Consider the following 228,198-nt stretch of genomic DNA (forward strand, 5'->3'; position numbering starts at 1 on the left):
GTCAGGCTGCGCGTGAAGTTGGCCTGAATACTGGCCTGCAGGTGACTGGCCTGCTCGTTGCGGTACGCCAGCACCGCATCCACCGCCTTTTCAAACTCGGCATCCAGCGCGGGGGTCTTGTTGCGCAGTGTGTTGATGTAGTTTTGCGGGTTGCCTTTCTGCAGGGCCACCACCAGCGGCTCCAGCCCCTCGGCCAGAAAGACGGTGTACCGGGCCTCGGCTACCTTGGCCATCGGCGCTTCGGCAGCGCTTTTGGGGGCCTTCTGGTAGCGCTCAAACGCCTTGCGTGAGTCGGCCAACTTGGCCTGTGCCGTGTGCAAGGCCTGCTCGGCTTCCTTGAACATGCCGTACGAGCTGTACACCGAGGCCTGCACCATCCACACCCGCGAATTGCGTGTGTTGTCGACCGATTCAGAGAGGTCTTGCAGCACCGAAATTTCACGGGCAACCAGGTCAAACGAGGCGTTGCTCTTGACCAGCGCGGTCAAGGAGCTGGCCGCCGAGGCCGCAAACACCAGCGCCAGGGCCATGAGCGCTGCCGTGAGCATGGCGCCAATCGAGCGCCGGGAGGCCTGGGTATGCGGGTCTGCTGATGTGTAGGGAAGGGTGGACATGGGGCAGGTCGGGGCAAGGGACGCGCCGACGGTGTTGGGTGCAGCAAGCAAGGTTTTTGCATGCCGAGTAATTACATTAATTAATGTAATTTGGCCCGTCCCTGCAGCCGTATGGGATTTACCCTGAGCCGCGTGGGCGGCCATGGGGCATGGGTCTGCTGGTCAAGGCGTGGCAAGGTCACCGTCCGTACGGGGCCGATGGGTCCGATGCCTTGACTGCCATCTCGTGCGCTTTGCTGCGCTAGAAGTTGCCGGGCGAGCACTCGAACAACAAGGCTAGCAGCACGTGTTTCTATAAAAATTAATAGCATTCAGCGCTTATGGGATAAGCGCTAGAGCCCAATTTAACCTAAAGTTTCACCCAAAAAACCAATAACAAACCCCAATCGCCGCCAACACCCCCGCCAGCTCCGCCAGCAGCGCGCAAGGCACCGCATGCCGCACCCGCTGAATGCCCACCGCGCCAAAGTACACCGCCAGCACATAAAACGTGGTTTCCGTGCTGCCCTGCGCCGTGGCCGCCACCAGCGCAGGGAAGCTGTCCACGCCCTTGGTCTGCATGGTCTCGATCAGCATGGCGCGCGCGGCGCTGCCCGAGAACGGTTTGACCAGCGCGGTCGGCAAGGCATCGACAAAGCGGGTGTCCCAGCCCGCGCCTTCGACCAGCCAGCGGATGCCGTCGAGCGCGTAGCCCAGCGCGCCGGACGCGCGCAGCACGCCCACGGCGCAGAGCATGGCCACCAAATAGGGCAGCAGGTTGCGCGCCACGTCGAATCCCTCGCGCGCGCCCTCGACAAACGCCTCGTACACCGGCACGCGCCGCCAGGCGCCGAGGAGCACGAAGAGCAGGACCAGGCCGAACAGCGTGAGGTTGCCCGCGAGCGACGAGAGGTGTGCCAGCGCGGTGGCGCCCAGCGTGGAAAGGAAGGCCACCAGCGCGGCGATAGCCAGCGCCAGCGGCAGCAGGTAGGCGAGCACCACGGGGCTCCAGATGGGCAGGCGCTGCACCACGGCCACGCTCAGCAGCCCGACCAGGGTAGAGGCCGAGGTGGCGAGCAGGATGGGCACGAACACCAGCGTCGGGTCGGGTGCGCCTTGCTGCAGGCGGTACATGAAGATGGTGACGGGCAGCAGCGTGAGCGACGAGGCGTTGAGCACCAGGAACAGGATTTGTGCGTTGGTGGCGGTCTCGGGCTCGGGGTTCAGGCTTTGCAGCGAATGCATGGCCTTGAGGCCAATGGGTGTGGCGGCGTTGTCCAGCCCGAGCGCGTTGGCGGCGAAGTTGAGCGTCATCAGGCCCAGCGCCGGATGGCCGCGTGGCACGCCGGGCATGAGGTGGGCGAACAGTGGCGAGAGCCAGCGCGCCAGGGTTTCGACCAGGCCGGCGCGCTCGGCAATGCGCAAAAAGCCCAGCCAGAGCGTGAGGGTGCCAAACAGCAGCAGCATGACCTCGACCGAGAGCTTGGCCATGGCAAACAGGGCCTCGACCATGGCAGCAAACACCTGGGCGTTGCCGCCGGCCAGCCACTGCACCAGCGCGGCGAGGGCAGAGGTGACGAAAAAACCCAGCCAGAGGGTGTTGAGCATGTTCGGAGCCTGTCGCACTTGGAATCACCGGCTACAAAACGGCCGCAGCGGTCCATTTTCCACCGGTTTCTTGCCCCATAGGCCTGCTATGGGGCTGCAAACCCGGCGCAAACTGTCCTCGCTGGGGCCGTTTTTCGCTTTCGGTGCTCCAAGTCCGACAGGCTCCCACCGCCGGGCAGGGAGAGGAAAGAAGCCGCCATTGTGCGTGCGGCGGCGGTGGTAACCTTGCCCTCTTTCGCCCGGACTTTCCCTCAGCCGTTGGGGGGGGGGGTGCAGTGTTTCACGCTATATGGCACATAAAAAGGCGTCTTTTCGGCCCTGGCCGCGTTGCAAATCCTCGCGATACCTACGGGTATCGCTGCGGTTTGCGCCTCGCCAGGACCAAAAATCCATCCTTTTTATTTGTGCCATCCAGCATGAAGCACTGCACCAGCGGGCACCATCAAGGAACTCGCATGGGTGCGCAATGGAAAGCAAAGGGCAAGGCGCAGGCCGCTGACGCCCGCGGAAAACTGTTTGGCAAGCTCGCCAAGGAAATCATGGTCGCCGCGCGCGGCGGCGCCGACCCGGCTGGCAACTCCAAGCTGCGGCTGGTGCTGGAGCAGGCCCGCAAGGTCTCCATGCCCAAGGACACGCTGGAGCGCGCCATCAAGAAGGGCGCTGGCATCGGCAGCGACGCCGCCAGCTTCGAGCATGTGGTGTACGAAGGCTTCGCGCCGCATCAGGTGGCGGTGATGGTTGAATGCCTGACCGACAACGTCAAACGCACCGCGCCCGAAATGCGCGTGCTGTTTCGCAAGGGGCAGTTGGGCACGTCGGGCTCGGTCGCCTGGGATTTCGACCATGTCGGCATGATCGAGGCCGAGCCCGCAAGCGCGGGCGCCGATGCCGAAATGGCCGCCATCGAAGCCGGCGCGCAGGACCTGGAGCCCGGCGAGGAAGAGGGCCAAACCCTGTTCTGGACCGAGCCCACCGACCTCGATGCCGTGAGCCGCGCGCTGCCTGAGCATGGGTTTACGGTGCTCTCCGCCAAGCTGGGCTACCGCCCCAAGAACCCGGTGGACCCGGCCAGCCTGAGCGCCGAGGCGCTGGAGGAAGTCGAAGCCTTCCTGGCCGCCATCGACGCCAACGACGACGTGCAGAACGTGTACGCCGCGCTGGGCTGAGCTAGCTGCCACATGGAATGAGCGAAGACCACTACAGCACCCTGGGCCTGCCGGCCACGGCCACTCTGGCCGACATCAAGCGGGCGTTTCGGCAGAAGGCGTCTTACTATCACCCTGACCGCAATGCGGCGAGCGACGCCGCTGCGCGTTTTCGTGCAGTGCAACAAGCCTACGATGTTCTGTCCGACGCCGAGCGGCGCCAGCAGTACGACGACAACCGCCGCCGCAACCTGCTCGACGATCCGCTGGCAACTGCCAGCGAAATCTGGCAGGCCTACGTGAAACGAATGGAGTTGCCATGAAGCTATCGCGCTACTTTTCCGACCTGCGCTCGGCCTACGAGGCCGAGCTGGACGATCTGACCTCGGATTCCGAGGGCAAGGATGTGCTCAAGAAACGCCTGGCCGCCAAACGCAGCGAAATCGGCTTTCTGGTGCAAATGCTGAGCTACAGCCCCGAGATGGTGGCCGTGGTCTTCCACCGCGGCTTTCGCTTTGCCAAGCCGGCCGCCATGCAGCGCCTGCTGACGCTGCAGCCCGAGGCGCTGCCGGCGTGGCCGGAACTGGCCGGCTCCGTCGCGCTCGAACCCTGGGCCGAACCGGTGGCGCTCAAGGTGCTGGCCGAACCCGGTGGCCCGGCCTTCATGACCGTGGCTGCGTGCCTGGAATTTCTGCATGCGCACGGTTTTGCCTCGGCCGATGCACCACCGAAGGATGCCGATGAGGACGAAGACCGCCGCGACCACGACGATGACGATGACGCCGCTGGCCTGAGCACCGACGACGCGCACGGTCCTCGGGACGAGCGCTCGCTCGACGAGGCCGGCGCCGACTGGCTGGCCGAGCAGGGCTTCGAGCGCAAGGAATAGCCACACCCATGAACCATCTTGCACTGATAGAAAAAACCACCAGCCTGATCGCTGCAGGCGACATCGTTGGCGCGGAAGGCGCGCTGGCCGAGCTGGCCGACGAAGAAGGCGACCGTGCCTTGATGGTCGTGCTCGACCAACTGGCGCCCAAGGATGTGCTGGCCGTCATGCGCGAGTACGACAGCTCCAAGGCCTCGGTGGTGAACCTGCTGGTCACGCCCGAGCAGTTCGCCCGTGCCATGGTGCTGGAGAAGCAGTACAAAGACCTCACGCACCAGCATCTGCGCAACATGGTCAACGCCGTGGTGTTCCGCGACGGCGCCGACCCGCTGGAGTTTTTGAACGCCATTGGCGACTTGGAGGGCGGCGCCGAGGCACTCGCCAACTACTTCACCGAGAAGTGGAGCCGCGTCGAATCCTTTGCCCGCACCGGCAGCTTTGACGCCACAGAAGACTACGGCCTGATGCTGAGCGACGATGAGCTGCTGGCTTCGGGCTATGTGCGCCCACGCGTCGAGCTTGACGAAGTGGCCGACCAGGACTGGATGCAAATGGCCTGGCTGCTGCGCTACGAATGCCGCGACCTGTTCATTGAAATGCTCCTGGTGCTGCGCGCCAAGGCCCGCGCCCACGACCTGGGTGAGGGCGACGAGGCAGAGGATGTTGAGGACGACGGCAAGTTCGAGACCAGCGCCACCGACCGCGGCAAGGCGACACCGGCAGCGCGCGCCTCCGACGAAGAATCGGCCATCTGATGTCCGGCAGCAGCAAGGCCGGTGCGCCGGCGCAGGTACAGGCGCAGGCCATGGCGCTGCACGATGCGCGGCCGCTCTTCGAAAAAGCGCTGGTCTATGGCGTGCAGCACGGCATCGTGGGCGCCGAGCGCCTGGCTGCCATGCACACCGAGGCGCCCAGGGGTATGGTGCAGATCGCGCGCTACTTCGGCAGCGAGTTCCTGCGCCCCGAACTGGAGCGCGCACGCGAGCGCATGGTCAACTTCATCAGCCTGCACCTGCAGGACGCCACTGGCGGCGACTTGGCCCAGGCCGCGCGCCTGCTGGCGGACCATTCGCTGCTGTCGCGCTCCAAGGCCGGCACGGATTTGCTGCGCCAGTTGATCGCCCTGCCCGAAAGCAGCCACTTTGGCATGCAGGGCCAGGACGAAGCGCAGGTCTCTCTGCTGGCGCTGTGGTCGCTGCGCAGCTATGCGCAGTACCGCGAAGAGCTGGAGCGGCGCAGCCGCATTGGCGAGGCCGTGCAGGCAGCGCTGTGGCTGGCCGAGCGCTATGCGCTGGACGACGACGTTCTGGAAGAGGGCGACGCCGAAGGCGTGATTCGCACGGCGTTGGTCCTGCAGGCCCTGGGCTACCGCGGCGCCGAATGGCCCAGCGTCGCAGGGTTCCGAAAATTGCTGACCACCCGCCGTGCCGCCGGGAAGGCGCTTGGCGGTGCGGCGGCCCTGCCATCGCCCAAAGGTTTGCCATCGGCCTTGCATGCGGTGGTGGACGCACAAAAACCTGTGGTGCTGGCCGATCTGGGCAAGCTGCTCGACCCGGCCCGCCCCTTGGGCACGCTGCTGCGCCCCATGAGCGCGCTGCGGAGCCGCTACTTTCTGCTCGAAGACCCGCTGGGCGAGGTGGACGAGTACCTGCGCGCGGCCGAACCACTGGGCGAGGACGAGGCGCCGCCCGCTGCTGCCAGCAAGACCTGGCAACGCGCCACGCAGGGCGAGAACGATGAGGCTGCGCTGCTCACGCTGTTCCTGTGTCTGGCCGTTGGCGTGCCGAAGAAGACCCTGCTGCCCGAAAAAGCCGCCAAGGCCTTAGTGCGAAAGCTCCGCACCAAGGGCTGGGAGCCAGCGCTGGCCGAAACCTTCATCGCCGAGCATGCTCCAGAAGTGCACCGCGCCGACTATCTGGCGCTGTGGCGCAGCTTTGTCGGTGAGTCGCGCGGCACGCTGCAGGATGACCACGATTACGGCCTCGGAGACGCGCTGGCGCTGCTGCGGCGCGAGTGCCACGTGGGGGGGTGATTCGATCTGGCTCAGAGGCGACTCAAGACCCACTGGCACCAGGCTTGTGCAGCGTGGTCCTCGGGTGGACTGGCGGCATGGGCGGCTGGCCAACGCCGCTGGCAGGCATTGACAATGCTTTGCAGTTGCCAAAGGGCTTCCTTTCCCACAAACGCGACTTCCGCCATCCCAGCGGCATCGCCGTCGAGTTGTGCGATCAACGCGATTTGTTGTGTGGGGTGGGTCCCCGACTCCAGCAGCACTTTGTGCAGGGCCCCAAGCCGCATTTCAATAAAGGCCAACGGCTGAGTCAGCGCCTGCTTTGCGCTGGTCAGTTGCTCGCTGCGCACCAAGGACGCTTTCAGGCGGTCCCATTCTGAAAATGCGTCTGCCAGAATTTCAAGTTGGCGAGCCGCATTCGCACCAAGCGGCATGAGGGCTGAGTCGCGTGCGCGTTCTTCATCGAGCAAGGGAAGCAAATACGCGCTGAGCCCGGCAGGAAACTTCCGGTGGTTCAAGCGCAGCACCAGCGCCAGTTGCAGCGCCGGCATTTCTTCGTATTTTTCATAAATGGCGGCAGCCACCTCAGCCAGCAGCAATATGCGCCCCAAGGCCGAGATCTGCGCACCGGGAATGCCGCGCGGGTAGCCCGAACCGTCCATTCTTTCGTGGTGTTCGAGGATGGCCACCTCGACCGAACGGGGGTACACCTGGGCCTGGCGCACCATCAGCATGGACGTGATGGGGTGCACGACCAAGTGTTTGCGGTCGGCACCGACCGGCTTGTGTTGCGGATCTTCCCACGCAGGATCCAGATGCAGCATGCCGGCGTCGTGCATCAGTGCTGCCGCGCAGAGTGCGACGCAATCGCGCGCGCTTGTGTCCGAGCGAAGCGCCAGATACATGGCGATCAGCATCATTTCCACGCTGTGCTTCCACAAGGCAGGGCGCTGCTCCCGCATCAAAGTCAGCTTGAAAGCAACAGAGGAAGGCAGTGGCATGGATGCCAGAGGGGCAAGAAGGCTTTCCGGCGAGCGCAGGGTTTGTGCCAGCTTGTAGGGCAGGACGGAGCTTGCAAGCATCTCGCGTGCCGCAGCGCTCAGCGATGCGGTGGTCAGTGCCCCCTCCACCCACAGATGGGTGTCCACGGGCTCGCGCAAAGTGTGCTGTACCAATCGCTCGTACAGCCGACGGTCGATGCGCATGCCCTCGGCCACCAGTTTGACGCCGCTTTCGCTGTAGATGGCTGCCTGCGCCACTACGGGCCGGGTTTCGGCCAGTTCCGTGACCGCATGCAAATAGTGCGCGCTGTCGTGCAGCGGGGCGCTGGCATCGAGTGTCTCGTCGGTCATGGATGGGGTTCGCGATGGGTCAATGAACAGTGCTGTGGAACCGAATGTACGTAGCGGTCTGCGTGTCCTGAATGCTTTGTGTCAAATTTTGCTGCATGCGACAACCGCAGGGAGGCAAAGTGTATTTCGAAGACCTATAAAAACTTAATTTTTGATAGCTGCCAGTGCATATCCAATAAGCGCTAGAAGCTATTTTTATTAGATATTTTCGGCTTAAAAATCAACCACCAGCGACACAAACCCGCTGCGGCCCGGTTGGGTGTAGGCGTCGTTGGTGGTCGCGTTGGCCGCCAGCCCTTGCACATCGGACCACAGCCAGTATTTGCGGTCCGTCAGGTTGCGCACGGCAAGGTTCAGGCGCATGTCCTTGCGCAAACGCCACTGCAGGGCGACGTCGAGCGTGGTGGCGGCGGGAATGGTGAACTGCGTCGCTGGCGCCTTGACGGCGGCGGAACTGTCGATGTCCGAAGCGTTCTTGGCGGCGTGGTGGCGCAGATCGAAGCGCAGGGTCCAGGGCACGGTGTCAAGCTGCAGGCCCAGAGCGAGTTGTGCCGGCTCGACCGAGTTGAGCGGCGCGCCAGTGTCGGTATTGCGGCCGCGTGCCTGGCCGTAGCTGAACGGAGTAGAGAGGCGCGTGCCGCCCAGCAGGCCGACCCGGCCCCAATCCATCGCGCCCTTGAGCTCGAAGCCATGGATGCGCGCCTGATCAATGTTGATGGTCTGGAAAATGCGCGGGTCGGTCGCGGTGCCGCTGCCGCCCATTTGCACGCGGTCCACGATGAGGTTGCGGTAATTGCTGGAGAACGCAGCAAAGTCGACGTGCAGGGCGTCAAAGCGCGCCCGCGCGCCCAGTTCCACGCCACGGCTGTGCTCGGGCTTGAGGTCGGCGTTGGGAATGAGCACCACCTGCTCTGCCATGTTCTCGAAATAACCGTTGACCTGGCCGGCGTCGGGAGCGCGAAAGCCTGCGGCGTACTGGCCGTACACCGTCCAGACGGGCGTGGCGCGGTACAGCAGGCCGAACTTGGGGGAGAGTGCCGTGCCGCTGAGCGATTTACCGGGCTCGGACGCTGGTGGGTAAAACCCCGTTTGGCTGGTCACGTCGAGCGTAAAGTGGTCCAGGCGCAGGCCGGGCGTCAGGCTCCAGTCGCCCCGTACCGATTCGTCCTGCAGGTACAGCGCATGCGTGGTTTCGCGCGTGTCGGGGAAGCGTTTGAGGGGAAACTTCTCGGGCGGCGCCGGGTTCAGGCCGGTGTACAGGTTGTTGATGTCGCTTTGCACATAGTCGTAGCCGTAGGTGAGGCGGTGCCCCCAGTTGCCGCTTTTCAGCAGCTTGTCGGCTTGCAGGCCCGCTTGCCAGGTGCGCTCGCCGTAGCGGGTGTCGCGGATGCGCAGCGGCAGCGCATTGCGCACGCTGGTGCCCACCTGGCGCGAGTCTGCGCGCTGTGCGGCCATCACGGTCTGGACATGGTCGGCCCAGGGCGCGTTCAGATCAAAGCGTGCGTCCCAAGTGAAGCGGTCGCGCTGCATGTCGCGGTTTGCGGATTCATCCACGATCGCGCCGGCAATCTGGCTTGGCGTGCCCGTGAGTGGCAGTGGCGTGCGGCTGGAGAGCAAGGTGATGTCCGCGCTTTTTTCCACATGCTCCAGCGTGAAGGTGTGCTTTTGGCCCACCGTCGGGCGCAGCACGATTTTGCCGAGCAGCGAGTTGCCACTGTCCTGCTGCGGGTTGGCAGCGGTGCGGTTCACGTTGGGTTCAAAATTGGTGCCGTGGGTGTCGAGCGCATGCGCCCCGTGTGTGCTGGCGGTGAGCAGCCAGTCCAGGCTGTCGCTGGCGCGACCCGCGACGGTGCCGGCCACGGTGTGGCCGTTGTCGTCGCCGCTCCAGCCGGCGGAGACGCGCCCGCCAATCTGCTTGGCCGTGCCATCGGCGTTCTTCAGAAAATCCTCAGGTCCGTAGGTGATGAAGTTGGCCATGCCGGCCATGCCGTCCGAGCCGTACAGGGCAGACGCCGGGCCGCGCACGACTTCCACGCGCTTGAGCAGTTCCAGCGACAGGTATTCGCGGTCGAAGGTGGTGGTGCGAAAGGCGTAGCTGCGTGGAATGCGAATGCCATCGACCAGCATCAGCACCCGGTTGCCGCCCAGACCGCGGATGTTGAGCCCCGTGTTGCCATCGCGCAGTGCGCTGGCGGTGGAGCCGGTCACCGAGAGGCGGGTGGGCGCGGTCTGTACCGACACGTTGGGCAGATCGCGCACGGCATCGCGCAAATCGGTGCTTTGGCGGTTGCTGATCTCCTGCGCGCCGATCACGTCGATGGATACCGGCAGGTCGTCGCTGGCCTGCTCCTGGCGCGAGCCGCTGACCACCACTTCCGGCAGGGCGCGCGCGCTGGTGTCGGCGGCTGCGCTTTGTGCCCAGGCGCTGCCAAGGGATGCACAGGTCACGCAGGTCAGTACCACCGGCAGGCGAAGCGAAAATTTTGAATCGGTGCGAACCGAAGGAGAAAGAGCAGGGCGGGCTGAAACGAGAGTTTTCACTGTGGGGTCTTGCCGTTGGGTGGTTGCAATGAGTATGAGAGGGCAGCTTTACCGAACCCTTGACTTGAGTCATGTTCGTCCTTTTGCCAGCCGGCGAGCGACGGCCTTGCGTGGGCGAAACCATCGCCGTGGCACCGGGCCCACAATACGTGGCATGCCCCGATTCGCCGCCAACCTCAGCCTGCTTTTTACGGAGCTGCCGTTCCTCGACCGTTTTGAGGCGGCTGCCAGGGCCGGCTTTCGTGGGGTCGAATTTTTGTTTCCCTACGATTGGCCGGCGGCTGAAATCAGGGCACGCCTGGATGCGCATGGGCTGGAACTGGTGCTGCACAACCTGCCGCCCGGCGACTGGGGGGCGGGAGAGCGGGGCATTGCCTGCCACCCGGACCGCGTGGCGGAGTTTCGCGCTGGGGTTGGCCTTGCCATCGACTATGCGTTAGCGCTTGGCGCACGCCAACTGCACTGCATGGCGGGCATTGCGCCCGAAGCGGTGGCAGCGCCATTGGTGCATCGCACCTTGGTGGAAAACCTTGGCTGGGCGGCGCGGGAATTGCACAGGGCGGGCCTTCGCCTGCTGGTGGAGCCCATCAACACCTTCGATTTCCCCGGCTACTGGCTGTGCCGGACCGCGCAAGCGCTGGCGCTGATGGACGAAGTGGGCGCCGACAACCTGATGCTGCAGTACGACATCTACCACGCGCAGCGCATGGAGGGCGAGCTCACGGCGACGCTCACCGAGCACCTGGGGCGCATCGGCCACATCCAGATTGCCGACACCCCAGGGCGCCACGAGCCGGGTACGGGCGAGATCAACTACGCCTTCGTGCTGGCGCAAATTGACCGCCTGGGCTACCAGGGCTGGGTGGGGTGTGAATACCGGCCGCAGCGCAGCACGACCCAAGGTTTGGAGTGGCGCGAACGGCTCGCGTCCGATTGCCTGGCGTAGAGAGAGACAGACGATGAAAACCCAAGCTGCTTCGCCTGCGGGCCTTTCCCCGATGGCACCGCGCGAACTGCTGCGGCGCATGTTCGATGCTGCGGTGGCGTCCGCCCAGCCCTCGCTGTGTGTGCCGCCCCATCTGCCTGCGGCCTCTGAAGTGGCGGGTCGCCTGGTGGTGATCGGCGCGGGAAAAGCGTCTGCCGCCATGGCGCAGGCGGTCGAGCAGCACTGGGCGGGGCCGCTCTCGGGCCTGGTGGTTACGCGCTATGGCTACGCCGTGCCTTGCGAGCGCATTGAAATTGTCGAGGCGGCGCACCCGGTGCCCGATGCCGCGGGTGAGCAGGCCGCGCGGCGCATGCTGGCGCTGTGCGAGGGCCTGCGCGAGGACGATTTCGTGCTGTGCCTGATTTCGGGCGGTGGCTCGTCGCTGCTGCCACTGCCGCTGCCCGGTGTGACGCTGGCCGACAAGCAGGCGCTGTCGCGCGCGCTGCTGCAATCGGGCGCCACCATCCGCGAGATGAACTGTGTGCGCCGCCACCTCTCGGCCATCAAAGGGGGGCGCCTGGCGGCTGCCTGCCACCCCGCGCGGGTGCGTACGCTGCTCATCTCCGACGTGCCAGGCGACGACCCCATGGACATTGCTTCCGGCCCCACCGTGGCCGACCCGACGCGCTGCGCCGACGCGCTGGACATTCTTCAGCGCTACGGCATTGGTCTGCCCGCTGGTGCGCGTGCGCTGCTGGAAACCGGTGCCGGTGAATCGGTCAAACCGGGTGACCCACGGCTTGCACGCGCTACGTGCCGCCTCGTCGCCGCGCCGCAGCAGGCCCTGGAAGCGGCGGCCCAGGTGGCGCGGGACGCCGGTTACCCCGCCTACATCCTCGGCGATGCCCTGGAAGGCGAGGCGCGCGACATGGGCACGCTGCTCGCCGGCATTGCGCGCCAGGTGGCCGATCGCGGTCAGCCGGTGGCCGGGCCCTGCGTGCTGCTGTCGGGCGGCGAGAGCACGGTGACCGTACGCGGCAATGGGCGTGGTGGCCGCAATGTGGAATGCCTGCTGGCATGCGCCCTGGCGCTGGCAGGCCACCCGCGCATTCATGGGCTGGCGGCTGACACCGACGGGGTTGATGGGCAGGAGGAAATCGCCGGCGCCTGGCTCGCACCCGATACGCTTGCACGCGCCTGGGCGCTTGGAATCAACCCGCGCGCGAGCCTGGCCAACAACGATGGCCATGGCTTTTTTGGCGCGCTGGGCGATGCCCTCGTGACCGGGCCAACGCGCACCAACGTCAACGACTTTCGGGCGCTGATCATCGAGGGCTGATCGCCGCCCCTGCAACCGCAGGTCTGCCCGCTGCGCGGATGGGTCGCACCTACCCGACCTCAGTGAAAGTTCCTAGGTATTTACCCGTTGTTAAATAGTCATTTCATTTCGCTATTTGAGATGAATCAATCATTGCCCCTACTGTCTGTAGGAATATGAATTCATCCCGCTGCAATCCATCTGTCGCAGCCTTCAGCGGGTGTCCCATAGAGAGGGAGTCGGCATGGGCTGTGGCAAACAAGGAGCCTCTACATGACAACCCGCAAGCTGGCGCGCCTCGTGGCCCTGGCACTTTCGACGCTGGCAGTGGCCGCCACGGCCCAAGATCACAAGCAGGGCGTTACTGCGCCTGAGGTGAATTACCAAGCCGGTTCATCGCCATTGGTCGACGAGCCGATGTACCAAAGCACGAACCCCAAAGCGCCCAAGATGACGCAGGCCGAGTTCGACCGCGCCCGTCAGATCTACTTTGAGCGTTGCGCTGGCTGCCACGGCGTGCTGCGCAAGGGTGCGACCGGCAAGCCGCTGACACCCGACATCACCATCGGCAAGGGGACGGACTACCTCAAGGTGTTCATCACCTATGGCTCACCTGCCGGCATGCCCAACTGGGGCACCTCTGGCGACCTGACCCCGGCGGAAGTGGACATGATGGCCCGCTACGTTCAGCAGGACCCTCCGATTCCTCCGGAATTCGGTATGGCGGCCATGAAGGCAACCTGGAAGGTCATCGTTCCTCCGGACCAGCGTCCGAAGAAGAAGATGAACAACTACAACATCACCAACATCTTCTCGACCACGCTGCGCGATGCGGGTCAGATTGCGTTGATCGATGGCGACTCCAAGCAAATCATCAGCGTCATCAAGACCGGCTATGCGGTGCATATCTCGCGCATGTCGGCTTCGGGCCGCTACCTGTTCGTGACCGGGCGTGATGCCAAGGTCAACATGATCGACTTGTGGATGGAGCACCCCGACACGGTGGCAGAGGTTCGCACCGGCCTCGAAGCGCGTTCGGTCGAGAGCAGCAAGTTCAAGGGCTATGAGGACAAGTACGTCATTTCGGGCACCTACTGGCCACCGCAATTCGTCATCATGAACGGCGATACGCTTGAGCCCCTCAAGATCGTCTCCACCCGGGGCATGGTCGTCGGCACGCAGGAATACCACCCCGAGCCGCGCGTGGCCTCCATCGTGGCCAGCCACTTCAAGCCCGAGTTCATCGTGAACGTCAAGGAAACCGGCAAGACGCTGATGGTGGATTACTCCGACCTGAACGCGCTCAAGACGATTGAAATCGGTTCCGCACCGTTCCTGCACGACGGCGGCCTCGACTCGACCAAGCGCTACTTCATGGTGGCGGCCAACAACAGCAACAAGATTTCGGTGATTGACCTGAAAGATGACAAGCTGGCAGCCATCGTTGATGTGGGCAAGACGCCTCACCCTGGTCGTGGTGCCAACTTCATCCACCCGAAGTTTGGTCCTGTGTGGTCTACCGGCGACCTGGGCGATGAATTCATCTCCCTCATTGGTACCGACCCGATCAAGCACAAGCAATACGCCTTCAAGGTCGTGGAGACCCTCAAGGGCCAGGGCGGCGGTGCGCTCTTCATCAAGAGCCATCCCAAGTCCAAGCACCTGTACTCCGACACGCCTCTGAACCCCGATCCCAAGCTGTCGCAGTCGGTCGCGGTGTACGACATTGACAACCTTGAGAAGGGCTACACCGTGCTGCCGATCGCCGAGTGGGCCGACATCAAGGACGATGGTGCCAAGCGCGTCGTGCAGCCTGAGTTCAACAAGGCAGGCGACGAGGTCTGGTTCTCGGTTTGGAGCGCCAAGAACAAGGAAAGCGCCATCGTGGTCGTTGACGACAAGACGCTCAAGCTCAAGGCCGTCATCAAGGACCCACGCCTGATCACGCCGACCGGCCACTTCAACGTGAACAACACGCAGCACGACGTGTACTGATCGCCCTGTTGGTCATGCGGGCCTGAAGCCCGCACATAAAAAGAGAAAGGCCGCCGATCCTGCAAGGGATCGGCGGCCTTTTGCCTGTGTGCTGCTGGTTCGGTTCTATGGTGCTGCCAGACGGGTCAGAACGGCCAGCATCTCGCGCGTCCATGCAATGGACCCTTGCTCGTACAGGATGCCTTTCTTCAAAATCATGTGCTGAATCGTGGCATGGCGCGACAAGGTGCGGCCTGGTGCAAAGTCTCGCGCTTCGATCGCCTGGTAGTGCGCCAGCTTCTCGCGGTGCAGTGCCAGGTGTCGGGCTAGCTCGGGGCGCAAGTCCACTTCAGACAGCACCGCATCGGCCCGCAGCTTGACCATGAATTCCTCGCGCAGATCCATGGGCGCAGAAGGCTGTTCTGCCCAGCGCGCCAGCTCGCCGCGGCCTGCGGGAAGCACCCGGTATTCCTTTTTGCGCGTTTTGCCGGCGTCTGCCGGAATGCTGCTGGCGATCCAGCCTGCCGCTTCCATGCGCGCCAGTTCGCGGTAGATCTGCTGGTGCGTGGCGTGCCAGAAGTAGCCGATGGACTTGTCGAAGCGCCGCGCGAGGTCGTAGCCGGAGGAATTTTTCTCCAGCAGCGAGGTGAGAACAGCATGGGCCAGCGACATGGGGCGAGTGTAGCCACCGCATCAAAACTATGCACCTGGTTGCATAAATAATCGAACGACCGTACACTTTTGTGCAACTGGTTGCATAGTCGGCCGGTTTTCGGAACAACCCCACGGAAAGACCCCGCGATGACTGCCTACCCCCACATGCTCGCCCCGCTTGACCTGGGCTTTACCACTCTCAAAAACCGTGTGCTCATGGGCTCCATGCACGTAGGCCTGGAAGAAGCCAAGGACGGTTTTGCCCGCATGGCCGCCTTTTATGCCGAGCGTGCGCGCGGCGGTGTCGGCCTGATCGTGACCGGCGGCATTGCCCCCAACGACCGCGCCCGCCCCATGCCGGGTGGCGCCGCCATGACCACGCAGGCCGAGGCGGACAAGCACAAGGTGGTGACGCAGGCGGTGCACGAGGCTGGGGGCAAGATCTGCATGCAGATCCTGCACTTCGGCCGCTATGCCTACCACCCCGAACTCGTGGCGCCCAGCGCGCTCAAGGCACCGATCAGCCCCTTTCGCCCGCACGCGCTGACCAGCGAAGAAGTGGAGCAGACCATCGAAGACTACGTCCAATGTGCGGCGCTGGCGCAAAGCGCTGGCTACGACGGCGTCGAAATCATGGGCTCTGAGGGCTACCTCATCAACGAATTCATCGCCGCACAGACCAACCAGCGGGACGACGCCTGGGGCGGCTCCTACGCCAACCGCATCCGCTTTCCGCTGGAGATCGTGCGGCGCACGCGCGCTCGGGTGGGGGCGAATTTCATCCTCATCTTCCGCCTGTCCATGCTCGATCTGGTGGAAGGCGGCTCGACCAAGGAAGAAGTCATTGAACTGGCGCAGGCGCTGGAGGCGGCAGGCGTCACCATCCTCAACACCGGCATTGGCTGGCACGAGGCGCGCATTCCCACCATTGCCACCAAGGTGCCGCGCGGCGCCTTTGCCTGGGTCACGCAGCAGCTCAAGGGCAAGGTGGGCATTCCGCTGGTCGCCACCAACCGCATCAACACGCCCGAGGTGGCCGAGCAGATTCTGGCCGACGGCATGGCCGACATGGTGAGCATGGCGCGGCCGTTCCTGGCCGACCCGGAGTTCGTCAACAAGGCCGCTGCGGGCCTGTCGGACCAGATCAATACCTGCATTGGCTGCAACCAGGCCTGTTTGGACCACACCTTTGCCGGAAAGATCACCTCGTGCCTTGTGAACCCGCGCGCCTGCCACGAAACCATTCTGGTGATGGAGCCGCTAGTCCGCAATGAGCGCGTTGCGGTCGTCGGTGCCGGCCCGGCCGGACTGGCGTTTGCCACCGAAGCCGCGCGCCGGGGGCTGGATGTGACGCTGTTCGATGCGGCAGCAGAAATCGGCGGCCAGTTCAACATCGCCAAGCAGGTGCCGGGCAAGGAAGAGTTCTACGAGACCCTGCGCTACTTCGGCAAGCAGATCGAATTGACGGGCGTCAAGCTGCAATTGGGCCGTAAGGTGGCGGCGCAGGATTTGGTGGCGGGCGGGTTCAAGCAGGTCGTGCTGGCCACCGGTATCGTGCCACGCATGCCCGAGATCGAAGGCATTAAGCACCCCAAGGTGCTCGGCTACCTCGACGTGCTGCGGGACAAGAAACCTGTGGGCAAGACGGTGGCGGTGATCGGCGCCGGTGGCATTGGCTTTGACGTGTCCGAATACCTGCTGCACGAGGGCGTCAGCCCCAGCCTGAGCAAGCCGAAGTTCTTCGCCGAATGGGGCGTGGACACCACGGGAGCCAACCGGGGCGGCTTGCAGGAAGCCCACCTGGGCGAGATCCCCCGCAAGATTTACCTGCTGCAGCGCAAGACCAGCAAAGTGGGCGAAGGCTTGGGTAAGACCACCGGCTGGATTCACCGCACCTCGCTCAAGAACCGCCATGTGGAAATGATTCCCGGCGTGCAGTACCGCAAGGTGGACGATGCCGGCCTGCACATCACCGTGGACGGCAAAGACAGCGTGCTGGCGGTGGACAACGTCATCCTCTGCGCCGGCCAAGACCCGCAGCGCGAACTGCAGGCCGCACTCGAAGCTGCAGGCTGTACCGTGCACCTGATCGGCGGCGCCGACAAGGCCGTCGAACTCGACGCCAAGCGCGCCATTAAACAGGGCACCGAACTGGCGCTGCGCCTGGACACCTCTGCAACCCAAGCGGACGCCCCGCAGGCCAAGGGTTTTGCGCAGATGCTGCAGCCCAGCGTCGCCGAGAGCCTGGCGAAATGGCATGCCATGGTGACCGAGGCCAACCTGGCCGAACTGCCCTCCATCCTGCACCCCAAGGCGGTTTTTCGCTCGCCCATGGCCCACACGCCGTACCCGAGCGCGCAGGCGGTGCAGCTCATCCTGGGCACCGTGGTCAAGGTGTTTGAAGACTTCAGCTACCACCGCGAGCTGGCCAGTGCCGACGGCAAGAGCGTGGTGCTGGAGTTCAGCGCCAAGGTCAATGGCAAGGAGCTCAAGGGCATCGACATGATCGCGTTCGACGACGACGGCAAGATCGTTGACTTTGAAGTCATGGTGCGCCCCATGAGCGGCCTGCAAGCCCTGGGCGACGAGATGGCCAAGCGCCTGGCCCCCTACCTGGCGGCCATGAAGGGTGCCAAGGCTTGAAGGCTTTGGGAGCAGGCGGCACCAACAAGCTGGATGGAGTCTTGCAGCCGGCTGGTGCATGCTTGCGCCACGGGTGCTTGTGGTACTGGATGCGCCTGTGCAAGCCTTGTTTTTACTATGCCCATCGTTTTGATAGCTGTCAGCGCTTGTCTGGAAAGTGTTTGGAGCCGATTTGACTATTGAAAACCAGACCGATGCCGCTTTGCTGAAAAATCTGGTGCCGATGCTGCAGCAGCGCGATGGCGCGCCCGTGGAGCATGTGCAAACCCATATCTCGCACATCCTGCTCACGCCTGGGCATGCCTACAAGCTCAAGCGGCCGGTGCGGCTGCCCTTTGTCGATTTCAGCAGCGTGGCCGCGCGCCGCCATTTTTGTGAAGAAGAGCTGCGCCTGAACCGGCGGCTGGCGCCATCGCTGTACCTGGAGGTGCTGCCCGTGCTGGGCAGCGTGCAGGCGCCGCGCCTGGGCGCGCCGAACGAAGCGGCAGACAGCGCTATCGACTGGGTGGTGCACATGCACCGCTTCGCCAGCGGCAGCGAGGCCGACGCCCTGGTGCGCAGTGGCGCGTTGCACGCGGCCGAGGTGGAGCGTTTTGCAAAGCAGCTTGCGCACTTTCATGCGGCCTGCCCGGTGGCGGCTGCCGGCAGCGCGTGGGGCAGCGCCGCCCAGGTGCAGCAGGCCATTGGCGATGTGTTCAACACCCTGGCAACGCTGCTGGACGGTGCCGATGCGCCCCGGCTGCAGGCGCTGCACCCGGTGTTTGCCGGGCTGGAAGGGTGGTGGGCACAGCGCCAGGCGGGCGGCCATGTGCGCGAGGGCCATGGCGACCTGCATCTGGGCAACCTGGTGCGGCTGGAGGGTGTGCTCACCGCCTTCGACTGCATCGAGTTCAGTCCGGCCCTGCGCTGGATCGACACCCTGGCGGATGCCGCGTTCCTCACCATGGACCTGCATGCCCATGGCCGCTCCGATCTGGCCTGGCGCTTTCTCGATGCCTACCTGAGCGAAACTGGCGACTACGCTGCACTGGCCGTGCTGCGTCCCTACGAAATCTACCGTGCCCTGGTGCGCGCCCTGGCGGCGCGGCTGCGCACCGAGCAGGGTGGGGCACAGGCGTGCGGGCCTGACTACCTGGCCTGCGCCGAGGCGCTGGCCCAGCCCATGCAGCCGCGCTTGCTCATCACCCATGGTCTGTCGGGTTCGGGCAAATCCACCGTCGCCGCTGCCCTGTTGGCCCAGGCCGGCGCCGTGCGCCTGCGCTCGGACGTGGAGCGCAAGCGCCTGCATGGCCTGGCGCCACTGGCCGACTCGGCTGCGCACGGCGCCGACATCTACACGCCCGAGGCCTCGCAGCGCACCTTCGAGCATTTGGCCGAGCAGGCCAGCGCGTTGTTGCAGGCCGGCTACCCGGTGATCGTCGATGCCGCCTTCCTGCGCCAGAGCGATCGCGCCCACATGCACGCCGTGGCGCAGGCACTGGGCGTGCCCTTCACCGTGTTGCACTGCCGTGCCGGCGAGCAACAACTGCAAGCGCGTGTGCAAAGTCGCCTTGCGGCAGGAGGCGACCCGTCCGAGGCCGGCCTGGCCGTACTGGCAGCGCAGCAGCGCACAGCCGAACCGCTGACGGAGCAAGAGCAGGCGCTGACACTGACCGTGAACACCGATGCCCCGTGGAGCGCAGCAGACCTCGAACGCCAATGGCGAGCCGCCGTGACGGACATGAAAGCCTGATCGAATTACTACTTAATTAATAGCTACTAACGCTTGCCAGATAAGCGCTAGAGGCCAAAAACACCTAAAAAATGGAGCCACCTATGCAATTTGAAACCCTCGCCGTCTCGCTCGAAAACCATATCGCCACCGTGCGCCTGAACCGCCCCGACAAGGCCAACGCCATGAATGCCACCATGTGGCAGGAGATTCGCCGGGCCTTCGAGTGGGTGGACGCCACCCCCGAGGCCCGCGTGGCCGTGCTGCAAGGTGAAGGCAAGCTCTTCACCGCCGGCATCGACCTGCAGATGATGATGGGCCTCGCCCCGCAGATCCAGAACGACTGCGACGGCCGCACGCGGGAAGCCCTGCGCCGCGTCATCCTCGACCTGCAGGACACGCTCACCAGCCTGGAGCGCTGCCGCAAGCCCGTGCTCGCGGCCATCCACGGCGGCTGCATCGGCGGTGGCATCGACCTCGTCACCTGCGCCGACATGCGCTATGCCAGCAGCGACGCCTACTTCACCATCAAGGAAATCGACATCGGCATGACCGCCGACGTCGGCACGCTGCAGCGCCTGCCCAAGCTGGTGGGCGAGGGCATCACCCGCGAACTGGCCTACACCGGGCGCAAGTTCGACGCGGCCGAGGCCAAGGACATCGGCCTGGTGAACCGGGTGTTCGAGAGCCGCGAGGCGCTGTACGCCGGCGTGCACGAGCTTGCCGCCACCATTGCCGCCAAGTCGCCCCTGTCGATTCGCGGCACCAAGGAAATGATCACCTACGCCCGCGACCACTCGGTGGCCGACAGCCTGAACTACATCGCCACCTGGAACGCCGCCATGCTGATGAGCAGCGATTTGAGCGAGGCCATGCAGGCCAACATGGCGAAGAAGGCGCCGAGTTTCAAGAATTGAAGGCTTTGGCGACGGCATGGGCGGTCCGATAGCTCCACGGTCCAAGAAAAATGACCCAGCCCGTGCGTATGGTGCTGGACACCAACGTGGTCTTGTCCGCGCTGGTATTCGGCGGCGGTTTGGCAGGGCAGGCCCGGCGGGCGTGGCAAGATGGCCTGCTGGTGCCATTGGCCAGTAGGGCCACGGTGCAAAAGTTGGTACGCGTGGTGGCCTACCCGAGGTTTCGCCTCTCCGGGGCGGAGCAGGGCGAATTGCTGGTCGACTTTCTGTCGTGCGCCGCGACGGTGCGCATTCCCCAGCCGCCCCCCCAGGTGCCCCGGTGCCGCGATGCGTTCGACGAACCCTTCATGCACCTGGCCGTGGCAGGCTTTTTTCAGGCTTGCGCGCGTCACTGCGCTGCTTCAAGACCGATAGCTGCCTGCGCCTTAGTTGAGCGGGGCACCGGCCGATGCCGCTGGTGGGGATGACAGAATCGGACCTGGCCCGGTGCCGGGCTTTCTTTTTCTGGACGGATACCTCTGCTGTGACTTCCCTGGCCCTCCTGCTGATCGGCTATTCGGTGTTCAGCGCACTGCTGCTCGCATTCACGCACTTCCGCGCGGGCCGCTACCCGGAGCAGCCCGTGTCTCGCGCCATGGGCCTGGTGTTGCTCGCGGCCTTGGCAGGCCTTCAGCTGCTGCACTTCGCCTGGTTGCAATGGCATGCCGACGTGGTGCACAGCCCGCTCTACAGTGTGCTGCTGTTCCTGGTGGCGCCTGCCTTCTTTCTGTTCAGTCAGCCCTTGCTGACGCAGAAAGAGGGCGCCGGCCGGCCAAGGGCGCTGTGGTGGCATGCGGTGCCGGTGGCGGCAGCCGCCGCGCTGCCGTGGGGCGTGGCGTTGCCGCTGGCCTTCGTGCTCGGCACGGGCTACCTTGTGTGGCTCGCACGCAGCTTGTACCGGCTGCGCGCCGAGCGCGCCGGCTACCGGCGGGAGTTGGTGCTGCTCAGCGTGGTGTTCGCCATCGCCGTCGCGGTGGCCCTGATGGGGCAGTTCCACGCGCTGCTGCCTGGCAAGCTGTTCTTCGCCGTCTACGCCGTGTGCATCGGCCTGGCGTTTCTGCTGGTCCAGCTCACGCTGGCGCTGCGGCCGGCACTGCCCGAGGAAGTGCGGCAGACGGTACAGACGGCCTACGCCAACACGACACTGAACAACGTGGACTGCGAAGCCACCCTGACCCGGTTGCAGGCGCTGATGCAGAACGGGCACGCTTACACCGATCCCGACCTCAGCCTGCCGCGCCTGTCGGAAAAACTGGGGCTGACCACACACCAACTGTCTGAACTCATCAACACCCGGCTGGGCAAGGGTTTCTCACGCTACCTGCGCGAGCAGCGCGTCGACGCGGCCAAGGCCATGCTGTGCGCCGAGCCTTCGGCCTCGGTGCTGTCGGTAGGGCTGGCCGTCGGGTTCACCTCGCAGTCCAACTTTTATGAGGCCTTTCGCGAAATCGAGGGCATGACGCCGGGGCAGCACCGAAAATTGCACGTTGGCCAGGGCACATAAAGTTGGTTGCTCATCCAGAATGATCATTCTGGATAGGGAATTTGTTCCTGACTGATCAGATTGCAAACATTTTTAGCTGCAATCCAGAACACTGAAGGCTCCTTCACCTCACAAGGGGCTTTTCATGAACATTCTGCTCGCAGGGGCCGATGGCTTTCTCGGTCGCCACGTGGCCCGGGCACTCGCCGGGGCCGGGCACCATATGGTGCCGGTATCGCGCCGCCACGGGGTGGACTTTGCCCGCATGCAAACACCGGGCGACTGGCGCGGTTGGCTCGCCGAGATAGACGCCGTCGTCAACTGCGTTGGCATCATCGGCGAGACCCGTGGTCAGAAGTTTGCCGCCTTGCACACGCGGGCTCCCTGCGCTTTGTTCCGGGCCTGCGCAGAGGCCAAAGTGCGACGGGTGGTGCAGGTGTCTGCTCTGGGTGCCGATGCCCATGCGTTCTCGGCCTACCACCTGAGCAAGCGCGCGGCCGACGACTGCCTGCGCGCGCTCGATCTGGACTGGTTCGTGCTGCGGCCCTCGCTGGTCTACGGCCTGGGCGGGCAAAGCGCGGCGCTGTTCATGCGGCTGGCGGCGGCGCCGATGATCCCGGTCATCGGCGACGGACAGCAGGTGGTGCAGCCTGTGCATGTGAGCGACGTGGTGGCCACCGTGGTGCGCTGCCTCGGGAGCAGCGCGCCGCGCCAGACGCTGGACGTGGTGGGTCCGCAGACATTCACCTTCGTGGAATGGCTGCAGACCATGCGCAAGGCCCAGGGCAAGCCGCGCGGCGCAGTGTTGCACGTACCGCTGGGCCTGGTGCGCAGCGCTGCCCAGTGGCTGCAGCATGTGTGGCCCATAGCCCAGCCAGACAACCTGCGCATGCTGGCCCAGGGCTACCGGGCCGACCCGGCACAGCTGGCGCGCTTTCTGGGGCGGCCGCCGCACGCGGTGCAGCCGGCGCTGTTCTTTTCGGCCACCGCGTTGCTTTCCGTGCCGGAGGGCCAGCCGTCATGACCTATACCGCGCTCAAGACCTTGCACATCCTCAGCATGGTGCTGTTGTTCGGCACTGGCCTGGGCAGCGCCTTCTACAAATGGATGGCCGACCGCAGCGGCCACGTCGCGCACATCGCGGTGACGAACCGCCATGTGGTGCTGGCCGACTGGTTGTTCACCACGCCCACGGTCCTTTTTCAGCTGCTGAGCGGTGTATGGATGCTGCACCTGGCCGGGGTGCCACTCGATACCCTCTGGGTGATATTGAGCCTCGGCCTGTACGCCGTGGCGGGCGGCTGTTGGTTGCCGGTGGTGTGGCTGCAGATCCGCATGCAGCGCATCGCCGAAGAGGCAGCGGCGCGCCATGCGCCGCTGCCGGGACTCTACTGGCGCATGGCGCGCGCCTGGTTCTGGCTGGGCGTACCGGCTTTCGTGGCCATGGTGCTGGTCGTTGTGCTGATGGTGTTCAAACACATTCCGGGGGTGGCAACATGAAAAGCCTGATGCAGCAGGTATTGGGTGAGAGCTGGAAGCAGCTTCCGCCTGGGTTGAAGGCGCATTACTGCTCCGGCGCGAGCACCGACGTTGGCCAGATGGACGTGGAGTTCCCCGCCTTCATGCAGCCGGGACTTTGGGTGCTGGGCTGGCTGGGGGCGCTGGTTCGACGTCGCGGGCGCGCCATCGCCACCACGGTCGAGAAAACCGAGGTGGGCCCGCACCAGTACTGGCGCCGCACCCTGTGCTACCCGGACGGAACCGTGGCACGCTTCAACAGCCATTGGGAGCTGGCGGGCGGCAACCAGCTCATCGAGTACGTCAACCCCTGGCTGGGCCTGCAGATGGCGGTGCAGGTGCAGGGCGGCCAGTTGCATTACCACGGCGTACGCTATGTGGTGCGCTTGGGTCGGCTGCGTCTGCCCATACCGGAGTGGCTGGCGCTGGGCCATACCACCATTGTCGAAACGGCCACAGGGCCGCGGAGCTTTGCGATGGACTTCCGGCTTGCGCACCCGCTGCTGGGGCAGGTGTTCCGATACAGCGGCACGTTCGTGGCGAAGGAGGGCGGCCGATAGTCAGTGACTCGTTCTTGCCGAGTGCGTGATTGGGCCGCCGGAAGGATGCAGGTCGGAAACCCGCAGGCGTTGGCGATGGTGCGCCCGCAGCCTACTTCGTCCCAAAAATCCGGTCCCCCGCATCGCCCAGCCCCGGCAGGATGTAGCCGTGGTCGTTCAGCTCGCGGTCGATGGCTGCGGTGTAGATGGGCACGTCGGGGTGGGCCTTCTGCAGCGTGGCGATGCCCTCGGGCGCGGCCAGCAGGCAGACGAACTTGATGGAGCGGGGGTTGAGCTTCTTCAGCCGGTCAATGGCGGCCGAAGCCGAGTTGCCGGTGGCCAGCATGGGGTCCACCACGATGATGTCGCGCTCGTCCATCTCGGACGGCATCTTGAAGTAGTACTCCACCGGCTGCAGCGTGGCCGGGTCGCGGTACAGGCCGATGTGGCCCACGCGCGCACCGGGCACCACGTTGAGCATGCCGTCGAGAAAGCCGTTGCCGGCGCGCAGGATGGACACCAGCACCAGCTTCTTGCCGTCGATGACCTTGCCGGTCATGGTCTCCAGCGGGGTTTCGATTTCAATGTCCTGCAGCGGCATGTCGCGCGTGACTTCGTAGGCCATCAGCGTGCTGAGTTCGCCCAAGAGGCGGCGAAAGCTGTTGGTACTGGCGTCTTTGCGGCGCATCAGGGTCAGCTTGTGTTGCACCAGGGGGTGGTCGATGAGGTGGACGTTGCTCATGAAGGGGAATTGGTAAATGGATGAATTCAGTCGGCAAGAAAGCGGGCGTAGCGCGGCAGGTCGACATTGCCGCCGCTGATGATGATGCCCACGCGTGCCCCGTGCAGGTCGCAGCCGCCGTGCAGCGCGCCGGCCAGCGCCAGTGCGCCAGTGGGCTCGACGACGAGCTTCATGCGCTCGGCAAAAAAACGCAGGGACTGCATCAGTTGCAGGTCGCTGGCGGTGACGATGCCCTCGGCGCCCTGCTGGATGATGTCAAAGGCCAGCGGGGCGAGCGACGTGGCGCGCGCGCCGTCGGCAATGGTGCTGCGCGGGAGCGCGATTTCCACGATCTGGCCGGCGGCGAGCGATTGTTGGCCGTCGTTGGCCACCTCGGGCTCCACACCGTACACACGGCACAGGGGCAGGGCTGCCTTGGTGGCGAGCAGGCTGCCGGCCAGCAGGCCGCCACCGCCCACGCCGACAAACAGGGCGTCGAGCCGCGGCACCTCTTCGACCAGTTCCAGCGCAGCCGTGCCCTGGCCGGCAACCACGTCGAAGTGGTCTGATGGCGGCACCAGCGTCATGCCGCGCTCTTGCGAGAGCTTGTGGCTGATCGCCTCGCGGTCTTCGGTCAGCGGGTCGTAGGTGACGACCTGGGCGCCGTAGGCGCGGGTGGCCGCTATCTTGGAGCTCAGGGCGTCGTTGGGCATGACCACGAGCGCGGGCATGTCCAGCATGCGGGCCGCCAGCGCAATGGCCTGCGCGTGGTTGCCCGCCGAGAACGTGAGCACGCCGCGCTCGCGCTGCTCCGGTGTGAACTGTGCCAGGGCGTTGTAGGCGCCGCGAAACTTGAAAGCGCCGGTGCGCTGCAGGTTTTCGCATTTGAAGAACACTTGGGCGCCGAGCATCTTGTCGGCCGCACTTGAGCGCAGTACCGGCGTGTGGTGGGCGACGCCGCGCAGGCGCCCGGCGGCGGCGTGCACGTCTTGCGCCGTGGGCAATGTCAGCTTGGGCCAGCTCATGCTGCGCTCCGGGTCGTGGTATGGCGGGGCGATGAAATATGCATAAAAAATGCCTCCAGCGCTTGTTCAGTATACGGTTGAAGCTACACTAATCATAGTGATTTGCGATGCGCGCACTCAACCTTTTCGCCCGCCAAACACGCTGCCCAGCACACCGCGCAGAATCTCGCGCCCCAGGCTGGTGCCCATGGTGCGCACGGCCGATTTGGCCATGGTTTGCGCCAGGCCGTCGTGCTTGCCGCCGCGTGGGCCGGTAGTGCCAAACAGCACGTCGTTGAGTCCACCGAGCAAGCCGCCGCCACCCTGGGCAGGCGCAGCGCCGGGGCTCGCGCCGGGCGCCTGCTGCGCCACATCGGCTGTGCGTGCCTTGAGTTTTTCGTAGGCCGATTCGCGGTCCACCATTTTTTCGTACACGCCTGCCACCAGCGACTGGCCAATGAGTGCCTGGCGCTGCTGCGCCGTGATGGGCCCCAATTGGCTGCCGGGCAGCAGCACAAAGACGCGTTCGGTCACGCTCGGGCGGCCCTTGGCGTCGAGCAGGCTCACCAGCGCCTCGCCCACGGCCAGCTCGGTGATGGCCGCTTCAATGTCCAGTCCGGGTTTCTGGCGCATGGTGGTGGCCGTGGCCTTCACGGCCTTCTGGTCGCGCGGCGTGAAAGCGCGCAGCGCATGCTGCACGCGGTTGCCGAGCTGCGCCAGCACGCTGTCGGGAATGTCGAGCGGGTTCTGCGTGGCGAAATACACGCCCACGCCCTTGCTGCGCACCAGACGCACGACGAGTTCGATGCGCTCGATCAGCACCTTGGGCGCTTCGTCGAACAGCAAATGCGCTTCGTCGAAGAAGAACACCAGCTTGGGCTTCTCGGGGTCGCCTATTTCGGGCAGTTGCTCGAACAGTTCGGACAGCATCCACAGCAGAAAGGTCGCGTACAGGCGCGGGGCATTCATCAGCTTGTCGGCGGCCAGAATGTTGATGACGCCCCGGCTTCCCACGGTCTGCAGCAGGTCGTTGATGTTCAGCATGGGCTCGCCAAAGAACTTGTCGCCGCCCTGGCTTTCGATCTGCAGCAGCCCGCGCTGGATGGCGCCAATGCTGGCCGCGCTCACGTTGCCGTACTCGGTGGTGAACTGCTTGGCGTTGTCGCCCACGTAGCTGAGCATGGCGCGCAGGTCTTTCAGGTCCAGCAGCAGCAGGCCGTTGTCGTCGGCCACCTTGAACACCAGGTTCAACACGCCGAGCTGGGTCTCGTTCAAATCGAGCATGCGCCCGAGCAGCAGCGGCCCCATGTCGGTGATGGTGGCGCGCACTGGGTGGCCTTGTTCGCCAAACACGTCCCACAGCGTGGTGGGGCAGGCGACGGGTTCGGGCAGCGCCAAACCGCGGTCCTTGAGCACCGCGGCGATCTTGTCGGGTACGCTGCCTTGCTGGCTGATGCCGGTCAGGTCGCCTTTGACGTCGGCCATGAACACCGGCACGCCAATGGCCGAGAACTGTTCGGCCAGTTTTTGCAGCGTCACGGTCTTGCCGGTGCCGGTGGCGCCGGTGATCAAGCCGTGCCGGTTGGCCAGGCCTGGCAAGAGAAAGCACTCGGTAGCGCCGTTTTTCGCAATCAGCAGGGGGTCAGCCATGGCTTGGGGTGAAAAGTAGAATCAGGGGATAGCTTAATTCAGTATCGACATCAAGGAACATCCGTGGCCGGACACAGCAAGTGGGCGAACATTCAGCACCGCAAGGGGCGCCAGGACGAAAAACGCGGCAAGATCTGGACGCGCATCATCCGTGAAATCACGGTGGCGGCGCGCGCCGGTGGCGGTGATCTGTCGAGCAACCCGCGCCTGCGCCTGGCGGTGGACAAGGCCAAGGCGGCCAACATGCCGGCCGACCGTATCAAGTACAACATCGAGAAGGCCTCGGGCACGCTCGAAGGCATGAACTACGAGGAAATCCGCTACGAAGGCTACGGCATTGGCGGTGCGGCCATCATCGTGGACACCATGACCGACAACCATGTGCGCACCGTGGCCGAGGTGCGCCACGCCTTCAGCAAGTACGGCGGCAACATGGGGACGGCAGGTTCGGTGGCTTTTCAGTTCAAGAACGTCGGGCAACTGGTGTTCGCGCCGGGCACCGACGAAGACAAGGTGATGGAGGTGGCGCTGGAAGCCGGTGCCGACGACGTGATCACCGACGAAGACGGCGCCATTGAGGTGCTGACCGCACCGACCGAGTTCGAGGCCGTGAAGAACGCCTTGCAGGCCGCCGGGCTCGAGCCTGCCGAAGCGGGCGTCACCATGCGCCCGGACGTGACCATCGAGCTGGCCGGCGACGACGCCGAACGCATGCAAAAACTCCTGGACGTGCTCGAAGACCTCGACGACGTGCAGGAGGTCTTTCACAACGCGGCCCTGTGAACCCGAGCCTTTCGACATGAACGTACTTGTGATTGGCGGCGGTGGCCGCGAACACGCCATCGCCTGGAAGCTGGCCCGGTCGCCCAAGGCCACGCGCGTCTATGTGGCGCCGGGCAACGGCGGCACGGCGCTCTCGCCCGATCTGCACAACCTTGCCATTACCGACGTGCGTGCGCTGCGCGAGTGGGCGCAGGCCAACAAGATCGGCCTGACCGTGGTGGGCCCGGAGGCGCCGCTGGCGGCCGGTGTGGTGGATGAATTCCGCGCCCACGGCCTGCGCATCTTCGGGCCAACGAAGGCCGCTGCGCAACTCGAGAGTTCCAAGGCCTTCTCCAAGGCCTTCATGCGCCGCCACGGCATTCCCACCGCCGACTACGACACCTTCACCGAGCCGGCCAAGGCCCACGCCTTTGTCGAGCGTCTGGGCGCGCCCATCGTCATCAAGGCCGATGGCCTGGCGGCGGGCAAGGGCGTGGTGGTGGCCATGACGCTCCAGGAAGCGCACGACGCCGTGGATTTCATGCTGGTGGACAACAAATACGGCGCGGTGCACAACGAAGGTGGCGCACGCGTCGTCATCGAGGAATTCCTCGCTGGCGAGGAAGCCAGCTTCATCGTGCTGTGCGACGGCAAGAACGTCGCGGCACTGGCCACCAGCCAGGACCACAAGCGCCTGCAGGATGGGGACGCCGGCCCCAACACCGGCGGCATGGGGGCCTATTCGCCTGCTCCGATAGTCACGGCCGATGTGCACGCCCGCGCCATGCGCGAAATCATCCTGCCCACCATTCGGGGCATGGAAAAGGACGGCATTCCCTACACTGGCTTCCTGTATGCCGGCCTGATGATCGATGCCCAGGGCCATCCCAAAACGCTGGAATTCAACTGCCGCATGGGCGACCCCGAGACACAGCCGATTCTGATGCGGCTCAAGAGCGACTTGCTCGACGTACTCGCCGCCGCCATCGACGGCAAGCTCGACCAGATCGAACTGCAATGGGACCGCCGCACCGCGCTCGGCGTGGTGATGGCCGCCCACGGCTATCCCGAGGCGCCGCGCAAGGGCGACGCCATCAACGGCCTGCCGCAGGAGCAGGACGATGCCATGGTGTTCCATGCCGGCACCGTGCTGGAGGACGGCGTGGTGCACACCAGCGGCGGGCGCGTGCTGTGTGTGACGGCCCTGGGCGACAACGTGCGCCAGGCCCAGCAGCGGGCCTACGACGTGGCGCGCGGCATCCACTTTGACGGCGCCCAGTACCGGCGCGACATCGGCCACCGCGCCATCAAGAATCCATGAGCAATATCTTTGAGCGCAGCGCTGGCGCGACCGGCATGCGCGACTACCTTCTGGGTCTGCAGACCCGCATCATGGGCGCGCTGCAAGCCATGGAGGATGAAGGCGAGGGCGGCGCCAAAGCCGTGGTGGACCCCTGGAAAAAAGGCGAGGGCGAGCTGCTGCAGGGCGAAGGCATCACCAAGATCATCGAAGGCGGGCGCATCTTCGAGCGCGCCGGCTGTGGCTTCTCGCATGTGCGCGGGCCGCGCCTGCCGCCGTCCGCCACCCAGCACCGGCCCGAACTGGCGGGTGCGCCATTCGAAGCCATGGGTGTGTCGCTGGTGTTCCACCCGCGCAACCCCTACGTACCGACGGTGCACATGAACGTGCGCATGATCGCGGCGGGCCACCCCGGAACGAAGCCGGTGTGCTGGTTTGGCGGCGGCATGGATCTGACGCCTTACTACGGGTTTGACGAAGACGCGGTGCATTTCCACCGCACCTGCCAACAGGCGCTGGCCCCGTTTGGGGGCGACAAATACCCGCGCTTCAAGCGCTGGTGCGACGACTACTTCTGCCTCAAGCACCGCGGCGAGCAGCGCGGCGTCGGCGGCGTGTTCTTTGACGATTTTTCCGAACTCGGCCAGGAGCAGAGCATGGCCATGACGCAGGCCGTGGGCGATGCCTTTTTGCCGGCCTACCTGCCCATCGTGCAGCGCCGCTTTGCCACGCCCTACGGCGAGCGCGAGCGCGATTTCCAGCTCTATCGGCGTGGCCGCTATGTCGAGTTCAACCTGGTGTGGGACCGTGGCACGCACTTTGGTTTGCAGTCGGGCGGGCGCACCGAATCCATCCTGCTGTCCATGCCGCCGCTGGCCAGTTGGGCCTACCAGCGCACGCCCGAAGCGGGCTCACCCGAGGCGAATTTGACCGGGTATTTCCTCGTGCCGCGCGATTGGGTCTGAGTGGACGGGCTTCACTGCAACACAGCATAGCTATAATTTGAATAGCTTATAACGCTTGCCATACAAGCGGTAGAGCCAATTTTTATTTGATTTTTTGTGCGGTGGCGCGCGGACGATGCCGGAGATGCTGGCCGCCCGCGAATGCCCGCGCTATATTGCCTTCACCCTGCTCACCTTTCACACCACCTGATGACCACTTCCAAAACCTCCGAATCCGCCGCCAAGAAAGACGTTGCGAAACTCCAGCGCGCCATTGTGGATGGCCTCGAAGACGTGAAGGCTCAGGACATTCAGGTGTTCAACACCGAGCACCTCTCGCCGCTGTTCGAGCGCGTCATCGTGGCGTCCGGCACGTCGAATCGCCAAACCAAGGCACTGGCCGCCAGCGTGCGCGATGCGGTGAAGGAAGCCGGTTTTCCCAAGCCGCGCACCGAAGGTGAAGAAAACGGCGAATGGATCATCGTGGACTGCGGCGCCGCCGTGGCGCACATCATGCAGCCCGGCATTCGCCAGTACTACCGGTTGGAAGAGCTGTGGGGCGAGATGCCCGTGCGCCTCAAGCTGGGCGCCGCCAAGCCCGTGGCGCCAGAAGCCAAGGTGCCCGTGAAGACGGCCGCGCGCCGCGCCGCCAAGGCAGCGGCGGCGACAGAAGCTGCCGCACCCGCCAAGAAGGCGGCGCCGCGCAAGGGCGCCAGCGCTCCCACCGCAGCGCCCGCCGCCAAGGCACCGGCCCGCAAAGCCGCTTCGCGGTCCGCTGCGCCGGCCAGGGCGGCTGCCAAGGCGCCGGCGAAGGCGGCTCCGCAAGTGGCTCTGAAGGCCGCCCCAAAAGCAGCGCCCAAGGCCGCCGCCAAAACAGCCGGCAAGGCGCCAGCCGCCAAGACAGCGAGCATTCAGAAACTGGTGGTCAAGCCCCGCAGCGCCGGCGCTCCCGCCAAAAAGGCAGCGCCTGCCAAGAGCGCCGCACCGGTGAAAAAGGCAGCCCCCGCCAAGCGCGCCAGCCCTGCCGCCAAGGCCGCACCGGCCCCAGCGCCAGCCGCCCGGAAGTCGCCCGCTGCCAAAGCCCCCGCACGCAAGAGCCCCAGCCGCAAGGCGTAACGCGCAAGGCCTGAAGCATGCGCCTGCTGATCGTGGCCGTCGGCCAGCGCGTGCCCGATTGGGCCAGCAGCGCCTACGACGACTACGCCAAGCGCTTTCCACCCGAGCTCAAGGTCGAGCTCAAGGCGGTCAAGACCGAGCCGCGCGGCTCCAAGACGCTGGAGACGCTCGTTGCCGCCGAGCGCGAGCGCATCGCAGCGGCCATCCCCAAAGGCACGCGCGTGGTGGTGCTCGATGAACGCGGTACCAGCCTCACCACCAAGGCCCTGGCCGAGCGGCTGACTGGCTGGCAACTGAGCGGCGACGACGTGGCGCTGGTCATCGGCGGGCCCGACGGACTGGAGCCGGCGTTTCGCCAGGCGGCGCACGAGCGCATTCGTCTGTCGGACCTGACGCTGCCGCACGCCATGGTGCGGGTGCTGCTGATTGAGCAGCTGTACCGCGCCTGGTCGGTCAACGCCGGCCACCCCTACCACCGGGAATAGGGCAAGTGGCGCTGCCCAGCAGTGCGGGGCGGTGCAAAATACTATTTAATCAATAGCTGCTAGCGCAAGTGGGGTAAGCGCTGGAGGCCAATTTGACCAAAAATCTTTATGCCAGACTTCCTCTACCTCGCCTCGCAGAGCCCGCGCCGCAGCCAGTTGCTGGAACAGTTGGGCGTGCACCACACCCTTTTGCTGCCCAATGCCGAGGGCGATGCCTTTGAGGACGCCGAAGCCATCGAGCTGCAGCTGCCTGGTGAGGCGCCCAAGGCCTATGTCGAGCGCGTCACCGGCCTCAAGCTCGACGCGGCCGTGCAGCGCCACGCCCGCCGGGGCCTGCCCGCGGCGCCTATTCTGTGCTCGGACACCACGGTGGCGCTCGGCCGGCGCATGTATGGCAAGCCCGAAGACGCGGCTGACGCGGCGCGCATGCTGGGCGAACTGGCTGGCCACAGCCACCGCGTGCTGACGGCGGTGGCCTTGCAGGTGGGCGCCAAGCGGCTGGCGGCGTTGTCGGTGTCTACCGTGCAGTTTGCAGCGCTGACGCCTGAGCAGATCGCTGCCTACGTCGCCACTGGTGAACCGCTGGGCAAGGCCGGCGCCTATGCGGTGCAAGGGCGGGCCGGCGCGTTCATTCCCGTGCTGCGCGGCAGCTATTCGGGCATCATGGGGCTGCCTTTGTTTGAAACTGCGCAACTGCTGCGCGCCGCCGGTTTTGCCGTCTGAATGGGCCCCGCTACCATGCAACAAGACATCCTGATCAACTGGTCGCCCCAGGAGACCCGCGTGGCCGTGGTCGAGCACGGCGCGGTGCAAGAGCTGCACGTCGAGCGCACGCTCGAGCGCGGCCTGGTCGGCAACGTCTACCTGGGCAAGGTCTCGCGCGTGCTGCCGGGCATGCAGTCGGCGTTCATCGACATTGGCCTGGAGCGCGCGGCGTTTCTGCACGTGGCCGACGTTTGGCAGCGCCACCCGGATGGCGACGCCGGTGCGCTGGCGCGCAAGAGCGAGCCGCAGGTGCCGATTGAAAAGCAGGTGTTCGAGGGCCAGGCGCTGATGGTGCAGGTCATCAAGGACCCGATCGGCAGCAAGGGCGCGCGCCTCTCCACCCAGATCAGCGTGGCCGGGCGGCTGCTGGTGTTTCTGCCACAGGACGAGCATGTCGGCGTGTCGCAGAAAATACCCGTGGGCGAACGCGAATCGCTGCGCGCGCGCCTGCAGGCCCTGGTGGGCGACAAAGCCTCGGGCGGCGGGGGCGGCTTCATTCTGCGCACCAATGGCGAGGACGCCACCGACGCCGAGCTGGCCGAAGACATCGCCTACCTGCGCAAGACCTGGGCGCGCATCAAGGACGCTGCGCTGCGCCAGCCGCCGCTCTCGCTTTTGCACCAGGACCTCGATTTGCTGCAGCGTGTGCTGCGCGACCTGGTCGGCGAGCACACGCAAAGCATTCGCATCGATTCGCTGGAGCAGTTCCAGCGCCTGCGCGCCTTTGGCCTGGAGTTCATGCCGGCCGCAGCCGCCAAGCTGCAGCACTACAAAGGTGAGCGCCCGGTTTTCGACCTGTATTCGATTGACGAGGAAATCGCCCGTGCGCTGGGGCGGCGTGTGGACCTCAAATCGGGCGGCTACCTCATCATCGACCAGACCGAGGCGCTGACCACGGTGGACGTGAACACCGGCGGCTACGTGGGCGCGCGCAATTTCGACGACACCATTTTCAAGACCAACCTGGAAGCCGCGGGGGCCATCGCCCGGCAACTGCGCCTGCGCAACCTGGGCGGCATCGTCGTTGCCGACTTCATCGACATGCTGCGCGAAGAGCACCAGAGCGCGGTGCTGGCCGAGTTTCGCAAGCACCTGGCGCGCGACCGCGTGAAAACCATGGCCGGGGGCTTTTCGCAGCTTGGCCTGGTCGAGATGACGCGCAAGCGCACGCGCGAATCACTCGCCCACATGCTGTGCGAGCCTTGTGCCGCCTGCCAGGGCAAAGGCAGCGTCAAAACCGCGCGCAGCGTGTGCTACGACATCCTGCGCGAAATCCTGCGCGAAGCCCGCCAGTTCAACCCGCGCGAGTTCCGCGTGATTGCGTCGGCTGCGGTGGTCGAGCTGTTCCTTGACGAGGAAAGCGCCCACCTGGCTGGCCTGTCGGACTTCATCGGCAAACCCATTTCGCTGCAAACCGAGGCCGCCATGGGCCAGGAGCAGTACGACATCGTGCTGCTCTGAGCGCGGGCGCCAGGCGGCCGTATCCGCTGCGATCGACCCATGGCGGGTGTCACCAGCGTTTGTCTCGATTCATCGGGTTCGTGTTTCAATAGGCGCAATGGCACCCGCTTCATCGTCGCCGACGGCGGGGCATGGGTGCCAAATGCAGGAGTCCGACCCCATGAACCCAATCAAAGCGGTAGGCATTGCCCTGGTCATTGCCGGAATTCTCGGCTTGGCCTATGGGGGCTTCAGCTATACCAAGGACACCACGGTGGTCAAGATTGGCACGCTTGAGATCTCCGCCAAGGAGAAGCAGACGGTCAATGTGCCCATGTGGGCTGGCATAGGGGCCATCGTGGTCGGTGGGCTCTTGCTGGTCATGGGCGGCAAGAAAGGCTGAGCGCCAAGACCCCATGGCCGCGTCCTCAAAAGCCAAGGTTTCCCCCCCAGCGAAGAGCGTCGTCCGACCGTCGACACGCCGCGCAGCGCCAGCCAAGCCGTTTCTGCGCTTCTTCCATTCCGTGGAGCTGCGCCATAAAACGCTTGCGGTCTTGGCGTTGATCGAGAGTGCGCCCGACCCCACCGCCCACCGTGGTGCTCTTGCGGATATCGTGCTTGACTTGATGAAGAGTGGCTTCGACGGCTATTTTCTGGTGCCGCTGAAAAAGGCCAAGGCGGGATTCCTGATTGAGCAGTCGGCCAGCGTCGGGCTCATGGGTGCGCAGCAGGTCATCGGGTCTGTCGCGCGCAACATCATCGGCCGAATGGATGCGCCGCAGTTGCTCTCGGTATGCGGCTCGCTTCGCGGATTGATGGTGTGACGGAAGCGGTTTCGCGTTGTGGCGCCCGCCATGGCCGTGTTTGTCGAAAGGTTATAGCTATTAAATAAATAGCTATTAACGCTTATGGGATAAGCGCCAGAGGCCTATTTAGTGCATATCTCTCGCGCTGCTCGCAGCCATCTATCTGTCACGAGTAGCACCAGGTTTGTGAAGCTGAACAGCAGGCCGCTCCTTGGAAATTGGACATTCATCACGCGCTCGCCACCCAACCGCGGAACCCAAAGGCGGCATAGAACAGCTCGACATCCGTGAATCCGGAGTCCCGTAGCAGTGATTCATCTTCTTCTGGAGAAAGAATGGGGAGCTGTGAACCAATGCCGGCACGGGCGCGCTCGGCATTGTCGGGCGCGATGCCCGACGCGATGGCGAATGCCTTGTTGCGCGAGAGCCATCGCTCGCGTTTCGAGGCCTCTTGCGGGAAGCTGAAGTGTGCTGCTACGAAGGGTGCGCCCGCGCGCATGCGGTGCCGGACCTCCATAAGCGTACGCAGACGTTCCTCGCGGGCAATGAAATGCAGCGTCAACAAACTGCAGGCTGTATCAAAAGGGCCGGAGGGCGCATCGTAGATATAGCCATGGTGCAGGCGTACGCGGGAGATGTGCGCTTGCACCCGGTTTCGGGCCAGGCGCAGCATTTCTGCAGAGGGGTCGACACCGTCGAACTGCCAACGCGCGTGCGTGCGCGCAAACAGATCGAGCTCCAGACCGCCCCCAGCGCCCAGCACCAGGACGCGAGCGTCCTGCGGCGCCCTTTCGGCCATGAGCAGCATGCACATGCGCTGCAGGTCCGCGAATCCGGGGACCAGTTTGGGTGGCTGCTCTGCATAAGTGGCAACGGCCTGCGGGTCGTCAAAAGGGTTCATGGCCATGGTGCTTACCTCATGCAGTGCCGTTGCCTGCCAGTTGGTTGAGAAAGTCGATCAGCAAGGCGTTCACCTCCTGTGGGCGCTCTTGTGCAAGCCAGTGACCGGCGCGTTCGATGATCGCGCTGCGCGTGAGGTGCGGCACCAGGGCTGGCATGGCAGCGATGATGTCCCGCATGCCCGGCATGGACAGCCCGGCATCGCGTTCGCCCACCATGAAAAGGGCAGGCACCTGCACCTTCAGGCCGCTGAACATTGCCATCAGCTCCCGGTTGCGGTCCAGATTGCGGTAGTAATTCAGCCCACCCTGGAACCCGCTTGTGGAGAAAGCGCGCACGAAGGCTGCAAGGTCTTCTTCTTCAAGCCATGCCGGCAGTCGTGCCGGAGTGTTCAACGGCGCGAGCAGGCCTTGCGCACGTGAGACCATGCCAAACGGGTTGGGCGTGTGGTCGCCCGGCAGACGCGGGCCGGCGTCACCGGACGCGGCGAACAGCAGCTTGCGCAGGGTGGTCGCCACGTCGCGTTCCAACTCTTGTTCCGCCACGCCGGGCTGCTGGAAGTAGAGGGTATAGAACAGCGCCTCGGCATTCTGTGGAAACAGCTGGCTGGGCGGGCGTGGTGGGCGCCCCATCATGGGCACACCCAGCGCCGCCACGGCGCAAAACCGGTCTGGGCGCAACAAGGCTGCGTGCCATGCGATGGTGGCGCCCCAGTCGCTTCCGACGATGACTGCACGGTCGAGCGCCAACGCGTCCAGCAGGGCGACAAGGTCGCCGACCAGGTGCAGGATCGAATACTGCCCCTGGTCTGTGGGTGCGCTGCTGCTGCCGTAACCCCGCAGGTCTGGCGCAATGGCCCGGTAGCCCGCCACTGCCAGAGCCGGCAGTTGGTGGCGCCAGGCATGGCTGGTTTCAGGGAAACCGTGGCACAGCAATACGGCAGGGCCCTGGCCCTGTTCGGTCACGTGCAGCGTGAGCCCGTCGCCAATCGCGACGGTTTGGTGTCGGGTGGGTGTCATGAGGGCGCTTTCGTGTGTGCGTGTTTGCGCGCCACGTCGGCGGCGATGGTTTGTAGGTCGATGCCCTCCAGCCGCGCATCCAGAAAAGCGGCCGCTTGGGCCAAGGCGCCGTCCAGTGCTGCTTCCACTGCTTGCTCGACGAGGCAACCGGGGCTCTCGGTGCGTGTGGGCGCCGGGAATATCCGCGCACCGATAGCGTCCTGGACCTGCTTGAGATTCAGGTCCGCCAAGGGTCTGGCCAGTTGCCAGCCGCCGCCGTGGCCCTTGCGCGTTTGCAGAATGCCAGCCTCACGCAAGCCGGCCAGCGTGCGGCGAATGACGGCGGGGTCGGAGCCGATGCAGGCCGACATTTCGGCAGAGGTCATCGAGGCCTCCGGCTTGAGTGCCAAGTGCAGCAAGGCGTGCAGAGCGACAGAAAGTCGGTCGTTTCTTTTCATGTGATTTCAATTATCACATGACTTTGAGGGCGGCACCAACCCCACGCTGGGCGGATCGTCGTTTGGCGCTGCGGTGGTACAGGTCTGCTGGTGCAGTTGGGTTGCGCGTGCCGGGTTGCAGTGGATGCAAATCTGCAAAGTCAGCTTATCAATACTATCAAATAGATAGCTTCTAGCGCTTATGGGATAAGCGTTGTAGGCCTATTTAACCAAATATTGACGCACCTACGCCGACCGCTGTGATGGCCGGCCGTTCCCCACGATGCAGGCAGCGCACCAAGCCTGCGCCGCTCGCGGCTACAGCAGCGCTATCCCCGGAAAGTTCTTGAAGCAGGTCTCGCGCGTGGTCTGCACGAAGTCGGCCATCCACGGGCGGGCGCTGGTGGTGGCGGTGCTGGCCATGTAGAGGCGCCCGGTCAAGCCTGCCGGGCCCACGGGGCGCGCGGCAATGTAGTGGCGGTCGAGGTAGCCCTGCACGGCCCAGCGGGGCAGGGTGGCGATGCCGCGGCCGCTGGCCACCAGTTGCAGCATGGCGACCGTGAGCTCCGTGGTGCGGCGGTGCACGGGTGCCACGCCGGCGGGGGTGAGCACCTGGCGCAGGATGTCGAGCATGTCGTCGGGCACCGGGTAGGTGATGAGTGTCTGGTCGGCAAAGTCTTCGGCGGCCAGGCGCGCCTTGTCGGCCAGTGGGTGGTGGTTGGCCAGCAGCGCCAGAATTTCAAAGCTGAACAGCGGGTGGAAATCCACCGCCTCGTCTGGGTCGGGCTCCGAGACGATGGCGACCTCGGCACGGTCTTGCAGCAGCAAGGCAATCGGGTCGGGGTGAAAGCCCGAGACGATGTCCAGCTCGATCTCGGGCCAGCCGGTGCGAAACGCGTCCATCGCCGGCATCAGCCAGTCAAAGCAGGTGTGGCACTCGACCACGATGCGCAGTTGCCCGGCCCCTGCCTGGCCCAGGCGGGCGACATCGCGCTCGGCCTCTTGCACTTGCGGCAGCAGGGTGTCGGCAAGTGTGAGCAGGCGCAGGCCAATGGCACTGAACTGCGGCGGCACCGATTTGCGCTCGAACAGCGCGCCGCCGAAATGCGCCTCCAGCTGCTTGATCTGGTGCGACAGGGCCGATTGCGTCAGGTGCAGCAATTGCGCAGCGCGCACCAGGCTGCCGGTATCGCGCAGGGCGGCGAGGGTGCGCAGGTGGCGGATTTCAAGAATCGATTGCGTCATGAAATTGATTCAAGTTGATCTTGGATATTTTTCGTTTGAATAATAAACGCAGAAGTTCGACCATCGTGGTTATGAAAACACTTCGCACACATACCCTTGGATTCCCCCGCATGGGCGCCCACCGCGAACTCAAATTCGCCCTTGAAAAACACTGGCGTGGCGAGATCGGCGAAGCCGCGCTGGAGCAGGTCGGCGCCGACTTGCGCCAGGCGCACTGGCAGGCCCAGGCTGACGCTGGCCTTGGCTTCGTGACCGTGGGCGATTTCGCCTACTACGACCACGTGGCCAACCATATTCAACTGCTGGGCTGCGAGCCCACGCGTTTTGGCTTTGCCGGGACCGAGTCGGAGCTGTCGCGCTATTTTTCAATGGCGCGCGGCGTGACGGGTAAGGCGCAGCACAGTGGCTGCTGCGCGAGCCACGCGCACGGTTTTGCGCTGGAAATGACCAAGTGGTTCGACACCAACTACCACTACCTGGTGCCCGAATTTTCAAGTACCACGGAATTCAAGCTGGCGTCTACCCGCTTGTTTGACGAAGTGGCCGAGGCCCAGGCGCTGGGCCACCCTGTCAAGGCGGTGCTGCTCGGGCCGCTGAGTTTCTTGTACCTCGGCAAAGAGAAGGAGGCCGGGCTGGACCGCCTCTCACTGCTCGACGCCTTGCTGCCCGTGTACGAATACATCCTCACCCGGCTCAAGCAGCAGGGCGTCACCTGGGTGCAGGTGGACGAGCCCATCCTGGGCCTCGACTTGCCCGCCGATTGGCGCAACGCCTTTGAGCGCAGCTATTGGCAACTGGCCCGCTCGGCGCCGCAGATTTTGCTGGCCACCTACTTCTCGCCGCTGGAAGACAACCTGCGTCTGGCCTGCCAACTGCCCGTGGCCGGCCTGCATGTGGATGCCGTGCGCGCCCCGCACGAACTGGTCGGCGTGGCCGACTGGCTGCCTGCGCACAAGGTGCTGTCGGTGGGCATCGTCGATGGCCGCAACATCTGGCGCACCGATGTCGATGCCGCGCTCAAGCGCCTGCGCCCCGTGGCCGACAAGCACCGGGGCGAGCTCTGGCTGGCGCCATCGTGCAGCCTGCTGCATGTGCCGTTCAGCCTGCAGGCAGAAACCTTGCTGGACGCAGAAATCCAATCGTGGATGGCCTTTGCCATTGAAAAGCTGGACGAACTGCTCGTGCTGAGCGCCGCCCTGGGCGGCGACACCGCATCGGTCACCGCCGAACTGCAAGCTGCTCGCCACGCCATTGCCGCCCGCCGCGCCAGCCCGCGGGTGCACCGCGCGGACGTGGCCCTGCGCATCGCCCGGGCGGTGGATAGCGACGACAAGCGCCAGTCGGCGTTCCCCCAGCGCCAGCGCCTGCAGCGCGCACGCTTCGCCTTGCCGCCGCTGCCGACCACCACCATTGGTTCGTTCCCGCAGACGCCGGCCATTCGCGCCGCCCGCGCCGCCTTCAAGCGCGGCGCGCTGGGCGAGGCGGACTACCGCCAGAAGATGGAAGCGGAAATCACCCTGGCGGTGCGCGAGCAGGAAGCCCTCGGCATTGATGTGCTGGTGCACGGTGAAGCCGAGCGCAACGACATGGTCGAGTACTTTGGCGAGCAGCTCGATGGCTTTGCGTTCACCGAAAACGGCTGGGTGCAGTCCTACGGCTCGCGCTGCGTCAAGCCCCCGGTGATCTACGGCGATGTGGCCCGCCCCCGCGCCATGACGGTGGCCTGGACGGCCTTTGCCCAAAGCCTCACCACCAAGCCCGTCAAAGGCATGCTGACCGGCCCCATCACCCTCCTGCAATGGTCTTTTGTGCGCGACGACCAGCCGCGCAGCGCCACCACCGAGCAAATCGCCTGGGCGATTCGCGACGAAGTGGTCGACCTGGAGAGCGCCGGCATCGGCATCGTGCAAATCGACGAGCCCGCCATTCGCGAAGGCCTGCCCCTGCGCCGCGCCGGCTGGAAGCCCTACCTGGCGCAGGCCACGCGGGCGTTTCGCATCAGCGCCTCGGGCGTGGCGGACGACACGCAGATCCACACCCACATGTGCTACTCGGAGTTCAACGACATCCTGTCCGAGATCGCCGCCATGGATGCCGACGTGATCACCATCGAAACCAGCCGCTCCGACATGGAACTGCTGCGCGGTTTTGGCGATTTCCAGTACCCGAACGAGATTGGCCCAGGCGTGTACGACATCCATTCACCTCGCGTGCCCACGCAGGACGAAATCCTTCGCCTGATGCGCAAAGCCGTGGCGGTGGTGCCGCGCGAGAACCTGTGGATCAACCCCGACTGCGGCCTCAAAACGCGCGGCTGGCCCGAGACGCGCGCGGCGCTGGCGAGCATGGTGGGTGCGGCCAAGGTGCTGCGGGAAGAACTCGCGGCAGGGTAAGAGCTAAGAGCTAAGAGCTTGTTCAAAGGGCCAAGCGGCCGGGTCAGCGCCGTATGCGGTGCACGCCTGTGGGCGCAGGGGGCGGGGCCATGGGGGCAGGCGGCGGTGCCTGCTCTACCGAATACGGGGAAAACCAGCTCTCGTTCTCGTTCACCCGCAGGGGCTGGCCGACGAACGGAAAGGCCCGCTGCGGGCAGGCGGTGCGCTCGCAGACCTTGCAGCCCATGCCGATAGGCGTGGCCGCGTTGGGGTCCTTCAGGTCCAGGCCTTTGGAGTACACGAGGCGCGGCGCGTACTGGATGTCGCAGCCCAGGGCAAGCGAAAACGTCTTGCGCGGCGAGCCATAGCCGCGCGCGCCATGCGAGACGCTGCGGGCGATCCAGAGGTAGGCCCGGCCGTCGGGCATGCTGGCCAGTTGCGGCAGCACGCGCCCCGGTTGCGAGAACGCCTCGTACACGTTCCACAGCGGGCAGGTGCCGCCGGTCTTGGAAAAGTGAAAGTGTGTCGCCGACTGGCGCTTGGAGATATTGCCCGACCGGTCCAATCGCATGAAGAAAAACGGCACCCCTGGTGCGCCCGGCCGCTGCAGCGTGCTCAGGCGGTGGCACACCGTCTCGAACCCTACGCCGAACTGCTGTGCCAGTTGGTCGATGTCGTAGCGCAAACTTTCTGCGGCCTGGAGAAACTTCGTATAGGGCAGCAGCAGGGCGCCCGCCACGTAGTTCGCCAGGCCGATGCGCGCCAGCATCTGGGCGGCAGGGTTGTCGAAGGCCGCTTCGTCGACCAGCGCCTGTATGGCGGCGTCCATGTCGAGCAGGGCGAGCTGTGTTGCCAGCTGAAACGCTTGCTGTCCGGCTTTGAGCGTGGGCGAGAGGTACAGCACGCCGCTGTGCGGGTCAAAGCGGCGCTGCTGCCCTGTCTGCTCACCATCCGACGGCACCACGCGCACGCCGTGCCGGGTCAGCAGGCGCTGCGTGAGCCAGTTGCCAAGCGTCTGGCCAGAGGCCTGTGCTTCCTGCGCCAGCGCTTCGGCTGCGGTATCGAGCCCGTGGAAGTAATTGCGGTAGACAAAGAAAAAGTCCTGCACCGCCTCGAACGAGGTGGACCGCACGCTGGTCATGGCATCGCGGCCATCGCCTAGTTCCAGCGACAGGGTTTCCATGCGTTGAATGGCTTCCATCTGTCGCCGGTGCAGCGCCAGGATGGCGCGGCCTACCTTGGGCAGTTTGCTGGCCAGCTCCTGGAGGTCGGGCAGGTCGATGGTCTCTTGCGCCGGGTTGTCGGCCAGCGCATCGCGCAGCTGCGCGACCAGCCGCGCCACCTCGTCTTCCGAGAACTGCTGGATGTCCACGCCCAGGGTGCGGTGGATCTTGAGCAGCACCGCCACGGTGAGCGGCCGCTGGTCCTGCTCGATCTGGTTGAGGTAGCTGGGCGACAGGCCCAGTGCATGTGCGAACGCCACCTGCGACATGCCGCGCTCGGCGCGCAGGCTGCGCAATCGCACCCCCATGAACGTCTTTGCCATTGCCGCCTTTCGGTATTCGCAAAATTTGCAAAATTTCAGAATTCATTCGCAAAACATCGCCAATTCAGTGATTTCATGGGCGATTAGTCTTGCGTACATTGCGAATTATGACCAATCCTGCAAACGCTTTGCAAGCGACAAAAGTTGTCTCCCGCGGACATGCCCACGCCAGGGGCACCCCGTTGGTTGGGCCGGTCATTTCGATTCCCGCCGCTTATCTTTCCAAGGAAACCGCATGACCGATCTCAGCCAACCCGCGGGCTTCAAGCCCAAGAAGTCCGTCGCCCTCTCGGGCGTAACGGCCGGCAACACCGCCTTGTGCACCGTGGGCCGCACCGGCAACGACCTGCACTACCGGGGCTACGACATCCTCGACATGGCCGAGGCCTGCGATTTTGAAGAAATCGCCCACTTGCTGGTGCACGGCAAGCTGCCCACCGCTGCGGAGCTTCGGGCGTACAAGGCCAAGCTCGCATCCATGCGCGGCTTGCCCGCCAGCGTGAAACACGCGCTGGAGCACCTGCCTGCAAGCGCGCACCCGATGGACGTGATGCGCACGGGCGTGTCCACGCTGGGCTGCGTGCTGCCCGAGAAGGACGACCACAACCTGCCCGGCGCGCGCGACATTGCCGACCGGCTGATGGCCTCGCTTGGCTCCATGCTGCTCTACTGGTACCACTGGAGCACGCAGGGCAAGCGCATTGCCGTGGAGACGGACGACGACTCGATTGGTGGGCACTTCTTGCACCTGCTGCACGGCCGCACGCCGCCCGATGCCTGGGTGCGTGCCATGCACACCTCGCTGAACCTGTACGCCGAGCACGAATTCAACGCCAGCACCTTCACCGCCCGGGTCATTGCCGGCACCGGCAGCGACATGTACTCGTCCATCGCCGGCGCCATTGGCGCCCTGCGCGGCCCCAAGCATGGCGGCGCCAACGAGGTGGCGTTCGAAACCCAGAAGCGGTACGACCATGCCGACGAAGCCGAGGCCGACATCCGCCGCCGTGTCGAGGCCAAGGAAGTGGTCATCGGCTTTGGCCACCCGGTCTATACCGTCAGCGACCCGCGCAACGTCGTCATCAAGGGCGTCGCCAAATCGCTCTCGGAAGCAGCGGGCTCGACCAAGATGTTTGATATTGCCGAGCGGCTGGAGAGCGTGATGTGGGAGGTGAAAGCCATGTTCCCCAACCTCGACTGGTTCAGCGCCGTGAGCTACCACATGATGGGCGTGCCCACCGCCATGTTCACGCCGCTGTTCGTCATTGCGCGCACCAGCGGCTGGGCGGCGCACGTGATCGAGCAGCGCGTGGACAACAAGATCATCCGCCCCAGTGCCCACTACACCGGCCCCGAAGACCAGTGCTTCGTGCCGATTGCCGAACGCGTGTGAGCCACCCACAGAACGAGCCTGCCCCATGACAAGACCCCATCAACAACCGCTGCCCGGCACGGCCTTGCAGTACTTCGACGCACGCGCGGCCGTGGACGCCCTCCAGAGCGGCGCCTGGGCGCAGTTGCCCTACACCTCGCGCGTGCACGCCGAAAACATCGTGCGCAAGGCCGACCCTGCCACCGTCACCGACAGCCTCAAGCAACTGATAGAGCGCAAGCGTGAGCGCGACTTCCCCTGGTACCCCACGCGCGTGGTCTGCCACGACATCCTGGGCCAAACGGCGCTGGTGGATTTGGCGGGCCTGCGCGACGCCATTGCGAAGGAGGGCGGCGACCCGGCGCAGGTGAACCCGGTGGTGCCGGTGCAGCTCATCGTGGACCACTCGCTGGCCGTGGAGTGCGGCGGGTTCGACCCCGATGCGTTTGAGAAGAACCGCAACATCGAAGACCGCCGGAACGTGGACCGCTTTCACTTCATCGAGTGGACGAGAAAAGCCTTTGCCAACATGCAGGTCATCCCCGCGGGGAACGGGATCATGCACCAGATCAACCTGGAAAAAATGTCGCCCGTGGTGCATGCCGTCGATGGCCTGGCTTACCCAGATACCTGCGTAGGCACCGACTCGCATACCCCGCACGTCGATGCGCTGGGCGTGATTGCCGTAGGTGTGGGGGGCTTGGAAGCCGAGAACGTGATGCTCGGCCGCCCTTCCATGATGCGGCTGCCCGAGATCATCGGCGTCGAGCTGACCGGCACGCGGCAACCTGGCATCACGGCCACCGATGTGGTGCTGGCGCTGACCGAGTTTTTGCGCCAATCCAAAGTGGTGGGCGCCTACCTGGAGTTCTACGGCGAAGGCGTGCCGGGCCTGACCATTGGCGACCGCGCCACCATCTCCAACATGGCGCCCGAATACGGCGCCACGGCCGCGCTGTTTGCCATCGACGCGCAAACGCTGGCCTACCTCACGCTCACCGGCCGCAGCGCCGAGCAGGTGCAGTTGGTGGAGACCTACGCCAAGGCCGCCGGTCTGTGGGCCGACAGCTTGGATGGCGCCGTGTACGAGCGCGTGCTGCGCTTTGATGTGTCGGCCGTGGTGCGCAACCTGGCCGGCCCGTCCAACCCGCATGCCCGCGTGGCCACGGCCGACCTGGCGGCCAAGGGCATTGCCGGCGCGTGGGCCATGCCCGAAGCAGGCGAGGGCACCCTGCCCGATGGCGCGGTGATCATCGCGGCCATTACCTCGTGCACCAACACCTCGAACCCGCGCAATGTGATCGCCGCCGGCCTGCTGGCACGCAACGCCAACCGCCTGGGCCTGGTGCGCCAGCCCTGGGTGAAATCATCGCTGGCGCCGGGCTCCAAGACCGTGGAACTGTATTTGCAGGAAGCGGGCTTGCTCACCGAGCTGGAGCAGCTCGGCTTTGGCATCGTCGGCTTTGCCTGCACCACCTGCAACGGCATGAGCGGCGCGCTGGACCCCCAGATTCAGCAGGAGATCGTGGACCGCAAGCTGTTTACCGCCGCCGTGCTCTCAGGCAACCGCAATTTCGACGGCCGCATTCACCCGTATGCCAAGCAAGCCTTCCTGGCGTCGCCGCCCTTGGTGGTGGCGTATGCGCTGGCGGGCACGGTGCGCTTTGACATCGAGAAAGACGTGCTCGGCGTGGTGAATGGGCAAGAGATTCGTCTGTGCGACATCTGGCCCAGCGATGAAGAGATCGACGCTATCGTGCGCAGTGCGGTCAAGCCCGACATGTTCCGTGCCGTGTACGGGCCCATGTTTGCCATCCGCAAGGACAACGGCGAAACCGTAAGCCCGCAATACGCCTGGCGCCCGCAGTCCACCTATATTCGCTGTCCGCCGTACTGGGACACCGAGGGCATTGGCGCACTGGCCGCGAACCCGCGCACGCTGGCCAACATGCGGCCGCTGGCCCTCCTGCCCGACAACATCACCACCGACCACCTGTCGCCCTCGAACGCCATTTTGCGCAGCAGCGCTGCGGGCGAATACCTGCACGCCATGGGCTTGCCCGAGGAAGACTTCAATTCCTACGCCACGCACCGCGGCGACCACCTCACCGCCATGCGCGCCACCTTCGCCAACCCCACGCTGAAAAACGAAATGGTGCGCGACGAGGAGGGCCACGTGCAGGCCGGTTCGCTGGCCCGCGTCGAGCCCGAAGGCCAGGTCATGCGCATGTGGGAGGCCATCGAAACCTACCTGGCGCGCCGCCAGCCGCTCATCATCGTGGCCGGCGCCGACTACGGCCAAGGCTCGTCCCGCGACTGGGCCGCCAAGGGCGTTCGGCTGGCGGGCGTCGAAGCCATTGCGGCCGAGAGCTTCGAGCGCATCCACCGCACCAACCTGATCGGCATGGGCGTGCTGCCGCTCGAATTTCTGCCCGGCACCACGCGCCTCACGCTGGCGCTCGACGGCACCGAAACCTACGCCGTGCAGGGCGAGTTGCAGCCCGGCGCGCAGGTCACGCTGGTCGTCACGCGCAAGAATGGCGACATGCTGCACGTGCCCATGACCTGCCGCCTGGACACGGCCGATGAAGTGGCGGTGTACGAAGCGGGCGGCGTGCTGCAGCGCTTTGCACAAGACTTTCTGGCGCGGAAACCATGAGCCAAACGGTGCTGCCTGGCCCGCTGCTGCCCTGTGCCCAGGGATTGGCAGCACATGCGGCGCAGGCATTGGGGTCAGACCACGATTTCGCGCAGCGAAACTCGTGTTCTGACCCCGATCCCGGACCATGGCACGCAGCCTCATTGACCGCGACATCCCGGCCCAGCCTCTGCCCGCAAAGTGCCCAGACATGAAATTGAGTCAAATCGGCCTCTAGCGCTTATCCCATAAGCGCAAGCAGCTATCAAATCAATACAACACCTCTTCGCCTGCCCAAAGCTCTCGCCCATGACCACCTTCGCCCCCCAAATCAAAATCCCAGCCACCTATCTGCGCGGCGGCACCAGCAAGGGCGTGTTCTTTCGCCTGCAAGACCTGCCGGAGCCCGCCCAGCAACCCGGCCCGGCGCGCGATGCCCTGCTGCTGCGCGTGCTCGGCAGCCCCGACCCGTATGGCAAGCAGATCGACGGCCTCGGCAACGCCTCGTCCAGCACCAGCAAGGCCGTCATCCTCAGCAAGAGCACCCGTGCCGACTACGATGTGGATTACCTGTTTGGCCAGGTCGCCATTGACAAGCCCTTTGTGGACTGGAGCGGCAACTGCGGCAACCTCTCCGCCGCCGTCGGCCCCTGCGCCATCCACATGGGGCTGATTGATGCCGCGCGCATTGCGAAAAACGGCGTGACCACCGTTCGCATCTGGCAAGCCAACATCGGCAAAACCATCGTCGCCCACGTGCCGATGACCGAGGGCCAGGTGCAGGAGACGGGCGACTTCGCGCTCGATGGCGTCACTTTCCCGGCCGCCGAAGTGGCGCTGGAATTCATGGACCCAGCGGACGAGGGCGGCGGCGAGGGCTGCGGCGCGATGTTCCCGACGGGCGCATTGGTGGACGTGCTCGATGTGCCCGGCGTGGGCCGCTTCCCCGCCACGCTCATCAACGCCGGCATCCCCACCATTTTCCTGAACGCCCACGACCTGGGCTACACCGGCACCGAGCTGCAAGCCGCCATCAACGGCGACCCGCAGGCGCTCGCCCGGTTCGAGGCCATTCGCGCGCAGGGCGCCTTGCGCATGGGGCTGATCGAAAACCTGGGCGAAGCCGCCACGCGCCAGCACACGCCCAAGGTTGCTTTTGTCGCCCCGCCGGCCGACTACACGGCGTCCAGCGGCAACCCCGTCAAGGCCGGCGACATCGATCTGCTGGTGCGTGCCCTCTCCATGGGCCAACTGCACCACGCCATGATGGGCACCGCCGCCGTTGCCATTGGTGTCGCTGCCGCCATCCCCGGCACGCTGGTCAACCTGGCGGCTGGCGGTGAGGGCGGTAAGGATGGCGTACCACGCCAGTCCGTGCGTTTCGGCCACCCCTCGGGCACGCTGCGCGTGGGCGCCGAAGCCGCACAGGCGGGCGGCCAGTGGCAAGTCACCAAGGCGCTGATGAGCCGCAGCGCGCGGATTTTGATGGAGGGTTGGGTGCGGGTACCAGGGAATGTGGTGGAGGTTTAACGAAAAACCCAACAGCCCCCACAGGGCAAGTGGCGTTTCGCTCGCCTGCACAGCACGGGCAAATCGCTCGAATCAGCGGGCGGTATGCGGCGCAGATCCCGCCGCGCGCCTGTGGCGACCAGCAGTCCACCCACTTGCTCAAACATTCATATTTGATAGCTATCAGCGCATATCCAGTAAGCGCTAGGGAGCCTCTGCACGAATCGTCGCGCCGTGTGCATCTGCGGCCTCGGGCGATCTGCAGCGTTGCAAATCCTCGCGATAGCTACGGCTATCGCTGCGGTTTGCGCCTTGCAGCTCATCCCGGGCCGCAGCGCCCGCTTGCCACGCGATTCGTGCAGAGGCTCCCTAGAGCCCATTTTTCTTAAGGTAATGACATGAACACCAAACAACAACTCAAGGCCCTTGTCAACGCACGCCGGGGCATGCTGGTGCCCGGCGCATTCAACGCGCTCTCGGCCAAGGTCATTGAAGACCTTGGGTTCGAGGCGATCTATGTGACCGGCGCCGGCGTCACCAACATGTGGTTCGGCCTGCCGGACCAGGGCTTCATGGGCCTGCATGAAATTGCCGAGCACACGGCGCGCATTCGCGATGCCGTCAGTCTGCCGCTGATCGTCGACGCCGATACCGGCTTTGGCAACGCGCTGAACGTGCGCCACACCGTGCGCGTGCTCGAGCGCGCCGGGGCCGACTGCATCCAGTTCGAAGACCAGGTGGCGCCCAAGCGCTGCGGGCACTTTGCCGGCAAGGAGGTGATTTCGACCGAAGAGGCCGTGGCCAAAATCAAGGCGGCGGTGGATGCGCGCCAAGACAGCAACCTGCTGATTCTGGCGCGCACCGATGCCTGCGCGGTGCAGGGGTTCGAAGCCGCCGTCGAGCGCGCGCAGAAATTCAGCGAGGCGGGGGCGGACATTCTGTTTGTCGAGGCCGTTACCACGGCCGAGCACATTCGCACGCTGCCGCAGCGCCTTGAAAAGCCGCAACTCATGAACATGGTGATTGGCGGCAAGACACCCATCGTCGGTGCCGAGGAACTTGCGCAGATGGGCTACGGCATCGTGCTCTACGCCAACGCCGCGCTGCAGGGCGCCGTGATGGGCATGCAAAAGGCACTCACCGTGCTGCGCGATGAGCGCTCGGTGCGCGAAGACTCGGGCTTGGTGGCGCCGTTTGCCGAGCGCCAGCGGCTGGTGGGAAAGCCGGCGCTGGATGCGCTGGAGAAGCGCTACGCGGTTTGAGGCTAGGGCGCTTTAGCGCCTCGCCCGCTCATACCGCACAAAGCTCAGCGGCGTGCCGTCTTGCGCCTGTAGGCGCTCGCGGTGCTGCTCGACCCATTCCGGGCCGAGTTCGGGCGCGTAGGCGTCGCCGGCGTATTCGCGCTCGATCTCGGTGACTTCAACGGCATGGGCCAGCGGCAGGGCCAGCGCGTAGATCTGCGCGCCGCCAATCACCCACACGGTGTCAGAGGACTCGCATAGTTGCAGCGCCTCACCCAAGCTGGATGTGCGCTGGGCGCCATTTTCATGCCAATTTTCCTGGCGCGTGACGACGATGTTGCGCCGGCCCGGCAGCGGGCGAAAGCGCGTGGGCAGCGAATCCCAGGTCTTGCGGCCCATGACCACCGGGCAGCCGCTGGTCAGGCGCTTGAAGTGCGCCAGGTCTTCCGGCAGGTGCCAGGGCATTTGCCCGTCTTTGCCGATCACGCCGTTGGCGGCGCGGGCGTAAATGAGGTTGACTTGCATGCTATGCGGCCATCTAGACCGCCACCGGCGCCTTGATGGCGGGGTGGTGTTCGTAGTTCAGCATTTCGAAATCTTCGAACGCGTAATCAAACAGTGTGGCGGGCCGGCGTTTGATATGCAGTTGCGGCAGCGCATACGGCGTGCGCGCGAGCTGGGTGCGCACTTGCTCTTCGTGGTTGCTGTAGATGTGGCAGTCGCCGCCGGTCCAGATGAAGTCGCCCACATCCAGGTCGCATTGCTGGGCCACCATGTGCGTGAGCAGGGCGTAGCTGGCGATGTTGAAGGGCACGCCCAAAAAGATGTCGGCGCTGCGCTGGTAGAGCTGGCACGAGAGCTGGCCGCGGCCGCCCGGTTCGGTCGCGGGCGCCACGTAGAACTGGAAGAAGGCGTGGCAGGGCATGAGAGCCATCTTGTGCAGCTCCGCCACGTTCCAGCTGCTGACGATGATGCGGCGCGAATCGGGGTTGGTCTTGAGCGTCTGGATGACCTCGCTGATCTGGTCGATATGGCCGCCGTCCGGCGTGGGCCAACTGCGCCATTGCACGCCATAGACCGGGCCCAGCTCACCGTCTTCGCCCGCCCATTCGTTCCAGATGGTCACGCCGCGCTCGGTCAGCCAGTGGTTGTTGCTGGAGCCGGTGAGGAACCACAGCAGTTCCAGGATCACGGATTTGAGGTGCACCTTTTTGGTGGTCACCAGCGGGAAGCCTTCGCGCAGATCGAAGCGCATCTGGTAGCCGAACACGCTTTTCGTGCCGGTGCCGGTCCGGTCGGATTTGTGCACGCCGTGCGTGAACACATGGCGCATGAGGTCTTCGTACTGGGATGGCATGGCTGACTTTAGGGCTGGCGCAAAGGGCGGGTGAAGAGGAAAGCGCCTTCGTTTGGGCGCGGCCGCAATTGTGGCAGCGGGTTGACAGGGCAAATTCTAGGGGCGATGGGCGATGGGCGATGGGTGCTTCGCTCACAGCGCCAGGGCATTCCTCCTGGAGGACCGCAATCAGACAGGCCGTCCATGAAAGATTTGCGGGGGCTGGCCGAGCAATGTCTGTTCCTGCGATAGGGTGTCTGGGCCCACAATCCTTCCCGCCGTCGGTCGTAGCCAGCCAACGTTTTGACTCTTTCGCCGCTCGTTCACCATGCCCGTTCCACTCTCTATTCAGATCGCCGTTGCTGGTGAAGCCCTGATCGATCTCATCCAGACCCCTGGCGGCAGCTACCTGCCGTGTCCCGGTGGCGCGCCGTACAACCTGTGCCGCGCGTTGGCGCGCCAAGGCGTGGGCACGCTGTACCTCAACCCGCTCTCGCGCGACCACTGGGGGCGCGAGCTTGCCGCCACGATGGAGGGCGATGGCGTGCAGTTGGCGCGTCCGGATCCCGTGCAGGAAGTGACTTCGCTGGCGGTGGTCAACCTCACGCCGCAGGGGCAACCGGATTACGCGTTTTACCGGGAAGGCGTGGCCGACCGGATGGTGGATGCTGCCGGCCTCACGCAGGCCTGTGCGCAGCACGCTGGCTTGCGCTTGGTGTGTACCGGTGCGCTGGCGCTGGACGCACGCGACGCCGGCGTCTACCTGCCCTGGCTGCGCGGCCAGCGCGCCGCGGGGCGCTGCGTGGTGGTGGATGCCAATCTGCGCCCGTCCGTGATGCCGGATCTGCCCGCCTACCAGGCGCATGTGCGCGCCGTGCTGGCGCAGGCCGATGTCATCAAGGTCAGCGATGAAGACCTGGAGCATCTGGCCATGCCCGGCGCGAGTCCCCTGGAGCGGGCGCGCCACCTGATGGACAGGGCGCTGCACACCCATTGGCTGGTATTGACACTGGGCGGCGCCGGCGCCTGGCTGCTGCACCGTGAGGGTGGGGCGTACTTTGCCAGGGAAGCCCAGCCGCTGGCGGTGGTCGACACCGTGGGCGCGGGCGATAGTTTTCTGGCGGGGTTGCTGGCGCATCTGCTGCACCAGGCGCAGGCGGCGTCTGGTGCCAGCTTGGGCGCGTTCCTTGCCGGCTTGGCGGGCGAGCCTTGCCGGCAGGCCTTGCGCCACGCCCTGGCCAGTGCCAGCCTGTGTGTGCAGCAGCAGGGCTGTGTGCCGCCCGGCTGGCAGGCAGCGCAGGACTGGGCGAATGCGCACCCAGCCCAGATGTCCACAAGCGCCGGCTGACGCATTAGAGTTTCAAGACACGCCCCGGATTCATCAGGTTCTGCGGGTCCAGCGCCTGCTTGACCTGCCGCATCATGGCCAGCGCCACGGGCGACTGGTATTGGCTGAGGGTATCGACCTTGAGCGCGCCCACGCCGTGCTCGGCGGAGAACGAGCCACCAAACTGCGCCACGGCGGCATAGACCAGGTCGTTGACGTCGCCCTCGCGCTCGCGCAGAAAGGCGGCGGCGTCGCACCCCTCGGGCGCCTGCACGTTGTAGTGCAGGTTGCCATCGCCCAGGTGGCCGAAGTTGACCAGGCGCACGCCGGGAATCTCGCGCGCCAGGCGTGCGTCGGTGTCGTTGACAAAAGCGGGGATACGCGAGATCGGCACCGAGATGTCGTGCTTGATGTTCAGGCCTTCTTGCGCCTGCGCCAGGGGAATGCTCTCGCGGATGTGCCACAGCTGTTGCGCTTGGGCGATGCTTTCTGCCACCACGGCGTCGAGCACGCAGTCGGCTTCGAACGCGGATTCCAGCAAGGCCTCGAAGCGTGCGCGGGCGTGTTCCTCGGATTCGCTGTCGGAATTTTCCAGCAGCACGCCGTACTGCGCCGCTTCCTGCTCCAGAAATGGCACGCGCAACTGCGGCATGTGCTTGTCCACCAGCGAGAGGGCAAAGCGGCCCATCACCTCAAAGCCCGTCAGGTCGGCGCCCAGGCTGCGCTGCGCCAGCGAGAGCAGGGCCACGGCCTGCTCCATCGAGGGCACCGCCGCCCAGGCCGTCAGGCGTGCGGCGGGGCGGGGGAAGAGCTTGAGCGTGGCGGCGGTGATGACGCCCAGCGTGCCTTCGCTGCCGATCATCAGGTTGCGCAGGTCGTAGCCGGTGTTGTCCTTGCGCAGACCCTTGAGGCCGTTCCAGACCTCGCCCTGCGGCGTGACCACTTCAAGCCCCAGGCACAGCTCGCGCGTGTTGCCGTAGCGCAGCACCTGCGTGCCGCCGGCGTTGGTGCCCAGGTTGCCGCCAATGGTGCAACTGCCCTCGGCGGCGAGCGAGAGCGGGAACAGCAGCCCGGCCGCTTCGGCGGCGGCCTGGACGTTTTGCAGCACGCAGCCGGCTTCCACCGTCATGGTGAGGTTGGCCTGGTCGGTGTCCCGCACGGCGTTCATGCGCGTGAGACTGAGCACCACTTCGCGGCCCGAGGTGTCGGGCGTGGAGCCGACCGACAGGCTGGTGTTGCCGCCCTGCGGCACCATGGGCACGCCAAAGGCCGCGCAGGCGCGCACCACGCCCGCGACCTCGTCGGTGTTGGCAGGGCGCACCACGGCCAGGGCCTTGCCGTGCAGGCGGCCGCGCCAATCGCGCTCGTAGGCGCTCAGGTCGCCTTCGGTCAAGACATGCGCCGGCCCGACCAGGCTGCGCAGGGTGGCTAGAAAATCGGACATGGAAATAGGGAAATGGAGGCCCGGAGGCTCGGGGGTTACAAGGTGGCAGGCGCGGCGGCGGCCAGCGGCGCGGGTTTGCGCAGGCGCAGGCGGATGTGCGCGGTACAGGCGGTGAACAGCACGGTGCACAGCGCCACTTCGGCCCATGCCAGCCAGTTGCTCGGCGGCTGGTCGCTCCAGCCGCGCACGATGCCTTCGGTGAAATACAGCCAGACCATCAGGCTGACCCAGCGGTAGGTGTACATGCGGTTCTTCAAAAAACCGGCCAGCGGTACGCACAGCGGCAGCGCCTTGAGCGCCAGCCACGAGCCGCCGGGCCGCAGGGGGGCGAGCCACAGCTCCCAGGCCAGGCTCAGCACAATCAACGCCAGCAGGCTGGCGACCGCCACGCTGCGGGCACGCCGCACGGCGGCGGGGGCAGCATTGGGCTGGTAGGGTGGGGGGACGGGCGAGAGGTTGGATCGGTCGGGCACGGGCATCGCGATGGCATCATACCGGCCATGGAATTCCCTCATGGCCGGCCCGAGCACACAGCGCAGGCGCTGCTGCACGATCTCTCGCACTTTCCTTGGAAGGTCACGGCACAGACGCTGCGCGAGCGCTTCCGGGAAGACCGGCTGGGGCTTACCGCCAGCAGCCTGACTTTCACCACCATCCTGGCGCTGGTGCCTTTCTTTACCGTGGCGCTGGCGGTGTTCAGCGCCTTTCCGATGTTCAGCCGCGTGCAGGAGGTGCTGCAGCGCTGGCTGCTGCAGAGCCTGGTGCCCAACTCGATCTCGCGCCCGGTGCTGGACTACCTGAACCAGTTTGCCGCCAAGGCCAGCCAGCTCGGTCTGGTGGGTTTCAGTGCCCTGATCGTCACGGCGCTGGCGCTGATGCTCACCGTGGACCGCACCTTCAACAACATCTGGCGCGTGCGCCGCCTGCGGCCACTGGGCCAGCGGGTACTGATCTATTGGGCGGCCCTCACCTTTGTGCCGCTGCTGCTGGGCACCAGCCTGGCGCTCACGTCGTATGCCATCTCGGCCTCGCGCGGCTTGGTGGAGACGCTGCCCAACGGCGTGTCGCTGCTCATCCATTCACTGCAGTTCATCGTGCTGGCAGGCGGCATGGCGAGTCTCTACCACTCGATACCCAACACACCGGTGCGCTGGCGCCATGCCTGGGCCGGCGGCATTTTCGTCTCGGTGGGCATCGAGCTGGCCAAGAAAGGCCTGGCGCTGTACCTGGCGCGCATGCCCACCTACTCAGCGGTGTACGGCACCTTTGCCACGTTGCCGATTTTGCTGATCTGGATTTACATCGCCTGGGTCATCGTGCTGCTGGGCGCGGTGGTGGCGGCCTACCTGCCCAGCCTGATGGCCGGGGTGGCGCGCCGCTCAGGGCACCAGGGCTGGAGCTTCGAGCTGGCCATTGAGCTGCTGCAGCACCTGCACCGCGCGCGCATCGGCCACGGGCGCGGTTTGCGGGCCACGGCGCTGGCGCGGCAGATGCGGGTGGACGCCTTGCAACTGGCGCCGGCGCTCGAAGCCCTGCTGGCGCTGGATTGGGTTGCGCGCATTGAAGAAAACGCGGACCGCCGACGCGATGAACCGCGCCTGGTGCTGCTCGCAGACCCGGCCACCACGCCGCTGGCGCCTCTGGTGCAGCGTCTGCTGCTGGAGCGCGGCCCGCATGTGGAACCTCTGTGGCAGGGCGCGCGGTTGGATCGCCTGCGCCTGGCCGATGTGCTGGACGCGTCGGGCGCTGCACCAGAGGCAGGCGCAGACGCAGCCATGGAAATATGAATGAAATATGGCTCCAACGCTTATATGGAAAGCGTTTGCAGCTAGTTATTCGATAGCGCCCTGTAGATGTGCTGCAGCCGCCTGCCCGCTGCGCACCGCGCCTTCGAGCGTGGCCGGATACGGCCCGTCAACGTAGTCGCCGCAGGCCCACAGGCCGGGCGCGATGTACGCGGCCGGGCGTGCCAGGCCAGGCGTACAGGCAAAGGTGGCGCGGCGCTCCACCACGGTTTGCACGCACTGGAGGCCCGGCAGGTTTAGCTCGCGCTCGGCCTGCGCCAGCACCTGTGCCTCGGTTTGCGCGCGTTCGGTGCGGCTCGCGCTGACCACGAAGGCCAGCAGGCCGGCCGGGCCGCCCAGTTGCCCACGGTCGAACACGAACTGCGCGGGTGCTGAGCGCAGCGCCAGCATGGGCCGCGCCAGCACGCTGCCGCTGGCGGGCGCTGCGGCCTGGGCGTACACCGTGGCAATGGATTCAAAGCGTAGCGCTTGCGCGCTCGCCGCCCAATCGCACAGCGCCACGGCATCGGCCAGCGGTGCATCCTGGGCGCATTGGGCCACCAGGCGCGCGGCCTCGGTGCTGGGCGCGGCCAGCAGCACCGCGTCGAAAGGCGAGCCGTCCACGCTCCAGCCGCGCGCCGTTGCCGTGAGCGCCTGTACCCGCGCGCCGGTGCGCACGATGGCGCCGCGCGAGCGCAGCCAGCGCTCGGCCGCGTCGGGCAGCAGCGCGCTCAGATCTTTGCGCGGCAGCAGCAGGTTGGAACCGCCGGGGCCGCCCAACAGGCTGTCGCGCAGGATGCGCAGGAACACCTGGCCGCTGGCTTCTTCTGCCGGCGTGTTCAGTGCTGCGACGCACAGCGGTTCGATGAATTCGCCCAACAGTCGGGGCGGCAGGCCCTCGCACAGCGCGGCCACAGACACTTCGGGCGCGCAGGCAAAGCGCCGCCGCTGCCAGGTCTGGGCGCGCCCCAGCATCGCCAGGCGCTCGCGCCAGCTCCAGCCGCGGGCCCGCGCAATGCCCAGCAGGGCGTCCCAGGGGGGCGCGATGTCGGGCCACTGCAGGCCGCTGCCGTCTGCAAAACGCAGCGCCAGCGGCAGGCGCACGAAGGCATCGCGCGGGTCAATGCCCACGGTGTCCATCAGGCGCAGGCAATCGGTGTAGGCGCCAATCAGAATGTGCTGGCCGTTGTCGAGGAGCAGCGGGGCGCCATCGGCGCCTGGCAGTGCGACCCTGCGCGCCCGCCCACCCAGGCTGCGCGCGGCCTCCAGCAGCGTCACGTCGTGCCCGGCTTCGGCGGCGGCCACGGCGGCGGCCAACCCCGCCCAGCCGCCCCCGACCACGGCGATCCGCATGCGCATACCGGCCACGCGGCTACATCCGCCCGAGCGCCTGCATCTTCCAGGCGAGCCAGAACTTGCGCAGCGGCGTGAGCGCCACGCGCTGGTTCAGCACCTGGAAGTTGTCGCGTTCGATTTCAGTCAGCAGCGTGCGGTAGATGCTGGCCATCATCAGGCCGGGTTTTTGCGCGCGCCGGTCTTCGGCAGGCAGCAGGACAAGGGCTTCGTCGTAGAGGCGGTGAGCGCGTTCGGATTGGAAGCGCATCAGGGCGACAAAACGCTCGGAGGTCTTGCGCTCCAGAATTTCACTGGCTTTCACATCGAACTGCTGCAGCTCGTTGACCGGCAGGTAGATGCGCCCGCGCATTGCGTCCTCGCCCACGTCGCGCAGGATGTTGGTCAGTTGCAGGGCCTGGCCCAGCTTGTGCGCGTAGTCGGTGGTGGCCGCTTGCGTCTGCCCGAAGATGCGCGCAGCCACCTCGCCGACCACGCCGGCCACCAGGTGGCAGTAGCGCTGCAGGCCGGGGTAGTCGAGGTAACGGTTCTGGTTCAGGTCCATCTCGCAGCCCTCGATCACGGCCAGCAGCGGCGCTGCCTCGATGCCGAACGTTTGCAGGTGCGGCATGAGCGCCTGGGTGACCGGGTGTGTGGCCTTGCCGGCGAAGGTTTGCGTCAGCTCGCTGCGCCACCAGGCGAGCTTGGTGTAAGCAACGTTGGTGTCGGTGACTTCGTCGACAACATCGTCTATTTCGCGGCAAAACGCATAAAAAGCGGTAATGGCCTGGCGCCGCTGCTCGGGCATGAACAGGAAGGCGTAATAGAAACTGCTGCCCGAAGCCGCGGCTTTTTCTTGTACGTACTGCTGCGGATTCATATGCCTGCGATTCTCCCATGCTGTAGGGTGCCTGCCCGGCAGAAGCATCGTGGGCTGCGGGCGATTCCCGCTTGCAACGCCTTCTGCCGCGCAGGGTCCCTGCGCCTACACTCGGGCAGAACTGCTATGCATCTGAACTCCCTTCTTGTCCTTGGTATCGAGTCGTCCTGCGACGAAACCGGTGTCGCGCTGGTGCGCACGCAGGGTGGCGCGCGCGTGCCCCGCTTGCTGGCGCACGCCCTGCACAGCCAGATCGAGATGCACCAGGCCTACGGCGGCGTGGTGCCCGAACTGGCCAGCCGCGACCATATCCGCCGCGTATTGCCGCTGACCGAAGCGGTGCTGTACGAGAGTGGCTGCACCCTGCCCGAGGTGGACGTGGTGGCTTTCACCCGCGGCCCGGGCCTGGCGGGCGCCTTGCTGGTGGGTGCCGGCGTGGCCTGCGCGCTGGGTTCGGCGCTGGAGGTGCCGGTGCTGGGTGTGCACCATCTGGAAGGGCATTTGCTCTCGCCCTTTCTCAGCGCGGACCCGCCCGAGTTTCCGTTTGTCGCCTTGCTGGTGTCTGGCGGTCATACGCAACTGATGCGCGTCGATGGCGTGGGGCAGTACGCGTTGCTGGGTGAAACCATTGACGATGCGGCTGGCGAAGCCTTTGACAAATCGGCCAAGCTCATGGGCCTGGGCTACCCTGGCGGACCGGCGCTTTCGCGCCTGGCAGAGCAGGGCAGTGCGGTGGCTTTCAAGTTGCCGCGCCCGCTGCTGCACAGCGGCAACCTGGATTTTTCGTTTGCCGGCCTCAAGACGGCCGTGATGACGCAGGCCAAAAAACTGGGCGACGACCTGCCCGCGCGCAAGGCCGATCTGGCCGCCAGCACCGAGGCGGCCATTGTCGAGGTGTTGGTGAAGAAATCGTTGGCGGCGCTGGCGCAAACGGGTTTGCAGCGCCTGGTGGTCGCTGGCGGCGTGGGCGCCAACCGCCACCTGCGCGAGCAGCTCAATGCCGCCTGCGCCGCGCGCCGTGTGCGCGTGCACTACCCGGAACTGCATCTGTGCACCGACAACGGCGCCATGATCGCGCTGGCGGCTGCCATGCGTTTGCAGGCGGGTTGCGAAGCGCCGAACCGCGAGTACGCGTTTGATGTGAAGCCCCGGTGGCCACTCGATTCGTTGGTTCGCGCGCAGCCTGGCACCTGAGCAGCCATCTTTACAAAGACTTTGTCTGGACTTTGCCGCTGTGACAAGGCATGCCCAGACAATGGCGGAGTACCAAAGCGGTGCGCACCTTCCTCCAAAAATCCATGCTTTATTCCTGTTCGACTCACGGTAGGCGCCGCATGGCTCTGGCAGTGGCCGCCAGCGCCGCGCTGTTGTCCGGGTGCGCCGCCCCGACAGGAAGTACCGCCGACACCCCCGCGTGGGCGACGCCTGCAAAGTGGGCGGGTGCGCCAGTGGGCAACGCTGCCACGTCGCTTGGGCAGTGGTGGGGGCGCTTTGACGACCCTGTGCTCAGCAGCTTGGTGGGGCAGGCGCTGGCCAGCAACGCCACCCTGCGCCAGACCGAGGCAGCGCTGCGCCAGGCGCGGGCCGTGAGCGATGTGCAGGCTGCCGGCCTGCTGCCGTCGGTGGGTGCGTCTGGCTCGGCGCAGCGCAGTCGCACCGCAGGCGCCACCGCCAACCGTTTTGCCGCAGGGTTCGATGCGAGCTGGGAGCCTGACCTGTTTGGCGCGCAGAGCAGTGCCGTGGCGGCAAGCGAGGCCGACGTGGCCGTTGCAAAGGCCAACCTTGGCGATGCCCAGGTGTCGCTGGCTGCGGAGGTGGCAGCCAACTACATTGCGCTGCGTGGCCTGCAGGAGCGCCTGGCCATTGCACGCAGCAACCTCGCCAGCCAGCAGGAGACCCTGCAGATCAGCAACTGGCGCCTGCAGGCCGGGCTGATCACCTCGCTCGATACCGAACAGGCCCGTGCGGCCGCCGAACAGACGGCCGCGCAAGTGCCGGCGCTTGAGAGCAGCCTGGCGCAGACGCGCCATGCGCTTGCCGTGCTGACGGGCCAGCCGCCCGCAGCGCTGGATGCGGCGTTGGCGGACGCTGCCCCCGTCCCGCAGGCGCCAGCCGACCTGGCCTTGGCCATTCCTGCACAAACCCTGCGCCAGCGCGCCGACGTGCGGGCAGCCGAGGCGCGCATCAGTGCGGCTTTGGCCCGCGTGTCGCAGGCCGATGCGGCCCGCTACCCCAGCCTGCGCATCAGCGGCAATCTGGGCCTGAGTGCGGCGACGCTGGGGGCGCTGACGGGCGGCGCCAGTGTGGCCAATGCGCTGCTGGCCAGCATTTCTGTGCCGCTGTTTGACGGCGGCGCCGCGCGCGCCCAGGTTCGGGTGCAGGAAGCTGCACTGGAGCAGGCGCGCATTGGCTATGAAGCGACCGTGCTGACGGCGCTGCAGGACGTGGAGGACGCCCTGGTCGCCCTGCAAGGCGACCGCGAGCGCCTGGCGCACCTGCAGGCCGCTGCCAGTGCCGCCGCCAATGCCGACCTTCTGGCACACCAGCGCTACCAGAGCGGGCTGATCGATTTCCCCACCGTGCTCGATACCCAGCGCACCCTGCTTTCCGCCCAGGACGGCGTCGCCAGTACACAGGTCAGCCTCGCGAACGACCATGTGCGTCTCTACAAGGCGCTGGGCGGCGGCTGGGCACCCGAAGGCGATGGCAATGCCACCGCCATGATTCCCACCAAGAACACGCGCCCATGATGACAACCCGTCCACCAGCGACACCGTCCGCCAACACCCCGCCCACCGATCTGCAGTCCTTGCTGGGCGACGACCACCCGCCGCGCTGGTGGCAGCGCTCTTCCTTGTGGATAGGGCTCGCTGCCCTGCTGCTGGCCGCTGGCGGTGTGTATTACTGGCAGGTACAAAACCAGGAAAAATCCGCCCCCGCCTATGTGACGACACCGATCACCAGGGGCAATATCACCCTCACGGTGTCGGCCAACGGCACGCTGCAGCCGACCCGCTCGGTGAACATCGGCAGTGAACTCTCCGGCACCATCAAACGGGTGCTGGTGGATGTGAACGACAGGGTCAAGGCAGGGCAGGTGCTGGTGGAACTCGATGCCTCCAAGTTCAGCGACCAGGTGACGCGCTCGCGTGCCGCACTGGCCGCTTCGCAGGCCGCGCAGGCGCAAAGTGTGGCCACGACCCAGGAGGCGCGGGCCGCCCTGGCGCGTTTTGAGGAAGTCGCGAAACTCTCGGGCGGCAAGGTGCCGTCGGCCACTGAACTCGATAGCGCGCGCGCTGCCCTGGACCGTGCCGTGGCCGCAGAAGACAGCGCCCGGGCCAATGTGGTGGTGGCGCGTGCCACGCTGTCGACCGATGAAACCAATCTGTCCAAGGCGTCGATCCGCTCGCCCATCGACGGTGTGGTGCTCAGCCGATCGGTCGAGCCGGGCAATGCCGTGGCGGCTTCCTTGCAGGCTGTGACCTTGTTCTCGGTCGCCGAGAACCTGGCGCAACTTGAGCTCGATGCCAATGTGGATGAGGCCGATGTCGGCGCGGTGGCGGTCGGCCAAAAGGCCAGTTTCACCGTCAGCGCCTACCCGACGCGGCGCTTTCCAGCCACCATCGAACGCGTTGCCTTTGGCTCGACCACCACCAACAATGTGGTGACCTACGTGACGACGCTGAAGGTGGACAACTCCGACCTCGCCCTGCGCCCCGGCATGACGGCGGTCGCCACCATCGTGGCCACCGAGCGCAAGGATGTGCTGCTGGTGCCCAACACCGCGCTGCGCTTTTCGCCCGTGGGCAGTGCGCCCGCCAAGGGCGGCAGTGCGCAGAGCGGCGGCATTCTCTCCAAGATGATGCCGCGCCCCCCCAGGAGCGGGGTCAAGACGGCGCGGCCCGACGGCAACACCCCGGGCACACGCCAGATCTGGCTGCTCAAGGATGGCCAGCCGGAGGCCTTGTCGGTCACCACGGGCATCAGCGACGGTCGCGTGACAGAGGTCAGCGGCGAGGGGCTGGAGCCCGGTCTGCCCGTCATTACCGATCAGCGCAGCAGCGGGGCCGGGGCGTGATGCCAGCCGATGCCCCGCTGATCCGCCTGCGCGGCATTACCAAGGTGTACGGCACGGGTGACACCGCGTTCCAGGCGCTCAAGGGGGTGGATCTGGATATTGCGCGCGGCGACTTCGTGGCCATCATGGGCCCGAGCGGTTCGGGCAAGTCCACCGCCATGAACACCCTGGGGTGCCTGGATACCCCTACCACGGGCACCTACGAGTTTCAGGGCGTGCAGGTGCAATCGCTCAGCCGCGACGAGCGCGCCCGGCTGCGCCGGCGCTATCTGGGCTTTGTCTTCCAGGGCTTCAATTTGCTGGCACGTACCTCGGCGCTGGAAAACGTCGAGCTCCCCCTGATCTACCGCGGCGAGCCCGCAGCCAAGCGCCATGCGATGGCGACGCGTGCGCTCGAAGCCGTGGGGCTCAAGGGCTGGGAGCACCACTCGCCGGGCGAACTCTCGGGTGGGCAGCAGCAGCGCGTGGCGATTGCCCGCGCCATCGTCACCGAGCCGGCCGTGCTGCTGGCCGACGAGCCCACCGGCAACTTGGACACCGCGCGCAGCAAAGAGATCATGGGGCTGCTCTGGCACCTCAATGCCGACCTGGGCATCACCGTGATCATGGTGACGCACGAGAGCGACATGGCCGCCTATGCGCGGCGCATCGTGCGCTTTGTCGATGGGGTGGTGGAGAGCGACGAGCGCAATCCGGCGCCGGTCGGGCTGCAGGCGGCTGCACCCGCACCCACGGAGATCGCCCATGTGGCTTAACACCCTGCTGCTGGCGCTGCGTTCGATTCGGCGCAACCTGATGCGCTCTTTCCTGACGGTGCTCGGCATCGTGATCGGTGTCAGCGCCGTCATCACCATGGTCACCGTGGGCAATGGCGCCACGTTGGCGGTGCAGAACCAGATTTCGGGTTTGGGCACCAACCTGCTCCAGGTGCGGCCCGGCCAGCGCATGGGCCCTGGCAGCGGCGGTGCGAGCGCACCGGCCTTCAAGGACACCGACGCCGAGGCCATTGCCAGCCAGATCGGCGGTGTGGCCGCTGCGGCGCCCGAATCGCGCGCCAGCGGCACGCTGGTAGCCAACGGCCGCAACTGGACCAGCTCGATTACCGGCAGCACCAACGACTGGCTCACCATCGGCAACTGGACGCTGGCCAGCGGCCGTTTGTTTACCGAAGCAGAACTGCGCGCCGGTGCCGCCGTGTGCCTGATCGGCGAAACCGTGCGGCGCGAGCTCTTTGGCAACGGTGCGGCAGTCGGTGCGCCATTGCGCGTGAAGCAGATCAGCTGCGAAGTGGTGGGCGTGCTCGCGTCCAAAGGCCAGGGCGCCTTCGGCAACGACCAGGACGACATGGTCTTCATGCCGCTCAAAACGCTGCAACGGCGCATCACCGGCAACACCCAGGTCAACACGCTGCTGGTGTCCATGCAGGACGGCAGCGACGCGTCGCGGGTGAAAGCAAGCCTGACGCAGTTGCTGCGCGAGCGCCGCAAGCTTGCTGATACCGACGAAGACAATTTCAACGTGCTCGATACCAAGCAACTGGCCGACACGCTCTCGGGCACCACCAAAATCATGACCACGCTGCTGGGCGCAGTGGCCGCCGTGAGCCTGTTGGTGGGCGGCATCGGCATCATGAACATCATGCTGGTGAGCGTCACCGAGCGCACCCGTGAGATCGGCCTGCGCCTGGCCATTGGCGCGCTGGAGCGTGAGGTGCTGCTGCAGTTCCTGATCGAGGCCGTGGTGCTCGCAGCGCTGGGAGGGTTGGTCGGCATCGTGCTGGCGGCGCTGGCCTCGGTGGTGCTCTCCGGGGCCATGGAAATTCCTTTCCTGTTCAACCCGGTGGTGAACATCGCCTCGTTCGTTTTTTCGGCCGCCATCGGCGTGCTGTTTGGTTATTTTCCAGCGCGGCGCGCGGCGCGCATGGACCCGATTGATGCCCTGCGGCATGAGTGAGCGCTAGCGCGAGCAGCGCAGGGACAGCGGGGATTGGGAGCGAGGCCACCTTTCGGGCCATCGCCGCGCTCGGCCACGGCGTTGGCAGCCAGAGCGGCGCAGGCATTGGGGTCGGATCACGATTTCGCGCAGCGAAACTCGTGCTCAGACCCCAATCCCGGAACAAAGGGTGCGGCCTCATTCACCGCAGCACCCTGGCCGGGCCTCGCTCCGCAAAGAACCCGTAGCAGGGAAAAATATAGAGAAAATGGACTCTAGCGCTTGATGGGTATGCGCTGATAGCTATCAAGTTTGATTTGAATGGGGTTGAATAGGGCGCTGCGGGAATGTTTGCGCCTTGGGGTCCATCTGCAGTTTCCACCGCAACGTCGTTGGGCTGTTCACGACCAGGAGCTGCCAGGCTATGCAACGGTTGAATTCAGCAGTTGCCGAAGCCGGTCCGCTGGATTGGCGGCGTGCCTTCGCCAAGGGCGGGTGCCGGGATGTGCGCCCGGCGGCGCAGTATCTTTCTCTTGCGTCGCCAAGAGAAAGACACCAAAGAGAAGGCGACCCCGCTGTCCGTGACCCCTTCGGGGCAACCTGCGGTGCGCGCTTCAGGCGGGGTCCGCGCAAACTCGCTTCACTGCGTTGCGCTCAAACAGCGCGCGGCCCTGATCCGCCTGAAGCTGTGCTCCTCGGCACGGCCAGAGGGGAAGGGGAGCCGGGCAGCCCTTCGGGCCATCGCTGCGCTCGGCCCTGGGCGTCGGGATGAGCGGGGCGCAGGCAGTGGCGCCGGATTTAGCGCAGCGCAGGCATTGGGGTCGGATCACGATTTCGCGCAGCGAAACTCGTGCTCAGACCCCAATCCCGGAATGCTGGGCGCAGCGCGGGTTTTTTGCCAATTCATGCTTGCGGCAGTGCATTACCGTTGAGATGACGAGCGGCTGTTGTCGATCAATACCGGTCGTTGAGCCCCTGTTCTGAATGGTCCCTTCACCCTCTGAACCGGCAACTTGACTGCGCAACTCACCGCGCCCCGCCGACTCGAACGGGAACTTTGGGTAATGCGCCCGCAGTGACACCTCTTTCACTAAAGCGCAAACCATATAGGCACCTTACCAACAAACTCACCATCCCAGCCTGCTGCGCTAAGATGTTGTAACAAAATTTTTGAGGGAGTTGGTGAGATGGCGGAGACGAAAACGACATCTGATCACGCTACGTTTTGGTTGTATGGGATGTCTGCAGGGCTGGCGGCTTACTGCTACTACGCGATGACAGAGACGAAGGTGTACGTGCTGCCAGCACTCATCCTCATCGCCGCCCTAGCGATGCTCCTGCCGCCTTCCCGCAAGCGGTTAAAAATCAACCTCAGCCTGAAGCCAAGCATCGCCCTTGCAGTTGCCTTGTTCCTTGGCATTGCGCTCTCCGCGGGCGTCCAAAAAGCGAAAAGGGAAGAAGCCGCACAGCTGAAAATGCAACAGGATTCAGCGGCAAGGATCGCGAAGCAGAGGTCCGACCGAGCAGCCGATTACGCTGCAAACAAAACCAAAATCATCGCGGAGGTCGAGCAGCAGCTTGCGAACAACCAGTCCCGCGAAGCATTTGCGACCATCAGCAAGTTCATGACTGTGACCAAAGACCCCGACCTCGGCAGGTTGCAGCACCGGGCATCGGTACAGGTGATGCGTCTGGATTTAGAGCAAAACGAAGCTGGTTTGCCACCAGAACGGCTCAAGGCGATCTACAGCACGCTAATTCAGGAGGAGCCGGGCGGCAGGGAACGCTACCAAGCCAAACTGAAAGCTGTTGAAGATGAGCTGGAAGTTCAGCGCAAAATTCAAGAAGCTAGTGCTCAGAGGGCGGCAATGGAAGCCAAGCTTAAGGGCCAATTCTCAGGATACGACGGATCGCACCGGAATGTTGAGGCTGCTATCAAGGCTCGACTGAAAGACCCCAGTAGCTATGAGCATGTGGAAACACGCTACGTCGTGAACACAAACTCAATAACTGTGTATACGACGTATCGTGCGCGCAATAGCTTCAATGCGCTCGTTCCGGGAAGCGCGATTGCAACTGTCGATGCCGATGGAAATGTATTGAGCATCAACTAAGTAAGCCTGCCCCCACCGGATTGCCAACCCCAGTTTCCGCGCCAATGCCCTCGGCACCGAAGGACGGCTACCGCTGCACAACCGACATTGGGTTGCACAACCCGTGCGTTACTTCAGGGGCGAGATCACTCACTCAAGATCATCGCTCGCCTGTCGCGAGAAGCCCTCTCAAAGGGCAAAAATTCTTGGTTGTCAGGATTTTCTCTTCCGAACAAAGGCAAGCGTGCCAATGAGCACGAACAGCGCCGCGCCCAAAATTCCGGGATTGGGGTCTGAGCACGAGTTTCGCTGCGCTGCATCGTGATCCGACCCCAATGCCTGCGCCGAAGCACATCCAGGTCTTGCGCTTGGCGCAAGCATGCCGCCAAAAATGCAACCACGACCCCCGTACACACCTCATGCGTCAGAGGTAGAAGAAATCAAGTAAAAATGGCCTACAGCGCAATCAGGACATGCGCTAGTAGCTATCAAAGTTGAATAAAAATGGGTGGCCTCGGCCACCCATTTTTGATTGAGCTTGAAACGGCTTAGCCGATGGTGAGCTGGGTGGCCCGGCTCTCGGGCTGCAGCTTGGCAAGCACCAGGGTCAGCACGCCGTTTTCCAGTTTGGCGGTGCTGGCGGGGGCATCGATTTCGGTGGGCAGCTCCCAGCTGCGCTGCACCTGGCGCGGGGCGCCTTCCACGCTGCGCAGGTGCACCTGGGCGCCGTCAATGGTGATGCTGAGCTGCTCGCGTGAGAGGCCCGGCACGTCGAGTTGTACGGTCACGGCCTTGTCGTCCTGCTGGACCTGAACGGGCGTTTCGGCAGGGCTGCCCTGGGCGGCGGCAAGCAAGAAACGTTGCAGTGCAGCATCGCTGGCGCGTGGGGCGTGGATGAAGCTGGCGCGGCGCAAGCTGGGGGCGAAAATCATAGGGTTTACTCCATTTACACTGCGCGGCTCCCGGTGTGTTCGCCGCATACCGAAGGAGATACGCACAGTCACGGCGAATTCAAGAAGGATTCCTGGATGAATAAATTTCGCAGCGCGCGCTTGAAATTGGGCGCTTTGGCCCTTGGTCTGGCTTCTCTGTTGGGCCTCGGCGGTGGCATGGCCCACGCCCAGGATGCCCCGGTGAGTGCCGTCAGTACGGCTACGGTGCCCATCAAACTGGCGCTGATCGAAAGTCTCTCCGGGCCGTTTGCCAACACGGGCGAGGCGGTGTTTCGCAACCTGCTGTGGGCGACCGAGCGTGTCAACGCCCACGGTGGCGTGGTGCTGCCAGCCGCTGCAGGCGGTGCGCGGCCGCTGCAGATTACCCGCTACGACAGCAAGGGCCAGAACGAAGAGGCGCTGTCGGCCCTGCGCGCCGCCATTGACGATGGGGCGCGCGTGGTGATGCAGGGCAATTCGTCTGCTACAGCGGCGGCGTTGATTGACGCCATCAACAAGCACAACGAGCGCGAGCCGGGCAAGCGCGTGCTGTTTCTGAACTACGCGGCGGTGGACCCCATCCTGACCAACGAGAAGTGCAGCTTCTGGCATTTCCGCTTCGACGCCCATGCCGACATGCGCATGGCGGCGCTGATGGAGGTGCTGCGGGGCGACAAGGCGCTCAAGAGCGTCTACCTGATCGGCCAGGATTACAGCTTTGGCCAGGCCGTGCTGCGCGAAGCGCGTCGCCAGCTTGCGCTGCAGCGGCCGGACGTGGCGATCGTGGGCGACGAGTTGCACCCCGTGGGCCGCGTGAAGGACTTTGCCCCTTATGCGGTCAAGATCAAGAACAGCGGCGCGCAGGCCGTCATCACCGGCAACTGGGGCAATGACCTGACCCTGCTGGTCAAGGCGGCACGCGAAGTGGGCTACGCCGGCAGCTTCTACACCTTCTACGGCAACGCACTGGGCGCCCCAGCCGCCATTGGCGATGCGGGTATCGGCAAAGTGGTGGCCGTGGCCGACTGGATGCCCAATGTCCCCGATGCGCAGAGCGCGGCGTTCTACAAATCTTTCCGTGAGCGCTTTCCCAAGCCCCAGGACGACTATGTGCACATGCGCATGCAACTGATGATCGAGGCGCTGACCAAGGCCATGGAGGGCGCGGGCAGCGTGGATGCCGTCGCCGTGGCCAGGCAGTTGGAGGGCGTGAAGGTCAGCCTGGCAGGGCGCGGCGGCAGCATGCGCGCAGCCGACCACCAGTTCCAGCAGCCGCTGGTGGTGGGCGTGATGGACAAGCAGGGCACACCCGGCGTGCCGTTCGATGTGGAAGGCTCGGGCTATGGGTTCCGGGTGGTGCGCGATATTCCTGCGGCGCAGGCCGAGCAGCCCACGAGTTGCAAGATGCAGCGGTTTTAAGAGTATATTTTTACCCGGGTATATTGCGATTTAAATATTGTCCGGGTAAAATTAAGGTGTGACGCCCTCGCTGCCTACCCATCCCCCCGTGCCAACGGCCCCGCGCGACAACGCGGGCCATGCCGCTTCGACAGCGCGCCGTGCGCTGGTGCGCCAGTACAAGGAGTCGCGCCTGCCCGCGGGCGTCTTCACCCTCACCAACCAGTCCAATGGACGGGTCTATGTGGGTGGCAGCCTCAACCTCGATGGCGCGATGAACCGCATGCGCTTCGAGCTGAACCTGCGCTCCCACCGCAACAAGCCTTTGCAGCACGATTGGATCGCGTACGGGGCGGACTGCTTCGGCTTTGCCGTGGTGGACCGCATCAAGGAGCGGGATGATCCGCTGTTCGACTACCGGGCCGAACTCGACGGCATGCTGGAACTGTGGCGGGAAGAAATTCCCTGCCATGGTGATAGCGGCTACAACGGAGCAGCGCCATGAGCGGGCCGGCGCCAGATGCACTAGGGTTTTGTCTGTTGCTCAGCCGTGCCTGTGCGCGCCTTGAGCTGTCGATGGCGGACAGGCTGGGTGACTTCCATGGATTGGATTTCGCTGATTTCACCCTCCTGCATAGGCTGGCGAGCGCGCCAGATGGTCGCGTCGCCATGGTGGATCTTGCGCAGGCGCTTGGCATGAGGCTGTCGTCGCTGACGCGGAAACTGGTGCAGTTGGAGAAAGTGGGCCTGGCGCAGCGAGACAGCGCTTTGAGCGGAGACGGCCTTCGCTGCGCAAGTCTGCGGCCCGTCGGAAAACGTCTGGTGCAGGAGGCAGAAGTCACGGTCCGTGCCATGTGCGCGCAAGCGCTGGGGCCGGCCACGCTCGCCCATCTGCCTGAGATGGCGCTTGCGCTGGCGGCCCTGTGCCAGGACAAAGCCCGGGAATGCGCCGACTGTTGATACGCAGGCGACACGCATAGCGCAAGCCCATTCGTACGTTACCGAGAATCGTGCTCCATGACCCCATCTTCCCATCCTGCTGCTTCGGGAACCCTGACCGCTTTTGCCGGCTTTGAACGCCTCGCCAGAGGCGGCCGACAAGAGGTGTTCGCCCAGTTGCGGCAATACACAGGCGGTGCACCCCTTCTGATTTTTGACGACACCAGCGGCGCTTTGGTAGACCTTGATTTGCGCGAGCCGGCTCCGGAACCGACGGCTGCCGAGGCGCCGCGCAGCGTCGGCCGCCCCAAGCTGGGCGTGGTGGCGCGCGAGGTCACGCTTTTGCCGCGCCACTGGGACTGGCTCGGCCGCCAGCCCGGCGGCGCTTCGGTCGCGCTGCGCCGCCTGGTGGAAGAGGCGCGCCGCATTCACCACGGGCGCGACAGCGTGCGCGGAGCGCGCGAGGCGGCCTACCGTTTCATGACCGCCATGGCGGGCTCACTGGAAGGTTTCGAAGAGGCCGCGCGTGCGCTGTTTGCAGGCGATCGGCCGCGCTTTGCGGCGCTGGTGGCGGCCTGGCCCCAGGATGTCGCGGAGTATCTGCAAGGCCTGGCCGCTGTTTCCTGGAGCAATGAGCATGACCCCACCTGACCGGGCCGCTTTGGCCATGCCGGCTGCGCAAGCGGCGCCGCACACTGCACCGCGCCCGCTGTGGCGCGTGTTTGCCGTGTTCCTGGCGCCCATGCTGGCCAGCAATATCTTGCAGTCGCTCTCAGGCACGCTCAACAACATCTACCTGGGGCAGATGCTGGGTGTCAAGGCGCTGGCAGCAGTTTCGGGTTTTTTTCCGGTGATGTTTTTCTTCATCGCCTTCATGATCGGCCTGGGCGCGGGCGCCTCGGTGCTGATCGGCCAGGCCTGGGGTGCGGGCAAGGTCGAGCGGGTGCGTGCCGTGGCCGGCACGACGCTGACGGTGGGCGTGGCGTTTGGCCTGGTGGTGGCGGTGCTGGGTGGGAGCTTCACGGGCGCCATGTTGCGCGCGCTGGGCACCCCGGCGGACATCCTGCACGACGCCACGCAGTACGCCCGCATCATCCTGATTGCCATGCCCGGCCTGTTCGTCTTCCTGCTCGCCACCGCCATGCTGCGCGGTGTGGGCGACACGGTAACGCCGCTCTACACGCTGCTGATTTCGGCCGGCATCGGCTTGGTGCTGACGCCTGCGCTGATTCGCGGCTGGGCAGGTTTGCCCCAACTGGGCGTCGCCAGCGGCGCTGCGGCCACGGTGGTGTCGTTTGTTGTGGCTACCACCTGGCTGGGCTGGCGGCTGGTGCGCCTGCACAGCCCACTCGCGCCGGGCCATGCGCTGGCCGCGCATCTGCGCATCGACTGGGGCTTGCTGCGCGGCGTGTTGCGGGTGGGTGTGCCCACCGGGGTGCAGATGATCGTGGTGTCGCTGGCTGAAATTGCCCTGCTGGGTCTGGTCAACCGCTATGGCTCGCAGGCCACGGCTGCCTATGGGGCGGTGAACCAGGTGGTGGCCTACGTGCAGTTTCCGGCCATCTCGATTGCCATCACCACGTCCATCCTGGGCGCGCAGGCGATTGGCGCCGGGCGCCTGCACACGCTGGGCGCCATCGTGCGCACGGCGCTGTGGATGAATGTGGTGCTGACGGGCGCGCTGGTGCTGCTGGGCTACCTGTTCTCGCGCGCGCTGATGGGCTTTTTCATCACCGACCCGGCCGTGATCGAGGTGGCGCAGGAGCTGCTGCACATCATGCTGTGGGGCACGGTGATTTTCGGCATGGCCTCGGCGCTGTCGGGAATGATGCGCGCCAGCGGCTCCGTGCTGGTGCCCACCGGCATTGCCATTGCGTGCATTGCGCTGGTCGAGCTGCCGACCGCTTGGTTGCTGAGCCAGCATTTTGGCCTGCGCGGTGTGTGGATGGGCTACCCGGTGGCCTTTATCACCATGTTGCTGTTGCAGTCCACGTACTACCGCAAGATCTGGCGCCACCAGCCGATTCGCAAATTGGTGTGAGCAAGCAGGCTGCGTATCAAGCCACTTGGGGACTCGGCATGCCGCCGCGCCACAGGCGTGTCACCAGTGCCGCGAATGCCATGGCCGTTGCCAGTGCTGCGACGCCGTTCCAGCCGAAGGCGGCGAGTAGCTGACTGCCGAGCGCGGCGCCAGTCGCCATGCCCAGGAACATGCCTACGAACAGCACCGCGTTGAGCCGGCTGCGCGCGGCAGGGTCGATGCCGTAGACGATGGTCTGGTGGGCGATCAGCGTGGTCTGAATGCCAAGGTCGAAGCCGATGGCACAGACCGCCAGCAATGCCAGTTGTGCGTGTGGCGACATCCAGGGCATCAGCGCCATGGCGGCAAAGGACAGCGTGGCGATTCCCGCCCCCATGCGGCTGACCCATTCGGGGCCGTACCGATCGGCCAGGCGACCGGCGACCGGCGCTGCCAGTGCACCTGCTGCGCCGGCCAAGCCGAACGTGCCGGCGACCGCACTGCCCAGATGAAACGGGGCGCCGTGCAGCATTACGGCCAAGGTGGACCAGAACGCGCTGAACCCGACAGAAAGCAGGCCTTGCGCCAGTGCGGCGCGGCGCAGCGCACTGTGGCGACGCCAGAGTTCAAGAAGCGTGCGGAGCAGGGCGTTATAGGGCAGTTGGGTGGTGGGAACAAAGCGCGGCAGACCACGCCAGCTGGCAACGCAGATCACTGCAATGCTGAGTGCGGCAACGCCAAACATCGCCCGCCAGCCGAAATGGGCGGCAACGTAACCGCTGACCACGCGGGAAAGCAGGATACCCAGTAGCAGGCCCGTCATGACGGTGCCGACCACCTTGCCGCGGTGCGCTTCGGGTGCCAGTGTGGCGGCTGCCGGCACGATGTCCTGCGCCATGGTGGCGAGCACGCCAATCGCCAGGCTGGCCACCAGCAGTACCCCCATGGATGGTGCCGCTGCCGCTGCGAGCAGTGCCAGCACCAGGGCGCCGGCCTTGAAGACAATGATGCTGCGCCTGTCATAGCGATCACCCAGTGGAGCCAGCACCAGGATGCCAAGCGCGTAACCCAGTTGCGTCAGGGTCGGCACCATGCCCACGCTGCGCGGGGTGGCACCGATGTCAGTGCCCAGTTCTCCGAGCATGGGCTGGGCGTAATAGAGCGTGGCGGCCGCCAGACCGGCACCACTGGCCAACATGAACACCAGCGAAGTGGGCAAGGACGACGCCTGTGTGGATGACGTCGCAGCGGAATGGATATTCTCTGAATGCATAAAATTACCGTGTTTACCCTGGCCAGTAGAGCGATTTATCGGGGGTAAGCAGAGTATCTTTGGACAAGATATTCCTGGGTAGTGCCTTGGAGCGTACTTTTGTTATACGCTTTGTGCATGATAAAAAGCGCATCCCCATCGCCCGCCGTCTCTGCTGAACGCGTGGCCGACTCTGGTGACCGGCTGCAGTTGATGGCCACTTTTGTCCGCATCGTGGAATCGGGCAGCCTGTCTGCGGCAGCGGCGCAGATGCAGATCACCCAACCGACCATCAGCCGGCGCCTCCAGACCTTGGAACGTTCGCTTGGCGTGAGACTTCTGCAGCGCTCAACCCACGGCATGGGGTTGACACTTGAAGGCGAACGCTGTTTCGAGCGTGCCAAGGAGCTGCTGGCGAATTGGGCAGCGTTCGAAGCCGATTTGCGCGGCGCACAGGAAACGCCTGAGGGCTTGCTGCGGGTGGCGGTACCGCATGCTTTCGGACAAGAGCACTACGTCGGGCCGCTGGCCGAGTTTTTACGCGCCTGTCCACGTGTCTCGGTCGAGTGGGTGTTGCGCGATGAGGTGCATGACTTCATCGTCGAGGGGGTCGATTGCGCCATTCAGGTCGGCGAGCCCACCGACCCGTCAGTGGTCGCCATCAAGCTCGCTGAAGTGCGGCGCATCGTGGTCGCCGCGCCGTCGGTGTTGGAAGGGCAAGCGATACCGCAGGACGCCAACGGCCTGCAAGCTTTGCCGTGGCTGTCGCTCAAGACCTATTACCGACGCGAGATCACCTTGACCCACAGGCGCAGCGGTGAATCGCAGCGTATTGCACTGCGTCCGGTTATGAGCACCGACAGCCTCTATGCGTTGCGGAGTGCCGCGCTACATGGATTGGGGGTTGCCGTTGGCTCGCGCTGGATGCTGACGAAGGACCTTGCGCAAGGGCGTCTTCTGCATTTGGCCCCCGCGTGGTGCGCACAGCCGCTCCCTGTGTACCTCACGTACCCCTACGCAAGCTTCTATCCGTCTCGACTGCTGCGTTTCGTGGCGCTGATGCGAGATGCTATTCCGCAAACCATGGAAGACTGAGGTGACCGGGTGCTTCAAACACTGTGCACTCAACGCCGGATGCGGTGCCCCGTCTTGAACACCCACCACACGACCGCTAGACAAGCGGCCATGAACATGAGCGTCATGCCCACGCTGGCACCAATGTTCACGTCCGCCTGGCCGTAAAACGCCCAGCGCAGGCCGCTGATGAGGTAGACCACCGGGTTGAACAATGACACTTTCTGCCACAGCGGCGGCAGCATGTTGATGCTGTAGAACGCGCCACCCAGAAAGGTCAGCGGCGTAATCACCAGCAGCGGAATGATCTGCAGCTTCTGAAAGCTGTCGGCCCATAGACCGATGATGAAGCCGAAAAGGCAGAAGGTGATGGCCGTGAGAATCAGGAAACCGACCATCCACACCGGGTGTGCCACTTCGTAGGGAACGAAAAACCGCGCCGTGGACAGAATGAGTACCCCCACGATCAGCGACTTGGTGGCTGCCGCGCCCACGTAGCCCAGTAGCACTTCCACCCAGTTGACCGGTGCGCTCAGCAGCTCGTAGATGGTGCCGGACCATTTGGGCATGTAGATGCCAAAGGCCGAGTTGGAAATGCTCTCGGACAGCAGCGAGAGCATCAAGAGGCCAGGAATGATGTAGGCGCCGTAGCTGACGCCGCCAATGTCGCCCATGCGTGAGCCGATGGCCGAACCAAAGACGATGAAATAGAGCGAGGTCGAGAGCACCGGCGCAATCAGGCTCTGCATCCAGGTGCGAAACGCACGGTTCATTTCAAACTTGTAAATGGCGCGCACGCCATGGATGTTCAGGCCGGTCATGCGGTGGCTGCTTTCGTGTCGTGGACCAGGCTGACGAAGATATCTTCGAGCGAGCTCTCGCTGGAGTGCAGGTCCTTGAAGTCAATGCCCTGCGCGGCCAGCGCACGCAGCAGTTCGGCAATGCCGGTGTCCTCCTGCTGCGAGTCAAAGGTGTAGGTGAGTGCCTGGCCGCCTTTGCCAAGCTCCAATGGCCAGCGGGCCAGTGCATCTGGCACGCGCTCCATGGGCTGTTGCAGGGTGAGGGTGAGCTGCTTTTTGCCCAGCTTGCGCATCAGCACGTCCTTGTCTTCCACCACGATCAGCTCGCCCTGGCGGATCACGCCAATGCGGTCGGCCATGTCTTCGGCCTCTTCAATGTAGTGCGTGGTCAGGATGATGGTGGTGCCGGCGTCCCGCAGCTGCCGGACCAGGCGCCACATGTCGTGGCGCAACTCCACGTCCACACCGGCGCTGGGCTCGTCGAGGAACAGGATTCTGGGCTCGTGCGACAGCGCCTTGGCGATCAGCACGCGGCGCTTCATGCCGCCCGAGAGGGCGAGGATTTTGGTGTCCTTCTTGTCCCAGAGCGAGAGGTCTTTGAGGATTCTTTCGATCAGCGCCGGGTTGGGGGGCTTGCCAAACAGGCCACGGCTGAAGTTCACCGTGGCCCAGACGGTTTCAAACGCATCCGTCTGCAGCTCCTGGGGCACCAGGCCGATGGTGGCGCGCGCGGCGCGGTAGTCGTGCACGGTGTCGTGGCCGTCGGCCGTGACCGTACCGGCGGTGGCGTTGCTCATGCCGCAGATCACGCTGATCAGGGTGGTCTTGCCGGCCCCGTTGGGGCCGAGGAGGGCAAAGATTTCACCGCGCCGGATGTCCAGATCAATATTTTTGAGCGCCTGAAACCCTCCGGCATAGATTTTGGAGAGGCCGCGCACACGGACGATGCTGTCGGAGGCGTTCGGAGAGGTGGAAGCAGTCGAAGGCATGGATCGGGGGGCAGATACCGCGCAGCGTTGTAGCGCCGCAAGGAAGGCAATGGGGCCGGACATTGTGACGTGAACAGCGGCTTGCTGCCTGGGTTGGTATGGTGTGCAGAAGATACTGATTTTATATACAGTATCGCCATGTCTGACGTCCTGATTCCTCTGCATGCGCTCAAAGGCCGTGGCGTAGCGTACCGGCAGCCGCACCGTTTCGAGCGCGATACGCGCGATGCCTTCGATGACGGCTGGGGCACGGTGGAGGCTCAGAATGGGTCGCAGGTGCTACCGCCCGTGACGCAGGTGCGTTTTGAGGACGCGCGCAGCGCCATCACACGCAACGATTCGCCCGACATCGGCTTCAGCCAGGGGCTCAATCCGTACCGCGGCTGCGAGCACGGCTGCATTTATTGCTATGCCCGGCCCAGCCACAGCTACCTGGGCCTCTCGCCGGGGCTGGATTTCGAAACGCGTTTGATCGCCAAGCGCAATCTCGCCGAAGTGTTGCGCGCAGAGCTCGCACACCCGCGCTACCAGCCCGAGATGATTGCCGTGGGCACCGTGACCGACGCCTACCAGCCCGTGGAGCGCGAACTGCGCCTGACCCGTGCGGCGCTGGAGGTGCTGTGCAGCGCCCGACACCCGTTTTCCATCGTCACCAAGGGCAGCGGCGTGGAGCGCGACCTCGACTTGATCGCTCCCATGGGGGCGATCAATCTCGCGGCGGTGTATGTGACCATCACCACGCTGGACGCGAAACTTGCGCGCATCCTTGAGCCGCGCGCCGCGGCGCCGTACAGGCGGCTGCGCACCCTGCGCACGTTGGCCGAGGCGGGCGTGCCGGTGGGTGTGAGCGTGTCGCCGCAGATTCCTTTCATCAACGACGACATGGAGCAGGTGCTGGCCGCCGCCTACGAGGTGGGCGCACGCCGCGCCTTCTACCAGGTGCTGCGCTTGCCCTGGGAACTGGCGCCCATGTTTCGCCAGTGGCTCGACCTGCATTACCCCGACCGCGCCGCGCGCGTGATGGCGCGCGTACAGGACCTGCATGGCGGCAAGGACTACGAGGCGGACTTTGCGACGCGGATGAAGGGGCAGGGCATCTGGGCCGATTTGCTGCGCCAGCGTTTCAACAAAGCCTGCGAGCGCCTGGGCTACGAGCGGGAACGCCGTGCGCTGGACGTCTCGCTTTTTCGGCCTTCGGCGCTGCGGGCGCAGCAGGAGTTGTTTTAGGGATGTTTCATCAGGCGCTCATGCCTGCGCGGGCGGCAGTCTGCGCAATACCCTCTGCCAAGCGCTCCAGCAGTGCGCCCGGCAGGTCGTGGCCCATGCCGGGAATGACGTCGGTTTGCGCGCCGGCGATATGCTGCGCCAACTGGCGGGCGCAGGCCGGGGGCAGCAGCGGATCGTCGGCGCCGTGCACGATGTGCGTGGGCGCGGTGATGTGGGCCAGCAGCGGCGTGCGGTCGCCGTCGGCCACGATAGCCAGCAGTTGGCGCGCCGAGCCGGCGGGGTGCCAGGCGCGCTGCACCGACTCAAGCGCCAGCGCCCGCAGCGCGACGGGGTCTGCTGGGTAGCCAGGGCTGCCGATGGCGTGCAGCACATGGACGACCCAGTCCACCGCGGCATCGCGTCCCGGGCCCCGTGGGCGCGACAGGAGCTTGCGCTGCACGGCCCAAGACGGCTTGGGCAGCGAGCGTGCACCGCTGCTGGTCATCATCAGCGTCAGGCTGGCGACGCGCTCTGGGGTGCTGGCGGCAAGGTGCTGCGCAATCATCCCGCCCATCGACGCGCCGCATACATGGGCACGCCCAATGCCCAGAGCATCGAGCACGCCCAAGGCATCGCGCGCCATATCCGCAAGGCTGTACGGAGACCGCACCGGCAAGTGCAGCCAGTGGCGCAGGCCCGCTGCCGCGATATTGGGCACGCCCGCAGCATCGAAACCCTGGCTCAACCCGATGTCGCGGTTGTCGAAACGCACGACGCGAAAGCCGCGCCTGGTCAAGGCCTGCACCAAGGCCTGTGGCCAGGCGATGAGCTGCATGCCCAGCCCCATGATGAGCAGTACGACAGGCCCGTCCTTTGGCCCTTGGTCGTCGACCTCAATGCGCAGGCCGTTGGCTTGAATTTGCATGGCAAACAGTGACTCTGCCTATTGGTTTTCGGCGGTGCTGCGTCTCATCCCTGTCGCATGCAACCGGCGCGCCCTATACCAGCGGCCCCCGCGCAAGGGCCGCCCCGCCGCGCTGGGGGCGTCCCCCCTCCCAAATCGCGCAGCGATTTGAGAGAGGGGGGAGGGAGCGCAGCGACGCAGGGGGGAGCCCCTAATACCACTGCGCCACGACTTCGGGCTGGTGCGCGACCTTGAAGAACCAGCGGCGCGCGCCCTGCACGTCGAAGCGCTTCCAATGCGCCGGGTCCTGGCGCAGGCGGTCGGCGATGGCGTACATGGCCAACGGGTTCATGCCCATGCCAATGTGGCTGGCGTGCACCTCGATGTTCTCGGTGTGCGCATGGCGCGCCGGGTTGATGCTGCAGGGCCAGGCGACGATGCCGTCGGTCTTGCTGTAGATCGACGTGGTAGGCACCGGTGGCGGCTTGCGTACTTCGGCCAGCAGCTCTTCGTCGGGCGCTTGCTGGCGGCTGACTAGCCGATAGAAGCGCCAGGCATTCGTCGCCTTGGGGTGGCCGGTAAAGGGGGTGCCCAGGGTAATGACGCAGCGCACCTGCTCGGGCATTTCCTTGGCCAGTTCGCGGGCGTAGATGCCGCCCAGGCTCCAGCCCACGATGCTGACCGGGGCGCCGTGCTCTGCGCAGAGCGCCTGCAGGCGCTCACGGCAGCCGTCGAGCACGCCTTCGCGCGGACCGAGGTTCAAGCCCTGGTTCCAGGGATGGGCGCTGTAGCCTTGGCGCTTGAGAAAGCGGCGCAGCGCCAGCGTGCTGATGTCCGAGGCGCCCAGGCCGGGCAGCACCAGCACCGGGTGGCCGTCGCCCGAGGGCATTTTCGAGAGCCAGGGTGAGACGGCAGCCAGGCCCATGGCTTCCCACGGCGCCCGCGCTTCCAGCATCAACAGCCACAGGCTGGGGGCCGTCAAGGCCAGTGCACTGGCGGGGTCGTCGCCGGCTTCCGGGCGAATCGGGCGAGGGCGGCAGGGCCGGATGCGGGCATAGAGCGTAGACACCATGAAAACATCCTAGCGATTGAAGGCGCCGTTGGCATCGGCGGTGACCCGAGCGGTGCGTCGCGTGCGCGACACTTTTCGCGCTGGTGTTGCATTGGGGTTGAACGTGGGTTTTTTGGGCGTGCGCTGAATTTTTACCGCGGCAACAGCTTTTGCGGGCACTGGCAATGCCCGCAACTCTTCCATCGCCGCATCGAGCGCCAGCGCCAGGGCTTTGACGTCGGGCAGGGCGGCCGCGTCGGCCATCAGGCCGAAATCCATGTGCGCGTCGAAGCTCTGCACCGTGATGTTCAGGGCCAGCCCATGCACGACGATGCTGGTGGGGCAGTTGGCCAGCACGCGTGCCCCGGCCAGGTAGATCGGCACCTGCGGCCCGGGCACGTTGGAGATCACCACGTTGGCCACCTGTGGCAAGCGCTCGGCCACCCGGGCCTTGCCGTAGAGCGAGGCGGCCGCTTGCATCAGCCAGGGGATGCCGATGGAGGGGAAATCGGTGGGCAGGATGCTTTTCATCTGGCCCATGGTCGTCTTCATCGCCTGGCTCGCCGTGCGGATGTGCGCCAGACGCTTGCCTGGGTCGGCCAGGTGCGTTCCCAGGCTGATCAGGCCCATCGAGGCCTGGTTGTCGGAGCGGGTATCGCCCGCCGGGCGCAGCGAGATTGGTACCGCCGCCACCAAGCTCTTGCGCGGTAGCTGCTGGTGTTGCAACAGGTAGCTGCGCAGCGCGCCAGCGCACAGCATGAGCACCAGATCATTGAGCGTGGCGCCGTGGGCTTGGCCCAGGGCCTTGAGTTCCGAGAGCGGCACGCTGGCCGAGGCAAAGGCCCGCGCCGGGGTCACCGAGACGTTCATCGGCGTGGCAGGCGCCAGCGTGACATTGCCGGAGCCTTTGCCCAGCAGTTTTCTGGGGCTGAGCGCGCCCTTGGCCGTTCCAGCCACTGTGCCAAGGGTGGCCGGCAGTGCGCGCACCAGGCGCATGACCTGGCTGGCTTCGTTGCCAAGGGCGCCGCGCAGCATTTCGACCATGCCGATGCGGAAGGTTTTGCCGCGTCTGGACGGGCGTATGTCGATCTCGCGCGGTTCTGGCGTGGTGTCGAACAGCACATTGCCCAGCGCCACGGCCGCCTGGCCATCGACTGCCGCGTGGTGAACCTGGGAGAGCACGCCCACTTGTTTGCAGCCGCGCGCACTGCGTGGCAGGCCTTCGATGACGTGCATGCGCCACAGGGGCTTGCTGCGGTCCAGCAATTGCGGGTGCAACTGGGAGACGGCTTCTTCCAGCAGCGTGCGGGCGTCTGGGGGCGGGCCGCCTTTTGGGGGGCTGGGCAGTCGGTGTTCGACGATGTGGTAGCGCAGATCAGGCTCTGCATCGACCCAGGCCGGGTTGGCCAGGTTGAGGGGCATCCACCACAGCCGCCGGCGCAGCGCAGGTGTGGCCGGCATGCGCGCCGCGTAGAGGCGGCGCAGCGCGTTCACATAGCGGCCACGAAAGCCCTTGGGGAGTTCGAGCAGATGCATGGCGCCCACGTGCATGGGCATTTCGGGTGTCTCCAGGAACAGAAAGCTCGCGTCCAGCCCGGAAAGCTGCTTGATCGGCATGGAAGTTCTCCTGGTGGCTGGGCGGTTTTCTCTGTGCGGGATTATTGGCCGCGAAGGCTCTCGCCACCACGCGCCGCGGCCACCGCCTGTCCGAGCTCGATGACGGCCATGGCGTAGTAGCTCGACCAGTTGTAGCGCGTGACCGCATAGAAGTTGTCGGTGCCGGCCACAAAGGTGGGCGCATCGCCGCCGTTTTCCAGTTCGATCAGCGCCAGCTTGCCGCCATAGGCCGCGCCCGCGCCGTCCACCATGGCACCCTTGGCGGCCATGGCAGCCACGCTGAAGGTGGGCAGGATGTCGGGGGCGAGCAGGGCGTCGAGGTCCAGCCGCGCAGCGTCCAGGTGCACCGGGAAATGGGTGGGCAGCCCTGCAGTCCAGCCATGGGCAACAAAATAATTGGCCACGGAGCCAATGGCATCGGCGGCGCTGCCAAACAGGTCGATGTGGCCGTCGCGGTCAAAGTCCACCGCCCAGCGCGCCCAGCTCGATGGCATGAACTGCCCCAGGCCCATGGCGCCGGCATAGCTGCCGCGCGCGTCGAAAGGGTCGGCGCCGCTGCGGTAGATAAGGCTCAGGTACTGCTCGAGTTCGCTGCGAAAATACTGCTGGCGTTCGGTGGCGCGCGGGTGGGCGCTGGGGAAATCAAAGGATAGCGTGGCAAGCGCGTCGATCACGCGGAGCTTGCCCATGTGCTGGCCGTAGAGCGTTTCCACCCCCAGGATGCCGACGATGATCTCCGCTGGCACGCCGTATTCCTGCTCGGCTTGGGCCAGTGCGTCGGCGTTCTCGTTCCAGAACCGCACCCCGGCCCGGATGCGCACCGGCTCGACAAAGCGCGCACGGTAGGCGCTCCAGTTCTTGGCCGTACCGCGCGGCGCCGGCAGCATCAGGCGCGGCACCTGGGGCAGAAAGCGCGCACGGCCGATCACCGCGCGTACCCAGGCCGGATCGAGGTCGCGCCGCTCGGCCAGGTCGTCGGCAAACTGCATGGCATCGGGGCGGCTGGCGTACAGCAAGCTCTCCGCTGGGGCTTGGGCTTCGGCGGCCACTGGAGCGCGTTTTTTTGGGTGTTTTTTGGCTGTAGCGCTTACTGGTATTGCGCAACAAGCTACAAAAATAAGAGCAAATTTCGGAAAATGGAGCATGCAGATCAGGCAGAAGGCGTGGGCAGCGCCAGGGTAGCAAAGCGGCGGCGCAACGGTTTCAGGCTTGGCGCGGGGGTGTCGCCGTGCACTGCGTAGCGCTGGGTTTCAAGGTCCAGCAGCCATTGGGCCAGCGGCTCGCCGGCGGCGCCAAAATGGGCGCGCACAGCCTCGGCCATGGAGCGCGGGGGCAGGTGCGTGGGGAGGTCGAGCCCCGCCCGTGCCAGGCGCTGGCGGGCCTGGGCGAGCAGGCGCAGCCAGGGGTCGTGCTGCAGCCGCTCCCAAGCCGACCACAGGGCGCCGCCCACGGCGGCGGCCACCACCAGGCCGGCGAGCAGGTTGACCAGATCCTGCCAGTCGGGTGCGTCGAAGCCCATGGCCTTGAGCATGTCGAGCTGGCGGGTTCGCGTGTAATTCAGCACCCACTGGTTCCAGCGGTTGTTGGCCGCCTCCCAGACGGCGCGCAGCTGCTGCGCCATTCCCGGGCTGATGACGCTGTCCACCGCACTGCCAAACGCCCCACGCGGTGCGCGCAGGCGGGTCAATTGGCCAATCCGGCCGGGCGAGACGGCGCCTGTGGGGTCCACGCGCACCCAGCCGCGGCCTTCGATCCACACCTCGGCCCAGGCGTGGGCATCGCTCTGGCGCACCGTCCAGTAGCCGTCGATGGGGTTGCGCTCGCCACCCTGGTAGCCGGTGACGATGCGCGCCGGCACGCCGGCCGCCCGCATCAGGATGACAAAGGACGAAGCGATGTGCTCGCAAAAACCCGCCTTGCGGTCGAACCAGAATTCGTCAGCCGTGTTCTCGCCGTAGACACCGGGCTCCAGCGTGTACGCGTAGCCGCCGGTGCGCAGCCGCGTGAGCACGGCGTCCACCAGTGCCTGCGTACCGCCTGCGGCCACCGCTGGGTCGGCGCGCAACTGCTCGGCCAATGCCTTGGTGCGCGGGTTGAAGCCGGCGGGCAGCTGGGTCAGCAAGCGCAATTCGTGGCTGGCCGCGAGCGGGCCGTGGCGGAACTGCGGGTAGCTGGTGGCGCGGTAGCGCAGCACCTCGGTGATCGGGCGCGCGGCCATCCACTCAAGATCGCGCGCCCTATAGGCCCGAAGGCCCTCTGCCTGCGGACCCTCGGGCGAGGCGTCCAGCAACAGCAGCCAGGGACGCTGGCTGGGCTCCAGCGTGGCTTCGTAGTGCACCGCCGTGCCTTGGACCTGCAGGTGTGAGGGGGTCGCTTGGCTGTCGCGGATCGGCAGTGCCTGCCATTCGTGGCCGTCGAAGTCCGAGAGCACCGGGCCGCGAAAGTACATCGCCGATTGCGGTGGTAGCGCGCTGGCTGGCCCGTCAAAGCGCACGCGCAGGGCCACGCTGTCGTCCAGCGCGATCTCCGCCATGCTGCCCACCCGCATGCTGCCCGAGAGGCCGCTACGCCCCGAGAGCTGGTCGCCAGGAAGGCCCCAGAGCGGCGCCATGCGGGGGAAGAGCATGAACAGCGCCACCATCACCGGCGTACCCAGGAGCGCCATGCGCGCGGCCGAGCGCAGCGCCAGCGTCAGCGGTGGGCGTCCCACTGGCATGTGCGCATTGACCAGCGCCGTCAGCAGGCCGATGAGGGCCACCAGCATGGCCGCTGCGGTGGGCAGCGACTGGGAGAAGAAGAAGTTGCTGAGCATCGTGAAGAAGCCCAGGAAGAAGATCACCATGGCGTCGCGCCGCGCACGCGCTTCCAAGGTCTTGAGCGCCAGCAGCATGGCAATCAGCGTGACGCCCGCCTCGCGCCCGAGGATGGTGTGAAAGCTCGCCAAAGTGGCGCCCACGGCCAGTACCAGCAGCACGAACAGTAGCCACCGGGTGGGCAGCTTGCGCGCCCCCAGCGCCAGGCCCGCGCGCCAGAGCAGCAGCAGGCTGGCAAACATCCCGGCCCAGATGGGCAAATGCGGGAACAGCGGCAGCAGCACGCAGCCGATCACGGCCAGCAGGAACAGCGTGTCGCGTGCTTCGCGCGGTAGGTTCACAAGCTTGGTGCGCAGGTTCATGCGGGCGCCACTTCTCTATCAAATAGAGAGCTGTTGGCGCTTATGGACAAAGCGCTAGGGAGCCTCTGCACGAATCGCGTGGCAAGTGGGCGCTGCGGATCGGGATGAGCTGCAAGGCGCAAACCGCAGCGATAGCCGTAGCTATCGCGAGGATTTGCAACGCTGCAGATCGCCCGAGGCCGCAGATGCACACGGCGCGACGATTCGTGCAGAGGCTCCCTAGAGGCCAATTTGACCCATATTTTTACGCTGGATATCAGCACAGCGCCAGTGCCTCCAGGCAGCGCAGGCGCTGCGCCGCGCCGCTGCTCTGCGCGATGGTGGTGCCCGCAAGGCGCAGGCCATAGCGCAGGCCCAGCCGGTCGGCCTGCAGCACCCAGGCAGTGAGCCGGGCAATGCGTGCTTCCGGGTCAGTCAGGCCGGTGCGGCCGGGCTCCAGCCAGAGCTCGCTGCGCTGGCTTTGCTGGGTGTCGCGGCTGACCAGCGCGTCACTGCCGCTGGCCATGGCCTGGGCGGCTTTCTTCCAGACGACGAGCTTTTGCGGGTCACCGCGGCGGTAGGCGCGCACGCCATCGAATTCGCCGCTGCCTGCCATCTGCGCACTCGGCGCATCGCCTCCCACGCGCTCCCCTGCGGGCAGTGCCGGAGCGTGGGGTTCTGGAGCGGGGTAGACCAGCACCTGCGCCGCTGGCCGCCACACGGTCCAGACCCGAAAGGTGCCGAGCGGAAAACGTGTCTCGGCCGTCAGCACCGGCACATCGTGCAGGCCGCGCCGGGTCGGTGCGAACGCCACCTGCACCACCGCCGTGCCCTGGGCCGGCACATCCGTCCAGGCCCATTGGCCGCTGCCTTGCACCGCCAGTGCGATGGCCATGCGCGGTGTGCGTCGGTCGCTGCTGAGCTGCACCTCCAGCGCCGCGCTGTCGCCGGCAAAGTGCGGTGTGGGCGTTTTGAGGTGCAAGGACAAGCCGCGCAGCGTGGCGTGGCAGACATGCATGCCGGCCACGGCGCTTCCGGCCAGCAGAAAGGTGAGCAAATAGCCGAGGTTGAGCTGGAAGTTGATGGACGCCACCAGCAGCACCAGCAGCGTCAGCGCCAGCATCCAGCCCGCCCCCGTGGGCAGGATGTAGACGTTGCGCTGCGTCAGCAGGGTGGTGTCGGTGCGCGGCAGGCGCGCCATCCACCAGGCGCGAAAGCGCCGCCGCACCATGGCCGCCGGGTTCAGGCGCGCGGCCAGGTGGAGGGGGGTGCGAGCGGCAGCCAGATCTGGCACGGACAAGCGCCTTTTCAGGGGAGGGGAATTGCTTCCACCATGGCGCGCACCTGCTCGATGGCGCCCCGGCCCGCATCACCCACGGGCATCAGGCGGTGCGCAATGGTCTGCGGCAGGATGGCTTGCACGTCGTCGGGCGCCACGTAGTCGCGCCCGCTGATCAAGGCCTGCGCCTTGGCGGCGCGCACCAGGGCAATACCGGCGCGCGGCGAGAGGCCCTGCAGGAACCAGCGGCCCGAGCGCGTGGCGGCAATCAAATCCTGCACATAGGCCAGCAGCGGCTCGGACACATGCACCGCCTGCACCTGGCGCTGCAGCGCGGCCAGGTCTTCGCCCGACAGCAGCGGCAGCATGCTGCTCGCCATCTCGCGCCGGTCCTCGCCCGCCAGCAGCAGGCGCTCGGCCGCGCGGTCGGGGTAGCCGAGCGAGATGCGCATCAAAAAGCGGTCAAGCTGCGACTCCGGCAGCAGGTAAGTGCCGATCTGGTCGTGCGGGTTCTGCGTCGCGATGACGAAGAAGGGCTGGGGCAGGGCGCGGGTTTCGCCTTCGACGCTGACCTGCTTTTCCTCCATGGCTTCGAGCAGCGCACTCTGCGTGCGGGGGCTGGCGCGGTTGATCTCGTCGGCCAGCAGCACCTGGGTGAACACCGGGCCAGGGTGAAAAACAAAGCCCTCGCGCTCGCGCTCGTAGACCGAGACGCCGAGCAGGTCGCTGGGCATCAGGTCGGCGGTGAACTGCACGCGTGAAAACTGCAGGCCGAAGGTGTGGGCCAGCGCGTGCACCAGCGTGGTTTTGCCGACGCCGGGCACGTCTTCGATGAGCAGGTGGCCGCCAGCGAGCAGGCAGGCCACGCAGTCTTGTACGCGGGCCGTTTTGCCCACAATCACCGTGTTAAGCTGATCAAGAATCGACTGAATTTTGGGCTGCGCTTGCATCCCGTGACGTTATCCGAAAAACCGCAGCAGACTCGAGCGGGGAGACAAAAGTATGGGCAAGACGGGTTATTTCACCCACCGTGATTGCAAAAAGCACGAGATGGGCCCTGGCCATCCCGAATGCCCCGAGCGGCTCGATGCCATCGAAGACCGGCTCTTGATCACCGGGGTGTCCGATGCGCTGGAGCATTTCGAAGCGCCGGAAGCCGCCCTGGCCGACATCGAGCTGGCCCACACGCGCCTGCATATCGCCTCGCTGCGCGGCCTGACCGACTGGCTGCGCGAGGAAATGGATGCGGGCGGCCCCTCGCACACCCAGATGGACCCCGACACTTCCATCAACGTGCACACCTGGAAGGCCGCGCTGCGCTCCGCCGGCGCGGCCATGGCCGCTACCGATGCGGTGATAGCGGGAGAGCTGGAAAACGCCTTTTGCGCCATACGCCCGCCGGGCCACCACGCCTGCCGCGACAAGGCCATGGGCTTCTGCTTTTTCAACAACGTGGCGATAGCGGCCAAGTATGCGCTGGAGCGCCACCAGCTCAAGCGCGTGGCCGTGGTCGATTTCGACGTGCACCACGGCAACGGGACCGAGAACATCCTCGCGGGGGACGAGCGCGCGCTGATGGTGAGTTTCTTCCAGCACCCGTTCTACCCCTACACCGGAGACCAGTCGCCAGCGGCCAACATGGTCAATGTGCCCGTGCCGGCCTATACCAAGGGCATGGAAGTACGCGAGCTCATCGAGATCATGTGGATTCCGCGGCTGGAAGCCTTCAAGCCCGAGATGATTTTCATCAGCGCCGGCTTCGACGCCCACCGCGACGACGACATGGGCCAGATGGGCCTGACCGAGCAGGACTACGCCTGGATTACCCAGCGCATCAAAGATGTCGCACGCCGTTTTTGCAATGGCCGTATCGTCTCGTGCCTGGAAGGCGGCTACGTGATGCGCGCGCTGGCCTTGAGTGTCGAGGCCCATCTGCGCGTGCTTGCGGATTTGTGAACAACCCCCTGAGCGGCTGCGCCGCTTCCCCCTTCTCTTGCATTGCTGCGCAACGCGGAAGGGGGGACACCGCCAGCGCGGCGGGGCGGCCCTTGCGCGGCGGTCGCTGGTGGGCGCTGTGCTATTTTTGAACGCTGCGGCTTGCGCGGCGCGGTAGGAGTATGTCAATGTCGGAATCTGTCAATTTGCTGCAAGTTACCAAGGACGCGCGTGGCGTCGTCACGCTGACCCTCAACGATCCGGCACGCTTCAATGCGCTGGGCTCTGAGATGCTCGCCGCTCTGCAAGAGGCGCTCAATGGCCTGGCAGGCGATGACACGGTGCGGGTGGTGGTGCTGGCAGGTGCCGGCAAGGCCTTTTGCGCCGGCCACAACCTCAAGGACATGGCGGCGCACCCCGATCTGGCCTGGTACCAGCAGCTCTTTACCCAGTGCAGCCGCATGATGCTGTCCCTCCATCAGCTCCCGGTGCCAGTGATTGCGCGGGTGCACGGCATGGCCACGGCAGCGGGCTGCCAACTGGTCGCCCAGTGCGATCTGGCCGTGGCGGCCGAGGGTGCCACGTTTGCCACCAGCGGCATCCACTACGGCCTGTTCTGCGCCACGCCCAGCGTGCCGCTGGTGCGCAACGTGCCGGTCAAGCGCGCCATGGAAATGCTGCTCACGGGCGACTTTATTGACGCGCAGACGGCGCTGCGCGAGGGCCTGGTCAACCGCGTGGTGCCCCTTGACGCGCTGGACGCCGAGGTCGAGCGCCTGGTGCAGTCCATCGTCGAGAAGCCCCGTGCTGCCGTCACCATGGGCAAGGCCTTGGTGTACCGCCAGCGTGAGTTGGGCCTCGAAGCCGCCTACCAGATCGCCGGCCAGACCATGGCCGTGAACATGATGGACGAGGCGGCCCAGGAAGGCGCACGCGCCTTTGCTGAAAAACGCAAACCGGGCTGGAAGACCTGATGACCGAAAAAGGCCCGCTGCTCGATGAACTGGGCCGCAAGCTGGTTGCACTGACCCAGCCCACGGTGCTGGTCGAATTGGGCGCTGCGCTGGCGTCGCTGGTGCTGGCCTGGCTGTTTGTGGCGCTGCTGCGCCGTTTGAGCGGGCAACGCAACCCCGATTCCATCCTGTTTGGACGGAAGCTGCTTGACGGGGCGCTGTTTCCCCTGGTGCTGCTGGTCTTTGGCTACGTGGCCCGCAATCTGCTGGACGACCACATTCCCCTGGCGGTGTTTCGCCTGGTGATACCGGCGCTGATGTCACTGGCGGTGATTCGCACGGGCGCCAAGGTGCTGCACGCGGCGTTTCCGCAAGCCCATTGGCTGGGCGATATCGAACGCACCATTTCCTGGCTGGCCTGGGGCGCCATGGTGCTCTGGGTGACGGGGGTGCTGCCGCGGGTCCTCGACGCACTGGACCGCATTCGCTGGAAGATGGGCAGCTCGGAGATGTCGGTGCGGACGGTGCTTGAAGGCGCCATCACGGCTGGCATCGTGTTACTGGCAGCGCTGTGGGTGTCTTCCGTGCTCGAAGCCTGGCTGCTGCGCTCGGCCACTGGCAGCGGGCTTTCGCTGCGCAAGGCGCTGAGCAATGCCATTCGGGCGCTGCTGCTCTTCGTCGGGCTGATGTTTGCGCTCTCGGCGGCCGGCATTGACCTGACGGCGCTTTCGGTTCTGGGTGGCGCCGTGGGCGTGGGCATTGGCCTGGGCCTGCAAAAGCTCGCCGCCAACTATGTCAGCGGCTTCGTCATCCTGGCCGAGCGCAGCGTGCGCATTGGCGACAACGTGCGGGTTGATGGTTTCGAAGGGCGCATTACCGACATCACCGGGCGCTACACCGTGATCCGGTCACCAGGCGGGCGCGAATCCATCGTGCCCAACGAGATGTTGATTTCGCAGCGCGTCGAGAACCTCTCGCTGGCGGATCCGCGCGTCTGGCAGTCCACGGTGGTGAGTGTGGGCTACGACAGCGACGTCGATCTGGTCATGCGCTTGCTGTGCGAAGCGGCTTTTGCCAGCCCGCGTGTGCTCAAGGATCCTGGCCCTTCGGCTGCGCTCTCGGCTTTTGGCGCCGATGGGCTGGAGTTCACGCTGGGCTTCTGGATCGTGGACCCCGAAAACGGCACGCTGTCGCTGCGCTCGGACATCAACCTCGCCATTTTGCGGGCGCTGCGCGCGCATGGCATCGACATTCCCTTCCCGCAGCGGGTGGTGCACATCCAGGGTTTGGGCGCTGACGCACAGGCGGCCGGCGAGGCGACAGTGCCGAATGTTCCACCCGACTCGGCACAGGCCTCTGCAAGTGCCCTATAATTTAAAAAGCACGATCGTTCTTTTTTTCTGGTGCCGCCTTTTTTCCAGTTGTGCATGGCGCCCGTCATAGAATGCTCCAGTTTACGTAACGTCAATTCAACCAACTCTAGGAGCCGCAGCAATGAAGGTCTTGGTCCCTGTCAAGCGCGTGGTGGACTACAACGTGAAAGTCCGTGTGAAGTCGGATAACAGCGGTGTGGACATTGCCAACGTCAAGATGAGCATGAACCCCTTTGACGAAATCGCCGTCGAGGAGGCTGTGCGTCTGAAGGAAAAGGGCCTCGTCACCGAAGTGATTGCGGTTTCTTGTGGCGTGGCCCAGTGCCAGGAAACCTTGCGTACCGCCATGGCCATCGGCGCCGACCGTGCGATCCTGGTCGAAACGAACGAAGAGCTGCAGCCCTTGGCAGTCGCCAAGCTGCTCAAGGCTTTGGTCGACAAAGAGCAGCCCCAGCTCATCATTCTGGGCAAGCAGGCCATTGATGACGATGCCAACCAGACCGGCCAGATGCTCGCTGCCCTGTGCGACCTGCCCCAGGCCACGTTCGCCAGCAAGGTGGAACTTTCCGCCGACAAGGTCAGCGTGACGCGCGAAATCGACGGCGGCGCCGAAACGCTGTCGCTCACGTTGCCGGCGGTGGTCACCACCGACCTGCGCCTGAACGAGCCGCGCTACGTCACGCTGCCCAACATCATGAAGGCCAAGAAGAAGCCGCTGGAGAACCTCAAGCCCGAGGACCTTGGCGTCGACGTGAAGCCGCGCCTCAAGACGCTCAAGGTCAGCGAGCCGCCCAAGCGCGGCGCCGGCATCAAGGTGCCTGACGTGGCCACCTTGGTCGACAAGCTCAAGAACGAAGCCAAAGTAATCTGAAACTTTGCGGGACAGACGAAAGCGGCGTAGCCGCACGCGCTGTCCCCAACCGATCAAGGGGAATTCATGACCGCACTCGTTATTGCAGAACACGACAACACGAGCCTCAAGGGCGCAACGCTCAACACCGTTACCGCCGCTGCGCAATGCGGCGGTGAGGTTCACGTCCTGGTGGCCGGCCACAATGCCGGCGCCGCCGCCGAAGCCGCCGCCAAGATCGCCGGCGTCAGCAAGGTATTGCACGCCGACGCCGCTGGTTTGGAGCACGGCCTGGCCGAAAACGTCGCCGCGCAAGTGCTTGCCGTCGCCGGTAACTACAGCCACATCCTGTTTGCCGCTACCGCCAGTGGCAAGAACGTCGCGCCGCGCGTGGCTGCCAAGCTCGACGTTGCGCAAATCAGTGAAATCAGCAAGGTGGACAGCCCAGACACCTTCGAGCGCCCCATCTATGCCGGCAATGCCATTGCCACGGTGCAAAGTGCCGACGCAACCAAAGTCATCACGGTGCGCACGACAGGCTTTGATGCCGCAGCCGCTACCGGTGGCAGCGCCAGCGTCGAAAAAATCGACGCTGCGGCAGATGCCGGCAAGAGCAGCTTTGTGGGCAGCGAAATCTCCAAGAACGACCGCCCCGACCTGACGGCCGCCAAGATCATCGTCTCGGGTGGCCGGGCGCTGGGCAGCAAGGAAAAGTTCGACGAAGTGATGACGCCCCTGGCCGACAAGCTGGGCGCCGCCATTGGTGCCAGCCGCGCTGCAGTGGATGCGGGCTACGCACCCAACGATTTGCAGGTGGGCCAGACCGGCAAGATCGTCGCGCCGCAGCTCTACATTGCCGCAGGCATCTCGGGGGCCATCCAGCACCTGGCCGGCATGAAGGATTCCAAGGTGATCGTTGCGATCAACAAGGACGCCGAAGCGCCGATTTTCAGCGTGGCCGACTATGGCCTGGAAGCCGATCTGTTCACCGCCATTCCCGAGCTGGTCAAGGCGCTGTAAACGCGCTTTGCCAACCCAAAAGGCATCGCTGGCGGTGCCTTTTTTTTCACAATTTTGACGCCTCCCGGAGACCGCATGAGTTACACCGCCCCGATCAAGGACATGCTTTTCGACATCGAGCACCTGGCTCACATTGAACAGGTGGCGCAGCTGCCCGGTTTTGAGGATGCAGGCCTGGACACCGCCCAGGCGGTGCTCGAAGAGTGCGCCAAACTGGCCGAAGGCGTGCTGGCGCCGCTCAACTGGGAGGGCGACCAGAACCCTTCAGCGTTCAAAGACGGCGCGGTACAGACCACACCGGGCTTCAAGGCGGCGTTCCGCCAGTACGCCGAAGGCGGCTGGCAGGGCCTGCAGCACCCGCAAGGCTTTGGCGGCCAGGGCCTGCCCAAGACGATTGGCGCGGCCTGCATCGAAATGATCAACAGCGCCAACATGAGCTTTGCGCTGTGCCCGCTGCTGACCGACGGCGCCATTGAGGCCTTGCTGACTGCGGGCAGCGATGCGCTCAAGACGACCTACCTCGAAAAGCTGGTGACCGGCGAATGGACCGGCACCATGAACCTCACCGAGCCACAGGCGGGGTCTGACCTGGCATTGGTGCGCACGCGTGCCGAGCCGCAGGGCGACGGCACCTACAAGGTTTTCGGCACCAAGATTTTCATCACCTATGGTGACCACGATATGGCCGAGAACATCGTCCATCTGGTGCTGGCCCGCGTGCAGGGCGCGCCCGAAGGCGTCAAGGGCATCAGCCTGTTCGTGGTGCCCAAGTTTTTGGTCAACGCCGATGGCACGCTGGGCGCGCGCAACGACGCGCACTGCGTCAGCATCGAGCACAAGCTGGGCATCAAGGCCAGCCCCACCGCCGTGCTGCAGTTTGGCGACCATGGAGGCGCCATCGGGTATCTGGTGGGCGAGGAAAACCGTGGCCTGGAATACATGTTCATCATGATGAATGCCGCGCGCTACGCCGTCGGCATGCAGGGCATTGCCATTGCCGAGCGCGCCTACCAGAAGGCCGTGGCTTATGCGCGCGACCGCGTACAGAGCCGGCCGGTGGATGGCAGCATGAAGGAGAGCGCCACCATCATTCACCACCCAGACGTGCGCCGCATGCTGATGACCATGCGCGCCCACACCGAGGGCTGCCGCGCCATGGCCACCGTGGCGGCGGCTGCCTACGACGCCGCGCACCACCATGCCGATGCGCAGGTGCGCAAGGACAACGCTGCTTTCTACGAATTCATGGTGCCGCTGGTCAAGGGCTACAGCACCGAGATGGGTATCGAGGTGGCCAGCCTGGGCGTGCAGGTGCATGGCGGCATGGGTTTCATCGAGGAAACCGGCGCGGCGCAGTACTACCGCGACGCGCGCATTCTCACCATCTACGAAGGCACGACCGCCATCCAGGCCAACGACCTGGTGGGCCGCAAGACGGCGCGCGATGGTGGGGCCGTGGCCCACGCCATCGCCGCGCAGATCGCCAAGACCGAACAGGAACTGCACGCCAGCAGCAGTGCCGCCGCGCAAACCGTGGCGGTGCGCCTTGAGGCCGCGCGCCTGGCCTACCTCGACGTGGTCGATTTCGTCGTCAAAAATACCAAGTCGTCCCCCAACGCGGCCTTCGCTGGCAGCGTTCCGTATCTGCTGCTGGCGGGCCGGTTGGTAGCGGGTTGGCAACTGGCACGCTCGCTGCTCGTGGCCGATGCGCTGTTGCACAAGGGACAGGACAGCGCCTTCATGCAGGCCAAGATAGTGACTGCGCAGTTCTACGCCGACCATGTGCTGAGCGCGGTGCCTGGCATGCGGGACGCCATCGTGGCCGGCGCGGGCAGCGTGAACGCGCTTGCCCTGGACGCATTCTGAGCCAGATTTGCTATTGAATAGATAGCTTCTAGCGCTTTGTACATAAGCGGTAGAAGCTATTTTTACCTAAATTTTGAGTGCCATGCCCAAGCTTCCCCCTGTTTTGCAGCATCTCTCGCTTCCCGTGATTGGCTCGCCGCTGTTCATCATCAGCAACCCCAAGCTGGTCATCGCGCAGTGCAAGGCGGGCATCGTGGGTTCCATGCCGGCGCTCAATGCCCGCCCCGCCGAGCAGTTGGACGAGTGGCTGGCCGAAATCACCGAAACCCTGGCTGCCTGGGACAAGGCGCACCCGGAGCAGCCTGCGGCGCCGTTCGCCATCAACCAGATCGTGCACAAGAGCAACGACCGGCTGGAGCACGACATGCAGGTGTGCGCCAAATACAAGGTGCCCATCGTCATCACCAGCCTGGGTGCGCGCGAGGACGTGAACCAGGCCGTGTACAGCTGGGGCGGCATCGTGCTGCACGACATCATCAACAACAAGTTCGCGCACAAGGCGATCGAGAAGGGTGCCGATGGCCTGATTGCGGTCGCTGCCGGTGCGGGGGGCCATGCGGGCGTCAAGAGCCCGTTCGCGCTGATCCAGGAAATCCGCCAATGGTTTGATGGCCCCATTGCCCTCAGTGGCGCGATCGCCACCGGCGACGCCATACTGGCCGCCCAGGCCCTGGGGGCCGATTTCGCCTACATCGGCTCGGCCTTCATTGCTACCGAGGAGGCGCGCGCCAGCGACGCCTACAAGCAGGCCATCGTGGACGGCAACTCCGACGATATCGTCTACAGCAACCTCTTCACCGGCGTGCATGGCAACTACCTGGCGCCTTCCATCCGCGCTGCCGGCATGGACCCAGACCACCTGCCCGAGTCCGATCCGAGCAAGATGAATTTTGGCGGTGATGCCAAGAAGGCCTGGAAAGACATCTGGGGCTGTGGCCAAGGCATAGGTGCAGTGACCGAGATCACCAGCACGGCTATTTTGGTGGATCGCTTGCGGGCACAATACCGCTCAGCTCGCGCACGACTCGCCCTGTAGAGGCAAGCGCGCGGGCCAACAGGGCCCGTCAGTGCGTTGTAAGTGCCAGCGCCGACATTGGCGGGAGCCATCCCCATGACTTTCAGGAGACTTCCCCCCATGAGCGCGCCTTCGTCTGCCATTGAATCCACCCTCGTCGAGAACCGTGTTTTTCCCCCCAGCGAAGCGACGGTAAAGGCCGCGCGCATCTCCGGCATGCCCGCCTATGAGGCCTTGTGCGCCGAAGCAGCCGCGGACTACGAAGGTTTCTGGGCGCGGCTCGGCCGCGAACACCTGCAGTGGACCAAGCCGTTCACGCAGACGCTGGACGAATCCAATGCGCCGTTCTACCAGTGGTACGCAGACGGCGAGCTCAATGCCTCGGCCAACTGCCTGGATCGCCACATGGGCACGGCCGCCGAGAACAAGACGGCGATCATTTTCGAGGCCGATGACGGCGCGATAACCCGTGTCAGCTACAAGGAGCTGCTGGGCCGCGTCAGCCGCTTTGCCAATGCGCTCAAGGCGCTCGGCGTGGTCAAGGGCGATCGGGTCTTGATCTACATGCCCATGACCATCGAGGGCGTGGTGGCCATGCAGGCCTGCGCGCGCCTGGGCGCCATCCACAGCGTGGTGTTTGGCGGTTTTTCGGCCAAGGCCGTGCACGAACGCGTCATTGACGTGGGCGCCAGCGTCGTCATTACTGCCAATGCCCAATTGCGTGGCGGCAAGGAGTTGCCGCTCAAAGCCATCATCGACGAAGCCCTCTCCATGGGGGGTTGCGAGAAGGTGCGCAATGTGCTGGTGTTCGAGCGCACCAAGACCGCGTGCAACATGGTGGCCGGGCGTGACCTGACGTTCAGTCAGGCGATGCAAGGCCAATCCGACCACTGCGAGCCGGTTGCCGTGGGCGCCGAGCATCCGCTCTTCATCCTCTATACCTCCGGCTCCACCGGCAAGCCCAAGGGCGTGCAGCACAGCACCGCCGGCTACCTGATGTGGGCCAAGGTGACGATGGATTGGACCTTCGACCTCCAGCCCAGCGACGTGTTCTGGTGTACGGCCGACATCGGCTGGATCACCGGCCATACCTACGTCACGTATGGACCTCTGGCGGCAGGTGCCACGCAGATTATTTTTGAAGGCATCCCCACCTACCCGAACGCTGGTCGCTTCTGGCAGATGATCGAGCGCCACAAGTGCACCGTGTTCTACACGGCGCCCACGGCCATCCGCTCGCTGATCAAGGCGGCCGAGGCCGATCCGGTCGTGCACCCCGACCGTTCGGATTTGTCGAGCCTGCGCATTCTGGGCAGCGTGGGCGAGCCCATCAACCCCGAAGCCTGGATGTGGTACTACAAGAACGTTGGCGGCGAGCGCTGCCCGGTGGTGGACACTTTCTGGCAGACCGAAAACGGCGGCCACGTCATTACCCCGCTGCCCGGCGCCACGCCGCTGGTGCCCGGCAGCTGCACCTTGCCGCTGCCCGGCATCATGGCCGCCATCGTGGACGAAACGGGGAACGACATCCCCAACGGCTCCGGCGGCATGCTGGTCATCAAGCGCCCTTGGCCGAGCATGATCCGCACCATCTGGGGCGACCCGGAGCGTTTCAAGAAGAGCTATTTCCCCGATGAAATGGGCGGCAAGACCTATCTCGCGGGGGATGGCGCCGTGCGCTCGGCCGATCGCGGCTACTTCCGCATCACTGGCCGCATCGACGACGTGCTGAATGTCTCCGGACACCGCATGGGCACGATGGAAATCGAATCTGCTCTGGTGGCCAAGACGGATTTGGTTGCCGAAGCCGCCGTGGTGGGCCGCCCGGACGATCTCACGGGCGAGGCCATCTGCGCCTTTGTCGTCTTGAAGCGCAGCCGTCCCACGGGCGAGGAAGCCAAGCAGATCGCCAAGGAACTGCGCGACTGGGTGGCCAAGGAAATTGGTCCCATCGCCAAGCCCAAGGACATCCGCTTTGGCGATAACCTGCCCAAGACGCGCAGCGGCAAGATCATGCGCCGCCTGCTGCGCTCTATCGCTAAGGGCGAAGCCATCACCCAGGACACCAGCACGCTGGAGAATCCCGCAATTCTGGAACAGTTGGCCCAGTCCAACTGATCCAGAAGGCGCCGAATGGCGCCAGTGTGCAGCGCTGGCGGAGTTTGAAGTACTCCTGCCGCGCAGCGATGCGAAGCAGCAGAAAAATCCTCTGTACAGCTCAGTTGGCCCAGGCCAACTGAGGCGATGCTGAATAAGTCGCCGCGATGACGCGCGCCGTGCATCGGGATGGGATGCAAGGCGCAAACCGCAGCCATAGCCGCAGCTATGGCGAGGATTTGCAACGCCGCAGACGGCCCGAGGGACGGATGCGCGGGGCGTGAGGGACTTGTTCAGCATTGCCCTGAGCCAAATTTCGTTGGCGAGGTGTTGCACGCGGACAGAATCGGGTACAAGTCCGGGGTGCGCTGTGTTGTGCGCAAATTTGTGCAGACTGCGAGGACACCATGAACCTGCGATCTCTGTTGCTCATGCTCACCATGGCTGCCATGGCGGCGCTGGCATTCCTCAACTGGGCGACGCTTGCAGCGCCAGCGCCCATGTCTCTGGGTGTTGTCACGGTCGAGGCGCCCTTGGGTATGGTGATGCTGGCCCTGACCACGCTGCTGACCGCCTTGTTTATCGCCTATGTCCTGTGGCTGCAAGGGTCCGTGCTGCTGGAGACGCGCCGACACGGCAAGGAGATGCAGGCACAGCGAGAGCTTGCCGACAAGGCCGAGGCCTCGCGCTTCACCGAAATGAAGACCTTCCTGCACAAGCAAAGCCAGGAAACCCATTCGGCACTGATGGCACGCATCGAGACGCTTGAGTCACGCCTCTTGGCGCGGGCCAATGAATCGGACAACACCATGGCTGCTTGCGTGGGGCAGCTGGAGCACCAGTTGCGTGCGCCGGGGCGGGCCGTCGAATGAGCACGCATAAGCAGGGGCCCAAAAAATAACGGCTGCCCTGTGTGCAACAGGGCAGCCGTGAGGCGTCAAACGCCCGAAGGCGTTGTCAGGCTTACTTGAGCGACAGCACCCAGGTTGCCAGTTGCTTGGCCTCGGCCGCGTTGACCTGCGTGTTTGGGGGCATGGGCACCGGACCCCACACGCCTTGGCTGCCCTTCATGATCTTGTCGGTCAGCATGGCCACAGCGTCCTTTTGGCCTGCGAATTTCTTGGCCACGTCCTTGTAAGCAGGACCGACCACCTTCTTGTCGACGGCGTGGCAGGCTAGGCAGTTTTTCGATTGGGCGAGAGCGAGGCCGTCGTCGGCCATTGCCGGAGCGGCAACAGACACGGTGATCGCGAAAGCAAGCAGGGTGCGTTTCATCATGGTGGTGGTTCCTTCGTTGGGTTACATTGCTGCAAAGATGATTGTAATGACTCCAGGTGGAGCAATGGGGAATCCCACATTCATTATTGAGGAACATCATGTACGCACTTGGTCTTGGCATTCTTCTTGTGCTTCTCAAGTATCTTGAGATCAACCCCGTCGCCACATGGTCCTGGTGGTGGGTGCTGTCCCCGTTTGCTGTAACGCTTTTGTGGTGGGCTTGGGCTGACAGCACAGGCTATACCAAACGCAAAGCCATGGAAAAAATGGACCAGCGCAAGCAGGAGCGCATTGACCGGAACAAGGAGGCCATGGGTATTCGCCCACGCCGTCCGCGTTGAGGTTGTTGCTTCGCCACACACGAAAAGCGTCTGGAGCGTGCTCCGGACGCTTTTGTTTTTTGATCCTCAATAGTTGTCGAGTACCGCACCCTTGCTGGCGCTTGCGGCATTGAAGGCGAACTTGGCCTGTACGCCTCGCCGGTAGCGTGGTGCAGGCGCTTGCCAGAGCGCGCGGCGCCGGGCGATTTCGGCCTCGGGGACGTTGAGTTCCAGAATCAGCCGGTGCGCGTCGATGGTGATCGAGTCGCCCTCGTACACGAAGGCAATCGTGCCGCCGGCCGCCGCTTCTGGCGCAACGTGGCCCACCACCATGCCCCAGGTGCCGCCGGAAAAACGCCCGTCGGTAATCAAGCCGACGCTCTCGCCCAGGCCTGCGCCGATCAGCGCGCCCGTCGGTGCCAGCATCTCCGGCATGCCAGGCCCGCCCTTGGGGCCGAGGTAGCGCAGCACCATCACGTCGCCCGCGACGATCTTGCCGTCGAGAATCGCCTGCAGGGCCGATTGCTCGTCATCAAACACGCGCGCCGGGCCGGTAATCACCGGATTTTTCAAGCCGGTGATCTTGGCCACCGCGCCTTCGGGGCTGAGATTCCCCTTGAGGATCGCCAGGTGCCCTTGCGCGTACATGGGCTTGTCGATGGGGCGAATCACGTTCTGGTCGGCGCGCGGCGCGTCGGGCACGTCCTTGAGCACTTCGGCAATGGTCTGGCCGGTAATCGTCAGGCAGTCGCCATGCAGAAGCCCTGCGCCTAGCAGCATCTTCATGACCTGCGGAATGCCGCCGGCCTGGTGCAGATCCACTGCCAGATACTGGCCGCTGGGCTTAAGATCGCACAGCACCGGGGTTTTCTGGCGCACGCGTTCGAAGTCGTCGATGGTCCATTCCACCTCGGCCGCATGCGCGATGGCAAGAAAGTGCAGCACGGCGTTGGTCGAACCGCCAATCGCCATGATGACGGCCACGGCGTTTTCGATGCTCTTGCGCGTCACGATATCGCGCGGTTTGATGTTCTTCTTGATGGCCTCGATCAGCACGCGGGCCGACTCCTTGGCCGAATTGCGCTTTTCGTCGTGCGGGTTGGCCATGGTGGACGAGTAGGGCAGGCTGATGCCGAGGGCTTCAAACGCACTCGACATGGTATTGGCCGTGTACATGCCGCCGCAGGAGCCGGTGCCGGGGATGGCACGCTTTTCGATCTCATGCAGATCGTGGTCACTCAGTTTCCCCGCAGCGTTTTCGCCCACGGCCTCGAAGACGCTGACGATGTTCAGGTCCTTGCCCTGGTAGCGCCCCGGCAGAATGGTGCCGCCGTAGACGTAGATGGCGGGCACATTGGCGCGCAGCATGCCCATCAGGCCGCCGGGCATGTTCTTGTCGCAGCCGCCAATCACCACCACGCCGTCCATCCATTGGCCCTGCACGCAGGTCTCGATGCAGTCGCTGATGACTTCGCGGCTCACCAAGCTGTACTTCATGCCCTCGGTGCCCATCGCCATACCGTCCGAAATGGTGGGTGTGCCAAACACCTGGGCATTGCCGCCCGCTTCCTCGATGCCTTCGATAGCGGCATCTGCCAGCTTCTGCAAGCCCGAATTGCAGGGCGTGATGGTGCTGTGGCCGTTGGCCACGCCGACCATGGGTTTGGAGAAATCGGACTCCTGGTAGCCCATGGCGTAGTACATGGAGCGGTTGGGCGCACGCGATTTGCCTTGCGTGATGTGGGCGCTGCGTTCATTCACGGGCCGGATGGGGATGACCTTGTTGTCGCTCATGGAGTACCTTTTCATTGGAGAGGGGAGAGCCATGGCGTGGGGTGCCACGCGTTTGCAGTCTGCTGCTGTTCTTGCACCGGGCCTGATATGTCCGGTGGCAGCGCAACGGCTAAAGGATAATTAAACGCGACCTCCCAGTAACCATTCGCCCAACTCAACGATGCCCGCTTACCGTTCCAAGACTTCCACCGCCGGCCGCAACATGGCTGGCGCCCGCGCCCTGTGGCGTGCCACTGGCATGAAAGACGATGATTTTCAGAAACCCATCGTCGCCGTGGTCAACTCCTTCACCCAGTTCGTTCCCGGCCACGTGCACCTGAAAGACCTCGGCCAGTTGGTGGCGCGCGAGATTGAGGCGGCGGGCGGTGTGGCCAAGGAATTCAACACCATTGCCGTGGACGACGGCATCGCCATGGGCCACGACGGCATGCTGTATTCGCTGCCCAGCCGCGACATCATTGCCGACTCGGTCGAGTACATGGTCAACGCCCATTGCGCCGACGCCATGGTGTGCATCTCCAACTGCGACAAGATCACCCCCGGCATGCTGATGGCCGCCATGCGGCTGAACATCCCCGTGGTGTTTGTCTCCGGTGGCCCGATGGAAGCGGGCAAGGTGCAGTCGGCCACGCCAGCGGCCCGTTCGATCACGGTCAGAAAGCTCGACCTGATCGACGCCATGGTGATGGCGGCGGACGACAAGGTGTCCGATGCCGAGGTGGCCGAGGTGGAGCGCTCTGCCTGCCCCACCTGCGGTTCCTGCTCGGGCATGTTCACGGCCAATTCGATGAACTGCCTGACCGAGGCGCTGGGCCTCTCGCTGCCTGGTAACGGTACCTTGGTGGCCACACACGCCGATCGCGAAGCGCTGTTCAAGCGCGCTGGCCGTCTGGTCGTCGAGCTGTGCCAGCGCTACTACCAACAGGACGACGCCAGCGTGCTCCCGCGTTCCATGGGCTTCAAGGCGTTCGAGAACGCCATGGCGCTGGATATCGCCATGGGCGGCTCGACCAACACCATCCTGCACATCCTGGCCATCGCGCAGGAGGCCGAAATCGAGTTCACCATGGCGGACATTGACCGCCTCTCGCGCACGGTGCCGCAGCTGTGCAAGGTGGCGCCCAACACCGACAAGTACCACGTGGAAGACGTGCACCGCGCAGGCGGCATCATGGCCATCCTCGGTGAGCTCGACCGAGCTGGCAAACTGCATACCGACACGCCCACGGTGCACGCAAAAACCATGAAGGATGCGCTGGACGAATGGGACATCGCCCGCCATCCGTCCGAGGCTGTCAAGACTTTCTACCTGGCCGGCCCCGGTGGCATTCCCACCCAGGTGGCCTTCAGCCAGAACGCCCGCTGGCCCAGCCTCGACATGGACCGCAAGGACGGCTGCATCCGTGCCTACGACCATGCCTTCTCGCAAGAAGGTGGCTTGGCCGTGCTGACCGGCAACATCGCCCTGAACGGCTGCGTGGTCAAGACGGCCGGCGTGGACGATGCGCTGCTGGTATTCGAAGGTCCGGCGCACGTGGTCGAGTCGCAGGACGAGGCCGTGGCCAACATCCTGGACGACAAAGTGAAGGCCGGCGACGTGGTCATCGTGCGCTACGAAGGCCCCAAGGGCGGCCCTGGCATGCAGGAAATGCTCTACCCCACGAGCTACATCAAGTCCAAGGGCCTGGGCAAGGCCTGCGCGCTGCTGACCGATGGGCGGTTTTCGGGCGGTACGTCCGGCCTGTCGATCGGCCATGCGTCGCCCGAAGCGGCGGCCGGTGGCGCGATTGGTCTGGTGCGCACGGGCGACCGTATCCGCATCGACATCCCGAACCGCAGCATCAACGTGCTGGTGTCTGACGAGGAACTGGCCAAGCGCCGAGTCGAGCAAGACGCCAAGGGCTGGAAGCCGGCACAGCCACGCCCGCGCAAGGTCTCAAGTGCGCTCAAGGCCTATGCCAAGCTGGTGATGTCGGCCGACAAGGGCGCCGTGCGCGACGTGTCGCTGCTGGACGATTGAAGCGGCCAAGACTGGTCATCCCTGGGAGGTTCGCCAGCCTTGGTTGGCGAACCTTTTGCTATTTAGTTGATAGCTATTGACGCTTTCTGCATAAGCGCTAGAGGCTGATTTAACTACTTTCTTCGTCCTGCCAGGCTACTCAGGCTGTCTCTTCGATCTGGCTTTGCAGGTAGTTTTGCAGGCCAAGCTTCTCGATCAGGGCCAGTTGCTTTTCCAGCCAGTAGGCGTGGTCTTCCTCGGTGTCGTGCAATTGGGTCAGCAGCAGGTCGCGGCCCACGTAGTCGGCCACGCTCTCGCACAATGCCATGCCTTTTTGCAGGGCCGCGCGCACTTCGTATTCCAGTGCCAAGTCTTTTTGCAGCATCTCGGGCACGGTGCTGCCAAAGGCAAATTCTCGGGGCCGCATGTCGGGCGTGCCGCCCAGGAACAGGATGCGGCGCAGCAGGGCGTCGGCGTGCTGGGTCTCTTCCTGCATCTCGTGGTCCATGCGGGTGAAGAGGCGCGTGAGGCCTTGGTCTTCATAGATGCGCGAGTGGATGAAATATTGGTCGCGGGCGGCCAGTTCGCCGCGCAGCAGTTCCTTGAAATAGGCAATAACGTCTGGATGGCCCTGCATGGTGTTTCCTTCGTGTGTGGCCGCCAGTATCGCGCAGGCGCAAGCGTGGGCACAGGCACAATACCGGCCACCATGCTGATGTATCCCCATTTCAATCCGATTGCCCTGCAAATTGGCCCGCTCGCCATCCACTGGTATGGCCTGACCTATCTCGCCGCATTCGGCTTTTTCATGTGGTTGGGCACGCTGCGTCTGAACCACGAGCCGTTTGCTTCCATGGCGGGCCCGCGCGCCTGGACGCGCAAGGATGTGGAAGACATCTTGTTTCTGGGCGTCGTCGGCGTGGTGCTGGGGGGGCGTCTGGGCTACTGCCTGTTCTACAAACCTGGTTTCTATGGCAGCCATCCGCTGGAAATTTTTGCCATCTGGAAGGGCGGCATGAGCTTTCATGGCGGGCTGCTGGGTGTCATCGCCTCGATGATCTGGTTCGCCCACTCACGCAAGCGCCCGTGGCTGGAGGTGGCCGACTTTGTCGCACCCTGTGTGCCCACTGGCTTGGCGGCAGGGCGGATTGGCAACTTCATCAACGGCGAACTCTGGGGGCGCTTCTCCAGTCCTGATTTGCCCTGGGGCATGGTGTTTCCGCAGAGTGGTTCGATGCTGCCGCGCCATCCCTCGCAGATTTACCAGTTTCTGCTTGAAGGCCTGTTGCTGTTCGTGCTGCTCTGGCTGTTCGCGCGGCACGAGCGGCCGCGCGGCCGCGTGGCGGCAGCGTTCCTCATTGGCTATGGCGTGCTGCGCTTCACGGCCGAATACTTCCGTGAGCCCGACGACTACCTTGGCTTGCTGTCGCTGGGCATGAGCATGGGGCAGTGGCTGTGCGTGCCCATGGTGCTGGCGGGCATAGGGCTGTGGATCTACAGCGGTCGGCAGGGTGCGGCCAAGGCTCAGCCCACCGCCTCGTCCCGGTAAAGCGCCTCGATTTCCGCGGCGTACTGCCGCTGCACGACGTTGCGGCGGATTTTCTGTGTCGGCGTCAGGCAGCCGTTGTCGATGGAAAGCGCATCCGCAAGCACGCTGAATTTGCGCACGTGCGCGACGCGCGATTGCCGGCTGTTGACGGCATCCACGCCGCGCTGCAATTCCTCACTCACTTCAGCGCTGCGGCACCAAGCTTCCATCGTGCCAGCCAAGCCGCGCTGCTGGGCAAAATCGCGCAGCACGTCAGGTTTGAGCGTGAGCAGCGCGGCCAGGTAGTGGCGCGAATCGCCCACCACGATGGCATGCTCCACCAGGGGCAGGTTCATCAGGTCGGCCTCGATATTGCCCGGCGAGATGTTCTTGCCGCCCGAGGTGATGAGGAGATCCTTCTTGCGGCCGGTGACGTAGATGAAACCGTCCGCGTCGATGCGGCCCAGATCGCCGCTGTGCAGCCAGCCGTCCTGCAGGGCCTCGGCCGTGGCTTCGGGGCGGCTGCGGTAGCCCACAAACACATTGGGCCCTTTGACGAGGATTTCGCCGTCCTCGGCAATGCGCACCTGCACGCCGGGCAGAGGCTTGCCTGCTGCTCCGATGCGGATGAAGCACGGCAGGCTGATGGCGGTGGGGCCGCTGTCTTCCGACTGGCCGTAGACCTCGCCGATGAGCAAGTCCAGGCTGGTGAAGAACTGCAGGTTCTCCACGGAAATCGGTGCAGCGCCCGAGAGCAGGATGCGCGCCTGGTCGAAACCCAGCGCCTTTTGCACCTTGTGGTGCACCAGCTTGCCCGCCAGGCGCTTCTTCAGACCGAGCCAGGCGCCTGGCTGCTGGCCTTGCAGGGCCTTGGCATGCCAGTCGCGCCCAGCCCGCAGTGCCCAGCGCGCCAGGGCGGCCTTGGGGCCGGTGGCGGCGTTCAGCTTGGTGGCGATTGCCACCTGCATCTTTTCCCAGACACGGGGCACACCAAAGAAGATGGTGGGGTGCACTTCCTGCAGGTGCTCGCCCAGGGTTTCAAGCGAGTTGGCGAAGTACAGCTGGTAGCCTGCCAGCACATGGTTGCAGATGGCGCCCATCTGCTCGGCCACGTGGGCCAGCGGCAGGTAGGAAATCAGGCGGTCCTGCGGCGCAACGGCGAAGGCGGCACAGAGGGCGGAAGAGGTCCAGCTCAGGTTGGCATGGGTCAGTTCCACGGCCTTGGGGTGTCCCGTGGTGCCCGAGGTGTAGATCAGCGTGGCAATGCCGCCTTCCTGGATGGCATCCAGGCGCTGCTGCACCTCGGCATCGTGCTCCATGCCGGCGCCGAGCGCCATGAAGGCCTCCCAGGTCATGGGAGGGGCTATGCCGCCAGGGGTTTGCGCAGGGGCTTCGGTGCTGGCACGCCGCATCATCACCGCAGCGCGCAGGCGGGACAGCGCCTGTGGCTCGCACGCTGCCTTCTGCCATTGCTGCACGTTTTCCACCAGCAGCACCGTGCAGCCGCTGTGTTCGACGATGTAGGCGATTTCGTTGGCTGCGCTGCTCCAGTAGATACCGGCGGCCACGCCCCCCACCATCATGGCGGCGAGATCCATGGTGGTCCATTCCGGCCGGTTGAAGCCCAGGATGCATACGGCATCGCCCGGCTGTACCCCCAGCGCCACCAGGGCGCGCGCGGCCTGGCGTGCCTGGGCGGCATAGTCGCCCCAATTCGTGGCCTGCCAGCCTGCGGCGTCGCGCACGCAGTAGGCGGGATGCGTGGGCTGGCGCGCAGCGGTGCGCAAAAGGCGCGCTGGGACACTGGCGAATTGGTAGTCGCTGACGGCTCGGGGCGTTCTCTGGGCATGGGTGATGGGCATGCGTGTGTCTCCGCGTTCTTGTGGGTCTCCGGCACAGCGGGGCTGCGCGTGGCCAGGTCCTTCTGGTGGGGCCTTGGCCAGGGTCTGCAGGGTCAGGCTTTCAGCCCCAGCATCTGCCGCGCCTCGGCAGGCGATGCGATGCCGCGCCTGGCGTTCCGCGCGCATCGCGCAAGGGCTTCGATGAGCGGGCCGTTGCCGCTGGCACGGCTACCGTCGGGCAGGTAGAAGGTGTCTTCCAGCCCGGTGCGCAGCATGCCGCCCAGGTCGGCCGTCTTCTGGTGCACGGGCCAGATCTCCTGGCGGCCAATCAGTGTGGTTTGCCACACGGCGCCCGGTGCCATCCACTCGGGCAGCAGTTCGAGCAGGCGCGCATCGCAGGGCATACCCGAGGCCACGCCCATCACCAGGTTGTATTCGGGGCGCCCCATGTCGGGCCCCAGCATGCCGTTCTTGATGTACATGGTGACCGAGCGCACGATGCCCACGTCAAAGCACTCGAACTCGGGGTGCGTGCCGGTCTCCTGCATCACGTCGAGAAACTGCTGCACCTTGGCCACCGGGTTGTCGAACACCATGGGTGGCCAGGCCCAGCTGCCGTCTTCCTTGAGCTTGAGGTAGTTCAGGCTGCCGGCGTTGCAGGCAGCGATTTCGGGGCGCACGCGGCGGATGCAGGCGAGCGGCCCGCTGATGTCCTTGCCGATGACGCCCGTGGTCAGGTTGATGACGACGCCGGGGCAGGCCTGGCGGATCGCGTCCACCACGTCCTGCGCCACATCTGGATCCCAACTGGGCATGTGGCCCATGCCCTCTTGCTGAGCGCGGACGTGCACGTGCATGATGGAAGCGCCCGCGTCGAATGCCTGGCGGGCCTGTGCGGCCATCTGCTCAGGCGTGACAGGCACGGGGTGCTGTTTGGGGTTGGTCAGTACGCCGGTGAGGGCGCAGGTGAGGATGGCTTTGTCGTGGCTCATGGCGTGGTCTCGTCGTGGGTGAGTTCAAGTTCTGCCAGCACGCTGCCTGCAGCCACGCTGCCTCGCAGCTCGGTATGCAGAGCGGTGACGGTGCCATCCGCGCGGGCGCTGAGCCACATTTCCATCTTCATGGCTTCGACGCAGACGAGCGGCTGGCCGGCCTTGACCGGGTCGCCCACGGCGACGGAGATGGCGCAGACGGTGCCCGCCACGGGGGAACGCAATTGGCGCGGGTCGAGGGTCTGATCGGTCTGCGGGAAGGGTGATTTTTCTTCAAAGACAAACACCGCTGCGCCCAAAGCCAGCGTCACCCGCCCGCCTTGCAGCAGGCACAGGGCCCGCCGCTGCACACCGCCCTGGCGGTAGTGCAGGTAGTGGTCTTGCCAGGCGATGTGTTCAAAGTCGAAGGCTTCGCCGCTGGCCAGTTCCACCGCCACCTGCGCGCCGTGGGGGCGGATGCGCACGGCCTGGGTTTCGGTGGTGCCTTGCAGGCTGAGCGTGGTGCTCCAGGCGGCCACGCTGTTGGGCCGGAAGGTGCCCGAGGTTTGCGCGACCAGTGCTGCGGCGGCCAAGGCCCAGGTATGGGCATCGGCCAGCGGCGCTTGCAGCAGCGGCTCACCGTCTTGCACCCACTGGTCGATGGTGGTGGTGTGCATGCGCGCCGCACGAAAGTCGGGGTGGTCCAGCAGGTCGCGCAGAAAGCGCGCATTGTTGCGCACACCGAGCAGCGGGCTGTCTTCCAACGCGGCCCTCAGGCGCCGGATGGCGTCGTTGCGGTCGCGGCCGTGTGCGATCAGCTTGGCCACCATGGGGTCGTACCAGGGGCTGATCTCGCCACCTTCCCGAATGCCGGCGTCGATGCGTATCTCACCATAGGCGCATTGCCCCCGCGCGCGGCCTGCCAGCGCCAGTTCCGGGCGCCAGAACGCCACCGGGCCGGTTTGCGGGGCAAAGCCGTTGTAAGGGTCCTCCGCGTAGAGACGCACTTCAATTGCGTGGCCGTTCAGTTGGATATCCTGCTGCTGCAGCGGCAGGGGTTCACCCGCCGCCACACGCAGTTGCCACTCCACCAGGTCCAGGCCGGTCACGCATTCGGTCACCGGGTGCTCCACCTGCAGGCGGGTGTTCATTTCCAGGAAGTAGTGGCGGTTCCCGCTGTCCACGATGAACTCCACCGTGCCCGCGCCCTGGTAGCCCACCGCCAGGGCGGCAGCCACGGCATCGTGCCCCATCTGCGCGCGCATCTGCGGCGAGACGATGGGGGAGGGCGCTTCTTCAATCACTTTCTGGCGCCGGCGCTGCGCCGTGCAGTCGCGCTCGCCCAGGTGCACGGCGTTGCCATGCGCGTCGGCAAACACCTGGATCTCGATATGGCGCCCGCCTTCGATCAGGCGCTCCAGCATCAGCGTGCCGTCGCCAAAGGCGCTGGTGGCTTCGCGCCGGGCGCCCGCCAGGGCTTCGGGCACCTCGGCCAGGTCGCGCACCAGGCGCATGCCGCGCCCGCCGCCGCCGTTCACGGCCTTGACCAACAAGGGGGTTTGTAAGCGGGTGGCCTCGCGCAGCAGGCATTCGTCGCTCTGGTCCTCGCCCAGGTAGCCGGGCGCGCAGGGCACGCCAGCCTCCACCATGCGCCGCTTGGCGACGGCCTTGTCGCCCATGGCGGTAATGGCCGCTGCGGGCGGGCCGATGAAAACGAGACCGGCGCCCGTGCACGCCTGCGCAAAATCGGCGCGTTCGGACAGGAAGCCGTAGCCTGGGTGCACGGCGTCGGCACCGGTGAGGCGCGCGGCGGTCAACAAGGCATCGGTCAACAGATAACTCTCTGCCGCCGGTGCTGGGCCGATGCGCACGGATTCATCGGCCAGCGCCACATGGGGCGCCTGGGCATCGGCGTCGGAATACACGGCGACGGTGCGGTAGCCGAGTGCGCGAGCGGTCCTGATAACCCTGCAAGCGATCTCCCCCCGGTTGGCAATCAGGATTTTCGAAAAAGTCATGCCGGAACCCAAGTCGGTTTGCGTTTCTGCAGAAATGCGCTGGTGCCTTCCTGGCCTTCGGGGCCTTGCACGGCGCGTGAGAAGACGGCGGCGGCCTCATCAATCAGCGCAGCGGGGGTGTTCCAGCGCGCCTTGGCCATCAGCGTCTTGGTGGCGGCAAGCGCCTCGGGTGCGCAGGCCAGGATGTCGGCGAGTACGGCCTGCACAGCGCTGTCCACGTCAGTGGTTGGCACCTGCTGGTGCACCAGGCCGATGGCCAGGGCTTGTGCCGCATCGAGCCGCCCGCCGGTCACGGCCAGGCGTTTGGCCTGCGAGTAGCCCAGGCGCTCGACGAGGAAGGGTGCGATCTGCGCCGGCACCACGCCCAGCGAGGTCTCTGGCAGGCGAAAGCGCGCCGTCTCGGTGGCGATGGTCACGTCGGCCACGCAGGCCAGGCCCAAGCCGCCGCCCATCACCGTGCCCTCCAGCACCGCCACCACGGCCAGCGGCGTGGCGGCGAAGGCGGCGCACAGGTGGCCGAATTCGGCGTTGACTTCGGCGATGGGGTCGGCACCGCCCTCGGCCTGCGCGGCGCGCTGGTGCGCGGCCGCCATGTCCTTCAAGTCGCCCCCGGCGCAGAAATGCCCGCCGGCGCCGCGCAGCACCACCACGCGCGTGGCGTGCGCGCTGCCGGCCGTGGATTCCGCATGCGCCAGCGCCTGGCGCAGTTCGCGCACCATGCTGAGCGACATGGCGTTGCGGACCTCGGGCCGATTCAAGGTGATTTCAAGCGTTTGCGCTTTATTCACGGCGTTTATAGCTATAAATTGCATAGCGATCTACGAAGGTGGAGAGGTGTTTGGGGGTGGCGCCCAGGCAGGGCGTTCCGGCGGCCTCATAGACAAATCTGCCGCCGGCACGCCCTCCCTGGACGCTTGAACGCGCGGGGTGTGCATGCGGCACTACCGCTGCCTGCCCGGCAGCGTGCCCTCGAGCTTGCAGATGATGCCCAGCATGATTTCATCGGCGCCACCGCCAATCGAGATCAGGCGGCTGTCGCGGTAGGCCTGCGAAATGGGGTTCTCGGCGGTGAAACCCATGCCGCCCCAGTACTGCAGGCAACTGTCGGCCACTTCGCGCGAGAGGCGCCCGGCCTTGAGCTTGGCCATGGAGGCGAGCTTGGTGACATCCTTGCCCGATACATACGATTCCACGGCGCGGTAGGTCAGCGCGCGCAGGGCTTCGACTTCGGTGCGCAGCTCGGCCAGGCGGAAGTGCACCACCTGGTTGTCCAGGATGGGCTGGCCAAAGGTGCTGCGCTGGCGGGTGTAGTCGATGGTCTTGTCGATGAGGTTGTCGAGCGAGCGCAGGCACCCGGCGGCGCCGTACAAACGCTCTTCCTGGAACTGCAGCATCTGGAACATGAAGCCCGCGCCTTCCTGGCCGATGAGGTTGCGCTGCGGCACGCGCACGTTGTCGAAGAAGAGTTGCGCCGTGTCGCTCGAATGCATGCCGATCTTCTCGATCTTCTGGCGCGTCACGCCGGGGCTGTTCAGTGGCAGCATGATGAGCGACTTGTTCTTGTGCACCGGCCCGTCAGAGGTGTTGGCCAGCAGGCAGCACCAGTCGGCCTGCATGCCGTTGGTGATCCACATCTTGGAGCCGTTGATGACGTAGTCGCCGCCATCCTTCTTCGCTGTGGTTTTGACGGCTGCCACGTCGGAGCCGCCCGTCACCTCGCTCACGCCAATGCAGCCCACCATGTCGCCAGCAATGGCGGGGGCGAGAAATTCCTTGCGCAGTTCGTCCGAGCCGAAGCGCGCCAGCGCCGGGGTGCACATATCCGTTTGCACGCCAATGGCCATGGGCACGCCGCCCACGTTGCAGTCGCCCAGCGCCTCGGCCATGGCCATCGAGTAGCTGAAGTCGAGCCCCATGCCGCCGTATTCGCTGGGGTACTTGATGCCCAGCAGGCCCAGGTCGCCAAGTTTTTTGAAGATTTCATGGGCTGGGAACTGGCCAGCCTTTTCCCATTCGGCCGTGTGCGGGTTGATTTCGTTGGCGACAAATTTGCGCACGGTGTCGGAAATTTGCGCGTGCTCGGGGGTGAATTGCATGGGGTTCTCTCCGGAAAAGTAGTGTTGCGGCAGGAGGCTTACAAGCGCGCCACGCCAAAGGTGTTGGGGTGCAGCACGCGCTGGCGCGACTCGCGCGCTATGGCCAGGCACTGGGCGAGCACGCCGCGGGTGTCGCGCGGGTCGATGATTCCGTCGTCCCACAGGCGGGCGGTGCCGAACAGCACGTCGGACTCGGCATCCAGGCGGCGCTTGAGTTGATCGCTCATGGCCTTGATGCCGGCCTCGGCCTGCTCGCCCAGCGGCACGCCGGCGCGCTCGAGCTTGCCGCGGCTGATCATCTCCATGACCATGGCGGCCTGCGCGCCGCCCATCACGGCGGTGCGTGCGCTGGGCCAACTGAAAATGAAGTCCGGGTCGAACCCGCGCCCGCACATGCCGTAGTTGCCGGCGCCAAACGAGCCGCCCACCACGATGGTGAACTTGGGCACCCGGGCATTGGCCACGGCCTGGATCATCTTGCTGCCGTGCTTGATGGCGCCAGCGCGCTCGGCCGCCGTGCCCACCATGTAGCCCGTGGTGTTCTGCAAAAACACCAGTGGCGTGCCGCTCTGGTCGCACAACTGGATGAACTGCGCCGCCTTGACCGAGCCCGTGGGCTGGATGGGGCCGTTGTTGGCGATGAGGCCGACGTGGTGGCCGGCTATGCGCGCGTGGCCGCAGACCGTGTCGCTGTCGAAAGCGGCTTTGAATTCAAGAAAGTGCGAGCCATCCACAATGCGCGCCACGATTTCGCGCGCGTCGTAGGGCTCGCGCTCGTCCGCCGGGACGATGCCCAGAAGTTCCTCGGCGGGGAACAACGGCGCGCGCACGGTGGCCTCCGGCGTGCTCGCCAGATCCCAGGGCAGGTGGTCCAGCAAGTCGCGCGTGAGCGCAATCGCGTGGGCGTCGTTCTCGGCCAGGTACTCGCCCAGGCCCGTCACGCTGGCATGCAGCTCGCTGCCGCCCAGCGCCTCGTCGGTGGTGTCTTCGCCAATGGCGGCCTTGACCAACGGCGGGCCGGCCAGGTAGATGCTGGAGCGCCCTTTCACCAGCACCACATAGTCCGACAGACCCGGCAGATAGGCACCACCCGCCGTGGACGAGCCATGCACCACCGCAATCTGCGGGATGCCAGCGGCCGAGAGGCGTGCCTGGTTGGCAAAGCTGCGCCCGCCATCGACAAAAATATCGGCCTGGTACATCAGGTTGGCGCCGCCCGATTCGACCAGCGCAATCAGCGGCAGCTTGTTTTGCAGGGCGATGGCCTGCGCACGCAGGGCTTTTTTGAGCCCCATGGGCGGTACGGTCCCGCCTTTGACGGCGCTGTCGCTCGCGGAAATCATCACGCGCTTGCCGGCCACCTGGCCTATGCCCACGATGGAGCCACCGCCCAGCACGGCCTTCTTGCCGTCGTCGTCGTGCATGCCCAAACCTGCGAGGGGGCTCAGTTCAAGAAAGCTGCTGCCCCGGTCGAGCAGGCGCGCAATGCGCTCGCGCGGCAGCAACTGGCCTTTTTTCTCAAACTTCTCCTGCTTGGAAGCCGACTCGGCCACCACCTTGCCTTGCAGGCCTTGCACTTGCGCCAGGCGCTCGGCCATGCGCTCGGCGTTGCGGCGAAAGGCCTCGCTGCCGGCATCAATCAGGGTGCGCAGAGCGGTCATGGCTTGAGCACCTCCGGCGTCTGCGCACGGTGAAAGCCCTCAAAAGGCGGACAGCGGTTGTGCTCCAAGGTGGGGAAGACGGCGCTGCCCAGCGAGGCGGCGCCGTCAATCTGCAGTGTGACGCCGGTCATAAAGGACGCACCGGGGCTCAGCAAAAAGACGATGGCCGCGCTGATCTCTGCCTCAGTCGCCAGGCGCCGCATGGGCACGTGCTGGCGCAGTTTCGGAATCAGCGTGCGCATGGCGCCGCCGTAGCTGTCCATGCCCGAAGAGGCGACCCAGCCGGGCGCCACCGCGTTGACGCGCACGCCGGCCTGCGCCCATTCAAAGGCGGCGCTCATGGTCAGGTTGCTCATGCCCGCGCGGGCGGCGCCCGAGTGGGCCATGCCGGGCATGCCGTTGCGAAAATCCGCCGTCATGTTGACGATCGCGCCGCCATGCGCCTGCATGCTTTGCACGAACACCTCGCGCATCATCAAAAACCCGCCGGTGAGGTTGTTGTTGACCACGGCCTCAAAGCCGCGCTTGCTGATGGCTTGCAGCGGCGCAGGGAACTGCCCGCCTGCGTTGTTGACCAGGCCGGCGATGGCGCCGAAACGCGCCACCACGTCGGCGACGGCGGCCTTCACGGCATCTTCATCGCGGATGTCAAAGGCCAGGGTGTCGCATTGGCCGCCGTCCTCGCGGATTTCGTTGGCCACCCGCTCCAGCTTCTCGGCGGTGCGCCCGCTGATCACGACGTGCGCGCCCAGCGATGCCAGCTCGTGCGCGGTGCAGCGGCCAATGCCGCTGCCGCCGCCGGTCACCCAGACGGTCCGGCCGGCAAACAGCCGTTCGCGAAACACACTTTGGTACTGCGCCGGGGCGGGGTGGTGCATGGAACCGGCAATGGAAGGGGTGGCTTGGGGCATGTCGGGTGCTGCAGCGGAGATGCGCCATTAGATGGGATGGTGACGTTAACGTCAACATGCTTTCTTATGCGTATTTACCCTTTCGTTTTAGATAGGGTGTGGGCTTATGATGCGCACCTGGCTTTTCCCACCCACTCTTGCAAGGATTCCCATGAACATCCAGGAATGCACCGACGCGATCCGCGCCAAAGTCGGCGACAACAGCGGCCTTGGCGCTGTCCTCAAGTTCGATTGCGGCAGCGATGGCCGCATCGTCGTTGACGGCGTCTCCACGCCCAACACGGTGGACAACCACGACCGCGATGCCGACTGCACGGTGGCGATCACCCTGGACAACCTCAACAACCTGCTCAGCGGCAAGCTCGACCCGGTCACCGGCTTCATGGGCGGCAAGTTCAAGGTCAGTGGCGACATGGGCATTGCCATGAAGCTGCAGCGGGTGATCTGACCATGTCCGACGGCCACACCCAGGGCGCGGGCGACCGCCAGGCTGCGGCCACGGAAGCCGCGCGCCAGGTGCTGGCCGACCATTTCTCCGACGACAAGCATTCCGAACTTTTCGGTGTCACCGAGCTGTGCAAGGCTTTTGGCGTGACGCCCCGCACCCTGCGTTTTTACGAAGACAAGGGCCTGCTGTGCCCTCGCCGCGTCAATGGCACGCGCGTCTACAGCCGGCGCGACCGCGCGCGCCTGGTGCTGATCTTGCGGGCCAAGGCCATTGGCTCATCGCTGGCGGAAATCAAGCAGTACCTGGACATGTACGGCCAGGCGGGGGAGGGGCGCCAGCAGCAACTGCGCTATGTGCTGGAACGCACCGATAGCGCGATTGCCGAGTTGGAGCAAAAGCGCGCCCACATTGAAAGCAGCCTGGCCGAGCTGCGCATCATCAACAGCAATGTGCGCGGAAATCTCGGGCTACCGCCACGGGACGCAAGCTGATGGGCGTTTGGTCATCTTTGGTCAGATAGCACCGCGCTATCGGCGGGCCAACGCAGGCAATTTCTGGCGCCCTGTCGGCGTTGCAAATCTTCGCGATAGCTGCGGCTATCGCTGCGGTTTGCGCCTTTCCAGAACCCAAAATCCATCCTTCTTATTTGTGCCATCCAGCACAAAACACTGCACCAGAAGCAGTCGTGCGGCCTCGTGGTCCACGCGCGCAACGATGGGAAGCACATCGACACGCACGGCAGCGCCGTTGGCGCAAGGCAAAATTGCTGCTTCTCGCCAGGTCGAAAACGGGCCACTGGCGGCTGACAGAGCAAGGACACACATGGAACAGGGGCACATTCGCGTCGAACCATTGGGCGCAATTTCTGGCGGCTGGCGCGTACTTCTGCACAACCCCGACCGCCTCAACGCCATGTCGCGCGCCATGTGGCGCGAGTTGAAATCAGTCTTCGAGCAGATCAATGCCGACGCCAGCGCCCGCTGCGTGCTGGTGGAAGGCGCGGGCACAGCGTTTTGCGCCGGCGGCGATATTTCCGAATACCCCGCGTTTCGTTTTGACGAGGCAGCGCTGCGCGACTTTCACGAAACGGAAGTCTGGGGCGCACTCGCCGCCATGCTCGCCTGCGACGTGCCATTGGTCGCTGGCATCTCGGGCGCCTGCATGGGCGCGGGCGTGGAGATTGCCAGCTGCTGCGACATCCGCATTGCCGGCGCCTCGGCCCGCTTTGGCGCGCCGATTGCGCGGTTGGGATTCCCCATGGCGCCGCGCGAGGCGCAACTGGTGGCGGGTGCGCTGGGCGAGGCGGTTGCGCGGCAGATGCTGCTGGAGGCCGCCACGTTCTCTGCGGCCGAGATGCAGGCTTGCGGTTTTCTCTCGCGCGTCGTCGCCAAGGAAGCTGTGGCGGCCGAGGCACGCGCCAGCGCCGGCCGCATCGCCGCGCTCGCGCCGCAGGCAGCACGCCTGAACAAGCAAACGCTTCGGGCCTTGAAATCGCCTTCCACGCTTGCAGGGTATGCGCAAGCAGCTATGGAAAGCGTAGTGGATGGCGCCTTCCAGTACGCCGACAGCGCCGAGCACCGGGAGGGCATTGGTGCTTTTCTCGCCAAACGAGTGCCGAATTTCTGATCACGGCGGGTGATTGACCCGGCACTATCAAAATGAAAGCATGTAGCGCTTATCCAGTAAGCGCTAGAGGCCAATTTTTCTATAAATTTGGCGCTACGCTGCCCATGGCGCGCAGCAGTCGCGCAGCCTCCGCCTCTGGGTCTTGCGCCGCCACCAGCGCGCGCACGACGGCAATCGAGCCCACGCCGGTGTCCAGAATTTCGGCAAATTGGTCAGCGCCAATGCCGCCAATCGCCACGGTGGGGTAGTCGCGCAGCAGCGCGGCGTAGGCGGCCAGGCGCGCCACGCCCTGGGGGGCAGTGGCCATGCGCTTGAGCGTGGTGGGGAATACGGCACCCAGGGCGATGTAGCTCGGCTGCACCGCGTCGGCGCGCAGCATCTCGGCGTAGCCGTGGGTGCTGACGCCCAGGCGCAGGCCGCTCGCGCGCAGCTCGTCCACTTCGACAGCGCTGAGCGCATCCAGGTCTTCCTGGCCCAGGTGGGCGCCGTAGGCCCCGGCGGCGATGGCCTCGCGCCAGTGGTCGTTGATGAACAGCAGGGCCGATGTGCCGGCTACCGCCTCAACGGCGGCGCGCACTTCTCGGGCAATGGCGGCGGCATCGTCCGATTTGAAGCGCAGTTGCACCGTGGGCACGCCAGCGCGCGCCATGCGGCCCACCCAGGCGGCGTCGGGCAGCACGGCGTACAGGCCGAGCTGCTGTGGGCAGGCGGCAAAGGGGGCGGCATGCGGGCGCGGCTGCAGGCCAAAATCCTGCGCCGCGCTGGGCCAGAGTTCGGGCGCGCTGCTGCCGGTGCGCTCCCAGCGCGCCTGCCAGGCATGGGCCAGCACCTGCGCATCCTGGGCGATGAAGCCGAGCGCGCTGCAGGCGGCCAGCGCGGCGCGGTACACCGGCGCGTCGCTCTCAGGCGCGGGGGCAGGCAGCGGCGCGAAAGCGCTGAATTTGGCAGCGTGGGCGCGCTCTATTTGGTGCGCCAAGGTGGTGGTGTCGGTCATGCGGGTGCATGGTGCCAGAACGGCGTGCCCAGCACCGGGGTGCTCGGCTGGGCGCTGGCCTGGGGCTGCATGGCGCCGGCGCGGCGCGCGCTGTGGCCGGCGCGCACCGCGTCGGCAAAGGCCACGGCCATGGCAACCGGGTCTTGCGCCAGCGCCACGGCGGTGTTGAGCAGCACACCGTCAAAACCCCACTCCATGACCTGGCAGGCGTGTGATGGCAGGCCCAGGCCCGCATCGACCAGCATGGGCACGGCCAGGCGCTCGCGCAGCACCTGCAAGCCGTAGGGGTTGACGGGGCCGCGGCCGGTGCCAATCGGCGCCGCCCAGGGCATGACCGCCTGGCAGCCCACGTCGACCAGGCGCTGGCACAGGATCAGGTCTTCGGTGCAGTAGGGCAGCACCTTGAAACCGCCCTTCACCAGGGTTTCCGCGGCGGCGACGAGGTTCAGCGTGTCGGGTTGCAGCGTGTAGTCGTCGCCAATGACTTCGAGCTTGATCCACGGTGTGTTGAACACCTCGCGTGCCATCTGGGCCGTGGTGATGGCTTCTTGCGCGCTGTGGCAGCCAGCGGTGTTGGGCAGCACGGGCACGCCGAGTTCGCGCAGCAGCTCGAAGAAGCTCTGCCCGCCGTCGGCGCTGCCGCTGGTCTGGCGCCGCAGCGAGGCGGTCACCATGCCGGGCTTGGCTTGCTGCACGGCGGCTTTGAGCGTGCTGGGCGAGGGGTAGCGCGCGGTTCCCAGCAGCAAGCGGCTCTGGAAGGTTTCGCCGTAAAGGGTGAGGGTGTCGGGGGATGCGGTAGCGGTCATGGCAAAAAGGGGGTTCAAGGCGGCTCAGCCGCCGGTGACAGGGGAGATGACTTCAACGCGGTCGCCGGCCTGCAGCACCTGCTGGGCATGGCGTGCAGCTGGCACGAACACGGTGTTGACGGCCACGGCAAACGGCGGCTTGGGGTCCATTTCGGCCAGCAGCTCGGCGACGCTGGCGCCGTCGTGCAGCGTGCGGGGCAGACCGTTGACGGTGAGGTTCATGCGGCAAGTGCCTCGGTTGGCTCTGCGGTGTCCACCGCCAGGTCAAAACTGCGTGCCAGCGGCGAATCGCCCGTGGCCAGCAGCTCCAGCACCACGTCGAGCATGGCGGGGGCAATCATGTAGCCGTGGCGGTACAGGCCGTTGACCTCCAGCACGCGTGGCCTGCGCAGGCGCACGGCGGGCAGGTTGTCGGGCAGCGTGGGGCGGCACTGCGTTGCAATCTCAAGAATGCGCGCCTCGGCAAAGCCGGGGTGCACGGCGTAGGCGGCGCTGAGCAGTTCGAGCGCCGAGCGCACGCTGGCGGGCGAGAGATCGTCGGTTTCGATCTCGGTGGCGCCGATGACGAACACATGGTTTTCCTTGGGCGCGATGTAGATGGGGTAGCGCGGGTGCACCAGGCGCGTCGGGCGCGCCAGCGTGACCTCGGGCGCGTGTACGCGCGCCACCTCGCCGCGCACGCCGCGCAGCGCCCGCCACGCGCTGCGTGCGCCCAGGCCCCGGCAGTCGATCACCCAGCCGGGCTGGCCGCTGGTGCCCGGCGTGAAATCTGCCGGGTCGGCGGCCTGGTTCCAGTGGGTTTGCACGCCCAGCGTCTGCATTTCCAGCGCCAGTGCGGCCAGCAGTTGGCGGTTGTCGAGCTGGCCTTCTCCGGGCAGCAGCATGCCGCTGGCAAAGCGCGTCGCCAATGCCGGTTCGACTTCGGCCAGCCGCGTGGCGTCGAGCGGCTCCATGGCGGGGAGTTCTGGCACCTGCTCACGTGTGGCGGCAAGCTGCTGGCGCAGGCGTGCGGCGTCGGTGGCGTCCTGGCGGTGCCAGACGATCAGCGTGCCTTCCTGCTGGAAGAACACCGGGCTCGCCAGCGTGCCCAGGATTTCCCGCCAGCGCGTGAGCGCATAGCGCCCCATGCGCACCACGCCGTGCTCGGTGACGGCCGATTCGGCCAGCGGCGCCAGCATGCCGCCGGCGACGCGGGCGGCCGAATGCTCGCCCTCGGGCCCGCCCAGGTCGTAAATGGCGACCTGGTGGCCGGCGCGCGCCAGCGAGACAGCAAGCAGCCGGCCCATGAGCCCGGCGCCCAGGATGGCAAAAGAGGTTGGTTGTGAAGTCATCGTGTTCCGTCCAGGGTTCACGGACAAAACGGGCACACCGGGATGGTGCTTTGCGCTGGAAACTCCCCACGCCAGCATGACCTGGATCGGGTAACGGGGCGGCGCGCACGCGGTGCAGCATGTGGCTTTGCCCCAGGGTGTTTCTCAGTCCACGCCGATCTTGGCGGGACACCCCTGTTTCGTCCTGCGCAAATTAAAGCACAGCGCCAAACCCGCAAGCTTGACATGGCGCATGCGCCACAATGGCCCGGCCCGGCGCATGCGGGTTTTTTCAGGAGGATGTTTTGACCCAGACCGCCACAGCCACCCCAGCAGGCAATGCCCCCCGCTATGTGCGCGTGCTCTCCATCGCCGGCTCCGACAGCGGCGGTGGCGCGGGCATTCAGGCCGACCTCAAGACCTTCGCCGCGCTCGGCTGCTACGGCATGACGGCTATCACCGCCATCACCGCGCAGAACACCCAGGGCGTGCGTGCCATCCATGGTGTGCCGCCCGAGATGCTGCGCGCACAGATCGACGCCGTGGTGGAAGACATCGGCGTCGACGCCGTGAAGATCGGCATGCTGCATTCGCCGGAAATCGTCGCCGTGGTCGCCGACGCCGTGCGCCGCCACCGCCTGCCGCATGTGGTGCTCGACCCGGTGATGGTCGCCACCAGCGGCGACCGCCTGATGGCCGACGACACGGTGGGTGGGCTGGTGCGCGAGCTGTTCCCGTTGGCCGAAGTCATTACCCCCAACCTGGACGAAGCGGCGCTGCTGCTGGGCCACGCCATTGGCGGCCCCGCCGCGCTCGATGCCGCCGCGCGCGAGCTGCTCGCGCTGGGCGCGCCGGCTGTTCTGCTCAAGGGTGGGCACTTGGCGGGCGACGCGGTGATTGACGTGTTGATCGAAACCGGCGGTCGCCTCACCCGGCTGGAGGCACCGCGCATCGTCACGCGCAACGGCCACGGCACGGGCTGCACCTTGTCCTCGGCCATCGCGGCGCACCTGGCGCTGGGCCTGCCCCTGGCGCAGGCAGTGAAAGAAGCGCGTGCCTACATCCTGGGCGCGATTGCTGCCGGCGCCGAGGTGCGCACCGGGCAGGGCGCCGGGCCGCTGAACCATGGCTATGCGCCGGTGGCGCAGCGGGTGCGGTAGCAGGATTTGAGGGTTTTTTGGGCTCTAGCGCTTATCTGTAAATCGTTTACAGCTATCAAAAACGAAGCGATCAAGCACTGCGCGGGCGCGCCACCCAAGCCAGCACAAAGCTCAGCGCCAGCGTCGGCAGCGCCGAGCCCAGCGCCGGCGCAAACTGCGCCAGCAGGTGGTAGCACGCAATGCCCGCGAGCCAGATGGCAATCGGCGTCGCATGCGCGGCGCGCGCGCTTGCCACCTGAGCCGCCACGTCACGGCGGCCTGCCAGGCAGCCCAGAATCACCCCAAACAGCGGCACGAAGACCGAGCTGAGCAACAGCAAAAACGGCTCCAGGCTGTGCATGGGCAGCACCAGCGCCAGGCCCGTGCTCAAGACGGCAATCAGCAGGCCCCACTGGCGCACGCTCCAGCGCGGCAGCAGGCTGTGGGTGGAGACAGCGCCCGAATACGCGTCGCCATAGGCGTTGTCCACCTCGTCGATGAGGATCAGCGAGAGCGCAATCAGCCCGCCCTGCGCCAGCAGCAACGCGGTCACCAGGTCCTCACTGGGCAGCACCAGCGCCACCAGCATGCCCAGCGCGTAGCACCAGATATTGGCCAGCGCATAGCCGGCCCAGGTGCCGCGCAGCGCCGCGCTGCCGCTCTTGCCATGGCGGGCGTAGTCGGCCACCAGAGGCAACCACGAAATCGGCATGGCGATCACCAGATCCAGCGCGGGCAGTACGCCCATGCCGCCTTCGCCGCGCCGCTGCCAGAGGGCTTCGAGCCCTTGCGCCTGCGCCATGCCCAGAAACTTCCAGGTGAGCCAGAGCAAGGAGAGCACCACCAGCGGAAGTGCCACCCGGGAAATGATTTGGCGCACCAACTGCACCATGGAGCCGCTGATCAGCAGCGTGATCGCGCCGCCCCACAGCAAGGTGGCCAGCACCGGCCAGTAGCCCGCGAGCAGGCTGCCCGACTGGCGGCCAATCGCCACGGTGGCGTCGCGCATGATCACCAGCTCGAACGTGCCCCAGCCCAGCAGTTGCACGATGTTGAGGATGATGGGCAGGCGCGCAAAGCTGCGCCCGTAGACCGCGTGCATCAGCCCGGCGCTCGCCAGGCCGCTCTCGCAGCCGATCTTGGCCACCCAGCCGAGCATGCCGGCGCCAATCAGCGAACCGCCGACGATGGCGAGCAGGGCTTCCTTGGTGCCCAGCGCCGGCATCAGGTAGGCGCCCACCTGCATCACCAGCAGCCCCACACCCAGGCTGAACCACAGCGAGGCGTGGTCGCGCAGGCGAAAAACCCGCTGCTCGCTGGAGATGGGGGTCAGCGCCTCGTTGGCGGATGCGGTGCGGCTGCTCATGCGGAACTCCTTGGGCAAAGCAGCGCAAGGAAGATGCCGGCCACGCCGGCTAAGGGCATGGAGTGGCAGACGGGCTTCCCTGCGCGAGGATGATCTCAATCAGGTTCAAAGGGACTCTCTCAGCCCACGCGCCGGCTTTGGCGTGGGGCACCCCTAGCGAATGCAGCGCCTTGCGGCGGTGCGGGGTGGATTCTAGTGGGGATGGGGGGAGGGCGCTGGGGAGGGGCGGCTATCGGCCAGGAGCCGCTGTTGGGGGCAAGGATAAGCTGTCCTTCAACATAGAACGTTGGCCGTGAGTGGACCGCAACGGCGCACTCAGCATTGAAGAATAGCGACCACGTCGGCCGCCGTTGTGGGTCCAATCGACGAACCTGTTAGACATTGCCACCGCCTTTCGCCCGCCATCTGTGGACCGCAATTGGTAGGACGCCAAGTAAGCCCGCAGTAGAAACAACAGCAACGAAAAAAGCAAAAACTGCTTCGGCCGCGGTTTGCCACGTGTCAATGGAATCTCCGTTTTGGAGCCTATATTCACTCGCGAACGCGAACACGGCGTAAGCGCAGAAAGCGCCCAGAAGACATCCGACCACCAGTGGGCCAATCAGTGTTTGCTTCTCTGAAGGCGATAGCGTCATTGCACTGTCTAACGTTTGAATTAACGGGCGCCGCTAGACGTCCCGTTGAATAAATAGTTAGATTTCATTCACCCAGTTTGCCCCGCTCAGCCATGATTGCGAAGTCCTTTAGCATGGCTTTTGGTAGACGGCTGCCAAATCTTTCGATCAACATCTCAATAGGCATTCCTGCTTTTGCCATTTCAATGGCTTGATCATGAACCAAGCTCATTGGCATATCAACTTCACGCATGCGATACCGTTCTGTCTCGTGTTCTAACTTGCGGATTTTTGAGTTCAACATTCTGGTGTTCTCCAGAATTTCCCCAAGTACGTCTTCCTTGGGACGCGGCTTCGACGGTGGTTGAGCATCTGTGCCTGCAAGAATCGCTGCGAAACGCTGTTCAAACTGTGGCCAATAAGTATCGAAAACTTGCTCAAGAATCCTGTTATCCAGCCCGTTGACACCTAGCGTGCTGTTCAAGGTCTTGACCAGGCCCAACACACTTTCGCGTGTTGGAAATGTGTGATTAAACTGAGCCAATGGATCTTCGATGTCCTTCGATTCAAGATCAACTAACAACGTGCAAACACGTGATGTAGAAAGCCCCTTAGCGAGGGCCCCCGCCTCAAAAAGAATCCAGGGACGCGCCTTGTTTTCTTGCGTTAGGCAGATGATCCCGACGGTTGTATCTTTCAACTGATCATTGATTTCCCCAAACCAAAGCGACCCACGATCAAGGTCTCTTGTAGAAATCCAAGGCCGGGAGGCTTGAATGACACAGCAGAGCCAATCGCTTAGCAAATTTGCTACTTCCTTGCTTCTTAGTCCAGACCAACTCAAAAACACTTTCATTCGAGTACTACCTTTTCTGAAATCTAACGTCATTTAGACCGCAAAACCTGCGGGATAAACTGGCCGATGCGGGATATTCTGGACACGGCTTCTTCCTGAAAGTGGCTCGCAGTCTACGTTTGCAGCGGCCTTGCTGTGTAAGCGTCCAGGTATAAAAATTCCGTGAAACCCGGCACGCTTGCCTCGGACAAACTATAGCTTGCAACGAACGGTGCTCGGGCTCTCAACGGGCATGTTTCACGCTGTGAGCCCGCCGGCTTGTGAATCAATGACCGCTTGAGGTGCGATGTGCAATGTCGCTTTTGGGTCGAAATCAGCCATCAACCTCGAAACTTGAAACCATCCACCGACCACAATCCGCCGTCAGCTCCCCGACTTCCCCACCCCCAACAACCCCTGCAGCCTCTCGCTGCTCGTCGTGTACTCCAGCGGCAGCTTGCGCCCGGCCAGCCACTCGGCGGCGCCAAAGGCCGCCAGGGTGGCTTCGTGGAAGCCGCTCAGGATGAGCTTGCGCTTGCCGGGGTAGGTGATGGCGTCGCCCACGGCGTGGATGCCGGGGACGCTGGTGGCGAAGGTGGCGGTGTCCACCACGAGCTGTTTGCGCTCCAGCAGCAGGCCCCAGTCGGCAATCGGCCCCAGGCGCGGCACCAGGCCCAGGCGCACCAGCAGCAGGTCGAGCGGCTGGCGCAGCGTGCTGCCCTCGGGCGTGGTCAGCTCCAGCGCAGCCAGGCGCCCCTGTGTTTCGACGATGCCGCCGGCCATGCCGATGGCGACCTCGATGCGGCCGGCGGCGCGCAGGGCGTGCAGCTGTGCCAGCATGTCGGGCGGCGCGTCGAACACGTCGCGGCGGTGCTGCAGTGTGGTGCGGGCCGGGCGCAGGGGCTCGGGCGCGGTGGCGCAGGCGATGGCGCTGGCTACGGCGGCCTCGCCGCCGCCGTGCACCAGCAGGTGCTGGCCGGCGAGGGCCTCGCCTGCGTCGAGCTGGTAGCGCAGTTGCGTGCCCTCGTAGGTGGCCAGGCCTTCAAGCTTGAGCGCGCGCGGCAGGAAGGCGCCGACGCCGGCGGCGATGAACACGGCCCGGGCGTGCAGGCGCGTGCCCTGGCTGGTGTGCACCAGGAAGCCGCCGCCCGCCTGGGGCTCAAGCGCGGTGGCCTGCTGGCCCAGGTGCCAGTGCGGGGCGAAGGGGCGGATCTGCGCGAGCAGGCGCTCGGTCAGCTCCTGGCCGGTGCAGACCGCGATGCCGGGGATGTCGTAGATGGGTTTGTCGCCGTACAGCTCGGCGCACTGGCCACCGGCGCGCGGCAGGGCGTCGATCACGTGGCAGGCCAGGCCCTGCAGTCCGAGCTGGAAGACCTGGAACAGGCCGACGGGGCCGGCGCCGATGACCACCGCGTCGGTGCGCAGCAGTGCGGGCGCGGGTGCTGGCGTCAAAACAGGGGCGCTGCGGTGGTGGGGGCCGCAGGGGCGCTCAGCGGACGATGTCGCTGCGCTTGCCGGGCTTGCCGTTCCATTCGTCGGCTTCCGGCAGGGCTGCTTTGCGCTTGGTGATGGGCTTCCAGCCGGGGGCGTTGGTCAGCTCGGCGTTGATCTTGATGAAAGCGAGCTCTGGGGGCGGCAGGTCTTCTTCGGCAAAGATGGCGTTGGCCGGGCATTCGGGTACGCAGACCGCGCAGTCGATGCACTCGTCAGGGTTGATGACGAGCATGTTCGGCCCTTCAACAAAGCAGTCCACGGGACACACGTCCACGCAATCGGTGTATTTGCACTTGATGCAGTTCTCGGAGACGACGTGGGTCATGGCTGGCTCGTTGTTCGGAAACGGAAGGTTGCTATTTTAAGGGTTTGCACTGAGGGGCTTGCGCGTGACCCTGACGGTCTTGCAGTATCGGCGTGCGCAGCGTTTGCTATGTGTCAAGCAGCGGGTAGATCAGCACGGTGCGGCCAGGGTGCCCGAACAGCGTGGGGGGTTGTGCACCGGCTGTCATGCTGGCGGGTTCGGCGGGCGCCTTGCCCAGAATGTGGCGCACCTCGCGGCCTTCCTGCAGCAGGTAGTCGGTGGCGATGCGGCGGTGGCAGCGCCACCACGGCTTCGGCGCACATGCATTCGCCGAAGCTGCGCGCCGAGTGCGCGATGCTGAAGACCGGCGGCCGTCTGGAGCTTGGATCATCCATGCGCCTCAGCGTAACAGCACGGCACCGGCGGTGCGGTTGCTGGCGGTGTCCACCAAAATCATGGCGCCGAGCTGGCGTGAGCGCGTGTACGGTGCCACGGGCAGGGGTGATTGCAGTTGCAGCTCGACGTGGCCAATGGCGTTGGGCGCCAGCTCGCTGGCCGGGTGCTCGGCCAGCGTGTGGATGTCGAGCCCGTGCACGATGCGCTGTACCCGCGCCTTGACCCAGCGGTGGCCGTGCAGCAATTGGTACACGCGGCCAGCCACCAGCGGCTGCTCGTCCAGCCAGGCCACAGTGCAATTGAGCAGCGTTTGCGCGGGCCAGGGCGATGCCGGCTCGGGCGCGTCGAAGCCGTCGCCTTGTTCGTTGCCTTGCACCTGTGGCGCTGTGGCCAGCAGCCAGTCGCCGCGCGAAATGTCGATCTCGCGGTCGAGTACGATGCCGGCGCTGTGGCCGGCGGCCACGCTGCCTGGCTGGCGGGTGCGGTCCAGCACCTGCGCCACACGGGCCCGCTGGCCGCTAGGGAAGACCTGCACCTCATCACCCGGCTGCGCAGCGCCTGCCGCGACGCGGCCCCAGAACACGCGGCGGCCCTGGGGCGTGTCGGCCGAGGCAGACGGGGGCTGAGCCGCTGGAGCGCCGGGCAGCGCGGAAGAGGGTGCAGCAGAAGGCGCAGCCGGTTTTTCGACCCACTGCACGGGGAAGGCCAGCGGCAGGTTGCTGTCGGGTGCCGTGTTGGGGAGCTGCTCCAGGATGTGCAGCAGGCTGGGGCCGATGTAGTCGCACCAGCCGGCGCGCCCATCCACCACGTTCCAGCCCTTGAGCGCCGAGACGGGCACCGTGGCGCGCACGGTGATGCCGGCCTCTTGCGCAAAGGCCGCCAGCGCGGCGCTGATGTGGGCAAAGGCGAGCGCCGGATCGGCGACGGCGTCGAGCTTGTTGACGGCAAACACCAGGGACGGCACGCGCAGCAGGTGCACCAGCAGGCTGTGGCGGCGGGTTTGCGGCAGCAGCGTGGGGAGGGGGTTTTGCCAGTCGAGCTTGGTGGCGTCCACCAGCACCACGGCGGCGTCGGCACTGCTGGCGGCGGTGACCATGTTGCGCGTGTACTGCTCGTGGCCGGGCGCGTCGCCAATGATGAACTTGCGCGCCTCGGTGGCGAAGTAGCGGTAGGCGACATCGATGGTGATGCCCTGCTCGCGCTCGGCGGACAGGCCATCGGTCAGCAGGGCCAGGTCGGTTTCGCCCTGGCGCTGGACGCCGGCGAGGTGGTCTTGCAGCACCGCTTTGGTATCCACCAGCAAGCGGCCGATCAGCGTGCTCTTGCCATCGTCCACGCTGCCGCAGGTGATGAAGCGCAGGGCAGCGTCGTGGTCGTGGTTATGGGAAGAAGTCGTCACAATATTTAAGTCTTTTAGGCCGCTAGCGCTTGGTACATAAGCGCTGGAAGCTACTGAATTGATAGTGGTCATAGAAAACCTCTGGAACTTGAAACAAGCACACCCTCAGCCATGGACTACCAGTGGCCTCGCGGAACCGGCTTCGCCGGGCCGCTGAGGCCGCCCCCCGGAAGGGGGCGGGAGGGGTCAGAAATACCCGTCCTTCTTGCGCTTTTCCATCGAGGCTTCGCTGGTCTGGTCGTCCATGCGGGTGGCGCCGCGCTCGCTCATGTCGGCGGCCAGGGTTTCGATGACGATGTCGGCAGCCGTGGCGGCCAGGCTGGCCACCGGGCAGGTGCAGGTCACGTCGCCCAGGGTGCGAAAGCGCACCTCGCGCTCCTGCACCTGCTCGCCGTCGCGCGGCGGCGTGAGGGGGGTGACGGGCACCAGCATGCCGCGTCGGTCCACCACCTGGCGGCGGTGCGAGAAGTAGAGCGAGGGCAGGGCGATCTGCTCGCGCTCGATGTACTGCCACACATCCAGCTCGGTCCAGTTGCTGATGGGGAACACGCGAAAGTGCTCGCCGGCGGCCAGACGGGTGTTGAACAGCGTCCACAGCTCGGGCCGCTGGTCCTTGGGTTGCCACTGGCCGAAGCTGTCGCGGTGCGAAAAGATGCGTTCCTTGGCGCGGGCCTTTTCTTCGTCGCGGCGGGCGCCGCCGATCAGTGCGTCAAAGCGGAATTCTTCAATGGCCTCTAACAACGTGACCGACTGGTGGACATTGCGCGGCTCGCCTGGGTGCGCCAGCCGCACGGTGCCGCGTGCCATCGAATCTTCGACGCTGCGCACGATGAGTTTGGCGCCCAGCTCGCTGGCACGCAGGTCGCGAAACGCCGTCACTTCAGGGAAGTTGTGGCCGGTGTCGATCATGAGCAGCGGGTAGGGAATGCGGCCGACGCCAAAGGCTTTTTCGGCACACCGGAGCATCACCAGCGAATCCTTGCCGCCGGAGAACAGCAGGGTGGGGCGCTCAAAGGCGGCGGCCACTTCGCGCAGGATGAAGATGGTCTCTTCTTCCAATGCGTCGAGGTGGCGGTTGCTGAGCTGGCTGAGCAGCTGGGGTTCTGCGCGGGCGGTCATGCGGGTTTCCAATCAAATAGGGCTGTAGCGTATATACGTAAAGCGCGAGCAGCTATTGTTTTTGATGTTTTCAAATGGCTTGGCGGGGCGTTCAATGCGCCAGGTGCAGGCCGCATTCGCGGTTGTCTTCGCCCTTGGTGGGGTCGACGTAGTCGAAGTTGTTCGGCAGGCCGTGGCGGGCGCAGTATTCGTGCAGGTCTTTGGACGACCAGTGCAGCAGCGGCGCGACCTTGATGAGACCGTCGGGGTTGATGCTGACCGGGTCCATCTGCGCGCGCACGGCGGTGTCGGTGGCGCGCAGCGCGGTGAACCACACCTTGGGCGCCGTCTCGCGCAGCGCGCGGGAGAAGGGCTCTAGCTTCACCTCTTCGGTGAAGGCCGCGTGGCGAGGGTCGTCCAGGGCGGGTGTCGGCCCGTCCACGGCTTCGCGGTGCGCGCGCGAGCGGCGCGGCAGGTAAATCTGCAGCTTGAGCCCGAGCTGCTTCGTCACCTCGTCGGCGAAGCGGTAGGTGGCTTCGGTGTTGTAGCCGTTGTCCATCCAGACGACCGGTACATCGGGGTTCACCTGCGTTACCAGGTGCAGGATCACCGCCTCGAAGGGGCGGAAGTTGGTGGTGACGATGGAGCGCTCGCCCAGGCTGAGCGCCCATGCCACGAGGCCGGGCGCGTCGCGGCCGAGCGTGGCGTTGACGTGCGCGAGGTCAAGCACGGGTTTAGGTGTCTGCACAGCGCTCATGCCGCCTCCAGCGCTGCTTCGCGGGCTGCATCACGTGCAGCTTCCCGAGCAAAAAGCGGGCGTGGCTCATGCACATCGCCCTGGTAGAAGGCGGCAAAGCGCGCGAACTGCCGTTCGGCGGCGGCGGCGTCCACGCCTTCGGCCAGCACGGCGCTGGTGAAACCGCTGCGGTGCATGTGCACCAATTGGTCGATCAGCACATCGCCCGTGGCGCGGATGTCGCCTGCAAAGCGGTAGCGCCGGCGCAGCAGCAGGGCCTGGCTGTAGGCGCGGCCGTCGGTGAATTTGGGGAAATGCAGTTCCACGCGCTGCACGCCTTCGAGCGCCCCGCTGGCCACCAGGGCAGCCAGTTCCGTGTCGTTCGAAATTTGTAGGTCTTTTACGCCGTCAGCGCTTGCTGGTAATGCGTCAGAAGCTATTATTTTCATAGTAGATAAGCTCGATCAGTCGTGTTCGGTCAGGGTTTCCTGGTCGGCCCTGGGGCGGCGTGCGCCGTTGGCCGCCTGCTTGAAGGGGTCGTGGCCGATGCGGCGCAAGGCGTCGATGAAGAGCTCGCCGGGCCTGCGCAGTTCGCGGAAGGTGCCGAGCAAAGCCTCGATCACGTCGGGCACTTCGGCCGCCGTGAACGAGGGGCCGACGACCTTGCCACCAATCGCGGGGCCAGACAGATCGGTGCCGTCCGACCCGCCGAGCGTGATCTGGTACCACTCCTTGCCGTCCTTATCGACACCCAGAATGCCGATATGCCCGCTGTGGTGGTGGCCGCAGGAGTTGATGCAGCCGCTCATGTGCAGGTCGATGGGGCCGAGGTCGAACAGCTCGTCCAGATCCTGGTAGCGCTCGGTGATGGCGGCGCCAATGTGCAGCGAACGGGCGTTGGCGAGCGAGCAAAAATCACCGCCGGGGCAGATGATCATGTCGGTCAGCAGGCCAATGTTGGGCTGGGCCAGGCCGAGCGCGCGGGCCGCTTCGTACAGCGCGGGCAGGTCGCTCTCGTGCACCCAGGGCAGCATCAGGTTTTGCTCGTGCGTCAGGCGCGCTTCGGCTGCGCTGAACTGCTCTGCCAGTTGCGCCAAGGCGTTCAGGGTGTCAGCGTCGGCATCGCCCGTGTTAAAGCCTGGCCGCTTGAACGACAAGGTGACGGTCCTCATGCCGGGCAGCTTGTGGCCGCGCACGTTCTGCTGCAACCAGCGCTGGTAGAGCTGGCCTTGCGGGCTGACCTTGGCGGGCAGGTTGGCGGGCTTGAGTTCAGGCAGCACGAAATGGCTGCTGACGCGGTCGAGTTCGGCTTGCGTGATGGTGTGTGGCGCGCCATCGAGTTCAACGATGGCCTTGTATTCCTTCTCCACCGCGTCGATGAATTTCTGGCCTTCGCTCTTGACCAGAATCTTGATGCGCGCCTTCCACTTGTTGTCGCGCCGGCCATAGCTGTTGTACGTGCGCACCACGGCTTCGATGTAGTTGAGCAACTGGTCCCAGGGCAAAAACTCGCGCACCACGCTGCCGATGATGGGCGTGCGGCCCATGCCGCCGCCCACTTTCATGGTGAAGCCCACGCTGCCGTCGTCGGCCCGGCGCGCTTGCAGGCCGATGTCGTACCAGCCGATCGCGGCGCGGTCTTCTTCGGCGCCGTTGAAGGCAATCTTGAACTTGCGTGGCAGGTAGCTGAATTCAGGGTGCAGCGAGCTCCATTGGCGCGTGATTTCAGCAAACGGGCGGCAGTCCACGATGCTGTCCGCGGCGATGCCTTCGAGCGCGTCGCAGGTGATGTTGCGAATGTCGTTGCCGCTGGTCTGGATGCCGTGCATGCCCACGCTGGCCAGCAGGTCCATCACATCGGCGGCGCGGGACAGCGGAATCCAGTTGAACTGGCAGTTGGTGCGCGTGGTGAAGTGGCCGTAGCCATAGCGCAGCGGCGGTGCGGGGAGCGTCGCGCCGGGCTGCGCGTCCTGCAAGGCGTCCTGGGTGGCCTGGGCATGCGCCAGCAGTTCAGGTGCGGGCTTGTCGAACTCGCGGGCGATGCGGGCCAGCGTGCGCAACTGCGTGCTGCTGATTTCGCCATAGGGCACGGCAATGCGGGCCATGGGGGCGTAGCGCTGGATGTACCAGCCGTTTTGCAGGCGCAGGGGCAAGAGCTGCTCGTCGGTCAACTCGCCGCGCTCCCAGCGCTCGAGTTGGTCGCGGAACTGCTGGGCGCGCAGCTTGACGAATTGCTTGTCGAAGTCGGTGTATTGGTACATGGAAGAAAAACCCGGAAATCAGATCAGGACCAGCTTGACGCCGGCAAAGGCCAGCAACAGCGAGAGGGCCGAGCGCACCAGCCGCTCGGGTGTGCGCGAGACCAGCCGTGAACCCAGCCAGATGCCCGGCAGCGAGCCGACCAGCAACTGTGCCAGCAAGGCCCAGTCCACCGAGCCGAGCGATGCGTGGCCCAGGCCGGCAACGAGGGTCAGGGGCACGGCGTAGGCAATATCGGCGGCGATGATGCGCGGCAGCGGCAGGTGCGGGAAAACCAGCAGCAGCACTGTGACGCCAATGGCGCCTGCCCCCACCGAGGTGAAGGTCACCAGGGTGCCGATCACCGCGCCCAGCAGCACGGGCAGGCTCCAGTGGCGCGGTTGCGTGGCGGTGGCGGCGCTTTCGCTGCGGCGCGCCTGCTCGGGGGCCTGGTGCTTGGCCGAGAAGGCCAGTGCCTTGTACAGCGTGGAGGCCGCGGTCAACAGCAATGCCGCGCCCAGGGTGGTCGTCATCAGGTGCTGGACGCGCTCGCTGGTGGGGCCCAGGTGGCGCAGCAGCCAGAGCGCGCCCAGGGCCGCAGGGATGCTGCCGGCGCACAGCAGGGCCACCACATTCCACGGCACCATGCGCCGGCGCGCCAGGCCCACCGTGCCGCTGAGCTTGGTGAACGCCGCAAACAGCAGATCGGTGCCAACGGCCAAGTGCGCTTTGATGCCGAAAAAGAAAATGAGCACGGGGGTCATCAGCGAGCCGCCGCCGACCCCCGTCAGGCCAATGACGAGGCCAATCGCGAATCCGGCAACAACAAGGGCGACATCAGGCATGGACGCGACTCTAGGGGGCGTCCTTATAAAAACAAACGACTGTTTCGTGCTTCTTATATGCCTATAAGCTTATGCAAAATGCTTGTTGCGGGCTTTTGGTGGGTCTCTCGCGGCCTATCAGCGGCCACCGTGCCAGGGCCGCCCCACTGCGCTGGTGGCGTCCCCCTTTCCGCATCACGCAGCCAGGTGAGAGAAGGGGGAAGGCGCGAAGCGCCACAGGGGGTGTTTCATTTCTCCAGGCGCTCGGTGCCCATGGCACGTGCCAGGCGCTCTTCCATCGGCAGCGGTTCGCCGTGCAGGCGTGCCGCCAGCAGCTCGCCGCACAGGATGGCCCGGGTCAGGCCGCGGGCGCCCATGGCGGTGCTCACCCACAGGCCCGGCAGGCGGTCCGCCGCCAAGGGGCCGACGATGGGCAGCCGGTCGGGTGAGGTGCAGCGCACGCCCGACCAGGCCTGCAATCCGGGGGCATCGGCGGCAAAGCTAGGGGCCAGCTGCCGTGCGGCGTCGGGCAAGAGCTGTTGCAAATTGGCCAAATTCACCTGGTGGGCCGCCTGCTGCTCCTGCGGCTCGGGCGGTAGCTCGGTGCGCCCACGCTCGAAGGTAGAGCCTGCGTGCCAGGCAAGTTGTTCGTTTGGCCCTGGCACTTGGCCGACGAGCGCCCCCTTGCCATTGACCGGGAAGGGGGGCAAGGCCATGCCGCCCTTCTGCACACCCCAAGAGAGCTGCCCGCGCACGGCATCCAGCGGCAGCGGCGCCAAACCGAGCGACTGCGCCAGCGCATTGGAGGCCGGCCCGGCGGCCAGCACCACGAGTTCGGCTTCTGCCAGCAGCGCACCGCCAGCGTCCCGCAATTGCCACAGGCCCTCACCGTGGGCCTGTATCCGATGGAGTTGCGACACGCGGCTGTGCGTGTGCAGGCGAATCCCGGGTGCATCGAGCAAACGAGCTACCAGCCGCGCTGGCCGCACCCAGCCGGCGCGCTGGTGCCAGCACGCATCGCTGTTCTCGGGCAGGCCGGCGGCGCGCAACTGCTCGCCATTGGCGGTGGTGCTCCAGTCGGTGCCAAGGCTCTCGGCCCAGCCTGCGGGCAGGCCGGGGTTGCCGGCAGGGCGGCGCTCCAGCACGCCGCCGGGCTGCCAGTCGGCGCCTGCTTGGAGTACGCGCGCGCCTTGCTCCAGCGTGGCGCGGGCGCCGGCACGCGAGACCCTGGAAAACACGTTGTCATCGGGTGAGAGGTGCGGTGCAAAAAGCCCGACCGGAAGCCCCGATGCGCCTGCCGCAGGCCCGCTGCCCGCGTCCAGCACTTGCACCTGCCAGCCGCGCCGCGCCAGACTCGCCGCAACGGACGCGCCGGCGATGCCGCAGCCGATGACCGCGCAGCGTGCGACCCGGATTGGCGCGGCACGGTTGAAGCCCGTTGTGCGCACGCGTGGCTCCCAACGTGGCTGGAACACCGCGCGCAACAGGGCGGCTTTGCCAGGCTCGGCGGGTTCGGCGGGCGCTGATGCGATGACAAAGCCGGCTTGCTCCAGCGCGGCGCGCGCCTCTACCCCCACAGCGGGGCCTACAAGGTGGGCGCCGCGTTCACAGTGGCGTGCCAGGGCCTTGGCGCCATCGGCGTTTTGGAGCTGGGTGGTATCGGAGGCCAGCACCGTATCGACACGCCAGTGCTCCTCACGGAGCAGGCGTTGCGCGTCGCCCACACACAGGGTCAACAGCACCCGGCCCGCCTCGAAACCCAGGCGGTGGATGCCCGGGAGCAAGCCCCAGGCCTGCGCCGCAAGCGACTCGGCCAAGGGCAACAGATCGGGGTTTTGCTGCACCGTGCGGACAAGCTCCGGCAGGTTGGTGGGCTGCGGCGCAATCGCTATGAAGTGCAGTACCGTGGGTCGGAGCGGATCGGCGCGCCAGGCGGCCCAGGTCGCCAGAAAGTGGTGGCCGAGAGCGAAATGGGTCTCCAGAATGCGCCACTGTGCAGCGCCGGCCCAGGCGGTGGGCAGGCTGCAATCGAGCAGACATGCGTCGTTTGCGTGGGGCCTTGGGGTGCGGGGTGTGACGGGCATGGGTGGAGGGCAGACAACAAAAAAGGCGCCGCAGCGGGCGCCCTGTGGCGAAGAGGCTATGCGTGTTCAGGCGCTGGGCGGCACGTAGCCTTGCACGGCGTCAGCTCCGCCGCCAAAGAAATGCTGTTCCAGCTGACGTGCCAGGTACTGGCGGGCGCGGGCGTCGGCCAGGTTCAGGCGGTTCTCGTTGACCAGCATGGTCTGGTGCTTGAGCCAGGCGGCCCAGGCCTCTTTGCTGACGTTTTCCCACAGGCGCTTGCCGAGTTCGCCGGGGTAGGGAGGGAAATCAAGTCCTTCGGCGTCCTTGCCGAGCTTGATGCAGTGAACCATGCGTGCCATGTCGAAAAATCCTTATCGGGTCTGAAGATGCGTATGGTCGTCACTTTAGCAAGTTTCGGGGGTGGCCTCTGCATTCGGCAGTGCCTGCGCCAGCGCCTGGTGCAGTCGGGCGGCAAGCGTTTGAGCGGAGCAAGGTGGCTCTGCCAATTCCTCGCAGGCGACCGTGCGGCGCCGCATTTCCGCCGCAGCCTCCGGGTGCCCGAGCGCATGGCACAGCAGCGGCCAGTCGGGCACGGTATTGAGCGTGCCTGCGACCAGCAGGATGCCATTGCGCTGGCGGCGCTGTGCCAGGCCGACGAGCTTGCGGCCGCGCGTGTCGGTCAGCTCCCAGGGTGCGAGGCTGCCGTAGCAGGCCCAGTCCACGGTGGCTCCCATGGCCGCGTTGGCCTGCGCGACCTCGGTGTCTGGCAGTGCACAGGCGGGGATGCCGAGACCTTCGAGCACGGCAACGTGCAGCAGGCCGAGTGCGCGGTAGCTGTCCACCAGGCCGCCGCTCACCCAGGGGTGCGTGACCGGCAGCACGACCGATGCGCCTACCAGCCAGGGCCCGGTCAGCACTGCGCCGCCGCCCGAGGGGCGTTGCACCAGCGCCAAGCCTTGCGGCAGCCGGCCCGCCACTTCGGCGTGCAGTGCGCGCTGCGAGCAGCCCAGCACGATGGTGGGCGTGGCGTAGGTCCAGACGTGAAAGCGGGGTGTGGTGACGGGGGCTTCGAGCTGGCGGCTGTTCCAGGCCTGTTCTTGTTCGACCGTGTGGGTGGTGGGCATGGTCATGAGGGCATCAGCTCAGGGGCGGGCATTCTGCGCGGCGCAGGCACGCAGCGTGGTCGTGCCGGCAGAGACGGGAATCCAGTGGTAGAGGGGGGTGCATTTTCCGCGCATGCACAAATCGTAATCGCGCACGTAAGGCGAGCGTGCCAGGGTGATTTCCTTGCGCCAGGGGTCGGCCAAGGTGTAATGCCAGACGCCGTGGTCCAGCCAGGCGTTGTCTGGCGGGTCCATGCCGGCGCCGGAGCCGCGAATGCGCGCCCCGGTGATGGCCAGCCAGGGACCGGCGACGGTGTAGTCCTCTTCCCAGGCAATTTTTTCGATGGAATGCTGCCAGCGCAGGGTGAAGTGGGTGACTGGCAGGCTCAGCGTGAGCGCGCCGGCCGCCATGCACAGGGCTGCGAGCATCAGGCCGGGGCCTGGCTGCGGTTGGTCTGGCGCACGCGCATGCCGTGCCAGAGCACCAGGAGCGCCGTCATGCCCAGACCGACTTCATCGGTGAAGGGCACGGCGGCCACCAGGAAGCCCGCCGCCGCGAGGGCCCAGACGCGCTCCCACCAGGCCAGCGGCTTGATCCAGTAGCCGATGGCCGCGCCGCCCCACAGCAAGATGGCGACGATGGCCTTGAACAGCACGTAGAGCGTGGCGGTCCAGCCTCCGTCGCCTTGCAACATCAGCGCTGGCGCATACACCGCCATGTAGGGGATGACAAAGCCGGCAATGGCGATCCGCATGGCCTGGAAGCCGATCTTCATGGGGGACTCGCGCGCAATCGGCGCAGCGGCAAAGGCGGCCAGCGCCACCGGCGGCGTCAGGTCGGCCATGATGCCGAAGTAGAAGACAAACATGTGCGAGACAATCAGCGGCACGCCGAGTTCAAGCAGAGCCGGCGCCGCCAGCGAACTGGTGATGATGTAGTTGGGGATGGTGGGAATGCCCATGCCCAGCACCAGGCACACCAGCATGGTCAGCACCAGGCTGAGGAGCAGGCTGCTTTTGCCCATCTGGATGATGGTGCCAGCAAACAGCGTGGCCGCGCCGGTGAGGGTGAGTACGCCGATGATCACGCCCACCAGCGCGCAGGCCACGCCCACTGGCAGCGCGTGGCGTGCGCCTTCGGCCAGGGCGTGCAGCGCCATGCGCAGGGTGTCGCGACCGCCGTGCAGGAACCACAGCACCACGGCCATGGCGGCTGCCAAGGCAATGATGGCGCCAATGCCGTATTTGAAGAAGCTCGATGCCGCCAGGCCAATCAGCACCCAGAAAATGATTTGCAGCGGCCGCGCGCCGAAACGCTCCGTCATGGCGGCGCCAAAAATCAGCACCACCGTGAGCGCCAGCCCCACCATGCCGGAAAACAGAGGCGTGTAGCCGGCAAACAGCAGCCACACCAGCACCGCCAGCGGCAGGATCAGGTACCAGCGCAGCTTGATGGCGGCCCAGGGGTCAGGGCAATCCTCCTTGGGCATGCCCACCAGGCCGCGCCGGCCTGCCTCCAGGTGCACCATGATGAAGGCGGTGAAGAAGTACAGCAGCGCCGGGATCGAAGCGGCCTTGCAGATCTCCAGATACGGCACATCAATGGTCTCGGCCATGATGAAGGCCACGGCCCCCATCACCGGCGGCATGATCTGCCCGCCCATGCTGGCGGTCGCCTCCACACCGCCGGCAAAGTCGGCGCGGTAGCCAAAGCGTTTCATCAGGGGAATGGTGAACTGCCCGGTGGTGACCACATTGGCCACGCCCGAACCGTTGATGGTGCCCATCAGGCCCGACGAGACCACCGCCACCTTGGCCGGACCGCCCTTGGTGTGGCCAAACAGGCCCAGCGCAAAATCGGTGAAGAGCTGGATCATTCCGGCGCGCTCCAGGAACGCCCCAAACAGGATGAACAGGAAGATGTAGGACGACGACACGTAGGTCGGTGTGCCGTAAATGCCCTCGGTGCCGAACCCCAGTTGCCCGACGATCTGGTCCAGGCCATAGCCCCGGTGCGCCAGCACGCCCGGCAGGTACTGTCCCAGCAGCGCATAAGCAAGAAACACGGCACATACCAGTGGCAGCGCCAGCCCCATGATGCGTCGCGCAGCTTCAAAGACCAGCACGATGAGTGCAATGCCAACGATGAGGTCGCTGCGCGTCAGTTCGCCGGCGCGCTGCACCAGGTCCGCTTCAAACACCCATTGGTAGAGGCCGGTGCCAAAGGCGATGGCGCCCACACACCAGCCCAGCCAGCGCTGATGCGCCGGCGGGTAGAGCACGAAAGTGACCAGCAGCAGAAAACCCACGTGCACGCCGCGCACCACGCTGCTTGAGAGCGGGCTGAAGGCTGCGGTGACAATCTGGAACACGGAAAACGCAACTGCCACCCAGAACAGAGCGCCGGCAAAAGCCGGCGGTTCTGCATCGGGGGTCTGCAACTGCGCGTCGGCTGGGGCCGGAGCAGCGGCTGCGCTCATTTGAGGACGCCGGCCTCGCGGTAGTACTTCTCGGCGCCGGGGTGGAAGGTGACGCTGGTGCCTTGCATGGCCGATGCCAGTTGTATGCCCTTGGCGGCGTTGTGCGCGGCGACCAGGCTGGGCAGGTTCTCGAACATGGACTTGGTCATCAGGTACACCTCGTCGTCGGGAACACCGCTGTGGCTGACCAGGAAGTTGCGGATCGCCACCGTGGCCACGTCGGCACTCTGGCCTTCGTAGGTGTTGGCAGGAATGATGGCCGGCTGGTAGGCCGCGTCGCCCACCTTGGCGACGATGTCGGCAGGTACCGCCACCACCACAATCTTCACCGCCGTGGCCAGGTCGCGGATGGACGAGACGCCCAGGCCTGCCGACTGCAGCGTCACGTCCAACTGGCGGTTCTTCATGAGTTCGACCGATTCACCAAAGGGCAGGTACTCGACCTTGGCAAAGTCGGCGTAGGTCAGGCCCGCGGCCTTCAGGATGGCGCGGGCGTTGAGCTCGGTGCCCGACTTGGGCGCGCCGACGGAGATGCGCTTGCCCTTCAAGTCGGCCATGGTCTTGATGCCCGAATCACCGCTGGCGACGATCTGGATGTAGTTGGCGTAAATGCCGGCCACTGCACGCAGCTTCTTGAGCGGCGCAGCAAAACCTGCTTCCTTGTCGCCCTTCCAGGCCGCCGAGAGCGCATCGGCCAGCGTGAAGGCGATTTCGCCACGGCCGGCCTGCAGCAGGTTGAGGTTCTCGGCCGAGGCCTTGGTGGATTGCACCGTCACTTTCGCGTCGGGCATGGCCTTGCTGTAGATCTGCGAAAGTGCCACGCCCATCGGGTAATACACGCCGCTTTGGCCGCCGGTCAGCACATTGATGAATTTCTGCTGCGCCAGCGCCAGGCGCGAAAACGGCAGCGTGGCGCCAGTCAAGGCGCCCAGCACCAAGGTGCGGCGGTGCAGGGCGAGTGAGGATTGGGTCATTGCGTGTCTCCGAAGGAAAAGCGTACGGCACGAAGGCGGCGCCTGGGCGCCACCACGAACGGGCAACTGTAGCGGGCCTGCGGCGAGCGTGCATTGGTGTGCACCCGAAGGCGATGGAGATAAATTGCCGTGCCTGGCGCAAGCCGCACGCAGGCGGGCGCGCAGGCCTGCCGCCATTGGTTGACTGCACATCCCGTGCCATTTCGGCCGGCAGGGCGGCTGGCACGAGGGCTTGGACACGCGCAGCAACCTGGTGCCACAGCCGTAGGACAGCACCGCGTGCGCGCGCGGAGTCTGGCAGAGTTGTCGGCTGAAAAGTTTGAGGAAAATTGGGCTCTAGCGCTTACCCTGTAAGCGCTGAAAGCTATAATTAAAATAGCAATAAAGGCCGTGGCAGTGCGTACGGTGTGGGGGTGTTCTGCCTATCATGGCCTCCGGTACAGCATCCCAAGGAGATTTTTGATGAGCAACGTTTCCATTGCCGTGGTGGTCGGCAGCTTGCGCAAAGATTCTTTTAACTGGCAACTGGCCGAGGCGCTGACCAAGATGGCGCCGCCGGGCTGGCAGCTCAAGCGGGTGCGCATCGACGACCTGCCGCTCTACGACCAGGACGACGATGCCCAGCAGTCCGAACCGGTGCAGCGTCTGAAAGCGGAGATTTCCGCCGCGAGCGGCGTGATTTTCGTGACGCCTGAGTACAACCGGTCAATCCCCGGCGTACTGAAAAATGCGATTGACCATGCCTCGCGTCCTTACGGCAAGAATGCCTGGGCAGGCAAACCCGCCGGGGTGCTCGGCGTGTCGGTCGGTGCCATTGGCACGGCCATGGCGCAGCAGCATTTGCGCAATGTGCTGGCCTATCTGAACATGCCCACGCTGGGCCAGCCCGAGATGTTTCTGCAGGCCAAGGAAGGCCTGTTCGACCCGGATGGGCAGATTGGCCAGGCCAGCCGCGCATTCGTCCAGGGCTGGATGGACGCCTACGTCGCCTGGGTGAAGCGGCACGCCTGATTCGATTTCTAAATCAAACGATTGCTTTGTCGGCTTCACTTGTCGTACGCCTGTACTGTCTGCGCTTCGCCTTCGCGTACTCGATTGATTGAGAAACCGAATGACCTAGGCCGCGGATACTCCTGAATCAATAGCTGCTAGCGCTTGTGGAATAAGCGCTAGCGGCCAATTTCATTCAAAATTTCTGGCCTGAGCCGTTCAGGCCGCCTGGGCCACGCGCGCCTCGTTGGCTGCCGTCTGCGTGTGGCGGTGGATGTCGTTCGATGCGCTCGCCAGGGCGGTTTCGCGGGCGTCCGGGCCCATGCCCAAACCTTCTGCGCGCACGAAGCGCACGTCGGTTACGCCCAGGAAACCGAACACCGTTTGCAGGTAGCTCTCCTGGTGCTCCATGGCACGGCCGCCTTCGCTGGTCGAATACACGCCGCCCCGGCTGCTGGCCACGATGATGGTCTTGCCGCCCGCCAGGCCTTGCGGGCCGCTGGCGGTGTAGCGGAAGGTGCGGCCGGGCTGCGCCAGACGGTCGATCCAGGCCTTGAGCTGCGTTGGAATGCTGAAGTTGTAGAACGGTGTGCCAATCACGATCACGTCGGCCGCCAGGAACTGTGCCAACAGGCGCTCGGTGACGGCGTTCTCGCGCAGTTGCGCCTCTGTGAGCCCTTCGGTTTGCCCCCAGCGCAGCGACAAGGCGTCTTGGGTCAGGTGGGCGGGGGCATCCGCCACCAGGTCCAGGTGCGTCACCTGGGTGCCTGGGTGCGCAGCGACCCAGCTTTCGACCGTCTGGCGGCTGAGTTGGCGGGAGACGGAAGCGTCGCCGGTGATGGCGGAATCAATGTGAAGCAGTTGCATGGTTTTTTCCTCTGAGCCCAGCTTGGGGAGATGGATAGAGTGTGACTGCAAGCGCAATCTTCGATAAGCTGGCAATATTGCATTTCATCGTTCCACTCATATAGCTAAATTCATGCAAGACCTCAACGACATGATCTATTTCGCCGAGGTGGTCGAACGCGGCGGCTTTGCGGCGGCCGGGCGGGTGCTGGGGATTCCGAAGTCGCGGCTCTCGCGCCGGGTGTCGGAACTGGAGAGCCAGCTCGGCGTGCGCCTGCTGCACCGCACCACGCGCAAGCTCTCGCTGACCGATGTGGGCGAGGCCTTCCTGCGCCACTGCCAGGCGGTGCGCGAGTCGGCCCAGGCGGCGGCCGACACCGTGGCCCAAGTGCAGACCGAGCCGCGCGGTACGCTGCGCGTGAGCTGTCCGGTGACGATTGCCCATTCCGTGCTGGGCGAGCTGATGCCGGCGTTTCTCGCCCGCTACCCGTTGGTACGGGTGGAGATGCTGGTGAGCAACCGCGCGGTGAATCTGGTGGAAGAAGGCGTGGACGTGGGGCTGCGCGTGCGCGAATCGGTGGAGGGCAGCGCCAGCATGGTCGTCAAGCGGCTCGACCGCACCAGCCAGGTGCTGGTCGCCAGCCCCAGGCTGCTGGAGCGCCAGGGGGCGCCGCGCACGCTGGCCGATCTGGCCAAACTCGACAGCATTGCCATGTCGGCGCAGGACGGTAAGGCGTCATGGAGCTTGATTGGCCCTGGCGGCGTGCGCGAGACCGTGCAGCACCAGCCGCGCTACGTGGCCGACGACCTGCTTACGCTTAAGTTCGCGGCGGTCGCGGGGACCGGGCTGTGCTGGCTCCCCGACTACATGTGCCAGGACGAAATCCGCCAGGGAACCCTGGTGCGCGTGCTGCCCGACTGGGCACAGCCCCAAGGCATCTTTCATGCGGTGTTTCCCTCGCGCCGCGGCCTCGCGCCCGCCGTGCGCAAGTTCCTCGACTTTCTGGCGGAAACCGTGCCGGGGCACAGCGGCTTGTCCGGCTGATCTTCAGCGCCCGCGCACCGAGATGCGCCATGCCTGTTTGGCCGCACCGGTGCCGGCAATGCTCCAGGTGAGCAGCGCCACGCCCAGGAACACCTCCGGCAGCACACGGAGGAAATCAAAGCCCATCGCCAGGCGCATTTCCTGCGTGCACGCAGCGTACATGCCCAGGGGGAACACAGCGCCCCAGTACAAGGGGTCGTAGTGCAGGCCAAACTGCTTGGTGCCGTAGCGCCAGACGGCCAGCACGAGCAGCATGGGAATCCACCAGGTGCCGGTGGCCCAGTAAAACACCGTGAAACCCTTCAGAAAGGGCAGCAGCGAGGCGATGAAAGGCGCGTCCGGCGTGTTGATGATGAGCAGCGAACCCGCCAGCGTCGAGATCGCCATGGCGCCCATGTTGATCCAGTAGGGCGGCGAGAGGTCGCCCGGGCTGAACGGAAAGAAGGTGTAGCGGTAGAAGATGAGCGACATCATCCAGATGTAGAGCATGCCGCCCCACAGCCACATCGAGAGCGCGAAGAAGTTCAGCTCCAGCCGCAAAGGTTGGTCAATGTGCGTGGCCAGCAGCGCGCTGAGCACGGCCACCGACTGCGTTGCCACCACCGCCAGCAGCCAGCCGCCGCTGATGCCGCGGTCCAGCGTGGGTTTGTTTTCCTTGATGGTGAGCACCGTGAAGATGGTGTAGGTCAACAGCAACCACAGCGCCAGACCAATGATCCAGAACGCGACTCCGACGCGGGTCCAGTGCACCAGCAGCAGGCACTGGCTGCCCACCACATTGGTGGCTGCCACGGCCGTGAAGAACCCCGGCCCGCGCAGGTGGTCCAGCAGGTCATTCAGAAACCGCTGGCGAAAGAGCACGAGGCGCGCCAGATAGAGCGTCCACATCACGGCATAGAGCAGCAGGTTGAGCGCAAACAGCACCAGCGCCAGCGCATGCAGACCGAGCATGTTGCAGCCCATCGACACGATGCCAGTGGCCATGACCATGCCGAAGTTGGCCGGCGACATGTCGGCCAGGGCGGCACGCCAAGCCGGCTCTGTGGGCTGAAGGGGCAGAGTGGTCACAGCAAGAATCCAATTGGATGAGGGGTGAATGCCGGGATACGCGTTGGATGATAGGACTGCGGGAAGGCCGCGCGGGAGCGTGACTTATTCTTTTTTCATATGACTTTAAGAATAAATATTCTTTTGAGTTTTAAATATCTGCTGCGCAGAATCAAAGCATTCCCGCAATTTCCTGGCTTCTCGCGCCTGTTTGTTCCATGAAAATTCGCTTCCTGCTCGCCGCCCTGGCCCTTGGCGCCAGTTCGTTGGCTTCGGCCCAGACCACCTTGCTCAATGTCTCCTACGACGTGGCGCGGGAGTTCTACAAGGAATACAACCCTGCGTTTATTGCGCACTACAAGAAAACGACCGGCAAGGACGTGAAGGTGGACCAGTCGCACGCCGGCTCCAGCGCCCAGGCACGCGCCGTGAACGACGGCCTGGCGGCCGACGTCGTCACCATGAACACCACCACCGACGTGCAGTTTCTCGCTGACCACGGCGTGGTGGCCAAAGACTGGCAAAAGAAGTTTCCTTACGACGCATCGCCTACCACGTCGACCATGCTGTTCATGGTGCGCAAGGGCAACCCCAAGGGCATCAAGGATTGGGACGATCTCATCAAACCCGGCGTGAAGGTGATTGTGGTCAACCCCAAGACCGGCGGGAATGGCCGCTACGCCTATCTGGCGGCGTGGGGCTCGGTGCGCGAGAAGGGCGGCACCGATGCACAAGCGGCAGAGTTCGTCGCCAAGCTCTACAAAAACGTGCCCATCCTCGCCAAGGGCGGGCGCGATGCCACGGCCACCTTCGTGCAGCGCGGCATCGGTGATGTGCTGATTACGTTTGAATCGGAAGTGGTGTCGATCGAGCGCGAATTCGGCGCCGGCAAGATTGACGCGGTGTACCCGTCGGTCAGCATCACCGCCGAGAACCCGGTGGCGGTGGTCGAGCGCACGGTGGCCAAGAAGGGCACGGCGGAACTCGCCAAAGCCTATCTCGACTACCTGTATTCGGACGAGGCGCAAGAGATTGCTGCCAAGCACGCCGTGCGCCCGCGCTCGGAAAAAGTGCTGGCACGCCACGCCGACCTGTTCAAACCGATCAAGCAGTTCACCGTGGCCAAGTACTTTGGCAGCCTGACTGAGGCGCAAAAGGTGCACTTCAACGACGGCGGCCAGTTCGACAAGCTGTACACGCCCGGCCAATAAAACATGGCCGCAGCGATTGCCGTGCCGGCGCCCGCGGGGCGCCCGGCGAAGCGTGCCAGCCGGCACGTGCTGCCCGGGTTCGGGCTGACGCTCGGCTACACGCTGTTCTATCTGAGCGTGATCGTGCTGATCCCGCTCTCCGCGCTGGTCTTCACCAGCTTCAGTTTGAGCTGGGAGCAGTTCTGGTCCGCCGTGGCGTCGCCGCGCGTGCTGGCTTCGTACCGGCTCACCTTTGGGGCCTCGCTCCTCGCCGCGCTGGTCAACCTGGTATTTGGCCTTTTGATTGCCTGGGTGCTGGTGCGCTACCGGTTTCCGGGCAAGCGCATCGTCGATGCGCTGGTCGATCTGCCCTTTGCCCTGCCCACGGCCGTGGCCGGCATTGCGCTGACCTCACTGCTGGCGGACAACGGCTGGGTCGGCAGCCTGCTGGCGCCATTGGGTATCCAGTTGGCCTTCAAGCCGGCGGGTATCGTGGTGGCGCTGATTTTCATCAGCCTGCCGTTCGTGGTGCGGACCGTGCAGCCGGTGCTGGAAGACACCGAGCGCGAGCTGGAAGAGGCCGCCACCAGTCTGGGCGCCAACCGCTGGCAGGTGTTCACCAAGGTATTGCTGCCGTCCATCGCGCCGGCACTGCTCACGGGCTTTGCCATGGCCTTCGCGCGGGCAGTGGGCGAATACGGCTCGGTGATCTTCATTGCGGGCAACGTGCCCATGGTGTCCGAGATCACGCCGCTCATCATCATCGGCAAGCTGGAGCAGTACGACACGGCGGGCGCCACCGCCGTGGCCGTGGTCATGCTGGTGATGTCGTTCGCGCTGTTGCTGCTCATCAACGCCTTGCAGGCCTGGCAGCGGCGAAAAGCATGAAACACCCCCTGAGTCGCTTCGCGCCTTCCCCCTCTCCTGCGGGAGGGGGACGCACCCGGTGGCCTGGCAGAGCCAGTTCCACAGGTGCACTGGTCTGGGCCGCGCCGGCTTCGAGCGCATCGGGCATGGGAAAGCTGATATGAATCCCCGTACCGTAGGCGCTGCGCGCGCCGGCACCACCGAAGCGCCCTGGGTGCGCCTGCTGCTGATTGCGCTGGCGCTTGGCTTCATGCTGCTGTTCCTGGTGTTGCCGCTGGCCGCTGTGTTCGCCGAGGCGCTGCGCAAGGGTTTTGGCGCCTACCTCGACGGACTGCGCGAGCCCGATGCCTGGGCTGCGATTCGCCTGACCTTGCTGACGGCATTGATTGCCGTGCCGCTGAACCTGGTGTTCGGCATCGCCGCCGCCTGGTGCATCGCCAAGTACGAATTCCGTGGCAAGGCGTTTTTGACGACGCTGGTGGATCTGCCGTTTTCCGTCTCGCCCGTGGTGGCGGGCCTGACCTACGTGCTGATCTTCGGTGCCAATGGTTGGTTGGGGCCGTGGCTGGCGGCGCACGATATCAAGATCATCTTCGCCGTGCCGGGCATCGTGCTGGCGACCGTCTTCGTCACCGTGCCCTTCATTGCCCGCGAACTGATTCCGCTGATGCAGGCCCAGGGCAATGACGAGGAGCAGGCGGCCATCGTGCTCGGCGCGAGCGGCTGGCAGACCTTCTGGCATGTGACGCTGCCCAACATCAAGTGGGGCCTGGTCTATGGCGTGATTTTGTGCAACGCCCGTGCCATGGGCGAGTTTGGCGCGGTGTCGGTGGTCTCAGGCCATATCCGCGGCCAGACCAACACCATGCCGCTACACGTCGAAATTCTGTACAACGAGTACCAATCGGTTGCGGCCTTTGCCGTCGCCTCGCTGCTGGCCCTGCTGGCTCTGGTCACGCTGGTCATCAAGAGCGTGGCCGAGTGGCGGCAAGAACAACAGTTGCGCCTGGCCGCCGATCTCCCGCCAGAGCGCCCGCAGGAGAAACTGACAACCCCCTGAGCCGCTGCGCGGCTTCCCCCTTCTCTCGGCTTTGCCGGGAAGGGGGACGACGCGAGAGCGGCGGGGCGGCCCTTGCGCGGCGACCGCTGACTTGGGCTGCGTCGGTTTCGTGGCCTATAGCCGAAGCGCAGCGATACGGAATATTGAAGGACAGCACCCCATCATGAGCATCGAAATCCGCAACATCAGCAAGCAGTTCGGCGACTTCCGCGCGCTGGACGACGTCAACCTGGACATTGCCTCGGGCGAACTCATCGCCTTGCTCGGGCCGTCGGGCTGCGGCAAGACGACGCTGCTGCGCATCATCGCCGGACTGGAAACGCCGGATAGCGGCAGCATCCACTTTTCAGGCGAAGACACCACCGACGTGCACGTGCGCGAGCGCGGCGTGGGTTTTGTGTTTCAGCACTACGCGCTGTTTCGCCATATGACGGTGTTTGAAAACGTTGCCTTCGGCCTGCGCATGAAGCCGCGCAAACTGCGCCCCAGCGAAGCGCAGATCAAAAAGAAGGTGATGGACCTGCTGGCGCTGGTGCAGCTCGACTGGCTGGCCGAGCGCCACCCCTCGCAGCTCTCGGGCGGGCAGCGCCAGCGCATTGCCCTGGCACGCGCGCTGGCGGTGGAGCCCAAGGTACTACTGCTTGATGAACCCTTTGGCGCGCTCGACGCCAAGGTGCGCAAGGAGCTGCGCCGCTGGCTGCGCCGCCTGCACGACGAGCTGCACGTGACCAGCATCTTCGTCACCCACGACCAGGAGGAAGCGCTGGAGGTGGCCGACCGCGTGGTGGTGATCAACCACGGCCGCATCGAGCAAAGCGGCTCGCCGCAGGAGGTGTGGGACCACCCGGCGAGCCCGTTCGTGTACGGCTTTCTGGGCGACGTAAACCTGTTTCATGGCCGCGCGCACGAGGGACAGGCCCAGGTGGGCGGCATGCAATTGCCCGCGCCTGAACACGGCGCGGCGCAGAACGAAAAAGTGCTGGCCTATGTGCGCCCGCATGACCTGGACGTGGAGAGGCCTGGCGCCGGCGCGCCGGTGCCGGCCAACGCGCTGCTGGCCGTCCTGACCCGCGCTATCGTCGTGGGCCCCATCGCGCGGCTGGAACTTATCCCGCAGGCGAGCGCCAAAGCAGCCGACAATGCAAACCCCGAAATGGTGATTGAGGCGCAAATTCCGGCGCAGCAGTTTCGGGACATGGCGTTTCGCGAAGGCGAGACGCTGCTGGTCACGCCGCGCCGCGCCAAGGTTTTCCTTGATCAGGCGGCAGGCATTTAGGATGCGTGTTGACGATCCAAGGCGTTTCTTTTCCGGAGCGCTGCCTATTTGATGTTTTGGGGTTTTGATGATTCTCGACTGGTTTGACGCGGCGCCGCGCCGCATCCTGGCACTGATGTGCCTCGCCTGCATCGGCCTGCTGGCTTTTGGCCTGTACCTGCAGCACGTGGTCGGCCTGGAGCCCTGCCCGATGTGCATCGTGCAGCGCTACGCTCTTGTTTTGGTAGCTATATTCACAGGCCTGGCAAGCGCTAACGGCAAAAAAGGCTGGATAGTGTCTTGGTCGCTATTGGCCTTGTTGTCCAGTGGCTTTGGTGCCTTCACCGCCGCGCGCCAGACCTGGCTTCAGTGGTACCCGCCCGAGTTCGCCATGTGCGGGCGCGATTTCTACGGGATGATCGAGAACTACTCTTTCAGCCGCGCCATTCCCATGATCTTCCGTGGTTCGGGCGACTGTGCGGCGGTGGACTGGACCTTCCTTGGGGGCTCGATTGCCAACTGGTCCTTTGTCTGCTTCGTGGGCTTTGCGGTGGTGCTGCTGGTTCTTTTGGCGCGCAGTCGGCGCTATGCGGTTGCTTAATCGTGGGACAGCCCTGTGCAGGGCTGTGAGATTCGCTACCATTCGTTAAGCCCAGCACCGCGGGCACGCAAGGGGAGCGGCGATGGAAAAACAATCCGCGATGGACCTTTTCGCCCGGTTGGACCAGCTCAACCGCATTGGCGCAGAGCTTTCGCGCGAACGCAATATCGCGCGCTTGCTGGAAAACATCCTGGAAGCGGCCAAGACCCTCACGGGCGCCGATGGCGGCACGCTCTACAGCGTGACCGAAGACGGCAGCGCACTGCACTTTGAGATCATGCGCACCGATTCGCTGGACATCCGGCTTGGCGGCACCACGGGCAAGCCGATTGACTTGCCTGACTTGCCGCTGCGCCGGCCCGATGGCTCGCCGAACGACGCGTTGGTAGCGGCGCATGCGGCGCTGCATGGTCGCGCCGTCAACATCGCAGACGCGTATTCGCAACAAGGTTTCGATTTTTCGGGCACGCGGGCCTTTGACCAGCGCACCGGCTACCGCTCGCGCTCCTTCCTCACCGTGCCCATGACGGACCACCAGGGCGATCTGATCGGTGTCTTGCAGCTCCTCAACGCCCTGGATCCGGAAACCGGGCAAGTCGTGCCGTTCTCCAGCGCCGACCAGAGCCTGAGCGAATCGCTCGCCTCGCAGGCCGCCATTGCGCTGTCCAACCGCTTGCTCATTACCCAGCTTGAGCGCCTGTTTGAATCCTTCGTCAAGCTCATCAACATCGCCATCGACGAAAAATCGCCTTATACGGGCGGCCACTGCGAGCGCGTGCCCGAGCTGACCATGATGCTGGCCGAGGCGGCGGACGCCACCACCACGGGCCCGCTGGCGGACTTTCATATGAGCGAGCGCGACCGCTACGAGCTGCAGATGGCCGGGCTGCTGCACGACTGCGGCAAGATCACGACGCCCGTGCATGTGGTGGACAAGGCTACCAAACTGCAGACCTTGTACGACCGCATTGGCCTCATCGACACGCGCTTCGAAGTGTTGCGGCGTGACGCCGAGCTTGCCGCCCTGCGTGCCCAGCTTGCCTTGCGCCCGGTGGTGGACGCCGGCGCCGAAGCGGTGGCCACCGCCGGCCTGCAGCGCGAAATGAAGGCGATTGACGAGGACCGGGCGTTTCTGCGCCGCTGCAACCTGGGCGTCGAGGCGATGCAGCCAACCGACCAGCAGCGCGTGCGCGACATGGGAACGCAGCGCCAGTGGCGCAATGCCGATGGCGTGCAGACGACGTTCCTGAGCGCTGAAGAGGTCGAGAACCTCACGATCCGCGCCGGCACGCTGACCCAGGCCGAACGCGACACCATCAACTACCACATCGTCGCCACCATCAAGATGCTGGAGGCCTTGCCCTGGCCGCACCACCTGAAGAATGTGCCCGAATACGCCGGCGGCCACCACGAGCGCATGGACGGCAAGGGCTACCCACGTGGGCTTACGCGCGAGCAGATGCCGGTGCAGGCCCGCATGATGGGCATTGCCGACATTTTCGAAGCCCTGACAGCCGCCGACCGGCCATACAAGAGCGGCATGAAGCTCTCGCAGGCGCTGGCCATCATGGAGCGCATGAAGCATGGCGGGCACATCGACCCTGATCTGTTTGAGGTGTTTGTGCGCGAGCGTGTCTACCAGCGCTACGCGGAGCGCTTTCTCGACCCTGAGCAGATCGATACCGCCACTACTTTTACCAGCTAGTTCTTCGGGTGAAATGGCGTCGTCAGGTGCCGGTGCGTCTGGCGGGCTTCCTTGATGCGCTGGCTGTGCGCAGCCAGCAGGTCACCACGGGTGACGATACCCACCATGTCCGTGCGGCTGCCGTCGGCCAACACCACCAGGCGCCCGACATGCGCCTCCACCATGTGGTCGGCTGCTTCGCGCGCAGAGTGGCTTTCCTGGACGACCAGCGCCGGGCGGTGAACCAATTGCTCGACGCAGGCATCGCCTGGGATAGAGGGTTTAAGCAAATCCTTGCGCGTGACCACGCCGATCAGCGTGCCTGATTTGAAAACGGGGAACCCCTGGTGCTGCGCGCGTGTATGGCCTTCGTCGATCCATTTCCTGACTTCGCCGATGCGCTGCGTGCTCTCGAGCCAGGCGACGTCGCGGCTGCAGATGTCGCCTACCGTGACCTGATCAAGGTAGTCGGCGCTGTAGTCTGACGGCACCCGAACGCCGCGGCGCGTGATCTTTTCGGTCATGATGGTGTGGCGCATCAACAGACCAGACACAAGGTAGGCTGCAGCGCACCCTGAGAGCAGAGGAAGCAGCCCGTGAGGCTGTTGGGTGGTTTCAAACGCGAACACCACCGAGGCCAGAAACGCACGCGATGCGCCGGCGAAGATGGCTGCCATGCCCACCAGCGCAGCAATGCGGGGGTCCATGCCCAGTGCCGGGAGCCAGGTGGCCAGCAGGGCGCCGAGGATGCCTCCCAGTGCGCCGCCGACGGTGAAAAGTGGTGCCAGCGTCCCGCCGGACGTGCCGCTGCCCAGTGCGATCGACCAGGAAACGAATTTCAGCACCGCCAGGATGGCGAGCGCGCCAACGGCCAGACGTCCGTTCAGGATGGCGGCGATGTTGTCGTAGCCGACACCCAAGGTTTGCGGGTCGATGTAGCCGATGGCGCCAACCACCAGGCCACCGAGCGCGGGCCAATAGACCCAGTGCACGGGGAGTTTTTCGAAAGCATCTTCGATGCCGTAGGTCAGCTTGGTAATGCCTACGCCGATAGCGCCCAGCAACGCGCCCAACAAGGTGTACAGCACCAGTGCGGCTGTGCCCGGTGTCGCCACGGCCGCCATGGCAAACACGGCCTCGGTGCCTTCCAGCCGGTAGCGGATGGCGGTGGCGGCGGCAGCAGCCAGGGCCACGGGGATCAACGAGCGTGCGCGGCGCTCGAAGAGAAGCAGCTCGACGGCCAGTAACACCGCCGACACGGGCGCTGAAAAAATAGCCGCCATGCCGGCCGCAGCACCGGCGGCAAGCAGAATTTTTCGCTCGTCAGCGGTGACGTGAATAAGCTGCCCCAGCAGCGAACCCAGTGCGCCGCCGGTGGCAATGATGGGGCCCTCGGCCCCGAATGGGCCGCCGGTTCCGATCACCACCGCAGACGACACCGGTTTGAGCCAGGTGATGCGGGCTGGAATCCGGCTCTCATTGCGAAGAATCTGCTCCATCGCTTCGGGAATGCCGTGCCCACGGATCGCCTTGGACCCCCATTTCGCCATGAAGCCCACGATCAGGCCCCCGATGGCAGGCACCACAATCACCCACGCGCCGAGCTGGTTGTGGGCGGGGCTGGTGAATTCGGTGCTCAAGCGCCCATAGAAGGCGATGTTGGTGACAAACCCGATCAAGTGCGTCAGCACATAAGCGACAAAGGCCGCCAGCACGCCCAGCCCCATGGCCAGGCCACTCAACCAGACCATCCGCTGGTCCAGCAGCTGCGCGCTGCGGGCCATGTTCGCGTCCAGCAGGGCCGAGTCGAGGTTCGGTGATATCGGCAGGGCCGCGTGCGTGTGAGAGTCTGCTTTCTGTTTGTCCATCCAGGAATTTTCAAAAAATGTAAGGGAAATGCTTTGCGCAGCGCCGCCTCGGTCGGGGCCGACGCTCCAACCGCTTGGAGCCCATGCGGCGGGTTGCTACAGCTTGCGCACCAGCACCTGGCTGCGCCGGTCCCAGTTGTATTTGCGTTTGCGCGCCTCGGGCAGCCACTCTGGGTCCACCGGCTTGAAGCCGCGCTTCAAGAACCAGTGCATGGTGCGCGTGGTGAGCACAAAAATGCTGTCGAGCCCGAGCAGACGGGCACGCTGCTCGATGCGGCGCAGCAGCTTTTCGCCGTCGCCCGTGCCCTGGCTTTGCGGCGACACCGTGAGCGCGGCCATTTCGGCGGTGCGCGCTTCGGGGTAGGCGTACAGCGCGGCGCAGCCAAAAATCACGCCGTCGTGCTCGACGATGGTGTAGTTGGAGATGTCGCGCTCGATCTCGGTGCGGTCACGCTTGACCAGCGTACCGTCTTTCTCGAAGGGCTCGATGAGTTGCAGGATGCCGCCGACGTCGTCGGCCGTGGCTTCGCGCACTTCTTCGAGCTTTTCGTCCACGATCATGGTGCCGATGCCGTCGTGCACGTAAATCTCCAGCAGCAGCGAGCCATCGACCGCAAACGGAATGATGTGGCTGCGCTCGACGCCGCCCTGGCAGGCTTTCACGCAGTGCTGCAGGTAGAACGCGGTATCGGTGGGCTGCTGGCTCGGCGGCACATGCGCAAGCAACTGGCGTGCCTGGGCGAGTGGCAGTTCGGTGTCGATGGGGTTGTCCTCACTGGCCGGCTGGTCGGGGTTCTGCAATATGCCTGGCACTTCGGTTACAAAAACCAGCTTGTCTGCCTTGAGAGCGATGGCGACCGAGGTCGCGACTTCTTCCATGTTCAGGTTGAAGGCCTCGCCCGTGGGCGAGAAGCCAAACGGCGAGATGAGCACCAGTGCGTCCATGTCAAGCGAGCGCTGGATGCCTGCCACATCGACCTTGCGCACCAGGCCTGAGTGCTGGAAATCCACGCCATCGACGATGCCCACTGGCCGCGCCGTGATGAAGTTGCCCGAAATCACCCGCACGGTGGAGCCCGCCATCGGCGTGTTGGGAAGGCCCTGGCTGAACGCGGCCTCAATCTCGTAGCGCAGCTGGCCAGCGGCCTCTTGTGCGCAGTCAAGCGCAATCGAATCCGTGATGCGGATGCCGTGCGAATAGCGCCCCTCGTGGCCCTTCGCCGCCAACTGCTCGTTGACCTGTGGGCGAAAGCCGTGCACCAGCACGATCTTCACGCCCATGGCCTGGATCATGGCCAAGTCTTGCGCAATGCTCTGCAGCTTGCCGGCGGCAATGGCCTCGCCGGTGAGCCCGATCACGAAGGTCTGGTGCCGGAACTTGTGGATGTACGGCGCCACCGACCGGAACCAGGGCACGAAGGTGAAGTTGAAGACAGTGGACATGCAGGGGAGGGCAGAGTCTGGCGAGGCAGCAAGGGGCGTGGGCCGTAGATAATCCGCGATTCTCTACGAAGTTGCTTCCCCTTGTCAGACCCTGCCGCCGTCCGCGCCCTGCCTATTACTTTTCCCGAATCGCTCCCGGTCTCTGGCCGGCGCAGCGAAATCGAAGCCGCCCTGGCCGAGCACCAGGTCATCATCGTGTGCGGAGAAACCGGCTCGGGCAAGACCACGCAGTTGCCCAAAATTGCGCTGGCCATGGGGCGTGGGCGGTTGAATGCCCGCCCCGGCACGCGCGGCCAGCTCATCGGCCACACCCAGCCGCGCCGCATTGCGGCGAGCAGCGTGGCCAAGCGCATCGCCGAAGAATTGAAGACGCCGCTGGGCGAGGTGGTGGGCTACAAGGTGCGCTTTCAGGACCGCCTGAGCCAGGGTGCCTCGGTCAAGCTGATGACCGACGGCATCTTGCTGGCCGAGACGCAGACCGACCCGCTCCTCAAGGCCTACGACACCCTCATCATCGACGAGGCGCACGAGCGCAGCCTGAACATCGATTTTCTGCTGGGCTATATCCGCGAGATATTGCCCAGGCGGCCCGACCTGAAGGTGGTCGTGACGTCGGCCACCATCGATGCCGACCGGTTCGCCAAGCATTTCGAAAGCAAGAACGGCCCGGCCCCGGTGCTGATGGTTTCGGGCCGCATGTTCCCGGTGGAGCAGCGCTGGCGCCCGTTCGAGGAGTCGCGCGACTACGGGCTGAATGAGGCCATTGCCGATGGTGTGGATGAGCTTTGGCAAGGCAACGCGGGCGGCGATATTCTGGTGTTCCTGCCCGGCGAGCGCGAAATCCGCGAGGCAGCCGACCACCTGCGCAAGCACCTGGCGCACAACGTGGTGACGCGCAATGCCGAGGTGCTGCCGCTGTTTGCGCGCCTGTCGCAAGCCGAGCAGGACCGCATCTTTGACGGCCACACGGGCCGGCGCATTATCCTGGCCACCAACGTGGCCGAGACTTCGCTCACGGTGCCGGGCATCCGCTACGTGATTGACTCGGGCACCGCGCGCGTCAAGCGCTACAGCCTGCGCAGCAAGGTGGAGCAGTTGCTGGTCGAGCCCATCAGCCAGGCGGCGGCCAACCAACGCGCCGGGCGCTGCGGGCGCGTGGCCAGCGGCATCTGCATTCGCCTGTACGACGAGAAAGACTTTGCCGGGCGAGCGCGCTTTACCGACCCGGAAATTTTGCGTTCATCGCTGGCTGGCGTCATTCTGCGCATGAAGTCGCTGCACCTGGGCGACGTGGCGCAGTTTCCGTTCATCGACGCGCCGTCCGGCCGCGCGATTGCCGACGGCTACCAGTTGTTGCACGAGCTGGGCGCCGTGGATGAGTACAACGAACTCACTGCCATGGGCCGTGAACTGGCGCGCCTGCCGGTGGACCCGCGCGTCGGTCGCATGATTTTGGAGGCGCGAGCGCGCGGCGCCCTGGCCGAGGTGCTGGTGATTGCCAGCGCGCTCAGCCTGCAGGACGTGCGCGACCGCCCGATGGAAGCGCAGCAGCAGGCGGACCAGCAGCACGCCAAGTTCGACGACGAAAAAAGCGAGTTCAGCGGTTATCTCACGCTGTGGAACTGGCTGCAGCAGGCGCGTGGCGGCAGCATGCCCACGTTGGCCTCGGCGCGTGTGCAAAAGGACCAGACTCGCAAGAAGGCGCCCAACCAGGCGTTCTTGCCAGTGGCGCAGCGGCTGAGCGCGCCGCAGCCTGCAGCGCCCGCCGCCCCTGCGCTCGCCAGCATGGCCCCGGCGCACAAGCTCAGCAACCGCCAGTACGAACAATTGCTGCGCCAGAACTTCATCAACGTGCGCCGGGTGCGCGAGTGGCGCGACGTGCACAGCCAACTGCTCACGGTGGTGGCCGAGCACAAGTGGGAGCTGAACCCAAAGCCGGCGAGCTATGAGGAACTGCACAAATCCATGCTGGCCGGCTTGCTGGGCAACATCGGCTTCAAGCCCGAGGATGAAGACATCTACCTGGGCGCGCGCGGCATCAAGTTTCACCGCCACCCCGGTGCGCACTTGCGCAAGAAGCCCGGCCGCTGGATCGTTTGCGCTGAACTGGTGGAAACCACGCGCTTGTTCGGCCGCGGCATCGCCAACATCGATCCGACCTGGCTGGAAGAAGTCGGCGGCCATTTGCTCAAGAAGCAACTGCTCGACCCGCATTGGGAGAAAAAGGCCGCCGAGGTCGTGGCCTTCGAGCGCGCCACGCTCTACGGCCTGGTGGTCTACAGCGGGCGCCGCAAACCCTTCGACAAGGTAGACCCGCAGGCCGCGCGCGAGATGTTCATTCGCCAGGCGCTGGTGGCGGCCGATGTGCTGCCCGAATGGCACAAGCGCCTGCCGTTCCTGGCGGCCAACGAAAAGCTCATCGCCAAGGTGGAAGAGCTGGAGCACAAGTCCCGCCGCCAGGACGTGCTGGTGGACGAAGAGCTCATCTTCGCCTTCTACGACCAGCAACTGCCGCAAGACATCACCAGCGGCCGCGGTTTCGAGCACTGGTACCGGCAAGAGACGGTCAAACGTCCCGAGCTGCTGCGCCTGACACGCGACGAGCTGATGCGCCATGAGGCGGCGGGCATCACTAGTGCCGCCTTCCCGCGCATGGTTCGCCTGGGCGGCGTGGACTGCCAGGCCAGCTACCTGCATGAGCCGGGCGACGCGCGCGACGGCGTCACCGTGGCTGTGCCGCTGTTCGTGCTCAACCAGGTGAGTGAAGAACGCTGCGAATGGCTGGTGCCGGGCATGCTCAAAGACAAGATCCAGGCGCTGCTCAAAAGCCTGCCGCAGCGCCCGCGCAGCCGCTTTGTGCCACTGCCCGAATCGGCCGCGCGCCTGGCCGAGCTGCTGGGTACGCCGGATCGGATGGGGCACCTGGGCCTGGTGGATGCGCTGCTCAAGCAGGTGCGTGACGAAACCTCGCTCGACGTCAAACGCGCCGACTTCAAGCTCGACATGCTCAGCCCGCACCTGTTCATGAATTTCCGCATCGTCGACGAGCATGGTCGCCAGCTCGGCCAGGGCCGCAACCTCGGCGCGCTCAAGGCCGAGTGGGGCGCCAAGGCCCGCGGGGCCTTTCAGGCGCTGGCCGGGCTCAAGCTGAGCAGCAATGCCCAGGCGGCGCAAAAATCAGAGCCAAATATGCCTCTAGCGCTTACTGAGCAAGCGCGAGTAGCTACTAAAACAAAAGCAAAACCTGCAGTGTCCACGGCCCACGCCGAGGCGCGCTACACTCAGTGGACCTTTGGCGAACTGCCCGAGCTGATGGAAATCGGCCGGGGTGGCCAGCAGCTCATTGGTTTTCCCGCGCTCATCGACGCGGGCGACGCCGTCACCATCGAAGTCTTCGACGAACCCGACGTGGCCGCTGCCAAGCACCGCGCGGGCCTGCGGCGCTTGTTTGCGCTGCAAATCAAGGACGCGCTCAAATATCTGGAAAAGAACCTGCCCGAGTTGCAAAAGATGGCCGTCGCCTACATGCCGCTCGGCACGCAGGAAGAGCTGCGCAGCCAGATCCTCGACGTGGCGATGGACCGCGCGTTTCTGCTGGAGCCCCTGCCGACCAACGCGCAGGAGTTCGAGCGCCGCGTGCAGGAGGGGCGAGGGCGCCTGACCTTGATCGCCAACGAGGTGGCGCGCCTGGCCGCCACCATCCTGGCCGAATATTCGGTAGCCACGCGCAAGATCAAGGACACCAAAAACGCCCCCGAAACCACGCAGGACGCGCTCCAGCAACTCCAGCGCCTGGTGCCAAAAAACTTCCTCACCGTTGCGCCCTGGCCGCAACTGGCGCACTTTGCCCGCTACCTCAAGGCGATCACCGCGCGCCTGGACAAACTGCGCGCCGACCCGGCGCGCGACGCCGCCAAGCTGGCCGAGCTGCGCCCGCAGGAGCAGCGCTACTGGCGCCTGGTGGCCGAACGCAAGGGCGCGGTGGATGCCCGCATGCAGGAGCTGCGCTGGCTGCTCGAAGAACTGCGCGTGAGCTTTTTTGCGCAGGAGCTGCGCACGCCGCAGCCGGTGAGTGTGAAAAGGCTGGACAAGCTCTGGGCGCAGATCCAGAGCTGATGTACGCGCGTCAAAGGCCCGTCCTCATCTCAGGCGTCGAATTGAATCCTCGGCGCCCCGCTGTGAATGAAATTGACGAACTCCCGGGTGCTGTCAATACAGCCGCCATCGCGGTAGGTCCCCGAAGCATCCCGGTAGCGCCGCATGCGCTGCAGGATGCTCGCCTCCAAGGCGCTGCCCTCGGCCACCTGGGCACGCAGTTGGGTGACCCGGGCTTCATCGATGAACTGATTGCCTTGGGCATCGACCCGCAGGGCATCGCGCCAGAAGTAGACCTCCAGACATTTGCCGCGCAGATCAAAGGGGGCGCCGCGCTGCCAGAAGTTTGCGAATTTTCCACCGCCCAGGTAGATCACCCACGAGCCCTCGTAGCCTGAAACGTCCGAGGATGCTTCGTCTGGGTTGCGAAACCATACCCTGTCGCCGGGAATGTAGTAGTGCATGGGCACCGGCGCTTCTGCCGAGCCAACCTCATGCACAAAGGCATCGTGAAAGCGCCGCGAGGCAATGGGGCGCGTTCGCCAACGCGCCTCCAGGGCCTCCAGCAGAGCCGGATGCGTGGCTTCCAGCTCGCGCGCGATTCCCAGCAACACCACGTATTCGGAGGCCCGGTAGCACGAGAACGAATAGGTGCGCCCCGATGCATCGGGAATGAGCGCCGACGTCAAGGCCTCGACAAGCGGTTGTCCCTCTTTCAGAAGGAAGCCGTGGTCTTCGTCGTAGTGCCAGTAACCATCAGGCCGATCCACGGCGTCGGTATCAAATCTGAGTTCGGCCTTGCGGGCAGTGTCGGCAATGTTGACCCGAATCCGCACATGGGACTGGAGCTCGGCAAGGTTCGGAAACGTCAGAGGCAGGGGCGCAAACAGCATGGCCAGCACGGTTTCCTGCGCCAGATCGAGCCCGTTGCCGTTGCCGTCTCCAAAGGCGGTGCACAGGCCCAAGGTATCGCAGGACAAGGCCCAGGGTGCGGCCTGCAATTCGCCTGCCAGGTTGAGCAGTACCCAGCCCAGGCCGAAACCGATGGAACACGTGACCCATTCGCTCAACCCCAGGCTGTTGAGCCAGCCGTGCAGTTGGTCGAGAACGCGTCGCGCCGTGGTTGCTGCCTGGTCGGGCAGATGGATTCTGATGCCAGCCGTCATCCAGCACACCATGGGGGGTAAAAAAGGTGGCGCATGGTAGCGCAATGCGCTCGTGGGGACAAATCCGGGGCCAGCTTGCATCGCCAATAGGCGTGTTGCCCTCCGGTACCCCCGTCTGGCCGAGCGCGCGTTCCACCGGCGTGGAGGGTGGTGCCCCCTTGCCTGATGCTTGAACCGCTGCCGCGATGCAAATCATCAATTTTCGAGGGAATTTTTAAAAAAGAATGATTCGCATTTAGAATTGATCATTGCCTTTCCACTTCGAGGGGGTTTGCACCATGCGCACCATTCCCATCATTTCGACCACAGCGACCGCCCCTCAGGAGCATGTCGCGCTCTGCCGCGCCTATGGCGCCGCGCAGGAGCGTTGCAGCCGCGTGATGGCCCAGCAGCGGGCTGACATTGCCCGGCTGGAGTCCGAAGTGATGCGCCTGCGTGCGGCAGTGGTGGTGCGCGACACCGCACTGGCGCTGGCGCGTGAGCAGGGGGCGGCGATGGCGGTTCCTGCCGGCAAGCGGCAAGAGCCGGGCCCGAGAGGGGCCGCGCGACTGCGTGCCTGGCAGTGGCTCACGCCCTGGTGGCGTGCGCGTGCGGCAACGCCGAGGCATGCGCACGATGCGGCGGATCTGGCGACTGCCGAACTCATCGGCCGCCAGGGCGGCTGGCTCAGCCCTGGGCTGGACTGGCCGGGGTAGCGGCAGCGGCCTGTGCGGCAGCGCCCGAGAGCCGTGGTGCCGCCCGCGTCTTCCACCACAGCCCGACCAGGCAGGCACAGAACAGGGCCAGCAACGTGCCCAGGTAGGGCATGACGTCGGCGAGCGGCGCGCCCAGTTGGTTCAAGCGCAGCGATGCCTGCACGCCTGCGGTACTGGGAATCAGCCAGCGCAGCCATTGCAAGGGCAGGGGAAGCGCCTCTACAGGCCAGGAGAAACCCGCCAGAAAGACCATGGGCAGCGTGGTAAACAGCAGCACCTGCAGCGCACGTTCGCGGTTGCCAAAACACAGGCCCAGCAGCATGCCCAGCGCGGCGTTGGTGGGCACGTAGCACAGCAGCAGCACCAGCGCGCCCCAGGGGTTGCCGCCGCGCGGGTAGTCCTGCCAGGTGAAGATCCAGCCGAAATAAAGCAGCCCGCTCATCAGCCCCAGTGTGCACAGCGCCAGCAGGCGCGCCACCCAGACACTGCGTGGCGCGCGGTGCTCGCCGCGCTCGACCCAGGTGCCGGCCAGCATGGCCGCGCCCATCAGCAAGGTTTGCTGCAGGATCAGCAGCGCCACGGCGGGCACCACGTAGCTGCCATAGCCCTCGGTGGGGTTGAACAGGGCCACGGTCTGCAACTGCACCGGGCTGCGGCTGGCGCGCGCCTGCAGCGCGCTTTGGCCGTGCGCCTCCAGCATGCGGATTTCGACGGCTGCCGAGGCGGTGCCGACGGCTTCGGCAAAGCCACGCTGCACCGCTTTGTTGATGAGGGCATAGGCGCCATTGGCTTGCACATTGACCACGGCCGCCTCGCTGCGCAGCACCTTGCGCTGCAGGTCGGCGGGGAGCACGGCGTAGCCGCCAATGGCGCCGCTCCACAGCGCCTCGCGCGCTTCGTGCTCGTCGCCGGTGACGAGCGTGACGGCGATGTTGGGATCGGCCTGCGCCAGCCGTGTGATCTGGCGCGAGAGGCTGGAGTGATCGAGGTCCACCACCGCCACTGGCATCTGCGTGGCCACCTCGGTGGCGTAGAACCAGGGGTAGAAAAAGCCGTACAACACAGGTGCGGCGACCAGCAGCAGGACCACGCCCTGGTCGCGCACGACCCCCCGCAGAGCGTCGTACCAGGCGCACAGGGCGCGTTTGAACCAGGATCTCATCAAAGTTTCCCCCAACTGCGCGGCTGGCCCAGCGTGCGCTGCAGCAGCGGGATGCACAGCGAGAACGCGAGCAGGGTGGCCACCAGCAGGCCGGCCATGGTGGCGGCGCTGGTGGCAATCGGCGCGCCCATTTGCAATTGCCCGGTTTGCAGGGCGATGTAGTGGGTGAAGGGCATGGCCAGCGCCCAGGCGCGGGCGCTGGGCGACATGGCCAGCAGCGGGTAGGCCACGCCGCTGAAGGCAAAGGCCGGTGCCGAGAAAAAGCCCGTGCCCGACAGCGCCATGCGCAGCGAGCGCGTGGCCGCCGCCAGCAGCGCACCCAGCGCGATGGACAGCCCCACCAGCAGTGCCATGCCGGCGGCAACCCAGGGGAGGCTGCCAGCCGCGTGCCAGCCCCGGCCCCAGGTCAGCCACACCAGCGAGAGCAGACCGACCAGCGTCAGGCTGATCCAGGGCCAGAGCAGCTTGCCCAGCAGCGCGCCGGCGGTGCGGGCGGCGCAGGTGCTGTGCCCGAGCCAGTCGCCCAGGCTGCTCTCGCGCAGTTCACGGCCTACCGTCCAGGCGCCGGCCGTCATGGCCAGGATGTGCAGCAAGGCGGGAATCAGGGCCGATGCCAGAAACAGCTCGTAGTTGCCGGCCACGTTGAACAGGCCGACGAGCTGCGTGTGGATGGGGTCCATGCTGACCCGCGCAGCCAGGGTCGATTCGCCCCGTTTGGCGCGCGCTGCGAGTTCCACGCCGGCCGAGAGCGTGCCCACGGCCATGCGCACATCGCGCTGGATCAGGCCCGAATGCGTGCCCAGTTGCGCGTTGTGCAGCAGCGTAACAGTGCCGACGCGGCCTTGCTTGACGTCGCGTGAAAAGCCGCGCGGCACCACCACCACGGCGTCAATGTCCATGCTGCGCAGGGCCGCCTGCGCCTCCAGACTGCCGTTCACGGGGCGCGCCACGTGCAGGCCGGGCGTGGCGTCCAGCATGCGCGTGAGCTGGCGCGAGAGGGTGGAATGGTCTTCGTCCTGCACGCCGATGGGCAGGCCGTGCGGCACGCCGGCAGAAAAGATCCACCACATCAGCGCCACGGCCAGCAGCGGCACCCAGGTGATCATGGCCAGATCCCAGGGGCTGCGCGCCAGGCGCTGGGCTTCGCGCCGGGCACTGTGTACTATTGAATTCATAGCTGTTAGCGCATATGGGTATTGCGCTAGAGGCCTATTTCTTATGTATTTTTAACCAGCACGCTCATGCCGGGGCGGGCGCCGGGCACGGCGGCGAGGGGGCGGGCGCGGACTTCGAAGGTGCGCACGTCAAAGCCCTGGCCGGCACGCGTGGCGCGCCAGGTGGCAAAGTCTGGCAACACGCTGTTGGCATAGACCTTGAAGCGCACGGTCTGCGACCCCAGGGCGGGCAGGGTGGCGTCGAACTCGCTGCCCACGGCAAAGCGCTTGAGCCGGTCTTCGCGCACGTTGAGCACCACCCACTGGTCCGACAGATCGACCACCGACACCACGGCCACGCCCTGGGGCGAGAGCTCGCCCACGTGCGCCAGCACCTTGGCCACTTCGCCCGCCACGGGGCTCTTGAGTTCGGTTTCGGCCTGCGCGGCCTGCACTTCGGCCACCACGCCCGCCACCTGGCGGGCCTGTGCGGCGGCGGCGGCCTGGTCTTCGGGGCGGGCGCCGGCGCGCGCCATGTCGTACTGCGCCTTGGCGGCGAGCGCCTGGTCGCGGCTGGCCTTGCGGTTGGCGTCGGCCTCGTCGCGCTTTTGCGTGGCGATCAGGCCTTCGCGGGCCAGGCCTTCGACGCGGCGAAACGAGCTGTCGGCCAGGTCGGCAGCGGTTTGGGCGCGCTGCCAGGTCAGGCGCGCCATTTCAATCTCTTGCGGGCGTGCGCCGTGTTCGGCCTTGCTGGCCACGGCCTGCGCCGCCGCCTGGGCGGCCGTGGCCTGGGCCATCTTGGCGGCGACTTCGGGGCTGTCCAGCCGCACCAGCGGTGTGCCCACAGCGATCTGGTCGCCTTCTTTCACCAGCACCTGTGCAATGCGGGCGCTGAGCTTGGGGGCGATATCGGCTTCGCGTGCTTCCATCTGGCCCTGGAACACTTCGGGCGCGGGCTGCGACGCGCGCCACAGGCCATAGCCGGTGAAGGCAGCGACGGCCAGGCCGAGGGTGACGGCGGCAGCGGTTTTTGTTTTTGCGTTCATTTTTTAGTTCACCTTGACGTCGGCTCGCGCCATGTAGTTTGCAAATTCATCCGACAGGCCGCTGCTCTCGAGCAGCGCGGCCAGCGCCAGCACATAGTCGTGCGCGGCCTGGGCGCGTTCGGTTTGCACCTTGGCGTTGTTCAATTGGGCGTCGATCAGGTCCAGCGTGGTGCTGGTGCCCTCGCGCAGGCCTGCCTCGCGCAGGCGCAGAACTTCGGCGGCCAGGTCCACACCGGCCTGCTGGGCGAAATACTGGCGCCGGGCTTGCTCCAGCGCCAGCCAGTTCTTTTCGACCAGCAGCGCGATGTCGCTGCGGGCCTGTGCGCCGGTGCGCTCGGCCTGATCGATCTGCGCCTGGGAGGAGGCCTCCAAGGCGTTGCGGTCGATGGAATCCCACAGCGTCCAGCGCACGGCAATGCCGGCCACCCAGTCGGCATTGCCGCTTTTGATTTCGCGCTGGCCAAAGGCAAACACCTGCGGGCGGCGCAGCGCTTCTTCGGCCTTGTGCAGTTCACTGGCCTGCGCCTTCTTGGCGGCGACTTTGGCCAGGCCTGGGTGGTGCGCAAGGGCGGCGTCTATGAAGTAGGGCAGCGGCTCGACCGGCTGGCTGATGACAAACAGCGGGCTGGTGGGCTCCAGGCGCTCATCGGCACGGGCTGTTCGGGTGAGCGCGGTGGCGGCCAGGTCGGCGTCGTCGCGGGCTTTTTGCGCGTTCTTGCGGGCGTCTTCCAGGGCTGAGCGGGCTTGCAGGCGCTCGACTTTGGCGATCACGCCGGCGTCCAGCATCTTTTGCGCAGCGGCATCGTGCTGCTCGATGCTGTGGAGGGCCGCTTCGCGCAGCGTGGCCGCGCGGTTTGCCAGCTGGGCACCAAAGTAGCGTTGCACCAGCAGCGTGGCCAGCTCGTCGCTCACGCGCGTGCTGTCGGCTTGCGCTTCTCGGGTACGGGCGTCGGCCACGCCGCGTGCGGCCTGCGTTGCGCCGCCGAGGTAGATCGGCCAGACGGCGTTGACCGAGGCCGTGGTGTCCGTTTGGTGGCGGTTGAGCGTGTAGCTGGCCGGCAGGTGGGGCAGCTGCGCCACCATGCCGCCCAGTTGCGGTGGCAGTTGCGCGAGGATGCCCGGCAGCGCCTGTCCCAGCGGGTTCAGGTCCAGGTTCAGGTTGGCGTTGTAGGCGTAGGTGGCGCCGGTCAGGCTCACGCTGGGGCCGCCCAGGCGCTCGATCGCGTGGCGCTGCTGCGCGGCACTGTCCACCGCCAGGTGCGAGGCGGCCAGCCGGTCGGAGGCATCCACCATGTGCTGCAAGGCGGTGGAAAAGTCCATGGGCTGTGCAAAGGCCGGTCCGGCCAGCAGACACAGCGTGGCAAGGCTGGTGGTGAAGCGCGCGGTGGGCGCCAATTGCGGTTTCATGTGGGCGTACGGTGTAGTGGCAAGAATTGGTACTTCGTCGTACCAAGCAGGCGCGAATGATCTGGGAAATATATGGTACTGTCAAGTACCAATCGTCTCGTACGAGGAAAAAGATGAATGAACACGGCAACGATGCCAATACGCACCGCGCCCGCCTGCTCGATGGCATGGCGCGCAGCGTCGCGGAAAAAGGCTATGCAGAAACGACCATTGCCGACATCGTGCGCCAGGCCGGCGTCTCGCGCCGCACCTTCTACGAACATTTCGGCGACAAGGCCGAGTGCCTGATGGCTTTGTACGTGGCCGCCACCGACGAGGCGACCGCCGCGTTGCGTGCCGCGATCAATCCGAGCAGCAACTGGCAATCGCAGGTGGAGCAGGCCATGGCCGCCTACCTGGCGGCGCTGGCCCGCAACCCGGTGCTGCTGCGCACTTTGTTCATCGACATCCTGGGCCTGGGCGCCAGCGGCCTGGCGGTGCGCAGCCGGGTGCACCAACAACTGGCGGCCCTGATGCTCGAAGTGGTGAACCAACGCCCCGGCGCCCGCCTGCGCAAATCGCCATTGCAGCCCACCATGGCGCTGGCGGTGGTGGGCGGCATCCACGAACTGGTGCTGCAGGCCATCGAGCAGGGGCGCGTTCATGAGCTGCACACGCTGGTGGCACCGGCCAGCGCTTTGCTGCGGGCGGCGATTTCGTCGGAGTTTTAGATCGTGAACGTTCTTAGATTCCGTCGCCTGTCTCCAGGCTGTTGCGCAGGGCGGTTTGCGCCACGGCGTCGAGTGCACCAGCCACCACGGTCTGCCCGGAAATGACCCGCAGAGTGCCTCGGGCGATCAGCTTGTCGAGCAACCGCCGGGTCATCGATTGGGTGTGGCCATAGGCGTTGGTGAACAGGAACAGGTTGCCGTGCGATCCAATCCACGACAGCTGTGTGCGCTCCCATTTGTCATTCACCAGCAGGGTGACCCAGGTTCCAACGTCCATCGCCAGCGTGGGCGCCGAAGGTGTGGCTGGACGGCGGGCTTCATCGTCTTCAGGGCTTGTGGGCTGGTGGCCCGAGGGCTCGCCCATGAAACCGGATTCGGCAGCTTCGGATGGCGCAATCCAGGGTTCGTCTGTTTCCAAGGTGGAGGCATTGCTGCGCTTGGGGGGCGTGGGCGCGTTGGACGCGGCTTCTTCCATGCGACCGGGCACAAAAGCCTGCTGGTGCAACTGCATCAGCAACTCGAAGAACTTATGGGTCTCGGCGGCTGGATAGTCGATGGCGGCAAGGCCGGCATGCAGTCTGGACAGCAGCTTGGGCACGAGGCGGCCGAGGCGGCCCACGTTGATGCGGGTGAGCTTGGGTTGCGCACTCCAGAGCAGCGCATCGACCGCCTCGCGGTAGCGCCCCGGGTCGTTGCTGCCACTCTGGTCGCTCAGCCGCGCCTGGGCCATCACCTGGGTCCAGGGGCCCAGGAGGAAACGCGCAATCTCGGCCGGGATCGCATCGATTTGGGGCAGTAACCGCATCTCCTGCGACATCCTGGCGGCCAGCAGGTTGCGCTGCTCGGCGTGGCGCAGGGCCTCGATGGCGCGCAGCCGTTCGTTTTCGCGCTTTTTCTCGCGCGTGGCCCAGGCGTCCAGCAATTGCCCCAGGGCGTGCGCAAAAGGCTCCTGGTCTTCAATGGGCGAGTGGGTCAATGGGCCTACCACGTCGATCAGCGGCTGCATGAAGCTCTCGAAACCTTGGGCTTCGAGGCTGTCAAAGGCCAGGCTGCGGTCCGTCATTTCCTGCAGCAGGCGGCGAGCGGGGTGGTCTTTGTCACTGAAAAATCGTGGGTCGGCTACCGCCAGTTTCAGTAAGGCAGGCTCCAGTTGTTTCACGAGTTGCTGGACCGGCCAGAGCAGGCGGCCATCGCGCGCGATGTTGTCGAGCATGAGGGCCACCACTTCCATGCTCAAGGCTTGGCCGAGCGCCGTTTTGGCGCTGCGCGGTGCGATGGCCGTCGCGGCCGGGGTGCTCAGCGGGCCCCGACTGCCCAGGCGTTTCATCATGTGGTCCACCTGCTGCATCTCCTGGAGCGCCTCAAAGGCGGCGGGCACCGTGATGTCGAAGTCTGGCGGGGGCGCAGCCACGTTGGACGGTGGGCTCTCGAACTCGCGCGAGAACCGTTCAGAAAATGGCATTTCAGGCGCTGGACCATCGGTCAGCTCACCCGTCAGCAAACGGCGCAATTGGTGCAGCGTGAGCCGGGTGGAGTCAGGGCCGGCCGTGGGGGCAGCCTCTGCCGTGGGCTGTGCACTGCCCATGCGCCATGGCGCGGTTTCGGGGCCAAACCCCGGTGCGTGGCCTTCTTCGCCTATGGGCTTGATGTAAACGTAGTTGCCGCCTTGCTGGCGCACCGCATACCCGGCAGGCTTGATGCCGCTTTCCTGCATCTGCGCGATCAGTTGGAGGTACAGGGCCCGAAGCTCGGCGCCCATGGCCTCGGCCATGTGGGTCATCCAGTCCCGCCGCACTGTGTCGGACGGCTGCATCTGCCCGACGATGGTTTGCAAGGCCTGCAAAAAAAGCTCGGGTTGCAGGGGATTGTGCCCAGGGTCCACACTCGATTGCCCTTGCGCCGCACTCATGAGCGCATTGAGCTCGGTCAACGGCGTGGCCACGGCTTCGGTGAGCAGTTGCCTTGCCCGCGCGCGTTCCACGCTCTCGCTCAGTTGCGATTCGTCCATCAGCTCCAGTTCGTCAAACTGCACCGAGAAAAGCGAGCGTGTTGCCGCTTGCTGCCGGTCGGCGCCTTTGGCAATCGCCTGCTCCAGGGCGTTGGGAAAACGCTCGCACATGACAAAGCTGACGCGTGCCAAGTGTTGCCGTGCGTGCATCGCGCTGTGGCTCTCGCCGGGAGTGCGCGCCTGGTCTTCGCGCGCTTGCAAGGCCCTGCGGGTGGATTCGATGGCGCGCTCCAGCAGATGCCCGGACTGCGCCAGCGCGGTGCGCACCAGTACGGTGTAGACCTCGATATCGGGGCCGGCGGGAGGTGAGGCGCGTTTCATGGGGGTATCTTTCTTCAATCTTGCTCGCCCGGCGCATCGAAAAAGGGGCCGAAGCCCCTTTGTGTCAAAAACCGGTTTTAGCGGCCGGGCAGCCTGTGTGCTTCAACCTGCGTGGAACTTCACCACCAGCGGCACGATGAGCAGCGCCACGATGTTGATGATCTTGATCAGCGGGTTCACGGCCGGACCAGCGGTGTCTTTGTAGGGGTCGCCCACAGTGTCGCCGGTCACAGCGGCCTTGTGCGCCTCAGAGCCCTTGCCGCCGTGGTGGCCGTCTTCAATATACTTCTTGGCATTGTCCCAGGCACCGCCCCCGGTGCACATGGAAATGGCGACGAACAGGCCAGTCACGATCGTGCCCATCAGCAGGCCGCCAAGCGCTTTGGGGCCGAGCAGCAGGCCGACCAGAATCGGCACCACCACTGGCAGCAGGCTGGGGACGACCATTTCCTTGATGGCGGCTGTCGTGAGCATGTCGACGGCCTTGCCGTACTCGGGCTTGGCCGTGCCTTCCATGATGCCCTTGATGTCGCGGAACTGGCGGCGCACTTCCACCACCACGGCGCCGGCGGCGCGGCCCACCGCTTCCATCGCCATGGCACCGAACAGGTAGGGAATCAGGCCGCCGATGAACAGGCCGATGATGACCATCGGATCGCTCAGGTTGAAGTCGATCGCCTGGCCGTGGCTTGCAAGCTTGTGGGTGTAGTCGGCAAACAGCACCAGCGCGGCAAGGCCAGCCGAACCGATGGCGTAGCCCTTGGTCACGGCCTTGGTGGTGTTGCCCACGGCGTCCAGCGGGTCGGTAATGTCGCGCACGCTGCTGGGCATCTCGGCCATTTCGGCAATGCCGCCGGCGTTGTCGGTGATGGGCCCGTAGGCGTCGAGCGCGACCACGATACCGGCCATGCTGAGCATCGACGTGGCCGCCACGGCAATCCCGAACAAGCCGGCGAGCGAGTACGACACCAGGATGGCGGCGCAGACAAAGATCACCGGCCACGCGGTGGAACGCATGGATACGCCCAGGCCGGCAATGATGTTGGTGCCGTGGCCGGTGGTGGATGCCTGCGCGATGTGCTGCACCGGCTTGTACTGCGTGCCGGTGTAGTACTCGGTGATCCAGACCAGGGCTGCTGTCAGCACCAGGCCGGTGGCGCAGGCGCCAAAGAGCTTCATCTGCGCACCCGTGCCGCCCAGGGCGTTGTCCGGGATGATCCAAGTGGTGACGAAGTAAAAGGCAATGAGCGAGAGCACGCCGGCAATCGCCAGGCCCTTGTACAGCGCCGGCATTACGTTCTTCATGCCAGGCGAGGCCTTGACGAAGAAACAGCCGATGATGGAAGCCACGATGGACACGGCGCCCAGCGCCAGAGGGTACATCACGGCGTTGACCGGAGCGGCCGTCAGCATCAGCGCGCCCAGCACCATGGTGGCAATCAAGGTCACGGCGTAGGTTTCAAACAGGTCGGCGGCCATGCCGGCGCAGTCGCCCACGTTGTCGCCCACGTTGTCGGCAATCACGGCCGGGTTGCGCGGGTCGTCCTCGGGGATGCCCGCCTCGACCTTGCCCACCAGGTCGGCGCCGACGTCAGCACCCTTGGTGAAGATGCCGCCGCCCAGTCGGGCGAAGATGGAGATCAGCGATGAGCCGAAGGCAAAACCGATCAGCGGGTTGAGCAGGCCGGCGAGCGACTTGTCGGCCACTGGGTTGCTGCCCACCAGGAACCAGTAAAAGCCAGTGACGCCCAGCAGCCCCAGGCCCACCACCAGCATGCCGGTGATGGCGCCGCCGCGGAAAGCGACGTCGAGCGCCGCGCCAATGCCCTGCGTGGCAGCCTGTGCCGTGCGCACGTTGGCGCGCACCGACACGTTCATGCCGATGAAGCCGCAGGCGCCCGAGAGCACGGCGCCAATGACAAAGCCAACGGCCGTTTTGCCGTCAAGGAAAACGCCAATGAGAATGGCGAGTACCACGCCGACGATGGCAATGGTCTTGTACTGACGTGCCAGGTAGGCGGCGGCGCCGGCCTGAATGGCGGCGGCAATCTCCTGCATACGGGGGTTGCCGGGGTCTTTGCCCAGAATCCAGCTGCGGGCCCAGAAGCCGTAGGCTACGGCAATCAGGCCACAGATGAGGGCAAGGATGAGGGGGAAATTCGACGCTGTGGTTCCAGCCATTCTTATTGCTCCAGGGTGTTGTTTCGCACGGAAGGAGACTCAACGCATGGGGAGGGTCTCCGCTGCGTTGCTTCCTCGTGCTCCTCTCCTGGAGACGATTGGCCAACTTCGACAATTTACTCCCAAAACACGGCGTGAAAGCCGGGTGCAAGGGGTCGGTTGGTAAAATCAGGGTTAGTCACTAGTCTTCCAACTGAAAAACAACCATGTCCCTCAATAGCGTCACACCCGGCAAGAATGTTCCTGAATCCTTCAACGTGGTCATCGAGATTCCCATGGATTCCGACCCCATCAAGTACGAAGTGGACAAGGAATCGGGAGCGATCTTTGTTGACCGTTTCATGACGACGGCCATGTACTACCCATCGAACTACGGCTATGTGCCCCAGACCCTCAGCGGCGACGGCGATCCGGTAGACGTGCTGGTCATCACGCCGTACCCGCTGCACCCCGGCGTTGTCGTGCCCTGCCGTGCGTTGGGCATCTTGAAGATGGAAGACGAAGCCGGCATCGACGGCAAGGTGTTGGCCGTGCCCACCAACAAGGTGCTGGCGATGTATTCGGCCTGGAAAAATATCGAGGATGTGAACCCCGCGCGCCTCAAGGCCCTGAGCCACTTCTTTGAGCACTACAAAGATCTGGAAGAAGGCAAATGGGTCAAGGTGCTGGGCTGGGAAGGCATTGAATCGGCGCACAAGGAAATCATCGAAGGCCTGGCCAACTATGCCAAGGCCCACGGCTGAGATCGCTCGATTCTTGACAGGCGCCTGACGGCACGCCTGCAAAAGCACGCCCACCGCATGGTGCGCGTGCTTTTTTGATGGATTACCCGATGCAGCTTCGGGTAGGGCGGGGCTAGACTGGACAAATTGTTACCACTTCGGGCCCGGCGAACTTGCGAGACCAGCGCATGCAAGCGGACAGGGCTTTGCTTCCATGACCTTCCTTCGCTTTTCCAACCTGCGCATCGGAACCAAGCTTGCCGCGGGCTTTTTCGTGGTCGTATTGCTGACATTGGCACTTGGCGCGGTGTCACTGGTGCAGCTCGCGCGCATGCAGGCTCAGACACAGGAGCTTGCCAATCGCCTGATGCCCAGCGTAGACCAGGCAGGCCAATTGCGCGTGCTTATCAACCGTATGCGGCGTGCGGAGGCTGGCTTGATCACAGCACGCAATACCGACGAGGTGACGGCCCTGGTGCAGCAGATTGGTGCGCGAGCCAGTGACATGGGCAAGCTCGACAAGCGGCTCCAGGTGCTGATGTCGAGCCCCCAGGAAGTCACTGCTTTTGGCCAATACGCCGAGCAAATGGCAGCCTACCTGAAAGTGCAAGCCGATCTGCTTGATATTGCCAAGGGCATCGATTTCACGACGGCCGAGATGGTCGAGATGACGTCGCGCGCGCTGGAAGACAAGTACGCGGGCGAATCGGCCAAGAGCTTTGCGGCTGCAGATGAAGCGCTTGGCCGACTGTCGAATGTCGCCGCCGCCTCGGCGGATGCAGCGCAGTTGCGCGCCGGATTGGTGTTCGCGAATGCACGGGTGGCGGTTGCCGTGGCCCTGGGTCTTTGCGTCGTGCTGGCCGTGGTGTTCGCCGTGCTCATCGCTCGCAGTGTCTCGCGTCCCGCTGCGCAGGCGGTGGCGGCGGCGCGCGCCATGGCAGCGGGGAATCTGGCGGAAGCGATCCCGGCAGGAGGCAAAGACGAAATGGGTCAGCTGCTCGCTGCGCTGACAGAAATGCGCGCCAATCTCGCGCGTGTCGTGGCCAGTGTGCGCAGCGGGTCGGAGGGAGTGGCTGCGGCAAGCTCTCAGATCGCCTCGGGCAACCACGATCTGTCCGCCAGAACGGAGCAGCAGGCCAGCGCCCTGGAAGAAACCTCGGCTTCCATGGAGGAGCTTGGCTCGACTGTGCGGCAGAACGCCGACAGCGCGCGGCAGGCCAACCAGCTGGCGCAGAGCGCATCGCAGACGGCTGTGCAGGGCGGTGAAGTGGTCGCCCAGGTGGTGCAAGCCATGCAAGGCATCAACAGCAGCAGCGCCAAGATTGGCGACATCATCGGCGTCATTGACGGTATTGCGTTTCAGACCAATATCCTGGCACTCAATGCCGCCGTGGAAGCCGCCCGTGCGGGCGAGCAAGGCCGAGGGTTTGCCGTGGTGGCGAGCGAGGTGCGCAGCCTGGCGGGCCGCAGCGCCGATGCTGCCAAGGAGATCAAGGCCTTGATCGGCGCCAGCAGCGAACAAGTGGAGCAAGGCAGGCAATGGGCCGACAAGGCCGGCACCGCCATGACGGGCGTGGTGGACGCCATCCGGCGCGTGAGCGATATCGTCGGCGAGATCACTGCCGCCAGCAGCGAACAAAGCGAGGGTGTCTCGCAGGTCGGTGAGGCCGTCACGCAAATGGACCAGGCGACGCAGCAAAACGCTGCTTTGGTCGAGCAGATGGCCGCCGCCGCCAGCAGCCTCAAAGCACAGGCCGGCGAGCTGGTACAGGCCGTGGCGGTGTTTCAACTCGCGCCTGGGGGGCAAGGCGGCAAAGCACCCGTAGCCACGCCGTTTCTCCAGGCAGCTCGGCCCAAGGGGCCAGGGCGTACCGAAGAATCGCCGCCGCCTTCTCAAAAGGCCAAGGCTGTGCTTGCCCCGATCCCGACTGCGGGGCCCGCCGCGCGCATCGCGGGAGCATCGAGCGGCGAGTGGGAATCTTTCTGACACGCTGGAATTTTTGTTGAAATTCTTCGATTGCGCTTTTCTGTATTAGATTTATAGCTATAAATGTTATAGCGCTATTCGGTGGATCGGTGCTGTACACGGTTGCGGCGGTTGCGGCGCAAGCCACGGACTTGGGCCCCCGAAGTGCAGGCGTCTGTTCTCCAGGCACCCGATTCGAAGTCCGCTTTCAGTTCTCCGCTTTCACGGGCTTGCCGGGTATGGCGCTCCCGGCCGGCACTCGCTGTGTTCTACAAAGAAAGTGCCGCGACAGGGTCGTCAGCTTGACACGTGAACACGTTCTAAAGCCAGCAAGCGTTGCCGCCAAGAGGTAGGATCACAGCGTCCATTCAAGCCGAACTACAAGGGGCTCACCATGACCGTATTCAAACAGCTCAGTATTTCACGGCGCCTCACAGGACTCGTGGTATTTGCCTTGCTGGCCATGCTGGTGCTCGCTGGGGTCCTCATGGTGTCCGAGCGCAGCCTGATCATGCACGAGCGTGAGAACAGCGTGCGCCAGGCGGTGGAAACCGCCTATGGCGTGATTGCCCACTTTCAGGAGCAGGCGAGCAAGGGAGCCATGACGGAAGACGAGGCCAAACAGCGTGCCAAGGACGCGGTGCGCGCGCTGCGCTACAGCGGCACCGAATATTTTTGGATCAACGACATGCATCCAACCATGCTGATGCACCCGATCAGCACCAAGTTGGAGGGGCAAGATCTCAGTGGCAACAAGGATCCCACGGGCAAGTTTCTTTTTGTGGAATTTGTCAATACGGTGAAGCAAAACGGCTCCGGCTTTGTCAACTATATGTGGCCCAAGCCGGGGAGCACTGACCCAGTGGCAAAGGTTTCTTTTGTGAAAGGTTTTGCACCTTGGGGCTGGATTGTGGGCTCCGGGGTCTATGTGGACACGGTGCAGGTGACGTTCATGGGCCGTGTGCGCGAGGCCGCGGCGATTGCCTTGGCCCTGGCCTTGGTTCTGGGGCTGATCGGTTGGTGGGCCACGCGTAGCATCCTGACGCAATTGGGGGGTGAGCCCGAGTTGCTCAATTCCATTACCAAACGCATCTCCGAGGGTGACCTGGCGGTGGAGATTCCTCCTGCCGATGAACGCAGCGTCCTGCATGGCATAGAAGCCATGCGAGGCAGCGTGGTGCGCATCGTGACACGGGTGCGCGAGGGCTCGGAGAGCGTGGCAATCGCAAGCGCTGAAATCGCCCAGGGCAACCACGATTTGTCAGCGCGGACGGAGCAGCAGGCCAGCGCACTCGAAGAAACGGCGGCTTCCATGGAAGAGCTTGGAAGCACCGTGCGCCAGAATGCCGACAACGCCCGCCAGGCCAACCAACTGGCCGTGAGCGCATCCGGCGTCGCGCAGCAGGGCGGTGAGACGGTCGCTCAGGTGGTTGAAACCATGAAGGGCATCAACGACAGCAGCCGCAAGATTGCCGACATCATTGGTGTCATTGATGGCATTGCCTTCCAGACCAACATCTTGGCGCTGAACGCGGCGGTCGAGGCCGCTCGGGCCGGCGAGCAAGGCCGCGGCTTTGCCGTGGTGGCCAGCGAAGTGCGCAGCCTGGCAGGCCGCAGCGCGGACGCGGCCAAGGAAATCAAGGCGCTGATTTCCGCCAGCGTCGAGCGTGTCGAGCAAGGTAACGAACAGGTCGGCAAGGCCGGTGCCACGATGAACGAGGTCGTGGCCGCGATCCGCCGCGTGACCGATATCGTCGGGGAGATCAGCGCTGCCAGCAGCGAGCAGAGCTCCGGTGTCTCGCAAGTCGGCGAGGCGGTCACGCAAATGGACCAGGCCACCCAGCAGAATGCGGCGCTGGTCGAACAGATGGCTGCTGCGGCCAGCAGCCTCAAGGGGCAGGCGGACGACTTGGTGCAGTCCGTGGCGGTGTTTCGGCTTGCGGCCGGTAGCACCGTTGCCCGTGCGCCGATGGCCCCGCCAGTGCGCAAGGCCACACCGGTCGTTACAGCGCCCCAGCCCAAAGCTCAGACACGCATTCCTGCCAAACCGGTGGCACGGACCTCTGTCGCGGCGCCAGCGCCCAAGCCTGCAAAGCCCGCCAAAGGCGCAGCGGAGGCGGACGATGAATGGGAGTCGTTCTAGGCGTTTTCTGCCTGAAAAGTGCTTCTAGCGCTTTTCAGGTATGCGACTACAGCTATTGAATAAATAGCAGAATAGAGGGTTGCTCTGCGCCGTTAACCGCGTGCCGGAACGGCTGCTGCAGGCGTACGCCGCGACAGGCTGATGATGGTGGGTGCGCCTATGGGCTGCGCAGCGTCTTCTGAGACCAGGTCGGCGAGCGTGGCGCCATCGAGTTCGCTCAGGTATGAGGCCAGCGCGCGCTGAAAGAGTTTTTTCAAACGGCAGGCGGGGCTCAGGCGGCAGGTGTTGGAGTTTTCGTCGAAGCATTCGACCATGCGAAAGTCACTTTCGCACCAGCGCACGACTGCGCCTATGCCGATCGCAGAGGGTTCGAGCAGCAGGCGTACACCACCGCCACGGCCGCGGGTGGTTTCAAGCAGGCCATGGCGCGCCAAGTCGTTGACGATCTTCATCAGATGGTTTTTCGACAGCGTATGGCTTTTCGCCAGCTCGGCGATGGTCACGCGTCTTTCTCGGTGCTGTGCGCAGTACATCAGTACGCGCAAGGTGTAATCGGTATAGCTGGCAAGACGCATGGTGGGCTGAAAGGCACAGGCAGTTGATAAAAATCGCCATGCACCGTAAGATACATATAAAATGCATCTTATAACCGAGACCGCTGCAACGCAAGAGCATCTAGTCAATACCGAACCCATGAAAACTACCCTTCCTCCCTTGGTCGGCGCTGGTGCCAAGGCGCCTGCCAAAAAAGCCTTGTACGGCTGGCCGGTGCTGCGCCTGGGTTTTCGCCCTTTTTATATCGTTGCGGCAGCCCTGGCCTGCGTCGCAGTACCGCTGTGGGTGGCGGCCATGCTGGGCGCCGTCACACTGCACCTCGCGGTGCCGCCGATGCTGTGGCATGCACATGAAATGCTGCTGGGTTTTGCGACCGGCGTCATCATGGGCTTCCTGCTGACGGCGGTGAAAGCCTGGACCGGGCTGCAAACGCCTCGTGGTGCGCCACTGGGCGCCCTGGTGCTGCTCTGGCTGGCAGCGCGGGTCGCCGCCTGGGTGGCTCCGTACCCGGTGTATGCCGCGCTTGATGTGGTGCTGCTGCCGATTGTGGCCATCATCATGGTGCGGGTGTTGCTGCGCGCTGGCAACAAGCGCAACCTGCCATTGGCGGGCATTTTGATTCTGTTGTCCCTGGCGAATCTGGCGTTTCACCTTTCGGTCATGGGTCTGGTGCCGTTTCAGCCCTCCAGCGCGCTGTATGCGGCGCTTGGGCTGATCGTGATGGTCGAATGCGTGATGGCGGGCCGGGTGATTCCGGCATTCACGATGAGCGTGAACCCGGGGTTGAAAATCACCGTGCCGAAATGGCTGGAACGCAGCGCATTGGCCTGCACGGCCGTGGGGCTGGCGCTGTGGGTGTTTGCGCCGGCAGGCTGGCTCACCTTTGCCGTGCTGGCCGCCGCCGCCGCCTTGCAGTTGGCGCGCATGCTCCACTGGCAGACACTGGCGACGCGCACGCGGCCGATTCTCTGGATTCTGCATGCCGCATACGCATGGATTCCGTTAGGCCTGGCCTTGCTGGCGCTGGCCCAGCCAGGCTGGGTGTTGGTGTCGCTTGGGGTGCATGCGCTGGCGGTGGGCGCCACGGGTGGTCTCATCATTGGCATGGTGACGCGCACTGCGCGTGGACACACGGGCCGGCCATTGCAGGCATCGCGCGCCGAGGTGCTGGCCTATGTGCTGGTCATGGCGGCTGCCGTGCTGCGCGTGCTGGTGCCGCTGGTGGCACCGCAGTGGTACACGCATGCGCTGGTGTGTGCGGCCACGGCCTGGACGACCGCGTTTGTGATTTACCTCGTGATGTACGTTCCCTGGCTGACGAACACCCGGCTCGATGGCAAGGACGGCTGATCGGCTTGTTTTTCTTTTCCTTAGGACTTGCGCAAAATTGTTCCAGCAAGGCGCTCTGACGCAGACAGTGCAAGCGCACGGCAAGGAAGAGCAACGCTGCTGGGGCGATTTTGCGTAAATCCTGTTCCTTATTCTCTTGTTGAAACCCTGAAGAAAGGCTCCCATGCTTCCTACCCAATCGCCCGTGATTGATGTTCGTGAAATTCCCCCGCCGCAGCGCCACTCGACCATTTTTGGCCGTTTTGACGAGTTGCTGCCTGGCGAAGCCGTACAAATCATCAGCGACCACGACCCGCGCCCGCTGCGCCACCAGTTCGATTCGCGCACGCCAGGCCAGTTTCAGTGGGCCTACCTTCAATCTGGACCCGACCAGTGGCGCGTGCTGATCAGCAAGCTGGAGATGCCGGAAGATGCGGAAGAGCACTCCTGCTGCTCGGGCGGCGCTTGCGGCGGCTGAGAAACGTTTCAGGAATAAAAAAGGCGCCCCTGAGGCGCCTTTTTTATTGGGGACTGTCTGTGTTTACATGCCCATGGACAACATGGCTGCTTCCGACATGCGCGAGCGGTCCCAGGGCGGGTCGAACACCATGTTGACGGTGATCTCGCCGACGCGCGGGATCGCCAGCACCTTGTCGCACACCTCATCGGCAATTGCCTCGCCCATGCCACAGCCGGGCGCGGTGAGCGTCATGTCGATGAGCGCGCGCACATCGCCGCCTTCCATGGGTTCCAGGTCACAGCGGTAGACGAGGCCCAAGTCCACGATGTTGACCGGAATCTCCGGGTCGTAGCAGGTCTTGAGGGTGTTCCAGATCAGGCCGCTGACATCGTCAATTTCAACGTTCTCGGGGTGTTCGACTTCGGCGGGCGGCTCCTTGCCAATGGCGTCGGCATCACTCCCCTTGAGGCGCACCAACTGGCCCTCGACGACCAGGGTGAAGTTGGAGCCCAGCGCCTGGGTCACCTGGGCCCAGAGCCCGCTGGGCAAATCCATGGGTGTGCCATCAGGGATGCGCTCGACCGTCACAGGCCGATTAATCAGCACGTCTTCGCGCATGCGTTTCATCATGGTGTTTCTCCTTCCGTGGATACCGGGGCTGCGGGCGCGGCCGGGTTGCTGGCAATGGCATGCATCAGTGCATGCCAGCCTAGTAGCGCGCATTTGATGCGGCTGGGGTAGCGGCTGACGCCGGCCAGGCTCACAAGCTTGCCGAGCGGGGCGACGTCGGCACTTTCCTCCCCGGTCAGTACGGCGCGAAAGTGCTGTTGCAGCGCCTGCGCGGTGGCAATCTCCTGGCCCTTCACGGCCTCGCTCATCATCGAGGCGGAGGCCATGCAGATGGCGCAACCCTGGCCGTGAAAGCGGATGTCTGCGAGGCGCCCATCCGCAATATTCAGTTCTACGGAAAGGTCGTCGCCACAAGACGGGTTGGTGCCACGTGCCTGGTGCGTGGGCGCGGGCAAATGGCCGAAGTTGCGCGGCGCACGTTTGTGCTCCAGCACCAGTTCCTGGTAGAGGTCGGTTTCGGCACTGCTCATCGCAACAGCTCCAGCGCTTTGGCCACGCCGGCGACCAGGCGCTCGACTTCTTCTGGCGTGTTGTAGAGCGCGAACGACGCACGCGTCGTCGGCCCACAGCCTAGATGCTCCAGCAATGGCTGGGCACAGTGGTGGCCGGTGCGCACAGCGACGCCCTGGCCGTCAAGCAGCGTGCCGATGTCGTGTGGGTGAACGCCTTCGGTCACGAAGGAGACGATAGCCGTGTCCTGGGTATCGGGTGACAGCACACGCAGGCCGGGCAGGGCGGCGAGGCCTTGTACCGCTTGGTGGCGAAGCGCATGCAAATGCTGGTCGATGGCGCTGCGGCCTACGGCGTCTATGAATTTGGCCGCTGCCGCCATGCCAATGGCGCCGCCCACATTGGGCGTGCCAGCCTCCAGCCGGGCGGGTAGCGCGGCAAAGCTGGCGTCGGTGAAGCTCACCCACTCCACCATGTCGCCACCCAACCGCAGCGGGGCGAGCTGTTCAAGCGCGTTGCGCGTACCCACGAGGGCGCCTGTGCCCATGGGGCCGTACATCTTGTGCCCCGAGAAAACGAGGAAATCGCAGGGCAGGGCAGAGATATCGGGAACGGCATGGGCGGCCACTTGCGCCGCGTCCAACACCGTCAGTGCGCCGGCTTGGCGTGCCAATGCCAGCAGCTCGGCCACGGGCGGGCGCTCGCCAGTGGCGTTGGCGCAGGCGGTGACGGCAAACACGCGTGTGCGCGGGCTCAGCAGGCGTGCCAGATCTTCTGCGTGCAAATGGCCTTCGGCGTCGGGCAGCAGGATGCGCAGGACCGCGCCACTCTCGCGCGCCGTGCGCTGCCAGGGCAGCAGGTTGGCGTGGTGCTCAAGGCCGCTCACGATGATCTCGTCGCCCGGCTGCAAGGGCTTTCCGCCCCCAGCATGTGCAGACAGCCCATGCGCCACAAGGTTGAGCGATTCGGTCGTGCCCGAGGTGAACACCAGTTCGTGCTCAGCCCCCGCACCGACAAAGCGCTTGAGTTCGGCGCGCGCGGCGTCGTAGGCGTCGGTGGCGCGCTGGCTGAGCGCGTGCACGCCGCGGTGGATGTTGGCGCGGTCGTGGCGCTCGAAATGCTGCAGCGCGTCGAGCACCGGCTGGGGCATTTGCGTGGTGGCCGCGTTGTCCAGATAAGCGAGCGGGTGGCCCTGAATATGCTGGGAGAGCACCGGAAACAGGGCGCGCAGCCCGGTAACGCCGGACGGACCGGTGGGCGCCGCGCCGGATGCGCTGAGCCAGCGAGCGGGGAGCATGTCACCCATGGCTTGTCTCCAGCACTTGGCGCAGCACGCCTTGAAGGGCATCACCTTGCGTCAGGATATCGAACGTGGTGGTGTCGGTGAAGCAGCGCGACAGCAAGGCGTTGGCCATGCCTTCGATGATGAGCGAGCGTGCGGCGCTCGCGTCCAACCCGCGCTGGCGCGCGTAGAACAACGCATCTTCGGGCAAGGCGCCCCAAGTGGCGCCATGGGCCGCCTGCACGTTGTCGTGGTAAATCTCCAGGTGTGGGCGCAGCACCAGACGGGGCTGGCCTCCCAGCGGAATGCCTGCCAGGCGCTGGTGCACGTCGGCTTCGTCCGAGCCGGGCGCAATGTGCGTGTTGGCGTTGGCCACCGTGTGCGCCTTGCCGCTTGCCAGCACCAGGGCCTCGCTGTGGCTGGTGGTCCGCGCTGCGGCATGGCGCATGAAGACCTGCTGCTCAAACTGCGTGCCGGCCGCGCAGGTCAGTCCTGCAATATGGGCCGATGAGCCCGCGCCGCTGAGCAGCACCTGGCTGCGCTGCAGGTGGTAGCGGCTGCCGCCGGCGACAAAAGCCTGGACGTAGCGGGCGTCCTCGCCGATCTGGGCGTGAACGATGTGCGCGCAGCGGTCGTCCGCATGCAGTGCGACGACGCGCAGGTGCTGCAGGCTGGCACCCCGGGCGAGGCGCACATGTAGTTGCAGGTTTTGTACCTTCCCGCCAGAGGCTGCCGTGTCGCCCGCGAGGTGGAGCTCGCGCAGGACACAGTGCGCCCCTTCGGCAATGTCGAGCACCAACAAGGGCGCCTCCACCTGGCCCGTGGGCTGGTGGCGCAGTTCAAGCTGCGTGGGTTGCTGCACTGTGCCCGCCTCTACCCGCAGGCGCAGGCCCGCAGTGCACAAGGCGCGGTGCGCCCAGGCAAACGGCGCGGCATCATCGTCGCCCGGCAAATCCAGGCCCGCAAACAGATCGGCGCGCTGCGCGGTGTCGGTGGCTGCCAGCGTGCGTGCCGTGGTGCCGGTGGGTGTGCCGCCGGCAAGCGTGGTGAGGGTCCAGCCACTGCTGTTCCCTGAGGGGGTTGCTTCAGCCTGCTCCAGCCAGAGTGCAGCCGGTGGCGGCGGCAGGTGGCGGAAGGATTCGTTCTTTGGTGCTACCCAGCCGGTGGCAGCCAGGTGCTCACGGGCCATCAACATGGCCTCGTGTGCGGTGATGGGGCGGATGTTCATGGTCTCAAGCCTCTGCCAATTCAGGCGCCTGCACAAAACCGGTGCGCGCAATGCGCTGCGCCAGGGTGATGTCGCCGCGCTCGGCGATCTGGCCGTCCGCGAGGCGCAGCACGGTGTCGGGTTGCAGCGACTCAATCAACTGCAGGTAGTGCGAGACGACGATGAAGGCCGTGCCTTCGCTGCGCAGGCGCTGCACCAGCTCGACGACAGCGCGCACGCCGTCCACGTCCATGCCCGAGTCGATTTCGTCGAGCACCGCCAGGCGCGGACGCAGCAAGGAGAGTTGCAGCAGTTCGTTGCGCTTCCTCTCACCGCCCGAAAAGCCATCATTCACCGGGCGGTTGAGCATGTTTTCTGGCAGGCCGAGTGTCGTGGCGGCGGCCTTGGCGCTGCCGAGAAAGTCGTACGCGTCCTGCGGGTCTTCGCCACGCGCGGCGCGCACGGCATTCATGGCGGTGCGGATGAACAGGTTGTTCTTGACGCCCGGAATTTCGGGGGGCGCCTGGAACGACAGGAACAGCCCGGCGCGGGCGCGGTCCTGGGGTTCCATGGCCAGCAGATCAGCGCCGCCAAAGCGCGCCGTGCCGTTGGTAGCGTGGTAGGCCGGATGGCCTGCGAGCGCCAGGCCCAGCGTGCTTTTGCCGCTGCCGTTGGCGCCCATCAGCACCACGAGTTCGCCGGGGGCGACATCCAGGCTGATGGATTGCAGGATGGTTTTTTCACCAATGGCAACGCGCAGGGCGTCCAGTTGCAGCAGGGGGGGGGTAGAGGTGGTCATGGGGTGTTCCGACTTTTCTAAGAATGTTCTGGCTCAGCCAACCGAGCCTTCGAGCGAGACCGCGAGCAGGGCCTTGGCTTCGAGCGCGAATTCCATCGGCAGCTCTTCGAGCACCGACTGGCAGAAACCACCGACGATGAGCGCTGTTGCGTCGTCGGGGGCAATGCCGCGCTGCTGGCAGTAGAACAAGCGGTCCTGCGAGATGCGCGTGGTGGTGGCTTCGTGCTCTACGACGGCGTCGCTGCGTGTGGTGTCGATGTAGGGGAAGGTGTGGGCGCCGCACTTGGGGCCAATCAAGAGCGAATCGCACTGCGTGTGGTTGCGTGCATTGGCCGCACCGGGGGATATGCGCACCAGGCCACGGTAGCTGTTTTGCGCGTTGCCGGCGCTGATGCCCTTGGAGACGATGCGGCTGCTGGTGTTCTTGCCCAGGTGGATCATCTTGGTGCCGGTATCCGCCTGCTGGAAGTGGTTGGACACGGCAATCGAATGGAACTCGCCGCGCGAATCGTCGCCGCGCAGCACCACGCTGGGGTACTTCCAGGTGATGGCCGAGCCGGTTTCAATCTGCGTCCAGGCGATGTGCGAGCGCTTGCCGGCGCACAAACCCCGCTTGGTGACGAAGTTGTAGATGCCGCCCAGGCCGTTTTCGTCGCCGGGGTACCAGTTCTGCACCGTCGAATACTTGATGTAGGCGTCGTCGTGCGCCACCAGCTCCACCACGGCGGCGTGCAGCTGGTTCTCGTCGCGCTGCGGCGCCGTGCAGCCTTCAAGGTAGCTCACGTGGCTGCCTTCCTCCGCAATGATGAGCGTGCGCTCGAACTGGCCCGTGCCTTTGGCGTTGATGCGGAAGTACGACGACAGCTCCATCGGGCAGCGCACGCCCTTGGGGATGTAGACGAAGGAGCCGTCGGAAAACACCGCCGAGTTCAGTGCGGCGTAGTAGTTGTCGCCCACTGGCACCACGCTGCCCATGTAGCGCTCAATCAGTTCCGGGTAGTGCTCGACGGCGTGCGAGAACGAACAGAAGACGACGCCGACTTTGTGCAGTTGCTCGCGGAAGGTGGTGCCCACGGAGACCGAGTCGAACACCGCATCCACTGCCACGCCCGCCAGCCGTGCGCGCTCGTGCAGCGGCACGCCGAGCTTCTCGTAGGTTTCGAGCAGTTTGGGGTCCACATCGGCCAGGCTCTTGGGGCCGTCCTTGAGCGACTTGGGGGCCGAGTAGTAGCACAGCGCCTGCAGGTCCACCGGCTCCATGCGCACATGCGCCCACTCGGGCGTTGGCATGGTCAGCCAGCGCTCGTAGGCGGCCAAGCGCCACTTCAGCAAAAATTCGGGCTCGCGCTTGCGCAGCGAAATGGCCCGAATCGTGCCCTCGTCAAGGCCTGGCGGCAATGAGTCTGACTCGACATCCGTGACGAAGCCGTGGCGATAGGGGCGCTCCAGCGCCTGCGCCAGAGGCGCTGCCTGGTCAGACGCGCCCATGGCAGACCTCAGAGGTTGGGATGCAGGGAAGCGTGATTTTGGTAGGAATGGGCATCGTGGTCATGGCTTGTTTATTAGATGTAGATAATATGCATCTTTAGGTGAACTGGCAACTCAAAAGCAGTACCTCCGCGTTGCAATCAGGGGTTTGCAGCCCTCTGTGTTGCCGTGCGAAACGGCGTGCGACCCTCCAATTCTTCCAGGTACGCCGCCACGCCGGCATCCTCGCGCTCCAGGAAGTGCTCCACTGCATCGGCAAAGGCGGGGTGGGCCAGCCAGTGGGCGCTGTGTGTGGCGACCGGCATCAGCGCGCGGGCCATTTTGTGCTCCCCCTGCGCACCGCCTTCGAAGGCAGCAAACCCATGCGCTATGCACCAGGCGAGTGGCTGGTAGTAGCAGGCATCAAAGTGCAGGCTGTCCACCCGCTCCAGCGCCCCCCAGTAGCGGCCATAGGCTGTTGGTGGCGAAAAATCCAGGTCATTTTGGCCTCCAGCGCTTGACGGATATGCGCTTACAGCTATCAAACTGCTAGCGATCGCTTTGCCTTCACGCTCGGCAATGAACAGCAGCCAGGCGCCCGGCATGTCCTGCGCCATGCGCTCAAAGAACGGGCGGCTGAGGTAGGGCGGGTTGCCGTGCTCCAGGTAGGTGCGTTCGTAGCAGCGGTAGAAAAAATCCCAGTCGGCAGCGGAAATGTTCGACCCGAGCGCCCAACGAAAGCGCACGCCCGCGTCCCGCACGCGGCGTTGCTCCTGGCGAATTTTCTTGCGCTTGTCCTGGGTGAGGGCGCCGAGAAAATGGTCGAAATCGTGGAACTTGCCGCCGCCGGGCGCACGGTTCTTCCAGTGAAATTGCACGGTGGTGCGCTGCATCAGCCCCACACTTTTGCACGCCGCCATGTCCGCATCGCTGCCAAAGAGCAGGTGCAAGGACGACAAGGACTGCTCCTCGCACCAGGCTACCACCGCGCGGAGCAGCGCCGTGCGTGCCGCCTCGTCGCGCGCCAGCAGCCGGGCTCCCGGCACCGGGGTGAACGGCACAGCCATCAGGGCTTTGGGGTAGTAGCGCAGGCCGTGCTCCTGGTAGGCGCGCGCCCAGGCCCAGTCGAACACGTATTCGCCGTACGAATGTTCCTTGAGGTACAGCGGGCAGGCGGCGATCAGATGGCCTTCCTGCTCCAGCGTGACATAGTGCGGGTGCCAGCCGGTGGCGGGCACGGCAGCGCCGCTCGTGTGCACGGCCGCGAGGTACTCGTGGCGCATGAAGGGGGTGGCGTGCGCCTGGTGCGCCAGGAGGGCGTTCCACTCTGCAGCGTCCAGCGCCAGCGGACTGGTGTGCACGCGGGTGATAATGCCTTTTTCAGCCATGCAGGGCCCTGGCAACGCGTGCGTTCATTGCGAATGCTCGTGTGCTCGGCATGGTTTGCCGCTGACTTTTGTCCGCCCTTCTGGACCCCATGACGCTCTCCATTTGCATAGCGCAACTCAATTTCACGGTAGGTGACCTGCGCGGCAACGCGCAGAAGATCATCGATGCAGCGCACGCGGCCCATGCCGGCGGCGCGGCCTTGCTGCTGACGCCCGAACTGGCCTTGTGTGGCTATGCCGCCGAGGATTTGTTCCTGCGGCCAGCGTTTCTCGCGGCCTGTGATGATGCCGTCAAACGCATTGCCGAGGCGACGGCGGCCCTGAAAGACCTCGTCATCGTGCTGGGGCACCCGCAGCGGGCCAGCGGAGCGGCCGCGTTTGCCACCTGTTTCAACGCTGCCAGCGTGCTGCGCGCCGGGCGCATTGAGCAGACCTATGCCAAGCGGGAGCTCCCCAACTACGAGGTGTTTGACGAGCGGCGCTACTTCCGGCCCGGCGAGGCGCCTTGCGTGTTCGAGGTCGCCGGCCTGCAGGTGGGCTTGCTGATTTGTGAGGACGCCTGGCACACCACGCCCGCACGGGACGTGGCGGCAGCGGGCGCCCAGCTCATCGCCGTCATCAACGCCTCGCCGTTCCACAGCGGCAAGAGCAGCACACGTGAGGAGACCATGCGCGCGCGGGTGCAGGAAACCGGCCTGCCGCTGGTCTATGCGCACCTGGTGGGCGGGCAGGACGAGGTGGTCTTCGAAGGGCGCTCGTTTGCGCTGGATGCGGACGGCGCTGTCGTCGCCCGTGCCCCGGCTTTTGAAGAAAAACTGGTGTTTGCGCAGGTGGAACAAGCGCAGGCAGCTATCAAAATTAAAGCAGACGTGGCGCCGCTGCCTGGCGTGCTGCCAGACTTGTGGCATGCGCTGGTGCTGGGCGTGCGCGATTACATCGGCAAGAACGGCTTCCCCGGTGTGCTGCTGGGCCTCTCGGGCGGCATCGATTCGGCGCTGGTGTTGGCGCTGGCCGTCGATGCGCTGGGCAAGGGCCGCGTGCGCACGGTAATGATGCCGTCGCCCTACACCGCCGACATCAGCTGGATCGACGCGCGTGACATGGCCGGGCGCCTGGGCGTGTCGTACGAAGAGATCGATATCCGCCCCGCATTCGAAGCCTTCAAGGCTTCCCTCGCGCCGCAATTTGCTGGCAAGGCGGAAGACACGACGGAAGAAAACCTCCAGGCGCGCATTCGCGGCACGCTCTTGATGGCGCTGTCGAACAAGTTTGGCAGCCTGGTGCTGACCACGGGCAACAAGAGCGAGCTGGCTACGGGCTATTGCACGCTGTACGGCGACATGGCAGGGGGCTTCGCGCCCATCAAGGACGTGCCCAAGACGCAGGTCTTTGCGCTGGCGCGCTGGCGCAATGCCAACGACCCGTTCAACACCGGCGCCAACCCGATCCCCGAGCGCATCATCACGCGCCCACCCAGCGCCGAGCTGCGGCCTGACCAGACCGACCAGGACAGTCTGCCGCCCTACGAGGTGCTGGACGCCATCATTGCGCGCTATATGGAAAACGACGAGGCCATTGAATCCATCATCGCGGCCGGTTTCGAGCGTGCCGATGTCGAAAGGGTGACGCGCCTCATCAAAATCAACGAATACAAACGCCGCCAGGCGCCGGTGGGCATCCGCGTGACCCGGCGCAGCTTCGGCAAGGATTGGCGCTATCCCATCACCAACCAGTTCCGCGCCTGACGCAACGCATTCACCAAACCCAGGAGTTCCTCTATGAAAATGATCACCGCCATCATCAAGCCCTTCAAACTCGAAGAGGTGCGCGAGGCGCTGGCCGAATGCGGCGTCACCGGCCTCACGGTCACCGAGGTGAAGGGCTTTGGCCGCCAGAAGGGCCACACCGAGCTCTACCGCGGGGCAGAGTACGTGGTGGACTTTTTGCCCAAGGTGAAGATTGAAGTGGTGGTGCGCAGCGAAGACCTGGAGCGCTGCGTGGACGCCATCGTGCAGGTGGCGCGCACCGGCAAGATCGGCGACGGCAAGATTTTCGTCACCGCCGTCGAGCGCGTGGTGCGCATCCGCACGGGCGATCTGGACGACGCGGCGGTGTAATTCGGTTGGCCGATTAAATTTTCCCCTGCAGCGCCCCTTCTTGCGCTGCGCTGCGCGGCGCGGCCTGCACCAACTGCGCCAGCAGGCTCGCCGGCTCAGTGCCCACGCGCACCAGGTCCATTTGCCACGGCCCCATGAAGCCGGCCTGCACGCTGCCCGACAGAAACGCCAGCAGCGGCTGGTAATAGTCGGCCACGTCGAGCAGGCCGATGGGCTTGTTGTGGTAGCCGAGCTGGCTCCAGGTCCAGACTTCAAACAGCTCTTCGAAGGTACCAATGCCGCCCGGCAGCGCCAGAAAAGCGTCGCTGCGCTCGGCCATCAGCGCCTTGCGTTCGTGCATGGTTTGCACAATGTGCAGCTCGTCGCACGCGCGGTTGGCATGTTCCTTGTCTACCAGCGACTGTGGGATGACGCCCACCACGCGGCCACCGGCTTGGGCTGTGGCCTGCGCCACCAGACCCATGAGGCCGCTGCGGCCACCGCCATAGACGAGCTGGCCGCCCTGCGTGCCAATCCAGGTACCCACGGCCTGGGCCGCCTCGCCAAACAGCGGGTTTTCTCCGGGCCGAGAGCCGCAGTACACACACACCGAAAAACGGGGCTCAGCCATGAACAATCCTTTGGTAAATGGCGGCGCCCCAGATGCCCATGCACAGCAGCAGGCTGAGCAGGACGGCGGCGCTGCCTAGGTCCTTCGCACGGCCTGAGAGCACATGCCATTCGGAGCCAATGCGGTCGATCGCGGCTTCCACCGCGGTGTTGAGGAGTTCCACAACCATCAGCAGTACGACCGAACCGGCCAGCAGGGCGACTTCGATCCAGCTCTTCCCGAGCCAGAAAGCCGCGGGTACCAGCACCAGCGCGGCAATGGCTTCCTGGCGAAAGGCGGTTTCGCCCCAGGCGGCGCGTAGGCCGAGCAGGGAATAGCGGGTCGCGTGCAGCATGCGGTGCAGGCCGCGCCGCTGCTTCTGGAGATTGGTGGGCGGCGAATTCGTGCCAGCAGCTTTGGTCATGGGGCGCATTGTCGCCGCCGATGCCATTACGTCAGGTTCAGTCCTGTCAAGCCAGGGCATTAACCAGGCGCGTACCGGCCAGCGCGTCGTGCCAGAACTGCTGCTGCGGATGCAAGCGGCTGGCGAAGGCCCAGAAAGCGATCCAGCCCAGCAGAATCACGACGACCTCCAGGGCAGGCAATTGAAACGGCGCTGCCACCAGCAAAGGCGGTAAGAACCACAGCCAGGCCAGCGCATAGCGGGCCAGAGCGCGCCGTTGCGTGACGGGTCGGCCGGCAGTATCCACCACGCGGATGTGCCAGGTTTTCATCGCCAAAGTCTGGCCCTTGGACCAGAACCAGACGAAATAAATACCAAATACGACAAAAAGAAACGCTTGCAGCGGGTGGCGGTTGTCCAGGGCATTCCGAGTCTGGCTCAGCGTACCAAACAGATAGCCGGCGATGAACACCACGCCAAACATCAGGATGCCTTCGTACAGCCAGCAGGCCATGCGGCGGGAGAGGGCGGGAGCCGCCATGGCGGCGCTGGCCAGGGCATTGGCGGACGCTTTGGCGGGAAAATTCAAAGGATTCAATTCACGTACACCGGGGGCAGGGGATCGGATTGCGTAGGGGCGTTAGAAGGAGCTGGGGCCTGCGGCATTTGCGCAGGCACTGGATTGTCGCTTGCAGAGGCGGGCGGCGCAGGCGGCGCTGGTGGCAATGCAACGGGTTCGGGCACGGAAGGCAGCCGAACCGCTGCGGGTGCGGGGAACACGATTTTCGGTGGGTTGGCCACTTTTGCCTGCGCGCCATCGGCCGCAGGCACGTGGGCGAGTCGCTTGGTGCGCGCCAGCTTCAGTGCGGTGGCCGCTCCCCTAGGTTTTGCAGCCTTGGCTGCAAGGCGCTTTTTGTCGGCATCGCTCAAGGCCTGGTAGGTTTCCCATTCGGAACGAATGTCGTGGGGTGCCAGGCGGCGTGTGACGGCAAAATTGAGTCGCGCTTGGCTACGCTGCTGCGCGCTCAGGCTCGCCCATGCCGTCATGCGGGCGTGCAAGCGTTCTTGTTCCGATTCAGGCATGGAAGCGAAGTTCTGTGCCAGTGCCAGCCAATAGCGTTTTTGCGCTTCGCTCAAATAGGCCCAACGTTCCGCAAGGGGATACAAGGCCAGCTTTTGCGGAGTGGTCATCAACTCCCAGCCAGGACCAGAGGCGACGGCGCGCGCTTTGGGTTTTGTGGTGGCGGACTGCACAGCAGCATCGCCCTGGGGGACCATCGCGTCTGGGGGGATTTGTGTGCCGGGAGCGATCCGGCCCATGTTCAGCACCATCGCACCGCCAACTGCAAGGCCCACCAGCAAAACCAACGCCAGCACGGTGGCTGGCGTGGCACGGGGCGTTTGAGAAGAGTGCGTCGTGGATGCGTACATGCAAAAAGAGAAAGGATGCGGCCCGCTCAGTGACTTTGGTTGGCGCGAGCCTGGAGAAACTGCACAAAACCGGGGTCGGCGTAGGCGGCGGGCGGCAGGTCATCGGTCAGCAGGGCGGCATCCACCTCTGCGATTTCGCTGACGCCTGTTTCATCCTGCTGGGCGCCAACCACCATGAGGCCAGCCACCAGCGTCAGCACCGGAATCGCCGACAGAAGAGCGTACCGCCAGCCTCCCGTTCGGCCACCGCCGAGCGCCAAACTGCTGCCCAGGCGAGTGAGCACGGACGCGGGCTTGCGCACAGCGACCGGTTTTTTGCGTTGGGCGAGTGCCTGCATGCGGCCCGCCCGCAATTGCTCGGCGACCTCATAAGGTACATCGGCAAGCCCCTCGTTTAGGCGTGCTGTGATGCGGTGCGCGTAGCGCTCCAAAGCCAGATCGACACTGGTTGCGGGAAGGGTTTTCATGGTTCGATTCCTTTGGCCTTGAGGGCTTTGCCGAGCGTTTGAACTGCACGAAAACAATGGGTTTTGACACTGCCTTCAGAGCAACCCATGGCAGCAGCGGTCTCGGCGACGTCCAGTTCCTCCCAATAACGCATTAAAAACGCTTCTCGTTGACGCGTGGGCAAGAGTGCGACTTCATGCTCGATTTGGTGAAAAATTTGTTCTCTGCGCACAATATCTTCTGCACTGCTGGCGCGCTCACCGTTGCTTGAGAGCGACAGAGCGTCCAGTACGTCGAATTCTCCCCCATCGTCGCCTGCCGGGACAAATTCACCCATGGAAGAAAACACCGCGCGGTGGGTTTTCTGGCGACGAAACCAGTCCAGCGTGCAGTTGCTGAGAATGCGCTGAAACAGCATCGGCAACTCGTTGGAAGGCTTGTCGCCATAGTGTTCCGCCAGCTTCATCATGCTGTCCTGCACGATGTCCAGCGCAGATTCCTCGTTGCGCACGTGGTAGTACGAGCGTTTGAAGGCCCGTTTTTCGACGCTTTTGAGGAAATCAGACAGTTCTTTTTCGGTGGCCAAGAGGGGCAGGTGGTGGAGACAGGGGCTGCGCCCAATCGCTGCCGGGCTGCGGCGCGGATTATTGCATTTCCACGTTTTTTTCAATTCCGGCGCACAGGCGATTTGTTGCAGTGCGATAATCGCGCCCAGCATCATCAAAGCAAACGGGTCTCGGTCCGGCGCGGCAATCATCCCGCCCATGTCCTTGGCCTCAAGTTTCGAGCGGGCCTCACGAGGGCCTTGGCAAGAAGCACCCAAGGTTTTTCGTTAGAGAAAATCACAAAGGTTCATCATGGAAATCTCATCAGCCGAACTCGCATCGGCAGCCGCCGCCCAAAAGCAGGGCGCTGCTCCCGCCACCCAGGAACTCATGGGTGCAGAAATTCTCGTCAAGGCCTTGCAGGCCGAAGGTGTCAAGTACATCTGGGGCTATCCTGGCGGTGCGGTCCTCTACATCTACGACGCACTCTACAAACAAGACACCATGCAGCATGTGCTGGTGCGCCACGAGCAGGCCGCCATCCATGCTGCGGACGGTTATGCCCGTGCCACGGGCGACGTAGGCGTGGCACTCGTCACCTCGGGTCCCGGCGTCACCAATGCGGTCACCGGTATTGCCACAGCCTACATGGACAGCATTCCCATGGTGATCATCACCGGCCAGGTGCCCACGGCCGCGATTGGCCTGGACGCCTTCCAGGAATGCGACACCGTGGGCATTACGCGGCCCATCGTCAAGCACAACTTCCTGGTCAAGGATCCGCGTGACCTGGCCATCACCTTGAAGAAGGCCTTCCATATTGCGCGCTCGGGCCGGCCCGGGCCGGTGGTGGTCGACATCCCCAAGGACGTCTCATTCAAGAAGGCGGCGTACGAAGGCTATCCGCAAAGCATCGAAATGCGCTCCTACAACCCGGTGCGCAAGGGCCATGGCGGGCAAATCCGCAAGGCGCTGCAGTTGTTGCTGGCCGCCAAGCGGCCTTACATCTATACCGGCGGCGGCGTGTTGCTGGGCAACGCCACGAACGAGTTGCGCACCTTGGTGGACATGCTGGGCTACCCGGTGACGAACACGCTGATGGGCCTGGGCGCTTACCCAGCGAGCAACCGCAAGTTTCTCGGCATGCCTGGCATGCACGGAACGGTGGAGGCCAACAACGCCATGCAGCATTGCGACGTGCTGCTGGCGGTGGGCGCGCGCTTTGACGACCGCGTGATTGGCAACCCCAAGCACTTTGCGCAGAACGAGCGCAAGATCATTCACATCGACATTGACCCATCGAGCATTTCCAAACGCGTCAAGGTCGATATTCCCATCGTTGGCGATGTCAAGGACGTGCTGACCGAGCTGATCTCCATGGTCCGCGAAACCACGACCCGGGCCGATGCTGGCGCCCTGGCCGCGTGGTGGGACACCATCGAAGGCTGGCGCAGCCGCGACTGTCTGAAGTACAGCATGGGCAGCGCGGACGTCATCAAGCCCCAGTACGTGGTCGAGACGCTCTGGAACATGACCAAGGATGCCGACACGTACATCACTTCCGACGTGGGTCAGCACCAGATGTGGGCGGCCCAGTACTACCGCTTCGACGAGCCGCGCCGCTGGATCAACTCCGGCGGCCTGGGCACCATGGGCGTGGGCATTCCCTACGCCATGGGCATCAAGCTGGCCAAGCCGCAAAGTGAGGTGTTCTGCATCACCGGCGAAGGCTCGGTGCAAATGAATATCCAGGAGCTCTCGACCTGCCTGCAGTACAACACGCCAATCAAGGTGGTGTCGCTGAACAACCGCTACCTCGGCATGGTGCGCCAGTGGCAGGAGATCGAATACTCCGGCCGCTACAGCCACAGCTACATGGACGCGCTGCCCAACTTCGTCAAGCTGGCCGAAGCCTATGGTCACGTGGGCATGCTGATCGAGCGCCCGCAGGACGTAGAACCCGCGCTGCGCGAAGCGCGCAAGCTCAAGGACCGCACGGTGTTCATGGATTTCCGTACCGATCCCACGGAAAACGTCTTCCCCATGGTGCAGGCCGGCAAGGGCATCACGGAAATGCTGCTGGGCTCGGAGGATTTGTAGTCAAATCGGCCTCCAGCGCATACTCCATAAGCGCAAGCAGCTATCATTACGGTAGTATTTTCGACGAATCTATTGCCTGCCAAGGCGCACGCTTACCGGCGTGCGCGGAGGGCAGCAAAAAGAGGAATCTCTTCATGAAACACATCATCGCCGTCCTGCTCGAAAACGAACCCGGTGCGCTCTCGCGCGTGGTCGGGCTGTTCTCTGCGCGGGGCTACAACATCGAATCGCTGACCGTCGCACCCACCGAGGACGCATCGCTGTCGCGCATGACCATCCAGACCGCGGGTTCTGAAGACGTCATCGAACAGATCACCAAGCACCTCAACCGCCTGATCGAGGTGGTCAAGGTGGTCGACCTCACCGAAGGCGCGTACACCGAGCGCGAGCTCATGATGGTCAAGGTGCGCGCCGTGGGCAAGGAGCGCGAGGAGATGAAGCGCATGGCCGACATCTTCCGTGGCCGCATCATCGACGTGACCGAGCGCAGCTACACGCTGGAGCTCACCGGCGACCAGGCCAAGAACGACGCCTTCCTGCAAGCCATCGACCGCACGGCCATCCTGGAGACCGTGCGCACCGGTGCCAGCGGCATCGGCCGGGGCGAACGCGTGCTGCGCGTGTAAAGTCCGCCCCTGTTCACCAAAGGCTCAGCCATTCGGCCCGTTCGGGCTGAGCCTGTCGAAGCCCCTGCGGGGCAGACGAGCCCTTCGACAGGCTCAGGGAGAACGGCCAAACCCCTTATCTACGAAAGAGAAGAGATGAAAGTTTTTTACGACAAGGACTGTGACCTGAGCCTCATCAAGGGCAAGACCGTGGCCATCATCGGCTACGGCAGCCAGGGCCACGCACACGCGCAAAACCTCAACGACAGCGGCGTCAAGGTCGTGGTCGGCCTGCGCAAGGGCGGCGCTTCGTGGCCCAAGGTCGAAAAAGCGGGCCTGAAGGTGATGGAAGTGAACGACGCCGTCAAGTCGGCGGATGTGGTCATGATCCTGCTGCCCGACGAAGACATCGCCTCGGTTTACAAGAACAACGTCGAGCCCAATATCAAGCAGGGCGCTTCGCTGGCCTTCGCCCACGGCTTCAACGTCCACTACAACCAGGTGGTGCCCCGCGCCGACCTGGACGTGTGGATGGTGGCGCCCAAGGCCCCCGGCCACACTGTGCGCAATACCTACACCCAGGGCGGCGGCGTGCCCCACCTGATCGCGGTGCACCAGGACCAGACCGGCAAGGCGCGTGACCTGGCGCTGTCGTATGCCATGGCCAACGGCGGCGGCAAGGCCGGCATTATCGAGACCAACTTCAAGGAAGAGACCGAGACCGACCTGTTCGGCGAACAGGCCGTCCTGTGCGGCGGCGCCGTCGAGCTGATCAAGATGGGCTACGAAACCCTGGTCGAAGCCGGCTACGCCCCAGAAATGGCCTATTTCGAGTGCCTGCACGAGCTCAAGCTCATCGTGGACCTGATCTACGAAGGTGGCATTGCCAACATGAACTACTCGATCAGCAACAACGCCGAGTACGGCGAGTACGTGACCGGCCCCGAGGTCATCAACGAGCAGTCGCGCGCGGCGATGCGCAATGCGCTCAAGCGCATCCAGAACGGCGACTACGCCAAGATGTTCATCCTGGAAGGCCGCACCGGCTACCCCGGCATGACGGCACGCCGCCGCAACACCGCCGACCACTCGATTGAGAAGGTCGGCGGTCAGCTGCGCGCCATGATGCCCTGGATCGCCAAGAACAAGCTTGTCGACCAGACCCGCAACTGAGCGCCCAGCCGTGCGCTGAGCCATGCAAAGGCCACTTCGGTGGCCTTTGTTGTTGGGGGCGGGTGGAAGGCCGCGACTACACTGCCGCCTGAGTTGTTGGAGAAAATACTATTAAAAAAGTAGCTATATGGGCAATAGAAACAAGCGCTGGAGGCCCTTTTGATGTCAAAAATTGACGAAAGCGAAACGCCACACGGCGTCTTCGTGCGCAAGCGGCGCAAGGGCATCTACATACTGCCCAACCTCTTCACGCTGGCGGCGCTGTTTGGCGGCTTCTACGCGATCGTGATGGCCATGAACGGGCATTTCGATATGGCCGGTATTGGTATTTTTTGCGCCATGGTGCTCGACAGCCTGGATGGCCGCGTAGCGCGTATGACGAATACGCAAAGCGCCTTCGGCGAACAGATGGATTCGCTCTCGGACATGGTGTCGTTCGGCGCCGCCCCCGCGTTGATCGCCTACGAATGGGCCCTGAAAGACCTTGGCCGCTGGGGCTGGATCGCTGCCTTTGTGTACTGCGCCTGCGCCGCTCTGCGGCTCGCCCGTTTCAACGTCAACACCAGCGTGGTCGACAAACGGTTCTTTCAAGGCCTGCCATCGCCGGCTGCTGCCGCGCTGGTGGCCGGGTTCATCTGGTTGCTGACCGAGTTCGGGGTCGCACGCGGCCTGCCGGGATGGCTCAGCTGGAGCCAGATCACCTGGATCATGTTTGCCCTCACGCTCTACGCCGGCCTCACCATGGTGACCAATGTGCCGTTTTACAGTTTCAAGGACGTGCAGATGAAAAAAAGCGTGCCCTTTGCGGTGATCGTGCTGATTGCCCTGGGCCTGGCCATGATCAGCATCCGTCCGTCGCTGGTGCTGTTCTGCATTTTTGTGGTCTATGGTTTCAGCGGCTACGGCGTCTACGCTTGGCGCAAGTCCAAAGGGCAACAGACCAGCGTTATCAGCACATCCACTGACGAGCCCGACGAACGTGGGCTGCACAACTGAACATCCTGTGCTAGAGTGGACACCCTCATGACCAAGATGTCGCTAGCCCTACTAAACGTTCCTCACGGGCGGATACGGTAGCGCGCAAGCACCATCCTCACTTCGGCCCGTTCGCACCAGCAACGGGCCGTTTTGTTTTTGGGGTTGCTGGTTGATTTTCCAACCCTGGCAGAGACCACCACATGCTCCAGCACCCCCACACCAAGTACCGTGCATTCGCCCCGATCGGCCTCAAAGACCGCACCTGGCCCGATGCAGTCCTGACCCGCGCGCCCATCTGGCTGTCGACCGACCTGCGCGATGGCAACCAGGCGCTGGTGGAGCCCATGGACATTGCCCGCAAGATGCGCATGTTCGAGCAGCTCGTGGCGATTGGCTTCAAGGAAATCGAAGTTGGTTTTCCCTCCGCATCGCAGGTGGAATTCGACTTTGTGCGCAAACTCATCGAAGAAGACCGTATTCCCGATGACGTGACCATCCAGGTGCTGACGCAGGCGCGCGAGCCCCTGATTGCACGCACGTTCGAGTCACTCCAAGGTGCACCGCGCGCCATCGTGCACCTCTACAACGCAGTCGCGCCCGTGATGCGTACCGTGGTGCTGGGTATGGACGAGGATGAGATCGTGTCGCTGGCGACCACCCATGCGGCGATGTTCAATGCATTCGCCGCCCGCCAGCCGCATACCCGCTGGACGTTCCAGTATTCGCCGGAAATGTTCTCGGGCACCGACCTCGCGTTTTCCAAGCGGGTGGTCGATGCGGTGACCGCCGTGTGGAACGCAGGCCCCGAGCACAAGTGCATCGTCAACCTGCCTTCGACGGTTGAGCACTCGACGCCCAATATCTTTGCCGACATGATCGAATGGATGCACCGCCATCTCGCGCGCCGCGATGGCATTGTGCTGTCGGTGCATCCGCACAACGACCGGGGCACTGGCACGGCCGCGGGCGAATTTGCCCTGATGGCGGGCGCCGACCGCATTGAAGGCTGCCTGTTTGGCAATGGCGAGCGCACCGGCAATCTGGACCTGGTGAACGTGGCGCTCAATCTCTACACGCAGGGTGTATCGCCTGAACTCGATTTTTCCAATATCGACGAAATCCGTGCGACGGTGGAACACTGCAACCAGATTGCCGTGCACCCGCGGCACCCCTATGCAGGCGATCTGGTCTATACCTCGTTTTCGGGCTCGCACCAGGACGCGATCAAGAAGGCGTTTGCGGCGCGGCGCGATGGCGATGTCTGGGACATGCCCTATCTGCCCATCGACCCCAAGGACGTTGGCCGCAGCTACGAGGCGGTCATCCGCGTCAACAGCCAGTCGGGCAAGGGCGGTATGGCCTACCTGCTGGAGAGCGAATACGGCATCGAAATGCCCCGGCGCCTGCAAATTGAATTCATGCAGGTGGTGCAGCGTGTGATGGACGTGGCCGGCACAGAGTTGTCTGCGGCCGATCTCTACGCCTTGTTTGAGCGAGAGTACGGCTTGGCTACCGTGCAAACGCTCTCAAGCCGCGTGCTTGAGGCGCAGGCCAATGCTTCGGTGCGCCTGCGCGGCCAGTTGCACTGGGGCGGGGCGCTGGTTAACGTGGACGGGCAGGGCAATGGCCCGATAGACGCCTTCATTCAAGCCTTGCAAGCGGCCACGGGCCAACGCATTCGCGTGATTGACTACCACCAGCATGCCATCGGAGCCGGCGCCGATGCCAAGGCAGTCGCCTATCTTGAACTGCGCGTGAACGAGACCCAAACCCTGTTTGGCGTGGGCATGGACGCCGATGTCATTTCTGCTGCCCTCAAGGCCATCGTCTCGGGCCTGGAGCGCGCCACGGCGCAGGGGGCACAACGTGCACAATGCGCGGTTGCGCCAGCCTGACACAGCACGCCCACCTACAACATTAAGCAACCACCATTTTCGGAGAGCACGATGACAGACAAACTCATCATTTTCGACACCACCTTGCGCGACGGCGAGCAGTCGCCCGGCGCCTCCATGACGCGCGATGAGAAGCTGCGCATCGCACGCCAACTTGAGCGCCTGAAGGTTGATGTCATCGAAGCGGGTTTCGCGGCCAGCTCCAACGGCGACTTCGAAGCCGTCCAACTCATCGCCAACAACATCCAGGATTCGACCATCTGCTCGCTCTCGCGCGCCAACGACCGCGATATCTCGCGCGCTGCCGAAGCCTTGAAAGGCGCCAACCGTGCCCGCATCCACACCTTCATTGCGACGAGCCCGCTGCACATGGAGAAGAAGCTGCGCATGACGCCCGAGCAGGTGCTGGAGCAGGCGACGCAATCCGTGCGCTTTGCCCGCAACCTGTGCGGAGACATCGAATTCAGCCCGGAAGATGGCTACCGCAGCGAGATGGACTTTCTCTGCCGTGTCATTGAGGCGGTGATTCGTGAGGGCGCGACCACTATCAACGTGCCCGATACCGTGGGCTATGCCATCCCTGAGCTGTACGGCAACTTCATCAAAACCCTGCGCGAGCGTGTGCCCAACAGCGACAAGGCTATCTGGTCGGTGCATTGCCACAACGATCTGGGCATGGCAGTGGCCAATTCCCTTGCCGGCGTCAAGATCGGCGGCGCGCGCCAGGTCGAATGCACCATCAACGGTCTGGGCGAGCGTGCCGGCAATTGCTCGCTTGAGGAAGTCGTCATGGCGGTGAAAACGCGCAAGGACTACTTTGGCCTCGAAGTAGGTATCGACACGCGGCATATCTTGGCGGCCAGCCGCATGGTGAGCCAGACCACCGGTTTCGTTGTGCAGCCGAACAAGGCCGTGGTCGGGGCGAACGCTTTTGCGCACGCCAGCGGTATTCACCAAGATGGCGTGCTCAAGGCGCGCGATACCTACGAAATCATGCGCGCCGAGGACGTGGGCTGGAGCGCCAACAAGATCATTCTGGGCAAATTGAGCGGCCGCAACGCTTTCAAACAGCGCCTGCAGGAACTTGGCGTGAGCCTGGAGAGCGAAGCGGATACCAACGCAGCATTTGCCCGCTTCAAGGAACTGGCCGACCGCAAGAGCGAGATCTTCGATGAAGACATCCTGGCGCTGGTGAGCGACGAGAGCGTCTCCAACCACGGGGAAGAGTACGTATTTGTGTCTCTCACTCAGCACAGTGAAACCGGCGAGCGGCCCCATGCAAGCATTGTGTTTACGGCTTCCGGCAAGGAAATCAAGGGCGAGTCGGACGGCAATGGCCCGGTAGATGCCTCGCTCAAAGCCATTGAACAGCATGCGAAAAGTGGGGCCGAAATGGTGCTGTACTCGGTGAATGCCATCAGCGGTTCGACCGAAAGCCAGGGCGAGGTGACGGTGCGCCTGCAGAGCAGCGGCCGTGTGGTCAATGGTGTGGGCGCGGATCCAGACATCGTCGTCGCGTCAGCCAAGGCCTACATCAGTGCACTCAACAAGCTGCACAGCAAGGCAGAAAAAGTCGCTGCCCAGGGCTAGGCGCTCCCGCGCCGTGTTGATTTCAAGCAACTTCTGCAAAACAGCATGCAAGACATTGATCTTGCATGTTTTTTTATGAGTAGCTACACTCCTACACCGTTGTAGGTATTTGGAGACATCCCGTGAATTTTCGCCGCCTGTGTGCCACCTTTTCTCCAATTTGCAGGGGCTTTTTCATTGTCGCGCTGGGCGTGGCCTTGGCGGCGCCCGCGGCCGATGCTGCGCAGCGCAAACACCCAGCAAAAAAATCGGTCGCCACTGCCAAGCGCACAGCCACTGTGGCCAAGGTATCGGTGCGCAAGCATAAGTCTTCTCACGTGGTGCGCACCTCAGCGCATTCTGTGCACAAACCCCGTGTTGCCGCCGCAGTCGTCAATGCACGCCCTTCTTTTGGTGAAATGGCCGGCCTGCACGCGGTGGAGGGTCCGTTGGACCTCAAGTCCAGCGTGGCGCTGGTGATCGACCAAGATACCAAGGAAGTCCTGCTCAGCAAGAACGACCACGCGGTGTTGCCCATTGCCTCACTGACCAAGCTGATGACGGGTTTGATCATCAGCCAGGCGCGGTTGCCGATGGCTGAGCCCATCACCATCACCCAGGACGACGTCGATACCGAAAAGAACAGCCGTTCGCGCCTGGCTGTAGGCACCACCCTCAGCCGCCGCGAAATGCTGCACCTGGCATTGATGTCGAGCGAGAATCGGGCTGCGCATGCGCTCGGTCGCACTTATCCAGGAGGGTTGCCAGCGTTTGTCGCCCTAATGAACGCCAAGGCGCGGCTGCTCGGCATGACCAACACACGCTACGTGGAACCTACGGGTCTCTCAAGCCAGAACCAGTCGAGCGCGCGTGACTTGGCTGCTTTGGTGAATGTTGCCTACGGCGACCCGTTGCTCCGGGAATTCACAACCTCGCCTGGCTATGAGGTGGCTGTCGGCCACCGCATGCTGCAGTACAACAATACCAATCGCCTGGTGAAGAACCCGGAGTGGGACATCGGCCTGCAAAAGACGGGCTATATCACAGAGGCTGGGCGTTGCATGGTCTTGCAGACGCAGATCGCAGGCCGCAAGCTCATTATGGTGTTTCTGGATTCGGCTGGTAAATTGAGCCGCATTGCCGACGCCGAGCGTGTGCGCTCCTGGGTAGAAGCGACCCCGAAGCTTGCCGCCGGTCTCCACCATTTGCAAACAATCAAGGGCTGAGTGCGTGGCGTGTGCCGAGGCAGGCGCTTTCTGGTACGCAGTGGATTTCAAAGGCGGCGGTTTACGCAGGCGATTCGCCTTCTTTCAAGTAGCCCAGAGCCATCGAAATTTCTCGGACTGTAGCTTCCAGCTTGGGAAGCCAGGCATCGTCAAGCCGATCGGCGGGCGCCGAAATTGACAGCCCTGCCACCAGTTTGCCTTGATCATCACGGATGCCAGCTGCCATGCAGCGCACGCCGAGCTCCAGTTCCTCGTTGTCGCGGGCAACGCCAGTTTTGCGCGCCTGGGCCAGCTCACGCTCCAGGTCTGGAAGGCGCGTCAGGCTGTTGCGGGTATTGCCGGCAAGACCCGTGCGGGTCGCATAGGCGCGTACACGGGATGCCTCATCGGCCGCGAGAAACAACTTACCCGTAGAAGTAAGGTGCAGCGGTGCGCGCCCTCCAATGGCACGCACCACCTGCATACCCGAGCGCTCGCTATAGGCGCGCTCCACATAGATAATCTCGTCCCCCTGGCGCAGGCTGAGGTTGACTGGCTGTTGTATGAGGCGATGCAACTCACGCATGGGAACGAGCGCTGCATCGCGCACATTCAGGCGCGTTTTAACCACATTGCCAAGTTCCAGCAGACGCATTCCTAGACGGTAGCTGCCAGCTTCCGGGCGATCGACAAAACGGCCAATAGTCAGATCATTGAGAAGGCGGTGTGCCGTGGAAGGGTGCAGGCCTGTGCGCTCACTAATTTCCTTGAGGGAGACGGTTTCCTCATGGCCTGCGAGTATGTCGATTAGTGCAAACACGCGCTCTAGAACCTGAACACTCGGCTTTGGAGGTGCAGAAAGAGGGCTTTTTTTCATGGCAACGGTATCCACAGTGCGGTGGAATATTTTACCTTGTGAAAAAAAGAAGTGCCGGCTAGGTTCGGATCTCCATGGTTTGCCAATGGCCGTTCACCAGAATTTCGTGGGGAACAAAGCGCGCCTTGTACCGCATTTTTCGGCTTTCCTGGATCCAATAGCCAAGGTAGACGTGCGACAGGCCCAGTGCCCGTGCCTGCTCGATTTGCCAAAGGATGGCGTAGGTTCCCAGATTGCACCCAGGCGCGGGATCGTAGAAGGTGTATACAGCGGAAAGGCCATCGTCGAGTACGTCCAGGATGCAGACCATCACCAGCCGGCCAGGGGTAGCGAGGGTGTCGGCTTCGCGAAACTCCACCAGCCGTGAATTGACGCGGCTTTGCAGCAAAAACTGTGTGTACTGCTCGACGCTGTCGTGGTCCATGCCCCCGCCGCTATGGCGGCCCGTCTGGTAGCGCAGGTACAGTTGGTAGTGTTCCGCGTCGAAGCTTGGCTGAAGCACGCGCGCCTGAAGGTGCTGGTGGCGGGCGCGCGCACGGCGCTGGCTCCGGTCAGGTTTGAATTTCGAGGCAAGCACCCGCAAGGCAATGCAGGCGTGGCAGCCATCGCAATAGGGCCGGTAGGTGAACATGCCGCTGCGCCTGAAGCCCTGTGCGACCAGCGCTGAATAGCTGTCGCTGCGCACCAGGTGGCTTGGGGTGGCCACTTGGGAACGCGCCTCGCGCCCCGGCAGGTAGCTGCACGCATAAGGCGCCGTGGCATAAAACTGCAGCGTCTGGAAGGGAAGTTCGTTGAGTTGCGTCATCCGGATGCGGGCGCAAGGCGAAGGATTTCGTCCCAGTATAGAGGCTTGAATAACCATTCCACAGGCGCTTGCTGGCAAGCCAATGCCACCTGCACTGTGAATTGCGTGCGCGGCACCTCGTGTGCTCCAAGTCGCGCCAGATGGGGCGTATTTTGCTGGCAGTCGATACGTTCAATACCCTGGTGGCGGCACAGCGCCACCAATGCGGCGAGCGCAATCTTGGAGGCGTCTGGTTGCAGGGAAAACATCGATTCACCAAACACTGCGTGCCCAATGGCCACACAGTAAAGGCCACCGATGCGCTGGCCATCGATCCAGGTCTCGATGCTGTGGGCGATGCCGGCCTGGTGCAGTCGGATGTAGGCCTCGATCATGTCCTCACCAATCCAGGTGCCCGCTTGCCCCGCCCGCGGTACCTGCGAACATGCTGTGATGACGCCAGCGAAATCGTGATCGATACGAATCTCGCAGCTCGCATCGGCGCGAAACCTCTGCAGCGTCTGGCGCAGCGACCGGTGCACGCGAAACTGCGCCACCTGGAGCACCATGCGCGGGTCTGGCGACCACCACAGAATGGGCTGGCCCTCGGAGTACCACGGGAAAATTCCCGAGCGGTAGGCCGTGCTGAGGTTCTCAACCGAAAGTGAACCGCCGGCGGCGAGCAAACCTGGCGCGGGGCTCGAAGTGTCCCAGGCGCCAGAGACTGCGGGAAATGGATCGTTGGGGCCTAGCCAGGGAAGTGTCACGGAGCGTATCTATGAATCATGCGGTGCATGCATCGTAGCGGGGATGGTGCCCATCAAAAAAGGAATCGGCGATTGGCAGGCCCCAGGCCCCTTTCGGATTGGCAGGCGGCGTCGCGCAACCCGCTGGGTTCGATCGCATTGGGCGCATTTCAATTGCCAATCAGGTTCATTGACTGCTCATTGCGTTCGCCCGACAGCCGAGCCAAGCACCCTGGATCCAACCAAAGCACATGCCGCCAAAGCCCAGACAATCACCGCGCCAGACGGCAGGTCGAACAATGCAGAAAGCGCTAGCCCGATCGCGTAACCGAGAGCACCTATCCCATACGCAATGCGGTGGCGATTGCGTCCCCGATACGCGCGGGTCGCCAATGCTGGAATGATGAGACTGGAGAACACCAAGTACACCCCAACCAACTGCACTGAGGCAGTCACCGCGAGCGCAAATACCCCGTAGAACCCGAAACGACCAAACCTCTGGACCAGCCCGAGCCACATTGCCAGCAGAAGCAGCGCTGACACGCCCGCAAGCCACACGAGTTGTGTCGTGTTGACCCAGAGGATTTGCCCGACCAGCAGGTCCTTTAAATGTTCGCCGCCGTGCGGGTTGCTCGACAGCATCAGGATGCCGGCGCAGGCAGCGAGGATGAACATCACGCCAATCAGCGCTTCCTGCTGCTCGGGCGCGCGCCGTTCGGTCCACGTGAGCAGCCAAGCACCGAGCAAGGCCGCACATACCGCTGCCACCTGTACTGCGATGCCACCTTCGGGCATGCCCAGTGCGTCGGCGGCGATGACCCCCAGCCCTGCGATCTGTGCGATGGCGAGGTCGATGAAGACGATGCCACGGTCCAGTACCTGGGTGCCTAGAGGGACATGGGTTGCAAGCACCAGCAGACCGGCGATCAGTGCGGGGGCCAGGATGCCCCAGTCGAGTGCGCTCCAGCTCATGGCTTGCCCAGCCCAGCCAGTAGCCGCGTCACGGTATCGTCGAACAGACCGAACAGGTCCTTGGCACCATCCGTGCCGCCCACCGTGAACGGGATTTTCACTACCGGGATGCCAGCGTTCTTGCTCAGCCATTCGGAGGGCCGCGGGTCCTGGTACGCGGAGTACAGCACCATGCGCGCAGGAGTTGCCTTCAAGGTGGAGAGCACTTCTTGCAGATGTGACGCCGTGGGTTCAACCCCCGGCTTGGGTTCCAGCACGGCGACTTCCTTCAGACCCAGCCAGTCGTACAGGTACACAAAGGCCTTGTGCTGGGAAACCACCGGGACGCCCCTGAGCGGCGCGGCACGTGTTGACCAGCGCGCCATCGCTTGTTGCCAGCGCTGACTGAAGTCGGCCTGCGCCTTCGCGTATTGGCCAGCGTTCGCCGCGTCGACCTGCTGCAAACGGGCCGTGAGGGCAACTGCCACTTGAGCGATGTTGCGCGGGTCCGTCTGGATATGCGGGTTGCCGGCAGCGTGTACGTCCCCTTGCGAGCGGTCCAGCTGTGTCGGTATTTCGAGCTTGCGAACGTAGTCAGCGGCAGCGAAGTTGCCCGGTTGACCAGGTTGTATCTTGGCATTGCCCGACTGTTGCAACAGAACAGGAAGCCAGCCAATTTCCAGTTCTGCGCCGGTGCACACGACAAGATCGGCATTGCGCGCACGGGCGATCAGACTGGGCTTGGCCTGTATCTGATGCGGGTCTTGCCGTGCGTTGGTGGCGACCGATACGTCGACCAAGCTGCCGCCGAGTTCCTGGGCCAGTGCACCCCATTCGGGCTCGCAGGCGAAGATGCGCAGCGCGGCTTGCGCGGGCGTAGCCAGCAGCACAAGAGGTGCGGCAAGGAGAGCGAGAAAAGTATGTCGATTCATGATGCAGGGTTCCTGGTAATGATGGGCTTCAGTAGCTGTGTGCACCGTGTGCGCCCAGGCTCATCTGGTACTGGAGGAAGATTTGGTTGTCGGGACGCCCTTCGCGTGAGCGGTCCTGTGCGAACTGCAGGCGAACACGCGAGAACTCGCTCGGGTTGTAGTCGAGCATCAAGGAGTTCTTGCGCGGCTGATAGCCACTGCCCATCAACGACAGGGCATTGATGCCATAGTCCGGCGTGCCCGGGTTCAATCGCTCGGTGCGCAATCCAATGCGCCAGTTGGGCATGAACTGGTAGACACCCTGCACGTACCAGCCGGACTGAACGGCGCGGTACGCGCCCGTACTGTTGGAATTGCCCACGTCGTACACGAGACTTCCATCGCGCGTGCTGCGCAGGTATTCGCCTTGCAGTTTGAAGTTGGTGTGCGAGGCATTGCCGTCAGGCGCCCATTTCCAGACCCCATCAACGACCCAGACCCGGGTGCTGCCGCTGAACGCGTTGTTGACCAGGCTTCCGGCGGCGCTGGTTGCATTCAGCGCCTGGTCGGTGGCCTTTGCGTTGAGCACCGACAGACCGGCGCGCCAGTTGTGGCTGTCACCGATATCGCCCCCCGTATGTGCGCTCAGTGCCGTCATGCCCGCGCCATTTCGCCCCGTGTCGCTGCCTGGAAAGCTGCGCCCACGACCCAGCTCGGCACTGATTTCGATGTAACGGTCAGTGGGAGCCAGCCAGCTCAGTTGTACCCCATCGTCACCATATTGAGTGCCGAGCAGGGCCTGGTACGCCAGTGGGTTGTCGGTGAAATCCCAAGTATGCGAATGCTGCGGGTTGAGGTAGCCAATACCTGAGAAGAACCGGCCGGCCTTCAGGGACACGCCATTGCCAAGCGATGTGGTCTGAACGTACGCCTCCTCGACCGAGACCGTGTTGTCCGCATGCAGGGAAATGTTCGCTGCACCGTGCAGCCACGGATCGACGTTTGCAGAAAACCCAAGCTCGGATTCGGCCAAGCTGAGCCCCCGCGTGCCCGGACCGACCTCAGCGTCCGCGGGCAACTGAAAACCGGTGATCGCGTAGCTTGCCGGATCCAGCGAGGTGCGGGTGTAGAGGCCAGACAGGATCAGTGACATCGACGGATTGAAGGAGTTTGCACCGCCACCCGAGGTCGCCGGCACTGTCGCAGCGACGGATGCCGGGGGCTGCGCCACGGCAGCCTCTGGCTTGGGCGCTTGGGATGTGGCTCCCTCGGCCACCTTCAGCCGTTGTTCCAGTGCCTGAAGCCTTGCTTCATAGGCTGCGCGCATGGCCTCGATCTCCTGTCGAAGCGCGCTGATATCGGAGGGTGTGTCGGCCATGGCGCCCAATGGCGCGGCCAAGGCGAGCGCGATGCTCGCCAGAAAAGTCTTGTTCACGGGTTCTTGCTCCAGCAATGGCTATGAAAGACGCACCGCCACGCGGGGCGCGGCTCGGGCGTCACGATTCAAAGATCAGTGCAGGGCAAGTGGTGGGGCGCGGCTCTCGTAAGCCGGGAAGAAGGGGAAACCCCAGGCACTGCTGGGCTTGGCTTTCGGCACCTCATAGAGGGCTGTCGAATGGAATAGGGCCGGAGGTTCGGCAGGGGGCGCACCGCCGATCAGTGCAGCAGCGGTCAGGCAGATACCGCAGTGCGCATGAGAAAGCGCCAACTTGCCGCCGAGTTCGCGGGTTTCTTTCGCCTCTTCCGCGAGCCCGTGGGTGTACACGTGCATCGTCGCGGCCACCTGAGCTGCCGGCAATAGCAGCAACAGCCACAACCACCACATGCAGCGGCGGCGGGAGGCAGTATGAGCACGCAGGTTTGACATCTGGAATCAGATGATCTTAGCAGTGCTCGCCGACAGCAGCAGGTTCTTGACCGGCTGGCGACCGCCACTGGTGGAGTAAGTGTGAGAGGTATCCGATTTGGCCGCACGTCGACCGGCCGTATCACCGCAATTGGAAGCATCCTTGCAATTCGGTGATTACAAATTGGGCGGCCAATCAATTGTCCGGCCGGCAAGAAAAAAGCACTTGGCGCCGAAACGCCAAGTGCTTGATTCATTTTTTTTTGGCTCCTCGACCTGGGCTCGAACCAGGGACCTACGGATTAACAGTCCGGCGCTCTACCAACTGAGCTATCGAGGAAAAATCGGCATGAAAAAGCCCCGCTTGCACACGCAGGGCTCAATAAAAAAATTCTGGCTCCTCGACCTGGGCTCGAACCAGGGACCTACGGATTAACAGTCCGGCGCTCTACCAACTGAGCTATCGAGGAACAAGCCTCAGATTATATACAGGAATTGGGTGCGGTCCGGGTAGTTTTCACTGCGGCGGCGGAGGTTCTGGTCGGTACCACAGCCAGATCAGCACCACAGCCATGTTGCTGCTCGCTACGATGGGGATCCAAAGTTTTTGCACGGTCAGGAACAGCACCACCGCGCACAGTGCCATGACAAAGCTGGCGTGCCACTTGGCCCGACGGCTTACCCAGCCGCCGCGCGACCAGTCACGCAACATGGGGCCGAAAAGGCGGTGGTACCAGAGCCACTCGTGCAGGCGCGGGGAACTGCGCGCCGCGGCCCACGCTGCCATGAGGATGAACACCGTCGTGGGCAGGCCCGGCAAGAAAATGCCAATGACACCCAGCGCCAGGCACAGCACGGCAAACCCATGCAGCAGCCAGCGCGCGGCCCGCGGCACCGGCGGCATGCTTGGTGGTGGTGGAATACCGGGGGCAGGTGGCGGATCGTCGTTCATGCGGGAGTGTGCAGTGCGTCGCGGTATTCTCGCCAATCGGCACAGCCCTATTGGCAAGACAGGAAGAGGACATGGCGATTCAGAAAATTCTCAAGATGGGCGACCCACGGCTGCTGCGGGTCTCACGGCCCGTGCAGGGCTGGGGAACGCCCCAATTGCATGCCCTCGTCCAGAACATGCAGGACACCATGCGCTCGGCAAGTGGCGCCGGCATTGCGGCACCGCAGATCGGTGTGGATCTGCAAGTCGTCATTTTTGGCTCGTATGAGGCCAATCCGCGCTATCCCGATCGTGAGCGGATTCCGCCAACGGTGCTCCTCAACCCTGTCGTGACGCCGCTTGGCAGCGAAGAGGAAGACGACTGGGAAGGGTGTTTGTCGGTGCCGGGTCTGCGCGGGCGCGTGCCGCGCTGGCAGTGCGTGCGCTACCAGGGATTCGACCTGGAGGGCGCGCCCATCGATCGCACGGTGCAGGGGTTCCATGCACGCGTGGTACAGCACGAATGCGACCATCTGGTGGGCGTGCTGTACCCGATGCGCATGCGCGATTTGGCGCAATTGGGCTTCACCGAGGTGCTGTTTCCTGGGCTGGCATTGGACGCAGAGGATTGATACATCCTGGCCTGTTCCGCCCGCCGCCAAGCCAGGCTTTCAGCCCCGGTTGCTGCGCCAGACCAACACCGGTATCTTGCTGTGCGTGAGCACTTTCTGCGTTTCGCTGCCGATCAGCATGGCCTCGATGCCGCGCCGGCCGTGCGAGGCCATGACGATCAGATCGCAATCGCGGTCGCGTGCCGCGCGCAGGATGGCTTCGTGCGGCTGGTCGCTGGCCACCATGACCGTATCGCAAACCACGCCCTGGGCTTGCGCGGCCTCCTTGACGAAGTCGAGTGCCGCATTGGCTTCGGCGCGGGCCTGGCGCTCGAAATTGGCCCGTGTGTCGGTGGGCAAGCCCGGGTGCTGCGTCATATGCCGTAGCTCGGGCATGGCATGAAAACCGGTGATCTTGGCGCCAGCCGCCTTGGCAAAGCGCACGGCTTCGATGGCGGTGCTGCGCGAGAGGGAAGAGCCGTCTGTGGGGACGAGCAGGTGCTGGAACATGCGAGAAAGTCCTTGTTGCTTCATTTCTAGATCAAACGTGCACGTTGTCGGTTTCGCTTGCCGTACGTCTGTACCGTCTGCGCTTCACCTTCGCGTTCACGTTTGATGCAGAAATCGAGTTGGCCATGCGTCCCTGGCGCAGCTTGCCGCAGCGGTGGCGCGGCGCTGCAGAGTTCACAAGACAAGATGGGCTGGCCAAAGGCGGGTTGGGCACCACTGCCTGTGGGCGATGGTAGCCCCAGTTTCCCAACAGGAGCTGACGCTTAATAATAATTGGAAAAATAGCCGCTAGCGCTTGTGCATAAAGCCTAAGCAGCTATCAAAAACATAGTTTTCAAGGTGTTGCGCGCTCAGGTGCCATCGCCAGCCAGGGCTTGCAGAAGTTCCGTTTCGATGCGGATCTGCGCTGCGTTGTTCTGCAGCTCGGAGCCTTGCACCAGAAATGTGTCTTCCACCCGTTCGCCGAGCGTGCTGATCTTGGCCAGCTGTACGCTGAGCTGGTGGCGCGCCAGCACACGGGCAATGCAGTACAGCAAACCAGAGCGGTCACTGGCGGAGACGCCCAGCAGCCAGCGCTGGGCCTTTTCGTCCGGGCGCAACGTGACCCGTGGTGCCATGGGGAAATGGCGCACCCGGCGTGAGACGCGCTTGCGCCCTGGCTCGGGCAGGGGGCTCGCATCTTGCAAGGCATGCATCAAGCCGCTTTCCACCAGGTGGGTGAGCTCGCGGTAGTGGCCTGGCAGGGCGTCGCTCACCACCTGAAAGGTGTCGAGCGCATAGCCGTTGCGCGTGGTGTGAATGCGCGCATCGAGGATGGAGAACCCCGCCTGGTCGAAATAGCCGCAGATGCGGGCAAACAAATCGTTCTGGTCGGCGGTGTAGACCAGGACCTGCAGGCCTTCGCCCGCTGGCGACTGGCGCGCGCTGACGACGGGCTTGCTGCTCCCCACGTGGCGCGAGAGATGCCGCGTATGCCAGGCGATATCGGCGGCCTCGTGGCGCATGAAATAGCCCACATCCAGTGTCGCCCAGAGCGCCTTGTGCGCGTCGAACGGCAAAGCGCTCAGTGCCAGCAGCACCAGGGCATCGCGCTTGCGGGCCTCGACTTCGGCTGCGGCATCGGGCGCCCGCCCGCCCAGGACGCGCAGCGTGGCGCGGTACAGGTCTTCCAGGAGCTTGCCCTTCCACGCGTTCCAGACCTTGGGACTGGTGCCGCGGATGTCGGCCACGGTGAGCAGGTAGAGCGCGGTGAGGTAGCGTTCGTTGCCTACGCGCTGCGCAAAGGCGCCGATGACATCGGGGTCGCTCAGGTCTTCCTTTTGCGCCACGCGGCTCATGGTGAGGTGCTCGCGCACGAGGAACTCGATCAAACGCGCATCCGCCCGGTCGACCGCGTGCTGGCGGCAAAAGCGCCGCACCGCCACGGCGCCGATCTGCGAGTGGTCGCCGCCGCGCCCCTTGCCGATGTCGTGGAACAACGCGGCGATGTAGAGCACCCAGGGCTTGTCCCAGCCAGCGGCAAGCTGTGAGCAAAACGGGTACTCATGTGCGTGCTCGGCCATGAAGAAGCGCCGCACATTGCGCAGCACCATCAGGATGTGCTGGTCCACGGTGTAGACGTGGAACAGGTCGTGCTGCATCTGCCCCACGATGCGCCGAAATGGCCAGAGGTAGCGCCCCAGCACCGAGGTCTGGTTCATCAGACGCATGGCGTGGGTGATGCCCGACGGCTGCTGCAGGATGCGCAAAAAGGCCGCGCGATTCACCGGGTCGTCGCGAAACGCACTGTTCATCACGCTGCGCGCGCCGTACAGCGCCCGCAGCGTACGCGCCGAGAGGTTTTGCAGGGCCGACGACGACTGGAACAGCAAGAAGGTTTCGAGGATGGCGTGCGGGTCGCGCTGGTACAGATCGTCGCTTGCCACCTCGATCATTCCGCCCTTGTCCAGAAAGCGCTCGTCGATGGGTTGCGGTGGCGTCTGCGGCGGATTGAGCCGGTCTTCGATATCGAGCAGCAGGATCTGCGTGAGCTGCGTGACCGCCTTGGCGGCCCAGTAGTAGCGCCGCATCAGGGTCTCACTCGCGCGCATGGGCAGGCGCGAGCCGCCCTCGGACACGCTGCGGTAACCGAAGGCTTCGGCCACGGTGGCTTGCAGGTCAAACACCAGCCGGTCTTCGTGCCGCCCGGCAATGGCGTGCAGGCGTGCACGGATCAGCAGCAGCACCGCCTCGTTGCGCTCGAGCTGGTGCATTTCATAGGACGTGGCCAGGCCGCTGGCTCCCAGCGCGCGCCAACCCTGGCCCAGGCCCGCGGCGTCCGCCACCCACAAAATGGTCTGCAGGTCGCGCAGCCCGCCGGGCGACTCCTTGACGTTGGGTTCCAGCGCGTAGGCGGTGTTTTCGTACTTGTTGTGGCGCTGGCGCATCTCCAGCGTCTTGGCCGTGAGAAAGGCGCGTGGGTCGATGGACGCACGAAATTCCTGCTCGAAGCGCCCGAACAGCGCTGCGCTGCCGCAGACGCGCCGCGCCTCCAGAAGCGAGGTCTGCACCGTCACGTCGCCGGCCGCCTCCTGCAGGCATTCCTCCACCGAGCGCACGCTCGAACCGATTTCCAGCCCCGCATCCCAGCAGTTGCGGATGAAGTCTTCCACGCGGGCCCGGGTGTCGGTACAGAGCGCCGCGTGCGAGCCATCTGGCAGCAGCACCAGCACGTCCACATCCGAATACGGCAGCAGTTGCCCGCGGCCAAAGCCGCCCACCGCCAGCAGCGCCAGACCTGGGGGCAGGGCGCTGGCCTCCCACAGAGCGTGCAGCAAGGTATCGGCCAGCCGGGTGAATTTGCGCAGCAGTCCGTGGACGCCGCGCGCCGTGGGCAGCGGTGCGAGCAGTGTGGCCACCAGCGCCGCCTTGTCGCGCCGATAAGCCTCGCGCAGAGCCGGCAGGTTCGGTGTGGTGGGTGCGGGAGGAGGAGGCGTCAGTTGCATGCGGCGAGTGAAGCAAGAAGCGTGCACAGGCCGCTCCCGAGCACTTCAGGTGGTGGTGGCCGTGACGAAATCGGGCAGCGCCGGCGAACCGGCCGAGAGCGTCATCACCTCGTAGCCGGTGGGGGTGACGAGAATCGTGTGCTCCCACTGGGCCGAGAGGCTGTGGTCCTTGGTGACGATGGTCCAGCCGTCGTTGCCGAATTCCTTGATGTCGCGCCGGCCGGCGTTGATCATGGGCTCGATGGTGAAGACCATGCCGGGCTCCAGCTTCTCCAGCGTGCCCGGGCGCCCATAGTGCAGGACCTGGGGCTCTTCGTGGAAGCGCTTGCCGATGCCGTGGCCGCAGAACTCGCGTACCACCGAGAAGCCCTGCCCTTCGGCGAACTTCTGGATGGTGTGGCCGATGTCGCCCAGGTGGGCGCCAGGTTTGACCTGCAGGATGCCATGCCACATGGCTTCATAGGTGATGGCCGAGAGGCGCTTGGCGGCAATCGAGCACTCGCCTATCAAATACATGCGGCTGTTGTCGCCGTACCAGCCCTCTGGCGTGATGACGGTGACGTCCACGTTGACGATATCGCCCTTCTTCAAAGGCTTGTCGTTCGGAATGCCGTGGCAGACCACGTGGTTGACCGAGGTGCACAGCGAGGCCGGGTAGGGTGGGTAGCCGGGCGGCTGGTAGCCAATAGTGGCCGAGATGGTGCCTTGCTCCTGCATGCAGGCGGCAGCGATTTCGTCGATTCGGCGCGTTGTGATGCCAGGCTGGATGTGCGGCGCAATGGCGTCCAGCACTTCGGACGCGAGGCGGCAGGCGACGCGCATGCCGGCAATGTCCTCGGCGCTTTTGATGGTGATGCTCATGGGCCAAATTATCCCATTGGGCCTTTTTTTGCGCTGAGTGCGGGTTTTGTCGTCCCAGCCAGCGCGTACCGACACCCCCTTTAAAATAGCCAGCTTTGGCGCCTGCAGATCGCAGTGCGCCGGAGCTGCCCGGCTCGCCCCGTCTTTCTTCCCATCAGAACGCTGCCACCGTGACTCTGCACCTGACCCTACTTGTGGGCGGCAACGCCCTGAGCCCTTTCCGTGCGCGCCAGTTGTTGCCGCAACTCCAGGGCATTGAGCCGCGCATAGATGCGGTGCGCGCACGCTACGTGCATTGGGTGGCGACACCCGGCGAACCCACCCCGGCGCAGGCGCAGCAACTCGCGGCGCTGCTGACCTATGGCGAGCCGTTCGAAGGCGGTGACGCCGGACAGGCCATCGTCGTGGCGCCGCGCCTGGGCACCGTCTCGCCCTGGGCCTCCAAGGCCAGCGACATTGCCCACAATTGTGGGCTGGACGTGCGCCGCATCGAGCGCGTGACCGAATACCGCATCACGTTGCGCTCGGGCCTGCTGGGCGGCACGAAGTCGCTGGACGCCGGCCAGATCGCCCAGGTGGGCGCGCTGCTGCACGACCGCATGACCGAATCGTGGTTCACCGACCTGGACGCGGCGCGCGCGCTGTTCACCGAGCTGCCCGCGCAGCCGATGGCGCAGGTGGACGTGCTGGCTGGTGGCCGTGCTGCATTGGAGGCCGCCAACACGCAATGGGGCCTGGCGCTGGCGGCCGACGAAATCGACTATTTGGTGCAGGCCTTCACCACCTTGGGGCGCAACCCGACGGATGTCGAGCTGATGATGTTTGCGCAGGCCAACAGCGAGCATTGCCGCCACAAAATCTTCAACGCCCAGTTCACCATCGACGGCGCACCGCAGGATCAGACCCTGTTTGGCATGATCCGCCACACCCACAAGACGAATCCCCAGCACACGGTGGTGGCGTATTCGGACAACGCCTCGGTCATGGAAGGCGGCGTCGTCGAGAAATTTCAAGCCAAATCAGCCTCCAGCGCAGGTGGGACTAGCGCGACCAGCTATGAAAAAGAGAGTGTTCTGCGGCATGTGCTGATGAAGGTGGAGACGCACAACCACCCCACGGCCATCTCGCCCTTCCCTGGTGCCTCGACTGGCGCTGGCGGCGAGATTCGGGACGAAGGCGCCACCGGGCGCGGCTCCAAGCCCAAGGCGGGGCTGACGGGGTTCACGGTGTCCAAGCTCTGGGGCGGCCTGTCGGATGCGGCAGGCGGCAAGCCCGACCACATTGCCAACCCTTTGCAGATCATGACCGAGGGGCCGCTGGGCGGCGCGGCCTTCAACAACGAGTTTGGCCGGCCCAACCTGCTGGGGTACTTCCGTGAGTACGAAGCCGAAGTCGCCGGCGTGCAGCGCGGCTACCACAAGCCCATCATGATTGCCGGCGGTCTGGGCAGCATTGACGGCGCGCTGACGCAGAAAATCGCATTCCCGGCCGGCTCGCTGCTGGTGCAGCTCGGCGGCCCCGGCATGCGCATTGGCATGGGCGGCAGCGCTGCGAGCTCCATGGCCACCGGCCAGAACGCCGCTGAACTCGATTTTGATTCGGTGCAGCGCGGCAACCCCGAGATCGAGCGGCGCGCACAAGAGGTCATCAACCACTGCGCCGCGCTGGGCGCAGGCAACCCGATTCTGGCGATCCACGATGTGGGCGCGGGCGGGCTCTCCAACGCCTTCCCGGAGCTGGTGAACGACGCGGGGCGCGGCGCGCGCTTTGACTTGTCCGCCGTGCCCCTGGAAGAAACGGGCATGGCGCCGCGCGAAATCTGGTGCAACGAGAGCCAGGAGCGCTACGTGCTGGCTATTGCACCCGAGTCGCTCGCGCAGTTCGAGGCCTTTTGCGAGCGCGAGCGCTGCCCCTTTGCCGTGGTCGGCGTGACCACCGAGGCGCGCGAACTGGTGGTGGGCGCTGGCGTGCCGCTGGCGCCCGGCGCCGCCTTGCCCGAGGCCGCGCAAGCCGTCCACATGCCCATGGATGTGTTGCTCGGCAAGCCGCCCAAGATGCACCGCGACGTGACCCGCGTGCCGCGCACCGCCCAGCCGCTGAACGCCACCGGCGTGGCGCTCCAACAGGCCGCGCTCGATGTGCTGAGCCACCCGACGGTGGCGTCCAAGCGCTTTCTTATCACCATTGGCGACCGCACCGTGGGCGGCCTCACGCACCGCGACCAGATGGTCGGCCCCTGGCAGGTGCCGGTGGCGGACTGCGCCGTCACCCTGGCCGATTACGCCGGTTTCGCCGGCGAAGCCATGGCGCTGGGCGAGCGCACGCCCATTGCCTCCCTCGACGCGCCGGCCTCGGGCCGCATGGCGGTGGCCGAAGCCATCACCAACCTGCTGGCCGCGCCCATCGATCTGGCCCGCGTCAAACTGTCAGCCAACTGGATGGCGGCGTGCGGCGAACCGGGCGAAGACGCCGCGCTGTACGATACGGTGCGCGCTGTGGGGCTGGAGCTGTGCCCTGCGCTGGGCGTTTCCATCCCCGTGGGCAAGGACAGCCTGTCGATGCGCACGCAGTGGACGCATGAGGGTGAGGCGAAAAAAGTCGTCTCGCCGGTCAGCCTGATCGTCACCGCCTTTGCCACCTTGCCCGATGTGCGCGGCACGCTCACGCCGCAGCTCGCGCGGGACGTGGACAGCACGCTGATCCTCATCGACCTGGGCAAGGGCCAGGCGCGCATGGGCGGCAGCATCCTCGCGCAGACCCTGGGCCAGAGCGGCGGCGCCGTGCCCGACCTGGACGATGCGCAAGACCTGAAGAACCTCGTCGCCGCGGTGAATGCCCTGCGCGCCGAGGGAAAAATTCTCGCCTACCACGACCGCAGCGATGGTGGCCTCTTCGCCGCCGCCTTTGAAATGGCGATTGCCGGGCAGGTGGGCGTGGCGCTCAACATCGACATGCTGCTCACCGAAGGCGACGGCGTGAACGACAGCCGCATGGAAGCGGGCGACGCCAAGAACTGGGCGCAGCAGATGAGCGTGCGGCGCGATGAGCTGGCGCTCAAGGCGCTGTTCAACGAAGAACTGGGCGTGCTGCTGCAGGTGGCGGCCCCCAGCCGCGACGCGGTGCTGCAAACCCTGCGCGCGCACGGCCTCTCGCGCTTCTCGCACGTGGTGGGAAGTACCCGGCCCGAGCATTCGACCATCGATGTCGGCAAAAACAAGCTCAGCGTCTGGCGCGACACGCGCGAGGTCTTCTCGGCCAGCCTGCACGACCTGCACCAGGTCTGGGACAGCGTGAGCTGGAAGATCTGCCAGCAGCGCGACAACCCCGACTGCGCTGACGCCGAACATGCCAGCCGTGGTTTGGCCAGCGACCCGGGTCTGCACGTTCAGCTCACGTTCGATCCGAGCGAGGATGTTGCCGCGCCCTTTGTGCATGGCGCGCGCCCACGCGTGGCCGTGCTGCGCGAGCAGGGCGTGAACTCGCATGTGGAAATGGCCTACGCCTTCACCCAAGCCGGCTTCGAGGCGGTCGACGTGCACATGACCGACCTGCAAGCCGGCCGCGCCGACCTGCAAGACTTTGCCGGCCTGGTGGCCTGCGGGGGTTTCAGCTACGGCGACACGCTGGGCGCCGGCATTGGCTGGGCGCGGTCGATTACCTTCAACCCGCGCCTGGCCGACCAGTTCGCCGCCTTCTTCGCACGCGGCGACACCTTTGGCCTGGGCGTGTGCAACGGCTGCCAGATGTTTGCCGAACTGGCCGACATCATCCCCGGTGCAGCGCACTGGCCGCGCTTCACCACCAACCAGAGCGAGCGCTTCGAGGCGCGCCTGTCGTTGGTGGAGGTGCTCGAATCCCCCAGCCTGTTCTTCGCCGGCATGGCCGGCAGCCGCCTGCCGATTGCCGTGGCGCATGGCGAGGGCTATGCCAACTTTGCGCAGCGCGGCGACGCGTCCCAGGCCATCGCCGCCATGCGCTTTGTCGACCACCACGGCGCGGAGACCGAGCAGTACCCCTTCAACCCCAACGGCAGCGCCGGTGGCCTCACGGCGGTGACCACGGCGGACGGGCGCTTCACGGCCATGATGCCGCACCCGGAGCGGGTGTTCCGCAACGTGCAGATGAGCTGGACGGACCTGGCGGTCACCGGCGGCCTGGACGCCGCCAGCCCATGGATGCGCCTGTGGCGCAACGCGCGGCGCTGGGTGGGTTGAGCGCCTTTTAGCCGATTCACTATTAAAAATATAGCTACCAGCGCATGTCCTACATGCGCTGGAGGCGTATTTTTATCAAAATCTCTGACCTTCACCTGACCCACAAGGATTCCCATGGCCGGAGCCAGTCTGCTGACGCTGCTTGACGATATCGCCACCATCCTCGACGACGTGGCGCTGATGACCAAGGTGGCCGCCAAGAAGAGCGCGGTCATTGCCGACGACGTGGGCGTGATGACCAAGGTGGCGGCACAAAAGACGGCTGGCGTGCTGGGCGACGACCTGGCGCTCAACGCCCAGCAGGTCGGTGGTGTGCGCGCCGAGCGCGAGATTCCCGTGGTCTGGGCCGTGGCCAAGGGCTCGTTCCTCAACAAGCTGATCCTGGTGCCGCTGGCGCTGGCCATCAGCGCCTTTGCGTCCTGGGCTGTGACGCCGCTGCTCATGGTCGGCGGCGCCTTTCTTTGCTACGAAGGTTTCGAGAAAGTTGCCCACCGCCTGCTGCACAGCCGCCAGCAGGACAAGGTTGAGCACGAAGGCCATGTCCGCGCCAACGCCGATCCCCAGATCGATCTGGTGGCGTACGAGAAAGACAAGGTCAAGGGCGCGGTGCGCACCGACTTCATCCTCTCCGCCGAAATCGTCACCATTGCCTTGGGCACCGTGGCGACTGCGCCGTTTGGCCAGCGCCTGGCGGTGCTTTCGGCCATTGCCGTGGTGATGACGGTGGGCGTCTATGGCCTGGTGGCGGGCATCGTCAAGCTCGATGACCTGGGGCTGTGGCTCAGCCGCAAGTCCAGCAGTGCCGCCCGCAGCCTGGGCGATGCCATCGTGCGCGTCGCGCCCTGGCTGATGAAGGGCCTGACGGTGGTGGGCACGGCGGCCATGTTTCTGGTGGGCGGCGGCATTCTGGTGCACGGCGTGCACGCCGTGGCCGAGGCCATCGACGCGTTGGCTGCGCGCACGGTCATCGGACCGCTGGGCCATGTGTGGGCAACGCTGGCCGCACAACTGCTCAACGCCGGCGTGGGCGTGCTTGCGGGCGCGGTGGTGCTGGCGGTGGTGGCGCTGATCCAGCGGCTGCGCCCACCGCGCCGCGCTTGAGCCGTTCGCTAGGGAAAACCCGTGCATTTGATGTGAAGCAGTATTAGCCCTACAAAAAATAGGCTTAATTCCAGTACGGGAATACCCCGTGCCACCTTCGAATTGAGCATGAAAAAGAATCTTCTCGCAGCGGCCGCTCTGTGCGCCCTGGCCTGCGGCTCGGCCTTTGCCCAGCAGGCCGAAGGCCCCTGGATGGTGCGCGTGCGCGCCCTGCATCTGGACAGTGCCAACAAGGACAGTACCGGTCTGAACCTGTCGGTGAATAACAAATGGATGCCCGACATCGACGTCAGCTACTTCTTCAACCAGAACCTGGCCGCTGAGCTGGTGCTCTCGGTGCCGCAAAAGCACACCCTGAGCTCGGGCGATACCGCCATCGGTTCGCTCAAGCACCTGCCGCCGACGCTGATGCTGCAGTACCACCACGACCTGGGCGGTTTCAAGCCCTACGTGGGGGCGGGCTTGAACTACACGCGTTTCAGCAGCGTGCATGCCCCCGCGGGCGTGGACATCGATCGCAACAGCTTCGGCGCGGCGCTGCAAGTGGGGGTGGACATTCCATTGCAAAACAACCTGTACCTCAACCTGGACCTGAAGAAGGTCTACATCGGTACCGATGTAAGTGCGGGCGGCGTCAAGGTCGGAACCTTCAAGGTCGATCCGGTGCTGTTGGGCGTCGGCGTGGGCTGGCGCTTTTAACGAAGGGCCAGCGCTGCGCAAAAGGGCCGGTCACTCCCGGCCCTTTTGTTGACTGGCACCAGGGGCCGCAGCGATGGCTTGCACGGCAGGAGACAGCGTGCCGTCACAATGGTTCGCCGATTCTGCCCACAAAGCCCTGCCTACCCATGTACGAGCCCCGCCACGCCGAGATCATCGAAGGCCTTACGCGCACGCCAGCCCGTATTTCGCCCAAGTACTTTTACGACGAGCGTGGCTCCAAGCTGTTTGAGGCCATCACGCAGTTGCCCGAGTACTACCCGACGCGCACCGAGCACGCCATTCTTGAGCAGTCTGGCCCGGAGATTGCCCGCGCCATTGGCAGCGGCTGCACCCTGATCGAGCCCGGCGCCGGCAGTTGCGCGAAGGCGGCGGTGCTCTGCGGGCTGATTGCGCCGCGCTGTTTTGTGGGTGTCGATATTTCGGCCGATTACCTCAGTGAAGCGGTGCAGCGGCTGGGGGCGCGCTTTCCGGCGATGGATGCGCGTGCGTTGGGGGGTGACATCACACGCGGCATCCATCTGCCAGACGATTTGCCGGCCGCGCCGCGCCTGGTGTTCTATCCGGGCTCGTCGATCGGCAATTTTGACCCGCCGAGTGCGCTCGCCTTGCTGCGGCAGATGCGCGCCTTGGCGCGGGACGATGGCGGCCTGCTGATCGGCATCGACCTGCCCAAGGATGTGGCCGTGCTCGAAGCAGCGTACGACGACGCGCAAGGCGTGACGGCGCAGTTCAACCGCAATGTGCTGGCGCATCTCAATCGCCTGATCGGCAGCGATTTCGAAACCGATGACTGGCGCCACCGCGCCTTCTTCAACCCCGAGGAGTCGCGCATCGAGATGCATCTGGAAGCTTGCGTTCCGGTTGATGTGCATTGGCCAGGCGGTGCGCGGGCCTTTGCAATGGGGGAGCGCATCCATACCGAAAACAGCTACAAATACTCGCTGGACCGCTTCTGCGACCTGTTGGCGCAGGCCGGCTTCGCCCGCGCACGCGCCTGGCAGGATGCGCGCGGGTGGTTTGCCGTGGTGCACGCCCAGCCCTGAAAGCGAAGCGCAAATGAACGATCTGCTCTCCCGTTTTGCGGCGGTGCGCCGCCACAGCCTGGCCTTGGCCGAGCCGCTGTCCGCCGAAGATTGCTGCGCGCAGTCCATGCCCGACGCCAGCCCGGTCAAATGGCACCTGGCGCACACCACCTGGTTTTTTGAAACCTTTGTGCTGGAGCCGAACGAGGCGGGTTTTCGCCCCTTCCATCCGGCGTTTCGGGTGTTGTTCAACTCCTATTACAACGGCGTGGGCGCCAGGCACCCGCGGCCGCAGCGCGGCCTGCTCACCCGGCCGGCACTCGTCGAGGTGCTCGCCTACCGTGCCAACGTGGACCAGCGCATGCAGGCTTTGCTGGCGCGGCAAGGGGGCAACGCAGCGCTACAGACCTTGGTGGAGTTGGGCCTGCAGCACGAGCAGCAGCACCAGGAATTGCTGCTGACGGATGTGCTGCACCTGCTCTCGTGCAATCCCATGGCCCCGGCCTACCGCGATGCACGCCCGCAGGCCGATGCACCGGCGGTTGCGCCCGCGCTCGACTGGGTGGAATGCGCTGGCGGCCTGGTGGAGGTGGGCCATACCGGCCCCGGTTTTTCCTTTGACAACGAGCTGCCGCGCCACGCCACCTACCTCGCGCCCTATGCCCTGGGTGCCCGGCTGGTGAACCAAGGCGAGTTCGCGGCCTTCATCGCCGATGGTGGCTACGCCAGGCCCGAGCTCTGGCTCGCCGAGGGCTGGGACTGGCTGGCGGCGCAGCACATCGCGCACCCCTTGTACTGGCGAGCGGCCGAGGAGGGCGGCTGGAACCGGTTTGGCCTGCACGGCGAGCAGCCGCTCACGCCACACGCCCCGGCGGCGCATCTGTCGTACTTTGAAGCCGATGCCTATGCGCGGTGGGCCGGCGCCCGCCTGCCCACCGAGGCCGAGTGGGAAGCGGCCGCCGCGCCCACCGTGCATCTAGCGCCTGCCTTGCTGGCCCATGCGGGTGCGCCTAGCCCTCGGATCGAGCCCCAGGCGGCAGCCGGCAACGGCCTTCGCGGGCTGTTTGGCGAAGTCTGGCAGTGGACGCAGTCGAGCTACGCGCCATACCCTGGCTTTCGCACCGCCGAAGGGGCGGTGGGCGAATACAACGGCAAGTTCATGGTCAACCAGTACGTGTTGCGCGGCAGCTCCTGCGCCACACCAGCCGGGCATGCGCGGCTCTCGTACCGCAATTTCTTCCCCACTACAGCTCGGTGGCAGTTCAGCGGGCTGCGCCTGGCGCGCGATGTGTGAAATGCTATTGATTCAAGAGCTATAAACGCTTTATAGATAAGCGCTATAGGCACTTTTTATCAAAATTCTTGTGGCGCAAGCACCATCCGGTTGCGCCCCGTCGTCTTGGCCTGGTACAGCGCCTGGTCGGCCGCGGCCACCAGGCTGTCGGGTGTTTTCCCGGATGACGCCACGGCGGCCGCCACGCCGGCGCACAGCGTGACGCAGCCGCTCGGCGTGGTGGGGTTCGGCAGCGCCAGGGCCGCCACGGCCTGCTGGACTTCCAGGACCAATGCCTGCATCTGCGCCGCCGTGGCGCCAGGGGAAACGATGGCGAATTCCTCACCGCCGTAGCGCGCCACCAGGTCGGTGCTGCGTGCCGCGCAATGCACCAGCGCCCCTGCCACGCTGCGCAGGCAGTCGTCGCCCGCCAGGTGGCCATAGTGGTCGTTGTAGGCCTTGAACCAATCGATATCGATCATGGCCAGCGCCAGCGGTTTGCCGCTGCGCTGCGAGCGCGCCCATTCGCTGGCCAGAGCCTCATCAAACCGGCGCCGGTTGGCGATGCCCGTCAGGCCATCGGTGCGGCTCAGGGCTTCGAGCCGGTGGTTGGCCGCTTCCAGGGCGATGGTGCGCTCGGCCACATGCGCCTCCAGGCGCTGCTCGTTGCTCTGCAGCGTGTCGATCAGGGCCTTCTGCGTGGCGAGCAATTCGGCCTGCATGGCCGCCCGCTCGCGCCGCATCTGGTTGAAGCGGTCGGCCAGGGCCAGCGCCAGCAGCAGCATTTCCAGCGCCGAGCCAAATTGCATGGCGTTCGCCGTGACGGCGTTGGTGGGCATGAGGCCCATGGCGCGCAAGCCATTGATGCCCGCGCCCAGGCCCAGCAGCGTGAAAGCACCCAGAAAGAAGTACGCGCTTCGCTGGCGCAGCCAGGCAGACCAGGCCGCCACCCCCAGCATGGTCACTATGGCCAGCACGTACAGCACGGCGGCGGCTTTGATCAGCGTCTGGCTCGTGACCAGAAACAGCAGGGGGCTCAGGTAAAAGAAGGCGACGAAGCCGCGCAGCCAGGGATCGAGCCGGGGCATCAGGCGGCTTGTTTCCACCATGCGCCGCAAAAACAGCATGCCGCCGGCAATTGCGAAGGAGTAGCCGAAGGAGGTGCACACGTCGGACCAAAGCGGCGATTCCAGCCGGAAAACCTCTTTCACCAGCCCGTTCTGCCCCGCGACCGCAAAGGCCATGGCGAGTGCAAAGCCGCAGTACAGCAGGTACAGCCCGTCCTTGAGCCGCACGAACAGCAGCAGGTTGTAGAGCACCATGGCGGCAGCCATGCCGAAGTACCAGGCTTGCGCCGCGTAGTCGCTGCGTTCGTAGGCGTGAAACGCAGCGGGCTCCCACAGCCGCACGGGCACGATGAAGGCCGTGGTGGACGCCACGCGCAGGTACAGCATCTGCTCGGTTCGCGCGGGCAGGGTGACGGGAAAGACGAAATTGCGGTTCAGGTAGCCGCGGCTCTCGAAAGGCGCCGTGGTGCCTGTTCGAATGGCGCGGTAGCCGCCCCCAGCCATGGGGACATAGACATCCAGGTGCGAGAGGCGCGCATAGGCCACTTCCAGCCACCGCTCTTGCGGTGCATCGCCGGTGTTGGACAGCCGCAGACGCAGCCACCAGGCTGAGGGCGTGATGCCAAAGTTCAACGCCTCGCCGGTATGGCGGCTGGGGGCGAAGCGGGCGGCCCATGCTGCAGAGCGCACCTGGTCGAAGCCGAGCGTGCCGGAAGGGTCTTCCAGCAGGTCGACCCAGGGGGTGAGGTTTGCGGGCGCCGGATGGGCCTGTGCCACGTCCAGCATTCTGTCCACGGGAGCGGCGGTAATGCCGCTGCCGGCGAGCGCTACGCAGGCACCGGCCAGCGCCAGCGCGGCCAGCAGCCAGCGCAGTGCGAACAAGGGACCAATCAGAAAGCGCCGACGCGTCACGGCACGAAGGGCGCTCAAGGCGCAGGGAGTGGTGGGGTGCCGATCATCGCAGGCTGCGGGCCACGCACTGTGCGCCCGCAGCCTGCATTTCGCTATATAAGGTAGAGCAGAAAAGCATTGCAGGCTGTGCGTCAGAGGCCAAAATCGTTCTGGTTTCCAACCTCACCACCAGGTTCAGACCTTGTCCAGCGCCTGCGCCAGATCGGCCTGCAGGTCGTCAATGTGCTCGATGCCGACCGACAGGCGCACCATGTTCTCGCTCACGCCGGCCTTTTCCATCTCGGCGGCGTCGAGCTGGCGGTGCGTGGTCGAGGCCGGGTGTGTGGCGAGCGACTTGGCATCGCCAATGTTCACCAGGCGCGTGAACAAATCGAGCGCGTCAAGGAAGCGTGCACCGGCGGCACGCGGGTCGGCGTCGCTGCCCTTGAGTCCGAAGGACAGAATGCCCGAGGCCCGCCCGCCCATCTGGCGCTGCGCCAGCGCGTGGTCGGGGTGGTCGGGCAGCCCGGCATAGCGCACCCATTCCACCTTGGGGTGGCTTTGCAGGAACTTGGCCAGCGCCAGGCTGTTGTCGCAGGTGCGGTCCATGCGCAGCGGCAGGGTTTCGATGCCTTGCAGCGTGAGCCAGGCGTTGAAGGGCGAGATGGCGGCGCCCATGTTGCGCAGCGGCACCACGCGGGCGCGGCCGATGTAGGCGGCAGCCCCCAGGGCTTCCGTGTAGACCACGCCGTGGTAGCTGACGTCGGGCTCGTTCAGGCGCTTGAAGCGGGCCTTGTGCTCTGCCCAGGGGAACTTGCCGCTGTCCACGATGATGCCGCCGATGCTGTTGCCGTGGCCGTTCATGTACTTGGTGAGCGCATGCACCACGATGTCGGCGCCGTGCTCGATGGGGCGGCACAAGTAGGGGCTGGGCACGGTGTTGTCGACGATGAGCGGCACGCCAGCGCCGTGCGCCACCTTGGCCAGCGCGGCGATGTCGGTCACGTTGCCCAGCGGGTTGCCGATGGACTCACAGAACACCGCCTTGGTGCGTGCGTCGATCAGCTTGGCAAAGCTGGCTGGGTCGCGCGGGTCGGCAAAGCGCACCTCGATGCCCTGCTGCGGGAAGGTGTGGGCGAACAGGTTGTAGGTGCCGCCATAGAGCGTGCTGGCCGAGACGATGTTGTCGCCCGCCTCGGCAATGGTCTGGATGGCCGCGGTGATCGCCGCCATGCCAGACGCCAGTGCCAGTGCCGCCACGCCGCCTTCGAGTGCAGCCACGCGCTGCTCCAGCACGTCGGTGGTCGGGTTCATGATGCGGGTGTAGATGTTGCCCGCCACCTTCAGATCGAACAGGTCGGCGCCGTGCTGTGCGTTGTCAAAAGCGTAGGCCGTGGTCTGGTAGAGCGGCACGGCGGCGGACTTGGTGGTCGGGTCGGGTGTATAGCCGGCGTGGACAGCAAGGGTTTCGATCTGCATGACTGGAGTCTCTCTGGAGGTGGTGGGGTGAACGGTGAACGCGCACGCGTCCGTGCGAGTCGGCATTTTGCACGCCCCGTACGGGCGATGGTCGAACCATTGGCTATGAGCTTATCTGGCGGCCTGGCTTACGGCGCAGGGCTTTTTCAATCTCCGCCGCGCCATAGACAGCGGCGGCGGCGCCCAGGCAGATCAGCAGTTCGGGCAGGCTCAGGGGCTGGGTCTTGAAGATGGGGTTGAGAAAGGGCACATAAATGGTGGCCAGTTGCAGAAGAAAGGTCAGCAGCACGGCCCCCAGCAACGGGCGGTTGCTGCACAGGCCAAGCCGCCACAGGGGTTCGCTCTCGGACCGGATGGCGAGCACATGCGCCATCTGGGCCAGCGTGAGCACGGTGAACACCATGGTCTGCCAGTGGGCGTGGCCGGTGTGCAGGGCCCAGGCCTGCACCGCCAGGCACAGTCCGGCAATCAGCAGGCCCATGAACAGGATGTGCTGCCACATGCCGTGGGCAAACAGGCTTTCGTCCGGCGCGCGGGGCGGGCGCCGCATGGTGCCGCGTTCGGCCGGTTCGGCGGCCAGTGCCAGGCCGGGCAGGCCGTCGGTGACCAGGTTGACCCACAGGATGTGAATGGGCAGCAAGGGAATGGGCAAAAAGAGCAGGGGCGCGAGGAAAATGGTCCAGATCTCGCCCGAGTTGCCCGTCATGGCATAGCGCACAAACTTGCGGATGTTGTCGTAGATGCGCCGCCCCTCGCGGATGGCCGCGACGATGGTTGCGAAGTTGTCGTCCAGCAGCACCAGGCTGCTGGCTTCACGTGCCACGTCGGTACCGCCGCGCCCCATGGCCACGCCAATGTCGGCCTGTTTGAGGGCGGGTGCATCGTTCACGCCATCGCCGGTCATGGCGACGAAATGGCCTTGGGCCTGCAGTGCCTGGACGATGCGGATTTTTTGCGCCGGATCGACCCGTGCGTATACCTGTACCTGCTCGACGCGCGCACGCAGGACCGCATCGTCCAGCGTGGCCAGGTCCGCGCCGGTCAGGACAGGGGCATCGCTGCGCGTCACGATGCCCAGGCGGTGTGCAATGGCGCGGGCGGTGGCGGGATGGTCACCGGTGATCATCACGGGGGTGATGCCCGCGCTGATGCAGTCGCGCACGGCGGCCATGGCTTCCGGGCGAGGCGGGTCGATGAGTGCGATCAGGCCTAGCAACTCCAGCTGGCTTTCCATGGCATCGAGCGCGTTGGTGTCGGGCAGGCGGTCATGGCTGCGCCGGGCCAGGGCCAGTACGCGCAGGCCCTGCGCGGCCAGACGAGAGGCCGTGGCCAGCGCACTGGCGCCGTCGAGCGGGGTGCTGCCCTCGGGTGTCCATTGCGTGGCGCAGCGCGGCAGCACCGATTCGGGCGCTCCCTTGGTGTAGGCAACGAAGCCTGCGCCCTCCCGGTGAAAGGTGGTCATGCGCTTGCGGTCCGAATCAAAGGGCTGCTCCTGCACGCGTGGGCAGGCGTGGTCCAGCTCGGCTTTGTCCAGTCCGCCAGCGTGCGCGGCCAGCACCAGGGCCGTCTCGGTGGGGTCACCGGTCCAGGTTGCGCCAGCGTCGGGCACATCGCAGACGCCGGGCTCGTTCTGTCGGTGGCGCGTGGCGTCATTGCACAGCGCAGCGGCGCGCAGCGCCTCGCGGTGTATGGCGCTGGGCAGAGTGTCGCCGGGGAACCAGGGCTGCTCCTGCACCACCAAAAGCTCTGCGTGCATGCAGTTCTGTGTGAGGGTGCCCGTCTTGTCCGAGCAGATGGTGGTCACCGAGCCCAGCGTTTCGACCGATGGCAGGCGGCGCACCAGGGCATGCACCGCGACCATGCGGCGCGCGCCCAGCGCCAGCAACACCGTGACCACGGCGGGCAACGCCTCCGGGATGGCCGCCACGGCCAGGCTGATGGCTGTGAGCGCCATCAGCAAAGGGGCCTCGCCGCGCAGCACGCCGACCACAAAAACAATGGCACAGATCCCCAGCACGGCCAGCGCCAAGCGCTTGCCGAAGGCGGCCAGTCGCAACTGCAGGGGGGTGTTGCGGTCGTCGCTGTCGAGCAGGCGTGCGATTTTGCCCAGTTCGGTGTGCATGCCCGTGGCCACCACCAGCCCGCGGGCCCGGCCATGGGTCGCCGTGGTGCCCTTGAAGGCCATGTTGGTGCGGTCGCCAAGCGCAGGGGCTTCTTGCTGTGCCAGGGGGGCGGTCTGCTTGGCCACGGTGACGGATTCGCCAGTCAGCGCGGATTCATCCACGTGCAACTGCGTGATGTCGATGAGCCGCAGGTCGGCAGGGATCTGGTTGCCGGCCTCCAGCAACACAATGTCGCCTGGCACCAGGCTGCTGGCGGGCACCACCTGGACCGCGCCACCGCGCAGTACCGTGGCGTGTGCTGCAGCCAGTTGCCGCAGGGCGGCCATGGCCTGGTCGGCGCGCCAGGCCTGAACGAAGCCGATCACGGCATTTAGAACGACGATCACCAGGATAACCAGGGTGTCGGTCAGCTCTCCCACCAGGCCCGAGACCACGGCAGCGCCCAGCAGCACCAGCACCATGAAATCCTTGAACTGCTCGGCCAGCAGTGCCACTTTGCTGCGTTGCGGGGCGCCGGCCAAGGCGTTGGCGCCGTGCTGCGCGGCGCGCCGCTGGGCCTCCTCGGGGTGCAGGCCGCAACCAGGATCGACCCCATGGGCCTGGACGAGGTCATGGACTTCACGCAGATGCGCCGCTGCGGACGCGGCGGTCGGGGGGCGGGGTGCCGGGTCAGGTGCCATGCAGAAAAATGACGTAGGTGTTGAGCAGGTACACCGCCGTCAGGGCCAGGCTGATGGCACCGACGGCACGCAGCACCCGGTCGCGGGGACGAAAGAACAGGCCGACCACCGCCAGGCCGGTCATCACGATGGCAGAGGTGGCGGTGACGGCATGCACCAGCGACACATCGGCCAGCAGCGCGCCCGGGCGGTAGAAAAGATCGTCCACTGCAATGATGGTCACGTTGAACAGGTTGCTTCCCAGCAGGTTGCCGATGGCCATGTCCAGCGCGCCCAGGCGCAGGGCCGACAGCGTGACGGCCAGTTCTGGCAAGGTGGTGGCCATGGCCACGAACAGGCTGCCGACGAAACTGCGATTCCAGCCCATGGCATGTGCCAGGTCGACCGCGGCAAAGGGCAGCCACAGGCCCGCCCCCATCACGACCAGGGCGGATACGGCAAAGCGCACGATGGCCCTGCGCAGTGGGGGGATTGCCGCGTCGAGGGTGGAGGCGGCGTTGTCATTCGCCTGTTCAGCCGGGTGGGTGCGCTCGTAGACGAAGACCACCTTCATGGCCACCACGTAGAGCAGCAGCATGACGGGCGTCATCAGGCCCAGATTCCAGCGTGGCGCATGGGTCGTCGGCTCGGTGGAAGTCGGCGACAGTTGGCCGATCAGCAGGCCCAGCAGCAGAAAGCCCAACAGCACGACACCAAAGGCGGCGGCCAGCACATGGCCGCGGCTGGCACGGCTCCAGACGGGTTCGCGCCGGTGCACCATGTCAATCACCACCAGGAATGCCAGGTTGAGCACGCAACTGCCCAGGGCATTGCCTACGGCGAGGTTGGGAGCGTGGGCAAGAGTGACACTGGTAATGCCGGTGGCCAGTTCGGGCAGCGACGTCACGCTGGCGATCAGTGTCAGGCCAATCCAGTTCCCGGAGAGCCCCGTGCGCCGCGCAATGGTGTCGCCCGCAAGGGACAGCTGGTAGCCTGCCGCGCCGATCAGCGCAGCGCAGGCAAGAAACGCAAGCCAGACCGCAGCGGGGGAGTTCATGCCTTCAGCCGCTTTCTGCCGGGAGCGCGGCCATCTGTGCAGAAACCGATAAACAGGGCATCAGGAGCGGGATCTCAGGGCGGGGAGGTGGTGGTCATGCAGGACGGTGGGGCCGGGTCGTGTAGAAGGTCAAGGGTATTTCGCGGCCTTGCTGAAGCACATGGCGCTTGATCTTGCCCATGACGTGCATTTCACAGGGCTTGCAGTCAAACCGCAAGGTCAGGCGCTCGTTGCCGTTGATCAGTGTCAAGGGTTCTGCCCGGATCGTGCCCTGCACACCGGTGACGCCCTTGGCCTGCTTGGGACACAGGCTCATCGAATAGCGCACGCAGTGTTTGGTGATCATCAAGCTGACCTCGCCGTCCTCTTCGTGGCTTTCGTAGGCGGCGGCGATCACCTTCACGCCATGGCGCGCATAGAAGTCGCGTGCCTTGTGGTTGAACACGTTGGCGAGGTAGGAGAGCGTGTCCTCGGGGTAGGGCGCCGGTGGCTCGACAGGCGTGGCGCGCGGCAGGCGTTCGAATCCGGCGGCGCGCGCAGCTTCGAGCTCGGCCAGGGCGTCTCGGCGCAGCGCATTGAGGCCGGAGGCAGGTACAAACCAGGGCTGCGAGAGCTGGAGTGCAATGTCGTGTACGGCGAAGAGGCTGGCGCCAAAGCGCCCGAGTTGCTCGCGCAGGCTGGCCTCGGCGCGGGCTGCGTCCTGTGCTGGTTCATGGGGCAGGGTGGCCCGGGCCGTGCCGGTGAAGCCGTCCTCGTCGGTCAGCGTGAGAGCGAAGCCGTTGCCCGTTTCGGCAAACTGCGCCCACAGGCCGATGCGTCGGTCGCTGGACTTCTTCTCCAGCGTGCGCACCCAGTCCATGTCGCGGTTGCGGTTGACCTCGGCTCCCTTGCGCAGGTCCTTGAAACCCTCCATCGGGTCTTTCGGGAACACACGCCACTGCCGTCCATCGCGCGGGGACACGGGTTCGGCGCGGTTGATCTGCAGGCCCACCAGTTCCTTCTGCAGGTCGTAGTAGCACAGGCCGTCGCCGTTGTGCAGCACGGTGACCGGGTTGCTCACTTCGATTTCGACGAAGTGGGGCCCCAGTTTGGTGACCCAGCCGATGGCCTGGCCTGGATTCTTGGGCGTGTCGAACGCGCCAATGTCTTCCTTGCGGCCGTTGACGAAGTAGTCGGTGAACTCGCGGTTGAAATTCTGCAGCGGGTCGGGCGTGAAGGTGAACGTGGTGCGGCCGCTCGACGCGCGCGCCAGCGGGTCGCCCGAGGTCTCGCGCTCGTCGAGGATTTCGTCGAGCAGCTTGCGGTAGTGGGCGGTGATGTTCTTCACGTAGCCCATGTCCTTGTAGCGGCCCTCGATCTTGAAGCTGCGCACACCGGCGTCGATCAGGGTGCGCAGGTTGTCGCTCTGGTTGTTGTCCTTCATCGAGAGCACATGCTTGTCGTGCGCGATGAAGCGCCCCTGCGCGTCGGTCACCTGGTAGGGCAGGCGGCAGGTTTGGCTGCAGTCGCCCCGGTTGGCGCTGCGGCCCGTTTGCGCATGGCTGATGTAGCACTGGCCGCTGTAGGCCACGCACAGCGCGCCGTGGATGAAAAATTCGATGGCGCAGCGCTCGGGATCGGTGGCGGTGCGTACGGCGGCGATCTGCTGCACGGTCAGTTCGCGGGCCAATACGATCTGGCTGAGCCCGGCATCTTGCAGAAAGCGCGCCTTTGCGGGCGTGCGGATGTCGGTCTGCGTGCTGGCGTGCAGCTGGATGGGCGGCAGGTCCAGCTCCAGCAGGCCCATGTCCTGGATGATGAGTGCATCGGCGCCCGCGTTGTAGACCTGCCAGGCCATTTGGCGCGCGCCCTCCAGTTCGTCGTCGCGCAGGATGGTGTTGAGCGTGATGAAGACGCGGCTGCCAAAGCGGTGCGCGTGCGTGATCAGGCGTTCAAGGTCGCGAATGTCATTGCCTGCCGTGGCGCGTGCGCCAAAGGCAGGGCCGCCGATGTAGACGGCATCGGCGCCGTGGTTCACGGCCGCGATGCCGATGTTGGCATCGCGGGCGGGAGAGAGCAGTTCGATCTGGTGCGGTTGCAGGGACATGGCCGGATTATCCGGCGCCCCCCGCTCCTGTGCTGCGCTCGGCCATGGTTTGACCCAGGCGCACGGCGCCCCCGCTCTCCCAGTGGGCGCTGAAGTGAAAGGGGCCACTCGGGAACAGCAGCACGACGGTGGAGCCAAGCTGAAAGCGCCCCATTTCCTCCCCCTTCTGTAGCACGACTTTGCCTTCCGGGTAATCCCAATGGCGCAACACGCCCGTGCGTGGCGGGTTGACAAGACCGTGCCACACCGTGGCCATGCTGCCCACAATGGTGGCGCCCACCAGCACCATGACGAATGGGCCTTGCGCCCCCTCAAACACGCACACCACGCGCTCGTTGCGCGCAAAGAGCCCCGGCACTCCGCGCGCGGTGACCGGGTTGACCGAGAACAGGTCGCCCGGCACATGCACCATGCGGGTCAAGCGCCCGGTGCAAGGCATGTGGATGCGGTGGTAGTCGCGCGGGCTCAGGTAAATGGTGGCGAACCGACCATTGTTGAAACGCGCGGCCAGCGCAGCATCGCCGCCCAGCAGTGCGGTGGTCGAATAGTGGTGGCCCTTGGCCTGAAAAATCTGGTCCTGCTCGATGGCGCCGAACTGGCTGATGGCGCCATCCACCGGGCAGACCCATTCGGCCGCCGACATCGGCCGCGCGCCCAGCCGCAGTGCGCGCGTGAAAAAGGCATTGAAACTGGGGTAGGCCGACGGGTCCGCATGTTCTGCCTCGGTCATGTCGACGTCGTAATGCGAGACGAAGGCACGCACCAGGGCGGTGGTGAACCAGCCTGCGCGGGCCGAGGCAATCTTGCCGGCGAGTGCGGTCAGCGCCTGTTTGGGCAACAGATACTGGAGGGAGACAGCGAGCGAGTCGGACATGGCGGGCAGGGATGGCGAGTGTGGCGGGCGATTCTATAGAGCAGGCTGCGGTAACTGTGTAGTCAGACAGGGTATGTCACGCTACAATAGAAGGCTTAGGGCTTGCGCCCAGCCTGTCCATTGAAGCCGTCACGCCGGCCTTCCCACCGAGCTGCGCTGCGGGTGCAGCACCCCCCGAACGCAATGCACAGAGGCCTGCTCACGCCGAGCAGGCGGCGCACGCGGTGGCGGGTGCCGCAGCGCCGATGGATGAAATCGTTTACCAGAGATTGAAAAATGGCCAAAGAAGAACTCATTGAAATGCAGGGCAGCGTCACCGAGGTGTTGCCTGACTCGCGCTTTCGCGTGACGCTGGACAACGGGCACCAACTCATCGCCTACACCGGCGGCAAGATGCGCAAGCACCACATCCGCATTCTGGCGGGCGACAAGGTCTCGCTCGAACTCTCGCCCTACGACCTCACCAAAGGCCGCATCACCTTCCGCCACCTGGCAGGGCGTGGTCCTGGCCCATCGCAACGTTGACGCTGTAAATTTCTTTTCGTTATGGGTCTTTTGCCGCAAATGATGCTCATGGCGCAGGTTAGAATACTAGCTGTCGGAGCGTAGCGCAGCCTGGTAGCGCATCTGCTTTGGGAGCAGAGGGTCGCGAGTTCGAATCCCGCCGCTCCGACCACCGAACCGAGGACTTGCAGCATGCGCTGCAAGTCCTTTTTTCTTGTCCAGACGACAATTCGCATCCTGCTGCTGCGAATGGCCCATGCCCACATTGCCCGATCCCCGAATAGACCGCTACGATGCCATTGATGCCCTGCGCGGTCTCGCAATGGTGTGGATGACGGTGTTCCATTTCTGCTTTGACCTGAGCCACTTCGGCTGGTGGCACCAGGACTTCTACCGCAACCCTGTTTGGACGTGGCAGCGCACCGCCATCGTCAGCCTGTTCCTGTTTTGTGCCGGCCTTGGGCAGGCCGTGGCACAGTCGCGCTCGCTCGGGTGGGAGCGCTTTTTTCGCCGCTGGCGGCAGATAGCGGGCTACGCACTGCTGGTGTCGGCTGGCTCCTGGCTGATGTTTCCTCGCAGCTTTATTTATTTTGGCGTGCTGCATGGCATGGTGGTCATGCTGCTGATTGCACGGCTGAGCATGGGCTGGGGGCGGTGGCTGTGGCCCGCGGGCTTGCTGGCCTTGCTGCTGCCCTTGGTGGCGCATGCCATGCTGACAGGGCCTTTTGCCCACCTGGCGGGCGCGTTGGATGCGCGGTCGCTGAACTGGCTGGGACTGATTACCCGCAAACCCATCACCGAAGACTACGTGCCGTTGTTCCCTTGGCTGGGCGTTTTGTGGTGGGGCCTGGCGGCAGGGCAGTGGTTGCTCGTGCACCAGCGGCGCTGGCTGGTGTCACCGGTGCCTGCCGTGGCATCACCGTTGGCACTGCTTGGGCGCTGGAGCCTGTCGTACTACATGGTGCACCAGCCGGTGATGATTGGGGTGCTTCTCGCCACTGGCTGGTTGCTTGGCCGTTAGCCATAAAAAAACGCGGCCGAGGCCGCGTTTTTGAATAGCGCGAAACCGGGTTTATTCAATCTTGGCTTTGGCGCGCAAATCTTCCTGGAACTTGGCGAGCTTCTGCTGCTGCAACTGCTGTGCGATCTGGGGTTTGACGTCTTCCAGCTTGGGCAATTGGGCCTGGCGCACGTCGTCCAGGCGGATCACATGCCAGCCGAACTGGGTCTTGACCGGGGCCTGCGTCATCTGGCCTTTTTGGAGCTTGATCAGTGCTTCGGTGAATTCCGAGACGTAGCTGCTGGGGTTGGCCCAGTCGAGGTCGCCACCCTTGGCGCCCGACCCTGGATCCTTGGACTGCTTCTTGGCGATGTCTTCGAACTTCGCCCCCTTCTTGATCGAAGCGATGATCGCCTTGGCTTCTGCCTCGGTGGGGACCAGGATGTGGCTGGCCTTGTATTCCTTGCCGCTGTTGGCGGCGACAAATTTGTCGTACTCGGCCTTGATTTCGGCGTCGGTGACGGGGTTGTTCTTCTGGAAGTCGGGAAACAGCTCGCGGATCAGGATGGTCTGGCGGGCCAGTTCCATCTGCACCTTGAAATCAGGGTCCTTGTCGAGATTGCGCTTGGCGGCTTCCTGCAGGAAGATTTCGCGTGCAATCACTTCGTCCTTGATCTGCTTTTCGAGCTCGGGGGTGATGGGGCGGCCCGAACGCTCAACCTGCTGGCGCAGCACATCGGCGCGCTCTTTGGGGATGGCCTGGCCGTTGACCACGGCAATGTTCTGGGCTGCCACAGGCAATGCCACGGTGCCCAGCAAGGCTGCGGCCACAAGGCCGGACAAAAGCTGTTTCTTCATTCGAAATCCAAAAGGTGGAAGGGGTGCCGGCAGATTGCCGGCGAGCCGCAACGCGTTTCCGCGTGGGATCAAAGAACTTCGATGGCGATGGCGTGAGCGCCCCGGTCGATAAATTCTTGCAGCGCATCATACACAAGGCGGTGCTGCTTCACCCGGGAAAGGCCGGTAAGCGAAGGTGACGCAATGCGCACCCGGAAATGGGTGCCAAAGCCGGTGCCATTGGCGCCGGCGTGTCCTTCGTGCTGGTAGCTCTCGT

At 64.8% G+C, this 228,198-nt stretch carries 198 protein-coding genes, 3 tRNA genes, 2 pseudogenes and 1 riboswitch (2 of these 204 cut by a window edge); of the genes and pseudogenes, 96 read left to right on the forward strand and 107 right to left on the reverse strand.

All coding sequences use genetic code 11. From position 1 onward, the window contains the following. Together D3F03_RS00230 and D3F03_RS00235 are read right to left on the reverse strand one after the other, a co-directional pair. On the reverse strand, window positions 1-614 hold the beginning of the coding sequence (locus tag D3F03_RS00230) for a methyl-accepting chemotaxis protein (RefSeq protein ID WP_158606117.1). It extends 1,078 nt beyond the left edge of the window; only the first 614 of its 1,692 coding nucleotides appear in the window; the start codon lies at window positions 612-614; its stop codon lies off the left edge, out of view. 357 nt (window positions 615-971) lie between these two features. Next, window positions 972-2,201: a nucleoside recognition domain-containing protein gene (locus tag D3F03_RS00235; protein ID WP_119107382.1), complete on the reverse strand. Its 1,230-nt coding sequence runs from the start codon at window positions 2,199-2,201 to the stop codon at window positions 972-974. 455 nt (window positions 2,202-2,656) lie between these two features. On the opposite strand from D3F03_RS00235, the gene D3F03_RS00240 reads away from it, so the two are divergent. Genes D3F03_RS00240 through D3F03_RS00260 form a run of 5 tightly spaced genes read left to right on the forward strand, consistent with a single transcriptional unit; the run spans window position 2,657 to window position 6,267 of the window. Further along, window positions 2,657-3,367: a YebC/PmpR family DNA-binding transcriptional regulator gene (locus tag D3F03_RS00240; protein ID WP_119108475.1), complete on the forward strand. Its 711-nt coding sequence runs from the start codon at window positions 2,657-2,659 to the stop codon at window positions 3,365-3,367. A gap of 17 nt (window positions 3,368-3,384) precedes the next feature. After that, window positions 3,385-3,669, forward strand: a complete 285-nt coding sequence (locus D3F03_RS00245) for a DnaJ domain-containing protein (RefSeq protein WP_119107383.1) — start codon at window positions 3,385-3,387, stop codon at window positions 3,667-3,669. After that, a complete protein-coding gene (locus D3F03_RS00250; protein ID WP_119107384.1) occupies window positions 3,666-4,235 on the forward strand; it encodes a hypothetical protein in 570 nt (189 codons plus the stop codon). The genes D3F03_RS00245 and D3F03_RS00250 overlap by 4 nt, the downstream gene beginning before the upstream one ends. A gap of 8 nt (window positions 4,236-4,243) precedes the next feature. Then, the gene (locus tag D3F03_RS00255) at window positions 4,244-4,990 is read left to right on the forward strand and encodes an amidohydrolase family protein (RefSeq protein ID WP_119107385.1); all 747 of its coding nucleotides are present in this window, start codon (window positions 4,244-4,246) and stop codon (window positions 4,988-4,990) included. Further along, window positions 4,990-6,267 (forward strand): hypothetical protein, encoded by a 1,278-nt coding sequence (locus D3F03_RS00260; protein WP_119107386.1) that lies wholly within the window; start codon window positions 4,990-4,992, stop codon window positions 6,265-6,267. The genes D3F03_RS00255 and D3F03_RS00260 overlap by 1 nt, the downstream gene beginning before the upstream one ends. 620 nt (window positions 6,268-6,887) lie before the next feature. Here D3F03_RS00260 and D3F03_RS17575 read toward each other — a convergent pair. Together D3F03_RS17575 and D3F03_RS00270 are read right to left on the reverse strand one after the other, a co-directional pair. Next, a pseudogene (locus D3F03_RS17575) lies at window positions 6,888-7,598 on the reverse strand (HD-GYP domain-containing protein); the annotation flags it as partial. 213 nt (window positions 7,599-7,811) lie between these two features. Beyond that, window positions 7,812-10,139: a TonB-dependent hemoglobin/transferrin/lactoferrin family receptor gene (locus tag D3F03_RS00270; RefSeq protein WP_245960445.1), complete on the reverse strand. Its 2,328-nt coding sequence runs from the start codon at window positions 10,137-10,139 to the stop codon at window positions 7,812-7,814. 154 nt (window positions 10,140-10,293) lie between these two features. Between D3F03_RS00270 and hyi the strand changes: the two genes are divergently transcribed. The 3 genes from hyi to D3F03_RS00285 all read left to right on the forward strand — a co-directional run bounded on the left by hyi (window position 10,294) and on the right by D3F03_RS00285 (window position 14,377). Next, the gene (hyi, locus tag D3F03_RS00275) at window positions 10,294-11,085 is read left to right on the forward strand and encodes a hydroxypyruvate isomerase (RefSeq protein WP_119107389.1); all 792 of its coding nucleotides are present in this window, start codon (window positions 10,294-10,296) and stop codon (window positions 11,083-11,085) included. Window positions 11,086-11,098: 13 nt separating this feature from the next. Next, window positions 11,099-12,403, forward strand: coding sequence for a glycerate kinase type-2 family protein (locus D3F03_RS00280; protein WP_245960446.1), 1,305 nt, complete (start codon window positions 11,099-11,101; stop codon window positions 12,401-12,403). Between the two features lie 252 nt (window positions 12,404-12,655). Then, the gene (locus D3F03_RS00285) at window positions 12,656-14,377 is read left to right on the forward strand and encodes a nitrite reductase (protein WP_119107391.1); all 1,722 of its coding nucleotides are present in this window, start codon (window positions 12,656-12,658) and stop codon (window positions 14,375-14,377) included. A 105-nt stretch (window positions 14,378-14,482) separates the two neighbouring features. On the opposite strand, the gene D3F03_RS00290 is transcribed toward D3F03_RS00285, so the two are convergent. Next, a complete protein-coding gene (locus D3F03_RS00290; protein ID WP_119107392.1) occupies window positions 14,483-15,028 on the reverse strand; it encodes a PadR family transcriptional regulator in 546 nt (181 codons plus the stop codon). A 129-nt stretch (window positions 15,029-15,157) separates the two neighbouring features. Between D3F03_RS00290 and D3F03_RS00295 the strand changes: the two are divergent. The 9 genes and pseudogenes from D3F03_RS00295 to D3F03_RS00330 form a co-directional block, all read left to right on the forward strand. Continuing rightward, a pseudogene (locus tag D3F03_RS00295) lies at window positions 15,158-17,176 on the forward strand (oxidoreductase); the annotation flags it as partial. Window positions 17,177-17,272: 96 nt separating this feature from the next. After that, window positions 17,273-17,653 carry a nuclear transport factor 2 family protein gene (locus D3F03_RS17520; protein ID WP_342769303.1) on the forward strand — a complete coding sequence of 127 codons (381 nt, stop codon included), beginning with the start codon at window positions 17,273-17,275 and terminating at the stop codon, window positions 17,651-17,653. 172 nt (window positions 17,654-17,825) lie between these two features. Beyond that, window positions 17,826-19,385, forward strand: coding sequence for a bifunctional aminoglycoside phosphotransferase/ATP-binding protein (locus D3F03_RS00300; protein WP_425453050.1), 1,560 nt, complete (start codon window positions 17,826-17,828; stop codon window positions 19,383-19,385). Between the two features lie 83 nt (window positions 19,386-19,468). Continuing rightward, window positions 19,469-20,281, forward strand: coding sequence for a crotonase/enoyl-CoA hydratase family protein (locus D3F03_RS00305; RefSeq protein WP_119108477.1), 813 nt, complete (start codon window positions 19,469-19,471; stop codon window positions 20,279-20,281). Window positions 20,282-20,331: 50 nt separating this feature from the next. Further along, window positions 20,332-20,748 carry a putative toxin-antitoxin system toxin component, PIN family gene (locus D3F03_RS00310; protein ID WP_119107394.1) on the forward strand — a complete coding sequence of 139 codons (417 nt, stop codon included), beginning with the start codon at window positions 20,332-20,334 and terminating at the stop codon, window positions 20,746-20,748. A 56-nt stretch (window positions 20,749-20,804) separates the two neighbouring features. Further along, the gene (locus tag D3F03_RS00315; RefSeq protein WP_119108478.1) at window positions 20,805-21,824 is read left to right on the forward strand and encodes an AraC family transcriptional regulator; all 1,020 of its coding nucleotides are present in this window, start codon (window positions 20,805-20,807) and stop codon (window positions 21,822-21,824) included. 124 nt (window positions 21,825-21,948) lie between these two features. Beyond that, a complete protein-coding gene (locus D3F03_RS00320; RefSeq protein ID WP_119107395.1) occupies window positions 21,949-22,827 on the forward strand; it encodes a complex I NDUFA9 subunit family protein in 879 nt (292 codons plus the stop codon). Continuing rightward, window positions 22,824-23,303, forward strand: a complete 480-nt coding sequence (locus D3F03_RS00325; RefSeq protein ID WP_119107396.1) for a DUF2269 family protein — start codon at window positions 22,824-22,826, stop codon at window positions 23,301-23,303. The genes D3F03_RS00320 and D3F03_RS00325 overlap by 4 nt, the downstream gene beginning before the upstream one ends. Continuing rightward, window positions 23,300-23,881: a DUF4166 domain-containing protein gene (locus D3F03_RS00330; protein ID WP_119107397.1), complete on the forward strand. Its 582-nt coding sequence runs from the start codon at window positions 23,300-23,302 to the stop codon at window positions 23,879-23,881. The genes D3F03_RS00325 and D3F03_RS00330 overlap by 4 nt, the downstream gene beginning before the upstream one ends. Before the next feature lie 91 nt (window positions 23,882-23,972). Here D3F03_RS00330 and upp read toward each other — a convergent pair whose 3' ends face one another. The 3 genes from upp to D3F03_RS00345 all read right to left on the reverse strand — a co-directional run bounded on the left by upp (window position 23,973) and on the right by D3F03_RS00345 (window position 27,235). Continuing rightward, on the reverse strand, window positions 23,973-24,602 hold the full coding sequence (gene upp / locus D3F03_RS00335; protein WP_119107398.1) for a uracil phosphoribosyltransferase: 630 nt from the start codon (window positions 24,600-24,602) through the stop codon (window positions 23,973-23,975). Between the two features lie 26 nt (window positions 24,603-24,628). Continuing rightward, complete coding sequence (locus D3F03_RS00340; RefSeq protein WP_119107399.1) at window positions 24,629-25,606, reverse strand: threo-3-hydroxy-L-aspartate ammonia-lyase; 978 nt, start codon at window positions 25,604-25,606, stop codon at window positions 24,629-24,631. Window positions 25,607-25,723: 117 nt separating this feature from the next. Continuing rightward, complete coding sequence (locus D3F03_RS00345; RefSeq protein ID WP_119107400.1) at window positions 25,724-27,235, reverse strand: helicase HerA-like domain-containing protein; 1,512 nt, start codon at window positions 27,233-27,235, stop codon at window positions 25,724-25,726. Between the two features lie 63 nt (window positions 27,236-27,298). Between D3F03_RS00345 and D3F03_RS00350 the strand changes: the two genes are divergently transcribed. From D3F03_RS00350 to D3F03_RS00390, 9 genes are all read left to right on the forward strand, one after another. Then, complete coding sequence (locus D3F03_RS00350) at window positions 27,299-28,018, forward strand: YebC/PmpR family DNA-binding transcriptional regulator (protein ID WP_119107401.1); 720 nt, start codon at window positions 27,299-27,301, stop codon at window positions 28,016-28,018. Between the two features lie 16 nt (window positions 28,019-28,034). Next, the gene (purD, locus tag D3F03_RS00355) at window positions 28,035-29,318 is read left to right on the forward strand and encodes a phosphoribosylamine--glycine ligase (RefSeq protein WP_119107402.1); all 1,284 of its coding nucleotides are present in this window, start codon (window positions 28,035-28,037) and stop codon (window positions 29,316-29,318) included. Then, window positions 29,315-30,262: an oxygen-dependent coproporphyrinogen oxidase gene (gene hemF, locus D3F03_RS00360; RefSeq protein ID WP_119107403.1), complete on the forward strand. Its 948-nt coding sequence runs from the start codon at window positions 29,315-29,317 to the stop codon at window positions 30,260-30,262. The genes purD and hemF overlap by 4 nt, the downstream gene beginning before the upstream one ends. Window positions 30,263-30,451: 189 nt before the next feature. Next, a complete protein-coding gene (gene rsfS, locus D3F03_RS00365) occupies window positions 30,452-31,357 on the forward strand; it encodes a ribosome silencing factor (protein ID WP_119107404.1) in 906 nt (301 codons plus the stop codon). A 17-nt stretch (window positions 31,358-31,374) separates the two neighbouring features. Further along, a complete protein-coding gene (rlmH, locus tag D3F03_RS00370; RefSeq protein ID WP_119107405.1) occupies window positions 31,375-31,842 on the forward strand; it encodes a 23S rRNA (pseudouridine(1915)-N(3))-methyltransferase RlmH in 468 nt (155 codons plus the stop codon). A 108-nt stretch (window positions 31,843-31,950) separates the two neighbouring features. Beyond that, window positions 31,951-32,565 (forward strand): Maf family protein, encoded by a 615-nt coding sequence (locus D3F03_RS00375; RefSeq protein WP_119107406.1) that lies wholly within the window; start codon window positions 31,951-31,953, stop codon window positions 32,563-32,565. A gap of 15 nt (window positions 32,566-32,580) precedes the next feature. Then, window positions 32,581-34,068 carry a ribonuclease G gene (gene rng / locus D3F03_RS00380; RefSeq protein WP_119108479.1) on the forward strand — a complete coding sequence of 496 codons (1,488 nt, stop codon included), beginning with the start codon at window positions 32,581-32,583 and terminating at the stop codon, window positions 34,066-34,068. Between the two features lie 160 nt (window positions 34,069-34,228). Continuing rightward, window positions 34,229-34,450 (forward strand): hypothetical protein, encoded by a 222-nt coding sequence (locus D3F03_RS00385; protein ID WP_119108480.1) that lies wholly within the window; start codon window positions 34,229-34,231, stop codon window positions 34,448-34,450. Window positions 34,451-34,463: 13 nt separating this feature from the next. Next, a complete protein-coding gene (locus D3F03_RS00390) occupies window positions 34,464-34,871 on the forward strand; it encodes a hypothetical protein (protein ID WP_147414684.1) in 408 nt (135 codons plus the stop codon). 211 nt (window positions 34,872-35,082) lie between these two features. Here the strand turns inward: D3F03_RS00390 and D3F03_RS00395 are convergent, their stop codons facing one another. The 4 genes from D3F03_RS00395 to D3F03_RS00410 all read right to left on the reverse strand — a co-directional run bounded on the left by D3F03_RS00395 (window position 35,083) and on the right by D3F03_RS00410 (window position 38,433). Then, window positions 35,083-35,760, reverse strand: coding sequence for a class I SAM-dependent methyltransferase (locus D3F03_RS00395; protein ID WP_342769288.1), 678 nt, complete (start codon window positions 35,758-35,760; stop codon window positions 35,083-35,085). A gap of 10 nt (window positions 35,761-35,770) precedes the next feature. Beyond that, complete coding sequence (locus D3F03_RS00400) at window positions 35,771-36,772, reverse strand: alpha/beta fold hydrolase (RefSeq protein WP_119107408.1); 1,002 nt, start codon at window positions 36,770-36,772, stop codon at window positions 35,771-35,773. Then, window positions 36,769-37,209 (reverse strand): Rrf2 family transcriptional regulator, encoded by a 441-nt coding sequence (locus D3F03_RS00405; protein ID WP_119107409.1) that lies wholly within the window; start codon window positions 37,207-37,209, stop codon window positions 36,769-36,771. The genes D3F03_RS00400 and D3F03_RS00405 overlap by 4 nt, the downstream gene beginning before the upstream one ends. A 297-nt stretch (window positions 37,210-37,506) precedes the next feature. Further along, window positions 37,507-38,433: a LysR family transcriptional regulator gene (locus tag D3F03_RS00410; protein ID WP_119107410.1), complete on the reverse strand. Its 927-nt coding sequence runs from the start codon at window positions 38,431-38,433 to the stop codon at window positions 37,507-37,509. Window positions 38,434-38,504: 71 nt separating this feature from the next. On the opposite strand from D3F03_RS00410, the gene metE reads away from it, so the two are divergent. Beyond that, entirely contained in the window at window positions 38,505-40,826 is a 2,322-nt protein-coding gene (gene metE, locus D3F03_RS00415) for a 5-methyltetrahydropteroyltriglutamate--homocysteine S-methyltransferase (protein WP_119107411.1), read from the forward strand. Window positions 40,827-40,869: 43 nt separating this feature from the next. Here metE and D3F03_RS00420 read toward each other — a convergent pair whose 3' ends face one another. Next, the gene (locus tag D3F03_RS00420; RefSeq protein ID WP_119107412.1) at window positions 40,870-42,351 is read right to left on the reverse strand and encodes a short-chain fatty acyl-CoA regulator family protein; all 1,482 of its coding nucleotides are present in this window, start codon (window positions 42,349-42,351) and stop codon (window positions 40,870-40,872) included. A gap of 235 nt (window positions 42,352-42,586) precedes the next feature. Between D3F03_RS00420 and prpC the strand changes: the two genes are divergently transcribed. The 4 genes from prpC to D3F03_RS00440 all read left to right on the forward strand — a co-directional run bounded on the left by prpC (window position 42,587) and on the right by D3F03_RS00440 (window position 49,132). Beyond that, window positions 42,587-43,744: a bifunctional 2-methylcitrate synthase/citrate synthase gene (gene prpC / locus D3F03_RS00425; protein ID WP_119107413.1), complete on the forward strand. Its 1,158-nt coding sequence runs from the start codon at window positions 42,587-42,589 to the stop codon at window positions 43,742-43,744. A 25-nt stretch (window positions 43,745-43,769) separates the two neighbouring features. Further along, window positions 43,770-46,382 carry a Fe/S-dependent 2-methylisocitrate dehydratase AcnD gene (gene acnD / locus D3F03_RS00430; RefSeq protein ID WP_119107414.1) on the forward strand — a complete coding sequence of 871 codons (2,613 nt, stop codon included), beginning with the start codon at window positions 43,770-43,772 and terminating at the stop codon, window positions 46,380-46,382. Between the two features lie 288 nt (window positions 46,383-46,670). Next, window positions 46,671-47,891: a 2-methylaconitate cis-trans isomerase PrpF gene (prpF, locus tag D3F03_RS00435; protein WP_119107415.1), complete on the forward strand. Its 1,221-nt coding sequence runs from the start codon at window positions 46,671-46,673 to the stop codon at window positions 47,889-47,891. Between the two features lie 377 nt (window positions 47,892-48,268). Next, window positions 48,269-49,132 (forward strand): isocitrate lyase/PEP mutase family protein, encoded by an 864-nt coding sequence (locus tag D3F03_RS00440; RefSeq protein ID WP_119107416.1) that lies wholly within the window; start codon window positions 48,269-48,271, stop codon window positions 49,130-49,132. 12 nt (window positions 49,133-49,144) lie between these two features. On the opposite strand, the gene D3F03_RS00445 is transcribed toward D3F03_RS00440, so the two are convergent. Together D3F03_RS00445 and D3F03_RS00450 are read right to left on the reverse strand one after the other, a co-directional pair. Then, window positions 49,145-49,636 carry a dihydrofolate reductase gene (locus D3F03_RS00445; protein WP_119107417.1) on the reverse strand — a complete coding sequence of 164 codons (492 nt, stop codon included), beginning with the start codon at window positions 49,634-49,636 and terminating at the stop codon, window positions 49,145-49,147. A 13-nt stretch (window positions 49,637-49,649) separates the two neighbouring features. After that, on the reverse strand, window positions 49,650-50,468 hold the full coding sequence (locus tag D3F03_RS00450) for a thymidylate synthase (RefSeq protein WP_119107418.1): 819 nt from the start codon (window positions 50,466-50,468) through the stop codon (window positions 49,650-49,652). A 307-nt stretch (window positions 50,469-50,775) separates the two neighbouring features. Here D3F03_RS00450 and D3F03_RS00455 point away from each other — a divergent pair, with 307 nt between their 5' ends. Continuing rightward, window positions 50,776-51,795 carry a carbohydrate kinase family protein gene (locus D3F03_RS00455; protein ID WP_119107419.1) on the forward strand — a complete coding sequence of 340 codons (1,020 nt, stop codon included), beginning with the start codon at window positions 50,776-50,778 and terminating at the stop codon, window positions 51,793-51,795. Window positions 51,796-51,799: 4 nt separating this feature from the next. Here D3F03_RS00455 and D3F03_RS00460 read toward each other — a convergent pair whose 3' ends face one another. Beyond that, window positions 51,800-53,218 carry an FAD-binding oxidoreductase gene (locus D3F03_RS00460; RefSeq protein ID WP_119107420.1) on the reverse strand — a complete coding sequence of 473 codons (1,419 nt, stop codon included), beginning with the start codon at window positions 53,216-53,218 and terminating at the stop codon, window positions 51,800-51,802. 35 nt (window positions 53,219-53,253) lie between these two features. Then, a complete protein-coding gene (locus D3F03_RS00465; protein ID WP_119107421.1) occupies window positions 53,254-53,697 on the reverse strand; it encodes a DUF2069 domain-containing protein in 444 nt (147 codons plus the stop codon). 21 nt (window positions 53,698-53,718) lie between these two features. On the opposite strand from D3F03_RS00465, the gene D3F03_RS00470 reads away from it, so the two are divergent. After that, a complete protein-coding gene (locus tag D3F03_RS00470) occupies window positions 53,719-55,005 on the forward strand; it encodes a YihY family inner membrane protein (protein ID WP_119107422.1) in 1,287 nt (428 codons plus the stop codon). A gap of 45 nt (window positions 55,006-55,050) precedes the next feature. Here the strand turns inward: D3F03_RS00470 and hpnE are convergent, their stop codons facing one another. Both hpnE and hpnD read right to left on the reverse strand, forming a co-directional pair. Then, entirely contained in the window at window positions 55,051-56,355 is a 1,305-nt protein-coding gene (gene hpnE / locus D3F03_RS00475) for a hydroxysqualene dehydroxylase HpnE (RefSeq protein WP_119108482.1), read from the reverse strand. A gap of 19 nt (window positions 56,356-56,374) precedes the next feature. Next, on the reverse strand, window positions 56,375-57,214 hold the full coding sequence (hpnD, locus tag D3F03_RS00480; RefSeq protein ID WP_119107423.1) for a presqualene diphosphate synthase HpnD: 840 nt from the start codon (window positions 57,212-57,214) through the stop codon (window positions 56,375-56,377). A gap of 126 nt (window positions 57,215-57,340) precedes the next feature. On the opposite strand from hpnD, the gene tsaD reads away from it, so the two are divergent. The 6 genes from tsaD (at window position 57,341) to D3F03_RS00510 (ending at window position 65,338) form a co-directional block, all read left to right on the forward strand. Beyond that, window positions 57,341-58,408, forward strand: coding sequence for a tRNA (adenosine(37)-N6)-threonylcarbamoyltransferase complex transferase subunit TsaD (gene tsaD, locus D3F03_RS00485; protein ID WP_119107424.1), 1,068 nt, complete (start codon window positions 57,341-57,343; stop codon window positions 58,406-58,408). Between the two features lie 140 nt (window positions 58,409-58,548). Next, window positions 58,549-59,964 (forward strand): efflux transporter outer membrane subunit, encoded by a 1,416-nt coding sequence (locus D3F03_RS00490; RefSeq protein WP_119107425.1) that lies wholly within the window; start codon window positions 58,549-58,551, stop codon window positions 59,962-59,964. Continuing rightward, on the forward strand, window positions 59,964-61,292 hold the full coding sequence (locus tag D3F03_RS00495) for an efflux RND transporter periplasmic adaptor subunit (RefSeq protein WP_119107426.1): 1,329 nt from the start codon (window positions 59,964-59,966) through the stop codon (window positions 61,290-61,292). The genes D3F03_RS00490 and D3F03_RS00495 overlap by 1 nt, the downstream gene beginning before the upstream one ends. After that, window positions 61,292-62,047, forward strand: a complete 756-nt coding sequence (locus tag D3F03_RS00500; RefSeq protein ID WP_119107427.1) for an ABC transporter ATP-binding protein — start codon at window positions 61,292-61,294, stop codon at window positions 62,045-62,047. Before D3F03_RS00495 ends, D3F03_RS00500 begins: the two co-directional genes overlap by 1 nt. Further along, on the forward strand, window positions 62,037-63,245 hold the full coding sequence (locus tag D3F03_RS00505) for an ABC transporter permease (protein ID WP_119107428.1): 1,209 nt from the start codon (window positions 62,037-62,039) through the stop codon (window positions 63,243-63,245). Before D3F03_RS00500 ends, D3F03_RS00505 begins: the two co-directional genes overlap by 11 nt. Before the next feature lie 1,166 nt (window positions 63,246-64,411). Continuing rightward, window positions 64,412-65,338 (forward strand): hypothetical protein, encoded by a 927-nt coding sequence (locus D3F03_RS00510; RefSeq protein ID WP_119107429.1) that lies wholly within the window; start codon window positions 64,412-64,414, stop codon window positions 65,336-65,338. Between the two features lie 527 nt (window positions 65,339-65,865). Here D3F03_RS00510 and D3F03_RS00515 read toward each other — a convergent pair. Next, a complete protein-coding gene (locus D3F03_RS00515) occupies window positions 65,866-66,249 on the reverse strand; it encodes an Hsp20/alpha crystallin family protein (protein WP_119107430.1) in 384 nt (127 codons plus the stop codon). Between the two features lie 96 nt (window positions 66,250-66,345). Between D3F03_RS00515 and D3F03_RS00520 the strand changes: the two genes are divergently transcribed. From D3F03_RS00520 to D3F03_RS00540, 5 genes are all read left to right on the forward strand, one after another. Further along, the gene (locus D3F03_RS00520; RefSeq protein WP_119107431.1) at window positions 66,346-67,668 is read left to right on the forward strand and encodes a branched-chain amino acid ABC transporter substrate-binding protein; all 1,323 of its coding nucleotides are present in this window, start codon (window positions 66,346-66,348) and stop codon (window positions 67,666-67,668) included. An 88-nt stretch (window positions 67,669-67,756) separates the two neighbouring features. Next, on the forward strand, window positions 67,757-68,152 hold the full coding sequence (locus D3F03_RS00525) for a GIY-YIG nuclease family protein (protein ID WP_119108483.1): 396 nt from the start codon (window positions 67,757-67,759) through the stop codon (window positions 68,150-68,152). A gap of 35 nt (window positions 68,153-68,187) precedes the next feature. Then, window positions 68,188-68,607 (forward strand): helix-turn-helix domain-containing protein, encoded by a 420-nt coding sequence (locus D3F03_RS00530; RefSeq protein ID WP_245960448.1) that lies wholly within the window; start codon window positions 68,188-68,190, stop codon window positions 68,605-68,607. A gap of 57 nt (window positions 68,608-68,664) precedes the next feature. Next, complete coding sequence (locus D3F03_RS00535; RefSeq protein WP_119107433.1) at window positions 68,665-69,237, forward strand: DUF2239 family protein; 573 nt, start codon at window positions 68,665-68,667, stop codon at window positions 69,235-69,237. Then, window positions 69,224-70,627: an MATE family efflux transporter gene (locus D3F03_RS00540; protein WP_245960449.1), complete on the forward strand. Its 1,404-nt coding sequence runs from the start codon at window positions 69,224-69,226 to the stop codon at window positions 70,625-70,627. Before D3F03_RS00535 ends, D3F03_RS00540 begins: the two co-directional genes overlap by 14 nt. Before the next feature lie 16 nt (window positions 70,628-70,643). On the opposite strand, the gene D3F03_RS00545 is transcribed toward D3F03_RS00540, so the two are convergent. Continuing rightward, window positions 70,644-71,804: an MFS transporter gene (locus tag D3F03_RS00545; RefSeq protein WP_425453084.1), complete on the reverse strand. Its 1,161-nt coding sequence runs from the start codon at window positions 71,802-71,804 to the stop codon at window positions 70,644-70,646. A 192-nt stretch (window positions 71,805-71,996) separates the two neighbouring features. Here D3F03_RS00545 and D3F03_RS00550 point away from each other — a divergent pair, with 192 nt between their 5' ends. After that, window positions 71,997-72,953 carry a LysR family transcriptional regulator gene (locus D3F03_RS00550; RefSeq protein WP_119107435.1) on the forward strand — a complete coding sequence of 319 codons (957 nt, stop codon included), beginning with the start codon at window positions 71,997-71,999 and terminating at the stop codon, window positions 72,951-72,953. A 29-nt stretch (window positions 72,954-72,982) separates the two neighbouring features. On the opposite strand, the gene D3F03_RS00555 is transcribed toward D3F03_RS00550, so the two are convergent. Then, complete coding sequence (locus D3F03_RS00555) at window positions 72,983-73,744, reverse strand: ABC transporter permease (RefSeq protein WP_119108485.1); 762 nt, start codon at window positions 73,742-73,744, stop codon at window positions 72,983-72,985. 5 nt (window positions 73,745-73,749) lie between these two features. Further along, window positions 73,750-74,721 (reverse strand): ABC transporter ATP-binding protein, encoded by a 972-nt coding sequence (locus D3F03_RS00560; protein ID WP_119107436.1) that lies wholly within the window; start codon window positions 74,719-74,721, stop codon window positions 73,750-73,752. 138 nt (window positions 74,722-74,859) lie between these two features. On the opposite strand from D3F03_RS00560, the gene D3F03_RS00565 reads away from it, so the two are divergent. Then, the gene (locus D3F03_RS00565; RefSeq protein ID WP_119107437.1) at window positions 74,860-75,948 is read left to right on the forward strand and encodes a PA0069 family radical SAM protein; all 1,089 of its coding nucleotides are present in this window, start codon (window positions 74,860-74,862) and stop codon (window positions 75,946-75,948) included. A 10-nt stretch (window positions 75,949-75,958) separates the two neighbouring features. On the opposite strand, the gene D3F03_RS00570 is transcribed toward D3F03_RS00565, so the two are convergent. The 7 genes from D3F03_RS00570 to D3F03_RS00600 all read right to left on the reverse strand — a co-directional run bounded on the left by D3F03_RS00570 (window position 75,959) and on the right by D3F03_RS00600 (window position 84,882). After that, a complete protein-coding gene (locus tag D3F03_RS00570; protein ID WP_119107438.1) occupies window positions 75,959-76,852 on the reverse strand; it encodes an alpha/beta fold hydrolase in 894 nt (297 codons plus the stop codon). 190 nt (window positions 76,853-77,042) lie between these two features. After that, entirely contained in the window at window positions 77,043-77,903 is an 861-nt protein-coding gene (locus D3F03_RS00575) for an esterase/lipase family protein (protein ID WP_119107439.1), read from the reverse strand. A 9-nt stretch (window positions 77,904-77,912) separates the two neighbouring features. Beyond that, the gene (locus D3F03_RS00580) at window positions 77,913-79,499 is read right to left on the reverse strand and encodes a wax ester/triacylglycerol synthase family O-acyltransferase (protein ID WP_119107440.1); all 1,587 of its coding nucleotides are present in this window, start codon (window positions 79,497-79,499) and stop codon (window positions 77,913-77,915) included. 41 nt (window positions 79,500-79,540) lie between these two features. After that, the gene (mltB, locus tag D3F03_RS00585; RefSeq protein WP_119107441.1) at window positions 79,541-80,644 is read right to left on the reverse strand and encodes a lytic murein transglycosylase B; all 1,104 of its coding nucleotides are present in this window, start codon (window positions 80,642-80,644) and stop codon (window positions 79,541-79,543) included. A 5-nt stretch (window positions 80,645-80,649) separates the two neighbouring features. Then, a complete protein-coding gene (locus D3F03_RS00590; protein ID WP_119107442.1) occupies window positions 80,650-82,674 on the reverse strand; it encodes a transglutaminase TgpA family protein in 2,025 nt (674 codons plus the stop codon). Between the two features lie 256 nt (window positions 82,675-82,930). After that, a complete protein-coding gene (locus tag D3F03_RS00595) occupies window positions 82,931-83,884 on the reverse strand; it encodes a DUF58 domain-containing protein (protein ID WP_119108486.1) in 954 nt (317 codons plus the stop codon). 77 nt (window positions 83,885-83,961) lie between these two features. Continuing rightward, on the reverse strand, window positions 83,962-84,882 hold the full coding sequence (locus D3F03_RS00600; RefSeq protein WP_119107443.1) for an AAA family ATPase: 921 nt from the start codon (window positions 84,880-84,882) through the stop codon (window positions 83,962-83,964). 52 nt (window positions 84,883-84,934) lie between these two features. On the opposite strand from D3F03_RS00600, the gene D3F03_RS00605 reads away from it, so the two are divergent. The 9 genes from D3F03_RS00605 (at window position 84,935) to D3F03_RS00650 (ending at window position 95,913) form a co-directional block, all read left to right on the forward strand. Continuing rightward, window positions 84,935-85,888, forward strand: a complete 954-nt coding sequence (locus D3F03_RS00605) for a histone deacetylase family protein (RefSeq protein WP_119107444.1) — start codon at window positions 84,935-84,937, stop codon at window positions 85,886-85,888. 167 nt (window positions 85,889-86,055) lie between these two features. After that, window positions 86,056-86,841: an enoyl-CoA hydratase gene (locus D3F03_RS00615; RefSeq protein WP_425453051.1), complete on the forward strand. Its 786-nt coding sequence runs from the start codon at window positions 86,056-86,058 to the stop codon at window positions 86,839-86,841. Continuing rightward, window positions 86,841-88,193, forward strand: a complete 1,353-nt coding sequence (locus D3F03_RS00620; protein ID WP_119107446.1) for a mechanosensitive ion channel family protein — start codon at window positions 86,841-86,843, stop codon at window positions 88,191-88,193. Before D3F03_RS00615 ends, D3F03_RS00620 begins: the two co-directional genes overlap by 1 nt. A gap of 121 nt (window positions 88,194-88,314) precedes the next feature. Further along, complete coding sequence (locus D3F03_RS00625) at window positions 88,315-89,064, forward strand: electron transfer flavoprotein subunit beta/FixA family protein (RefSeq protein ID WP_119107447.1); 750 nt, start codon at window positions 88,315-88,317, stop codon at window positions 89,062-89,064. A gap of 66 nt (window positions 89,065-89,130) precedes the next feature. Beyond that, window positions 89,131-90,063, forward strand: coding sequence for an electron transfer flavoprotein subunit alpha/FixB family protein (locus D3F03_RS00630; protein ID WP_119107448.1), 933 nt, complete (start codon window positions 89,131-89,133; stop codon window positions 90,061-90,063). A gap of 75 nt (window positions 90,064-90,138) precedes the next feature. After that, entirely contained in the window at window positions 90,139-91,929 is a 1,791-nt protein-coding gene (locus D3F03_RS00635) for an acyl-CoA dehydrogenase (RefSeq protein ID WP_119107449.1), read from the forward strand. Between the two features lie 82 nt (window positions 91,930-92,011). After that, window positions 92,012-92,965 carry an NAD(P)H-dependent flavin oxidoreductase gene (locus tag D3F03_RS00640; RefSeq protein WP_119107450.1) on the forward strand — a complete coding sequence of 318 codons (954 nt, stop codon included), beginning with the start codon at window positions 92,012-92,014 and terminating at the stop codon, window positions 92,963-92,965. A gap of 99 nt (window positions 92,966-93,064) precedes the next feature. After that, the gene (gene acs, locus D3F03_RS00645) at window positions 93,065-95,062 is read left to right on the forward strand and encodes an acetate--CoA ligase (RefSeq protein WP_119107451.1); all 1,998 of its coding nucleotides are present in this window, start codon (window positions 93,065-93,067) and stop codon (window positions 95,060-95,062) included. Between the two features lie 386 nt (window positions 95,063-95,448). Then, window positions 95,449-95,913, forward strand: coding sequence for a LapA family protein (locus tag D3F03_RS00650; protein WP_119107452.1), 465 nt, complete (start codon window positions 95,449-95,451; stop codon window positions 95,911-95,913). A gap of 91 nt (window positions 95,914-96,004) precedes the next feature. Here D3F03_RS00650 and D3F03_RS00655 read toward each other — a convergent pair whose 3' ends face one another. Next, window positions 96,005-96,316, reverse strand: coding sequence for a c-type cytochrome (locus D3F03_RS00655; RefSeq protein ID WP_119108487.1), 312 nt, complete (start codon window positions 96,314-96,316; stop codon window positions 96,005-96,007). A 101-nt stretch (window positions 96,317-96,417) separates the two neighbouring features. Between D3F03_RS00655 and D3F03_RS00660 the strand changes: the two genes are divergently transcribed. Continuing rightward, a complete protein-coding gene (locus D3F03_RS00660) occupies window positions 96,418-96,660 on the forward strand; it encodes a TIGR04438 family Trp-rich protein (RefSeq protein WP_119107453.1) in 243 nt (80 codons plus the stop codon). 66 nt (window positions 96,661-96,726) lie between these two features. On the opposite strand, the gene ilvD (D3F03_RS00665) is transcribed toward D3F03_RS00660, so the two are convergent. After that, window positions 96,727-98,433, reverse strand: a complete 1,707-nt coding sequence (ilvD, locus tag D3F03_RS00665; RefSeq protein ID WP_119107454.1) for a dihydroxy-acid dehydratase — start codon at window positions 98,431-98,433, stop codon at window positions 96,727-96,729. 160 nt (window positions 98,434-98,593) lie between these two features. Here ilvD (D3F03_RS00665) and ilvD (D3F03_RS00670) point away from each other — a divergent pair, with 160 nt between their 5' ends. After that, on the forward strand, window positions 98,594-100,453 hold the full coding sequence (ilvD, locus tag D3F03_RS00670; protein ID WP_119107455.1) for a dihydroxy-acid dehydratase: 1,860 nt from the start codon (window positions 98,594-98,596) through the stop codon (window positions 100,451-100,453). Window positions 100,454-100,592: 139 nt separating this feature from the next. On the opposite strand, the gene bfr is transcribed toward ilvD (D3F03_RS00670), so the two are convergent. Beyond that, window positions 100,593-101,069, reverse strand: coding sequence for a bacterioferritin (bfr, locus tag D3F03_RS00675; RefSeq protein WP_119107456.1), 477 nt, complete (start codon window positions 101,067-101,069; stop codon window positions 100,593-100,595). Window positions 101,070-101,141: 72 nt separating this feature from the next. Here bfr and lgt point away from each other — a divergent pair, with 72 nt between their 5' ends. After that, complete coding sequence (gene lgt / locus D3F03_RS00680; protein ID WP_119108488.1) at window positions 101,142-101,981, forward strand: prolipoprotein diacylglyceryl transferase; 840 nt, start codon at window positions 101,142-101,144, stop codon at window positions 101,979-101,981. Here the strand turns inward: lgt and D3F03_RS00685 are convergent. From D3F03_RS00685 to D3F03_RS00715, 7 genes are all read right to left on the reverse strand, one after another. Next, the gene (locus D3F03_RS00685) at window positions 101,957-103,822 is read right to left on the reverse strand and encodes an AMP-dependent synthetase/ligase (protein ID WP_158606118.1); all 1,866 of its coding nucleotides are present in this window, start codon (window positions 103,820-103,822) and stop codon (window positions 101,957-101,959) included. The genes lgt and D3F03_RS00685 overlap by 25 nt on opposite strands. A 92-nt stretch (window positions 103,823-103,914) precedes the next feature. Further along, on the reverse strand, window positions 103,915-104,793 hold the full coding sequence (locus tag D3F03_RS00690; protein WP_119107458.1) for a beta-keto acid cleavage family enzyme: 879 nt from the start codon (window positions 104,791-104,793) through the stop codon (window positions 103,915-103,917). Continuing rightward, complete coding sequence (locus tag D3F03_RS00695; protein ID WP_119107459.1) at window positions 104,790-106,790, reverse strand: acetyl/propionyl/methylcrotonyl-CoA carboxylase subunit alpha; 2,001 nt, start codon at window positions 106,788-106,790, stop codon at window positions 104,790-104,792. Before D3F03_RS00695 ends, D3F03_RS00690 begins: the two co-directional genes overlap by 4 nt. Next, a complete protein-coding gene (locus tag D3F03_RS00700; RefSeq protein WP_245960450.1) occupies window positions 106,787-107,578 on the reverse strand; it encodes an enoyl-CoA hydratase/isomerase family protein in 792 nt (263 codons plus the stop codon). Before D3F03_RS00700 ends, D3F03_RS00695 begins: the two co-directional genes overlap by 4 nt. A 153-nt stretch (window positions 107,579-107,731) precedes the next feature. Further along, a complete protein-coding gene (locus D3F03_RS00705) occupies window positions 107,732-108,886 on the reverse strand; it encodes an acyl-CoA dehydrogenase family protein (RefSeq protein ID WP_119107461.1) in 1,155 nt (384 codons plus the stop codon). Between the two features lie 38 nt (window positions 108,887-108,924). After that, window positions 108,925-110,547, reverse strand: a complete 1,623-nt coding sequence (locus tag D3F03_RS00710; protein ID WP_119107462.1) for an acyl-CoA carboxylase subunit beta — start codon at window positions 110,545-110,547, stop codon at window positions 108,925-108,927. Continuing rightward, window positions 110,544-111,458 (reverse strand): SDR family oxidoreductase, encoded by a 915-nt coding sequence (locus tag D3F03_RS00715; RefSeq protein ID WP_245960451.1) that lies wholly within the window; start codon window positions 111,456-111,458, stop codon window positions 110,544-110,546. Before D3F03_RS00715 ends, D3F03_RS00710 begins: the two co-directional genes overlap by 4 nt. A 151-nt stretch (window positions 111,459-111,609) precedes the next feature. Between D3F03_RS00715 and D3F03_RS00720 the strand changes: the two genes are divergently transcribed. The 3 genes from D3F03_RS00720 to D3F03_RS00730 all read left to right on the forward strand — a co-directional run bounded on the left by D3F03_RS00720 (window position 111,610) and on the right by D3F03_RS00730 (window position 113,532). Then, entirely contained in the window at window positions 111,610-111,906 is a 297-nt protein-coding gene (locus tag D3F03_RS00720; RefSeq protein WP_119107464.1) for an SCP2 sterol-binding domain-containing protein, read from the forward strand. A 2-nt stretch (window positions 111,907-111,908) separates the two neighbouring features. After that, on the forward strand, window positions 111,909-112,397 hold the full coding sequence (locus D3F03_RS00725; RefSeq protein WP_119107465.1) for a MerR family transcriptional regulator: 489 nt from the start codon (window positions 111,909-111,911) through the stop codon (window positions 112,395-112,397). A 331-nt stretch (window positions 112,398-112,728) separates the two neighbouring features. Then, window positions 112,729-113,532: an enoyl-CoA hydratase/isomerase family protein gene (locus tag D3F03_RS00730; protein WP_119107466.1), complete on the forward strand. Its 804-nt coding sequence runs from the start codon at window positions 112,729-112,731 to the stop codon at window positions 113,530-113,532. Window positions 113,533-113,611: 79 nt separating this feature from the next. Here D3F03_RS00730 and D3F03_RS00735 read toward each other — a convergent pair whose 3' ends face one another. The 4 genes from D3F03_RS00735 to D3F03_RS00750 are packed head-to-tail and all read right to left on the reverse strand — an operon-like array spanning window position 113,612 to window position 116,663. Then, window positions 113,612-114,526 (reverse strand): thiamine phosphate synthase, encoded by a 915-nt coding sequence (locus tag D3F03_RS00735; protein ID WP_119107467.1) that lies wholly within the window; start codon window positions 114,524-114,526, stop codon window positions 113,612-113,614. Further along, complete coding sequence (locus tag D3F03_RS00740; RefSeq protein ID WP_119107468.1) at window positions 114,523-115,332, reverse strand: thiazole synthase; 810 nt, start codon at window positions 115,330-115,332, stop codon at window positions 114,523-114,525. The genes D3F03_RS00735 and D3F03_RS00740 overlap by 4 nt, the downstream gene beginning before the upstream one ends. Window positions 115,333-115,356: 24 nt before the next feature. Continuing rightward, entirely contained in the window at window positions 115,357-115,554 is a 198-nt protein-coding gene (gene thiS / locus D3F03_RS00745) for a sulfur carrier protein ThiS (RefSeq protein ID WP_119107469.1), read from the reverse strand. Then, a complete protein-coding gene (locus tag D3F03_RS00750) occupies window positions 115,551-116,663 on the reverse strand; it encodes an FAD-dependent oxidoreductase (protein WP_119107470.1) in 1,113 nt (370 codons plus the stop codon). The genes thiS and D3F03_RS00750 overlap by 4 nt, the downstream gene beginning before the upstream one ends. Window positions 116,664-116,947: 284 nt before the next feature. Between D3F03_RS00750 and thiD the strand changes: the two genes are divergently transcribed. Beyond that, entirely contained in the window at window positions 116,948-117,802 is an 855-nt protein-coding gene (thiD, locus tag D3F03_RS00755) for a bifunctional hydroxymethylpyrimidine kinase/phosphomethylpyrimidine kinase (RefSeq protein ID WP_245960452.1), read from the forward strand. Between the two features lie 70 nt (window positions 117,803-117,872). Here the strand turns inward: thiD and D3F03_RS00760 are convergent, their stop codons facing one another. From D3F03_RS00760 to D3F03_RS00845, 17 genes are all read right to left on the reverse strand, one after another. Then, window positions 117,873-119,147 carry a purine-cytosine permease family protein gene (locus D3F03_RS00760; protein WP_119107472.1) on the reverse strand — a complete coding sequence of 425 codons (1,275 nt, stop codon included), beginning with the start codon at window positions 119,145-119,147 and terminating at the stop codon, window positions 117,873-117,875. Window positions 119,148-119,206: 59 nt separating this feature from the next. Next, window positions 119,207-119,312, reverse strand: a riboswitch (TPP riboswitch). A gap of 534 nt (window positions 119,313-119,846) precedes the next feature. Beyond that, complete coding sequence (locus D3F03_RS00765) at window positions 119,847-120,617, reverse strand: toll/interleukin-1 receptor domain-containing protein (RefSeq protein WP_119107473.1); 771 nt, start codon at window positions 120,615-120,617, stop codon at window positions 119,847-119,849. A gap of 363 nt (window positions 120,618-120,980) precedes the next feature. Then, on the reverse strand, window positions 120,981-122,048 hold the full coding sequence (locus tag D3F03_RS00770) for an NAD(P)/FAD-dependent oxidoreductase (RefSeq protein ID WP_245960453.1): 1,068 nt from the start codon (window positions 122,046-122,048) through the stop codon (window positions 120,981-120,983). Window positions 122,049-122,085: 37 nt separating this feature from the next. Continuing rightward, a complete protein-coding gene (gene fdxA / locus D3F03_RS00775; protein WP_119107474.1) occupies window positions 122,086-122,415 on the reverse strand; it encodes a ferredoxin FdxA in 330 nt (109 codons plus the stop codon). A gap of 106 nt (window positions 122,416-122,521) precedes the next feature. After that, complete coding sequence (locus D3F03_RS17250) at window positions 122,522-122,785, reverse strand: hypothetical protein (protein WP_199665389.1); 264 nt, start codon at window positions 122,783-122,785, stop codon at window positions 122,522-122,524. Window positions 122,786-122,794: 9 nt separating this feature from the next. After that, window positions 122,795-124,261, reverse strand: a complete 1,467-nt coding sequence (locus D3F03_RS00785) for a sulfate adenylyltransferase subunit 1 (protein ID WP_119107475.1) — start codon at window positions 124,259-124,261, stop codon at window positions 122,795-122,797. A 114-nt stretch (window positions 124,262-124,375) separates the two neighbouring features. Next, window positions 124,376-125,308, reverse strand: a complete 933-nt coding sequence (gene cysD / locus D3F03_RS00790) for a sulfate adenylyltransferase subunit CysD (RefSeq protein WP_119107476.1) — start codon at window positions 125,306-125,308, stop codon at window positions 124,376-124,378. Between the two features lie 91 nt (window positions 125,309-125,399). Next, a complete protein-coding gene (locus tag D3F03_RS00795; protein WP_119107477.1) occupies window positions 125,400-126,044 on the reverse strand; it encodes a phosphoadenosine phosphosulfate reductase domain-containing protein in 645 nt (214 codons plus the stop codon). Further along, window positions 126,041-126,472 carry a DUF934 domain-containing protein gene (locus D3F03_RS00800; protein ID WP_119107478.1) on the reverse strand — a complete coding sequence of 144 codons (432 nt, stop codon included), beginning with the start codon at window positions 126,470-126,472 and terminating at the stop codon, window positions 126,041-126,043. Before D3F03_RS00800 ends, D3F03_RS00795 begins: the two co-directional genes overlap by 4 nt. Before the next feature lie 15 nt (window positions 126,473-126,487). Then, entirely contained in the window at window positions 126,488-128,284 is a 1,797-nt protein-coding gene (locus D3F03_RS00805) for a nitrite/sulfite reductase (protein ID WP_119107479.1), read from the reverse strand. A gap of 18 nt (window positions 128,285-128,302) precedes the next feature. Beyond that, entirely contained in the window at window positions 128,303-129,106 is an 804-nt protein-coding gene (locus D3F03_RS00810; RefSeq protein WP_119107480.1) for a sulfite exporter TauE/SafE family protein, read from the reverse strand. A 227-nt stretch (window positions 129,107-129,333) separates the two neighbouring features. After that, the gene (gene mnmC1, locus D3F03_RS00820; RefSeq protein ID WP_119107482.1) at window positions 129,334-131,169 is read right to left on the reverse strand and encodes an FAD-dependent 5-carboxymethylaminomethyl-2-thiouridine(34) oxidoreductase MnmC1; all 1,836 of its coding nucleotides are present in this window, start codon (window positions 131,167-131,169) and stop codon (window positions 129,334-129,336) included. A 66-nt stretch (window positions 131,170-131,235) separates the two neighbouring features. Continuing rightward, window positions 131,236-131,508 carry an oxidative damage protection protein gene (locus D3F03_RS00825; protein ID WP_119107483.1) on the reverse strand — a complete coding sequence of 91 codons (273 nt, stop codon included), beginning with the start codon at window positions 131,506-131,508 and terminating at the stop codon, window positions 131,236-131,238. A 45-nt stretch (window positions 131,509-131,553) separates the two neighbouring features. Continuing rightward, a complete protein-coding gene (locus D3F03_RS00830) occupies window positions 131,554-132,273 on the reverse strand; it encodes a lipoate--protein ligase family protein (protein ID WP_245960454.1) in 720 nt (239 codons plus the stop codon). Window positions 132,274-132,291: 18 nt separating this feature from the next. Beyond that, complete coding sequence (locus tag D3F03_RS00835) at window positions 132,292-132,681, reverse strand: DUF1850 domain-containing protein (protein ID WP_119107485.1); 390 nt, start codon at window positions 132,679-132,681, stop codon at window positions 132,292-132,294. After that, window positions 132,681-134,732 (reverse strand): TRAP transporter permease, encoded by a 2,052-nt coding sequence (locus D3F03_RS00840; protein WP_119107486.1) that lies wholly within the window; start codon window positions 134,730-134,732, stop codon window positions 132,681-132,683. Before D3F03_RS00840 ends, D3F03_RS00835 begins: the two co-directional genes overlap by 1 nt. Further along, window positions 134,729-135,706: a TAXI family TRAP transporter solute-binding subunit gene (locus tag D3F03_RS00845; protein WP_119107487.1), complete on the reverse strand. Its 978-nt coding sequence runs from the start codon at window positions 135,704-135,706 to the stop codon at window positions 134,729-134,731. Before D3F03_RS00845 ends, D3F03_RS00840 begins: the two co-directional genes overlap by 4 nt. 462 nt (window positions 135,707-136,168) lie before the next feature. On the opposite strand from D3F03_RS00845, the gene D3F03_RS00850 reads away from it, so the two are divergent. Next, on the forward strand, window positions 136,169-136,717 hold the full coding sequence (locus tag D3F03_RS00850; RefSeq protein ID WP_119107488.1) for an NADPH-dependent FMN reductase: 549 nt from the start codon (window positions 136,169-136,171) through the stop codon (window positions 136,715-136,717). Window positions 136,718-136,915: 198 nt separating this feature from the next. Here the strand turns inward: D3F03_RS00850 and D3F03_RS00855 are convergent, their stop codons facing one another. After that, window positions 136,916-137,563 (reverse strand): FMN-dependent NADH-azoreductase, encoded by a 648-nt coding sequence (locus tag D3F03_RS00855; RefSeq protein WP_119108490.1) that lies wholly within the window; start codon window positions 137,561-137,563, stop codon window positions 136,916-136,918. A gap of 112 nt (window positions 137,564-137,675) precedes the next feature. Between D3F03_RS00855 and D3F03_RS00860 the strand changes: the two genes are divergently transcribed. Then, window positions 137,676-138,587 (forward strand): LysR family transcriptional regulator, encoded by a 912-nt coding sequence (locus tag D3F03_RS00860; protein WP_119107489.1) that lies wholly within the window; start codon window positions 137,676-137,678, stop codon window positions 138,585-138,587. Window positions 138,588-138,590: 3 nt separating this feature from the next. Here the strand turns inward: D3F03_RS00860 and D3F03_RS00865 are convergent, their stop codons facing one another. Next, window positions 138,591-139,598: a tellurite resistance/C4-dicarboxylate transporter family protein gene (locus tag D3F03_RS00865; RefSeq protein ID WP_119108491.1), complete on the reverse strand. Its 1,008-nt coding sequence runs from the start codon at window positions 139,596-139,598 to the stop codon at window positions 138,591-138,593. Between the two features lie 254 nt (window positions 139,599-139,852). Here D3F03_RS00865 and D3F03_RS00870 point away from each other — a divergent pair, with 254 nt between their 5' ends. From D3F03_RS00870 to D3F03_RS00895, 6 genes are all read left to right on the forward strand, one after another. After that, window positions 139,853-140,845: a sulfate ABC transporter substrate-binding protein gene (locus D3F03_RS00870; protein ID WP_119107490.1), complete on the forward strand. Its 993-nt coding sequence runs from the start codon at window positions 139,853-139,855 to the stop codon at window positions 140,843-140,845. Between the two features lie 3 nt (window positions 140,846-140,848). Then, window positions 140,849-141,712: a sulfate ABC transporter permease subunit CysT gene (cysT, locus tag D3F03_RS00875; protein WP_119107491.1), complete on the forward strand. Its 864-nt coding sequence runs from the start codon at window positions 140,849-140,851 to the stop codon at window positions 141,710-141,712. Window positions 141,713-141,851: 139 nt separating this feature from the next. After that, a complete protein-coding gene (gene cysW / locus D3F03_RS00880) occupies window positions 141,852-142,751 on the forward strand; it encodes a sulfate ABC transporter permease subunit CysW (RefSeq protein ID WP_119107492.1) in 900 nt (299 codons plus the stop codon). Between the two features lie 163 nt (window positions 142,752-142,914). Next, complete coding sequence (locus D3F03_RS00885; protein WP_119107493.1) at window positions 142,915-144,027, forward strand: sulfate/molybdate ABC transporter ATP-binding protein; 1,113 nt, start codon at window positions 142,915-142,917, stop codon at window positions 144,025-144,027. A 67-nt stretch (window positions 144,028-144,094) separates the two neighbouring features. After that, window positions 144,095-144,607 carry a disulfide bond formation protein B gene (locus D3F03_RS00890; RefSeq protein ID WP_119107494.1) on the forward strand — a complete coding sequence of 171 codons (513 nt, stop codon included), beginning with the start codon at window positions 144,095-144,097 and terminating at the stop codon, window positions 144,605-144,607. A gap of 82 nt (window positions 144,608-144,689) precedes the next feature. Then, window positions 144,690-146,312 (forward strand): HD family phosphohydrolase, encoded by a 1,623-nt coding sequence (locus D3F03_RS00895; RefSeq protein WP_119107495.1) that lies wholly within the window; start codon window positions 144,690-144,692, stop codon window positions 146,310-146,312. Here D3F03_RS00895 and D3F03_RS00900 read toward each other — a convergent pair. Then, window positions 146,309-148,159, reverse strand: coding sequence for a chloride channel protein (locus D3F03_RS00900; RefSeq protein WP_199665390.1), 1,851 nt, complete (start codon window positions 148,157-148,159; stop codon window positions 146,309-146,311). The two genes, D3F03_RS00895 and D3F03_RS00900, sit on opposite strands and share 4 nt — an antisense overlap. A 96-nt stretch (window positions 148,160-148,255) precedes the next feature. Beyond that, a complete protein-coding gene (gene argA / locus D3F03_RS00905; protein WP_119107496.1) occupies window positions 148,256-149,602 on the reverse strand; it encodes an amino-acid N-acetyltransferase in 1,347 nt (448 codons plus the stop codon). Between the two features lie 81 nt (window positions 149,603-149,683). On the opposite strand from argA, the gene hrpA reads away from it, so the two are divergent. Further along, complete coding sequence (gene hrpA / locus D3F03_RS00910; protein ID WP_119107497.1) at window positions 149,684-153,718, forward strand: ATP-dependent RNA helicase HrpA; 4,035 nt, start codon at window positions 149,684-149,686, stop codon at window positions 153,716-153,718. A gap of 29 nt (window positions 153,719-153,747) precedes the next feature. On the opposite strand, the gene D3F03_RS00915 is transcribed toward hrpA, so the two are convergent. Next, window positions 153,748-154,875 (reverse strand): hypothetical protein, encoded by a 1,128-nt coding sequence (locus D3F03_RS00915; RefSeq protein ID WP_158606119.1) that lies wholly within the window; start codon window positions 154,873-154,875, stop codon window positions 153,748-153,750. Between the two features lie 266 nt (window positions 154,876-155,141). Between D3F03_RS00915 and D3F03_RS00920 the strand changes: the two genes are divergently transcribed. Beyond that, window positions 155,142-155,558 (forward strand): hypothetical protein, encoded by a 417-nt coding sequence (locus D3F03_RS00920; protein ID WP_119107499.1) that lies wholly within the window; start codon window positions 155,142-155,144, stop codon window positions 155,556-155,558. Here D3F03_RS00920 and D3F03_RS00925 read toward each other — a convergent pair. From D3F03_RS00925 to D3F03_RS00940, 4 genes are read right to left on the reverse strand one after another with little or no spacing between them, the layout of a single operon-like run. After that, a complete protein-coding gene (locus D3F03_RS00925) occupies window positions 155,530-156,720 on the reverse strand; it encodes an ABC transporter permease (protein ID WP_119107500.1) in 1,191 nt (396 codons plus the stop codon). The genes D3F03_RS00920 and D3F03_RS00925 overlap by 29 nt on opposite strands. Beyond that, complete coding sequence (locus D3F03_RS00930) at window positions 156,720-157,895, reverse strand: ABC transporter permease (protein WP_119107501.1); 1,176 nt, start codon at window positions 157,893-157,895, stop codon at window positions 156,720-156,722. The genes D3F03_RS00925 and D3F03_RS00930 overlap by 1 nt, the downstream gene beginning before the upstream one ends. 41 nt (window positions 157,896-157,936) lie before the next feature. Beyond that, window positions 157,937-158,920 carry an HlyD family secretion protein gene (locus tag D3F03_RS00935; protein WP_119107502.1) on the reverse strand — a complete coding sequence of 328 codons (984 nt, stop codon included), beginning with the start codon at window positions 158,918-158,920 and terminating at the stop codon, window positions 157,937-157,939. Window positions 158,921-158,923: 3 nt separating this feature from the next. Beyond that, window positions 158,924-160,327: a TolC family protein gene (locus D3F03_RS00940; protein WP_119107503.1), complete on the reverse strand. Its 1,404-nt coding sequence runs from the start codon at window positions 160,325-160,327 to the stop codon at window positions 158,924-158,926. Window positions 160,328-160,440: 113 nt separating this feature from the next. On the opposite strand from D3F03_RS00940, the gene D3F03_RS00945 reads away from it, so the two are divergent. Next, entirely contained in the window at window positions 160,441-161,037 is a 597-nt protein-coding gene (locus tag D3F03_RS00945) for a TetR/AcrR family transcriptional regulator (RefSeq protein ID WP_245960455.1), read from the forward strand. A gap of 13 nt (window positions 161,038-161,050) precedes the next feature. Here the strand turns inward: D3F03_RS00945 and D3F03_RS00950 are convergent, their stop codons facing one another. Continuing rightward, a complete protein-coding gene (locus D3F03_RS00950; RefSeq protein WP_119107505.1) occupies window positions 161,051-163,366 on the reverse strand; it encodes a DUF1631 family protein in 2,316 nt (771 codons plus the stop codon). Between the two features lie 102 nt (window positions 163,367-163,468). Beyond that, window positions 163,469-165,547: a sodium-translocating pyrophosphatase gene (locus D3F03_RS00955; RefSeq protein ID WP_119107506.1), complete on the reverse strand. Its 2,079-nt coding sequence runs from the start codon at window positions 165,545-165,547 to the stop codon at window positions 163,469-163,471. Between the two features lie 206 nt (window positions 165,548-165,753). Between D3F03_RS00955 and ppa the strand changes: the two genes are divergently transcribed. From ppa to D3F03_RS00970, 3 genes are all read left to right on the forward strand, one after another. Beyond that, window positions 165,754-166,290, forward strand: coding sequence for an inorganic diphosphatase (gene ppa, locus D3F03_RS00960; protein WP_119107507.1), 537 nt, complete (start codon window positions 165,754-165,756; stop codon window positions 166,288-166,290). A gap of 193 nt (window positions 166,291-166,483) precedes the next feature. Continuing rightward, window positions 166,484-168,256, forward strand: a complete 1,773-nt coding sequence (locus tag D3F03_RS17470) for a methyl-accepting chemotaxis protein (protein WP_119107508.1) — start codon at window positions 166,484-166,486, stop codon at window positions 168,254-168,256. 373 nt (window positions 168,257-168,629) lie between these two features. Continuing rightward, on the forward strand, window positions 168,630-170,378 hold the full coding sequence (locus tag D3F03_RS00970) for a methyl-accepting chemotaxis protein (RefSeq protein ID WP_119107509.1): 1,749 nt from the start codon (window positions 168,630-168,632) through the stop codon (window positions 170,376-170,378). A 92-nt stretch (window positions 170,379-170,470) separates the two neighbouring features. Here D3F03_RS00970 and D3F03_RS00975 read toward each other — a convergent pair whose 3' ends face one another. Further along, a complete protein-coding gene (locus D3F03_RS00975; RefSeq protein ID WP_119107510.1) occupies window positions 170,471-170,953 on the reverse strand; it encodes an RrF2 family transcriptional regulator in 483 nt (160 codons plus the stop codon). A gap of 118 nt (window positions 170,954-171,071) precedes the next feature. Here D3F03_RS00975 and D3F03_RS00980 point away from each other — a divergent pair, with 118 nt between their 5' ends. Further along, complete coding sequence (locus D3F03_RS00980) at window positions 171,072-172,283, forward strand: NnrS family protein (protein WP_119107511.1); 1,212 nt, start codon at window positions 171,072-171,074, stop codon at window positions 172,281-172,283. Between the two features lie 163 nt (window positions 172,284-172,446). Beyond that, complete coding sequence (locus D3F03_RS00985; RefSeq protein WP_119107512.1) at window positions 172,447-172,740, forward strand: DUF2249 domain-containing protein; 294 nt, start codon at window positions 172,447-172,449, stop codon at window positions 172,738-172,740. A 63-nt stretch (window positions 172,741-172,803) separates the two neighbouring features. Here D3F03_RS00985 and sufT read toward each other — a convergent pair whose 3' ends face one another. The 7 genes from sufT to D3F03_RS01020 all read right to left on the reverse strand — a co-directional run bounded on the left by sufT (window position 172,804) and on the right by D3F03_RS01020 (window position 179,945). After that, entirely contained in the window at window positions 172,804-173,349 is a 546-nt protein-coding gene (sufT, locus tag D3F03_RS00990) for a putative Fe-S cluster assembly protein SufT (RefSeq protein ID WP_119107513.1), read from the reverse strand. Next, window positions 173,349-173,822 (reverse strand): Fe-S cluster assembly sulfur transfer protein SufU, encoded by a 474-nt coding sequence (sufU, locus tag D3F03_RS00995; protein ID WP_119107514.1) that lies wholly within the window; start codon window positions 173,820-173,822, stop codon window positions 173,349-173,351. The genes sufT and sufU overlap by 1 nt, the downstream gene beginning before the upstream one ends. Further along, window positions 173,819-175,108 carry an aminotransferase class V-fold PLP-dependent enzyme gene (locus D3F03_RS01000; RefSeq protein ID WP_119107515.1) on the reverse strand — a complete coding sequence of 430 codons (1,290 nt, stop codon included), beginning with the start codon at window positions 175,106-175,108 and terminating at the stop codon, window positions 173,819-173,821. The genes sufU and D3F03_RS01000 overlap by 4 nt, the downstream gene beginning before the upstream one ends. Then, a complete protein-coding gene (locus D3F03_RS01005) occupies window positions 175,101-176,312 on the reverse strand; it encodes a SufD family Fe-S cluster assembly protein (RefSeq protein WP_245960456.1) in 1,212 nt (403 codons plus the stop codon). Before D3F03_RS01005 ends, D3F03_RS01000 begins: the two co-directional genes overlap by 8 nt. A 4-nt stretch (window positions 176,313-176,316) precedes the next feature. Then, window positions 176,317-177,090 carry a Fe-S cluster assembly ATPase SufC gene (gene sufC / locus D3F03_RS01010; protein ID WP_119107516.1) on the reverse strand — a complete coding sequence of 258 codons (774 nt, stop codon included), beginning with the start codon at window positions 177,088-177,090 and terminating at the stop codon, window positions 176,317-176,319. 33 nt (window positions 177,091-177,123) lie between these two features. Continuing rightward, entirely contained in the window at window positions 177,124-178,578 is a 1,455-nt protein-coding gene (sufB, locus tag D3F03_RS01015) for a Fe-S cluster assembly protein SufB (protein WP_119107517.1), read from the reverse strand. 140 nt (window positions 178,579-178,718) lie between these two features. Then, the gene (locus tag D3F03_RS01020; protein ID WP_119107518.1) at window positions 178,719-179,945 is read right to left on the reverse strand and encodes a GNAT family N-acetyltransferase; all 1,227 of its coding nucleotides are present in this window, start codon (window positions 179,943-179,945) and stop codon (window positions 178,719-178,721) included. 89 nt (window positions 179,946-180,034) lie between these two features. On the opposite strand from D3F03_RS01020, the gene D3F03_RS01025 reads away from it, so the two are divergent. Beyond that, the gene (locus D3F03_RS01025; protein WP_119107519.1) at window positions 180,035-181,690 is read left to right on the forward strand and encodes an NAD+ synthase; all 1,656 of its coding nucleotides are present in this window, start codon (window positions 180,035-180,037) and stop codon (window positions 181,688-181,690) included. Between the two features lie 33 nt (window positions 181,691-181,723). Continuing rightward, on the forward strand, window positions 181,724-182,062 hold the full coding sequence (locus tag D3F03_RS01030) for a P-II family nitrogen regulator (protein ID WP_119107520.1): 339 nt from the start codon (window positions 181,724-181,726) through the stop codon (window positions 182,060-182,062). A gap of 13 nt (window positions 182,063-182,075) precedes the next feature. Here the strand turns inward: D3F03_RS01030 and D3F03_RS01035 are convergent, their stop codons facing one another. The 6 genes from D3F03_RS01035 to D3F03_RS01060 are packed head-to-tail and all read right to left on the reverse strand — an operon-like array spanning window position 182,076 to window position 185,518. Beyond that, window positions 182,076-182,672, reverse strand: a complete 597-nt coding sequence (locus D3F03_RS01035; RefSeq protein ID WP_119107521.1) for an LOG family protein — start codon at window positions 182,670-182,672, stop codon at window positions 182,076-182,078. Further along, window positions 182,665-183,075 (reverse strand): diacylglycerol kinase, encoded by a 411-nt coding sequence (locus D3F03_RS01040; RefSeq protein WP_119108494.1) that lies wholly within the window; start codon window positions 183,073-183,075, stop codon window positions 182,665-182,667. The genes D3F03_RS01035 and D3F03_RS01040 overlap by 8 nt, the downstream gene beginning before the upstream one ends. A 46-nt stretch (window positions 183,076-183,121) precedes the next feature. Then, window positions 183,122-183,595, reverse strand: coding sequence for an RDD family protein (locus tag D3F03_RS01045; protein WP_119108495.1), 474 nt, complete (start codon window positions 183,593-183,595; stop codon window positions 183,122-183,124). Window positions 183,596-183,648: 53 nt separating this feature from the next. Continuing rightward, window positions 183,649-184,485, reverse strand: coding sequence for a DUF3106 domain-containing protein (locus D3F03_RS17475; RefSeq protein WP_119107522.1), 837 nt, complete (start codon window positions 184,483-184,485; stop codon window positions 183,649-183,651). A gap of 26 nt (window positions 184,486-184,511) precedes the next feature. Next, entirely contained in the window at window positions 184,512-184,952 is a 441-nt protein-coding gene (locus tag D3F03_RS01055; RefSeq protein ID WP_119107523.1) for a DUF3619 family protein, read from the reverse strand. Beyond that, entirely contained in the window at window positions 184,949-185,518 is a 570-nt protein-coding gene (locus D3F03_RS01060) for an RNA polymerase sigma factor (protein WP_119108496.1), read from the reverse strand. Before D3F03_RS01060 ends, D3F03_RS01055 begins: the two co-directional genes overlap by 4 nt. Before the next feature lie 271 nt (window positions 185,519-185,789). On the opposite strand from D3F03_RS01060, the gene D3F03_RS01065 reads away from it, so the two are divergent. From D3F03_RS01065 to D3F03_RS01095, 7 genes are all read left to right on the forward strand, one after another. Then, entirely contained in the window at window positions 185,790-187,577 is a 1,788-nt protein-coding gene (locus D3F03_RS01065) for an acetolactate synthase 3 catalytic subunit (protein WP_119107524.1), read from the forward strand. Between the two features lie 134 nt (window positions 187,578-187,711). Then, window positions 187,712-188,203, forward strand: a complete 492-nt coding sequence (gene ilvN, locus D3F03_RS01070) for an acetolactate synthase small subunit (RefSeq protein WP_119107525.1) — start codon at window positions 187,712-187,714, stop codon at window positions 188,201-188,203. Between the two features lie 135 nt (window positions 188,204-188,338). Continuing rightward, entirely contained in the window at window positions 188,339-189,355 is a 1,017-nt protein-coding gene (gene ilvC, locus D3F03_RS01075; protein WP_119107526.1) for a ketol-acid reductoisomerase, read from the forward strand. A 162-nt stretch (window positions 189,356-189,517) separates the two neighbouring features. Then, a complete protein-coding gene (gene pssA / locus D3F03_RS01080; RefSeq protein ID WP_119107527.1) occupies window positions 189,518-190,351 on the forward strand; it encodes a CDP-diacylglycerol--serine O-phosphatidyltransferase in 834 nt (277 codons plus the stop codon). Window positions 190,352-190,533: 182 nt separating this feature from the next. Continuing rightward, window positions 190,534-192,228, forward strand: a complete 1,695-nt coding sequence (leuA, locus tag D3F03_RS01085) for a 2-isopropylmalate synthase (RefSeq protein ID WP_119107528.1) — start codon at window positions 190,534-190,536, stop codon at window positions 192,226-192,228. 51 nt (window positions 192,229-192,279) lie between these two features. Next, on the forward strand, window positions 192,280-193,818 hold the full coding sequence (locus tag D3F03_RS01090) for a 2-isopropylmalate synthase (protein ID WP_119107529.1): 1,539 nt from the start codon (window positions 192,280-192,282) through the stop codon (window positions 193,816-193,818). 122 nt (window positions 193,819-193,940) lie between these two features. Next, complete coding sequence (locus D3F03_RS01095; protein WP_425453052.1) at window positions 193,941-195,023, forward strand: serine hydrolase; 1,083 nt, start codon at window positions 193,941-193,943, stop codon at window positions 195,021-195,023. A 61-nt stretch (window positions 195,024-195,084) separates the two neighbouring features. Here D3F03_RS01095 and D3F03_RS01100 read toward each other — a convergent pair whose 3' ends face one another. The 10 genes from D3F03_RS01100 to D3F03_RS01145 all read right to left on the reverse strand — a co-directional run bounded on the left by D3F03_RS01100 (window position 195,085) and on the right by D3F03_RS01145 (window position 202,069). Next, the gene (locus D3F03_RS01100; RefSeq protein ID WP_119107530.1) at window positions 195,085-195,879 is read right to left on the reverse strand and encodes an IclR family transcriptional regulator; all 795 of its coding nucleotides are present in this window, start codon (window positions 195,877-195,879) and stop codon (window positions 195,085-195,087) included. 58 nt (window positions 195,880-195,937) lie between these two features. Further along, window positions 195,938-196,684, reverse strand: a complete 747-nt coding sequence (locus D3F03_RS01105; protein ID WP_119107531.1) for an arginyltransferase — start codon at window positions 196,682-196,684, stop codon at window positions 195,938-195,940. Beyond that, entirely contained in the window at window positions 196,681-197,430 is a 750-nt protein-coding gene (gene aat, locus D3F03_RS01110) for a leucyl/phenylalanyl-tRNA--protein transferase (RefSeq protein ID WP_342769290.1), read from the reverse strand. The genes D3F03_RS01105 and aat overlap by 4 nt, the downstream gene beginning before the upstream one ends. A 177-nt stretch (window positions 197,431-197,607) precedes the next feature. Further along, complete coding sequence (locus D3F03_RS01115) at window positions 197,608-198,381, reverse strand: metal ABC transporter permease (protein WP_119107533.1); 774 nt, start codon at window positions 198,379-198,381, stop codon at window positions 197,608-197,610. Beyond that, window positions 198,378-199,292: a metal ABC transporter substrate-binding protein gene (locus tag D3F03_RS01120; protein WP_119107534.1), complete on the reverse strand. Its 915-nt coding sequence runs from the start codon at window positions 199,290-199,292 to the stop codon at window positions 198,378-198,380. The genes D3F03_RS01115 and D3F03_RS01120 overlap by 4 nt, the downstream gene beginning before the upstream one ends. 28 nt (window positions 199,293-199,320) lie before the next feature. Next, window positions 199,321-200,706, reverse strand: a complete 1,386-nt coding sequence (locus D3F03_RS01125; protein WP_245960457.1) for a porin family protein — start codon at window positions 200,704-200,706, stop codon at window positions 199,321-199,323. Window positions 200,707-200,781: 75 nt separating this feature from the next. After that, window positions 200,782-201,096: a DUF2946 family protein gene (locus D3F03_RS01130; RefSeq protein ID WP_158606120.1), complete on the reverse strand. Its 315-nt coding sequence runs from the start codon at window positions 201,094-201,096 to the stop codon at window positions 200,782-200,784. A 285-nt stretch (window positions 201,097-201,381) separates the two neighbouring features. Further along, window positions 201,382-201,457, reverse strand: a tRNA-Asn gene (locus D3F03_RS01135). A gap of 54 nt (window positions 201,458-201,511) precedes the next feature. Further along, window positions 201,512-201,587, reverse strand: a tRNA-Asn gene (locus D3F03_RS01140). A 47-nt stretch (window positions 201,588-201,634) separates the two neighbouring features. Continuing rightward, window positions 201,635-202,069: a YbaN family protein gene (locus D3F03_RS01145; RefSeq protein WP_119107536.1), complete on the reverse strand. Its 435-nt coding sequence runs from the start codon at window positions 202,067-202,069 to the stop codon at window positions 201,635-201,637. Between the two features lie 71 nt (window positions 202,070-202,140). On the opposite strand from D3F03_RS01145, the gene def reads away from it, so the two are divergent. Further along, on the forward strand, window positions 202,141-202,680 hold the full coding sequence (def, locus tag D3F03_RS01150) for a peptide deformylase (RefSeq protein WP_119107537.1): 540 nt from the start codon (window positions 202,141-202,143) through the stop codon (window positions 202,678-202,680). Between the two features lie 39 nt (window positions 202,681-202,719). Here def and D3F03_RS01155 read toward each other — a convergent pair whose 3' ends face one another. The 3 genes from D3F03_RS01155 to map form a co-directional block, all read right to left on the reverse strand. After that, entirely contained in the window at window positions 202,720-203,169 is a 450-nt protein-coding gene (locus D3F03_RS01155; protein ID WP_119107538.1) for a universal stress protein, read from the reverse strand. Between the two features lie 350 nt (window positions 203,170-203,519). Next, window positions 203,520-206,153 carry a [protein-PII] uridylyltransferase gene (locus D3F03_RS01165; RefSeq protein ID WP_119107540.1) on the reverse strand — a complete coding sequence of 878 codons (2,634 nt, stop codon included), beginning with the start codon at window positions 206,151-206,153 and terminating at the stop codon, window positions 203,520-203,522. A 45-nt stretch (window positions 206,154-206,198) separates the two neighbouring features. Then, window positions 206,199-207,014, reverse strand: coding sequence for a type I methionyl aminopeptidase (gene map / locus D3F03_RS01170; RefSeq protein WP_119107541.1), 816 nt, complete (start codon window positions 207,012-207,014; stop codon window positions 206,199-206,201). A gap of 170 nt (window positions 207,015-207,184) precedes the next feature. On the opposite strand from map, the gene purL reads away from it, so the two are divergent. The 5 genes from purL (at window position 207,185) to egtB (ending at window position 215,365) form a co-directional block, all read left to right on the forward strand. Next, complete coding sequence (gene purL, locus D3F03_RS01175; RefSeq protein WP_119107542.1) at window positions 207,185-211,228, forward strand: phosphoribosylformylglycinamidine synthase; 4,044 nt, start codon at window positions 207,185-207,187, stop codon at window positions 211,226-211,228. 114 nt (window positions 211,229-211,342) lie between these two features. Next, entirely contained in the window at window positions 211,343-212,329 is a 987-nt protein-coding gene (locus D3F03_RS01180) for a DUF808 domain-containing protein (protein WP_119107543.1), read from the forward strand. Window positions 212,330-212,437: 108 nt separating this feature from the next. Next, window positions 212,438-213,028 (forward strand): OmpW/AlkL family protein, encoded by a 591-nt coding sequence (locus D3F03_RS01185; protein WP_119107544.1) that lies wholly within the window; start codon window positions 212,438-212,440, stop codon window positions 213,026-213,028. Window positions 213,029-213,174: 146 nt separating this feature from the next. Further along, entirely contained in the window at window positions 213,175-214,092 is a 918-nt protein-coding gene (gene egtD / locus D3F03_RS01190; protein WP_119107545.1) for an L-histidine N(alpha)-methyltransferase, read from the forward strand. A 13-nt stretch (window positions 214,093-214,105) separates the two neighbouring features. Beyond that, window positions 214,106-215,365: an ergothioneine biosynthesis protein EgtB gene (gene egtB, locus D3F03_RS01195; RefSeq protein ID WP_245960458.1), complete on the forward strand. Its 1,260-nt coding sequence runs from the start codon at window positions 214,106-214,108 to the stop codon at window positions 215,363-215,365. A 59-nt stretch (window positions 215,366-215,424) separates the two neighbouring features. Here the strand turns inward: egtB and D3F03_RS01200 are convergent, their stop codons facing one another. From D3F03_RS01200 to asd, 6 genes are all read right to left on the reverse strand, one after another. Next, window positions 215,425-217,341: a diguanylate cyclase gene (locus D3F03_RS01200; protein WP_147414686.1), complete on the reverse strand. Its 1,917-nt coding sequence runs from the start codon at window positions 217,339-217,341 to the stop codon at window positions 215,425-215,427. Between the two features lie 156 nt (window positions 217,342-217,497). Further along, complete coding sequence (locus D3F03_RS01205) at window positions 217,498-218,781, reverse strand: O-acetylhomoserine aminocarboxypropyltransferase/cysteine synthase family protein (protein ID WP_119107548.1); 1,284 nt, start codon at window positions 218,779-218,781, stop codon at window positions 217,498-217,500. A gap of 103 nt (window positions 218,782-218,884) precedes the next feature. Beyond that, window positions 218,885-221,584, reverse strand: coding sequence for a cation-translocating P-type ATPase (locus tag D3F03_RS01210; RefSeq protein ID WP_119107549.1), 2,700 nt, complete (start codon window positions 221,582-221,584; stop codon window positions 218,885-218,887). Beyond that, a complete protein-coding gene (locus tag D3F03_RS01215; RefSeq protein ID WP_119107550.1) occupies window positions 221,574-222,620 on the reverse strand; it encodes a sodium:calcium antiporter in 1,047 nt (348 codons plus the stop codon). Before D3F03_RS01215 ends, D3F03_RS01210 begins: the two co-directional genes overlap by 11 nt. 94 nt (window positions 222,621-222,714) lie before the next feature. Next, window positions 222,715-224,706 (reverse strand): peptidase U32 family protein, encoded by a 1,992-nt coding sequence (locus tag D3F03_RS01220; protein WP_119107551.1) that lies wholly within the window; start codon window positions 224,704-224,706, stop codon window positions 222,715-222,717. 7 nt (window positions 224,707-224,713) lie between these two features. After that, window positions 224,714-225,580 (reverse strand): archaetidylserine decarboxylase, encoded by an 867-nt coding sequence (asd, locus tag D3F03_RS01225; RefSeq protein ID WP_119107552.1) that lies wholly within the window; start codon window positions 225,578-225,580, stop codon window positions 224,714-224,716. 276 nt (window positions 225,581-225,856) lie between these two features. Between asd and infA the strand changes: the two genes are divergently transcribed. From infA to D3F03_RS01240, 3 genes are all read left to right on the forward strand, one after another. After that, window positions 225,857-226,105 carry a translation initiation factor IF-1 gene (infA, locus tag D3F03_RS01230; protein WP_119107553.1) on the forward strand — a complete coding sequence of 83 codons (249 nt, stop codon included), beginning with the start codon at window positions 225,857-225,859 and terminating at the stop codon, window positions 226,103-226,105. 74 nt (window positions 226,106-226,179) lie between these two features. Then, window positions 226,180-226,256 (forward strand) — tRNA-Pro (locus D3F03_RS01235). A gap of 84 nt (window positions 226,257-226,340) precedes the next feature. Then, window positions 226,341-227,105, forward strand: coding sequence for an acetyltransferase domain-containing protein (locus D3F03_RS01240; RefSeq protein WP_119107554.1), 765 nt, complete (start codon window positions 226,341-226,343; stop codon window positions 227,103-227,105). Window positions 227,106-227,156: 51 nt separating this feature from the next. On the opposite strand, the gene D3F03_RS01245 is transcribed toward D3F03_RS01240, so the two are convergent. Beyond that, window positions 227,157-227,942, reverse strand: a complete 786-nt coding sequence (locus D3F03_RS01245) for a peptidylprolyl isomerase (protein WP_119107555.1) — start codon at window positions 227,940-227,942, stop codon at window positions 227,157-227,159. A 68-nt stretch (window positions 227,943-228,010) separates the two neighbouring features. After that, on the reverse strand, window positions 228,011-228,198 hold the 3' portion of the coding sequence (locus tag D3F03_RS01250; protein ID WP_119107556.1) for a BolA family protein. It continues 52 nt past the right edge of the window; 188 of the gene's 240 nt are visible here — the last part of the coding sequence; its start codon lies beyond the right edge, outside the window; it ends in the stop codon at window positions 228,011-228,013.

The sequence above is a fragment of the Simplicispira hankyongi genome (assembly GCF_003570885.1).
Taxonomy (GTDB): domain Bacteria; phylum Pseudomonadota; class Gammaproteobacteria; order Burkholderiales; family Burkholderiaceae_C; genus Simplicispira; species Simplicispira hankyongi.

Bases quoted from the DNA above. Each gene is read 5' to 3' on its own strand.
- D3F03_RS00440 (WP_119107416.1), top strand. From the start codon at position 48,269: ATGAACACCAAACAACAACTCAAGGCCCTTGTCAACGCACGCCGGGGC.
- D3F03_RS00305 (WP_119108477.1), top strand. From the start codon at position 19,469: ATGCAATTTGAAACCCTCGCCGTCTCGCTCGAAAACCATATCGCCACC.
- rsfS (WP_119107404.1), top strand. From the start codon at position 30,452: ATGACCACTTCCAAAACCTCCGAATCCGCCGCCAAGAAAGACGTTGCG.
- D3F03_RS00455 (WP_119107419.1), top strand. From the start codon at position 50,776: ATGCCCGTTCCACTCTCTATTCAGATCGCCGTTGCTGGTGAAGCCCTG.
- ilvD (WP_119107454.1), bottom strand. From the start codon at position 98,433: ATGAGCGACAACAAGGTCATCCCCATCCGGCCCGTGAATGAACGCAGC.
- D3F03_RS01045 (WP_119108495.1), bottom strand. From the start codon at position 183,595: ATGGCGGCTCCCGCCCTCTCCCGCCGCATGGCCTGCTGGCTGTACGAA.
- D3F03_RS01165 (WP_119107540.1), bottom strand. From the start codon at position 206,153: ATGCAACTGACGCCTCCTCCTCCCGCACCCACCACACCGAACCTGCCG.
- D3F03_RS00290 (WP_119107392.1), bottom strand. From the start codon at position 15,028: ATGTCGCTGGCCCATGCTGTTCTCACCTCGCTGCTGGAGAAAAATTCC.
- D3F03_RS00375 (WP_119107406.1), top strand. From the start codon at position 31,951: ATGCCAGACTTCCTCTACCTCGCCTCGCAGAGCCCGCGCCGCAGCCAG.
- sufT (WP_119107513.1), bottom strand. From the start codon at position 173,349: ATGAAACGCATGCGCGAAGACGTGCTGATTAATCGGCCTGTGACGGTC.
- D3F03_RS00805 (WP_119107479.1), bottom strand. From the start codon at position 128,284: ATGTACCAATACACCGACTTCGACAAGCAATTCGTCAAGCTGCGCGCC.
- D3F03_RS01100 (WP_119107530.1), bottom strand. From the start codon at position 195,879: ATGAAAAAAAGCCCTCTTTCTGCACCTCCAAAGCCGAGTGTTCAGGTT.
- D3F03_RS00900 (WP_199665390.1), bottom strand. From the start codon at position 148,159: ATGGACAAACAGAAAGCAGACTCTCACACGCACGCGGCCCTGCCGATA.
- D3F03_RS01025 (WP_119107519.1), top strand. From the start codon at position 180,035: ATGACGCTCTCCATTTGCATAGCGCAACTCAATTTCACGGTAGGTGAC.
- ppa (WP_119107507.1), top strand. From the start codon at position 165,754: ATGTCCCTCAATAGCGTCACACCCGGCAAGAATGTTCCTGAATCCTTC.
- D3F03_RS00630 (WP_119107448.1), top strand. From the start codon at position 89,131: ATGACCGCACTCGTTATTGCAGAACACGACAACACGAGCCTCAAGGGC.
- D3F03_RS00650 (WP_119107452.1), top strand. From the start codon at position 95,449: ATGAACCTGCGATCTCTGTTGCTCATGCTCACCATGGCTGCCATGGCG.
- D3F03_RS00655 (WP_119108487.1), bottom strand. From the start codon at position 96,316: ATGAAACGCACCCTGCTTGCTTTCGCGATCACCGTGTCTGTTGCCGCT.
- hpnE (WP_119108482.1), bottom strand. From the start codon at position 56,355: ATGCGGATCGCCGTGGTCGGGGGCGGCTGGGCGGGGTTGGCCGCCGCC.
- D3F03_RS00705 (WP_119107461.1), bottom strand. From the start codon at position 108,886: ATGCAATTCACCCCCGAGCACGCGCAAATTTCCGACACCGTGCGCAAA.
- D3F03_RS01030 (WP_119107520.1), top strand. From the start codon at position 181,724: ATGAAAATGATCACCGCCATCATCAAGCCCTTCAAACTCGAAGAGGTG.
- D3F03_RS00540 (WP_245960449.1), top strand. From the start codon at position 69,224: ATGACCCCACCTGACCGGGCCGCTTTGGCCATGCCGGCTGCGCAAGCG.
- D3F03_RS00235 (WP_119107382.1), bottom strand. From the start codon at position 2,201: ATGCTCAACACCCTCTGGCTGGGTTTTTTCGTCACCTCTGCCCTCGCC.
- D3F03_RS00730 (WP_119107466.1), top strand. From the start codon at position 112,729: ATGGAACAGGGGCACATTCGCGTCGAACCATTGGGCGCAATTTCTGGC.
- metE (WP_119107411.1), top strand. From the start codon at position 38,505: ATGAAAACACTTCGCACACATACCCTTGGATTCCCCCGCATGGGCGCC.
- D3F03_RS00260 (WP_119107386.1), top strand. From the start codon at position 4,990: ATGTCCGGCAGCAGCAAGGCCGGTGCGCCGGCGCAGGTACAGGCGCAG.
- D3F03_RS17250 (WP_199665389.1), bottom strand. From the start codon at position 122,785: ATGATCCAAGCTCCAGACGGCCGCCGGTCTTCAGCATCGCGCACTCGG.
- D3F03_RS00280 (WP_245960446.1), top strand. From the start codon at position 11,099: ATGAAAACCCAAGCTGCTTCGCCTGCGGGCCTTTCCCCGATGGCACCG.
- D3F03_RS00950 (WP_119107505.1), bottom strand. From the start codon at position 163,366: ATGAAACGCGCCTCACCTCCCGCCGGCCCCGATATCGAGGTCTACACC.
- D3F03_RS00515 (WP_119107430.1), bottom strand. From the start codon at position 66,249: ATGATTTTCGCCCCCAGCTTGCGCCGCGCCAGCTTCATCCACGCCCCA.
- D3F03_RS00975 (WP_119107510.1), bottom strand. From the start codon at position 170,953: ATGCGTCTTGCCAGCTATACCGATTACACCTTGCGCGTACTGATGTAC.
- D3F03_RS00510 (WP_119107429.1), top strand. From the start codon at position 64,412: ATGGCGGAGACGAAAACGACATCTGATCACGCTACGTTTTGGTTGTAT.
- hyi (WP_119107389.1), top strand. From the start codon at position 10,294: ATGCCCCGATTCGCCGCCAACCTCAGCCTGCTTTTTACGGAGCTGCCG.
- D3F03_RS00310 (WP_119107394.1), top strand. From the start codon at position 20,332: ATGACCCAGCCCGTGCGTATGGTGCTGGACACCAACGTGGTCTTGTCC.
- D3F03_RS00445 (WP_119107417.1), bottom strand. From the start codon at position 49,636: ATGCAAGTCAACCTCATTTACGCCCGCGCCGCCAACGGCGTGATCGGC.
- D3F03_RS00800 (WP_119107478.1), bottom strand. From the start codon at position 126,472: ATGAAAATAATAGCTTCTGACGCATTACCAGCAAGCGCTGACGGCGTA.
- D3F03_RS00895 (WP_119107495.1), top strand. From the start codon at position 144,690: ATGGAAAAACAATCCGCGATGGACCTTTTCGCCCGGTTGGACCAGCTC.
- D3F03_RS00890 (WP_119107494.1), top strand. From the start codon at position 144,095: ATGATTCTCGACTGGTTTGACGCGGCGCCGCGCCGCATCCTGGCACTG.
- D3F03_RS00570 (WP_119107438.1), bottom strand. From the start codon at position 76,852: ATGCAAATTCAAGCCAACGGCCTGCGCATTGAGGTCGACGACCAAGGG.
- lgt (WP_119108488.1), top strand. From the start codon at position 101,142: ATGCTGATGTATCCCCATTTCAATCCGATTGCCCTGCAAATTGGCCCG.
- D3F03_RS00345 (WP_119107400.1), bottom strand. From the start codon at position 27,235: ATGGCTGACCCCCTGCTGATTGCGAAAAACGGCGCTACCGAGTGCTTT.
- D3F03_RS00410 (WP_119107410.1), bottom strand. From the start codon at position 38,433: ATGACGCAATCGATTCTTGAAATCCGCCACCTGCGCACCCTCGCCGCC.
- D3F03_RS00765 (WP_119107473.1), bottom strand. From the start codon at position 120,617: ATGAAAGTGTTTTTGAGTTGGTCTGGACTAAGAAGCAAGGAAGTAGCA.
- D3F03_RS00595 (WP_119108486.1), bottom strand. From the start codon at position 83,884: ATGGTGCGGCGGCGCTTTCGCGCCTGGTGGATGGCGCGCCTGCCGCGC.
- ilvD (WP_119107455.1), top strand. From the start codon at position 98,594: ATGCCCGCTTACCGTTCCAAGACTTCCACCGCCGGCCGCAACATGGCT.
- D3F03_RS00620 (WP_119107446.1), top strand. From the start codon at position 86,841: ATGACCGAAAAAGGCCCGCTGCTCGATGAACTGGGCCGCAAGCTGGTT.
- D3F03_RS17475 (WP_119107522.1), bottom strand. From the start codon at position 184,485: ATGTACGCATCCACGACGCACTCTTCTCAAACGCCCCGTGCCACGCCA.
- D3F03_RS00985 (WP_119107512.1), top strand. From the start codon at position 172,447: ATGCTTCCTACCCAATCGCCCGTGATTGATGTTCGTGAAATTCCCCCG.
- hpnD (WP_119107423.1), bottom strand. From the start codon at position 57,214: ATGAATCCGCAGCAGTACGTACAAGAAAAAGCCGCGGCTTCGGGCAGC.
- D3F03_RS00575 (WP_119107439.1), bottom strand. From the start codon at position 77,903: ATGGTGTCTACGCTCTATGCCCGCATCCGGCCCTGCCGCCCTCGCCCG.
- D3F03_RS00970 (WP_119107509.1), top strand. From the start codon at position 168,630: ATGACCGTATTCAAACAGCTCAGTATTTCACGGCGCCTCACAGGACTC.
- D3F03_RS01130 (WP_158606120.1), bottom strand. From the start codon at position 201,096: ATGTGGTGGTTGTGGCTGTTGCTGCTATTGCCGGCAGCTCAGGTGGCC.
- D3F03_RS00685 (WP_158606118.1), bottom strand. From the start codon at position 103,822: ATGCCCATCACCCATGCCCAGAGAACGCCCCGAGCCGTCAGCGACTAC.
- D3F03_RS00340 (WP_119107399.1), bottom strand. From the start codon at position 25,606: ATGAGCTGGCCCAAGCTGACATTGCCCACGGCGCAAGACGTGCACGCC.
- D3F03_RS00860 (WP_119107489.1), top strand. From the start codon at position 137,676: ATGCAAGACCTCAACGACATGATCTATTTCGCCGAGGTGGTCGAACGC.
- D3F03_RS00330 (WP_119107397.1), top strand. From the start codon at position 23,300: ATGAAAAGCCTGATGCAGCAGGTATTGGGTGAGAGCTGGAAGCAGCTT.
- acnD (WP_119107414.1), top strand. From the start codon at position 43,770: ATGACAAGACCCCATCAACAACCGCTGCCCGGCACGGCCTTGCAGTAC.
- D3F03_RS00285 (WP_119107391.1), top strand. From the start codon at position 12,656: ATGACAACCCGCAAGCTGGCGCGCCTCGTGGCCCTGGCACTTTCGACG.
- D3F03_RS00695 (WP_119107459.1), bottom strand. From the start codon at position 106,790: ATGACTTTTTCGAAAATCCTGATTGCCAACCGGGGGGAGATCGCTTGC.
- D3F03_RS00405 (WP_119107409.1), bottom strand. From the start codon at position 37,209: ATGAAAAGAAACGACCGACTTTCTGTCGCTCTGCACGCCTTGCTGCAC.
- D3F03_RS00865 (WP_119108491.1), bottom strand. From the start codon at position 139,598: ATGTCGCCGGCCAACTTCGGCATGGTCATGGCCACTGGCATCGTGTCG.
- D3F03_RS00720 (WP_119107464.1), top strand. From the start codon at position 111,610: ATGAACATCCAGGAATGCACCGACGCGATCCGCGCCAAAGTCGGCGAC.
- D3F03_RS00870 (WP_119107490.1), top strand. From the start codon at position 139,853: ATGAAAATTCGCTTCCTGCTCGCCGCCCTGGCCCTTGGCGCCAGTTCG.
- D3F03_RS01035 (WP_119107521.1), bottom strand. From the start codon at position 182,672: ATGGCTGAGCCCCGTTTTTCGGTGTGTGTGTACTGCGGCTCTCGGCCC.
- D3F03_RS00625 (WP_119107447.1), top strand. From the start codon at position 88,315: ATGAAGGTCTTGGTCCCTGTCAAGCGCGTGGTGGACTACAACGTGAAA.
- D3F03_RS00325 (WP_119107396.1), top strand. From the start codon at position 22,824: ATGACCTATACCGCGCTCAAGACCTTGCACATCCTCAGCATGGTGCTG.
- ilvC (WP_119107526.1), top strand. From the start codon at position 188,339: ATGAAAGTTTTTTACGACAAGGACTGTGACCTGAGCCTCATCAAGGGC.
- D3F03_RS00580 (WP_119107440.1), bottom strand. From the start codon at position 79,499: ATGCCGATCAAGCAGCTTTCCGGGCTGGACGCGAGCTTTCTGTTCCTG.
- cysD (WP_119107476.1), bottom strand. From the start codon at position 125,308: ATGACCGCCCGCGCAGAACCCCAGCTGCTCAGCCAGCTCAGCAACCGC.
- mnmC1 (WP_119107482.1), bottom strand. From the start codon at position 131,169: ATGCCCGTCACACCCCGCACCCCAAGGCCCCACGCAAACGACGCATGT.
- D3F03_RS01215 (WP_119107550.1), bottom strand. From the start codon at position 222,620: ATGAACTCCCCCGCTGCGGTCTGGCTTGCGTTTCTTGCCTGCGCTGCG.
- D3F03_RS00940 (WP_119107503.1), bottom strand. From the start codon at position 160,327: ATGAAACCGCAATTGGCGCCCACCGCGCGCTTCACCACCAGCCTTGCC.
- D3F03_RS00470 (WP_119107422.1), top strand. From the start codon at position 53,719: ATGGAATTCCCTCATGGCCGGCCCGAGCACACAGCGCAGGCGCTGCTG.
- ilvN (WP_119107525.1), top strand. From the start codon at position 187,712: ATGAAACACATCATCGCCGTCCTGCTCGAAAACGAACCCGGTGCGCTC.
- D3F03_RS00450 (WP_119107418.1), bottom strand. From the start codon at position 50,468: ATGCCATCCCAGTACGAAGACCTCATGCGCCATGTGTTCACGCACGGC.
- D3F03_RS01145 (WP_119107536.1), bottom strand. From the start codon at position 202,069: ATGAACGACGATCCGCCACCTGCCCCCGGTATTCCACCACCACCAAGC.
- D3F03_RS00565 (WP_119107437.1), top strand. From the start codon at position 74,860: ATGTCTGACGTCCTGATTCCTCTGCATGCGCTCAAAGGCCGTGGCGTA.
- thiS (WP_119107469.1), bottom strand. From the start codon at position 115,554: ATGAACCTCACCGTCAACGGTCTGCCCCGCACGCTGCACGACGGCGCC.
- D3F03_RS01155 (WP_119107538.1), bottom strand. From the start codon at position 203,169: ATGTTCCAGCACCTGCTCGTCCCCACAGACGGCTCTTCCCTCTCGCGC.
- D3F03_RS00845 (WP_119107487.1), bottom strand. From the start codon at position 135,706: ATGACCCAATCCTCACTCGCCCTGCACCGCCGCACCTTGGTGCTGGGC.
- fdxA (WP_119107474.1), bottom strand. From the start codon at position 122,415: ATGACCCACGTCGTCTCCGAGAACTGCATCAAGTGCAAATACACCGAT.
- asd (WP_119107552.1), bottom strand. From the start codon at position 225,580: ATGTCCGACTCGCTCGCTGTCTCCCTCCAGTATCTGTTGCCCAAACAG.
- D3F03_RS01105 (WP_119107531.1), bottom strand. From the start codon at position 196,684: ATGACGCAACTCAACGAACTTCCCTTCCAGACGCTGCAGTTTTATGCC.
- map (WP_119107541.1), bottom strand. From the start codon at position 207,014: ATGAGCATCACCATCAAAAGCGCCGAGGACATTGCCGGCATGCGCGTC.
- D3F03_RS01020 (WP_119107518.1), bottom strand. From the start codon at position 179,945: ATGGCTGAAAAAGGCATTATCACCCGCGTGCACACCAGTCCGCTGGCG.
- leuA (WP_119107528.1), top strand. From the start codon at position 190,534: ATGCTCCAGCACCCCCACACCAAGTACCGTGCATTCGCCCCGATCGGC.
- D3F03_RS00390 (WP_147414684.1), top strand. From the start codon at position 34,464: ATGGCCGCGTCCTCAAAAGCCAAGGTTTCCCCCCCAGCGAAGAGCGTC.
- D3F03_RS00750 (WP_119107470.1), bottom strand. From the start codon at position 116,663: ATGACTTCACAACCAACCTCTTTTGCCATCCTGGGCGCCGGGCTCATG.
- D3F03_RS00635 (WP_119107449.1), top strand. From the start codon at position 90,139: ATGAGTTACACCGCCCCGATCAAGGACATGCTTTTCGACATCGAGCAC.
- D3F03_RS00930 (WP_119107501.1), bottom strand. From the start codon at position 157,895: ATGAATTCAATAGTACACAGTGCCCGGCGCGAAGCCCAGCGCCTGGCG.
- D3F03_RS00600 (WP_119107443.1), bottom strand. From the start codon at position 84,882: ATGCAAGCGCAGCCCAAAATTCAGTCGATTCTTGATCAGCTTAACACG.
- D3F03_RS00590 (WP_119107442.1), bottom strand. From the start codon at position 82,674: ATGAACCTGCGCACCAAGCTTGTGAACCTACCGCGCGAAGCACGCGAC.
- D3F03_RS00825 (WP_119107483.1), bottom strand. From the start codon at position 131,508: ATGGCACGCATGGTTCACTGCATCAAGCTCGGCAAGGACGCCGAAGGA.
- D3F03_RS00955 (WP_119107506.1), bottom strand. From the start codon at position 165,547: ATGGCTGGAACCACAGCGTCGAATTTCCCCCTCATCCTTGCCCTCATC.
- D3F03_RS01055 (WP_119107523.1), bottom strand. From the start codon at position 184,952: ATGAAAACCCTTCCCGCAACCAGTGTCGATCTGGCTTTGGAGCGCTAC.
- D3F03_RS00560 (WP_119107436.1), bottom strand. From the start codon at position 74,721: ATGCCTTCGACTGCTTCCACCTCTCCGAACGCCTCCGACAGCATCGTC.
- D3F03_RS00785 (WP_119107475.1), bottom strand. From the start codon at position 124,261: ATGACCACTATCAATTCAGTAGCTTCCAGCGCTTATGTACCAAGCGCT.
- D3F03_RS01090 (WP_119107529.1), top strand. From the start codon at position 192,280: ATGACAGACAAACTCATCATTTTCGACACCACCTTGCGCGACGGCGAG.
- D3F03_RS00760 (WP_119107472.1), bottom strand. From the start codon at position 119,147: ATGAGCAGCCGCACCGCATCCGCCAACGAGGCGCTGACCCCCATCTCC.
- D3F03_RS00520 (WP_119107431.1), top strand. From the start codon at position 66,346: ATGAATAAATTTCGCAGCGCGCGCTTGAAATTGGGCGCTTTGGCCCTT.
- D3F03_RS01240 (WP_119107554.1), top strand. From the start codon at position 226,341: ATGCCCACATTGCCCGATCCCCGAATAGACCGCTACGATGCCATTGAT.
- sufC (WP_119107516.1), bottom strand. From the start codon at position 177,090: ATGACCACCTCTACCCCCCCCCTGCTGCAACTGGACGCCCTGCGCGTT.
- D3F03_RS01205 (WP_119107548.1), bottom strand. From the start codon at position 218,781: ATGCAGATCGAAACCCTTGCTGTCCACGCCGGCTATACACCCGACCCG.
- sufB (WP_119107517.1), bottom strand. From the start codon at position 178,578: ATGGGCGCGTCTGACCAGGCAGCGCCTCTGGCGCAGGCGCTGGAGCGC.
- acs (WP_119107451.1), top strand. From the start codon at position 93,065: ATGAGCGCGCCTTCGTCTGCCATTGAATCCACCCTCGTCGAGAACCGT.
- cysW (WP_119107492.1), top strand. From the start codon at position 141,852: ATGAATCCCCGTACCGTAGGCGCTGCGCGCGCCGGCACCACCGAAGCG.
- D3F03_RS00605 (WP_119107444.1), top strand. From the start codon at position 84,935: ATGGGCAAGACGGGTTATTTCACCCACCGTGATTGCAAAAAGCACGAG.
- D3F03_RS00840 (WP_119107486.1), bottom strand. From the start codon at position 134,732: ATGAGCGCAGCCGCTGCTCCGGCCCCAGCCGACGCGCAGTTGCAGACC.
- egtB (WP_245960458.1), top strand. From the start codon at position 214,106: ATGAACGATCTGCTCTCCCGTTTTGCGGCGGTGCGCCGCCACAGCCTG.
- rng (WP_119108479.1), top strand. From the start codon at position 32,581: ATGCAACAAGACATCCTGATCAACTGGTCGCCCCAGGAGACCCGCGTG.
- D3F03_RS00640 (WP_119107450.1), top strand. From the start codon at position 92,012: ATGCCCAAGCTTCCCCCTGTTTTGCAGCATCTCTCGCTTCCCGTGATT.
- hemF (WP_119107403.1), top strand. From the start codon at position 29,315: ATGAGCAATATCTTTGAGCGCAGCGCTGGCGCGACCGGCATGCGCGAC.
- D3F03_RS00850 (WP_119107488.1), top strand. From the start codon at position 136,169: ATGAGCAACGTTTCCATTGCCGTGGTGGTCGGCAGCTTGCGCAAAGAT.
- D3F03_RS00400 (WP_119107408.1), bottom strand. From the start codon at position 36,772: ATGACACCCACCCGACACCAAACCGTCGCGATTGGCGACGGGCTCACG.
- D3F03_RS00495 (WP_119107426.1), top strand. From the start codon at position 59,964: ATGACAACCCGTCCACCAGCGACACCGTCCGCCAACACCCCGCCCACC.
- D3F03_RS01115 (WP_119107533.1), bottom strand. From the start codon at position 198,381: ATGAGCTGGAGCGCACTCGACTGGGGCATCCTGGCCCCCGCACTGATC.
- D3F03_RS00240 (WP_119108475.1), top strand. From the start codon at position 2,657: ATGGGTGCGCAATGGAAAGCAAAGGGCAAGGCGCAGGCCGCTGACGCC.
- argA (WP_119107496.1), bottom strand. From the start codon at position 149,602: ATGTCCACTGTCTTCAACTTCACCTTCGTGCCCTGGTTCCGGTCGGTG.
- D3F03_RS00490 (WP_119107425.1), top strand. From the start codon at position 58,549: ATGGCTCTGGCAGTGGCCGCCAGCGCCGCGCTGTTGTCCGGGTGCGCC.
- D3F03_RS00735 (WP_119107467.1), bottom strand. From the start codon at position 114,526: ATGACCGACACCACCACCTTGGCGCACCAAATAGAGCGCGCCCACGCT.
- D3F03_RS00830 (WP_245960454.1), bottom strand. From the start codon at position 132,273: ATGCCCACCACCCACACGGTCGAACAAGAACAGGCCTGGAACAGCCGC.
- tsaD (WP_119107424.1), top strand. From the start codon at position 57,341: ATGCATCTGAACTCCCTTCTTGTCCTTGGTATCGAGTCGTCCTGCGAC.
- cysT (WP_119107491.1), top strand. From the start codon at position 140,849: ATGGCCGCAGCGATTGCCGTGCCGGCGCCCGCGGGGCGCCCGGCGAAG.
- D3F03_RS00690 (WP_119107458.1), bottom strand. From the start codon at position 104,793: ATGAGCCACGACAAAGCCATCCTCACCTGCGCCCTCACCGGCGTACTG.
- D3F03_RS00710 (WP_119107462.1), bottom strand. From the start codon at position 110,547: ATGACCGCTCTGCGCACCCTGATTGATGCCGGCAGCGAGGCCTTTCGC.
- D3F03_RS00250 (WP_119107384.1), top strand. From the start codon at position 3,666: ATGAAGCTATCGCGCTACTTTTCCGACCTGCGCTCGGCCTACGAGGCC.
- upp (WP_119107398.1), bottom strand. From the start codon at position 24,602: ATGAGCAACGTCCACCTCATCGACCACCCCCTGGTGCAACACAAGCTG.
- D3F03_RS01000 (WP_119107515.1), bottom strand. From the start codon at position 175,108: ATGGGTGACATGCTCCCCGCTCGCTGGCTCAGCGCATCCGGCGCGGCG.
- D3F03_RS00500 (WP_119107427.1), top strand. From the start codon at position 61,292: ATGCCAGCCGATGCCCCGCTGATCCGCCTGCGCGGCATTACCAAGGTG.
- D3F03_RS00945 (WP_245960455.1), top strand. From the start codon at position 160,441: ATGAATGAACACGGCAACGATGCCAATACGCACCGCGCCCGCCTGCTC.
- D3F03_RS00545 (WP_425453084.1), bottom strand. From the start codon at position 71,804: ATGTTGGCCAGTGGTGCCGGTCTGGCGGCCGCCACGCTCTATTACGCC.
- D3F03_RS01210 (WP_119107549.1), bottom strand. From the start codon at position 221,584: ATGGCACCTGACCCGGCACCCCGCCCCCCGACCGCCGCGTCCGCAGCG.
- infA (WP_119107553.1), top strand. From the start codon at position 225,857: ATGGCCAAAGAAGAACTCATTGAAATGCAGGGCAGCGTCACCGAGGTG.
- D3F03_RS00505 (WP_119107428.1), top strand. From the start codon at position 62,037: ATGTGGCTTAACACCCTGCTGCTGGCGCTGCGTTCGATTCGGCGCAAC.
- D3F03_RS00835 (WP_119107485.1), bottom strand. From the start codon at position 132,681: ATGCTCGCAGCCCTGTGCATGGCGGCCGGCGCGCTCACGCTGAGCCTG.
- D3F03_RS00385 (WP_119108480.1), top strand. From the start codon at position 34,229: ATGAACCCAATCAAAGCGGTAGGCATTGCCCTGGTCATTGCCGGAATT.
- D3F03_RS00320 (WP_119107395.1), top strand. From the start codon at position 21,949: ATGAACATTCTGCTCGCAGGGGCCGATGGCTTTCTCGGTCGCCACGTG.
- D3F03_RS00245 (WP_119107383.1), top strand. From the start codon at position 3,385: ATGAGCGAAGACCACTACAGCACCCTGGGCCTGCCGGCCACGGCCACT.
- D3F03_RS00725 (WP_119107465.1), top strand. From the start codon at position 111,909: ATGTCCGACGGCCACACCCAGGGCGCGGGCGACCGCCAGGCTGCGGCC.
- D3F03_RS01040 (WP_119108494.1), bottom strand. From the start codon at position 183,075: ATGACCAAAGCTGCTGGCACGAATTCGCCGCCCACCAATCTCCAGAAG.
- D3F03_RS00660 (WP_119107453.1), top strand. From the start codon at position 96,418: ATGTACGCACTTGGTCTTGGCATTCTTCTTGTGCTTCTCAAGTATCTT.
- bfr (WP_119107456.1), bottom strand. From the start codon at position 101,069: ATGCAGGGCCATCCAGACGTTATTGCCTATTTCAAGGAACTGCTGCGC.
- D3F03_RS00460 (WP_119107420.1), bottom strand. From the start codon at position 53,218: ATGTCCGATTTTCTAGCCACCCTGCGCAGCCTGGTCGGGCCGGCGCAT.
- D3F03_RS00255 (WP_119107385.1), top strand. From the start codon at position 4,244: ATGAACCATCTTGCACTGATAGAAAAAACCACCAGCCTGATCGCTGCA.
- D3F03_RS00855 (WP_119108490.1), bottom strand. From the start codon at position 137,563: ATGCAACTGCTTCACATTGATTCCGCCATCACCGGCGACGCTTCCGTC.
- D3F03_RS00925 (WP_119107500.1), bottom strand. From the start codon at position 156,720: ATGAGATCCTGGTTCAAACGCGCCCTGTGCGCCTGGTACGACGCTCTG.
- D3F03_RS00980 (WP_119107511.1), top strand. From the start codon at position 171,072: ATGAAAACTACCCTTCCTCCCTTGGTCGGCGCTGGTGCCAAGGCGCCT.
- D3F03_RS00715 (WP_245960451.1), bottom strand. From the start codon at position 111,458: ATGCCCCAAGCCACCCCTTCCATTGCCGGTTCCATGCACCACCCCGCC.
- egtD (WP_119107545.1), top strand. From the start codon at position 213,175: ATGTACGAGCCCCGCCACGCCGAGATCATCGAAGGCCTTACGCGCACG.
- D3F03_RS00465 (WP_119107421.1), bottom strand. From the start codon at position 53,697: ATGCCCGTGCCCGACCGATCCAACCTCTCGCCCGTCCCCCCACCCTAC.
- def (WP_119107537.1), top strand. From the start codon at position 202,141: ATGGCGATTCAGAAAATTCTCAAGATGGGCGACCCACGGCTGCTGCGG.
- D3F03_RS00920 (WP_119107499.1), top strand. From the start codon at position 155,142: ATGCGCACCATTCCCATCATTTCGACCACAGCGACCGCCCCTCAGGAG.
- pssA (WP_119107527.1), top strand. From the start codon at position 189,518: ATGTCAAAAATTGACGAAAGCGAAACGCCACACGGCGTCTTCGTGCGC.
- D3F03_RS00615 (WP_425453051.1), top strand. From the start codon at position 86,056: ATGTCGGAATCTGTCAATTTGCTGCAAGTTACCAAGGACGCGCGTGGC.
- D3F03_RS01185 (WP_119107544.1), top strand. From the start codon at position 212,438: ATGAAAAAGAATCTTCTCGCAGCGGCCGCTCTGTGCGCCCTGGCCTGC.
- D3F03_RS01245 (WP_119107555.1), bottom strand. From the start codon at position 227,942: ATGAAGAAACAGCTTTTGTCCGGCCTTGTGGCCGCAGCCTTGCTGGGC.
- D3F03_RS01120 (WP_119107534.1), bottom strand. From the start codon at position 199,292: ATGAATCGACATACTTTTCTCGCTCTCCTTGCCGCACCTCTTGTGCTG.
- D3F03_RS01180 (WP_119107543.1), top strand. From the start codon at position 211,343: ATGGCCGGAGCCAGTCTGCTGACGCTGCTTGACGATATCGCCACCATC.
- sufU (WP_119107514.1), bottom strand. From the start codon at position 173,822: ATGAGCAGTGCCGAAACCGACCTCTACCAGGAACTGGTGCTGGAGCAC.
- D3F03_RS00740 (WP_119107468.1), bottom strand. From the start codon at position 115,332: ATGACCGCTACCGCATCCCCCGACACCCTCACCCTTTACGGCGAAACC.
- D3F03_RS01065 (WP_119107524.1), top strand. From the start codon at position 185,790: ATGGAAATCTCATCAGCCGAACTCGCATCGGCAGCCGCCGCCCAAAAG.
- D3F03_RS01220 (WP_119107551.1), bottom strand. From the start codon at position 224,706: ATGTCCCTGCAACCGCACCAGATCGAACTGCTCTCTCCCGCCCGCGAT.
- D3F03_RS01005 (WP_245960456.1), bottom strand. From the start codon at position 176,312: ATGAACATCCGCCCCATCACCGCACACGAGGCCATGTTGATGGCCCGT.
- D3F03_RS00935 (WP_119107502.1), bottom strand. From the start codon at position 158,920: ATGAACGCAAAAACAAAAACCGCTGCCGCCGTCACCCTCGGCCTGGCC.
- D3F03_RS00535 (WP_119107433.1), top strand. From the start codon at position 68,665: ATGACCCCATCTTCCCATCCTGCTGCTTCGGGAACCCTGACCGCTTTT.
- D3F03_RS17470 (WP_119107508.1), top strand. From the start codon at position 166,484: ATGACCTTCCTTCGCTTTTCCAACCTGCGCATCGGAACCAAGCTTGCC.
- prpF (WP_119107415.1), top strand. From the start codon at position 46,671: ATGACCACCTTCGCCCCCCAAATCAAAATCCCAGCCACCTATCTGCGC.
- purD (WP_119107402.1), top strand. From the start codon at position 28,035: ATGAACGTACTTGTGATTGGCGGCGGTGGCCGCGAACACGCCATCGCC.
- prpC (WP_119107413.1), top strand. From the start codon at position 42,587: ATGACCGATCTCAGCCAACCCGCGGGCTTCAAGCCCAAGAAGTCCGTC.
- D3F03_RS00420 (WP_119107412.1), bottom strand. From the start codon at position 42,351: ATGGCAAAGACGTTCATGGGGGTGCGATTGCGCAGCCTGCGCGCCGAG.
- rlmH (WP_119107405.1), top strand. From the start codon at position 31,375: ATGCGCCTGCTGATCGTGGCCGTCGGCCAGCGCGTGCCCGATTGGGCC.
- D3F03_RS00550 (WP_119107435.1), top strand. From the start codon at position 71,997: ATGATAAAAAGCGCATCCCCATCGCCCGCCGTCTCTGCTGAACGCGTG.
- D3F03_RS00795 (WP_119107477.1), bottom strand. From the start codon at position 126,044: ATGAGCGCTGTGCAGACACCTAAACCCGTGCTTGACCTCGCGCACGTC.
- D3F03_RS00395 (WP_342769288.1), bottom strand. From the start codon at position 35,760: ATGGCCATGAACCCTTTTGACGACCCGCAGGCCGTTGCCACTTATGCA.
- D3F03_RS00885 (WP_119107493.1), top strand. From the start codon at position 142,915: ATGAGCATCGAAATCCGCAACATCAGCAAGCAGTTCGGCGACTTCCGC.
- D3F03_RS00915 (WP_158606119.1), bottom strand. From the start codon at position 154,875: ATGGTGTGCTGGATGACGGCTGGCATCAGAATCCATCTGCCCGACCAG.
- D3F03_RS00810 (WP_119107480.1), bottom strand. From the start codon at position 129,106: ATGCCTGATGTCGCCCTTGTTGTTGCCGGATTCGCGATTGGCCTCGTC.
- mltB (WP_119107441.1), bottom strand. From the start codon at position 80,644: ATGCTCCATTTTCCGAAATTTGCTCTTATTTTTGTAGCTTGTTGCGCA.
- D3F03_RS17520 (WP_342769303.1), top strand. From the start codon at position 17,273: ATGGTGACCGAGGCCAACCTGGCCGAACTGCCCTCCATCCTGCACCCC.